Origin of the sequence: Halovivax cerinus, from assembly GCF_024498195.1 — an archaeon.
Taxonomy (GTDB): Archaea; Halobacteriota; Halobacteria; order Halobacteriales; family Natrialbaceae; genus Halovivax; species Halovivax cerinus.
Window position 1 is genome coordinate 167815 of the sequence record NZ_CP101824.1, and the last position, 230686, is coordinate 398500.

At 65.5% G+C, this 230686-nt stretch carries 210 protein-coding genes, 2 tRNA genes and 9 pseudogenes (2 of these 221 running past the window's edge); 83 read left to right on the forward strand and 138 right to left on the reverse strand.

The features are described from left to right. The 4 genes from NO366_RS00890 to NO366_RS00905 form a co-directional block, all read left to right on the forward strand. Positions 1-434, forward strand: partial view of a hypothetical protein gene (locus tag NO366_RS00890; protein WP_256532437.1) — the 3' portion only. 136 nt of this gene lie to the left of the window's left edge; the window shows 434 of its 570 coding nt (coding positions 137-570); the start codon falls outside the window, past its left edge; the stop codon is at positions 432-434. A 3-nt stretch (positions 435-437) separates the two neighbouring features. Then, positions 438-560: a hypothetical protein gene (locus tag NO366_RS00895; RefSeq protein WP_256532438.1), complete on the forward strand. Its 123-nt coding sequence runs from the start codon at positions 438-440 to the stop codon at positions 558-560. 155 nt (positions 561-715) lie between these two features. Continuing rightward, complete coding sequence (locus NO366_RS00900; RefSeq protein ID WP_256532439.1) at positions 716-1867, forward strand: S24/S26 family peptidase; 1152 nt, start codon at positions 716-718, stop codon at positions 1865-1867. Between the two features lie 4 nt (positions 1868-1871). After that, positions 1872-3335: a DUF5305 domain-containing protein gene (locus NO366_RS00905; RefSeq protein ID WP_256532440.1), complete on the forward strand. Its 1464-nt coding sequence runs from the start codon at positions 1872-1874 to the stop codon at positions 3333-3335. Between the two features lie 21 nt (positions 3336-3356). Here NO366_RS00905 and NO366_RS00910 read toward each other — a convergent pair whose 3' ends face one another. After that, the gene (locus NO366_RS00910; RefSeq protein WP_256532441.1) at positions 3357-4214 is read right to left on the reverse strand and encodes a VOC family protein; all 858 of its coding nucleotides are present in this window, start codon (positions 4212-4214) and stop codon (positions 3357-3359) included. 352 nt (positions 4215-4566) lie between these two features. Continuing rightward, a complete protein-coding gene (locus tag NO366_RS00915; RefSeq protein ID WP_256532442.1) occupies positions 4567-5823 on the reverse strand; it encodes an MBL fold metallo-hydrolase in 1257 nt (418 codons plus the stop codon). Positions 5824-5955: 132 nt separating this feature from the next. On the opposite strand from NO366_RS00915, the gene NO366_RS00920 reads away from it, so the two are divergent. Then, entirely contained in the window at positions 5956-7020 is a 1065-nt protein-coding gene (locus NO366_RS00920) for a M48 family metalloprotease (protein WP_256532443.1), read from the forward strand. A gap of 54 nt (positions 7021-7074) precedes the next feature. On the opposite strand, the gene NO366_RS00925 is transcribed toward NO366_RS00920, so the two are convergent. From NO366_RS00925 to NO366_RS00975, 11 genes are all read right to left on the reverse strand, one after another. Continuing rightward, positions 7075-7356, reverse strand: a complete 282-nt coding sequence (locus NO366_RS00925; RefSeq protein ID WP_256532444.1) for a WNWW family protein — start codon at positions 7354-7356, stop codon at positions 7075-7077. Positions 7357-7503: 147 nt separating this feature from the next. Continuing rightward, on the reverse strand, positions 7504-7938 hold the full coding sequence (locus NO366_RS00930; protein ID WP_256532445.1) for a DUF7112 family protein: 435 nt from the start codon (positions 7936-7938) through the stop codon (positions 7504-7506). Positions 7939-7955: 17 nt separating this feature from the next. Continuing rightward, a complete protein-coding gene (locus tag NO366_RS00935) occupies positions 7956-8360 on the reverse strand; it encodes a 30S ribosomal protein S6e (RefSeq protein WP_256532446.1) in 405 nt (134 codons plus the stop codon). Positions 8361-8505: 145 nt separating this feature from the next. After that, a complete protein-coding gene (locus NO366_RS00940) occupies positions 8506-9009 on the reverse strand; it encodes a PadR family transcriptional regulator (protein WP_256532447.1) in 504 nt (167 codons plus the stop codon). Positions 9010-9455: 446 nt separating this feature from the next. After that, positions 9456-9923, reverse strand: coding sequence for a FlaD/FlaE family flagellar protein (locus NO366_RS00945; RefSeq protein ID WP_256532448.1), 468 nt, complete (start codon positions 9921-9923; stop codon positions 9456-9458). Positions 9924-10253: 330 nt separating this feature from the next. Further along, complete coding sequence (flaJ, locus tag NO366_RS00950) at positions 10254-11975, reverse strand: archaellar assembly protein FlaJ (protein WP_256532449.1); 1722 nt, start codon at positions 11973-11975, stop codon at positions 10254-10256. A 2-nt stretch (positions 11976-11977) separates the two neighbouring features. Next, positions 11978-13657, reverse strand: coding sequence for a type II/IV secretion system ATPase subunit (locus NO366_RS00955; protein WP_256532450.1), 1680 nt, complete (start codon positions 13655-13657; stop codon positions 11978-11980). A gap of 1 nt (position 13658) precedes the next feature. Further along, positions 13659-14387, reverse strand: coding sequence for an archaellum protein ArlH (gene arlH / locus NO366_RS00960; protein ID WP_256532451.1), 729 nt, complete (start codon positions 14385-14387; stop codon positions 13659-13661). A 1-nt stretch (position 14388) separates the two neighbouring features. Further along, on the reverse strand, positions 14389-14856 hold the full coding sequence (gene arlG, locus NO366_RS00965) for an archaellum stator protein ArlG (protein ID WP_256532452.1): 468 nt from the start codon (positions 14854-14856) through the stop codon (positions 14389-14391). After that, the gene (arlF, locus tag NO366_RS00970; protein ID WP_256532453.1) at positions 14856-15296 is read right to left on the reverse strand and encodes an archaellum stator protein ArlF; all 441 of its coding nucleotides are present in this window, start codon (positions 15294-15296) and stop codon (positions 14856-14858) included. Before arlF ends, arlG begins: the two co-directional genes overlap by 1 nt. 111 nt (positions 15297-15407) lie before the next feature. Next, the gene (locus NO366_RS00975; protein WP_256532454.1) at positions 15408-16661 is read right to left on the reverse strand and encodes a FlaD/FlaE family flagellar protein; all 1254 of its coding nucleotides are present in this window, start codon (positions 16659-16661) and stop codon (positions 15408-15410) included. A 507-nt stretch (positions 16662-17168) separates the two neighbouring features. Between NO366_RS00975 and NO366_RS00980 the strand changes: the two genes are divergently transcribed. The 3 genes from NO366_RS00980 to NO366_RS00990 are packed head-to-tail and all read left to right on the forward strand — an operon-like array spanning position 17169 to position 19567. Then, positions 17169-18062, forward strand: a complete 894-nt coding sequence (locus tag NO366_RS00980) for an archaellin/type IV pilin N-terminal domain-containing protein (RefSeq protein ID WP_256532455.1) — start codon at positions 17169-17171, stop codon at positions 18060-18062. Positions 18063-18065: 3 nt separating this feature from the next. Beyond that, a complete protein-coding gene (locus NO366_RS00985) occupies positions 18066-18938 on the forward strand; it encodes an archaellin/type IV pilin N-terminal domain-containing protein (RefSeq protein ID WP_256532456.1) in 873 nt (290 codons plus the stop codon). A 35-nt stretch (positions 18939-18973) separates the two neighbouring features. Beyond that, positions 18974-19567, forward strand: a complete 594-nt coding sequence (locus NO366_RS00990) for a DUF7500 family protein (RefSeq protein WP_256532457.1) — start codon at positions 18974-18976, stop codon at positions 19565-19567. A 199-nt stretch (positions 19568-19766) separates the two neighbouring features. Here NO366_RS00990 and NO366_RS00995 read toward each other — a convergent pair whose 3' ends face one another. Both NO366_RS00995 and NO366_RS01000 read right to left on the reverse strand, forming a co-directional pair. Beyond that, positions 19767-20090 (reverse strand): DUF5615 family PIN-like protein, encoded by a 324-nt coding sequence (locus NO366_RS00995; protein WP_256532458.1) that lies wholly within the window; start codon positions 20088-20090, stop codon positions 19767-19769. Positions 20091-20095: 5 nt separating this feature from the next. Next, positions 20096-20407 (reverse strand): DUF433 domain-containing protein, encoded by a 312-nt coding sequence (locus tag NO366_RS01000; RefSeq protein WP_256532459.1) that lies wholly within the window; start codon positions 20405-20407, stop codon positions 20096-20098. A gap of 369 nt (positions 20408-20776) precedes the next feature. Between NO366_RS01000 and NO366_RS01005 the strand changes: the two genes are divergently transcribed. Beyond that, positions 20777-21205 (forward strand): DUF5807 family protein, encoded by a 429-nt coding sequence (locus NO366_RS01005; RefSeq protein WP_256532460.1) that lies wholly within the window; start codon positions 20777-20779, stop codon positions 21203-21205. An 82-nt stretch (positions 21206-21287) separates the two neighbouring features. Here NO366_RS01005 and NO366_RS01010 read toward each other — a convergent pair whose 3' ends face one another. Further along, entirely contained in the window at positions 21288-21440 is a 153-nt protein-coding gene (locus NO366_RS01010; protein ID WP_256532461.1) for a hypothetical protein, read from the reverse strand. Between the two features lie 354 nt (positions 21441-21794). Beyond that, positions 21795-21911, reverse strand: coding sequence for a DUF7557 family protein (locus NO366_RS01015; protein WP_256532462.1), 117 nt, complete (start codon positions 21909-21911; stop codon positions 21795-21797). A gap of 107 nt (positions 21912-22018) precedes the next feature. On the opposite strand from NO366_RS01015, the gene NO366_RS01020 reads away from it, so the two are divergent. Beyond that, positions 22019-22720, forward strand: a complete 702-nt coding sequence (locus NO366_RS01020) for a hypothetical protein (RefSeq protein ID WP_256532463.1) — start codon at positions 22019-22021, stop codon at positions 22718-22720. Between the two features lie 69 nt (positions 22721-22789). On the opposite strand, the gene NO366_RS01025 is transcribed toward NO366_RS01020, so the two are convergent. Continuing rightward, complete coding sequence (locus tag NO366_RS01025; protein WP_256532464.1) at positions 22790-23998, reverse strand: DHH family phosphoesterase; 1209 nt, start codon at positions 23996-23998, stop codon at positions 22790-22792. Positions 23999-24105: 107 nt separating this feature from the next. Next, complete coding sequence (locus NO366_RS01030) at positions 24106-24567, reverse strand: universal stress protein (protein WP_256532465.1); 462 nt, start codon at positions 24565-24567, stop codon at positions 24106-24108. Positions 24568-24684: 117 nt separating this feature from the next. On the opposite strand from NO366_RS01030, the gene NO366_RS01035 reads away from it, so the two are divergent. After that, positions 24685-25140 (forward strand): universal stress protein, encoded by a 456-nt coding sequence (locus NO366_RS01035; protein WP_256532466.1) that lies wholly within the window; start codon positions 24685-24687, stop codon positions 25138-25140. 42 nt (positions 25141-25182) lie between these two features. Here NO366_RS01035 and NO366_RS01040 read toward each other — a convergent pair whose 3' ends face one another. The 3 genes and pseudogenes from NO366_RS01040 to NO366_RS01050 form a co-directional block, all read right to left on the reverse strand. Beyond that, positions 25183-27186: an MBL fold metallo-hydrolase gene (locus NO366_RS01040; RefSeq protein ID WP_256532467.1), complete on the reverse strand. Its 2004-nt coding sequence runs from the start codon at positions 27184-27186 to the stop codon at positions 25183-25185. A 163-nt stretch (positions 27187-27349) separates the two neighbouring features. Then, positions 27350-27652: pseudogene (locus tag NO366_RS01045) on the reverse strand (GNAT family N-acetyltransferase); the annotation flags it as partial. A gap of 602 nt (positions 27653-28254) precedes the next feature. Then, the gene (locus NO366_RS01050; protein ID WP_256532468.1) at positions 28255-28623 is read right to left on the reverse strand and encodes a universal stress protein; all 369 of its coding nucleotides are present in this window, start codon (positions 28621-28623) and stop codon (positions 28255-28257) included. A 412-nt stretch (positions 28624-29035) separates the two neighbouring features. Here NO366_RS01050 and NO366_RS01055 point away from each other — a divergent pair, with 412 nt between their 5' ends. The 3 genes from NO366_RS01055 to NO366_RS01065 all read left to right on the forward strand — a co-directional run bounded on the left by NO366_RS01055 (position 29036) and on the right by NO366_RS01065 (position 32726). Then, positions 29036-31030, forward strand: a complete 1995-nt coding sequence (locus NO366_RS01055; RefSeq protein WP_256532469.1) for a multicopper oxidase family protein — start codon at positions 29036-29038, stop codon at positions 31028-31030. 87 nt (positions 31031-31117) lie between these two features. After that, positions 31118-31504: an SHOCT domain-containing protein gene (locus NO366_RS01060; protein ID WP_256532470.1), complete on the forward strand. Its 387-nt coding sequence runs from the start codon at positions 31118-31120 to the stop codon at positions 31502-31504. Between the two features lie 211 nt (positions 31505-31715). Further along, complete coding sequence (locus NO366_RS01065; protein ID WP_256532471.1) at positions 31716-32726, forward strand: hypothetical protein; 1011 nt, start codon at positions 31716-31718, stop codon at positions 32724-32726. Positions 32727-32987: 261 nt separating this feature from the next. Here NO366_RS01065 and NO366_RS01070 read toward each other — a convergent pair whose 3' ends face one another. The 7 genes from NO366_RS01070 to NO366_RS01100 form a co-directional block, all read right to left on the reverse strand. Beyond that, positions 32988-33629: a hypothetical protein gene (locus NO366_RS01070; protein ID WP_256532472.1), complete on the reverse strand. Its 642-nt coding sequence runs from the start codon at positions 33627-33629 to the stop codon at positions 32988-32990. Between the two features lie 182 nt (positions 33630-33811). Then, a complete protein-coding gene (locus NO366_RS01075) occupies positions 33812-34354 on the reverse strand; it encodes a DUF7344 domain-containing protein (RefSeq protein ID WP_256532473.1) in 543 nt (180 codons plus the stop codon). A 201-nt stretch (positions 34355-34555) separates the two neighbouring features. Then, positions 34556-34723, reverse strand: a complete 168-nt coding sequence (locus tag NO366_RS01080; protein WP_256532474.1) for a glycine zipper domain-containing protein — start codon at positions 34721-34723, stop codon at positions 34556-34558. A gap of 183 nt (positions 34724-34906) precedes the next feature. After that, a complete protein-coding gene (locus tag NO366_RS01085; RefSeq protein ID WP_256532475.1) occupies positions 34907-35407 on the reverse strand; it encodes a hypothetical protein in 501 nt (166 codons plus the stop codon). A 70-nt stretch (positions 35408-35477) separates the two neighbouring features. Continuing rightward, positions 35478-35792, reverse strand: coding sequence for a YbjQ family protein (locus tag NO366_RS01090; protein ID WP_256532476.1), 315 nt, complete (start codon positions 35790-35792; stop codon positions 35478-35480). 188 nt (positions 35793-35980) lie between these two features. Next, on the reverse strand, positions 35981-38335 hold the full coding sequence (locus NO366_RS01095; protein ID WP_256532477.1) for a hybrid sensor histidine kinase/response regulator: 2355 nt from the start codon (positions 38333-38335) through the stop codon (positions 35981-35983). 356 nt (positions 38336-38691) lie between these two features. Then, on the reverse strand, positions 38692-39099 hold the full coding sequence (locus NO366_RS01100; protein ID WP_256532478.1) for a DoxX family protein: 408 nt from the start codon (positions 39097-39099) through the stop codon (positions 38692-38694). A 481-nt stretch (positions 39100-39580) separates the two neighbouring features. Here NO366_RS01100 and NO366_RS01105 point away from each other — a divergent pair, with 481 nt between their 5' ends. After that, a complete protein-coding gene (locus NO366_RS01105) occupies positions 39581-41212 on the forward strand; it encodes a BCCT family transporter (protein WP_256532479.1) in 1632 nt (543 codons plus the stop codon). 78 nt (positions 41213-41290) lie between these two features. Here NO366_RS01105 and NO366_RS01110 read toward each other — a convergent pair whose 3' ends face one another. The 4 genes and pseudogenes from NO366_RS01110 to NO366_RS18705 form a co-directional block, all read right to left on the reverse strand. Continuing rightward, positions 41291-41809, reverse strand: coding sequence for a GNAT family N-acetyltransferase (locus NO366_RS01110; protein WP_256532480.1), 519 nt, complete (start codon positions 41807-41809; stop codon positions 41291-41293). An 80-nt stretch (positions 41810-41889) separates the two neighbouring features. Further along, positions 41890-42333 (reverse strand): annotated as a pseudogene (locus tag NO366_RS01115) (transcriptional regulator TrmB); the annotation flags it as partial. A 265-nt stretch (positions 42334-42598) separates the two neighbouring features. After that, positions 42599-43204 carry an outer membrane protein assembly factor BamB family protein gene (locus NO366_RS18700; protein WP_256532481.1) on the reverse strand — a complete coding sequence of 202 codons (606 nt, stop codon included), beginning with the start codon at positions 43202-43204 and terminating at the stop codon, positions 42599-42601. Between the two features lie 87 nt (positions 43205-43291). Beyond that, positions 43292-43909 (reverse strand): annotated as a pseudogene (locus NO366_RS18705) (outer membrane protein assembly factor BamB family protein); the annotation flags it as partial. A 326-nt stretch (positions 43910-44235) separates the two neighbouring features. On the opposite strand from NO366_RS18705, the gene NO366_RS01125 reads away from it, so the two are divergent. From NO366_RS01125 to NO366_RS01145, 5 genes and pseudogenes are all read left to right on the forward strand, one after another. Beyond that, positions 44236-44391, forward strand: a complete 156-nt coding sequence (locus NO366_RS01125) for a hypothetical protein (RefSeq protein WP_256532482.1) — start codon at positions 44236-44238, stop codon at positions 44389-44391. Positions 44392-44611: 220 nt separating this feature from the next. Further along, positions 44612-45706 carry an eCIS core domain-containing protein gene (locus NO366_RS01130; protein ID WP_256532483.1) on the forward strand — a complete coding sequence of 365 codons (1095 nt, stop codon included), beginning with the start codon at positions 44612-44614 and terminating at the stop codon, positions 45704-45706. A gap of 3 nt (positions 45707-45709) precedes the next feature. After that, complete coding sequence (locus NO366_RS01135; RefSeq protein ID WP_256532484.1) at positions 45710-46144, forward strand: hypothetical protein; 435 nt, start codon at positions 45710-45712, stop codon at positions 46142-46144. Then, positions 46138-46260, forward strand: a pseudogene (locus NO366_RS01140) (eCIS core domain-containing protein); the annotation flags it as partial. The gene NO366_RS01135 and the pseudogene NO366_RS01140, both read left to right, overlap by 7 nt. Positions 46261-46292: 32 nt before the next feature. Further along, a complete protein-coding gene (locus tag NO366_RS01145; RefSeq protein WP_256532485.1) occupies positions 46293-46589 on the forward strand; it encodes a colicin immunity domain-containing protein in 297 nt (98 codons plus the stop codon). A gap of 270 nt (positions 46590-46859) precedes the next feature. Here NO366_RS01145 and NO366_RS01155 read toward each other — a convergent pair whose 3' ends face one another. Both NO366_RS01155 and NO366_RS01160 read right to left on the reverse strand, forming a co-directional pair. Continuing rightward, a complete protein-coding gene (locus tag NO366_RS01155; RefSeq protein WP_256532486.1) occupies positions 46860-47342 on the reverse strand; it encodes a DUF8154 family protein in 483 nt (160 codons plus the stop codon). Next, on the reverse strand, positions 47339-47995 hold the full coding sequence (locus tag NO366_RS01160) for a nucleotidyltransferase domain-containing protein (RefSeq protein WP_256532487.1): 657 nt from the start codon (positions 47993-47995) through the stop codon (positions 47339-47341). Before NO366_RS01160 ends, NO366_RS01155 begins: the two co-directional genes overlap by 4 nt. A 785-nt stretch (positions 47996-48780) precedes the next feature. Here NO366_RS01160 and NO366_RS01165 point away from each other — a divergent pair. Continuing rightward, on the forward strand, positions 48781-49740 hold the full coding sequence (locus NO366_RS01165; RefSeq protein ID WP_256532488.1) for an eCIS core domain-containing protein: 960 nt from the start codon (positions 48781-48783) through the stop codon (positions 49738-49740). A 5-nt stretch (positions 49741-49745) separates the two neighbouring features. Then, a complete protein-coding gene (locus NO366_RS01170) occupies positions 49746-50783 on the forward strand; it encodes a DUF7958 family protein (protein ID WP_382274801.1) in 1038 nt (345 codons plus the stop codon). Between the two features lie 342 nt (positions 50784-51125). Here NO366_RS01170 and NO366_RS01175 read toward each other — a convergent pair whose 3' ends face one another. Both NO366_RS01175 and NO366_RS01180 read right to left on the reverse strand, forming a co-directional pair. Continuing rightward, positions 51126-51704: a hypothetical protein gene (locus NO366_RS01175; protein ID WP_256532490.1), complete on the reverse strand. Its 579-nt coding sequence runs from the start codon at positions 51702-51704 to the stop codon at positions 51126-51128. A gap of 196 nt (positions 51705-51900) precedes the next feature. Further along, complete coding sequence (locus NO366_RS01180) at positions 51901-52050, reverse strand: hypothetical protein (RefSeq protein WP_256532491.1); 150 nt, start codon at positions 52048-52050, stop codon at positions 51901-51903. A gap of 196 nt (positions 52051-52246) precedes the next feature. Here NO366_RS01180 and NO366_RS01185 point away from each other — a divergent pair. Together NO366_RS01185 and NO366_RS01190 are read left to right on the forward strand one after the other, a co-directional pair. Then, a pseudogene (locus tag NO366_RS01185) lies at positions 52247-52447 on the forward strand (hypothetical protein); the annotation flags it as partial. A gap of 367 nt (positions 52448-52814) precedes the next feature. After that, the gene (locus tag NO366_RS01190) at positions 52815-57275 is read left to right on the forward strand and encodes a PKD domain-containing protein (RefSeq protein ID WP_256532493.1); all 4461 of its coding nucleotides are present in this window, start codon (positions 52815-52817) and stop codon (positions 57273-57275) included. Between the two features lie 76 nt (positions 57276-57351). On the opposite strand, the gene NO366_RS01195 is transcribed toward NO366_RS01190, so the two are convergent. The 3 genes and pseudogenes from NO366_RS01195 to NO366_RS01205 form a co-directional block, all read right to left on the reverse strand. Further along, positions 57352-59550: a histidine kinase N-terminal 7TM domain-containing protein gene (locus NO366_RS01195; RefSeq protein WP_256532494.1), complete on the reverse strand. Its 2199-nt coding sequence runs from the start codon at positions 59548-59550 to the stop codon at positions 57352-57354. A gap of 356 nt (positions 59551-59906) precedes the next feature. Next, positions 59907-60080: a hypothetical protein gene (locus NO366_RS01200; RefSeq protein WP_256532495.1), complete on the reverse strand. Its 174-nt coding sequence runs from the start codon at positions 60078-60080 to the stop codon at positions 59907-59909. Positions 60081-61086: 1006 nt separating this feature from the next. Beyond that, positions 61087-62332, reverse strand: a pseudogene (locus NO366_RS01205) (hypothetical protein). A 197-nt stretch (positions 62333-62529) separates the two neighbouring features. On the opposite strand from NO366_RS01205, the gene NO366_RS01210 reads away from it, so the two are divergent. The 7 genes from NO366_RS01210 to NO366_RS01240 all read left to right on the forward strand — a co-directional run bounded on the left by NO366_RS01210 (position 62530) and on the right by NO366_RS01240 (position 68604). Next, the gene (locus tag NO366_RS01210; protein WP_256532496.1) at positions 62530-63243 is read left to right on the forward strand and encodes a GIY-YIG domain-containing protein; all 714 of its coding nucleotides are present in this window, start codon (positions 62530-62532) and stop codon (positions 63241-63243) included. Between the two features lie 276 nt (positions 63244-63519). After that, positions 63520-63984: a 6-pyruvoyl trahydropterin synthase family protein gene (locus NO366_RS01215; RefSeq protein ID WP_256532497.1), complete on the forward strand. Its 465-nt coding sequence runs from the start codon at positions 63520-63522 to the stop codon at positions 63982-63984. Between the two features lie 14 nt (positions 63985-63998). Next, positions 63999-64847: a 7-carboxy-7-deazaguanine synthase QueE gene (locus NO366_RS01220; RefSeq protein WP_256534053.1), complete on the forward strand. Its 849-nt coding sequence runs from the start codon at positions 63999-64001 to the stop codon at positions 64845-64847. A gap of 97 nt (positions 64848-64944) precedes the next feature. After that, positions 64945-65847 carry a DUF8172 family protein gene (locus NO366_RS01225; protein ID WP_256532498.1) on the forward strand — a complete coding sequence of 301 codons (903 nt, stop codon included), beginning with the start codon at positions 64945-64947 and terminating at the stop codon, positions 65845-65847. A 337-nt stretch (positions 65848-66184) separates the two neighbouring features. After that, a complete protein-coding gene (queC, locus tag NO366_RS01230; protein WP_256532499.1) occupies positions 66185-66895 on the forward strand; it encodes a 7-cyano-7-deazaguanine synthase QueC in 711 nt (236 codons plus the stop codon). Between the two features lie 103 nt (positions 66896-66998). Beyond that, the gene (locus NO366_RS01235; RefSeq protein WP_256532500.1) at positions 66999-68387 is read left to right on the forward strand and encodes an ATP-binding protein; all 1389 of its coding nucleotides are present in this window, start codon (positions 66999-67001) and stop codon (positions 68385-68387) included. Positions 68388-68406: 19 nt separating this feature from the next. Further along, a complete protein-coding gene (locus tag NO366_RS01240; RefSeq protein WP_256532501.1) occupies positions 68407-68604 on the forward strand; it encodes a hypothetical protein in 198 nt (65 codons plus the stop codon). Between the two features lie 233 nt (positions 68605-68837). On the opposite strand, the gene NO366_RS01245 is transcribed toward NO366_RS01240, so the two are convergent. Beyond that, on the reverse strand, positions 68838-69182 hold the full coding sequence (locus NO366_RS01245; protein ID WP_256532502.1) for a nucleotidyltransferase domain-containing protein: 345 nt from the start codon (positions 69180-69182) through the stop codon (positions 68838-68840). Between the two features lie 100 nt (positions 69183-69282). Here NO366_RS01245 and NO366_RS01250 point away from each other — a divergent pair. Next, positions 69283-69384, forward strand: a pseudogene (locus NO366_RS01250) (7-cyano-7-deazaguanine synthase); the annotation flags it as partial. A gap of 116 nt (positions 69385-69500) precedes the next feature. Here NO366_RS01250 and NO366_RS01255 read toward each other — a convergent pair. The 3 genes from NO366_RS01255 to NO366_RS01265 form a co-directional block, all read right to left on the reverse strand. After that, on the reverse strand, positions 69501-70712 hold the full coding sequence (locus tag NO366_RS01255; RefSeq protein ID WP_382274809.1) for an MFS transporter: 1212 nt from the start codon (positions 70710-70712) through the stop codon (positions 69501-69503). 502 nt (positions 70713-71214) lie between these two features. After that, complete coding sequence (locus tag NO366_RS01260) at positions 71215-73062, reverse strand: S8 family serine peptidase (protein ID WP_256532503.1); 1848 nt, start codon at positions 73060-73062, stop codon at positions 71215-71217. 413 nt (positions 73063-73475) lie between these two features. Next, positions 73476-75317, reverse strand: coding sequence for a S8 family serine peptidase (locus NO366_RS01265; RefSeq protein WP_256532504.1), 1842 nt, complete (start codon positions 75315-75317; stop codon positions 73476-73478). Between the two features lie 397 nt (positions 75318-75714). Here NO366_RS01265 and NO366_RS01270 point away from each other — a divergent pair, with 397 nt between their 5' ends. Further along, positions 75715-77079, forward strand: a complete 1365-nt coding sequence (locus NO366_RS01270) for a metallophosphoesterase (protein ID WP_256532505.1) — start codon at positions 75715-75717, stop codon at positions 77077-77079. 96 nt (positions 77080-77175) lie between these two features. Here NO366_RS01270 and NO366_RS01275 read toward each other — a convergent pair whose 3' ends face one another. Then, a complete protein-coding gene (locus NO366_RS01275) occupies positions 77176-78561 on the reverse strand; it encodes a S8 family peptidase (RefSeq protein WP_256532506.1) in 1386 nt (461 codons plus the stop codon). Positions 78562-78744: 183 nt separating this feature from the next. On the opposite strand from NO366_RS01275, the gene NO366_RS01280 reads away from it, so the two are divergent. The 3 genes from NO366_RS01280 to NO366_RS01290 all read left to right on the forward strand — a co-directional run bounded on the left by NO366_RS01280 (position 78745) and on the right by NO366_RS01290 (position 80869). Beyond that, positions 78745-79602 (forward strand): mechanosensitive ion channel family protein, encoded by an 858-nt coding sequence (locus NO366_RS01280; RefSeq protein ID WP_256532507.1) that lies wholly within the window; start codon positions 78745-78747, stop codon positions 79600-79602. A 115-nt stretch (positions 79603-79717) separates the two neighbouring features. Further along, positions 79718-80251, forward strand: coding sequence for a DUF7342 family protein (locus tag NO366_RS01285; protein WP_256532508.1), 534 nt, complete (start codon positions 79718-79720; stop codon positions 80249-80251). Between the two features lie 57 nt (positions 80252-80308). Next, on the forward strand, positions 80309-80869 hold the full coding sequence (locus tag NO366_RS01290; RefSeq protein ID WP_256532509.1) for a hypothetical protein: 561 nt from the start codon (positions 80309-80311) through the stop codon (positions 80867-80869). 39 nt (positions 80870-80908) lie between these two features. On the opposite strand, the gene NO366_RS01295 is transcribed toward NO366_RS01290, so the two are convergent. Continuing rightward, on the reverse strand, positions 80909-81328 hold the full coding sequence (locus tag NO366_RS01295; RefSeq protein WP_256532510.1) for a universal stress protein: 420 nt from the start codon (positions 81326-81328) through the stop codon (positions 80909-80911). A 126-nt stretch (positions 81329-81454) separates the two neighbouring features. Between NO366_RS01295 and NO366_RS01300 the strand changes: the two genes are divergently transcribed. Then, positions 81455-81664: a DUF8149 family protein gene (locus NO366_RS01300; RefSeq protein ID WP_256532511.1), complete on the forward strand. Its 210-nt coding sequence runs from the start codon at positions 81455-81457 to the stop codon at positions 81662-81664. 185 nt (positions 81665-81849) lie between these two features. On the opposite strand, the gene NO366_RS01305 is transcribed toward NO366_RS01300, so the two are convergent. From NO366_RS01305 to NO366_RS01315, 3 genes are all read right to left on the reverse strand, one after another. Continuing rightward, positions 81850-82632, reverse strand: a complete 783-nt coding sequence (locus NO366_RS01305) for a DUF8081 domain-containing protein (RefSeq protein WP_256532512.1) — start codon at positions 82630-82632, stop codon at positions 81850-81852. Positions 82633-82816: 184 nt separating this feature from the next. Further along, a complete protein-coding gene (locus NO366_RS01310) occupies positions 82817-83122 on the reverse strand; it encodes a hypothetical protein (protein WP_256532513.1) in 306 nt (101 codons plus the stop codon). Positions 83123-83241: 119 nt separating this feature from the next. Beyond that, on the reverse strand, positions 83242-83601 hold the full coding sequence (locus NO366_RS01315) for a hypothetical protein (RefSeq protein ID WP_256532514.1): 360 nt from the start codon (positions 83599-83601) through the stop codon (positions 83242-83244). A 310-nt stretch (positions 83602-83911) separates the two neighbouring features. On the opposite strand from NO366_RS01315, the gene NO366_RS01320 reads away from it, so the two are divergent. From NO366_RS01320 to NO366_RS01335, 4 genes are all read left to right on the forward strand, one after another. Continuing rightward, entirely contained in the window at positions 83912-84727 is an 816-nt protein-coding gene (locus NO366_RS01320) for a sulfite exporter TauE/SafE family protein (RefSeq protein ID WP_256532515.1), read from the forward strand. A 241-nt stretch (positions 84728-84968) separates the two neighbouring features. Next, positions 84969-86087: a glycosyltransferase family 2 protein gene (locus NO366_RS01325; protein ID WP_256532516.1), complete on the forward strand. Its 1119-nt coding sequence runs from the start codon at positions 84969-84971 to the stop codon at positions 86085-86087. Between the two features lie 116 nt (positions 86088-86203). Next, positions 86204-87307 carry a non-hydrolyzing UDP-N-acetylglucosamine 2-epimerase gene (gene wecB / locus NO366_RS01330; protein ID WP_256534055.1) on the forward strand — a complete coding sequence of 368 codons (1104 nt, stop codon included), beginning with the start codon at positions 86204-86206 and terminating at the stop codon, positions 87305-87307. 12 nt (positions 87308-87319) lie between these two features. After that, positions 87320-88477 carry a polysaccharide deacetylase family protein gene (locus tag NO366_RS01335; RefSeq protein ID WP_256532517.1) on the forward strand — a complete coding sequence of 386 codons (1158 nt, stop codon included), beginning with the start codon at positions 87320-87322 and terminating at the stop codon, positions 88475-88477. Positions 88478-88661: 184 nt separating this feature from the next. On the opposite strand, the gene NO366_RS01340 is transcribed toward NO366_RS01335, so the two are convergent. The 4 genes from NO366_RS01340 to NO366_RS01355 all read right to left on the reverse strand — a co-directional run bounded on the left by NO366_RS01340 (position 88662) and on the right by NO366_RS01355 (position 94764). Beyond that, a complete protein-coding gene (locus NO366_RS01340) occupies positions 88662-89807 on the reverse strand; it encodes a hypothetical protein (protein WP_256532518.1) in 1146 nt (381 codons plus the stop codon). Positions 89808-89996: 189 nt separating this feature from the next. Next, positions 89997-91253, reverse strand: coding sequence for a polysaccharide deacetylase family protein (locus tag NO366_RS01345; RefSeq protein WP_256532519.1), 1257 nt, complete (start codon positions 91251-91253; stop codon positions 89997-89999). A 167-nt stretch (positions 91254-91420) separates the two neighbouring features. Continuing rightward, on the reverse strand, positions 91421-93205 hold the full coding sequence (locus tag NO366_RS01350; RefSeq protein WP_256532520.1) for a phosphotransferase: 1785 nt from the start codon (positions 93203-93205) through the stop codon (positions 91421-91423). A 95-nt stretch (positions 93206-93300) separates the two neighbouring features. Then, positions 93301-94764, reverse strand: a complete 1464-nt coding sequence (locus NO366_RS01355; RefSeq protein WP_256532521.1) for a flippase — start codon at positions 94762-94764, stop codon at positions 93301-93303. 608 nt (positions 94765-95372) lie between these two features. Between NO366_RS01355 and NO366_RS01360 the strand changes: the two genes are divergently transcribed. The 4 genes from NO366_RS01360 (at position 95373) to NO366_RS01375 (ending at position 102282) form a co-directional block, all read left to right on the forward strand. Further along, positions 95373-97586 (forward strand): right-handed parallel beta-helix repeat-containing protein, encoded by a 2214-nt coding sequence (locus NO366_RS01360; protein ID WP_256532522.1) that lies wholly within the window; start codon positions 95373-95375, stop codon positions 97584-97586. 192 nt (positions 97587-97778) lie between these two features. After that, entirely contained in the window at positions 97779-99287 is a 1509-nt protein-coding gene (locus NO366_RS01365; RefSeq protein ID WP_256532523.1) for a right-handed parallel beta-helix repeat-containing protein, read from the forward strand. A 142-nt stretch (positions 99288-99429) separates the two neighbouring features. Continuing rightward, a complete protein-coding gene (locus tag NO366_RS01370) occupies positions 99430-100359 on the forward strand; it encodes a right-handed parallel beta-helix repeat-containing protein (protein WP_256532524.1) in 930 nt (309 codons plus the stop codon). Between the two features lie 333 nt (positions 100360-100692). Next, a complete protein-coding gene (locus NO366_RS01375) occupies positions 100693-102282 on the forward strand; it encodes an alkaline phosphatase family protein (RefSeq protein WP_256532525.1) in 1590 nt (529 codons plus the stop codon). Between the two features lie 90 nt (positions 102283-102372). Here NO366_RS01375 and NO366_RS01380 read toward each other — a convergent pair whose 3' ends face one another. From NO366_RS01380 to NO366_RS01395, 4 genes are all read right to left on the reverse strand, one after another. Further along, complete coding sequence (locus NO366_RS01380) at positions 102373-104163, reverse strand: DUF6541 family protein (protein ID WP_256532526.1); 1791 nt, start codon at positions 104161-104163, stop codon at positions 102373-102375. Between the two features lie 135 nt (positions 104164-104298). Further along, positions 104299-105117: a formyltransferase family protein gene (locus tag NO366_RS01385; RefSeq protein WP_256532527.1), complete on the reverse strand. Its 819-nt coding sequence runs from the start codon at positions 105115-105117 to the stop codon at positions 104299-104301. 6 nt (positions 105118-105123) lie between these two features. Continuing rightward, on the reverse strand, positions 105124-106116 hold the full coding sequence (locus tag NO366_RS01390; RefSeq protein WP_256532528.1) for a polysaccharide deacetylase family protein: 993 nt from the start codon (positions 106114-106116) through the stop codon (positions 105124-105126). 225 nt (positions 106117-106341) lie between these two features. Continuing rightward, positions 106342-106548 (reverse strand): cold-shock protein, encoded by a 207-nt coding sequence (locus NO366_RS01395; RefSeq protein WP_256532529.1) that lies wholly within the window; start codon positions 106546-106548, stop codon positions 106342-106344. A 215-nt stretch (positions 106549-106763) separates the two neighbouring features. Here NO366_RS01395 and NO366_RS01400 point away from each other — a divergent pair, with 215 nt between their 5' ends. Continuing rightward, positions 106764-107033 (forward strand): DUF7571 family protein, encoded by a 270-nt coding sequence (locus NO366_RS01400; protein ID WP_256532530.1) that lies wholly within the window; start codon positions 106764-106766, stop codon positions 107031-107033. A 720-nt stretch (positions 107034-107753) separates the two neighbouring features. Here the strand turns inward: NO366_RS01400 and NO366_RS01405 are convergent. Together NO366_RS01405 and NO366_RS01410 are read right to left on the reverse strand one after the other, a co-directional pair. After that, positions 107754-108293 (reverse strand): zinc metalloprotease, encoded by a 540-nt coding sequence (locus tag NO366_RS01405; protein WP_256532531.1) that lies wholly within the window; start codon positions 108291-108293, stop codon positions 107754-107756. A gap of 351 nt (positions 108294-108644) precedes the next feature. Continuing rightward, complete coding sequence (locus tag NO366_RS01410) at positions 108645-109721, reverse strand: CARDB domain-containing protein (RefSeq protein ID WP_256532532.1); 1077 nt, start codon at positions 109719-109721, stop codon at positions 108645-108647. Between the two features lie 171 nt (positions 109722-109892). On the opposite strand from NO366_RS01410, the gene NO366_RS01415 reads away from it, so the two are divergent. Together NO366_RS01415 and NO366_RS01420 are read left to right on the forward strand one after the other, a co-directional pair. Then, positions 109893-110984, forward strand: a complete 1092-nt coding sequence (locus tag NO366_RS01415) for a GNAT family N-acetyltransferase (RefSeq protein ID WP_256532533.1) — start codon at positions 109893-109895, stop codon at positions 110982-110984. Between the two features lie 70 nt (positions 110985-111054). Next, positions 111055-111969 (forward strand): glycosyltransferase, encoded by a 915-nt coding sequence (locus NO366_RS01420; RefSeq protein ID WP_256532534.1) that lies wholly within the window; start codon positions 111055-111057, stop codon positions 111967-111969. Between the two features lie 118 nt (positions 111970-112087). On the opposite strand, the gene NO366_RS01425 is transcribed toward NO366_RS01420, so the two are convergent. Then, complete coding sequence (locus NO366_RS01425; protein ID WP_256532535.1) at positions 112088-113191, reverse strand: hypothetical protein; 1104 nt, start codon at positions 113189-113191, stop codon at positions 112088-112090. 540 nt (positions 113192-113731) lie between these two features. Next, positions 113732-115045 carry a DUF1616 domain-containing protein gene (locus tag NO366_RS01430; protein ID WP_256532536.1) on the reverse strand — a complete coding sequence of 438 codons (1314 nt, stop codon included), beginning with the start codon at positions 115043-115045 and terminating at the stop codon, positions 113732-113734. Between the two features lie 287 nt (positions 115046-115332). On the opposite strand from NO366_RS01430, the gene NO366_RS01435 reads away from it, so the two are divergent. From NO366_RS01435 to NO366_RS01475, 9 genes are all read left to right on the forward strand, one after another. Continuing rightward, on the forward strand, positions 115333-115458 hold the full coding sequence (locus tag NO366_RS01435; protein ID WP_256532537.1) for a hypothetical protein: 126 nt from the start codon (positions 115333-115335) through the stop codon (positions 115456-115458). Continuing rightward, on the forward strand, positions 115452-116546 hold the full coding sequence (locus NO366_RS01440) for a GNAT family N-acetyltransferase (RefSeq protein ID WP_256532538.1): 1095 nt from the start codon (positions 115452-115454) through the stop codon (positions 116544-116546). The genes NO366_RS01435 and NO366_RS01440 overlap by 7 nt, the downstream gene beginning before the upstream one ends. A gap of 101 nt (positions 116547-116647) precedes the next feature. Next, positions 116648-118279, forward strand: coding sequence for an alkaline phosphatase family protein (locus NO366_RS01445; protein WP_256532539.1), 1632 nt, complete (start codon positions 116648-116650; stop codon positions 118277-118279). 137 nt (positions 118280-118416) lie between these two features. Continuing rightward, positions 118417-120060 (forward strand): PKD domain-containing protein, encoded by a 1644-nt coding sequence (locus NO366_RS01450; protein WP_256532540.1) that lies wholly within the window; start codon positions 118417-118419, stop codon positions 120058-120060. A gap of 300 nt (positions 120061-120360) precedes the next feature. Continuing rightward, positions 120361-121218 (forward strand): hypothetical protein, encoded by an 858-nt coding sequence (locus NO366_RS01455; protein ID WP_256532541.1) that lies wholly within the window; start codon positions 120361-120363, stop codon positions 121216-121218. Positions 121219-121262: 44 nt separating this feature from the next. After that, positions 121263-124223 (forward strand): heavy metal translocating P-type ATPase, encoded by a 2961-nt coding sequence (locus NO366_RS01460; RefSeq protein WP_256532542.1) that lies wholly within the window; start codon positions 121263-121265, stop codon positions 124221-124223. A gap of 114 nt (positions 124224-124337) precedes the next feature. Then, a complete protein-coding gene (locus NO366_RS01465; protein WP_256532543.1) occupies positions 124338-125111 on the forward strand; it encodes an enoyl-CoA hydratase/isomerase family protein in 774 nt (257 codons plus the stop codon). 169 nt (positions 125112-125280) lie between these two features. Further along, on the forward strand, positions 125281-125793 hold the full coding sequence (locus NO366_RS01470; protein WP_256532544.1) for a hypothetical protein: 513 nt from the start codon (positions 125281-125283) through the stop codon (positions 125791-125793). Continuing rightward, entirely contained in the window at positions 125790-126719 is a 930-nt protein-coding gene (locus NO366_RS01475) for a class I SAM-dependent methyltransferase (protein ID WP_256532545.1), read from the forward strand. Before NO366_RS01470 ends, NO366_RS01475 begins: the two co-directional genes overlap by 4 nt. A gap of 115 nt (positions 126720-126834) precedes the next feature. Here the strand turns inward: NO366_RS01475 and NO366_RS01480 are convergent, their stop codons facing one another. The 3 genes from NO366_RS01480 to NO366_RS01490 all read right to left on the reverse strand — a co-directional run bounded on the left by NO366_RS01480 (position 126835) and on the right by NO366_RS01490 (position 128978). Next, a complete protein-coding gene (locus NO366_RS01480) occupies positions 126835-127119 on the reverse strand; it encodes a type II toxin-antitoxin system RelE family toxin (protein ID WP_256532546.1) in 285 nt (94 codons plus the stop codon). Continuing rightward, positions 127112-127390 carry a ribbon-helix-helix domain-containing protein gene (locus tag NO366_RS01485; RefSeq protein WP_256532547.1) on the reverse strand — a complete coding sequence of 93 codons (279 nt, stop codon included), beginning with the start codon at positions 127388-127390 and terminating at the stop codon, positions 127112-127114. The genes NO366_RS01480 and NO366_RS01485 overlap by 8 nt, the downstream gene beginning before the upstream one ends. A gap of 283 nt (positions 127391-127673) precedes the next feature. After that, positions 127674-128978 (reverse strand): cobyrinic acid a,c-diamide synthase, encoded by a 1305-nt coding sequence (locus NO366_RS01490; RefSeq protein WP_256532548.1) that lies wholly within the window; start codon positions 128976-128978, stop codon positions 127674-127676. A 25-nt stretch (positions 128979-129003) separates the two neighbouring features. Here NO366_RS01490 and NO366_RS01495 point away from each other — a divergent pair, with 25 nt between their 5' ends. After that, positions 129004-129285 carry a DUF8059 family membrane protein gene (locus NO366_RS01495; protein WP_256532549.1) on the forward strand — a complete coding sequence of 94 codons (282 nt, stop codon included), beginning with the start codon at positions 129004-129006 and terminating at the stop codon, positions 129283-129285. Between the two features lie 64 nt (positions 129286-129349). Here NO366_RS01495 and NO366_RS01500 read toward each other — a convergent pair whose 3' ends face one another. Beyond that, positions 129350-130150 carry an alpha/beta fold hydrolase gene (locus NO366_RS01500; RefSeq protein ID WP_256532550.1) on the reverse strand — a complete coding sequence of 267 codons (801 nt, stop codon included), beginning with the start codon at positions 130148-130150 and terminating at the stop codon, positions 129350-129352. 193 nt (positions 130151-130343) lie between these two features. Here NO366_RS01500 and NO366_RS01505 point away from each other — a divergent pair, with 193 nt between their 5' ends. Then, entirely contained in the window at positions 130344-131030 is a 687-nt protein-coding gene (locus NO366_RS01505) for a helix-turn-helix domain-containing protein (protein WP_256532551.1), read from the forward strand. Positions 131031-131096: 66 nt separating this feature from the next. Here NO366_RS01505 and NO366_RS01510 read toward each other — a convergent pair. Then, positions 131097-131388: pseudogene (locus NO366_RS01510) on the reverse strand (cobalt-precorrin-7 (C(5))-methyltransferase); the annotation flags it as partial. Between the two features lie 64 nt (positions 131389-131452). Between NO366_RS01510 and NO366_RS01515 the strand changes: the two are divergent. Both NO366_RS01515 and NO366_RS01520 read left to right on the forward strand, forming a co-directional pair. After that, entirely contained in the window at positions 131453-133552 is a 2100-nt protein-coding gene (locus NO366_RS01515) for a hypothetical protein (RefSeq protein WP_256532552.1), read from the forward strand. A gap of 161 nt (positions 133553-133713) precedes the next feature. Continuing rightward, complete coding sequence (locus NO366_RS01520; protein ID WP_256532553.1) at positions 133714-135822, forward strand: hypothetical protein; 2109 nt, start codon at positions 133714-133716, stop codon at positions 135820-135822. 91 nt (positions 135823-135913) lie between these two features. On the opposite strand, the gene NO366_RS01525 is transcribed toward NO366_RS01520, so the two are convergent. The 3 genes from NO366_RS01525 to NO366_RS01535 form a co-directional block, all read right to left on the reverse strand. Next, positions 135914-136273, reverse strand: coding sequence for a DUF7344 domain-containing protein (locus NO366_RS01525; protein ID WP_256532554.1), 360 nt, complete (start codon positions 136271-136273; stop codon positions 135914-135916). A 56-nt stretch (positions 136274-136329) separates the two neighbouring features. Next, the gene (locus NO366_RS01530; protein ID WP_256532555.1) at positions 136330-136995 is read right to left on the reverse strand and encodes a helix-turn-helix domain-containing protein; all 666 of its coding nucleotides are present in this window, start codon (positions 136993-136995) and stop codon (positions 136330-136332) included. Positions 136996-137066: 71 nt separating this feature from the next. Further along, complete coding sequence (locus NO366_RS01535; protein ID WP_256532556.1) at positions 137067-137906, reverse strand: TrmB family transcriptional regulator; 840 nt, start codon at positions 137904-137906, stop codon at positions 137067-137069. A gap of 634 nt (positions 137907-138540) precedes the next feature. On the opposite strand from NO366_RS01535, the pseudogene NO366_RS18570 reads away from it, so the two are divergent. Then, positions 138541-138669 (forward strand): annotated as a pseudogene (locus NO366_RS18570) (HalOD1 output domain-containing protein); the annotation flags it as partial. Between the two features lie 9 nt (positions 138670-138678). Here the strand turns inward: NO366_RS18570 and NO366_RS01540 are convergent. From NO366_RS01540 to NO366_RS01560, 5 genes are all read right to left on the reverse strand, one after another. After that, complete coding sequence (locus tag NO366_RS01540) at positions 138679-139272, reverse strand: hypothetical protein (RefSeq protein WP_256532557.1); 594 nt, start codon at positions 139270-139272, stop codon at positions 138679-138681. Between the two features lie 598 nt (positions 139273-139870). After that, on the reverse strand, positions 139871-140125 hold the full coding sequence (locus tag NO366_RS01545; protein ID WP_256532558.1) for a hypothetical protein: 255 nt from the start codon (positions 140123-140125) through the stop codon (positions 139871-139873). A 524-nt stretch (positions 140126-140649) separates the two neighbouring features. Continuing rightward, entirely contained in the window at positions 140650-141915 is a 1266-nt protein-coding gene (locus tag NO366_RS01550; RefSeq protein WP_256532559.1) for an RNA-guided endonuclease InsQ/TnpB family protein, read from the reverse strand. 86 nt (positions 141916-142001) lie between these two features. Then, a tRNA-Thr gene (locus tag NO366_RS01555) sits at positions 142002-142073 on the reverse strand. A gap of 117 nt (positions 142074-142190) precedes the next feature. Then, positions 142191-142928, reverse strand: coding sequence for a DUF7114 family protein (locus NO366_RS01560; RefSeq protein ID WP_256532560.1), 738 nt, complete (start codon positions 142926-142928; stop codon positions 142191-142193). A 59-nt stretch (positions 142929-142987) separates the two neighbouring features. Between NO366_RS01560 and NO366_RS01565 the strand changes: the two genes are divergently transcribed. Next, positions 142988-143704: an enoyl-CoA hydratase/isomerase family protein gene (locus NO366_RS01565; RefSeq protein WP_256532561.1), complete on the forward strand. Its 717-nt coding sequence runs from the start codon at positions 142988-142990 to the stop codon at positions 143702-143704. A 57-nt stretch (positions 143705-143761) separates the two neighbouring features. On the opposite strand, the gene NO366_RS01570 is transcribed toward NO366_RS01565, so the two are convergent. From NO366_RS01570 to NO366_RS01585, 4 genes are all read right to left on the reverse strand, one after another. Then, a complete protein-coding gene (locus NO366_RS01570; RefSeq protein WP_256532562.1) occupies positions 143762-144556 on the reverse strand; it encodes an NAD+ synthase in 795 nt (264 codons plus the stop codon). A 153-nt stretch (positions 144557-144709) separates the two neighbouring features. Continuing rightward, complete coding sequence (locus NO366_RS01575; protein ID WP_256532563.1) at positions 144710-145075, reverse strand: 2Fe-2S iron-sulfur cluster-binding protein; 366 nt, start codon at positions 145073-145075, stop codon at positions 144710-144712. Positions 145076-145155: 80 nt separating this feature from the next. Next, a complete protein-coding gene (dps, locus tag NO366_RS01580; protein WP_256532564.1) occupies positions 145156-145818 on the reverse strand; it encodes a DNA protection during starvation protein in 663 nt (220 codons plus the stop codon). A gap of 133 nt (positions 145819-145951) precedes the next feature. Beyond that, complete coding sequence (locus tag NO366_RS01585) at positions 145952-147250, reverse strand: hypothetical protein (protein WP_256532565.1); 1299 nt, start codon at positions 147248-147250, stop codon at positions 145952-145954. Positions 147251-147382: 132 nt separating this feature from the next. Between NO366_RS01585 and NO366_RS01590 the strand changes: the two genes are divergently transcribed. Further along, positions 147383-147453: transfer RNA gene (locus NO366_RS01590), tRNA-Gly, on the forward strand. A 565-nt stretch (positions 147454-148018) separates the two neighbouring features. Here NO366_RS01590 and NO366_RS01595 read toward each other — a convergent pair. Continuing rightward, entirely contained in the window at positions 148019-149164 is a 1146-nt protein-coding gene (locus NO366_RS01595) for a tRNA (guanine(26)-N(2))-dimethyltransferase (RefSeq protein WP_256532566.1), read from the reverse strand. Between the two features lie 84 nt (positions 149165-149248). Here NO366_RS01595 and NO366_RS01600 point away from each other — a divergent pair, with 84 nt between their 5' ends. Then, positions 149249-149605, forward strand: coding sequence for a hypothetical protein (locus tag NO366_RS01600; RefSeq protein WP_256532567.1), 357 nt, complete (start codon positions 149249-149251; stop codon positions 149603-149605). A 24-nt stretch (positions 149606-149629) separates the two neighbouring features. Here the strand turns inward: NO366_RS01600 and cis5 are convergent, their stop codons facing one another. The 7 genes from cis5 to cis13 all read right to left on the reverse strand — a co-directional run bounded on the left by cis5 (position 149630) and on the right by cis13 (position 154862). After that, a complete protein-coding gene (gene cis5 / locus NO366_RS01605) occupies positions 149630-150091 on the reverse strand; it encodes a CIS5 family contractile injection system inner tube adaptor (protein ID WP_256532568.1) in 462 nt (153 codons plus the stop codon). A 36-nt stretch (positions 150092-150127) separates the two neighbouring features. Then, positions 150128-150394, reverse strand: a complete 267-nt coding sequence (locus NO366_RS01610) for a DUF6760 family protein (RefSeq protein WP_382274837.1) — start codon at positions 150392-150394, stop codon at positions 150128-150130. Further along, the gene (locus NO366_RS01615; protein WP_256532570.1) at positions 150394-150879 is read right to left on the reverse strand and encodes a hypothetical protein; all 486 of its coding nucleotides are present in this window, start codon (positions 150877-150879) and stop codon (positions 150394-150396) included. Before NO366_RS01615 ends, NO366_RS01610 begins: the two co-directional genes overlap by 1 nt. Further along, on the reverse strand, positions 150876-151043 hold the full coding sequence (locus tag NO366_RS01620; RefSeq protein WP_256532571.1) for a hypothetical protein: 168 nt from the start codon (positions 151041-151043) through the stop codon (positions 150876-150878). The genes NO366_RS01615 and NO366_RS01620 overlap by 4 nt, the downstream gene beginning before the upstream one ends. Next, entirely contained in the window at positions 151040-151492 is a 453-nt protein-coding gene (cis1, locus tag NO366_RS01625) for a CIS1 family contractile injection system inner tube protein (protein ID WP_256532572.1), read from the reverse strand. The genes NO366_RS01620 and cis1 overlap by 4 nt, the downstream gene beginning before the upstream one ends. Positions 151493-151530: 38 nt before the next feature. Beyond that, entirely contained in the window at positions 151531-153255 is a 1725-nt protein-coding gene (locus tag NO366_RS01630) for a phage tail sheath family protein (protein ID WP_256532573.1), read from the reverse strand. A 362-nt stretch (positions 153256-153617) separates the two neighbouring features. Then, positions 153618-154862: a CIS13 family contractile injection system protein gene (gene cis13, locus NO366_RS01635; protein WP_256532574.1), complete on the reverse strand. Its 1245-nt coding sequence runs from the start codon at positions 154860-154862 to the stop codon at positions 153618-153620. A 265-nt stretch (positions 154863-155127) separates the two neighbouring features. Between cis13 and NO366_RS01640 the strand changes: the two genes are divergently transcribed. Both NO366_RS01640 and NO366_RS01645 read left to right on the forward strand, forming a co-directional pair. Beyond that, positions 155128-156126 carry a DUF7958 family protein gene (locus NO366_RS01640; RefSeq protein ID WP_256532575.1) on the forward strand — a complete coding sequence of 333 codons (999 nt, stop codon included), beginning with the start codon at positions 155128-155130 and terminating at the stop codon, positions 156124-156126. Positions 156127-156281: 155 nt separating this feature from the next. Beyond that, positions 156282-157274: an ornithine cyclodeaminase family protein gene (locus NO366_RS01645; RefSeq protein ID WP_256532576.1), complete on the forward strand. Its 993-nt coding sequence runs from the start codon at positions 156282-156284 to the stop codon at positions 157272-157274. Positions 157275-157369: 95 nt separating this feature from the next. Here NO366_RS01645 and NO366_RS01650 read toward each other — a convergent pair whose 3' ends face one another. The 7 genes from NO366_RS01650 to NO366_RS01680 form a co-directional block, all read right to left on the reverse strand. After that, on the reverse strand, positions 157370-157849 hold the full coding sequence (locus NO366_RS01650; protein ID WP_256532577.1) for a cupin domain-containing protein: 480 nt from the start codon (positions 157847-157849) through the stop codon (positions 157370-157372). Between the two features lie 83 nt (positions 157850-157932). Then, entirely contained in the window at positions 157933-158805 is an 873-nt protein-coding gene (locus NO366_RS01655) for a YqjF family protein (protein WP_256532578.1), read from the reverse strand. A 53-nt stretch (positions 158806-158858) separates the two neighbouring features. Then, positions 158859-159395: a GNAT family N-acetyltransferase gene (locus tag NO366_RS01660; protein WP_256532579.1), complete on the reverse strand. Its 537-nt coding sequence runs from the start codon at positions 159393-159395 to the stop codon at positions 158859-158861. 139 nt (positions 159396-159534) lie between these two features. Next, positions 159535-160353 carry a TrmB family transcriptional regulator gene (locus NO366_RS01665; RefSeq protein WP_256532580.1) on the reverse strand — a complete coding sequence of 273 codons (819 nt, stop codon included), beginning with the start codon at positions 160351-160353 and terminating at the stop codon, positions 159535-159537. A 46-nt stretch (positions 160354-160399) separates the two neighbouring features. Beyond that, positions 160400-160798, reverse strand: a complete 399-nt coding sequence (locus NO366_RS01670; protein WP_256532581.1) for a DUF7344 domain-containing protein — start codon at positions 160796-160798, stop codon at positions 160400-160402. Positions 160799-160960: 162 nt separating this feature from the next. Then, positions 160961-161482, reverse strand: a complete 522-nt coding sequence (locus NO366_RS01675; protein ID WP_256532582.1) for an Lrp/AsnC family transcriptional regulator — start codon at positions 161480-161482, stop codon at positions 160961-160963. A gap of 362 nt (positions 161483-161844) precedes the next feature. After that, positions 161845-162207 (reverse strand): MarR family transcriptional regulator, encoded by a 363-nt coding sequence (locus NO366_RS01680; protein ID WP_256532583.1) that lies wholly within the window; start codon positions 162205-162207, stop codon positions 161845-161847. A 307-nt stretch (positions 162208-162514) separates the two neighbouring features. Between NO366_RS01680 and NO366_RS01685 the strand changes: the two genes are divergently transcribed. Further along, a complete protein-coding gene (locus tag NO366_RS01685) occupies positions 162515-162772 on the forward strand; it encodes a hypothetical protein (protein WP_256532584.1) in 258 nt (85 codons plus the stop codon). Between the two features lie 46 nt (positions 162773-162818). Here NO366_RS01685 and leuS read toward each other — a convergent pair whose 3' ends face one another. The 4 genes from leuS to NO366_RS01705 form a co-directional block, all read right to left on the reverse strand. Next, positions 162819-165476 carry a leucine--tRNA ligase gene (gene leuS, locus NO366_RS01690; protein ID WP_256532585.1) on the reverse strand — a complete coding sequence of 886 codons (2658 nt, stop codon included), beginning with the start codon at positions 165474-165476 and terminating at the stop codon, positions 162819-162821. A gap of 121 nt (positions 165477-165597) precedes the next feature. After that, on the reverse strand, positions 165598-166023 hold the full coding sequence (locus NO366_RS01695) for an Hsp20/alpha crystallin family protein (RefSeq protein ID WP_256532586.1): 426 nt from the start codon (positions 166021-166023) through the stop codon (positions 165598-165600). A gap of 143 nt (positions 166024-166166) precedes the next feature. Then, the gene (gene pheA / locus NO366_RS01700; RefSeq protein WP_256532587.1) at positions 166167-166973 is read right to left on the reverse strand and encodes a prephenate dehydratase; all 807 of its coding nucleotides are present in this window, start codon (positions 166971-166973) and stop codon (positions 166167-166169) included. A gap of 364 nt (positions 166974-167337) precedes the next feature. Continuing rightward, a complete protein-coding gene (locus NO366_RS01705; RefSeq protein ID WP_256534056.1) occupies positions 167338-167646 on the reverse strand; it encodes a non-histone chromosomal MC1 family protein in 309 nt (102 codons plus the stop codon). 350 nt (positions 167647-167996) lie between these two features. Between NO366_RS01705 and NO366_RS01710 the strand changes: the two genes are divergently transcribed. Together NO366_RS01710 and NO366_RS01715 are read left to right on the forward strand one after the other, a co-directional pair. Beyond that, a complete protein-coding gene (locus NO366_RS01710) occupies positions 167997-168194 on the forward strand; it encodes a hypothetical protein (protein WP_256532588.1) in 198 nt (65 codons plus the stop codon). Between the two features lie 151 nt (positions 168195-168345). After that, positions 168346-169650: a carboxylate--amine ligase gene (locus tag NO366_RS01715; protein ID WP_256532589.1), complete on the forward strand. Its 1305-nt coding sequence runs from the start codon at positions 168346-168348 to the stop codon at positions 169648-169650. A gap of 21 nt (positions 169651-169671) precedes the next feature. Here the strand turns inward: NO366_RS01715 and pheT are convergent, their stop codons facing one another. Next, complete coding sequence (pheT, locus tag NO366_RS01720; protein ID WP_256532590.1) at positions 169672-171501, reverse strand: phenylalanine--tRNA ligase subunit beta; 1830 nt, start codon at positions 171499-171501, stop codon at positions 169672-169674. After that, on the reverse strand, positions 171501-173033 hold the full coding sequence (gene pheS, locus NO366_RS01725) for a phenylalanine--tRNA ligase subunit alpha (protein ID WP_256532591.1): 1533 nt from the start codon (positions 173031-173033) through the stop codon (positions 171501-171503). Before pheS ends, pheT begins: the two co-directional genes overlap by 1 nt. Before the next feature lie 408 nt (positions 173034-173441). Between pheS and NO366_RS01730 the strand changes: the two genes are divergently transcribed. The 6 genes from NO366_RS01730 (at position 173442) to NO366_RS01755 (ending at position 177219) form a co-directional block, all read left to right on the forward strand. Next, the gene (locus tag NO366_RS01730; protein ID WP_256532592.1) at positions 173442-174107 is read left to right on the forward strand and encodes a class I SAM-dependent methyltransferase; all 666 of its coding nucleotides are present in this window, start codon (positions 173442-173444) and stop codon (positions 174105-174107) included. A 276-nt stretch (positions 174108-174383) separates the two neighbouring features. Next, on the forward strand, positions 174384-174860 hold the full coding sequence (gene rimI, locus NO366_RS01735; RefSeq protein WP_256532593.1) for a ribosomal protein S18-alanine N-acetyltransferase: 477 nt from the start codon (positions 174384-174386) through the stop codon (positions 174858-174860). 101 nt (positions 174861-174961) lie between these two features. Then, entirely contained in the window at positions 174962-175462 is a 501-nt protein-coding gene (locus NO366_RS01740; RefSeq protein ID WP_256532594.1) for a DUF5810 domain-containing protein, read from the forward strand. Positions 175463-175487: 25 nt separating this feature from the next. After that, positions 175488-175916: a DUF5809 family protein gene (locus NO366_RS01745; RefSeq protein WP_256532595.1), complete on the forward strand. Its 429-nt coding sequence runs from the start codon at positions 175488-175490 to the stop codon at positions 175914-175916. 330 nt (positions 175917-176246) lie between these two features. Continuing rightward, positions 176247-176807: an NUDIX hydrolase gene (locus NO366_RS01750; protein ID WP_256532596.1), complete on the forward strand. Its 561-nt coding sequence runs from the start codon at positions 176247-176249 to the stop codon at positions 176805-176807. Between the two features lie 58 nt (positions 176808-176865). Continuing rightward, positions 176866-177219 carry a rhodanese-like domain-containing protein gene (locus NO366_RS01755; RefSeq protein ID WP_256532597.1) on the forward strand — a complete coding sequence of 118 codons (354 nt, stop codon included), beginning with the start codon at positions 176866-176868 and terminating at the stop codon, positions 177217-177219. A 132-nt stretch (positions 177220-177351) separates the two neighbouring features. Here the strand turns inward: NO366_RS01755 and yciH are convergent, their stop codons facing one another. From yciH to NO366_RS01785, 6 genes are all read right to left on the reverse strand, one after another. After that, positions 177352-177645 carry a stress response translation initiation inhibitor YciH gene (yciH, locus tag NO366_RS01760; protein WP_247730493.1) on the reverse strand — a complete coding sequence of 98 codons (294 nt, stop codon included), beginning with the start codon at positions 177643-177645 and terminating at the stop codon, positions 177352-177354. A 93-nt stretch (positions 177646-177738) separates the two neighbouring features. Further along, on the reverse strand, positions 177739-179976 hold the full coding sequence (locus NO366_RS01765; RefSeq protein ID WP_256532598.1) for a transglutaminase TgpA family protein: 2238 nt from the start codon (positions 179974-179976) through the stop codon (positions 177739-177741). Beyond that, positions 179973-181034: a DUF58 domain-containing protein gene (locus NO366_RS01770; protein ID WP_256532599.1), complete on the reverse strand. Its 1062-nt coding sequence runs from the start codon at positions 181032-181034 to the stop codon at positions 179973-179975. The genes NO366_RS01765 and NO366_RS01770 overlap by 4 nt, the downstream gene beginning before the upstream one ends. Continuing rightward, positions 181031-182020 carry an AAA family ATPase gene (locus NO366_RS01775; RefSeq protein ID WP_256532600.1) on the reverse strand — a complete coding sequence of 330 codons (990 nt, stop codon included), beginning with the start codon at positions 182018-182020 and terminating at the stop codon, positions 181031-181033. The genes NO366_RS01770 and NO366_RS01775 overlap by 4 nt, the downstream gene beginning before the upstream one ends. 307 nt (positions 182021-182327) lie before the next feature. Continuing rightward, a complete protein-coding gene (locus tag NO366_RS01780; protein WP_007702151.1) occupies positions 182328-182522 on the reverse strand; it encodes a cold-shock protein in 195 nt (64 codons plus the stop codon). Positions 182523-182852: 330 nt separating this feature from the next. Then, a complete protein-coding gene (locus NO366_RS01785; protein ID WP_256532601.1) occupies positions 182853-183173 on the reverse strand; it encodes a DUF7573 domain-containing protein in 321 nt (106 codons plus the stop codon). Positions 183174-183291: 118 nt separating this feature from the next. Here NO366_RS01785 and NO366_RS01790 point away from each other — a divergent pair, with 118 nt between their 5' ends. After that, positions 183292-183483 carry a DUF8024 family protein gene (locus tag NO366_RS01790; RefSeq protein ID WP_256532602.1) on the forward strand — a complete coding sequence of 64 codons (192 nt, stop codon included), beginning with the start codon at positions 183292-183294 and terminating at the stop codon, positions 183481-183483. Between the two features lie 64 nt (positions 183484-183547). Here NO366_RS01790 and NO366_RS01795 read toward each other — a convergent pair whose 3' ends face one another. Together NO366_RS01795 and NO366_RS01800 are read right to left on the reverse strand one after the other, a co-directional pair. After that, the gene (locus NO366_RS01795; RefSeq protein ID WP_256532603.1) at positions 183548-184597 is read right to left on the reverse strand and encodes a 5,10-methylenetetrahydromethanopterin reductase; all 1050 of its coding nucleotides are present in this window, start codon (positions 184595-184597) and stop codon (positions 183548-183550) included. Next, positions 184594-185430, reverse strand: a complete 837-nt coding sequence (locus tag NO366_RS01800; RefSeq protein ID WP_256532604.1) for a coenzyme F420-0:L-glutamate ligase — start codon at positions 185428-185430, stop codon at positions 184594-184596. Before NO366_RS01800 ends, NO366_RS01795 begins: the two co-directional genes overlap by 4 nt. A 124-nt stretch (positions 185431-185554) precedes the next feature. Between NO366_RS01800 and NO366_RS01805 the strand changes: the two genes are divergently transcribed. From NO366_RS01805 to NO366_RS01820, 4 genes are all read left to right on the forward strand, one after another. Then, positions 185555-185809, forward strand: coding sequence for an antitoxin VapB family protein (locus NO366_RS01805; protein ID WP_256532605.1), 255 nt, complete (start codon positions 185555-185557; stop codon positions 185807-185809). Between the two features lie 115 nt (positions 185810-185924). After that, complete coding sequence (locus NO366_RS01810; RefSeq protein ID WP_256532606.1) at positions 185925-187439, forward strand: eIF2B alpha/beta/delta subunit family protein; 1515 nt, start codon at positions 185925-185927, stop codon at positions 187437-187439. A 462-nt stretch (positions 187440-187901) separates the two neighbouring features. Beyond that, the gene (locus NO366_RS01815; protein ID WP_256532607.1) at positions 187902-188690 is read left to right on the forward strand and encodes an alpha/beta hydrolase family protein; all 789 of its coding nucleotides are present in this window, start codon (positions 187902-187904) and stop codon (positions 188688-188690) included. Between the two features lie 225 nt (positions 188691-188915). Further along, a complete protein-coding gene (locus NO366_RS01820) occupies positions 188916-190091 on the forward strand; it encodes a M24 family metallopeptidase (protein ID WP_256532608.1) in 1176 nt (391 codons plus the stop codon). 179 nt (positions 190092-190270) lie between these two features. Here NO366_RS01820 and NO366_RS01825 read toward each other — a convergent pair whose 3' ends face one another. The 16 genes from NO366_RS01825 to NO366_RS01900 all read right to left on the reverse strand — a co-directional run bounded on the left by NO366_RS01825 (position 190271) and on the right by NO366_RS01900 (position 210305). Continuing rightward, complete coding sequence (locus tag NO366_RS01825; RefSeq protein ID WP_256532609.1) at positions 190271-191581, reverse strand: ABC transporter ATP-binding protein; 1311 nt, start codon at positions 191579-191581, stop codon at positions 190271-190273. After that, complete coding sequence (locus tag NO366_RS01830; RefSeq protein WP_256532610.1) at positions 191571-192677, reverse strand: ABC transporter ATP-binding protein; 1107 nt, start codon at positions 192675-192677, stop codon at positions 191571-191573. Before NO366_RS01830 ends, NO366_RS01825 begins: the two co-directional genes overlap by 11 nt. A 2-nt stretch (positions 192678-192679) precedes the next feature. Then, a complete protein-coding gene (locus NO366_RS01835) occupies positions 192680-193654 on the reverse strand; it encodes an ABC transporter permease (RefSeq protein WP_256532611.1) in 975 nt (324 codons plus the stop codon). Then, positions 193651-194652, reverse strand: a complete 1002-nt coding sequence (locus tag NO366_RS01840) for an ABC transporter permease (RefSeq protein WP_256532612.1) — start codon at positions 194650-194652, stop codon at positions 193651-193653. Before NO366_RS01840 ends, NO366_RS01835 begins: the two co-directional genes overlap by 4 nt. Positions 194653-194907: 255 nt before the next feature. Beyond that, entirely contained in the window at positions 194908-196503 is a 1596-nt protein-coding gene (locus NO366_RS01845; RefSeq protein WP_256532613.1) for an ABC transporter substrate-binding protein, read from the reverse strand. A gap of 151 nt (positions 196504-196654) precedes the next feature. After that, positions 196655-198658 carry a CocE/NonD family hydrolase gene (locus tag NO366_RS01850; protein ID WP_256532614.1) on the reverse strand — a complete coding sequence of 668 codons (2004 nt, stop codon included), beginning with the start codon at positions 198656-198658 and terminating at the stop codon, positions 196655-196657. Between the two features lie 187 nt (positions 198659-198845). Continuing rightward, positions 198846-199235 carry a RidA family protein gene (locus tag NO366_RS01855; RefSeq protein ID WP_256532615.1) on the reverse strand — a complete coding sequence of 130 codons (390 nt, stop codon included), beginning with the start codon at positions 199233-199235 and terminating at the stop codon, positions 198846-198848. 167 nt (positions 199236-199402) lie between these two features. Beyond that, positions 199403-200533 (reverse strand): M24 family metallopeptidase, encoded by a 1131-nt coding sequence (locus tag NO366_RS01860; RefSeq protein ID WP_256532616.1) that lies wholly within the window; start codon positions 200531-200533, stop codon positions 199403-199405. 150 nt (positions 200534-200683) lie between these two features. Next, positions 200684-201814, reverse strand: coding sequence for a M24 family metallopeptidase (locus NO366_RS01865; protein WP_256532617.1), 1131 nt, complete (start codon positions 201812-201814; stop codon positions 200684-200686). A 226-nt stretch (positions 201815-202040) separates the two neighbouring features. Beyond that, positions 202041-203195, reverse strand: a complete 1155-nt coding sequence (locus NO366_RS01870; protein ID WP_256532618.1) for an NAD(P)/FAD-dependent oxidoreductase — start codon at positions 203193-203195, stop codon at positions 202041-202043. 202 nt (positions 203196-203397) lie between these two features. Continuing rightward, positions 203398-204639, reverse strand: a complete 1242-nt coding sequence (locus NO366_RS01875; RefSeq protein WP_256532619.1) for an aminotransferase class V-fold PLP-dependent enzyme — start codon at positions 204637-204639, stop codon at positions 203398-203400. Beyond that, positions 204640-204942: an acetone carboxylase subunit gamma gene (locus NO366_RS01880; protein WP_256532620.1), complete on the reverse strand. Its 303-nt coding sequence runs from the start codon at positions 204940-204942 to the stop codon at positions 204640-204642. Next, a complete protein-coding gene (locus NO366_RS01885; RefSeq protein ID WP_256532621.1) occupies positions 204935-206887 on the reverse strand; it encodes a hydantoinase B/oxoprolinase family protein in 1953 nt (650 codons plus the stop codon). Before NO366_RS01885 ends, NO366_RS01880 begins: the two co-directional genes overlap by 8 nt. Further along, on the reverse strand, positions 206884-208971 hold the full coding sequence (locus tag NO366_RS01890; protein WP_256532622.1) for a hydantoinase/oxoprolinase family protein: 2088 nt from the start codon (positions 208969-208971) through the stop codon (positions 206884-206886). The genes NO366_RS01885 and NO366_RS01890 overlap by 4 nt, the downstream gene beginning before the upstream one ends. Before the next feature lie 319 nt (positions 208972-209290). After that, on the reverse strand, positions 209291-209836 hold the full coding sequence (locus NO366_RS01895) for a cupin domain-containing protein (protein ID WP_256532623.1): 546 nt from the start codon (positions 209834-209836) through the stop codon (positions 209291-209293). A 4-nt stretch (positions 209837-209840) separates the two neighbouring features. Next, positions 209841-210305 carry a peroxiredoxin gene (locus NO366_RS01900; RefSeq protein WP_256532624.1) on the reverse strand — a complete coding sequence of 155 codons (465 nt, stop codon included), beginning with the start codon at positions 210303-210305 and terminating at the stop codon, positions 209841-209843. A gap of 352 nt (positions 210306-210657) precedes the next feature. Here NO366_RS01900 and NO366_RS01905 point away from each other — a divergent pair, with 352 nt between their 5' ends. Beyond that, complete coding sequence (locus NO366_RS01905; protein WP_256532625.1) at positions 210658-211890, forward strand: ABC transporter substrate-binding protein; 1233 nt, start codon at positions 210658-210660, stop codon at positions 211888-211890. 299 nt (positions 211891-212189) lie between these two features. Here NO366_RS01905 and NO366_RS01910 read toward each other — a convergent pair whose 3' ends face one another. The 6 genes from NO366_RS01910 to NO366_RS01935 form a co-directional block, all read right to left on the reverse strand. Beyond that, entirely contained in the window at positions 212190-212894 is a 705-nt protein-coding gene (locus NO366_RS01910; RefSeq protein WP_256532626.1) for an ABC transporter ATP-binding protein, read from the reverse strand. After that, positions 212891-213697 (reverse strand): ABC transporter ATP-binding protein, encoded by an 807-nt coding sequence (locus NO366_RS01915; RefSeq protein WP_256532627.1) that lies wholly within the window; start codon positions 213695-213697, stop codon positions 212891-212893. Before NO366_RS01915 ends, NO366_RS01910 begins: the two co-directional genes overlap by 4 nt. Further along, positions 213690-215045, reverse strand: coding sequence for a branched-chain amino acid ABC transporter permease (locus NO366_RS01920; protein ID WP_256532628.1), 1356 nt, complete (start codon positions 215043-215045; stop codon positions 213690-213692). Before NO366_RS01920 ends, NO366_RS01915 begins: the two co-directional genes overlap by 8 nt. Further along, a complete protein-coding gene (locus tag NO366_RS01925; RefSeq protein WP_256532629.1) occupies positions 215042-216247 on the reverse strand; it encodes a branched-chain amino acid ABC transporter permease in 1206 nt (401 codons plus the stop codon). The genes NO366_RS01920 and NO366_RS01925 overlap by 4 nt, the downstream gene beginning before the upstream one ends. A 376-nt stretch (positions 216248-216623) precedes the next feature. Further along, positions 216624-217832: a threonine synthase gene (gene thrC / locus NO366_RS01930; protein ID WP_256532630.1), complete on the reverse strand. Its 1209-nt coding sequence runs from the start codon at positions 217830-217832 to the stop codon at positions 216624-216626. 12 nt (positions 217833-217844) lie between these two features. Next, positions 217845-219317 (reverse strand): APC family permease, encoded by a 1473-nt coding sequence (locus NO366_RS01935; protein WP_256532631.1) that lies wholly within the window; start codon positions 219315-219317, stop codon positions 217845-217847. A gap of 183 nt (positions 219318-219500) precedes the next feature. On the opposite strand from NO366_RS01935, the gene NO366_RS01940 reads away from it, so the two are divergent. Further along, positions 219501-220982 (forward strand): aldehyde dehydrogenase, encoded by a 1482-nt coding sequence (locus NO366_RS01940; RefSeq protein WP_256532632.1) that lies wholly within the window; start codon positions 219501-219503, stop codon positions 220980-220982. A 116-nt stretch (positions 220983-221098) separates the two neighbouring features. Here NO366_RS01940 and NO366_RS01945 read toward each other — a convergent pair whose 3' ends face one another. The 9 genes from NO366_RS01945 to NO366_RS01985 form a co-directional block, all read right to left on the reverse strand. Continuing rightward, entirely contained in the window at positions 221099-222082 is a 984-nt protein-coding gene (locus NO366_RS01945) for a dihydrodipicolinate synthase family protein (RefSeq protein ID WP_256532633.1), read from the reverse strand. 177 nt (positions 222083-222259) lie between these two features. Next, positions 222260-223546 carry an amidohydrolase gene (locus tag NO366_RS01950; RefSeq protein WP_256532634.1) on the reverse strand — a complete coding sequence of 429 codons (1287 nt, stop codon included), beginning with the start codon at positions 223544-223546 and terminating at the stop codon, positions 222260-222262. Positions 223547-223785: 239 nt separating this feature from the next. Next, positions 223786-224958, reverse strand: a complete 1173-nt coding sequence (locus NO366_RS01955; RefSeq protein ID WP_256532635.1) for a pyridoxal phosphate-dependent aminotransferase — start codon at positions 224956-224958, stop codon at positions 223786-223788. 223 nt (positions 224959-225181) lie between these two features. Continuing rightward, a complete protein-coding gene (locus tag NO366_RS01960; protein ID WP_256532636.1) occupies positions 225182-226240 on the reverse strand; it encodes an ABC transporter substrate-binding protein in 1059 nt (352 codons plus the stop codon). 150 nt (positions 226241-226390) lie between these two features. Continuing rightward, complete coding sequence (locus NO366_RS01965; protein WP_256532637.1) at positions 226391-227173, reverse strand: ABC transporter ATP-binding protein; 783 nt, start codon at positions 227171-227173, stop codon at positions 226391-226393. A gap of 314 nt (positions 227174-227487) precedes the next feature. After that, positions 227488-228282: an ABC transporter permease gene (locus tag NO366_RS01970; RefSeq protein WP_256532638.1), complete on the reverse strand. Its 795-nt coding sequence runs from the start codon at positions 228280-228282 to the stop codon at positions 227488-227490. Then, a complete protein-coding gene (locus tag NO366_RS01975; protein WP_256532639.1) occupies positions 228279-229106 on the reverse strand; it encodes an ABC transporter permease in 828 nt (275 codons plus the stop codon). Before NO366_RS01975 ends, NO366_RS01970 begins: the two co-directional genes overlap by 4 nt. 374 nt (positions 229107-229480) lie before the next feature. Next, positions 229481-230311, reverse strand: coding sequence for a creatininase family protein (locus NO366_RS01980; protein ID WP_256532640.1), 831 nt, complete (start codon positions 230309-230311; stop codon positions 229481-229483). 73 nt (positions 230312-230384) lie between these two features. Continuing rightward, a protein-coding gene (locus tag NO366_RS01985) for an ABC transporter ATP-binding protein (protein WP_343217311.1) crosses the window boundary here: on the reverse strand, positions 230385-230686 show its 3' end. It continues 667 nt past the right edge of the window; 302 of the gene's 969 nt are visible here — the last part of the coding sequence; its start codon lies off the right edge, out of view; it ends in the stop codon at positions 230385-230387.

Below are 230686 nucleotides of genomic sequence, written 5' to 3' on the forward strand. Positions count from 1 at the left end.
ACCTCAGCATCAGACCGTACAACGGACCGAACGGGAACTACGCCACCCTGACGGACGGCGAGCTCGCGATCGACCTGACCGACGGCAACGGAAACGTCGCCGGCGAGGGCATCAACACGAACGCTATCACCGGGATCGCGAACCTGTTTACCCTCGAGAATCAGGGGACGCAGACGGTCGATCTGGGCGTGACACCGGTCGCGTTTCTCGACGTCGACTTCGGCGGCTTCCCGCCAGCGGTCCTCGGCGTCCTGCTCGTGCCGCAGCTGAGCTGGGGTGACTGGCAGTTCGACCCGGTCGACCAGTCGATAACGATCCCCGACATCGGACCCGGCGATGCGGTTCACTTCACGCTCGCCGCTATCGCCTTCCCGGACGGCGCGATCGACGACGTCGAGATCGACGACGAACTCGAGATAACCGCGGAGGCCTGACCGATGAAACCAGCACCAACGCTCGAAGACTACGAGGAACTGGCCGGCGTCGAGATCGATCTGTCCGAGCACGACATCGACAGGGAGACCATCAACGCCGAACTGGAACGCCTCTACGAGGCGTAATCGAGCCGGGAGTGGGAACTTCCCCCGTTCCGCGACTCGTAGACATCCGATCAGACGGATCGGGTTCTCGGCCGATCAGTCGTCGAAATTTCTCGATACATGGTATTAGTAGTAAGGCTTATAGCCATTTGTGTTAAATACTGTTTTGACCCTCGATGGTCGGTGCGAGATTGCAGCGAGTCCTCCTGCTCGTCGTCGGCATCGTCGTCTGTACCCTGCTACTCGGACAGCTACTCGGCCAGCCGATTCTCCTCGGGTTCGTCGAGACCGGGAGCATGCAGCCGAGTCTCGAACCGGGCGACGGATTCGTCGCGATCCCGGCCGTCGTCGCCGACGACCCGGAACCGGGCGACGTCGTCGTCTTCGACGCTCGCACGATCCAGGGTGGCGGCCTGACGACGCATCGAATCGTCGACGAAACCGACGCCGGATACGTGACCCACGGGGACGCGAATCCGTTTACCGATCAGGACGGCGGTGAGCCGCCGGTACAGGACTCCCAGATCGTCGCGACGGTCTGGCAGGTCGACGGTGAAATCGTGTCGATTCCGTCCCTCGGCACGGCCAGTACGTCCCTCACCCGACTGTTCGACGTCGCGGGCGAGACCGTTTCGGGTGCGGTCGGTGCTCGCTCCGCCATCGGATCGACGGGAGCGGCAGTGGTGGTTTTCGTCCTCTCGACGCTGTGGTACGGTATCGAACTGGTTCGCGAACGAGGGGAACCGAGGGAGACGTCTCGGTTCGACGGGGGCGAACGCGAGCGACTCGATCCACGCTACATCTGTGTGGGATTCACGCTGCTCGTCCTCGTCGCCGCCGCCGCGGCCATGTTCGTCCCGGCCGGAGCCACACACTACGACATCGTGAGTGCCGAGTTCGACTCCGAGGACGAGACGGTGATCAGACAGGGGACGACACAGGAGACGGGCTACGCGGTAGCGAATGGGGGTTTCGTCCCGATCGTCTCGTACGTCGACAGCGGCGAGTACGTCCGGACACCGGCCGAACGGACGACAGTCGGACCGCGATCGGAGTCCGAGATACCGATCGCGATCACCGCACCCGACGAGACGGGGTTCTATCCGACCTCGGTGACCGAGTACCGATACCTCCAGGTCGTTCCTCCGTCGGCGATCGACGCTCTCTACGACGTCCATCCAAACCTCCCACACCTGGTCATCCTCGGCCTTCTCGGGGGCGCCACGTACGGTCTCGGCAGGGTGGCACTCGGTCGGACGGACACTCGACCGAGACGACGGCGCTCGACCAGAACCGAGCGATCGCGACGAGGAGTGGACCGACGGTGACCGAATGACCTTCGACATGACACCCCAGCCGGACGAATCGACGGCGTCGAGACGGCTCCGTGTGCGCGCATTCCTCGACGAGTACCGACTCCATCTGGTGGTAGGACTTCTCCTGGTCGTCCTGATCGGTGGCTGGCTGAGTTACGGCGCGTACGCCGCCCAGTCCGAGACGACGGAGCAGCGAGCCGTCGACACCTGGTCGCTCACCGGAGCGTTCGACCACGGCGGTGAGGTCACCGAATCGACGACGCTCTATCGGCAGGGAACACGTCTCGAGGATAGACCGCGATACTTCACCGCCGTCACGCCCACCCTCGACGGCGAGTATGGCCTGTCCTACGAGGCCTCGAGCGGAACGGCCGACGTCGACCTGGCGGTAACGCGAGTCGTCCGCTCGGTGGACGGGGAGACGGTCTTCTGGACGTCGACGGATCCGGTCGCGACGGTCAATCGGACCGGCGTGGGCCCGGGCGAGGCAGTCACCGTCCACGTCGAGGTATCCGTCGCCGAGACGATCGACCGAATCGAGACGATCGAATCGGAGCTCGGAGCGAGACCCGGCGAGACCGAGGTGTTCCTCCAGGTCACCGCCTCCGTCGACGGCACGGTGTCGGGATCGCAGCGGTCGGTCGTCGAGCGCCACCGCATCCCCATCGCGATCGACGGCGGCTCGTACGCGGTCGAAGACGAGCGGTTCGAGGAGGCCTATCGGGACACGGAGACCGTCGCCGTGACCGCGCACTCGGGATCGCTTCGGTCCGTCGGCGGCCCGCTCCTCCTGGTCGGCGGGCTCGCAGGACTCGGGGGCGTCGCCGTCGCGTCGCGGCGGCTTCGTCGACCGACGGCAGTCGAACGCGAGTGGCTCGCGTATCGGGACGACGTCGAGACCCACGGCGACCTCGTGACGACGGCCAGCCTCCCACCCGCCGTCTCGGATCGCCCACAGGCGCCGGTCGATTCCCTGGCGGAACTGGCACACCTCGCGATCGATCTTCGGGCTGCCCTGCACTACGACCCGATCGAAGAACAGTACATCGTTATCTGCGACGAGGTCTGTTACCGGTTCGAACCCCCGTCAGCGCCGTGGAACCGCAAAGAACGAATCGGTGACGGCACCCGGGCCGGAGCCGGCGAGCGCGCGTCGACTGACGCAGGTATCGCCTTCCCGCCCGGCGAGGGCGTGGCGGACGACGCGTCGACACGGTCCGACGCCGAGCCGACGCACACCATCGCTATCGACCGGACGGGATCTGCCACCGATGCCGAAGAGGCGTCCGCCGATGCGCCCGGTTTGAACGCGAACGCGTTCACAGTGGACGGAATGCCCGTGTACTCGGGGACGGGTACCGAGACGGGAGACGAATCGGGGGACCGCCCCTCCAAATCCGACGATTCCAGCGCACGGAGTTCCGATCGTGACTCGCTCGAAGTCGAACCGGCGGTCGACACCGACGCGACGGATCCGTGAGCCGGGTGATCGCCCACCCGCTCAGGCCGTTCGAAGCCGAAGGCCGATCCCGTCGGGGTCGGCGAACGCGATCCCGTCGTCGGTCTCGGTGACGGACACGCCGGCATCTGACAGCCCATCCCGTGCGTCAGAGACGGTCGCGCGGTCGGAAACGGTGAACTCGAACCAGTCGAGACCACGGCCACCGGCGGGGTCGGATCGGCCGTTCCACGCGTTCAGTCCGACGTGGTGGTGATAGTCGCCCATCGAGCAGAAGACGGCGCCGCGAGTCGCCAGTTGAACCCGCAGGCCGAGCGTGTCGGCGTAGAAGGAGCGGGCGGCGTCGAGGTCGGTCGTCTCCAGGTGGACGTGACCGATCGTCGTCCCCGACGGAGCGGCGCCGGTCCCGTCTGAGTCCGCGCGGAGGGCATCCAGGTCGAGCGGGAGCGTGCGCATCGTGATCGAACCGTCGTCGGCCCGCGGCCAGGCGTCACGCGGCCTGTCGGCGTATATCTCGACGCCGTTGCCCTCGGGATCGGAGAGGTACAGCGCCTCGCTCACGTCGTGATCGGAGGCGCCCGACAGCTCCCACGCTCCCGCGCCGTTCCCGTCCCTTTCGATGCGTTCGAGGGCCGCCCCCAGCGCCGCCCGGGACGGGACCCGGAACGCGGTGTGGAAGAGACCAGCCCGGGTCGGCCCCCGTGGCGGGACATCCTCGTCCAACCGGAGGACGAGGAGCGCCGTTCCGTCGACGCCGAGCGTGGCTGTGGTATCGGTTCGTGACTGGACGGTGAGGCCGACGATCGCTCGGTAGAAGTCGACGAGTTCGTCGAGATCGCCGACGCGAAGGGCCGCGCGACCGATGCGAGCGTCCGCCGGGACGAGTGGTGTTCGTGTCATCTGTGAGTGGTATCTGCGCGGAATCGTCGCCGATATCGTCGTGTTGGTTCGTTCGGTTTCTTCGGCAGTACCGGCACGTTCGGTCACCTCAGTAATGCCGGCACGTTCGGTCACCTCGGTAGTACCGGCACGTTCGGTCACCTCAGTAGTGCCGGCACGTTCGGTCACCTCGGTAGTACCGGCACGTTCGGTCACCTCTGCAGTACCCGCACGTGCGGCGACCCCGACACGAGTTGCGACGATGCGTGCGGTCGGACTGGACTAGACGGCTCCAGCCGTGTTTACTTTCGCGGCCGGCGGTGTAACCAGGTCACACGGGCGTTACCGGTCCACGTCCGGCCCAGTCGGTCGCTCACAGCGCACAGCGGTCACCGAGTTCCGGCGCGGCGGCGTCGTACCCGGCGCCGCAGAGGTCGCTCGCGAACCGCTCGCACCGATCGCCGTGGTTTACCAGGATCGTGGCGTCGGCGTACGCGTCGAGGAAGTCGCGGAGACCGTTCCGGTCGGCGTGCGCGGAGAAGTCGTAGTGCTCGGCTCGCGCGCTGATGGGCATCAGTTGCCCGTCGATCTCCGCGCTTCCCGTCTCCAGGAGTTCGCGGCCCGGCGTTCCGTCTACCTGATACCCGGTGAAGGTGATCTTGTTGACCGGGTGGGTGCGGATCTCGGGGACGTACGTCATCGCGGGACCCCCGTGGAGCATCCCGCTCGTGGTGACGATGACGGTACTCTGGGCGGCGATCCGCTTACGTTGGCCAGTACGGCCGGTGACGAACCGGGCGTTGGCGGTCGCCCGGCGGAGCACGTCCGGGTCTCGCAGGAACTCCCGGTTTCGCGGCCGGGTGAGGAGCTCCGCGACGCGCGTTCCCATGCCGTCGGCGTAACACTCGACGTCGTGTGCGGCGCAGATGGCAAGCACCTCCTGGGTCCGGCCGATGGCGAACGCGGGGACGACGACCGTCCCGCCCTCCCAGAGCGTCGTCCGGAGGCTCTCGACGAACGCGGACTCGATCGCCGACCGCGGCTCGCGCTCGGTGTCCGCGTACGTGCTCTCGACGATCACCGCGTCGGCCTCGGGTCGTGCCGTCGTCCCCGCGAGCAGCTGCTGATCCTCGGTGTGGAAGTCGCCGGAGTAGAACAGTCGCGTCTCGCCGTCGTCGACGAGGACGTGGGCGCTGCCCGGGATGTGGCCGGCGTCGTAGAACGTGACGTCGTAGCCCCCGTCGTCGGCGCCCCCGAGGACCGAGAACGGTTCGCGGTACCCGTGCGTGGTCGACACCTGGGTGAGACGGGCGATCTCGGCCTCGGTGAACGGGCAGTCGTACGTACCACCGTGGAGGTCGAGGGTGTCCCTGGCCAGTAAGAGTGCGAGGTCGCGCGTCGGTGACGTCCAGTAGACCGGTGGGCGAGCGTCACCCGAGAGCAGCGAGGGGAGCGAGCCGACGTGGTCCAGGTGACCGTGGCTCACCACGACGGCGTCGGGGTCGGGCTCACGGATCGGAAATCGCGGCGGATCCCCGGAGTCCATCCCGTAGTCGAGCAGGAGTCTGTCGTCGACGAGGATGGCACTCCGACCGATCTCGCGCGCCCCGCCGAGGAACTCGACGTCCATCTGGGCCGACTAGGGGCGAGCGCCGTTTGGGTTCGTCGGTTTCCCGGTCGGTGCGTTTCGATACTGTCCGGCCGCTCCGACGTCCGCCAGAGAGGAACGTTTTTGGTGAGTCTCTCCGAGTCTCCACGCGGAGTGTCAGTGATTCGACGTGGCACACTCGAGTGGGAGACCGACCGGGGACTGCAGGTCCGAATGGCCCTCGCGCTCGCCCTTCTGGTGGCGTTTCCGTTCGCGTTCGTGGTGACCCTGGAGTGGGCACTATCGACGATCGTACCCGCGGTCACGGCGTCGCTCACCGGCGTCGATCCCGGGATGGACGTCGTCGTCGACCGGCGGGTCCTCGTGGTCGCGGTCGTGGGCGGGCTCCTCGGCCAGTACGCGTTCGGCGATCGGCTCGCGTTGCGGTCGCTGGGGGCGCGACCCGCACCGGCGGACGAGTATCCGGACCTCCACGAATCCACGCGCCTGCTGGCCCACCAGGCCGGTCTGTCGCCGCCGGACCTCGCCGTGGTCGAGTCGGACGCGCCGAACGCGTTCACGACCGGGCGGTCCACGGACTCGGCGACAGTCGTCGTCACGACCGGTCTGCTCGAGTCCCTCGATCCGGCCGAACGCGAGGCCGTCCTCGCTCACGAACTCGCCCACGTCGTCAACCGGGACGCGACGGTGATGACGGTCGCGTACCTCCTCCCGACGCTCACGTACCTCGTCGCCACGAGCGCCTACACCGTCCTCCGGACGGTCTTTCGGTCGCTGCGGTTTCTGGACACCGACCACGACGGCGGGGGTCGGGCGCTCGCGGCCGTCATCGTCGTCATCGTCACTACGACGCTCGTCACGGTCGCCGTCGCCGCGCTCTTCTGGATCGCGAGTTTCCTCCTCTACCGGCTACTCTGTCGGTACCGCGAACACGCCGCCGATCGCGGCGCGGCACACCTGACGGGGGATCCGCTCGCGCTCGCGAGCGCGCTCGCGACGACCGACTCGGAGCTCGCCGACGCGCCGGATCGGGATCTGCGCACCTTAGACGGCGGCGTCGAAGCGCTGTACGTCGCGCCGCTCGACTTCGCGCAGTTCACCGAGGAGGGTGACGACGGCCTGCTGAGCACAGACCTGTTTCCCGACACGCACCCGGACACGGCCGACCGAATCGAGCGATTGCAGGCCCTGGCAGCCGACGTCGAAGCGCCGGCCTGATCGCCGTCCGCGCGCGGCCGTCGGCCACTCCGTCACAGACCGCACCGCCCCGACTCAGTCCGGCCGAAATCGCCTGACGCCGAACTGGCCGTACCCGCCGTAGGCGACCTCCAGTGCGCCGATCCACCAGTTCCACCGATCGGCTGGCGTGCCGTCGGGCGCGTCGGCGAGTTCGTCTAGGATCACGTCGATCGAGAGCGCCACGCCGACGTCGGCCTCGTACCGGCCGCTATCGGCGAGGTCGACGGCCTGACGGACGACGACCCGCGACTCGCCCGTCGTCCCGCCGAACGTGTCGCGAAGGCGGAGTTCGAGGCGGCCGGGATCGAGAGACACGGTTGGCGGTACGCGTGCGAGATACTTGGACGAATCGGGTGTTGTATGAACCGGGCGTTGGACGAATCTGGCGTTGTGTGAACCGGGCGTTGGACGATTCGAGCGGTGGACGAACCGGGCGATTCGCTCGGCCAGAGCGTGGGCGAGTCACTCGTCCAGATCCTCGGCGATCGAGGCGAGCGAGTCCGACGGCGGTTCTTTGGCGGCGTAGACGGCGGACTCGCCGGGCGTCCGGAGGCCGTAGTAGAAGTTCGGTTCGACGACGTCGAGTAGCGCCGACGAGCCGTCGTCGACGCCGTTGTCGTCGAGCCACCGTTCGAGGAGGTTCGTCCCCTCGCCCGGATTGCGGGCGTACCGGGGCGTCTCGTAGACGCCGGTGATCGAGCGAGTGTCGCCGTCGATGGCACGGTCGACGCGGGCCGAACGCTCCTCACCGTCGAGAACGAGGCGAACGACGTCGTCCGCAGGGACGGTCGCGGACTCCTCGGCGGGGAGCTCGAGCCGGTGGCCGGTCGCGGTGGCGACGCACGTCGTTCGTAGCGTCTCCACCGACGGGTGATCGCTCGGGATGCGGTCTGCCACGAGAAGACGCCTCCGGGTTACTCCTCGGCCTCGTCGTCGCCCTCGCCGAGCAGCTCGTCGATCGCGGTCGAACCGGACTCGACGACGGTGGCGTTGATCTGGCTCACGTCGTCTGCGATCTCGCGACCACGGACCGTAATGCGCCGTCGCTCGCCGTCGCGTCGCTGGTGGTAGCCCGTCGATGACTCGTGCATCATGACCTCGGTCAGCGCCGAGCCGGCGACGCCCTCGTGCAGCGGCCGGCCGGTCTCGTCGGAACCACCCGTGATCTCGAGCGTGTAGCCGTCGAGTCCGAGTGCACTGCCGTCGACCTCCTCACCGATCGACTTGCCCATGAACCGATTCGCGTCCTGTCCGTCGGCTTCGAGCTGGTAGGCCAGCCCCGAGTCCGGGTCGCCGACGACGACGTTGAAGGTTGCCATGCCTGGGACAACTCGGCCGCCGCTCAAAAGGACATCGAACCGAGTCGACCGGCGACACGGTCGGTCGCACGATGTGGCGTGCGCCACGGAGCGCTATCGGAGCGACGCGCCGTCGGAGCGACGGACCGGAGAGAGCGAGTGGTCTTCAGAGCCGCGGCAGGAACGCGTAGAGTAACAGACCGAAGGCGAGGTGCTGGACCATCGTTCGTTCGACGCGGCCCCGGACGGCCGACTCGTCGTCGATGGCGTACTCCTTGGTCCTGACCTTCGCGTGCATCGAGAGCACCTCTTCGTCTTCGAGCCCGTGAAGGCTCGGGTAGACGGTTCCCGGACTGAGCTGCGTGCCGAAGAACTGCGAGAGGTCCGAGAGGAGCTGCTTACCGTGGGTCTCTCCGTGCAGGGAGATGAGCATGAGCAGCACCTCTTCTAAGTTCTCCTTGACGATCGCCTCGTCGAACTGGACGTCGTCCGTCGGAAGTGCGCCGCGGACCTGGTCCATGAGATCGTCGACGTCGGCTTCGATGTCGTCAGTAGCGTCCTCGACGGTGCCGATCGAGATGTCGTACGAGGGAGTCGACTCGTCGCTCCCGGTCACCGTCGCCAGGTTGTCTAGCACCGATTTCGTGTCGTTGGGGGTCGTATCTCGCATGGTCCGATCACCTGTCGGGGGAGCCCGTTCGACGGGGGTCGACGACGGCTCCGCGTCCGAAGTACACCACCAGAGGAACGGATGGGTTATAAAAAATATGGCCATTCCCACATCCGAATATCCACCGGAATGGCACAAAATACCACGATCAGAGGTCTTTAGAGATGTTACCTCCCACAATTTACCCACCAGTCGCTATTATTCCACATGCAGTCGTAAACCCGGTTGATTCCGGGTCGCTGGTACGTTCGCCGGCGACAGATCCCGGGTTCGGACGTGACACCCCGTATGGAGGAGACGGTCACCCCGATACAGTCCCGATCGGGGGTCCTGTGCGACCGGATCGATCGCTGCACTGGAGAACGTGGGAGAACGGGCCACCAGCGGTATATGTCGGGGCGGAGGACGACCGTCGCGTCAGCGTCTCGTCGCACGATCACCCCGCCTCAGCCGGAGACGGAGGCGTCGTCACGAATGACGCTGACGAGTTGCCCACCGCCGCCGTCCTCGTCGTCGGACTCGTCGTCGATCCGGCGATCGACGCGTCGTTCGGCCATCCGGGCGACCATGACGTGTTCTTCGAGGTCGTCGCCGTTGATCCGCGAGATGTACTCGAGCGATTGCGCGTGCGCGCCGAAGAGGGTTCCCGAGAGCGATTCGAGCGGGTACTCGAGTGTCGCCGGCTCGTCGTAGCGTTTGTTGTGAATCTCGCCAAGCGACAGGCCGCGAAGGTAGGAGGTCATCTGTTCGCGCACGAGCGGACTGATCCAGTCCAGATCCTCGTAGTACCGCAGGCAGTTGAGCGCACCGGTCGTGCCGAACGTCTCGCCGAGGAAGCGAGCCCACTTGATCGTGGCGTCGGTTCGACCGACCGACTGTTCTAAGCTTTCGAGGATCGGGGTAGATTTCGTCATGGTGACGACCAGGGTACGCGTCTAGAGCGGAACGCGACCAAAGTAGGTTCGCCTCGTATCGAGCCCTGAGTCGAACCGCGAACCGGAATCGGGACGATCCAGGCTCCCACACGTCCCCGAGTGTATCTCGAGCGGAGGGATCCGTGGCCGCTCGCAGGCGTCCGAGTCCCGGCAGGGACCCTGACGGCGGTCCCAGTTTCGGTACGAAGACCGGCAGAAGACCAGACGGCGGCCCCTCCGGCGTTCGGAGGCGTTCTCGCACGCATACGACGCCGGTGGCGACGTATGCAGTGACGACGTCGCACGCTGACGTCGTATCTAGTCGTGACGTCAGACGCTGATGACGGCGTTGACGACGTATTCGGTTGCGACGGCGACGACTGCTCCAAGCCAGGTCAGAAAGACGAACGTGACGAGCCCGGAGATGAGGTGTCCGCGGTCGGTCAACCGGATCATAACCGCCGAGAGCGCCGCGTTGATGAGGATCGTCACGATGAGCAGGTACTCGATCACGACCAGGTTGTACTGACCCGTCTGGAGGAGGTTCCCGACGAGTTGCGGGTCCAAGTCCATCCCCTCGGTGATTTCCATCATCACCGCGACGACCTCCAGTCCGATGAAGAACGAGAAGACCGTCGACGCCGTGATACCGAACAGGACGCCGGTGAGCGTGGTCGTCGCCTGCTGGCGTTTCTCTCTGACCTTGAGGACCTCCCGCTGGTTGGCGCTGATGAGCTGCCCGAGCAGGCGGGGATTGCCCCCCATCTGTCGACCGACGACGTACATGTCTCCGAACTTCTGGATCAGGTACGACCCCGTCTCCGCGGCGAAGAGCCGCCAGGAACGGACGTCGTCGACTCGCATGTGAAGGCGCTTGTAGAGCGCGTCCACGTTGCCGGTCAGCGCGCCGAAGTCCTTCTTTCGCAGCGTCGAGAGGACGTTCGACGTCGAGGTCTGCTTGACGCTCTCGACGGCGCCAAGCGCGCGGATGAACGAGGGAAACTCCTGGTCGCGCTCTTTGACCTTCTTCTCCTCCTGGCGCATCCGCCAGCCGGGGAGCAACAGCGGCGTCACGGGAATCGCGGCCATGATCGGCGTCGGTATCCTGTCGGGCGCGACCGGCGTGACACCGAGCAACACCGCAAGGACGACGACGCCCAGCAGCAGGCAACCGCCGAAGCCGAGGACGAGCGCGCGCGGGATGCGTTCGGTCGGGCCGCCGCCCGCCGTCTTCTCGATGTACCAGAGCGGATCGTACGGCGAGACGACGTGGATCGCGTAGACGAACGCGGCCTGGACGATGGTGAACATGAGGATCGTCGTCCCGATGAGCAGCGTCGGGTTCATCCCGATCAGGATCGGGAGGACGATAGCGAAGACGAGGATGAACGCCAGCGAGAGCATCATCGACATGTACAGTTCCTTCATCACGTCGAGTTTGGCGAGGTCGGACTCGTACCGGGTCGTAAACTGCTGGATCATGGTGTCTTGCTCCTCGACGAGGAAGTCGCTGATCTCCTGGCCCGCGCCGACGGTGTAGGCGAGCCGTTCGAGGAAGTCTGATAGGAGCGGACTCGACACCTGCTTCGCCCGCATCCGGCAGGCGTCGTCTAAGCTCTGATTCCAGGTGTCGACCAGCGCGACGAGGTAGCCCATCTCCTCCGCGAGCGCCTGATACTCCTCTTCCTCGGCGAGGATGCGGAAGATCTCCACCCGGTTGATGTTCGCCATCGAGAGGACCGTGATGTGGGTCAAGAACAGGTGAAAGCGCTGGCGCACCTGGGCTCGCCGCCGGTCCTGTGCCAGTTTCGGATAGATGACAGCGGTGACCAGCGCGAGCAATCCGAACCCGATCAAGGGCCCGGCGACGAACAGCGGGAGGCCGACGACGAACGGGGCGACGAGCGATCCGACGAACAGTCCCACCGCGGGAGTGATGACGAGGAGGAGGTACCGCTCGATCGACATCCCCATCGTCTCGTAGGCCCGCCAGATCGAGAACGCGAGCGAGCGGGCACTCAGGTCCGGTTGTATCTGGGTGTCGGTCGACATTGTTAAGCGAACTCGTACATCCCCGTCGGCTGAATGGGCAGGCCCTCGATACCGTCGCGCTGGAAGTCGGCGATAGCCTGGTTGACCTCGTGGTAACCGAGGACGTCCGCGTCGATGAGCTGGCGAATGATCTCCGCTCGCTTGTCGAGCTCGTCGTAGATCCCGCGTGTGTCGGCGTAGCCGAGCAGCGTCGCGATCTGTTCTTCCAGGACGAACGAGTTGTTCCGGCCCGTAAAGACGATCTCGTCGTCGCGCGGGTCCCAGCGGAACGCCTGCCGGGTGACGACGCCGCCCTCGTAGTCGGAGTAGCCCTCGATCTCCTGGACCGACGTCACCCGCCGGAGGACGTCGTCGCCCTGCTTGACGCGGTTCTGGAAGAGGGCGACGTCGCAGTTGTCCATGAACGTCTCCGGGACGTTGATCGGGTTCCCGGTGAAGCGCTGGATCATCGAGACGATGTCGCTCGCGTGGAAGGTCAGCATCACCGGGTGACCGGTCTGAGCCGCCTGGAACGCCATCTGGCCCTCAGCCCCGCGAACCTCACCAACGACGATGTAGTCGGGCCGCGACCGTAGCGCGGCGGCAACCAGGTCGAACATGTCCACGTCGGCGCTCTCGTCGCCGGATCCCTCCCGGGTCAGCAGTTGCTGCCAGGTGTCGTGGGGCGGGACGACCTCCGCGGTGTCCTCCGCGGTGTAGATCTTCGAGTCTCGCGGGATGAACGACAGGGAGGCGTTGAGCGTCGTCGTCTTCCCCGACGCCGTCTCGCCGACGACGAAGACGGTCTGTTCGTTCTCCAGACAGAGCCAGAGATACGCGGCCAGTTCCGGACTCAGGGTGCCCCAGTTGGTGATCTGGAAGACCGACAGTGGGATCTCTTCGCCCTGTCGGATGGTCAGCGAGGGCCCCTGCACCGAGACGTCGTCCGAGTAGATGATGTTGATACGCGACCCGTCCGGCAACGTGGAGTCGATGATCGGATCCGAGTCGCTGACCGGGTGACTCATCCGTTCGCCCATGTTCCTGAGCCACTGTTCGAACTCCTCCGGCGAGCCGAAGTCGACGGTCGCGGCGATCATCCCGTACGTGCCGTGATCGAGGTAGCACTGTTTCGGCCCGATCACGTGGATGTCCTCGTTGGCCGTGTCGGCCATCACGGGTTCGAGCGGGCCGAGTCCGACGATGTCGCGCTGGAGCTGGTACCGGAGTCGGTCGAACCGTTCCTGAGTGATCGAAATCTTGGTCGTACCGAGGGACTTGAGCCGACCGATCGACTGGCCCGCGATACCGCTCGTGATCTCGACGACATCGTCGAGCAGTTCGTCCAGGTGTTCCTCGAACTCCTCGTCGTTCGTCGGGGCCGGCCGGGTGACGCTCTTGTCGAGGATGCGCTGTCGGATCCGGTTGTACAGTTCCTTGTCCGACTCGTCGAGGGTCGGCTCGACGCAGTAGTACGTCGTGTCGACGCCGACGTCGCCGTAGACGTGGCAGAAGATGGGTTCTTCGGCCTCGTAGATGACGTTGGGCCGGTGAGACTCCCACTCCTCGGTCGGTTCGTCGATCAGCGCCGGGTACTCGGTGTACTCGTCGTAGAACCACTCCAGGTGTTCGCGCAGGTGCGGGTGTTCGCTCGCCAGGTCGTCGAGTTCGTTCGAGAGTCGAGTGGAGCCGAAGTCCGCCATGTCAGGCCACCGTCCTGCTGACGATCGAGAGGCCACGGCCCTGCTGGACCGAGTAGCCGATCGAGTCGTCGACCGGTTGTTTCATGTTCTGAAAGCGACGCACGCGGACGCTGCGTCTGATCTCCTGGCCCGCCTCCGTCGTCTCCAGCTGGAAGTAGATGTCCGCGACGTTTCGCAGCGGCCTGAGCGCGTCGTCGCCCACGCTCGTCGGATCGACGGTGAAGATCACCGTCTTGTCCTGCTCGGTCACAGCCCGGAGGAACGAGACCAGCCGCTGGAGGACGTGATCCTCGTCGCCCGTCCCGGCGACCGACTCGTAGCGGGGGTCGTTACGGAGTAGCGCCGAGAGGCTGTCGACGAAGACGACGTCGGCCTTCCACAGCGTCTTCGCCTCCGTAAAGCGCGTGAGTAACTCGCGCTGGGGCCCCTCGTTGTGCGTGTCGACGTCCGCGTGGAGGAACAGGAGCTGTTCGCCGAGCAGGTGGTCGACGACGTCGTACGACAGCGAGTGCATCTGCTGGACGAACTCCCAGGAGGCCAGTTCCGTCGAAATGTACGTCACGTAGACGCCCTCTTCGGCCATTCCGTAGGAGAAGCGCTGGGAGAGTGCGCTCTTGCCGGCGCCGTCCTGTCCCTCGACGAGCGCGATCGATCCTTGCGGGATGCCGCCGCCGAACGCGTTCTCGACGCGATCCCTGTCCGTGAGTCCGAGCGGGTAGTGATCGACCATCCTAGGCACCTCCGTAGTAGAACCGAAAGACCGTCTCCGCGCCGCGGACGGACAGCATGACGCGGTGTTCGCCCTCGGACAGCGGTTCCGGGAGGGTGAGTTCCACGCGGGCCACGTCGCCCGTTCGCCAGTACTCGGCGTCGACAACGGTCACCGAGAGGTTCTCGTTCGGGACGTACCGGCCATCGACCAGGAAGTCGAGTTCGGTTCCCTCGGTCGAGAGGGTCCGCTCGCCGGTGTTCTTCACCAACAACGTCAAAGTCTCGTTGTCGGTACCGACGACGGCCCCGCTTCCCGGGTCGCTGATGATCGCCACGTCGGTGTCGATATCGTCGCTCACGTCGCCGCTGAACGTGTCGATCGAGCCGCTCAGCTCGCCCACGCTGGTGACGAGCGTCCCCGCCACGCCCGCCGCGACGAGCATGGCGGCGATGAACAGGATGAGCGTCGAGATGGACTCACCCGCCATCAGCCCACCTCCGTGACCGTCTCGGACACGCCGTTTCCGGTGACCACCTTGATCCGGTCCGGCGCCGTAGCGCGGTCGACGATCAGTTCGAGGGTTTCGCCCGGCTGGACGATCGTCCGCGCGTCGTCACCCTCGACCAGCCGATCGCCCTGGGTCCACCCGGTGACGAGCTCGCCGTCGACCAGCAGGTCGACCTCCTCCACAGAGAGCGTGGTCGAGCCGGTGTTCGTGACGTTCACCGTGAGCGTGCTGGTGCCGGAGTCGTAGGTACTTGTCACGGCGATCGCGGTATTTCTGACCTCGAGCGCCCGATCGTCGCGCGACTCCATCGCATCTGTCTGCCGTTCGTAGGACGACTCGATGACCGGAAACACCATTCCCACGGATATCAGAAACCCCAGAAAGAGGATCACGACGGCACCGCTCGAGCTAAATCCCACGAGCGACCACCTCGTGCGTCGACCTGCGGGGTGCCCTCCACGTCGATGGCAGACGACGAGTCCCACGAGCGGTGCCGCCCGCCTCCGCCGATAGGAGCGCTGTGGAGACCATCACGGGTTCACCTCCGCGCTGACCTCGTGGACCTCCTGCAGTTTCATGATGTACTCGTAGCTGTCCGCGTGGTCCTCGGCGGTCAGCTCTTCTGGCGTGCGTTCGGGGTCGACGTGGATGTCGAGATCCGGACCGCTGAGGACGGCCTCCAGGTGGGCCCGCACCTCGTCGTCGATCCAGCCGATCTCGTGGTAGTACGAGATGGCCCGCAGCGTGGCCGAGGGACCGCCGGTCCGGACCATCTCCGTGAGCCACTCGAAGACGAGGATGTCCGCCGCGTACGTGTCCGCGAGCGACGAGAGCGTGACGTCCGCGTCCGACTCCCCGTCCGCGCCGTCCCCGGAAGAGTCCGGTGTCTCCTCGTCGACGGCCTCGGTCGCCTGCACCTCGACGGCCGAATCCGACGTGTCGTCGTCCGACGTCGGTGGATCGTCGAAACCGTCCGCCTCCTCGTCGGAGTCGTCGTCGAGTTCGTCTTCGAACGGGATCCGGCGGGGTTCGCCGCCCCCGTTGGCCGCGTCGACCGCCTCACGCAGGTCTTCGAACGAGACCGACGCGTCGCCGGCCGTCGTCGTTTGCCGGTCGAGACCGAACCCCTCGCCCTCTTCGTGATTTTCACCGAAGACACCGAACCCTTCGGCTTCTTCGCCCGCGCCCGTGAACGGGTTCACCTGCTCGGTGAGTCGGTCGTACACGCCCAGGAGCCGCCTGACCGTGTCGTTTACCTCCTCGATGTCGTCGGAGACGCTCTCCTGGGCGTCGCGTATCGACCCGAGTCGATTGCCGTTTCGTTCGAGTTCCTCTTCGAGCGTCTCGATGCGGTGGTAGAGGTCGTCGACGACCTCGTCGTCGTCGAGTTCGTCGGCGTCGGGCCTGTCACGATCGATCGACGCGGTCGCCTGCCCGCCGGTCTCACCGGCCCCCCCGGCCGCGTCCCCCTGCTGGGCGCCGGCACCGGCGTCGGCCGACTGGGTCACCGCTTCCGCGCCCGGTTGGCCCGTTCCCTGTCCGGGGCCCTGTTGCTGGCCGCCCTGTGGACCCTGCTGGCCGGCCTGCATCTGCCCAGTCCCCTGCCCGCCAACCTGCGCCCCCGGATCGCCGGGGAACCCCTGGCCGGCCGGATCGTCGCCGAACGCCTCCTGCTGCTGGGCCCGATTCTTCCGCACCTGCTCACGCTCGCGGCCGCGACGGCCACCCGTGTTCCCGAGCAGATTCTGAAAGAGCTCGCGGAGATTCGAGAGCGTCAGGTCCATTGGCGTGTCCTCGGACGGAACAGGCGTGCGTCGAGCCGGGGCGACGGCCTCCCTGTCGCGCGAGACGGACTCATCTACCCCTCCATACCGACGATATCCCTAAAGCACTACGCGAAGAGTCGGGTCCCGATTCGGCCCGTGTATCGAGCGGTGAGTCGAGTCTCGATACGCCGTGTGAGGGGATACGGAGGTTAATAGATGAACTAGTGAATGTCTTCTTCGGGGTACATCCCCAGATACTGTGATGCCACACGACGCATTCGCCGCCGGCGATCGACGGGGCACAGGACGCCCCGTCGCCACTCCCGCGAGCGGTCTCGCTACGACCATCGAGGTTTCCACGCCGAGAGTGGGCACCACGACCGTCGAGGAGAGTCCTCGCGGGCGCGACGGGGACCACCCGTCGATGCGGACCGACCGCACGAGCGGACCCGGTATCGGTCGGACCGGCAGCGGCCGGTCGGCCGATCCCAATCGGATGCGTCACGCATGCAGGGTGTACACATAATGTTCGAAATACTTACAGACGAAGACAGACGCGGTCAGGTCGGCATCGGTACCCTGATCGTGTTCATCGCGATGGTGCTCGTCGCGGCGATCGCCGCCGGCGTGCTCATCAACACGGCAGGAGTACTGCAGACGCAAGCATCCGACACCGGGTCGGAAACGCAAGAGGCCGTCGCCAACCAGGTCGAGGTCGTCCACGCGAGTGGGTTGATCAACGAGACGCACGACACAGATGTCGGTCTCAAAAACGCCTCAGACTCAGGGAACTGGGAGACCAACGGCACGGTCGACCACAACGGCGACGACGTCGTCGACATGGTTCACATGACCGTGATGAAGTCCGCCGGTGCCAACGCCATCGACCTCAGCTCGATGACGATCCAGTACACGAGCGGACAGACGGACAAGACGCTCACCTACGGCGGTGACAACGGCGAGTACTCGCTGAACTCTACGAACGAATCGGTCGTGTTCAGTGAGAATGTAGAGGGAGTCGCTGACGCGTACGACCTCACCGCGGACGACTACAATTCGTCGACCGCCGAGGCTATCGCCTACATCAACACATCAGCGACCTCCGAAACGTTCGCGACGACCGCCGTTGCCGGTAACAACGCGAACGACGAGCTGATCAACACCGAAGACCGCGTTCGCATTACGCTCTACGTCGGCGCCATCGAAGCCGATTCGTCCTACGTCGTCAAGAACGACGGCGCGGACAAATTAGCGAACAAGAAGAACGCGGCACAGAGCCTGACTGCCGAACTGAGTAGCGTAGGCCTCGAGGGCGGCGACAGCGCCACCATCTCGCTGAACGACCAGTCCGGTGCGCAGTTCACCTACGGCATCAGCGTGCCGTCGACCTTCGGCAACAAGCAGGTCGTGGAGGTCTAATCGATGTTCGAGCTACTCACCGACGAAGAGAGACGCGGTCAGGTCGGTATCGGTACCCTGATCGTGTTCATCGCGATGGTGCTCGTCGCGGCGATCGCCGCCGGCGTGCTCATCAACACGGCAGGAGTGCTGCAGACGCAAGCGTCCGACACCGGGTCGGAAACGCAGGAGGCCGTCGCCAACCAGATCGAGGTCGTCCACGCGAGTGGGTTGATCAACGAGACGCACGGCGAGGATATCGGATATATAAACGACACGAACGACAATTGGGATACTGCGACCGCGATCGACTTCGGTCAGGACGACGTGGTCGACATGGTCCACCTCACCGTCATGAAGTCCGCGGGATCGAACTCCATCGATCTCAGCTCGATGACGATCCAGTACACGAGTTCCCAGGCCGATCAGACGCTCACGTACGGCGGCGACAATGGGGACTACAGCATCAATTCGACTGCGAACGGGACCGCCGAACTGCACCCTGACGTCGAACTCACGGACGACGAGTACAACGAAAGTACGCAAGACTCGATCGCGTACATCAACACGTCCGCGACGCACGAAACGTTCGCGACGACGGCCGTCGCCGGTGACAACGCCAACGACGAACTGATCAGCACCCAGGACCGCGTCCGTATCACGCTCTACGTCGGTGCGATCGAAGCCGATACGAGCTACGCGACGAACAACGAATCGGACAGCGCCCTCACGAACAAGAAGGAGGCCGCGTCCGACCTCGCGACGGTCCTCGGCGGATCGGGTCTAGATGGGGGTCAGAGTGCCACCGTCTCGCTGAACGACCAGTCTGGCGCGCAGTACACGTACGGCATCAGCGTGCCCTCGACCTTCGGCAACAAGCAGGTCGTGGAAGTCTAACCGAATCGCTCGCTAACCAACTCCGATCACCTCAAATGACCCCGGATCGATCCGACGACGGCGTGCTCGACCCCGAGGACCTCGTCCTCGACCCGGAGCACGTCGACCGCATCGAGGACAACCGCTTCGTCGTCCGCCCGGACGACACCGATGGCGGACCATCGGCGGACGGATCGTCACCTCGTCTCGGGCCGGCCGAGGAGGTGCGACTGTCCGACGTCGACGGGTCGTCCCGCGATCCGAGAGACGGGTCGTCGGCGTCACCGAATCCGATCACCGACGCCGACGGCCCGACGCTCGGGTCAGGCCCCGAACCGGCGGGGACCCCGGAGTCCGAACCGGCGGACGCACCGGCCTCCGAGACCGCGGGCGCCTCGGTCACAGACCCGTCTAGCGAGACGGGGGCGGACCCGACCGACGCGCTCGCGGCCGACCCGGCCCCACACGGGGTCGACATCAGTCTCAAGACGGACGGCGCGGTGGCTCGCCACCGCAGCACCTCGACCGACGTGCGGGAGGTGTTCGCCGACATGATGGCCTGGTACGCGAGCCAGCTGGGCGACGACGTGACGCCGATGGAAGCGCTCGAGGTCCTGGTGGCCACCACCGACCTCGACGAGCGGGCCTGACTCCCGACGGGGGTCGGCGACGACGGCCCGCGACGTTTCGATGCGGCTCGCGGATCGACTGGGTTATTCGCACGCGGTCACCCGCGTGACTTCACACATATCCGGCGAGTGATGAGGCTGTATGAGTGCCGGCCCACGGAGCGGCAGGCGCACGGATCGTATCGAGTCGACGGTCGAATTCTCAGCTACTGGCGATCGTCTACAGTGAAGACAGCCAAATCGGATCGGTCTGCGCGGGGTCGAACGCCAATGCAGAGATACGAGCGATCGCCGCACGTACGTCGCCACCAGTCATCTCGTGCGGAGCGACGAAGACGGGTATGGAGGCCTCACACCGACCAAAGTCCGTCAGATCTCCGGAGAGAATCACTACCTGATTCGCTTCCGCGTAGTCGATAATCGCCTGGTCCGTGGCTTCCGGGCCGAGCGATTCGATCGACCGACTGTACACGACCGAATGACCGTCCCCGCGAAGTGCCGAAACATGCTCCTCGGGAACGTTCGTATCGGCGATGATCTCCATCGAACTCAGTCCGCTCGTTCTCCGTTCTCGAGCCCGGACTGTTCGACGTGCTCGACGAGACGACGGCTGGCTCGCTCTCCTTCGGTCCGTTCCTGGTCCGCATCGCGTTCACGCTTCTCGAATTCTCGCCGATGGTCGTAGTAGTGTGTCAACGCACGGAAGAGTTCCGCCATAGAAATGTCATACTCGCCGGCGACGACGTGTGGGTTTTCTTCCGCATCGATTACGCGACGCTTCACGTCGAGAACAGTGATCCTCGTCCCGTCGATGCGAGGAGAACCACCGCTGATTTCCGGGTCCGAAACGATACCGTTCATGAATACACTTTAGGTAACCACGGTATTAATCGTTGGGCTCCGTCTGAGGGGTCTTACGTAGTACCGATCGAGGTTCAGCGCATGGAGTAGCGGCTGCCGATCGCACTACGAAGTGCCCAACCCATCCACGTAGAAACAACGGAGAAAGCAAGGCAGGAATGCGACGAGGAAAAATAGTTCGTCGACGCAAGAGGAGAGGTCGCCCCTTCCGGAGGAAAAGGTGGGTCGATCGGCGACGATTGAATCAGCAGGATCGAGCGATGACGCCTCCACCTCGTCAGTATACGTCTACACATCGCTGAATTCGGACGGCGATACCTCGCCGTCCATGACGCGGCCTTTTTCCCCGCTCGCACCCCAGTCGCCCGTATGTCCACCGACCGCGATGCGTTCCTGGCTGGCGACCGCCCTGACGACGTCGCCATCTACATCGCCGACCGCGCGATCGACGACGAGACGAAACTGGCCGAGTACGGCGACCGGATCGACGACGGCAAGCTCCTCGTCGTCGAGGGCGAGCAAGGTCGCAACGCCTTCCGGGCGGCGACCGGCCTGGACGCGATGGCCTTCGCGAAGGAGGCCATGGGCACCGAGGGCGACATCGCCCGCGACCTGACCGACGGCACCTGCCCGGGAGCGGGCGACGGGGACGACCACGACCTGAAGTTCGTCTTCGCGTTCAGCGAGGAGCAGAACGAGGACGTCGGCGGCCTCTACGCCGAGGGCGACGTGGTCCACGCCTACGCGCGGTGTACGTGCGGAGAAGCGTACTCCGAGAAGTGGGTCGTCGAGGAGTGACCGGACGATCCGCACTCGGTACGTTTCTCACGTAGATTCGAGGCGGAAGCCCACGACTTCAGTCGTGGGTCGGTGACGTCTCTCACGTCGGGTCGTACGCGACCACATCCACGTGCTCCCGTACAGGGTCGAGTAATAGCGTTTCATCACTCGTCGCGACGGTTCCGCCAGCTTCGTCCGACGCAACGAGGAGCACGGCGTCGACGAACCCGAGTTCGACGCCGTCTGCTTTCACCGTTCGTTGTAACCGGGCCGCTCGCAAAACGATCGCGTCGGTGATAGCACTTCGAACGATCGGGTCGCCTCGAATACGTCTTCGATCGTTCCCCCCGGACGCCCATACAGCGCACCCATGTACGATTCGAACACGGCGAAGTTCGGCCCGCCCACGGGTGTTCAGACCAGTCAGTGAGGAACGGTTTCGCCGTCTCGGATCCGTCCAGGTAGTCAGCGAGAAGTGAGGTATCGAAACACAGCACTCCTAGGCCTCGTCCGTTCGAACGCGGGTGCGGAGTTCGTCCTCGATTTGCGTTCGAACGTCGTCCATCTCTTCGGCAGTACCGGTGTCAGACATCGCGCCGAATCCGCGCTACTTGTCTCGCGTCGTGAGGCGCGTGACGAGATCGTCGAACGACTCGTCTGAGCGTTCGAGATCGTGCAACCGCTCCCAGTTCTCCTCCGAGATCCGGATCGTCTTGCTCGCCATAGGTGTTTGTATACACTCAGTATACAGGATGCTTCGGGTGACATCGACGTCGATTCGGAACGCCCTCACACCCCTCCATTTTGCCCGTTCGTCCCGTAGACCCACCAATGAGTTCCGTCGAAACCGGCACGTCGTCCGGCCACGGGTTCGGCCTCTCGAGTCGGGACGTCCGTGTCATCAGCGGCGCGACGGGATTGCTCGTCGTGACCATCGCCGTGATGTACGCCATGGCGACGACGCCGCTCGCCGCGCTCAACCGTCAGCTGTTCGCGTACCCGATCGTCGGCGTCCTCGTCTACGGGGTCGCGATCGGCGGCGGCGAGTACGTCGCCGAGCGGGGTGTCGAACGAGGAGACCTCGGTATCGCCGCCCTCGGGACGGGGATACTGATCCTCGCCTTCGGGATCTTCGGGGCGGGCGTCCTGGCGATCGCCCCGCTCGACCTGCGCGTCGAGATTCTCGCCATTTCGGCGGCCGTCACGGCGATCCTCACCGCCCTCGTCGCCACGTACGTCTACGGACGAGCCAAATCGTTCGCCTCGTGGGGGACGTACGCCACCTACGCGTTCCTCGGCGGCATCGGCGCCATCGCGATCGGCACATTCGTCCTCCCGGAACTCCTGCTCGTCGGCTTCGGCCTCGTCTTCCTCGGGTTCATGCTCCGTCTCGGGTGGGAGATCTGGCGCGTCCGCGAGAACAGAACCGCGTCGACGACGATCCAGGCGATCGGCGTGTACGTCGCCATCGCCGGCGTCTTCGTCCACGTGCTGCAACTGGTGCTCCGATACGCGCTCTCGCGGAACGGGTAGGCGAACCGGGCGTTCGGTGGGCTAACTGTCACATACCAGTTCCACCGCAGGATGCACGCCGCAGGCGGCTCACTCCGCGTTCGACTCGTCACCGTCCGAAGCCGGCTCCGCGACGACGTCCTCGAAGGCTCGGAGGATCACGCGTTTCGTGACTGCGCCGCGGGTCGTCCAGTGAGTCGCGTAGTCGAGCATGTCGTCGTAGATGTCGGGCTTGCAGCCGGCGGCCTTCGGGTGACCGCCGCCGTTGACCAGGTCGGCGACCTCGTGGCACCGCTGGAAGGCGTCGGTCCCGCGGATCGACGCGCTCCCGGCGGGTTTGACGACGACGGCGGCGTCGGCGCCGGCCTCGCGAAGTCCCTCTGCGACTTCGTTCTGTGAGCAGCGGCCGTAGGTGACGCCGACGGTGTAGGGTCCCACCTCGTGGAACTCGGCGCGGTCGATGGCGAACTCGATCATCCGTTCCTTCTCGACGCGACGTTCGGCGAGGTACGCCACGACCCAGTCGGGCAGGTCGGCGCCGAACTCACGGACGACCTCGACGTACTCGCCGGGATCGGTCCAGTAGGCGTAGTCCGCGAGGTCGTCGCTGCGGGGATCCTCGCGGATCCAGAGGTCGTGGTCCCGCGTGACCGCGACGAGGTCGGTGTGGCGGTCGTCGAAGTCGTAGTCGAGCGAGCGGGCGACGACGTCGGCACTGCACTCCTCGTCCGAATCGCCCACCACGAGGTCTGCGCCGGCATCGCGAACGGCCGTCGCGACGGCGTCGTCCCACTGGTGGTGGTCGTACCAGCGGACCGATTCGGCGACGTTCACCGCGGCGTCGAGTTCGTCGTCCACGTACTCGTACCGATCGGGAGCGAGATCGCAGACGAAGAGGTCGACACCGGATTTCGCCGCGCCGGCGACGCGACCCAGGGCGTCCTCGACGTCGTGCGGACTCGCCGGGACGAGAACCACGTCGTGCGGACCAGGCTCAGGTGCATCGATGGCCTCGGCGGGGGCGTCCGGGTCGGGCGTTTCTGCCGCCCCGGAGTCGTCGCTCGCACCCGGTTCGGGGAGCTCCAGCACGTCGTCGTACGCGTCCCGGATCAGTGCGACGCACGCGAGGCCGTCGGCGTCCGGGTCCGCCACGACGACCGCCTCGGCGTCGGCGACGGCGGCTTCGATTCGTTCTGACTCCAGGTCTGCCTCGACCTCGTCGGGAAGGAAGAAGCCGGCCCCCGGAAGGAGACTCCGGCGGACCGGGTCGAGATCAGACGTGTCGAACAGGTCGTCCATACCCCCGGTTCGGGAAGCCACGGGAAGAACCCGCCGGTCTCAACCGCTGGCCCCATAGCCGGCGTCGACCCACCTCCGTGTCCGGACGGTCGACGGCGTCCGGGTGGCTACCTCGTCGCCGTCTCCCCGGAGACGTCCTCTTTCGCCGCGAGCTGACGAACCGTGAGGACCGGGACCGACGAGTTGCGGACGAGGTGCTCGGCCACGCTCCCGAGCAGCTGGCGGTGCTCGCCGTGGCGGCCGCGAGTCCCCGCCACGATCAGGTCCGCGCCGATCTGGTCGGCGTGTGCGCGGATCTCGGCCGCTGGTCGCCCCTCCCGAATCGCCGTCGACACCGGTTCGTCGGGGATCTGGCGCTCGAACGAGTCGAGGGACGTCTCGGCCTGCGACTCGAGCGCCGCACGATACTCCTCGCGCAACGCCTCCGGCGTGGCGTCCAGTTCACTCGTATCGAGGACCGTGACGGCGTGGAGGTCGGCGTCGAATCGCTCCGCGACGTCCAGACCCACGTCGATCGCCCGCCGTACGCTCTCGGAGCCGTCCGTCGCGACGAGCACCCGCTCGAACATGGTCGTCGGTTCGCCTCGCCTCCACATAAGACCTCCCGTCCGACCCGAACGCGGTCGTCCCCCGGCGGTCGGGAACGGAGAGGGACCTTTTTGCCCCCGCCTGACACACCCACCTGCATGGTCGATAGCGCTGCGCTCTCGGTGGAGACGATCCTCGCCCCCGTCGACGGTAGCGACGCCTCCACGAACGCGGTCGAACACGCCGTCGAACTGGCCGACCGCTACGACGCGACCGTCCACGTCCTCTTCGTCCTCGGACGCGAGGTCGTCCTCGGGATGGACGCCGACGCCGTCGCGGAGGACGACGTCGCCCAGAACGTCCAGACGTACCTCGCAGACGTCAGATCGTACGCCGACGAGCGGGCGATATCGATCACGACGTCGACGGTACACGGCTTCTCACGCGAGCGAAAGACCACCCACCCCGGTAGCGTCGTCCTCGACACCGCCGACGACATCGACGCGGATCTCGTCGTCGTTCCACGGCCATCGACCGACGGACCCGCAACCGTCCTCGAAACCGTCGCCGAGTACGTCCTCGGCTACGCCAGCCAGCCGGTCCTATCAGTGTAGTGAACTGTCGTCTACCAGCAGCCGGGTGAATCCGCCCGGGAATCACGCATCGGGGGTCTCAGATCCCTCTACCCCTCGATCGACGTTCGCGACCTCGTTCTCGGTCTCACCGTCCTGCTGGCGACTCGTCTCGCACCCAACCTCCCGCGGGGACACCCGCCGTATCTCGATCGACACGCGCTCGCCCGGATCGAGCGAGACGTCGCCGAGCGGTTTGAGGAGTCGGTCGTCACCGCCACCGAGAACCACCGCCGGAACCGACTCCACCACCCCCGGAGCCGGCTCCGGATCCGGGAGCGATCGCTCGATCGCGTCGAGTCGGTCGAGAACCGCCGCTTCGAACCGCTCCGGGCGCTCACCCGTCCAGTCGGTCAGGTCGACGTCACTCGGATCGGACGAACCCCCCGAGAACGACGGTCCGTCGGTCGAGGATGACTCGATCACCGCGTCTCCGTCTACAGGTGCGTCGCGTTCGGCAGCACCTGCGACCCGCAGACGGGTATCCGCGACGGACCCATCGGCGTCGTCGTAGGTGACGACCATCGTGTCGGAATCGTCGTCGCTCCGGGTCGCCGTTCCCCCGCCGGCCGCCGGTGGAGCGTCGGCGTCCGGCACACCACCCTCCAGTGGGTCAGCATCCGCGGACGTCGAGGGCTGACGCCGCTCCGCGTAGGGATTCGTGATCTCGACGCCGAAGCGGTCGCGGAGAGCATCGACATCGATCCCTTCCGACGTCGGATCGACCGGACCGGGTGCGACAGCGGGGAGAGACGTGTCCTCACACGGCGGGTTCTCCTCGAGTCGCCTTCGGTGCTTGCGGTGTATCGTCCGGACGGCACCGTCGCCGAGCCACGCCGGTTCGGCCCACGACCCGTCCTCGTAGAGTCTGTGGCGGCCTCGATCGGCGCTCCCCCAGACGAAGCAGTCCTCCAGGTCTCGCTGGTAGGACTTGAGGGTCCGCAGACCAGCGTGTGAGACGACGACCTGTCTGGGGGCGAGGCGCGCGATGAGTCCGTCGACGGTCTGGCGCGACGGGTGGTTGGAGCAGTCGAACGACCGCGTCGTACAGCGCTGACCGTCGGTGACGCCGGCGTCGTCCGGTGTGAGTTGCACGAAGAGGGCCGCGGGATCGTCGGCGATGGCGTCGAAGAGCCTCGCGGCGCTCCCGCGAACCGGATCGGCTGGACCACAGATCGTGATGCCACCGGGCGTCAGGACGTCCGACGGTCGCTCGAACACGGCCCGTCGGTCGACCGTCGACGGGGCCCAGTCGATGGCGTCACACAGTTTGGCGGTCTGGCCGACGGCCGTGATCGGCACGGGACGGTCGATTCGATCGACGATTGCCTCCAGCAGGCGGGCGAGGTGAAGGCCTGCGAGCGATCCCGCGGCGGCGACGACGTGCGAACCGCCGTAGGCCCGCTCGAGCACCGTTCGCACGGCATCCTGGAGCGCCGCTTCGTACCCGTCGTTCGTCGGTGCGTTGAGAATGAGGGTGTCGACGGCGAACGGGAACGCCCCAGGAAACCCTCCGAACCCGGCGCAGTCCCGGCGGGTGAAGTCGCCCGTGATCACGACGTGGTTGTCGTCGGGGCCGAGCTGGGTGCGATCGTCGGCGAACCGGCAGACGAAGCCGGCCGCACCGGGGGCGTGACCGGCCGGAACGGGGCGTACGGCCACCTCGGGGAGGACGTCGACCCAGTCGGTGATCGGCGTGAGCGCTTCGATCGCTCGGTCGACCGGGCCGACGTCGTTGTCCTTCGTCGCCTCGGGAAGCGCTCGTTCGACGAGAGCCGCCGTCGCCGGGGTGGCGTAGACGGGCGCACCGTGGACGACGTTCCGTGCGAGAGATCGGTAATGGTCGATGTGCGCGTGCGTCAACAAGATCGCCGTGAGGTACTCGTCGTCGTCGAGAACGTCGGTCACGTCGACGTCGTCGCCGGCGTCGACCAGCACACAGGCGCGCCTCCCGTCGCGCGTCGTAAAGCGAAGCAATGTCGATTCGTTCCCCCGACCAACGTTAGTATGTTGAAAGGAGACGTCCATTTATCGCATATTTCCCACAGAGATACTTATATCTCTATTAGAAAAATAATCACTTTCGTCCCGGAGCTGAATGGGGACGCTCGTCGGCGCGGTGCACACACTGCAGAAGCGAGCGGATGGCCGGACGAAGGTAAAGACTGGGTGTCGCGACGGCGATACCCGCTCAGTCGGCGTCGAGACGGATCGCCATCTCCACGTCGAAGCGCTCGGTACCGACGGTCTCGAAGCCCACCTTCTCGTAGAGCGAGATGGCCGCACCGTTCCAGCGCTCGACCGTGAGCCAGACGGTTTCGATGCCGACCCGCGTCGCCTCTCCGAGGAGGTGAGAGAGGAGCGCCGTTCCCACGCCGGCTCCCTGGTAGTCCTGTAGGACGAATATCGCGAGTTCCCACTCGTACGCGTCGGGCGCGTCGAGCACCGCCGAATCGTCCGTCTCGGGAACTAGAACGGCGTGGCCGACGTACTCGGCGTCGGTCGTCCCCGTGGCACCGCTTTCGCTTCTCGCAGTCTCGCCCGTCCCCGTCTCGGCGTCTGTCCCGGCCGTCCCCGTCTCGGCGTCTGTCCCGGCCGTCCCCGTCTCGGCGTCTGTCCCGGCCGTCCCCGTCTCGGCGTCTGTCACGGCCGTCCCCGTCTCGGCGTCTGTCACGGCCGTCCCCGTCTCGACGTCTGTTCCGTCTGTTCCCGTCTCGACGTCTGTTCCGCCTGTTCCCGTCTCGACAGTTGTCCCGACCGCTCCCGTCTCGGCGTCCGTGTTGGAAACAGCCGAACCGGCCGAGGTATCATCCGACACGGCCCCAGCATCGGTCGAGACGACGGCGACGTTCACCCCGCGGTCGACGAGCGGTTCGAGCCAGGTGCGGATCTGTGCCTCCCCCGTCGGTGGGATCCCCTGCGCGCGATCGGCGGGGTGAAACCGTCGGTACATTCGCGTCAGCGCGTCGGTGGTGGACTCCTCGGCCGGAAGCCGTTCGATGGTGAGTTCCCGGCCCTCACGGTCCGTCATCGTCGCCGGCGGCTCCGGGAACGGACCGGCGGGCTCGTCCGGGTAGCGTCGTGAAGGTTCCATAGTCATCGAATCAGAGTGACCGGCATCGTCGCGTTCAGCAGGACGAACTCCGTGATCGGTCCGAGTCGGATCTTTCCCATCGGCGTCTCCGTACCGCCACCGATGACGACGTGATCGAACCCCTCACCTTCGGCGAGTTCGACGAGTGCCGGACCGGGATCCCCGTCGAGGTGGCGAATGTCCGCGTCGAACCCCGCCGCCTCCAGCGTCATCGTCACCTCCTCGCGCATTTCGGCTGGCGTCCGTGACGCACCTGGCTGATCGAGAATCGCGACGACCAGCTCGTCACCGACGTCGGCGGCCCGGTCGATCGTCGCCTCCAGGGCTCTGATCGACTCGTCGGTCCCGCCGAGCCCCAACAACACGTTCATACCCCGGATTCGGCCGGCGCCGGGAAAATAATTGCGGGGTGCAGACCCGACACCCGGTCTCCGACCGTCTGTCGGGCAACGGTGGCACCGCGGACAGTGCCGCTCGAAGTGGCGGTTCGTGACCCACCAGCATCGCTGGATATCTGCGACCGTCGATCGCGACGGGGCGCCACTCGTCCAATCCAATATAAATAAATATGGATCGGATGTAGCAGTAATACATCGTAGATGGAAAATATTACGTACAGCGCCTCTGGGGCGCCAATTTTAGAGAATATGTACATTTCCAAAAGTTATAATTAGTGTTGAACTAGAACGTCGTCGTGATGATACACGGGGGAACGGTCCGGAGCAATTTGTACGTCCGAGAATCGATAGGCCACCTGCTCGCGAGGACACCGGGGTGGTGGCCGTGGTGAACCTGACGCGTCGACGACTGCTACAGGCGACGGGTGCCGTCGGGGCGGCGAGTCTCGTCTCGACGAACGTGACCGCGATGGAGATGGAGGGGCCAACCTACGGCGAACACTCCTCGCCGGATTTGGACAAATACGTCCACGAACTCCCCGTCCCGGAGGTCCGCGACCCAGACGGGAAACGGTTCGGCGTCGACTACCACGAGGTAACCGTCGAAGAGTCCACCCATCGTTTCCATCCGGACCTGCCGGAGACGACTATCTGGGGGTTCGACGGCCAGTTCCCCGGCCCGGTCATCGCGGCGAAGCGGTGGGAGCCCATCGCCGTCGAGTTCGACAACGGCGATATGCCCGACGAGCACCTGTTCGACGTGGACACGCGGATCGACGGCACGACGACGGAGAACTACCACGATTACGCCGGCCCCGTTCCCGAAGTTCGGACGGTGACGCACTTCCACGGCCTCAAGGTCGACCCGGCGAACGATGGGCAGGCCGACATGTGGACCTCGCCGGGAGGCGTCGAAGGGCCACGATTCTCGAACGACGTCCAGTGGCTGGCGAACCGACAGAATCGGCTGACGTCGACGTATCACGACCACGCACGCGGGATCTCTCGGCTCAACAACTACGCCGGGCTCGTCGGACACTATCGAATCGAGAGCTGGCGCGAGAAGTGGCTGGACCTTCCAGACGACGAGTACGACGTCCCCCTGGTCCTCGCGGACCGGTCGTTCACCGAGGATGGAGAACTGTTCTACCCTGGCATGTTCATGGCGAACGTCGCCGGCGACACGGCGACGGTCAACGGCGCCGCCTGGCCACGCATGACGGTCGAACCGCGCCGGTACCGGTTCCACGTCGTCAACGCCTCAAACGGCCGGACGTACGACCTCGGTCTCGTCGCCGGCGACCCGGACGACGGACACGACGAGGATGGGGGCGCCCACACCGCCGACGACGGACACGACGTGCCCTCGCTGTACCAGATTTCAGCCGGCCACGGCTTCCTGGAGGAGGTCGTCGAGATCGGTCACGACGGTGACATGGAGTCGCTCGTCCTGTCGCCGTTCGAACGCGCCGAGATCGTCGTCGACTTCTCCGAGTACGCCGGCGAGACGTTCACCGTGACCAACGACGCCGCGTTCCCGTACGGAGGTGGCCACGGCGGCGGTGACCACGGCGGGCACAGCACGGACACGGAAAGTGACGATGGTCACGACGACGGCGGCATGGACATGCCGATGGACCCCGACCACCCGGAGATAACCGAGATCATGCAGTTCCACGTCACGGAGACGGCGTCCGGCCGCGATCGGAGCGCACCGGTTTCCGAGCTGTCGCTCCCGTCGCGCTCCGGTACGGATCCCAGCGAGGCCGAGACGACGCGGAAGGTCACCATGCAGATGGGGATGGACGACGAGGAACTGATGATCCACACCCTGAACGGGAAACGGTGGGGCGACCCGATCGAGTACAAACCGACGCTCGGCTCGACGGAGATCTGGGAGCTAGAGAACACCGACGATCACACGCACCCGATCCACCTCCACCTCGTCGAGTTCGACGTCATCGACCGGGAGCGCCACGACAGCGACGAGGGACCACACCCACCGAAACCGAACGAACGCGGCGGTCTCGACATCGTCAGGGTCGATCCCGGCGAAACCGTCCGCATCGCGGTCACGTTCGACGGCTACGCCGGAAAATTCCCGTTCCACTGTCACATCCTCGAACACGAAGAACACGACATGATGCGGATGTTCGAGGTCGTCGAAGCCGAGGACTGCGAGCCGTGGGAGGGGTGGTTCAGAGACGACTGCGATCCGTGGAACGGCTCGCAGGGGACAGGTACCACCGACCACCGAGGCAGCTGGCCCGGCAGAGGCAAGGGCCCTGGTCGCAACGGGAGTCGGGGCCGGGGTACCGGCCCAGGTCGAAACGGAGGTCGAGGGCGAGGGAGCGGCTCTGGACGCGGGCGCGGACGGTAACTCGCACCGATACAGCCGTACCGAGGAATCGATCGATCCGCCGCCGGCGACCCAACGATTTATTCACGCGTTTGCGTAACAGACACCATGAGCAGTTCGGGCGGCGGGTACGATCTCGTGGAGCTGTTCGTCCTCAAATTCGTCCTCGCCGACGTCATCATCATCGCGACGCTGCTCCTCGTCGGGCCGCTGGCCGCCGCCGGGATCACCGCGTTGCTCGTCCTGAGTACGCTGCTTCTGTGGTACGTCACGAAGGACGGAGACGAGGACCCGTCGTCGACAGTCGACGAGCGACGGGACCGGCCGACGTCGGAGACGGACGACCCCGTGACGACGTTACAACGACGCTACGCGAAGGGAGAACTCACGGAGCGCGAGTTCGAACGACGGCTCGATCAGCTCATCGCGGCCGACGAGCGCGCCACGAAGGCCGACGTCGAGACGGACCGGCTCTCGCTCGACCGGGACCGATAGCGGGGCGAACCACGGCAGGGAACGCAACGGTCGGGCAGCCGAGCGGGCTGGACCGCAAGTCAGTCGGGGAAGGGAACTGACCACGGACGACAAACCAGTCGAGCTGGGAACCGGACCACGGACGACAGAGACGGCCACCGAGTCCCACCCAGACGACGCGAAGGCGTCGAGACAGCAACATATTTTGGCCGGGACGTCGTACCAGGGACCGATGCACGAGACACCCGCCTCCGCCCCGGTGGGCGCGACGGCCGAGCCGCCGGACGTCGGGTGGCTGGCCGCGGTCGGCCTCTACGTCGGGGTCGTCCTCTCCGCGGCGAGTGTCGCCGTCGCCGCCGCGGCCGGCGTGAGCGCGGCGACGATCGTCGGAACCCTCTCGACGCTGTTCACGTTCGGGCTCGTCGCCGGCGCGCTTGGCGCGAAGGGTACACCCGGCCTCGCGGAGCGGATCGGACACGGACTGCCCTGGCTGGCTGTACCGTTTCTCGCGCCGGTCGGGTTCGCCGCCGCGACCGTCGTCGTCCTGGAGACGGGCGTCCCCGACGTCGCAGCGATCGGCACCGGGCTCGGCACGCTCCTCGCCGGCAGCGTCGGCGGCGCACTCGTCGGAATGGCCCGGACGCGCTACGCCAGAGCGATGGTCTCGGGCGACGCGCTCGCGACGATCGACTGGGTGCGCACGAACCAGGCGACGGTCACCGCGGGCTGGGGCGTGGGCCTGCTCGTCCTGGCCGGCGTGCCAGTGCTGTTCCAGGACGGGCCGATACGCACCCGGTTCAGTCCCCACCTCCTTCTCATGGGAACGATGTTCATCCTGATGGCCTGGTCGTCACACGCCAGGCTGACACCGAACGGCGACAAATCGACCGAGGAGGGCCGCCTACGACGATTCCTCCCTGATCGGGCGCGTCGATCCGTGTTCGGCCAGGAACTGCGATACGACCAGGAGATCGACCCCTGGGTCACGCTGAACGAGATCGAGTTCCACCCCGAGGGTCTCGTCCTCTCGAAGCCGATGCAACGACGGTTCGTCCCGTGGACGGCGATCACGGGGGTGACGCTGACCGACGACGAACTCCGACTCGAACGCGATGGGTGGCTCGACGTTCGCTGCCACCGCGACGTCATCGACGATCCGACGGCGGTCGTCGAGACGATCGAACGCCTCAGATCGAGTCGGAACCTGGCAGACCGACGCCGGGGAATGGAGACGGTCGCCTGACGACGGGTGAGACCGCGACCGACACGCCAGACACACAGAACGGACGAGACACCTGGAACCGGGTGACGACACGCCGGCTCCTGCGCTCGAGGTAGAGCGTGTGAACGTATCGGAGTGCTCACTTCGACGCCGTCGGTGCTCCTCGCCGATCTGTGTGAGAGAGTGAGGTCTAGAGAGCGAGTGGCAGGCGAATTTTGCCGTCTCTCGCGGTGTGGTACTGGAAAGGACTTCTCACCGGCCACCACGCGGCCCTGATCGAAGTCACTCCTTCGCGACGTCCGGGCGGAGGACCGCGTACGCAACGGCGGAATCGTCCACCGCGTCGAGTCGAAGGACGCCCGACTCCGCCGCGTCTGTGGGGATCGAGAGACACCGCGTCTCCCGGTAGTGGCCGTCCCGTTCCGCAGCACCGAGCTGTGCGGTCTCGTCGCCGCGACAGGTGGCCCCATCCCGACGCGCGTACGTCTCGTTCCCCGCGACGACGCTCATCGTGAGCCCGAGCGTCTCGATCGCCCCGTCGTCGGGATCGGCCACTTCGACGTCGACGAGTACGTACGTCTCGCCGGCGGGCGGTCGGTCGTTCGACGCAGGATGTGCACCGACGTGCTCGTCGGCCGCGTCGTCGCCGAGTAGCACCGAGTGTACGACGAGTTCGCGGTCGCCGAACGAGCCGCGTTCACCGTGACCGAGCGGTCGTTCACGGCTCGGTTCCCGGGGATCCTGGTCCCCGGGTTCGGTTTTGCGCAGTCCACCACCGGTGTCGTCGGCCGATTCGCCGTCGACCGAGCCACCGTCCGACGACTCCGACGGGCCGTCGCCTCCGCTCAGACACCCGCTCGTCACGCCGACCGCGCTCGCACCGACGACCGTGAGCACGCGTCGTCGATTCAGTTGCAACCCCATACTCCACTCAGTCACCCCACGAACAAAGTATTTTTCCTCGATCGACAATATATTGTGAAGGTGATGTGTGGGTGTATCTAACGACGGGCGGCGATCCTGTCGCCACCCACGGTGACGAACAGACCCTGCATGCGACTGGAAACCGGGCCGCACCCGTCGGTGCGACCGTGTGAGGAGAACCGCTAGGACCCGAAGCTTTCGTCCTCGAGCGGGTCGAAGAGTGTCTCGAGGTGACACTCGATCGAGTCCAGGGCCGCGATCGAACTCACCCGACGACGTACTCGATCGTACTCGATCAAGTCGAGCGACGCGAGGCGGGGAAGGTGATCGTGGACGAGCGAGAGTTCGATCTCCCGTCGAGCGTTCTCGTCGACCGGGTCGGCACGGAGTTCGGCGAGATCGTCCGCGAGAGTCCGGACGGAGACCGGTGCCTCCACGGACCGAAGAATCGCCAGCAATCTCCGGCGACGGGCGTTCCCGGCGAGTGAGAGCACCGTCTCGAGCGAGACGGGGCCGCCCTCGACGACGTCTCCGTCGAGAGCGTGTGAACCCGAATCGGCCCGCGAACGGGTCCCACGTCGGTCTCCGTCGTCGGCTGCCCTCGCCGGTCTCGGGCCGGCCGGCGAATCACGCATCCGTCGCTGGACGGGCGGTCGATCCCGACCGCTGAACTCCCCGACGCCAGGCGACGAGTCGAACGGGTGCGGCGGATCGGTATCGGTCATCTCCGGCGACGAGGTGATAGAGAGGGAAGAACCTCCTGCAGTACGGTCGAGGCCATTTATATCAGCCCGGGATGCTGGCGGTTCAGCAACTCGGTCGCATCCTCGCCCGGGTGTGGCTCGCGAGTCATCGTTCCCGAACCGTCGAGTGCGGGTTCGTACCGCGCCGGTTTCACGGCCCCGCAGGTCCGAAGCCAGGACGCCTCACCGGTTCGAGAGCCCGGCACCGATCACGATGCCGATCGCCAGACCCATCGACAGCCCCAGCGCGAGTTCGCCCATCACGATCCCGAGCACGACACCGATGCCGGCGCCGAACGCGATCCCGGCCCCGATCAACTGACTGTCGGAACCGCCGCCTGACCGACCCATGTATCGCCCGACGGGAACCCGGAGAATACTACCCCGGTCCCCCACATCGGCCCGATCGGCAGCGGTCCGAATTCACCGATACCCGGGCCCACCCGGCCGATCACGACGTCCCTGGCCACCGATAGTGTCCGCGTGCACGGGAGAATGGCGGCACGGAATCCAATCAGAATCCACGGAATCCAATCAGAACCGCCTGGCGTGGCCGTCGTGTTCGGTCTCGGCGTCCGGGTCGTGTACCCAGTAGAACGTGGGGACGTAGGCGAGCCAGGCGAGGACGTACGCGGCACCGATGACCGCGTTCCCGGTGTCGATCGCCTGTATCGCGCCGTCGACGAGACCGACGACGAGGACGCCGGCGACGAGGACGGGCGCCGGCGGTTCGTCGAGCCAGTCGTAGACGACGCCGATCAGCGAGCCGAGTACGTACGCCAGGGCGTACCGGGCGAGTACCGCACCGGCCGTCACGAGCCAGAAGTAGATCGTCAGGACCGCACCGGCCTCGACGCCGAAGAGGGTCGGTCCGATCCCGAGGAGGTCGACGATGACGCGCAATTGCCCGACGAACGTCTCGCGCATCGACAGCAGGCTCACGACCGCGAGGGCGCCGGTCAACAGGCCGACGACGCGGCCGGCCACGACGCCCGTGCGGGCCGGATCGACCCGATCGATGGAGACGTCACTCATGGTGCGAGGCGGACGCACAACGGAGCGGGCGGTCCGTCGCGACCCGGGCAGCGACCCGCCCGTTCGACGGTCACTGCAGCGTCACGGCGGTGCCGTAGGCGATGACCTCCGAACTTCCGCCGGCGATCTCCGAACTCTCCATGCGGACGTTGACGACCGCGTCGGCGCCCATCGACTCGGCGTCGTCGACCATCCGGGCGAGCGCCTCGTCGCGCGCGTCCGTCAGCAACTCGGAGTAGGCCTTGAGTTCGCCGCCGGTGATGTTTCGGATGCTCTGGGTGATGTCGCGACCCACGTTTCGCGCCTTGACGGTGTTTCCGCGAGCGATCCCGAGCGCCTCGTCGATCTCTTCGTCAGGAATCGTCTCCGTCGTGACTATCTCCATGGGTAGTAGTAGGCGTTTCTACATATTTTACCGTTTTCATCCAGTACTGTGCGATCCCACATCGCCGACGACGAGCCGTGCACACCTCACGAGGGCGGGCGGTGCACTCGTCACGTGGGCGGCGGTGTACCCGTCACGAGGGTGGACGGTGCACCCGTCACGATGGCGGGCACCGTCGCAACCCGCCGTCAGTCCGTGGCAGCCGACTCGACGATATCGACACCAGTCACGTCGAATCGGGCCCCGCCAGCCTCGCTCTCCGAGACGTCGATGGACCAGCCGTGGGCGTCGACGACCTGTCGAACGATCCCCATGCCGAAGCCGGTTCCCTCACTCGACGTCGTGTATCCCGTCTCGAAGATCTGGTCGCGGTCGTCCGCCGGAATCCCCCGGCCGTCGTCGGCGACGTAGAACCCGTCTGGACAGGAACCGACCGTCACGGTCAGGTCGGCGGTGGGTTCGGAGTTGGGCCCATCCGATCCGGCCGCCCGCGGAGCGGCGGACGGTGCGGACGGAGTGCCGTGTTCCACGGCGTTACCCAGCAGATTTTCGAGGAGCTGTCTGAGTCGGCTTCGGTCGGCGCGGACGACCAGGTCCGAGCGACACCGGATCGTCGCGGCCTGCGTGTCGACGGTGTCCCAGCACTGCCGGGCCAGGTGGTCGAGAACGACGAGTTCGAGGTCGCCGATCGCCTCGCCCTGTCGCGAGAGGGTCAGCAAATCGTCGACGAGTGCGTCCATCCGGTTTAAGGCCGAGATCGCGTCCTCGAGCGCCGAGTCGTCCGCTCCCGACTCCCGCGCGAGTTCGACCCGCCCGCGGGCCACCTGTAACGGGTTTCGCAGATCGTGGGAGACGACCGAGGCGAACTCCTCGAGGCGGTCGTTCTGCGCCGCTAGTTCCCGCTCGCGATCGGCGAGTTCTTCGGTTCGCTCGACCGCCTCGAGCGCCGACTCGATCGACCCGGCGAGGATCTCCCCGAGGACGACGTCCTCGACGTCGAAGGCGTGAGACGTCTCCGAAGCGGCGATGAGGACGCCGTGCTCGCCGAGCGGGAAGAAGACCTCGCTCTCGATCGACGTCTCCGGGTTCAACACGTCCGGGTCGGAGCGAACGTCGTCGGAGGCGTACGAGTCGCCGGACTCGAAGACGCGCCAGGCGATGCTCTCGCCCGGTTCGAGCGTCGGCGGCTCGGGGAGGAGTTCTCCACCGATCCCGGTCTGTGCCACTGGCACGAGACCGCCCGCGGACTCGTCGTAGAGGTGGATAGCGTTCGCCTCCATGCCGAGGACGTCGCGCGCGGCCTCGACGCCCGTCTCGACGACCGCCGTCTCCGTCTCCCTGCCCATCAGTTCCTGGCCCGTCTCGTTGAGGGCTCGGAGTTTCCGCTCGCGCTCTCGTCGCGCCGAGATGTCACGTCCGACGCCGATCACGCCGGCGAGGTCGCCGTCGCCGTCGAGGAGTTGATCGCCGGTGAACTCGAACGGGACGCGTTCACCGTCGGCCGTCTCGATGGTGGTCTCGATGACCACGCTGTCGCCCGCGAGCACGTCGTCGAGCGCCGTTTCGATCCGGGAGCGCTCGACGGGCGGGAAGAACTCCTGGACGCTCATCTCGTCGATCGCCGACGGGTCGTACCCCGATACCGCCGGGAGCCGCTCGTTGTACCACGCCAGGCGCCCGCGCTCGTCGACCACGTAGAGCACGTCACGCAGCAGGTCGATGGCGCGATCGACGAAGAGGCGCTCTTCGATCTCGGCCGCCTGCGCATCGCGCGCGTCCACGTCGTGGACCGTACAGACGAGCGTACCGTCCGCGGTCAGCGCGAGGTTGTGATCCTCGACGAACGTCGAGCCGTCGGCCCGGAGTCCGGTCGTGTAGCCGCTCCAGCTCCCAGTCTCGTACACCGTCGGCAGAATCTCCTCGCGGACGTCCGCGACGTCCTCCGGTCGGTAGAGTCGCTCCCACGACTCGCCGACGAGGTCGGCCGGTTCGTAGCCGTAGAGCTCCGCGTACGCCTCGTTGACGTAGAGAAAGCGTTCGTTCTGGTCGAGGTGACTGATCCCCTCCGTCGCCGTTTCGATCGCGGTGAGCTGGCGCTCCCGGTCGCGACGGGCGCGACGGCGGTCGACCGCGTCCCGAAGTCGCTTCGCGAACGCCCCGGGCCGGGCGTCCGTCTCGTGCGTCGAGAAGTAGTCGGTGACGCCGGCCGAGATGGCGTCGCTCGCGATCGCCTCCGACCCGGCGTCCGTAACGAGGACGACGGGTACCTCCGGATCGATCGACCGGACGCGGGAGATGACGTCGATCCCCGTCGCTCCAGACAGCTCGTACCCGGTGACGACGCAATCGACGGCGGTCGAATCGGTCCGCAGCGCGTCGAGTGCGGCATCCGGATCGGATTCGGTCCGTACCTCGAAATCGGACTCGGCGTGCAGCTCCGCCTCGACGTCGGCCGTGATCGCCGCCCCGTCGACGATCCAGATGTCCGCCGGTTCGTCCACCCGCGCCCACGTCGTATCGCCGCCAGCCGCGTCCCTGCCCATACCCGACGCTACGCCCGCCCGCTGTAAGGCCTTGTGATTTGATAGCACTTCTTTCCACAGCCAATAGCGTGCGGAGGGACAGTCGTGGCACTCGCCCGTGAGGAAATCGGGTGGGAACGACGCGTGTCTGGGAAGTCATCGGTCTGGAAAGGTACCGGCGGCGTCCGCCGACTAGCGGTGGCGACGACGTGGCGCACCGACTGTGACTCCGTTGTGCGTACGACCTCACCGGAATACGAGTTCTCGCTTCGTCGCCTGACCGACTGTACTCGCTCGACACCGGCAGACGCTTTCTACAACCCCAGTACCGTCGCGCGATAGCAATACGAATCGGTCCGAGTGTACGCAGGGTCCACTCACTCGGATCGGCGGGCGAGTTCCAGAAAGACGAGTGCAGCCCCGAGGAGGCCGACGTTCTTGAGAAAGGCGAGTTGCTCTTGCTGGGCTTGTTCGGCGTCGTCTATACTCCAGAAGTCGTGGATCACGGGTGTGACGCCGACGAAGAACAGGGCGACCGTGCTCGCCGCAGCGCGGGGCCACCGCCACAGCGTGATGCCGACAGCGCCGGCCAGGAGCAACAGGTGGGCGTAAACGGTCGCGAACCAGGGCGCGGGGACGCCCTTCGCCTCGGCGTACTCGGCCTGTGCATCGGCATTTTGTAGCCCGTTTACCGCCATCACACCGAGAACGCTGCCGTAGAGCAGGCGGCCGAGGCGGACGGCCGCCGACGTCACGAGCCGGTCCGATTCGGCTCGCTCGGGCACAGGATGAGCCGTCGGCTGAAGCCGGTCGGGTATCGACTGCTGTCGAGGACTGGGACCCATGCGGCCGACTACACCCGAGGGCGCCTTAGTAGCAGTTGGCACCGGTGCGCACCGTCTTCGACGCTGACCAGACGGCGAGCCGTCGCGGCGTCCGGCGCCGCGATCACCAGAGCGAATTGACACGGTCGGCCGACTCCAACAGATTCTTCCATCCCACGCCGCTGGTCGCCGGGCACATGCAGGTACTCGGCGTACCGGCACGCGACGCGACGAGACACGACAGTGGCGGACGATCGACGATGACGACGGCCCCCGCTTCGTCGACGGATATCGACCCGGCGACGACGAGAGACGAACTGGCGTTGGCGGGACACGAACCAGTGGTGGCGAGAGACGACCCGTCGACGACGACACGAGCGGGTGAGGGTGCGGCGACGGTCGCACCGGCGAACGGTGGACACAGTTGCAGTACTGCTAATCCATGAGTGCGATCGAGTCGTTCGAACGGGAGACCGATCTGCCCGTGTTCGCACTCGCGGTGACAACACTGCTGGGACTCATCGTCGCTATCGTCGGCTGGCCGAACGCCGCGGCGGCGAAGTTGGCGAGCGCGAACGAACTCATCGTCTCCAATCTCGGCTGGTTCTACCTCTGGGTCGTCTTCCTCTCGTTCCTCTTCGTGGTCTACGTCATGATCGGCCCGTGGGGGAAGATCAAACTCGGCGAGCCCGACGACGAGCCCGAATTTGCCTTCTGGCAGTACATCGTGTTGACGTTCACCGCGGGCCTCTCCTCCGGCGGGCTCGAGTTCTGGGGTCCCGTGGAACCGCTCGTCCACTACGACACGCGGCCGCCGTACTTCAGCGGTGAGGCGGGGACGTGGGCCGGGATGGCCGACGCGCTCCAGTACGCTATCTTCCACTACGGCCTCTCGGCGTGGGCGACGTACCTCGTGTTCGCCGTGGCGATCTCGTACTACGTCTATCGGAAGGGCGCCGACTTCCGGCCGGCTGTCGTCCTCGCGCCGTTCGTCGGCGTCGACAACCTGGACGGCTGGCTGGCGAAGCTGGTCGACGCGCTGATGATCATCGTGATCGTCAGCGGGATCACCGTCTCCTTCGGCCTCGGGATCAGTCAGTTCGCCTCGGGGCTCGGCTTCAAGTGGGGTGTCGCACTGGGTGACGGCGGGAAGATCGGGCTCGCGCTGCTGGTCGGCGTCCTCTTCTTGCTCTCGGTCCTCGCCGGCATCCAGAAGGGCATCCAGCGCTTCGCCGACTTCAACGTCGTCCTGCTCGTCGGGCTGATGGTCGCGACGTTCGCCTTCGGGCCGCTCTCGTCGATGGTCGATCTGGGCACGCAGGCGGTCACCGGCTACGCGACCGACTTCGTCGGCATGAGCCTCTTCTTCGCGCCCGGTGCCGAGGGGGCAGACTGGCTCAGCAGCTGGACGCTGTTCTTCTGGCCCTGGTGGCTCACCTTCGCGCCGATGGTCGGCATCTTCATGGCCCGGATCTCGAAGGGGCGGACGCTCCGCCAGCTCGTCGCCGCGGGTCTCTTCGGCTCCTTCGGGCTAACCGTCCCCTGGTACGTCGGGACGGGTGGCGCCGCACTGCTGCTCCAGACCTCCGGCGCGGCCGACTTGCTCTCCGTGTACGACGCGTCCGGACTGGAGGCCGTCGGCTTCGCCCTCTTCGAGGAACTCCTGCCGTTCGCCGGCCTGTTCTCGGGCGTGTTGTTGCTGCTCGTCGTGAGTTTCCTCATCACCACCATGGACTCCTCGACACTCAGCCTCGCCATGATCGTCGCCGACGGCGAGTCGCCATCCTGGATTTCGCGCGTCGTCTGGGGCGTCCTCATGGTACTGTTGACCATCGCGCTGATGCTCGCCGGCGGCATGAGCGTCATGCAGTCGTTCACCATCCTCGTCGGGCTCCCGACTGGGGTGCTGTGTGCGGTCACGATGGTCGGGATGGTGCTGGAGTTCGAGCGGGAGGTGCCCGTGCTCGGGGCCGCGCTGGGTCGAGACGAGCGGGGTTCGGCGGACGATTCCGCCACATCGACGGGTGCCGTGCGCGTCCAGCAGTCGGGCGGGCAACCCGCTGACTCGGACTAACTGGCCTGCGTTCGCCACCGGGGTAAAAATCGGGTCACGGCGTCACGCGAAACGACCCGGCCGCGGGCTCGAGATCGACTACAGATCGCGTCGGTATCGCACGGTCGGATACGTCTCTCCACCGACGTCCGTCTCGCTCGTCCCGGACCGCTCGAACCCGCGGGACTCGAAGAATCGCGCGCCGACCTCGTTTCCGTCGAGCATCTCGAGCGTGATCGCGTCGACGTCGTCCGGGAGGACGTCGAGTCCGCGCTCTATCAACGCGGTGCCGACGCCCTCGCCCCAGACCTCGGGGTCGACGTAGAGTTCCGTCAGTCCCGCCTCGGTCTCGCCGACGAACGGCTGGGTATTCTCGCCCCAACGGAGGTGAGCGTAACCCAGCACCTCGCCCTCGTCGTCCTCGGCGACGAGAAAGCCCGCCGGATCGTCGAGGAGCTGGTCGAACCGCCGATCCACGTGTTCGTCCGCGGGCTCGCCGGCGACCTGTGCGACGACGTCCGCCGGGAGGACGTCGGCGTAGGCCGCCTCCCACGCTCGGCCGTTTATCTCGATCGCCGCGCGCACGTCCTCGCGACTGCGGAGCTGTCGGATGTTCATGGGTGGTGGGTTGGAGTCGGTGTGGCAAAAAACGGATTGGTGGAACTCGCTCTCTATGTTCTCACGTCCGAACGTCGGTCTCATTCCGGTAGGTGCACCTCGTAGTCGGCTGCAAGCTCCTGAAACACGTCCCAGTCTGGAAAGTGATCGTCGTCGACCTCGCCACGGGTGTCTAGATATCGGCGCAGGGCGTCGATTTCGGCTTCCAGTCCGTACGTACTCGCACACTCGTGGAGCGCGTCCTCGTCGACGTCGACGTGGCTGAGCAGGAGGAGGCAGTACGACCGGTGGCGCGTGTCGTCGTCGATCAACAGGGTGTGACAGCACATCTCCGCCGGCGTGACCGAATCGAGCGTCGCCGAGTAGACGTAGTAGCGGTGGCTGGTCAGCAGGAACTGCAGGTCGAAGGCTGCGAACCGAGCTAGCCCCGTTTCGTGGAACTCGTCGGCGTCGATCTTCCTATCGACCTTCGCGAGAAATGTGTCGGCGTCCTCCCAGAGGATCGTGCCGTTCGGTGCGACGGATGACGTGCTGGAGACGTTTTTCATGCTCGAATTGGAAACCGAAAACGACAACGGCCTCAGCGACGTCCGCGAAAACCAGAACGACACCCTCATCGCTTACCTGAGTGGGTATCGACAATTTCCACACGGATGCAGAGACTGTGAAGGGTGCCGTCGTCGATGATAGCACACTACGAGGACTGGCCTCCGGACTCACGCACGAAGTGGGAGACAAATTGAGCGATCTCAACGAGGAGTTAGCAGCCAGACTCGAGGGCGTGGCCCTTCACGCGCTCAGTTCCCACCCGCAGTTTGGACAGTACGACGGCTCCTCGAGATGTGCGAGGTTCGTTTCGCAGTTCAGGCACGTCTCTGTGAAGTCGGGATACGGTCGTCGATGAACCGTGTGATCGTGGTGCCCGAGTGTCCCCCGGAGGACTCTCGAGCCCGTACTGTTTCCCGTCTCGTTCGGGACATCGATGGCATACAGCGTCCCTTCGTCGGTTCCAAAGAACGCGGTGCCGTCGACGACCGTCGCAGGGGATGGCCTCCCTTCGGTCGAGAACGTCCATCGAGTACCGCCCTCATCGGTGTCGACGCCAAGTACGATGGTTGCGAGCGTTCCGACCACGACCGTATCACCGACCACAGTCGGATCGGCAGTCACACCAAGACCGGTGTCGAAGCTGGCGTCTACCGCCCAGCATTTCTCTCCGGACATCGCATCGATTGCGTACAAGACACCATTCTGACTACCGAAGTAGACAATTCCACCGGCTACCGTCGGCATCGTTGCGAGATTCCCGCGCGTGTCGACTTCCCAGTGTGTCTCACCAGTCACGGTATCAAGTGTGGACAATGTCCCGTGGTGAGATCCGTTGACGATGTACACGGATCGTTCGGGATCGATGGGTGGGACGTCCTCGCCGGTATCGTCCGGCGTTTGTGCAGTCCCAGTTCCGTTTACCGTCGAATCAACGGGGACAGTCGGCGATGCCGAGACCTGTGCCTCCGGCTGGAACCGCCATCGTTCGGTTCCGTCACCCGCGTCGAGTGCGTGAGCGATTCCATCAAACGTGCCCGAGGTCACGAATACGACTCGGTCGGTGGTCGACTCCGCATCGGCAGACGCGACGTCAACGACCGTCGGGGATCCATTCACGGACTCGTCGGTCTCAAAGCGCCATCGCTCGCTGCCACTCTCGATACCGACCGCGTGGACGTAGCTATCGCCGATTCCGCCGCCACCGACGTACGCCGTCCCGTTGATGACGGTCGGTGACGTGTCGACTTCAGCAGTGGCGTCGGAGGTTGTCTCAAAAGACCACCGCTCCGTACCGTCCTTGGTATCGATACCATAGAGGAGTCCGTCCGTGCTACCGACGACGACTGTGTCTTCGGAGACCGCCGGGGCACCCGTAACCTCGTCGCCCGTCTCGAATCGCCATCGTTCCTCCCCCGTCTGTACGTCGAGTGCATACACATGGCTGTCGGCGCTTCCGACGTAGCCAGTGCCGTTGACGATCGTTGGACCTCCTTCAATACCATCTCGAGCCTCGAATCGCCACAGTTCGTCGGCCGCAGGAAGGTCTCTCATCTGGCGCACGGTTCAGTAGCCAGAGATTTAAATAAATTGATTGTTACATGATTCGGGCCGTTGAATCGTCGAAAGTACTACCCTATCCCACCAGATACTATAGTCCACGACGTGAGGGAGTGGTGAGCGTACATAGGAAGCGCATTTTCACCTGTGCTCCCCGACGACGAACAGACCCGTGAAACGGGCGACGAGTTGTAGCGGTATCACGTGGAGAACCCGGCCCATGAGACGTCTCTCGTAGAGGCATTCGAGTACAAACAGTTTCGACAGCGTCTCGAACAGGACGATCGCTCCGCTATTTTCAAGAAACTCCGTCGACGGTCGTGGATGCTGGCGAACCCGTTCTGGCAGACATCGGACTGGAGTACGAAGACGAAGCTGGCGTCGGACGTGACCCAGCGGAACTCGAGGCGATCCTTGAATCGCTTGCTGTCGCCCGAGACGATCTGAAACGGGAGGGAACGCACGGACGGACGTAACAGAACCAAATAGATGCCTTCGAGAGAAAGTATTATTGTATACTAAAATGAAATTATCGGCGATGAGCTATTGGCTCCGCTGCGAATCCCGACGTCGACGGTCCCCGGAGGGGAGTCGTCGATGACCAGGCGCAAGCGACGCCGCTCACGCAAATCCGCCACGGACGAACGCGAGTCGTCCCGGTCGCGCCGGCGTGCCCGAACCGAGTCGGCCGACCCGATGGCGCCCGGCCCAATTGGGATACCCGTGCTGCGGTCGACAGAGTCGACGCTGGACGAACCGGTCACGCTCGGGCCGGCGGCGAGCGAGCGGGCGTCCGAAATCATCGCCGAGTTCCAGAATCGCCCCGACGAAATTCCAAACCACAATTCAAGGCAGGATCTGGCGTCGCACGAGCGGAACTGGGACGCCCACGAGGCGACTGGCCCAGCGGGCGACGCCGGTGTCCCCGAGAGCGTGCGAGAGGTAATCTCCTCGTCGGGGCAGTCACTCGACGCGTCGATCCAGCGCGCGATGGAAGACCGGATGGGCGACGCGTTCGGTGACGTCCGGATTCACACGGGGCCGAAAGCGGCGAACGCCTGTGAGGACATCAACGCCCGGGCGTTTACGGTCGGGAATCACATCGCGTTCAACGCGGGTGAGTACGATCCGGAGAGTGCAGCGGGCCAGCACCTATTGGCGCACGAGTTGGCCCACGTGAGACAGCAGACCGGCGGGGTGGTATCAATGCTCTCCCAGGAGGACCTGGAGCTGGAGATCGATCCGGACCCGGAGCAAGAGCGGGAGGCGGAGGTGACTGCAAAGCGCGTGGTGTCCGGTCGTGAGTTGGGGATTCAGCGGTTAGCGAATACGGAAGTGTATATTCAGCGCTTCCCGTGGGACCAGAGTAATCTCAACTCATCCAACGGAGATGGATACGATTCCAGGGCGGACGACGGCCTGGGACACCCCGTCAAGAATCGGTCTGCTCGATTTGGTTCAGCAATGCGTACGGACTACCGAAAAACGTTCTTCAAGGCCTATCCCCACTTGGAGGGCGATGTCGTGGTCCATCACGCAGTAGAAAAACGAATGGCTTCGGGCGAAAACACCAACTGGCCTGATATCGTCTCACAATCTGAAATACACTCCCTGGAGAATTTACGGGGCATTCCCAAAGAGTTGAACAGTGAAGTCCACTTGAGTGAGATCAGAAGGGAATGGGACAAATTCTACGACGAAAATCCGAGCCCCAGTAAAGAAGAACTACTGAACAAGGCGACAGAAATTGACGATGCGTACGGTCACGTATTCGAACCCCCGGTGAGGTAGAGTATGACCACCTATTACCATATTCATCCAGAGGTTGCCGGTGAACTCGGTGCAGAAACGGAACACGATGGCTCTTCGCTCCCACCGACCCAAGAGAGCATTCAGAAGCTCCATTACGAATTTAGTGGCTGGCTCGGGGATGAGCTGTTGAAATCCTATTCCTGTTACATCATTACAGATAGCGTGAAGAACCATCTTGACGGCAGTGAGTTATCTGGATGGGAGATCAACGACGTCCAGGTGACGACATCGGTACAGTTCCAGGAGTTGCACCCGGACAGAGACCTCCCCACGTTCCACTGGCTCAAGATCACTGGAGAACCCGGGGAAGACGATTTCGGGATTGCGGAAAACAATCGGCTGGTGATCTCCGAAAGCGCGCTTTCGGTCCTTCAGGAAGTGACCATCGACAACGCAGAAGTCGATGAATGGGGGTAACGCTCGATCCGCCGAGCCAGCGCGCGATCGATGCTCGCATGGGCGACTCGGTCGGCGACGTGCGGATCCATAGGGGGCCGAGGGCGGCGAACGCCTGTGAGGAGATCAACGCGCGTACCTCGTCACATCGACTGGAGACCTATACCATATGAGTGAGACTGAGCTAACTCGAACGTATCTCGAATTGATTCGGAAATTCACCGGCGGCGAGATGACTGCGCCGGAATTCGAGAGGCAGTATCTCGACGAATTCAAATCAGATCGGGGTAACTTTCCGAGTGGAGATGCGTTCGACCCGTATCATCGACTGTTCGTCGCGGTCGACGCCTATTGTTCGGATCCGGAGCTGCGAGACGAGTACGACATCGACGAAACAGCACTTCGGGAAACGGCTGTCGAGACGAAAGCGCAACTGGAACACCGGCTAGAAACGATTACGGGTTGAAGCGGAAGACCCCATTGGCCTCATACTATTGGTAGACAGACGACCGTGCTTGTACTTTCGCAGGAAAGAAACTGACTTTGAGATCGATCCCAATCCACAACTGGACGGCGAGGCCGGAGAGACCGCCCGGCGGGTGATGGAGGGCGGCGAGCTGGGATCGAAAACCGCCTCAGTCTTCGAGGACAGTAGCACGCGGACCTGACCGGCCAACCTATTCATCGTATTCAACGCGAGTGACCAGAAAAACGTGGGCGGTGAGATCGGTGATGGTCACTCGCAGAGACAATCTCGCGTTCGGGTCGATCCAACGATTTCGTCGTGAAGTTGCGCCGCGAGTCGCCGAACCGTCCGGGCTCGGTACTCGCCAGCGACGCCGGTCCGGTAATAAGATTCAGACCGATTTTCGATCCAGAGTTCCTCCAGGCGGTCGGCGATATCTCGCGAGAAGAGGCCAGCCCTGACTCCCAGATCATATACCTCGGTGTGGCGCTGACCGGCGACATCGTATCCCTTCTCCTCGACGTAGAACTGAATCGAGCGTTCGATCGCGACGAAGGACGTCTCGATGATGACCGTGTAGTGGCCATTTCGATCGAGCAGAAATTCGGCGGCATCTAGAAGCCGACACGCCTTCCGCAGTTGGAGGATGGCCGGGTCGGAGACGTGTTCGAGCCCGACCTCCGGGTTCTCGGGTTTCCGCAGAAATGCGTCCTCCGCGTCCGTGAGCGCCGACTCGAGTTTCTTCGAGGTCATTCCGCGACCCCGAAGACGGTCCGGCGCACGCTTCGTAGCGTCTCGCTCTCGACCAGGGCGATCCCCTCCTGGAGTATCGGTCGGAGGGCCTCGCCCCGCTTACGAGCGGTTTCGGGCGACTCGACGAAGACCTCGAACTCGTACCGATCGCCGTCGATCGACTCCTCCTCGAGTGCGCTGGTTACGTCCGAAATCGTTCGCCGCACGGGGACCGGGTCCTCGCCGTCGCCTACGAGAACGAAGACGTCGATGTCGCTCGCTCGATCGGCTTCGCCACGCGCTACGCTGCCGAAGCAGAGGATTCCGGCGATAGAGTGGACGTCGGCGGTCACTCGCTCCACAAACCGTTTCAACGGCTCGCGAAACTCCGCCTGCGGAATTTGGAGAAGCGGGTCGACAGCATCGTGAATACGGTGTTCGTCGATTCGATAGAGCGTTCGGTTTCCGGTGTCCGTCCCGACGATCAGTCCCATCGCCTCGAGCAGCGAGAGTGCCTTCGAGACGCTCGGGCCGCCGTAGCCGGTCAGCCGCTGGAGTTCGCGATTCGAGAACGACGCCGACGGGTTCCGGACGAGTATCTCGACGATCTCGTCCATCGCCCCGTATCGGAAAACCTGTTCGTCCGGGAGCGGGAGTCGGAGTGAGACGTCCATTCGTTATACCACACATAACGCGTTACACCTCATATAACAGTTTCCGTCGCTGGACGGATAGAGACAGCATTCGGTCCCCGACGGGCTCCATCGTCAATCGCCGGCGTCGTGTAGCCTGACGCTCGACACACATCCAGCCGCTGTGACCTCGAAAGGGATCGAGTGAGGATCGAGAACACCCCGGCTGAGCCCGGCAATACGCAGTTCGGTGGTCCCGCCGAGTACGAAACGGATTTCAGTGGCGTATTCAATTACGTTCCTTCGTTCATCGGTTCAATTCTCCAGCGTAGAGATCGATAGTGGTCACTGTACAACGCACTGACTGGTGGACGCATCCGTCTCCAGAAGACCAGGGGACAGGGAGTGAAATGTCCCGAGTGGTGGAGTATCCAAAACGACCATTTTCCGGATACTAGCCCTCCAGCAACCGGCGGCAGCTCGAGTCGAATGGATTGGCATCGATCAGAGACCGACTCAATTCGTTCACGCAAGCCGAGTAGCGAGAGGGTTTACTCCTGCCCCGTGGGCTGGGTGGTCGGAAAAATCACCCGGGAACCCATCCGACAGATCGCCACCGGTAGGTAAGGATTATTGTGTTTTGGGGTAAAATTAGGATCGATGGTCTGTTGGCCCTCTTGTGAATCCCGGCGCCGACGGTCCCCGGAGGGGAGTCGTCGATGACCAGGCGCAAGCAACGCCGCTCACGCCGATCGTCTGAGGACAAACGTGAGTCGACCGACTCGTCCCGATCCCGGCGGAGTGCTCGAACCGAGTCGGCTGACCCGATGGCGCCCGGCCCTCTTGGGGTACCCGTGCTGCGGTCGACGGAGACGAGGCTCGACGAACCGGTCTCGCTCGGTCCGGCGGCGAGCGAGCGTGCGTCCGAAATCATCGACGAGTTCCAGAATCGACCCGACGAGATCCCGGACGACAACAATCGGCAGAACCTGGCGTCGCTACAGCGCAATATGGACGCCCATGAGGCCACGGGGCCGGCGGGCGACGCCAGTGTCCCCGACAGCGTGCGCGAGGTCATCTCCTCGTCCGGCCAGTCGCTCGACGCGTCGATCCAGCGCGCTGTCGAAGAGCGGATGGGCGACTCGTTCGGCGACGTCCGGATTCACACCGGGCCGAACGCGGCGAACGCCTGCGAGGCCATCAACGCGCGGGCGTTCACCGTCGGGAACCACATCGCGTTCAATTCGGGTGAGTACGACCCCGAGAGTCCGGAAGGGCAGCACCTATTGGCGCACGAATTGGCCCACGTGAGACAGCAGACCGGCGGCGCACTCTCGATGATGCCTCAGGCGAACGTCGAGCTTGAGATAGATCCTGATCCACAACTGGAGCGTGAAGCCGAGGCAACCGCCCAGCGGGTGATGGAGGGTGGGGAACTGGGGATTCAGCGGCTGGCGAAGTCGGAAGTCCACGTCCAGCGGGCTCCCGAGGCGAGTCGGCGCGACGTCCTCACCGGGAACGTCGACCTCGACGACCTCGGCGAGGCGGTCGAGAACGTCGACACCGGGGACGTGGATTACGGCGAGGTCGCAGCCGCCGGGGCGCTGAGTCTCGTCCCCGTCCTGGGCCCCGCGATGAAGAGCTACGTCGATCAGAAAACTGCACCACTGAAACTGAAACAGACGCTGCAGCAGGTCGATCCGCCGACCGAGTGGGTCGAACAGGCCGCCACGCGTGCAGCCTCGATGGTCGAGAATCTGGTGACTGGACCGACTCGGTTTGGCTGAAACACATGTTCGCAGAGATCATCGACAAGGATGAGCGGGGTATTGGTGTCCGTGTAGTTGACAACAACGACGTCGAACACACCGTGGCAGTTGGGTTTGATGGCGAAGTGCAAGGTCATTCACAGGACGGCTATCCCGACGATCCGGCGAAGCGATCGATGATAGACGAGGTCGAGCCGATCAACCAGGCCCGGCGGTTCGCGAAGTACTGGGTCCACGCGAAACGCGGCTACGACACGCTCTCGCTCAACGAAGATCCCGCCCGGATCGCCGCGACGGCGCTCGTCGTCGCCGGCCTCGACGAGGAGGCGTTCGAGGAGCACTTCGTCGACCTCTACGTCCAGCTCGTCAGCCATGGCGAGGACACCGCCCGACCCCCCGCGGTGATACGGCCCGTGTCACTGCCCGAGGGTGCGATGGATACCAACGTGACCTACCGCACGGACGTCTACCTGGGGATCGACGACGACGCGTTGGCCGCACTCGCCGCGGCGGTCACCGACCCCAACGCCGTGGCATTCCTGATGGACGTCCGTTCGGGTGATGTCCCCGCGGACCGATCGATCGCGTCCGTCCTGGGCGGTCTCGCAGAACGGAGTGACGCGCTCGACGAATCGCTGCTCGACCGTCCCGCCGATTCCTGGATCGAAGCCGTCTCCGGGATCCACGTCCACTGGGACGACGCGACCGGCCAGTACCACACCGAGTGGGGCGAGCAACCGGCGATCGATCGCGATCCCGACGCCCGGATCGACGTCATGCCCTACGACGTCGGGACGCTCGAGACGTTCCATGCCCAGCTCGTCCGCGTGCTCTGCTGCCAGGTGCGCGACGTCTTCCTCGGCATGGGGATCGCCCCGCCTGACGCCTTTCGACTACAGGGCCACGGCATTCACGAGTACACCACCTGGTACGAACACTACGACTTCTACGAACGCTACCACGACCCCGACGCGACGATCGACACCTGGTACGAAGACCGGACGCCCGACGACGCCTACGAACGGGTCGGACCTGTCGGCGTGGACGGCGTCAGCCCCTGACTCGGGAGCGTCGTGTTCAGGGAGCGGAAAATCCGGCTCGGTTTTCCCACCCGAACGACGATCGTTGGATCTCCGATTCGGGTATGGAGCAGTTCCCTCGCACACACGTACCGACGCCGCCACGCTACGGTCACTGCTGGTATCATTTGGATCCGACCGTTGCAAGATGGCGGTGTGAAATATCAGTTCGTAGCTACGCAACAGAGTATCACCGAAGGCGAGTTGCGTACCCTCACCGCCCTCCACGGTGAACGGTCAGTCACCGAGTTTGCAACCGAGCTCGACCGCAGCCTCAGCTACACATCGGAACTCGTCGATCGCCTCGGAGCGACCGGGTCCCAACTAGTCGACAGCTTCGACGTCGACGTCGATCGCCTCGGGGTCGACGTCCGAGAAGTCGCTCGTGAACTCGTGCGTCGTCGTCTCCCCACCGTCTACCAGTAGTTCGGCCTCATCGACGATCTCGGTGCCGTCCAGCAGTCGGACGGCGACCGTTCCGTCGCCGCCCTCGTTTTCGACCTCGACGCTGACCTGGCCGGCCCACACCCGAAAGCCGTACGCCGACCGGTCGTCTGACGGGTCCGCGGTCACCGAGACCGTCCGGCGTTCGTCGCCGTCGAAGTACCGCTCGTGGCTCGTTTCGACTTCCGCTGCGGAGCCGTACGGGTCGTCGTCCTGATCCTCGAGCCAGACGAGCGTGTACCCCACGTCGCCGCTCGATCCCGTATTGTCGATCTCGACGGAGAACTCGTACGTGCCGTCGTCGTTTTGCTCGTTGTCCACGTCCACCACGCGCGGTTCGGGATGCGAGACGTCGACCGCCACCGGCTCCGGCGAGTCGCTCCCGCCCACGCAGCCCGCGAGCGTCATCGCAGCCGCGGTTCCCGTCCCGATCAGCACTGACCGACGGTCATAGTTCATGATATGTTTGTCGAGTGGGTGGTCTACTTTGTATCCTTCGGTCGCAGAACCTGCCGACTGCGATGGGTCTGGTTTCGCGAGGGAGTCCAGTTCACGGAGACGATCCTGGTCATCCAACTCTCGATTCTCTATGTCGATAGTCGCTGGAGAGAGTCGGCGGCCAGGCGTTCAAAACGTCGATCAGCGATCGTTGTTGTCACGGCGTTGCGCTCGTGGGCAGCGGTGTTCGGGTCCGACGGAAGTAGAACCAAAGTCGCTGGCCGTGTTCCAGTCCGTCCGGCAGTTCCTCGATTCGAAGCAGGATCGTCCCGTCGCCGGTGTCGACGACGCTGTCGGCAACCGCCACTTCGGTCCACTCCAATCGGGCGTCGATGTCAGCCAGAGTGGGTTCGAAGACGCACTCGTCCGTCGCCCGCGCCTCGGCTCCGCCTCCTCAAAGCGGATTTCGAGGACGAACCACCCAATATCGTTGCCCCTGGCGACGTCGACGTCTACGGTGACGACACGACGGCGGTCGACACCGCGGCCGATGGCGAGGGTCGATGAGCAGTTCACGACTGCGAACAGTCGTCGCCGACACCAGCGGGCCAGTCAATCTCGCCGTGACCCGGGCCGACGCACCCCTCGATACCGACACTCCGGACCCGTTTCAGGACCTGCTCATCTCGTGTGTCGTGTTCGTGCCTCCGAAAATCGTTGCAGAACTCCTCGGCATCACGCAGTTTCTGGATATCTACGCGTCACCCCAATCAGCGCTAGCATACGTAACAATCACATAAACGAAGTCGAAATTCGACTCAGACGCTAACTGTGTAGTGGCTGGGTATAGAGCACTGTGCTTGGTGGACTGTCCGTATGTGGAAAATGTTCAGCGGCGCGGGACGTCCGGACCGCGCTAACCGGCCCCGGCGGCAGTCAAACCGGACCGAACGGAAGGCAAAACGTCCCAGCCAGACACGTCTGCGGGTCGGGGCAGTGGTGTGGACGCTCCTTATCGTCGTCAGTGTATTCTCAGGCGGGGTCGGTAGCGGGGCCATTGGTACAGTCGGCGCGACCAGTGGGTCGACCGTGCCGTCCGTCGATATTACTATCGACTCGGCGAATTCCCCTGTGCTCGAAGAGCAGACGCTGAACGTCACCGCCACCGTCACCAACACGGGGAAGACGACTGCCACACAGACCATCACACTAGCGACCAATGCCACCCAACGCGATTCGACGTCGGTGACCCTCGCCAGCGGTGAATCGAAGTCGGTCACGCTCTCCTGGCTGACGGACCGCTGGGACGCTGGGAACTACACCGCCACCGTCTCCAGTGCGAACAACTCGACGACGGTCCCGGTGATCGTCAAGAGTGCCTACGAAACCCAGTACGGCATCAACTCCACGTACATGCTTGACGGCGGCGACCGCTTCCACGACCTCGCGGCGACGAACGACGACGGGTACGTCGCAGTCGGCACGGCACGGAACGCGAGCGATTACGCCGACACTGGCACCTGGATCATCAAGATCGACGCGAACGGCACCGAGGAGTGGAATCGGACGATAACCACCGAAAACAGAGAGAAGTTCAAAGGAGTTGTCCAGACGAGCGACGGCGGTTACCTCGCTGTCGGGGTAACGGACATCTACAGCAACGAGAAGGCCTGGGCAGTCCGGTACGACGCCACCGGGGCCATGCTATGGGAGCAGACGTATGCGACGGCGGAAACCCACTCGACTTTCGAGGACATCGTGAAGACATCAGACGGCTTTGCCGTCGCCGGCAAGCGATCGATAAATAACGGTTCTGCAGATGGGTGGGTGATAGAACTCGACACGAGCGGAGCAAAGCAGTGGGCGTGGACCGGCGGTGGCCCCCATCACGACCAGTTCGTGGCCCTTCAGCAGACGACAGACGGTGGGTACGTCGCCGTCGGAGAGGATCAGTGGGACACCAACGACTCGAACGTCGGGCTGAGCCGAAATGCCTGGATGGTGAAACTCTCCTCGGACGGCGCGTCGGAGTGGAACCGTACGTATGGAGACTGGGCAGTCGTGGAGGACTTCCAGAGCGTGCGCCAGACCGCAGACGGCGGATACGTCGCCGCCGGAAGCACGACCAATACCCCGGACATCGGCGAGAGCGCCTGGCTTCTGAGGACGGACGCGGCCGGGGTCGAGGAGTGGAACCGGACGTACAGTCCCGAAGGGGGCAGCTACGAGTGGTGGAACGACGTGCGACAACTGTCCAACGGGGACTTCTTCCTCGCTGGTTCAACGGACGGTTTCAACAACGGCGACCGTGACGCCTGGCTCATGCGGGTCGACGGGACCGGCTACGAGCGCACTAGCTGGCTTGTCAATGGCTTAGGTGACGAGGACTTCACGTCGGTGGTCGCCACCGGCAGCGAGCAGTTCGCCGTGGCCGGCTTTTCCGAATCGTGGAACCCTGATTACGCGGGCTGGCTGCTGGAAGCCGACATTGGGGTCCCAGTGAACACACCGCCGACCGCCGACATCATCGCGCCGTCCACGGCCACCGTCGGCGCGACCTACACCCTCGATGGGACCGGGTCGTCTGATTCTGACGGAACGATCGATAGCTACGTCTGGGCCATCAACGGTAGCCAGATCGGCACTGGCTCGACGCTCACTCACACCTTCGGATCGACAGGTACAAAGACGCTTACGCTCACCGTCACCGACGACGACGGCAACACCGACACCACGACGACTACGGTGACTGTCACGAACACGAACTCACCGCCGACCGCCGACATCATCGCGCCGTCCACGGCCACCGTCGGCACCACTTACACCTTCGACGGCACTGGGTCGTCAGACGCTGATGGGTCTATCAGTAGCTACGTCTGGGCCATCAACGGTAGCCAGATCGGCACTGGCTCGACGACTGCGTATACGTTCACCTCGGAGGGCACCAAAACGCTCACGCTCACTGTCACCGACGACGACGGCAACACCGACGTCCGCAACCAGACAGTGACAGTCAAATCGAAGGGCCCTACTGCGAACTTCACGTACTCGGGCCCGCCGAACTACGTCGGCGAACCTATCGTCTTCAACGCCTCGTCCACGACCGACCCCACCGACGATATCGTGAGCTACGAGTGGGACATGGAGGCCGACGGCACCTACGAGATCAACTACACCGACCCGACCAACGTCCTCACATACGTCAACGCGGGCACCAAGACCGTCCGGCTCCGTGTCACCGACGACGACGGCAACACCGACGTCATCAATCGCACAGTGACGATTCAGACGGGTGAACCCACCGCGAACTTCACGGTCTCGAAGTCGAGGGCAAAAACCGGCGAGCCGATCGTGTTCAACGCTTCGTCCACGACCGACCCCACCGACGACGTGGTGAGCTACGAGTGGGACATGGAGGCCGACGGCACCTACGAGATCAGCAGTTCGAACCCGACCCAGGTCCTCACATACGTCAACGCGGGCACCAAGACCATCCGGCTTCGTGTCACCGACGACGACGGGAATACCGACGTCGCCAGCCGAACAGTGGCGATCGTCGACCGGACGCCGCCGACCGTCGATCTGAGCGCCATCGACGCCAACGCGAGCGCGAAGACGCCGCCGACCGGTCAGACAGTTTACACCAACGGAACGCTCAGCGTGGCCGCCACGGCCGACGACGTGTCCGGGAGCGTGTCGTCGGTCCTGGTTGCACTCCGGTCGGATCGTTCGAACTTCCGGGCCGTCTTTGGCGCGACTCAGGCTTCTGAGACGAACTGGACGAAAGCGATCGATCTCTCGAATACGTCGGCTGTGCCCGACGACGGCAACTACAGCCTGACGCTGACGGCCGTCGATACTGCGGGGAACGTCAACGTGACGACCACGAACGAGACCGTCGTACTTGACCGCGAGGAACCGGAACTGGCCGCGACGATTTCGCAGGTCAACGATTCCACCGGACAGGTCAACGTCACCGCAACCGAGCAACTCTCGGGTGTGCCAACCGTCTCCGTGGAGCTGCCCAACGGGACCACCGAGATCCCGAGCGTCACGTCCAAGGGACCCACACGCTGGAACGGGACGTTCAACCTGACCGGCACGTCCAGTGGACAGTACAACGTGACCGTAACCGGGACTGACCTAGCGGGCAACGTGGGCACCGACGCGGCGACCTCGAAGATTGGGACCGTCTCGACCCAGCAGAACGAGACCGCGATGGTTGTCCTGGAGCCGTCGGGAATGTTCGTCGACTTCACGACCGCCAACGCCACCAACGACACGGTCGTGTTGACCCGGAGCGACTCGGCGCTGGCTCCGCTGAATCCAAGCCAGACCGGCGTCGCCTTCCTCGACGCGCGTCTCGGTGACGCCCTCGATGCTAACCTCTCCCACGCAGTCATTGGGATGCCTGTCCCGGCGCAGTTGCCCGGCGACGTCGATCCTTCGACGGTGTCCGTCGCCTACTACAACGAGTCAAATCTTGGGTCTGACAAGTGGGAAGCGGTGAACACGACAGTCGAACAGCGAACGATCAACGGCACCACCCGGCAATACTGGATCGCTACCGTAACCCACTTCTCGACCTACGGTGCAGTCGCCTCGGACGATACCGCGCCAACGCTCGATACAGCCACCCCGACCGGTGACCTGTCGGTCAGAATTGAAAACCAAACGGTCCGGTTCGAATACAGCGACGACCTCAGCGGGGTGAACGCCAGTAACGTGACGCTCGCCTTCGACGGGAGTGACGTCACCGCAAACACCTCGGCTGCAATCACTAGCCAGTACGCCAGCTTCGACGCGACTGGGCTCTCGACGGGCACCCACACCGCGACAGTAACCGTCGCCGACGCGGCCGGCAACGCCGACACCTTCACGCTCAGCTTCTCGATTCCGAAAGCGAGCAACGGAGGCGGTGGCATCGTTCCACCTCCAACCCAGACGAAAGCGGTCCAGTCGCTCGCGGACGGCGGCGCCGACGTGACGATCCAAAACGGCGTGGCGGGCCAGACGGCAGAGGTCAACCTCGACGGTATCGAGGCCGGATCGGCCACGTTCGACCGGCTGCAGGTCTCCTACGCCTACGACCTCCAAGAGCTCGCCTTCCAGGTTCACCCGAGTGCTGACCTGGCTGACGGCACGCCCGATCTCGAATCGGGCACCTCTCTGGGCTTCCTGACCGTCGAAAAGTCGGTCCAGAACGACTACTTCGAATCGGTCGAGTTCCGCTTCGCCCTGCCCAGGAGCGCACTTCCCGAGGAAGCGAGCCGCGACGACGTAGCGCTCTATCGCTACGACGGGAGTTCGTGGAGCAAGCTCGAAACCAGCCGGCGCGAGGACACCTACACCGCCACCGCACCCGGCTTCTCGGTGTTTGCAGTCGGAGTCGATGCCACAGACGAGAAGACACCACAACAGACTCCCGACACCAATCCATCACCTACTTCGGAGGAGCAGATGGACTCTACAACGCCATCGGACGGCACGCTTGGCTCCAGAATCGATACTCGGCTGATCGCGTTACTCGGCATCGCTACTGGACTGATCGCATCACTCGGCATCGGGCTCGCCCGTCGCAGGCGTCGGTGAGCACTGACGCCTGGGGGCTGTGTAAAATTTGTCTGAGGTAAGTCAAAGCCCACGGTGAACTCACCCTAAAGGGGTGTCAATCGGCAGCCCCTGGATCGAACAGGTCGGCCAGGATCTGTTCCTCGGCTTTCCTGAGGTGGGCGTGGAGGGTTGGGGCCGAGATGTCGAGGACGGCAGCAACCTCCTCGGCAGTGGAGTCCCGTGGCCACCCGAAGTAGCCGGCTCGATAGGCTGCCTCCAAGGCTTCCGCCTGGCGGTCAGTGAGATCGTCCAGATTGTGCTCGGTGAGCGCATCGGCACGTTCGACGGGGCGGGCGTGTTCGCGTTTTGCCACCACCCACGTGTCGGGAAACTGCTGCTCGACCGCGTCGACCAGTGCCCTGACGTTCGACTCGGCAGCGATTTCGAGAGTGTAGCTGGCACGACCATCCTCGACCGTGGCGTGCTGGATTTTCGCGCCGAAGTCGACGAGCATCCCGAGGAGTGTATCGCCGGTTACCTGCCAGTCGAGCAAGCCATCTGTCTCGCCATCTCGGATTATCCGCACTTCGCCTGATGACTCGAGTTCGTCGGCTACCACCGAGACATCGCCATCCGCAAGGCGGACGTATGCGACGTGACCCGCCTCTCCCCCCGGGACGAGACCTGCGAGTTCGAGGTCGCACTCGGCGGCAATCGACGCCTCGACGAGTGAGTCGCTGTCGTCGGTGCTCTCCAGTTCGACCTCGGTAACTGCCTCGGCCGAGAGGAGTTGGCGCATCTCGACAGCATTGGTGGCGTGACCGACGATTTCGCCGAGTTCGCCAAGGACCGCTCGCTCGCGATCACTGATCTCCGTACGGTCGGTGTAGAGGCCGAGTACACCGTGAACAGTACGACCGTAGACGACCGGAACGATGGCCCAGGTGCCGTCGTCGGTCGTCGGCTCGGGTACGATAGTCTGCGTTCTCGCCTCCTCGCTACGTTCGAGTGCCCTGCGTTCGATGCCGTCGCCATCGAGTGGCGGTGGAGTCGAGTCGACCTGGTCGCCTGCTACGAGCCATCGATCGGCGTCACCGGTCCACGTGGTGACATCGGCTACACAGGCGGTCCGGTAGAGGTCGGAGTGAGCGAGGCGCTCGCAGACGGCGCGTTCGACGGCGTCCCGACTGGTCGCCGAAACGAGCGCCTGGTTGACGCCACGAATGACAGCGTTCAGTTCGTTGACGGTGGCGAGTTCATCACGTTGGGCGGCCAGTCTCCGTTCCCGTCGCTTCCGGGTGGTGACGTCGTGGATGACGAGGGTGTGGCCGATCTGGCGGTCGCTCTGGTCGGTGATCGGCGAGGTTCTGACCTCGTATACGGTGTCGTCGATTTCGAGTTCCGCGAGGGCGTCCTCGGCATCGAAGTCGATCACGTCGCTGTCGACAAGCGACCGGATCTCTCGACCGAGTGCATCAGCAGGTTCACAGTCGATCACGTCGACAGCAGCCTCGTTGCAGTAGACGACGCGGCGGGCGTTGTCCACGATCAAGACCCCGGTGTTGAGCTGGGTGATAGCGGCGCTCCGGCCGAGCTGTCTGGTGGCGGGGACGAGATCGAACAGCTGTCGTCGGAAGAGGGCGTACCCGAACGTGAGACCGGTCACTGTAAACGCGTGGGGTGTTGGATCGATAATAAGTTGGGACGCCCAGATAAAGTTCTCCGCGACGTTCCCGAGGAAAGGAGCGGCGATGCCTACGAGCAAGAGCGCCGACTGGTCGGTGTAAAGATAGTCAGATTGGAAGACCAGGCGGAGCAAGAGGGCCGTCGCGATGGCGATCAACGCATACCCGTAGATGATGTCCACCCAAAAAATCGGTCCGTAGGTGAAATCGATCAGAGCAATACCGTCCACAACTCTCACCTGAAAGGTACGCCAGAGAAGATGGTGGAAGGGATTCGTCCACGCGCCGATGATAGCCAGTATCGGAACGAGACAGAAACCGACGACAGTCCGTCGAGTGATAATGTTGTCGTGACCAGTGTAGGACAGCGCAAACAGGAACAACCAGACGTAGATGGTCGCAACGCCGAACCACTGCACACGCGCCCAGAACAACCGCCAGGTGGGATCGAACGTAATGACGCCAACGGCGTAGCAGCCGGACCAGACCGTCAACGACAGCATCAACATGCCGAACCAGGTGGCACCTGGTTCCTGGCGGTGGCGGAAGGCGTAGACCGCTAACCCGGTCGTCGTCGCTGCCGAGAATGTGAGCAGGCCGACGTGAGCGAGTGCACTGTTACTTACCATGTCCTCGCCCTTCGGCCGGGTCGATTGGTGGCGTTGCCCACCACGCGCTCGTGTTCATGTCTCAGTCACGCAAGTATCACTCATCGGTGGTTAAATAGGTAGACGTTCGAGGCCCTTATTCCGACGCTTGAAATTTCCCTGCTGAGAGCCCCCTTAGGGGTTTCTGGGGCCTACAAAAGTTGCTACCTGTCGTATTCACCACGAAGTGAAGCGGAACAGTTCGGTTGTACAACCGAAGATCACCGGCTTCACCGAAGGCATTGTCTCACGCTGAAAAAGCCGTCACTGGAGACGCACAACTGGCGTCTCACCCTGGGGAGTGGCTCCCCCGGCTGGAAACTCGTCGCCCTGCCCGATCACAGTTCGGCCGCGAACACCGCCGCCGATCCGTCTCGGAACACGGACGTGACGGGCGTTCGATCGACCGACAGGAACTCCAGGAAGAGACGGATCCGATCGCCGAGAGCGACCTCGAGCGCCTGGCTGACGGTGACGCCGATCCGGACTCGAACAGGCGCTCGTACGGACAACGAGTAGATGTGACTATGTGGCCGGGTTCGACGATACTCGGTCCAATGGACGGCCTCCGGTAGTGTCGGTATCGGGGGTAGAGTCGGAGTGGGTTACATTCCTTCGAATGGGCGTTCAATTCGCTTGAGTAGAGATAGATATAAGTCACTGTACAACGCACTGACTGGTGGAAGCACTCGTCTCCAGAAGACCGGGGGCAGGTAGTGAAATGCCCCGGGTGGTGGAGCACCCGAGACGATTGCTTCCATACCAGCGGATGGCATGCAAGCATGACCCGTTACAATTCACACCGACATAAGCGTCCCGGGAGTAAAGTGTACGCGAACGACCGCCAGAGGGCCACAAACGGCGGAATTAGGGATGAGTCTGCGGAGAATAGTCAGGAATCAGAGCAGGGCAGTCCGACGCCCGACGCGGATGGTTCTGGCGACGACTGTGATCCCGATCCGCCAGCGACCGGTGCGGAGGCGGGTGGGGAAGAAGGAGACGGGAGCGAAGCCGAGGGAGCAGAGGACGTTCCGGGTTGGAAGGAGTACGGCTATCCGCGAAAACCGAAGTGGGCGCCAGACTGCCCGCGCTGTGGCGGACCCATCCTTCTCGTGACGATCGCCGGGCCTGGCGTGAGTCAGATCACGCCCTGTGGGTGTAAGATGGCGCCGTCGGAAGTGGAGATTCTCTAGGCGGAAAACCGGTGCGTGGATGCTGGACGTTTCGATAGTCCTTTTTCTGCTAGTATTTCAAAAGCCCCTGACGCTCTCGGGTCGGTGCGGTCGTTGCGCTCCTCACTCGCTTCGCTCGTTGCGGTGTCTGTGACGGGAGTCTCAGATTAGCGGGAGCGCAGCTCCTGCGTCACTTACGTCCCGCGCCTTCCCCGAGAGGGCGGTCGGTGAAACCGACCGCCTATAACGTGGCGGCTTCCGCCGCCACGCGCGCCAGCCCCTTTTATTCCCACCCGAGCGGTTGACCAGTCGCTGTGGTGGACGAACGGACGGGCAGCTACAGCCCTCAAACTGGTTCCCGAAGCGCCCAGACGTCTTTCGTCGGATCCAGATTGTTCGGCTCCTTTCCCCTCTCGGTCACGATCCCAGCGTGATAGAGCATCGCCTTCAGTTGAAACACCGTCGGCGAGTGATAGACGGTCCCGTCCGCTAATTCTCCTTCCTGCAGTTCCCCGTCCTCGTCGAGCACGCGACTCCGCACGTCCTCGTCGCCTCTGATGAACAGTTCCACCGCGAAGGTCGAGTGCGTCCCGTAGAGGTGCGTGACCAGTTCGACCAGCGTCGGGCGGGATTTTCCGATCTCGTGTAACTCCTGCAGCATCGAGACCAGGAGCGTCGTGGCCTCGTACTCGAAGACGATCCGACGGGCGAGCTGGCCCCACAGCGGTTCGTCGTCGATGAAGCGTTTTCGGCTGCGTTGCCAGTTTTCGAACTCACGGAGGGCGTTCTCGACGGTCCCGTAGTTGGACTTAGCGAAACGGACGACCTCCTGTCCCAGCGTGGTGAGTTCGGTGCGCCCGTTGCGCTCGTGGATCAGACCGAGGAACGCAGCTCCCTGTCGCGAGCCATCGACCTCCCCGACGACGTGTTCCGCTTGCAGCTCCGCCGTGTCGCCGTCAGCGTAGCACGCCAACGCGTATCCGAGGTAGTTCTTCGGGTGGTTCAACGAGAAGGACTTGTCGGCCACGCCCTGCGCACTCGCCTGGAAGCGGATGGCCGTGGCGTCCGACGTCGTCCGGTTGCCCACGACTCGGGGGCGCTCGATCGGCGTCACGGTTCCTTGCTCGGAGACGCCCAACACGCCGACGTTCAATTCGCGGGCTAGCGTCCGATTGGTTTTCGTGATCGTCTCCGCCGGGGCCGCGAGGTAGGCCACGTTGGCCTCTGCGAGCCGATCGTAGGCTTGCACGATACCGGTCTCGGTGTCGACGCCGCGGCCGCTCCCGTACCCCTTCGCCTCGATCACGATCAGTGGCGGCTCGTCGCCAAATCGCTCCACCGCCAGAAACTCGTCGTCCAGGTTTCGAACGCCGACGAGGTCGGGATACCCGCCACCGAGGCGGACGTGGTTGAACGGTGAGAGGAGCTCCCGAACAGGCTGATCGACCGGCTGACCGGGTAGCCACTCGTTCTTCGCGAACTGCGTGTCCACGACGGCGTAGGTATCCGACCGCTCCGTCCTCGGGAAAGAGCGCCTCCTTGGTCCGTGCGAGGACGTGCGGCTCGGAAAGCGATACCGGCGAGCTGCTCATGGGAGAAAATCGAAGGCCGGCGACAAGAACGTTCGCACTCGGTACACGTCGGTTCGGTCGCGGACGGGGTTAGGGCCATCTAAGGCGCAAGTTTCCAACTTTAACTTCCGCGATGGTACCTACCGCTTTGCTTATTTTCCGGCTCTAATCGGCCAGCTAGTTTTAGATAATAGAAGCAATTGGTATGCTGACCGAAGATGGGACGACGCGACGATCTCGATCGACTGTACGATCTGCTGGATCGACTCGACGAACGCGTAGGCGGTGCGAAAACGCTCGACGACTGCACCGGCTACATGGACTGGCCGGATCGCGGCCTCTACGTGTTCTTCGCCCGTGACGAGACCCGAGACGGGGCCGACCAGCCCCGGATCACTCGCGTCGGGACGCACGCAGTATCCGCAGGAAGCGGGACGTCCCTCTGGAATCGCCTCAGAACACACCGCGGCGCCAACAGCGGGACCTACGGCGGTGGCGGCAATCACCGCGGTTCCGTCTTCCGGAAACGCGTCGGCGAAGCGCTCCTCTCGAAGAACGATCTCGGTTCCGAGTATCCCGAGTGGGGCGTCGGGTCCTCCGCCGACAAAGCGGTTCGCCTCGACGAGCACGATCACGAGGTCCGCGTCAGCGAGTACATTCGTGACCTCCCGTTCCTCTGGATCGACGTGGACGACGAACCCGGGCCGGACAGCGAACGCGCGTACCTCGAATCGAACCTGATCGCGCTCGTGAGTAACTACGAAGCCGAACCGATCGACCAGAGAGCGAGCGACTGGCTCGGCAGTCACTGTCCGTCCGAACCGATTCGAAATTCGGGCCTCTGGAACGTCAATCACGTCGACGAGGCGTACGACCCTCACTTCCTCACCTTGCTCGAAACCAGAATCGACGAGACGGAACCGGTGGACTGACGGAGTCCGACCAATCCGCGGTTTACAGCGCCTCGATTAGCAACCCGGGTGGGACTGAAAGGGGCTGGCGTGCGTGGCGGCTTCCGCCGCCACGTTATAGGCGGTCGGTTCCACCGACCGCCCTCTCGGCGAGCGAGACGACGTAAGGACCACAGCGAACGAAGTGAGTGAGGACCGCAACGAGTCGCAGCCGCCGAGGCCGTCAGGGGCTTTCAAAGCTCCAACACGAACGCGCCCCACCATAATACTCAAGTATTCTCTCAATAGTACCCCCACATGCCGCTCGAATCGATTCCACAACACTGTCTCCCGCCCCAGTCCCTCGGCCACACTCCCCGAACCCTCCACGTCGGCCGCGAGTCACCCATCAGAATCAGTACGGGCCACCGCATCCTCCATCACGACGGCAAGTGCTCACGCCCGCACGGACACAATTACGAGATAACCGCGACGATCACGGGCTACCTCGCTACCGAAGGCTGGGTCGTCGACAAAGGCGATATTACCCGAGCCATCTCCGAGTGGGACCACATGTTTCTCGTCGAGGAGGACGATCCCCTCGTCGAGGCCTTCCAACAGTCCGGCGACGAGGACGCCCTCGTCGTCCTCCCACACCCACCCACGGCCGAGGTGATGAGCCTCCTGCTCGAACGCCGTCTCGAAACCGAGCTCCCCGACACGGTCACCGACGTCTCCGTGCAGGTGCGCGAGACGGGCGAGCTCTGCGCCGGAGGGATCTGATGCCGGTCGAGACGATGCCGACACCGCCCGGAGAGAGTGGCACTGAACACAAGTCCGATTCCACCCCGACGAACGCACTCCCGATCAACGAACTCTTCTACTCGCTGCAGGGCGAGGGCCGACTCGCGGGCGTCCCCTCGGTCTTCGTGCGCACGAGCGGCTGCAACCTGCGCTGCTGGTTCTGTGACTCCTATCACACCTCGTGGGAGCCGACCCACGCGTGGCAGTCGGTCGACGACGTCGTCGCCGAGATCGCCGGCCACGACGCGGACCACGTCGTCCTCACCGGCGGCGAACCCCTGATCCACGACGCGTCGGTCGACCTGCTCGACCGCCTTGACGCGTTGGACTACCACGTCACCGTCGAGACCAACGGGACGATCTACCGCGATGCGCCGATCGACCTGGCGAGCGTCAGCCCGAAACTCGCGAGCAGCACGCCGACGCCCGAGCGACCGCCCGCGGGCGTCGACGCGTCCGACGGTCCGGACGCCGCCGACGTGGAGACGACGGCCGACACCGAACCGAGTCCCGACGCCGTCGCCGCCTGGACCGAGCGCCACGAGGCCGACCGGATCGACCTGGACGCCCTCGCCACGCTCGTCGAGACCTACGACACCCAGCTCAAGTTCGTCGTCACGGACGAGTCCGACCTCGACGAGATCACCGACCTCCTCCAGAACCTCCGCGCCAGAGCGACCACACCTATCCCGAACGGCGACGTCCTCCTCATGCCCGAAGGGACCACCAGAGACGCACTCGACGAGCACCGAAACCGAGTTGCCCAACTCGCCCTGACCCACGGGTTTCGATACACCCCACGACTCCACGTCGATCTCTGGGACGACGCGGCGGGGCGATGACGGGGGCAAATACGAACGGACGTACCAGATCAGCCGCTGCGCTCGTTTCGGGCGGAAGTCGTACACGATCACTGACCGGTGTGATTAGTACGATGGGGTGCGTAGCGCTTCGGAAGAGATGGTGAATCGGGTTCCCTACCACCACGAGCAGGATGTGCAGTTCTCGGTGGATTTCGTCAGCCCCAATCTGGAAGCGATAGGGGACCGCGTCGTCGGGTACGATCCGCACAAATCGGTCAAGGTGGAATCGGTCGAGTTAGATCGGACCGTCTACGTCGTCTACACTGCCTCAGGTGCGAGCGGCGCCGCGGACGAGATAGAGTACGATCTCGTCGAGTACATCGGCTCGATGGAGCCGGCCAACGCCGTCATCGCGACCAGGTTGGTCGACGTGTTCAGAACCGTCCTCGAGGAGAACTACGAGGAAGAAGGAACGCGGGTACGAGCGTACAAGGATATCGCAGCCGAGGAGATCGAGCCCGCGCTCAACCAGATCGACTGGACCGGAACCGCGGTCGAGGTAGCCGGGCGACTGGCAGCAAACTTGATCCTCAAACACGTCCTTCCGAACGCGAACCATCGAACGGCTATCGGGATGAGCCAACTCTACCTCAAGCGGGTGAACCCGGGATTCTCGATGCCAGAGACGGCGATCCAGTCGGAGGGGACTGACGAGTACGATTGGATGGCGTGGGTCAACGACTACATCAACGAATCCAAGCGACTCCTGACGGTTCGGCGAAAGGGTGGCCGGTTCAAATATCTCGAGAAGTTCGGGTGTGACGTCCTCGTGCGAAAGCACGATGTCGAAATCCCGCTCGAAGCGTACGAACTGGATCTGCAGCCAAGCCAGCGGTGGCGAATGTATGCAAATCGCCACGAAAAGCTGTGGGTCACCTTCACCGGGGAAGCCGTCCGTCGGGCGGGAATGACCGATCTGCTCGACACTGATGGGCTCACAAAACGCGAATTTGCGGACACACTCAGGGAACTCGGGTGAGGTTAGTCCTGCAGACGAGCCACGGTCCGGCCGGCCTCTTCTACTTCATCGCTCCGACTCATTCCGAGACGATCCTCCAGTTCTCGGATGGAGTCTTCGAGGGTCATATCGGTATAGTGGTCACTCGGAGGCATAAATCCACTGGTGAGAGTGGCCCGTAATCGCGCGCTGTAGACGCTCGCAACGCTAATCACACACACACACACACACACACACACACACACATCGATCAGGAGGAGTTCCTGCGTAGCACTCCACAGTGCCGGCCGCTGCAGACGTATCGGGTGTAGAGACGATTCCGATTCGCTCTAGTACGGCGGCCTCCCCATCTGTACTAATGCCCACTAGTCCGGCCACGTCAGCCGTCGTGCTCGCCTCCGGCGGGATGGACAGCGCGACCGCCGCGTACGAAGCCCGCGCCCAGGGCTACGACCTGCACTTTCTGCACACCTCCTACGGGCAGCGCACCGAGTCGAAGGAGTACGAGTGCGCTCGCGCCCAGGCCGACGAACTCGACGCCGCGTTCCACCGCGTCGAGACGGACCATCTCGCGAGTATCGGCGGGTCGAGCCTCACCGACGAGAGCGAAGCCGTCCCCGATGCGGACGACATCCCCGACGCTGCGGACGCTGACGAAGCAGCTCCTGAGGCCGTCCCGTCCACCTACGTCCCGTTCCGGAACGCCAACCTGCTCTCGATGGCCGTCGCCTACGCGGAGGCGACCGACTGCGAGGCCGTCTTCGTCGGCGCCCACTCGGAAGACCACGGCGGCTATCCCGACTGTCGACCGCAATTCTTCGAAGCGTTCCAGCGCGTCGTCGACACCGGCACGGCGGACGACACCGAGATCGAGATCCACGCCCCGTTCGTCGAGGCCAGCAAAACCGACATCGCGGCTCGTGGGCTCGAACTCGAGGTCCCGTACGAACTCACCTGGAGTTGCTATCGCGACGACGAACCGGCCTGTGGAACCTGTGACTCCTGCGTTCGTCGACTCGAGGCGTTCCAGAATATCGACGAACGGGATCCGATTGGGTACGGAGAATGACCAGCAAACGAGAAAGATACCCTCAAGAATCATACTTCAGAGTATCATACTTGAGAGTACGATAATAGAAACGCCTAATGTGAGTGGGGGACACGGGACCAGTATGAGGAGGTTCGTCAATCGAACCGCAGAGCTCGAGCAACTCCAGGAGCTGTACGAGTCGAACGAGGCCGAACTGGCCGTTGTTTACGGTCGCCGTCGGCTCGGGAAGACGGCACTCGTCAGGCAGTCGCTCGACGCGTACGACGGGGCAGTCGTCTACCAGGCGAGGCAGAAAACGAGCCGACTCCAGTTGCAACAGTTCGTCGAAGCGGCCGCGACGGCGTATCCGGATGTCGAGCGGATACGGAAGAACTGGGAGGACGTGTTGCGATATCTCGCCGAACAGGATGCAATCGTCGTTCTCGACGAGTTTCCGTACCTGGTCGAACAGGAACCGAGCCTCCCTTCGGTGGTACAGGCGCTGCTAGATCACGAACTCGAGGATTCATCGGCTACGTTCGTTCTCGTCGGCTCGTCGATCAGCATGATGGAAGAAGCGGCACTGCTTGGGAACAGCCCGTTGTACGGCCGCTCGTCTGTGAAGCTCGATGTCGGACCGCTCCCGTTCAGCGCCGCACTGTCGTTTTTCGACGAAGTCCCATCACCGGCCGAACAGGTGAAAACGTGGAGTATCTTTGGCGGCGTTCCATACTATCTCGAGGAGATCGACCCGAAACGGACACTCGAGACGGTAGTGTCTCGGACCATCCTCTCCAGACACGGAACGCTCCACAACGAACCCGACTATGTACTCCGGATGGAGCTGACGGAGCCCACACGGTACTTCTCGATACTGGAGGCGCTCGCCGCCGGGAAGACCAGCCGAAACGAAATCGCCGGGCAGACCGGAATCGACTATAACCAGCTCTCGAAGTATCTCGATCGGCTCTCTCGCCTTCGACTCGTCGATCAGCACGTTCCAATCACCGAGCGAAAAGCCCGAAGCAAACGGAGCCGATATCGGATCCGAGACTCGTTCTTCAGGTTCTGGTTCCGCTTCGTCTATGGAGCCGCTGCCGAGTACGACGAACTCGGTGACGAAGCGTACCAAACGCTCATCGAACCCGAGATAGCCGATTTTGCGAGTCGTTCGTTCGAAACGTTGTGCTGTACCGCCCTCCGAACGTTCTATCCCTCGAAGACGGTAACCAAGACTGGGCAGTGGTGGTACGACGATCACGAGATCGACGTCGTCGGATTCACCACAGATGGAACGTTGATCGCCGGCGAATGCAAATTCAGAGAATCGACGCTCGGGTACGATGCGTTTTCGAAACTGCGTGATCACGTCGACGAACTTCGATGGACGCCTCGCGACGGGAGCGACAGGACCGAAACGTACGCGCTATTTTCGAAGAGCGGATTTAGTAACGCCGTCGAGGAAGTCGCCGAAGAGCGGTCAGATCTCAGACTGTTTTCGATCGACGACGTGGTTTCGGCCGTCAGTTGATGGCACCGATATCTCGTCGATGATCCGATTCCCAACACAGCGCATCGCCACCGTCGGTTTCAGTCACACCGCCGTCATCGCGGTGACCATCTTCGGTTCCTCCGTCGTTCTGCTGGCAGTCGATGAGAACGCGATAGTCACCGACACGGAGGACGTAGTCATCGCGCCCGGTCAGCGGCTTCAGGAAGTGGTCGAGCCAGTCGCGAATCTCGCGTAGTTTTGTGGTGATCCGATCTGTTGTAGAACGAGTTCCTGTCCGAACGCCTGCCGAACGTGGCCGTGAGAGGTGGGCACGGTCCGTTCGCGTACAGTGCAGCCTGGGCGACGTGAAAGGCGGCGTAGTACAGGCGGTTCACGACACCGGCTCGAGTTCTTTTACGTGGGTGGAGAATCAGGGCGTCGGCGAGCGCATCACGTGCCAATTCCAGTTCAGCGGAGGGATCACCCGCGTCAGCCAGACAACGTCTGTCCGGTTCGGGTTACTGTCCGAACGAACGGTTTATTCTGGTCGCGTTCGAGCGCCGATCGCGTCCGTACGACCTGCGAAAGGACGACGCCGTAGTCGAGTTCGATGTCGTACGCGAAAGCACGGATGTCCGTCGTAACGCGCGACTCGTCGGCGTCGTCCGAGAGGACGACGAGTAAGTCGACGTCAGAATCGACACCCCGTTCGTCCCCGCGGACGACGCTGCCGAAGCGGTGGATCGCCTCGAGTTCGTCGTCGAATCGATCGCGTACCGCTCGGCCGAAGGCCTCCGCCGCCCGTCTGTGCGTCGTCTCGGCAGGCGGTTCCATACTGTGTCGTTCGAGTCCAACTGACATAAATCCTCGTCGGCAGATCCACCGCTCCAGTTCTGACTGGCGCCTCCACACCTCCGACCAGCTTATGACCACTACCTGGAGTTGCTATCGCGACGACGAACCGGCCTGTGGAACCTGTGACTCCTGCGTTCGTCGACTCGAGGCGTTCCAGAATATCGACGAACGGGATCCGATCGGGTCTGGGACGGTCGCGGCCTGGCGGACGGGCCGCTCGGTACGCATCGGTGCGGTATCACACCGGGCCACTGCTGAGCGCCGGGCGAAGAGCAGAATCGAGGCTCTGCCCCCGTCTCAGACGTCGATGGCGACGAACGCGTAGAGGCCCGTCAGACCGGCCAGGGCGGCGATCGCGAAGAACGCCGCGTCGAAGTGGCCGGCGTCTGCGACAGCGCCGACGAGGAGCGGGCTCACGGCGCCGAGGCCGATGTAGACGGTTCTGATGGCGCCAAGGCTCGTGCCCCGCGTCCGGTCGGGTAACCGGCCGGTGAGATCCGAGATCACGATCGTCTCGAAACCGAGGACGCCGGCGGCGAGCGCGGTCAGGACGACGAACGTCGGGAGGCCGCTGGCGAACGGAACGGCAGCGAACGAGACCGCGGTCGCGCCCATGATCACCACCAGCGGCGTTCTGACCCCCACGCGGTCGTAGGCACGACCGGCGAGCGGTTTCGTGGGGATGCCGAGCGCGAAGAAGAAGCCGAACAACGCCGTCGCAACCGGGGAGGGGACCGTCGCGACGTCCATCAGATAGGTGGGGTAGAAACCCACGAACGCCTGGAAGAGGACGGCCCACAGCACGAGCAGGAGAGTTCTCCGCAGCACGAACGGTTGCGACAGCGTCCGCCAGAGGTCCGGCGGTGACAGCTGCTCGCGAAGCGGCGTCGCCGCCGTCTGCCGGCCCGGCAGCGTCGTCCAGAGGCCGACGGCGGCGAGCAGGAAGAGCGGGACTGCGAACCCGAGACCGTACTGCCAGGCGACCGCGGTCGCGATGACCCCGGCCACCGGCGGCATCACCGCGTTTCCGACGTCGCCGGCGGCCATCGTCGCGCCCGTCGCCGTCCCGAGCTGGTCGGGAAAGACCCGCTGAAGGATCGTGAATCGGGACGTGCCGTAGAGCGCGGTACCCGCGCCGAAGAGTGCCGTCGCGACGAACAGAACGACCGGCGCGTCCGCGAGGACGACGAGCGAGAGCGTCATCGCGGCGAGGACGGAACTGACGACGAGGAGCAGGCGCTCTCCGATCCAGTCGGTCAGCACACCGCCTGGAAGCTGACCGGCCGCGTAGGCGACCCAGAGCACGGTCAACAGGAGCCCGGCCGCCGTCAGCGACAGGCCGTACGCCGCCCGGATACGGGGTAACAACGCCGGGTAGATCGTCCGGACGCTGATCGAGAGGAACCAGCCGAAGGCCACGGCGAGCAGAATCGACCCGCGACCGCCACCCCGGAGAGCACCGAACGAGCGGATCGTCGACGTAACCACGGCCACAGTGAATCGCGTCACCACTTCGACGTTCGCGGTCGGGATAATCAGTCTTCGCCACGCTGCACGTCTCACGTCTCACTCACCGGACGGCGGCCGAAGAGTGGGGACGTGGCGATCCGTTGCCTCCAGATGGTCGGTGCCGCCGCCATCGCCGGCACCCAGCCGATCGGCTTCGCTCTCGCGAGCCTTGGCATCATCGGGTTCGACCCACCACCGGCTGTAGCGCGGTTGTACCTCGCCAGCGGGATCGCGTTGCTCGCGATCACGCGTGGACAGGCCACTCGGGGAGGTATTCGCAGGTTCGTTCCGAAATCCGGGTCGGAACGTGCACCGACGACCGATGGGCGGAACGGTTCCCCCGCCGCACTGAGACGGTGCTGAAACAGCGTGGACGGAACGGTGTGTCCGTTCGACTCGTGACGGTGGCCGGGTGCCGTCGCTATCGGACGTCCCCGGTGTGGAACTGCCGACCGGAATCCAAAAAAAAAAACGGATACTCCCGCGTTCGGTTCGTGCGACGTTACTGTCCGAGTTCGTCGACGGACAGCGTGTAGTTACCGCTTCCCGAGTACGCGTCGACCAGCAGGCCGAGTTCCTCGTCGCCGGAGAGGTCGACCGTGATCTCCTCCTGGCTGTTCGACGAGTACGACGCCTCGTCGTAGTCGTAGGTCGTCGGCGTCCGACCGTCGAGCGTGAGGTAGAGGTCGAAGTCGGAGTAGGTCGGGCCGGAGAGCGTGACCGTCGCCTGGCACGGGTTGGCCGTGTCGAGCGTGTAGGTGTAGCTCTCGCTGCCGTTGCCCCACCAGCCGCCGCTCAGGTAGCCCGAGACGGAGTCCGAACTCGTCTCGGCACCGCACTGGCCGCCACCGCCGTCGCCCCCGACGGCGACCGACTGTCGCGCCGTGTCCGAGGTGCCGTTGTCGCCCGTGACCGTGAGTTCGACCGTGTACTCGCCCTCCTCGCGGTAGCTATGGGAGGCCGTCTGGCCGGAACCGGTCGCCCCGTCGCCGAAGTCCCACTGGTAGCCGCGGATGCGGCCACCCTCGGGCGGCTGAGACGCGCTCCCGTCGAAGCTGACGGTCTCACCTGCCTCGGGGTCCGAGGGACTGAAACTGAAGCTGGCCGACGGCTGCTCCGGATCACCGCCACCGCCGCCCTCGACGATGTTCGCGGCGTCGACACGACCCGAACCTTGCTGGTCCGAGGGGAGACCGATGTCGACGGCCGTCTCCTCCAGCAGGTCCCAGAGTTCCTGTACCGACAGGTCGGGGTGGGCGGACTTGCCGAGCGCGGCGACGCCGGAGGCGACCGGACACGCCATCGACGTCCCCGACATCGTCGTGTACCCGCCGCCGGGGACCGGCGCGAGCACGTCGACGCCCGGCGAGGCGACGTTGATCTCCGGGCCATAGTTCGAGAAGTTCGCGATGTTCTCGTTCTCGTCGATCGCGGAGACCGCGACACAGTTGTCGTACGCCGCAGGGTAGCTCACCGGCGAGCCGTAGTCGTTGCCCGCGGCCGCGATCGGCAACGTGCCGTTTTCGTACGCGTAGTTGATCGCCTGGCGACCCGTCTGGCTGGCGCCGCCACCACCGAGTGACATGTTGACGACGTCCGCCCCCTGGTCTGCGGCCCACTGAATCGCGTCGGCGATGTCTGACATCGAGCCGCTGCCGCCCGACCCGAGGGCGCGCCCGGAGATGAGCCGACAGTTCGAGATACCCGCGGTCCCGTCGCCGTTGTCGGTCGTCGCGGCCGCACAGCCGCCGACGTGTGTGCCGTGATTCTCCGAGTTGGTCACCGGCGCCGGATCACTGTCGTTGTCGACGAAGTCGTACCCCTCGGTACCCTGGAAGCGCGCCTGGAGATCGGGGTGCGTGTAGTCGACGCCCTGGTCGACGACCGCGATGGTGACGTCCATCGATCCCATCTCGGTGTCCCAGGCTGTATCCGCGTTGACCAGCTGTGGCGCGTACTGCGAGCCGAACTGCGGGTCGTTCGGCTGGGAGAACGCGTGCCAGGTCTCGTTGCGTTCTGCGTACTCGATTCCGGGCTGGCGTTCGAGCCGATCGATGACCGAGTCCATCGCGCTTGGGCCGTCGTCGGGTACCTTGACCGCCACGTACCCGAGCGTGCTGTTTTCGTGGACGACAGACGCGTCCGACGGGATCGCCGACTCCACCGTTGCACGCGCGCTCGCGATACCGACGGTGTCGCTCTTCCCGACGAGGATCTCGTCCTCCTTCGGTCCGGGTTCGCGTCCGGGCGTGGCGGAGACGACGCCACCCAACCCGAGGAACGCACCGGCCGCACCGGCCGCTTCGAGAACTGTTCTCCGACCGACATTGTGGGAGCCATTATCTGACATGGCCTTCGACTATATTCACACACCGTAATTAAAATTTCCGTGAACTCGTCGGCATAGATTATTAATCTCTAAGTAATCATCGATTTACACTTCAGATAGAAAGATCGGCTACGTCTCGTCCGCCGGTCGGTGAAATGAACGGAACGTGTTTCTCGCTAGAGAACAGCCACTAGTTTATTGTTAATCTTCGCCGAAATTGTCCGGAGCCGTTGGTATCGAACGGACGTCACGTCCGACACCGGCCGTCCGATACCCGATATCGGTGATCGATCGGGGAGGAGCGATGCACCTGGGACAATGTGGCGAAAACGGCGACAGGAAGGCGGTACCGGCTGTCGCTACGGGAGAAGTGATCCGAACCGTTCGGGTGGAACAAAAAAAAAACGATCGGAGCGCTGTCGCGTGTGTGCCGGTTACCGGCCGAGTTCTTCGACGCTGATCGTGTAATCGCCGCTTCCCGAGTACGCGTCGACCAGCAGGCCGAGTTCCTCGTCGCCGGAGAGGTCGACCGTGATCTCCTCCTGGCTGTTCGACGAGTACGACGCCTCGTCGTAGTCGTCCGTCGTCGGCGTCCGGCCGTCGAGCGTCAGGTAGAGGTCGAAGTCGCCCGAAGAGGGACCGTCGAGCGTGGCCGTCGCCTGGCACGGGTTGGTCGTGTCCAGGGTGTAGGTGTAACTGTCGCTATCGTTGCCCCACCAGCCACCGCTCAGGGAGCCGTTCGCCGAAGCGGAGTTCGATTCGGCGCCACACTGGCCGCCCCCGCCGTCGCCGACGGCGATCGTCTCGGTCGTCGAGTCCGCCCGGCCGTTGTTCGCGGTCACGGTCAGTTCGACGGTGTAGCTGCCCTCGGAGCCGAAGCTGTGCTGGGCGGTCTCGCCGGAAGCGGTCCGGCCGTCCCCGAAGTCCCACTCGTAGCGACTAATGTAGCCGCCTTCCGGCGGCTGGGACGCACGCCCGTCGAAGCCGACGGTCTCGCCGACGTCAGGGTTGGACGGGCTTGCGGAGAAGTTGGCCGTCGGCGCACCCGGGTCGCCACCGCCACCACCGTCGACGATATTGGCGGCGTCGACGCGGCCCGCACCCTGGTGCTGGCCGGGAAGGCCGATGTCGACGGCCGTCTGCTCCAGGCGCTCCCAGAGTTGGCCCGCCGAGAGGTTCGGGTGGGCGGACTTGCCGAGCGCGGCGACGCCGGAGGCGACCGGACACGCCATCGAGGTGCCCGAGAGCCGCTCGTAGCTGCCGCCGGGAACCGGTGCGAGGACGTCGACGCCCGGCGAGGCGACGTTGATCTCCGACCCGCGGTTCGAGAAGCTCGCGAGGTTCTCGTTCTGGTCGATCGCCGAGACCGCCATACAGTTCTGGTACGCGGCGGGGTACGAGACCGGCCCGCCGTCGTTGCCCGCGGCCGCGATCGGCAACGTGCCGTTTTGGTACGCGTAGTTGATCGCCTGGCGACCCGTCTGGCTGGCGCCGCCACCACCGAGTGACATGTTGACGATGTCAGCCCCCTGGTCGGCCGACCACTGGATCGCATCGGCGATATCGGACATCGAGCCGCCCCCGCTAGCGCCGAGCGCGCGCCCGGAGATGAGCCGACAGTTCGAGATACCCGCCGTTCCCCTGCCGTTGTCCGTCGTCGCTGCGGCGCAGCCGCCGACGTGCGTGCCGTGATTTTCGGAGTTGTTCACCGGTGCCGGATCGCTGTCGTTGTCGACGAAGTCGTACCCCGCGTTACCCTGGAAGCGCGCCTGGAGGTCAGGATGTGAGTAGTCGACGCCCTGGTCGACGACCGCGATGGTGACGTCCATCGATCCCATCTCGGTGTCCCAGGCGTCGTCCGCGTTGACCAGCTGTGGCGCGTACTGTGAGCCGAATTGCGGGTCGTTCGGCTGGTAGAACGCGTGCCAGGTCTCGTTGCGTTCTGCGTACTCGATTCCGGGCTGGCGTTCGAGCCGATCGATGACCGAGTCCATCGCGCTCGGGCTGTCGTCGGCCAGCTTCACCGCCATGTACCCGAGCGTGCGGTTCTCGTGGACGACCGACGCGTCCGATGGAATCGCAGACTCGACGGTCACACGCGCGCTCGCGATCGAGACCGTGTCTTCGGTCCCGACGAGGATCTCGTCTTCCTTCGGTCCGGGTTCGCGTCCGGGCGTGGCGGAGACGACGCCACCCAACCCGAGGAACGCACCGGTTGCACCAGCTGCTTCGAGGACTGTTCGTCGACCGAGTTCGTTGGTACCATCTTCCGACATGGTACGTAAAAATCACAGTGCCCGATGATTAAAATCTTCGCAAACTCGTTGAAATTTACTGTCGGTGTCCTTATTGCTCGTACCAATCACGTTCGGCGATCAGACGGCGGCGGATCGGTATTTACGCGAACCCGTACGAAAATTACAATAACAATTCCGACGAACAGATGGTGCGTTTTGTCGTCCGCTGAAACGATGGCCGGTGGCACGGTCGGACGCCGATGGCGGGACCGTGAAGTTGCGGTGAATCGACGAGGCGGACGACCCGGCGACGAGGGACGAGCGGCTATCGACGAGGCGGACGGACCGACGACGGACAACGATCTGCCCCACCGATTCGTCGGAGTCTCCGAGACGGTGGGGAACACCTTTTGATCCCGGCCCGCACTGATAGGGCATGAGCGAACGGTCGATCGAGGAGGACGGCCTGTCGTCCGACGATCGAGCCTATTACGTCATCAGCGACCTCCACATCGGCGGCGACGAGCAACTCGGGGAGATCGAGTTCGAGCACGAGCTCGTCGCGTTCCTCGAACGGCTGGCGGCCACCGACGAGCCGGTCGAGCTACTCATCAACGGCGACGCGTTCGGTCTCTGGGAGTTCACCGAACTCGACGGCGTCGAGAAGTTCGACAGGCTCGAAGCGACCTATCCAGACCTCTTCGCCCAGTTGCGAGCGACCGGCGAAGAGATCCCGATCACGCTCCTCCCGGGGAACCACGACCACGAACTGGCAGCGTACGACGAGTACGTCGAGCGCTTCGCGGCGTACAACGTCGACCTCGTTCAGGACCAGTCCATCACCAGACCAGTCGGCGACGGGGTGATCCACTTCGAACACGGCCACCAGCGCGACCCGAACAACCGGATCGACGACTGGGGGAATCCACACGCAAAACCACTCGGCTACCACTACAACGCGGAGGTAACCAGTCGAGCGGGACAGCTCTCCGATCGCGGCCGGTTCGACTGGCTCTCGGACGTCCAGGCCGTGACGCCGACGGAGTGGCTGCCCCTGTGGCTCCTCTCGAAGTACGTCTACCGGGAGATGAACCCACTCCTCCGGTACGCGCTGGTGCCGTTTCTCTTCCTGTTCAACCTCAGTTCCCTCCTGGCGATACTCGTCGGTCTCGACATGGCGGGCGTCTACGCGGTCCCAATCGACGCCGTCCGATCGTTCCTCGGCGCGTTCGGCCTGGCCGGAACGGCCGCCTACGGCTTCCTCGCGGCGAACGTGGTCGTCGCCGGACTGGCACTGTTGCTCGCCGTCCCGCTGTACCTGATCCAGCACGACGTCAAACGAACGATCGATCGGTTCGGGCTCTTCGACGCGGAACTCACCGTCGACGCGGAACGGCCGTACGAAGCAGCGGCCGAGGAGATCTTCGCCGACAGCCCCGAGACGGCGGTCTTCTGCTACGGCCACACCCATCGCCCCGACAGCAAGCGCGTCGCGGGCGGGCTGCTGGTCAACACGGGGACGTGGCTCAAACGCCTCCACCGCCTCGATGGCGTTACCGGACTGCTCCCGCCGGTCTTCTATCCGACGTACCAGCTCGCTGCCGTCCGTATCGCGGCCGAGTCGGACGGCATCGCCGTGTCGTTCGAACCCATCGAGAAGCCGACACCAGCGCCCGACGAACTCACCCTGACCGAACGGCTGCTGACCCTCGGACGCAAACCGAATCCGACGCTCCCGGACCGGAGAGTCGTCGAATCCACCCGGCGACCCACCCCATCGACGCCGGAGCGAGCCGAGTGAAAACGGCTCGGGCGATCGTGGGGCGATGCGGGTGACTGGAGAGCGGTCGCGCCACGAACGGACGATCGTGTCACGTCACTGGTGAGCGAAGCGCGATCAACACGTCCCGATCTTCGTCCAGCGCCGGCTCCGCTCGGTCGGTTCCTGCCCCCAGACGAACCAGTCGGCCTCCCAGAGCGCGCCGTCGTGGACGACTCGATCTCCGGGATGATACAGCGTCGACGAATCGAACGGGGACGTCCCGGCACACCGCCCGTCGTCACCGAGACGGGCAGCGACGCGACCGGCTCCACCCTTCTCCGGTTCGAGCCCCACGTCGACGGCGGTCTCGCGGAGCCGTGTCCGCCGTTCAGATGGCGACTCGTCCGGGTGGACCGACGCGTGCAGGGCCGCGACCCCGACCGCAGCCCCGCAGGCCATCGACGTCCCCGATCGCCGCTCGTACTCGCGGCCGGGCACCGGCGCGAGGACGTCGACGCCGGGTGCGGCGACGTCGATCTCCGGGCCGTAGTTCGAGAATGATGCGAACTCGTCGTCGGCGTCGACCGCCGAGACCGCCACACAGTTGTCGAACGCTGCGGGGTACGCGACGTCGCCGCCGTCGCCACCGGCGGCCGCGATCGGGAGCGCCCCGGCGTCGACGGCGTGATCGATGGCGTCACGAAGCGTCTCGCTCTCTCCACCACCACCGAGCGGGAGTGCGATCAGGTCGGCACCCTCGTCGGCCGACCACTGAATCGCGTCGGCGATGTCGGAGAGGGTACCGGTCCCGTTCGAATCCAGCGCACGTGCAGAGAGAACCCGGCAGTTCGAGAGGCCGGCGATCCCCGCACCGTTTCCCGTCGTCGCCGCGGCGATCCCGGCGACGTGGGTCCCGTGGCTCTCCGCGTCGGTCTCGGGACGCGGATCGTCGTCCCCGTCGACGAAATCGCGGCCCTCGTCGCCGGAGAATCGGTCGGCGAGGTCGGGGTGCGTGTAGTCGACACCCTGATCGACGACCGCGATCGTCACGTCCATCGACCCGAGGGTCGTGTCCCAGGCCGCCGGCGCGTCCACCTGCTGCGGGACGGTCTGCTCGTCGAACCGCGGGTCGTCGGGGTCGAACGGGCGTTCGGCCGACCCGGTCGACGCGTCCAAGGCATACAGTGTCTCGTTCGGTTCGGCGTACGCGATATCGGACCGTCGTTCGAGTCGATCCACGACCGACGCCATCGACTGGGGCCCGTCGGCGGAGACGTCGACCGAGACGTACCCGAGTACGTCGTTCTCGTGGACGATCGTCGTCCCGTCCGGCAGCGCCGACTCGACGGTCCGGCGAACGGACGCGATCGAGGTTCCGTCGCTCGTCCCGACGAGGAGTTCCGTTCCACCTGGCCCCGGACGGTCAGCCGGCGTCGCCGCGCCGACCGCACTCGCACAGAGTCCAGCACCGAGCGTTTGTAAGACCGTTCTGCGACCGATCACCGTATTCATATTGGTCATAGTTCTACTTAATTTTTCTCTGATTAAAATAGTTTGTGGAGTGTGTCGGGCGTCTACTCCGGCGGGCACCTCACCGTTCGACGGCAGCCGGGCCCGAACCCCGTTCGAATCGATCGATCCCCGGTCTCGACACGAATCCGGTCACAACACCTACCTATCGTCGGTCTCGAAGGAACGGTATCGATGACCGCCACACCGATTGCGATCTCGGCACTCAGTACGTCGGCGATCGCTCTCTCGATTATCGACGCCCTCGTCACGGCCCTCAAATTCGCCGTCGCGTTCGGACTCCTCTACGGCATCGGAAAACCGATCGTAACGCGCGCCGTCCGTGAGAGTCTCACGCGCCGCGGGTACGAACGCGCGATCGTCAGAACCGCGGTCCGCGTCACGAGCGTCGTGGCGGCCGTCGTGGCTGTCGCCCTGGCGGCGACGGTCGCCGGGTTCGGCGTCGTGCTTTCGGCGTTCGCGATCCTGGGCGGCGCGCTGGCGCTGGCGATCGGCTTCGCCACGCAGGACCTGATCGCCAACTTCGTCGCCGGCATCTTCATCTTACAGGACAAGCCGTTCACCGTCGGCGACTGGATCAAGTGGGACGACGAGGGCGGCATCGTTCGCGACATCGACCTCCGGGTGACGAAGGTCGAGACGTTCGACAACGAACTCGTCACCGTCCCGAACGCAGACCTCGCGAACGCCGCCGTGACGAACCCGACCGCGAACGAACGGGTCCGCGTCGGCTACGACTTCGGCATCGGGTACGGCGACGACATCGACCGCGCCAGAGCGTGCATCCTCGAGGCGGCACGGACGGTCGACGGCGTCCTCGACGAACCCAAACCGGCGGCACCGGTCACCGAATTGGGCGACTCGGCGGTCGTCCTCACCGGTCGCGTCTGGATCGATCCCGACGAAGACAGCCCGAAGGCCACAGAGTTCGCGTTCGTCGAGGCGGTCAAGAAGCGTTTCGACGAGGAAGACGAGATCGACTTCCCGTACCCCACTACCGAACTCACGGGCGAAGTCGCCGTCGCGGAGTGAGGCGGGCGGCTTCGACAACACGTTGATGGCTCACTGCGACGCCGCGACCGCACTATTGGAAATATTGGAAAGGGGGTGGAAACAGTTACAATCGTCCCGCCCAAATCAATACTCGATGTCGCCACCGTCACCCGACGTCTGGGCGAACGATACCGACGGCGAAGAGAGAGTACGGACCGTCGCTTCGGCCCTCTCGAAGCCCCGAAGTGCAGTTTGGGTTGCCGAGCAATCCGACGTCACGTACAAGACGGCCCAGAAGTACCTCGAGAAAGGCGTCGAAGACGGCAGGCTCGAGACGATCGAACACGATCGAACGACGCTGTACGTTCCGGATCCCCGGGAACAGTATCTGGATGAAATCGCGACGCTCGTCGACGAGCACTCGAAGGACGAACTCACGAGGGAGTTGTCTGCGATGAGCGAGCGAATCGAATCGTGGCAGGAACGGTACGACGTTATGGAACCGGATGCGCTTCGGACGACCATAGACGAGTCGCTCACGGTGGACGAACGGAGGGAACGCGAACGTGTCGTCGAAGACTGGACGTACGTACAGGAGATGCGTACCCTCGTTCGACACGCGATACGACTGTACGACGACCTCGCGAGAGTGCAGCGATCGTCAGCTTCGTCGATTGCAGATGCGTAGCCCCGAACGGGTGGCGTGGCGAGGGTCGATAGGGTCGAACGGGATCCACCAACGACTATGAGTCGGGACACCGGCGACCGAGGACGTACGGGAGAGCGTATTTCGTTCGATGGGGGACAGTCACGAACGCGGAAGACGATTCTCGCGCAGGTAAACGAACGGCTCAAACGCGAACCCGGGGTCGAGTATACACGCTTCGTCCCCGGACGGATCGCGCCGACGTCCGTCGTTGCAGCGATCGAGCCGACCCCGTTCCTGGGCGAGACGTATCCGGCGCCACACGCAACACTGGAGGTCTGGTGGGCACCGAAATCGACCGGTCGAGATCACGCCATGATACAGTGGTACGAAACGCTCGACGAGGCACACCCGTCGACCGATAGTGACGTTGATCCGACAATTACGTCTCACTACACGCTTGCCTGTGGCTGGCACCAGGACGATCATCACGACGAACTCGGCCCGGCACACTTCCAGGAGGAGTACCCGGACGGCAGAACGAAACGATACGGCATCCAGTTCGACGACGTGACGCCACTCTGGATAGTAAGTCGCTGCCTGGCGGAACTTCCGGACAGGCTGGCGAGGTTCCGTAATCGACTCGCGTCCGAGGGGTAGGTGAGCCTCACCGTCGACACTCCCGCTCTGCGTCCCCACTCACTCCCCGGGATTCGGAATCGTCAGCACCGGGATCGACGAGTGCTCCTGGACGTCCTCGGCGACGCTCGGGTTGAGCACGCGGCCGACGCCGGTCCGGTTGTCGGTCCCCATCACGATCAGGTCCGCGTCGGCGGTCGCCACCCGGTCGTGGATCGCGTCCGCCGGGGCGCCCTCCGCGAGCGTGGTCGTGACGGGGACGTCCTCGGCCGTGGCGGCGCGCTCGACGGCCTCGACGGCGTCCCGGGCCTCGGCCTCGGGGTCGTTGCGTAACTGATCGCGCTGCATCTGTCCGGACCCCTCGATCACCGACAGTGCGTGGACGGTCGCGTCGAGCGAGCGCGCCAGCGCGATCGCGTGTTCGGCCGCGCGCGTCGACGTCTCGCTCCCGTCGGTCGGAACCAGCAGGTGCTCGTACATACGACCACCCTCGATCGCCTGCCGCATACGGTCGGACCCTGCACTCGCAACCGGATCCGCGGGACGCCGATTCAGGCCCGCCGTCAACCAGTGGGTCTTTGACACTGCCCGCCAGTCAGTAGCCTGATGTCCGACGACGAGCCAACCGTCCCTATCGTCTGTCCCGCGTGCGAAACCACCTCACGCGTTCCGATCGACGATGTCGCCGATACGGTCGAGGGCCACAACGAGCGCCACCACGACGGCGAGGCGATCGCCGAAGTCGATCCCGCACTCAAAGACCAACTAGCCGATCTCGTCGTCGACGACCTCGGATTACTGGAGGACGAGTCCTGAGTACAGACGCGATCGGAGGCGCTGGAGGGTTCGACAGGACCACATGGCGACGCCCCCGTACGGCCGGGCGGCTCGTCCGCGTCGTGGACGACTCCCAGGGCGCCACACTTCAGTCAGGACACCACGCCTCACCCAGGGCGCCACACCTCACCCAGGACACCACGCCTCACCCAGGACACCACGCCTCAGCCGGGGAGCCCCACGTCGTCGATCGAGCGGATCGTGAGGTCGTACGTCTGCGGAATTCCCGAGAGATCGACACGAACGAGCAACACGTCGAGTGAGTCGTCGCGCCGGGCCAGCCGCGACATCCCGTCTCGCTGGTTGCGCTCGAAGCTGGTCGAGCCGTGCTTGACCTCCGCGACGTAGCGTTTGAGGACGCGACCGGACTCGCCGCCCGGCTCCGTCCCGTCCCGCTCCCGGACGGTGAACGCCGCGTCCGGGTGCCAGGCACCGTCGATGTCGGGGTCCAGCCCGCCGACGCGGTCGGGATCGTCGTCGACGATCACGCGGAACGAGTCTGGGTCGCGTTCTAACTCGCGCGCCGCGTAGGCGACGATCGGCGGCGGGTCGTAGCGGTAGGCCGAAAAGAGCGCCTCCGCCAGCGCGCCCACCTGCTGGGCGCGTGTATCGAACGTCCAGCCCGTCGCCGGGTCGCCGCGCGAAGCGGCGTCCGGGCGCGGCTCCCTGACTTTCACCAGGTAGGCGTCGACGTCCGCGGGGTCGTTCGGCGCCGGTTCCTGAAAGCGCAATCCCGGACAGTCGACCGCGTGGATCAGCTTCGCCACCGCATCGGCCCGACTCTCGTAGCTGAGCACCTCGCCGGCACTCTGGCGTAGCGTCTCGATCTCCGCGGCCGCCGCGCACGCAGAGCGCTTCAGCGCTACCCGGAACGGTGAGGCGTCGGGCACCCGGCCGGCCTCCGCGACCTGGTACGGTTCGCCCGGCCACTGCTCCTCCCAGCTCATTGGTGGGTCCAGTGTGCGCCACTACCATGAGTGTCCCGCCCGACGGCGAGCTCGCCGGTCGCGCACCGGACACCCCAGAACACGTTCCAGCCGCCGCTCGACACCGTATCGGCCACCGAATTCTCTATCGCCGGCCCCTCGGCGTCCGAGGCATCGCGCCAGTCGGACTCGGCGTGGTCCGCCGTCAGTCGACGATCTCCGCGTCGTCGCCATCCTCGTTCGTCTCGACGGAGACCGTGAGGACGCCGTTGTTGTAGACGGCCTCGTGGTCCTCGCCGAAGCCCCAGTCCGCCGTCGGGGTCCGGAACGCCCGCTCGTCGACCCCGTCGGGCCCGTCGATCCGGAGTTCGAGGCGATCGTCGCCGACGAGAACGGTCAGGTCCTCGCGCGCGGCCGGCGAGACGTCGACGACGACGTCGACGCGATCGGTCGCGGAGTCGTAGTAGTACTGCGTCGGGCGATGCTCGGAACGCGGCTGCGCGGTAGACACGAGTGCGTCTCGTGGCCGAGCCCACCTGACTCGTCGCCTGAACGTGTGCAGGGCAGAAGGGGTTCCGGAACGGAACGCCAGTTGGGTCGATCGAACCGACGGGATCGGACGCGGCGACGCTACTGCGTAGCGAACCACGGGCCGTCGGTCGTGTCCGGGTCGAGCGCCGAACCGCAAAACCGACACTGCTCCGCCGAGGCGAGTTCGCGAGCGCGACAGTTCGGACAGTCGCGAAGCGGCGGTGTGCCCGCCCCCGATCGCTCGCCGCGGCCGGCCGACGTCGCCCCCACTCCGCCCCCACCGGCGTGGGGCCGTCGACCCAGATTGGCGTACAGGAGGAGGCCGACGATACCCCCGAAGAACGCGGTCGACGCCCACAGGAGCGGGCTGTGTGGACTGTTGGTTCGCGCGTCGTAGCCGACCCAGAGCGCGGCGGCCAGACAGAGCGCCGTATACACGACGAAGAGAGCGAATAGCATGTTCTGTCGTACAGACTGCCGAGAAATATGTATTCCGACCGTCTGAAATAGTTGGCTGTCGATCGGTACCGGCCTCCTCTGTCAGGTACGGCGTACCCGTCCCTCGATCGACCGTACTCACCCCTCGATCGACCGTACCCGTCCCTCGATCGACCGTACTCGCCCCTCGATCGACCCGTCCACTCCGTGCGAGGCGGCGATAGGTCACGCCACTCCGTGCGAGGCGGCGTCGGCAGGTACCGAGGACGTCGTTCCGAACCCGTGGGAGGCAGCGCAAGACGGATAGGCCCGCCATCCCACGATCCGAGTAATGACCGCGTTCTCGTCGGTCGTCGCCGCGGCCGGCCACGACTCGATGGACGTCGCCGCCAACGCGGATCTGGTGGCCTTCCTCGTCGTCGGTCTGCTCGCCGGCGCGCACTGTCTCGGGATGTGCGGACCGCTGGTGACCACGTACGGCCAGCGGATGTCGAGCGGAAGCGAGCGCCGAGCGGACGACCTCTCGCTCTTCGAGGTGCGCCAGCACCTGCTGTTCAACCTGGGTCGCACCGCGAGCTACGCCCTCATCGGCGGGCTGGTGGCGCTACTCGGCGCGCTCGCGTTCGCCTCGGCCGACGCAACGTTCGCCGTGGGCAACACCCTTCGCGCCACGACGGGGATCCTCGTCGGCCTCCTGATCATCGCCAGTGGCCTCTACTACCTGCGCGGTCGGGCCGGCGTCCCGGGCCACGGCCTCCCCGTCGTCGGGAGCGTCTTCGCGGCCGTCTCCGGTGCGCTCACGAGCCACGTCGACCGGCTCGCGAACGGCCCCGGGATCGTCCTCCTCGGCGGCCTCCACGGCCTGCTCCCCTGCCCGATCATCTACCCCGCCTACCTCTACGCGTTCGCCCAGGGCGAACCCGTCCGAGGCGCGCTCTCGCTGGCCGTGCTCGGCCTCGGGACGATCCCCACGCTGTTCGTCTACGGCACGCTCGTGACCGCGATCGGTTCGAACACCCGCGTCCACCTCCACCGAGCGCTCGGAGTCGCGTTCGTCGTCCTCGGGTACTTCCCGCTGAAGATGGGGCTGATGGTCTTCGGGGTCGACCTGCCCGGCCCGTCGCTGCCGTTCTACCAGGGCCTCTGACGATCGTTCCCGAGGGGTCGTCTCCATCGACGCCAGCGTCACTTCCACCGGCCGCTCGAGACGCTCCCACCGAGACGCGATAGTCGGATCCGCGTGTCGAGGTAGCGGCCGCGTTCTCGCGGGCAGGTGAGCAGTATCGACTGCGTACCGACGCGTACGGACGCGTCGAACGGATCGACCGTTCCGAATGCCGTTCGTTACTATGCCCGTGGTTCTGCGACCCACAGAACGGTTCACCAGCATGTACGAAGGGCAAACAGTCGGCGTCGTGATTCCCGCGTACAACGAGGCGGGATTCGTCGGCGAGGTTATCGAGACGCTCCCGGAGATCGTCGACCGGGCGTACGTAGTCGACGACCGCTCGACCGACGACACCTGGTCCGAGATCGAAGCGGCGGCGATGCGGGTCAACGCGGCCGCCGGTGTCGATGGGACCGTCGACGCGATGGGCGAGGCGTCCGACGGAGTTCCACGCGGACGCGTCCAGGGCGGTGACCAGGTCGAGTCGACGAGCGAGGTGGCCACCGACTCGTCCCTGCACGCTGACGGCGGCGAACTGGTCACGCCACGGATCGTGACGGTCCGTCACAGCCGAAATCGGGGCGTCGGCGGCGCGATCAAGACGGGGTACGCGCTGGCGCGTGAGAACGGACTCGACGTGGTCGCGGTGATGAACGGCGACGGACAGATGGATCCGTCGTTGCTACAGCGGATCGTCGATCCCGTCGTTCGTGGACGGGCCGCCTACGCGAAAGGGAACCGCCTCGCCAGTGCGGACGATCGAGCCGGGATGCCACCCTGGCGCCTGTTCGGCAACGCCGTCCTGACGTACATAACGAAACTCGTCAGCGGCTACTGGGGGATGAGCGACCCGCAGAACGGCTACACCGCGATCTCCCGTGACGCCCTCGAGGCGATCGAACTGGATCGCCTCTACGAGGGCTACGGCTTCTGCAACGACGTCCTCGTCCACCTGAACGTCGAAGGCTTCCGCGTCGAGGACGTACCCATGCCCGCGCGGTACGGGGACGAGCAGAGCCACATTCGGTACTCGCGGTTCGTCCCGTCGCTGTCGTGGCTCCTCCTCCGGCGTGGCCTCTGGCGCTACCGGATGCAGTCCGTCGGCTCGGGTCCACGCCAGCCGTACCTCCTCCTGCTCGCCGGCGTCCTCGGCGGAACGGTCGGACTGGCCGCGCTGGGGGTCGCCGCCCTCACCGTCGGCGTCGGCTCGGCGGAAGCCGCCCTGTCGCTGCTCGCGGTTCTCCTCGGTGGTCTCTTCGTCGCGGTCGCCGTCACAGTGGACCGACTGCACGGTCGGTCGCCCGACACCGACGGATACGAGCCGGCCGGAGGTGACTGAGCGTGGGTGAGGACGCCCCGGAGGCGGCAACTCGCCGATCCGAATCGACGAGCGATAGCGAGTCGACGGCGACAGACGATCGCCGTTCCTCGGCGAAGGACGACCGACCCCACGTCCTGAGCGTGATCGGCGCCCGGCCGCAGTTCGTCAAGGCGGCCGCCGTCTCGCGGGCCCTCTCGGGACGTGTCGACGAGACCGTCGTCCACACCGGCCAGCACTACGATCCCGAGCTCTCGGCGGTGTTCTTCGAGGAACTCGCCCTCGACGAACCCGATTACCACCTCGACGTCGGGTCGGACACGCACGCGGCCCAGACCGCCGCGGTGATGGTCGAGATCGAACGCCTCGTCGACGCCGAGGAACCAGACGCCGTCCTGGTCTACGGCGACACCAACTCGACGCTCGCCGGCGCACTCGCCGCGACCAAGCGCGAGCCGACGCTCGTCCACGTGGAAGCCGGACTCCGGTCTGGGGATCGATCGATGCCCGAGGAGGTAAACCGGATCTGCACCGATCACTGCGCGGACGTCCACTACGCGCCGAGTGAGACCGCCGTCGAGACGCTCGAACGCGAGGGGATCACCGACGGCGTGGTACGATCCGGCGACGTCATGTACGACACGCTCCTCCAGGTTCGCGATCGGCTCGCGGACGACGACGTCGCCGACGCGCTCGTTCCTGCCGGGGAGACGGCGAGCGACGGCCACCACGCCGATCGACTCGTCCCCGGAGACGACGCGTTCGTCCTCGCGACCGTCCACCGCGCCGCCAACACCGACGACCCGGACCGGCTGGAATCGATCGTCGAGGGGTTGTCGGCGCTCTCTCGGCCCGTGGTCCTGCCCGCTCACCCGCGGACCGTCGCCGCGCTGCGCCGCGAGGGGCTCTGGGAGCGGGCACTCGACGGGATCGATCTCGTCGAACCGGTCGGCTACCTCGACTTCCTGCGCCTGCTCGTCGCGGCCGACCGCGTCGCCACGGACTCCGGCGGCGTCCAGAAGGAGGCGTTCTACCTCGATACGCCCTGCGTGACGCTACGCGAGACGACCGAGTGGGTCGAGACCGTCGAGACGGGCTGGAACCGCCTCGTCGGCGCGGACGCCGACCGGATCGTCGAGGCGGTCGAGTCGGCCGTGCGCCCGGCACGGAAACCCGACCTCTACGGGAGCGGAACCGCTGCCTCGCGCATCGCCACCGACGTAGAACGCCGACTGGGGTGAGCCGTTCCAGCCATGCCAGACGAAGCCGCCACCATCGACCCGCTCCGGAGGATCGAACGACCGGCCGCGCCGCGCGAGCGCGATGAGCCGAAACTCCCGCCGAGCGCATGCTGGGACCGGTCACCCCTGCCCGACGGCGCCTCGTTCGCCCTCTGTCTCACCCACGACGTCGACCGGCCGTACAAGGGCCTTCGGTCCCTGTTCTACGCGGCCCAGGAACGACCCGCCTATCACCTCCGAACGGCGCTGTCCGACGAGAACCCCTACTGGCAGTTCGAGGAGATCCGCGACCTCGAGGACGACCTTGACGTCCGCTCCGCGTTCTACGTCCTGAACGAACAGCACCTGCTCGCCGAGCGTCCCGTTCGTGACTGGCTCTCGCCGACGAACTGGGTCCAGCACCTCGGGCGCTACGACGTCAGATCGCCCGACGTCCGCGATGCGATCGCCGACCTCGCGGCCGGCGGCTGGGAGGTCGGGCTCCACGGTTCGTTCCACTCCGCCGACGATCGCGACCGACTGGCCGAAGAGAAGGCGGCCCTCGAAGACGTCCTCGCCGAAGCGAGCGGCGGAAAACGACCGAACCCCGGGAACCGACCGGGCGGCGAGGAACGGCCGACCACCGGGAACCGGTCGAACGGCGAGGAACGGCCGAACGACGAAGGCGCCGCCCCGACGTCCGTATCCGGCGGCCGACAACACTACCTCCGGTGTACCATACCGGAGACCTGGCGCCACCACCGGGCGATCGGCCTCGACTACGACGCCAGTTTGGGTTCCGGGACGCACGTGGGCTTCCACAGCGGCTACCGGCCGATCCGGCCGTTCGGCGACGACTTCCGCGTCTTCCCACTGACGGCCATGGAGCAGGCGCTTCCGGACCCCAGCGTCGAGCCGGAGGCCGCCCGACTGACCTGCGAGGAGCTACTGCTCGAAGCCGCGGCCAACGAGGCTGTGATGACCGTCCTCTGGCACCCACGGTACTTCAACGAACGCGAGTTCCCCGGGTACCGCGGGCTGTACCGCTGGCTCGTCGAGCGCGCGCAGGAACTGGGCGCCTGGATCGGACCACCGCGCGCGTTGCTCGAGGCGCTCGACGAGACTGACGGACCGCACGCACCGATCGAAGCGGGGTCGACAGGGCCCACCGACACCAGTCGGCGTCGGTGACGGTCGAGACGGGGTACCGGCCGTCACTGACCAGAGCCGGGACGAGAGGTCCGTCGTTCCCGGCGAGAGCCGAAGATGGGATTCCGGCCGTCACTGACGTGCGCCGAGGTAGGATATTCCACCGTCGCCGGTGAGAGTCGCCTGACGATCCTCTGTACACCCAGGTACGGCCTGCTGGGGCCGATCACTCGTTCTGCGGAAGTGGTTCGGCCGGAGCAGGCTCGGCCGTCGACGTCGGCGCGTCGCGACGATCGAACCGATCGAGGGCGTCGACCCCGTCGGGGTCGCCCGCCGCGGTCGCCACCGCCACGATGACGCGCGTCAGGTTGCAGCGATCGGCGAGGAACGCGTCCCGCCGGCGTCGCCAGGTCGCGTCCGTGCCGTCGGCCGACAAGAGTGTCGTCGCCCGTTCCAAGACGGCTTCGAACGCGGCCTCGTTGTAGATCATTCCGTTGCGTTCGAGCGCGCGGAAGTTGCCCATGTCGTCCGCGCCCACGAACGAGTTCGACCGGATCGCGGGTGTTCCCAGCAGGGCGGCCTCGGTGACCATCGTCTGCGTGTCCGCGACGAGCAGGTCGGCGCCGGCGAGCGCGTCGTGTACCAGCGCCGGGTGGAGCGAGAACGGCCGCGCCGGGAGTCCGTCGTAGTCCATATCGCCGCCCTCGTCCGACACGAGGACGGTGGCGTGTGCGTCGAGGGTTTCGATCAATTCGCGCCGGCGATCCGGCGTGAACCCACCCTTCCCGACGTCGTGGTGCGACCCGAACGCGTTCAGCCGGACGACGACGTACGGTTCGTCGCGATCGACGCCGAGGCGGTCGCGGATCGACGCGTCGTCCCCCGACTGGCGGGCGAATTCGTCCGGATGGAGGTACGCACACTCCTTCAGTCCCGGGAAGACGTAGTGGTCGTCACAGAGGCGCGTCTGGAATGTATCCGGCGTGAGGACCGTCCGCGCGAACGGCGTCGAGATCGCGTGGTCGAGCCCCGTCACCTCCGAGTCGATCAGGAGAACCACCGGTGTGCGCGTGAGGGCACCGGTATGGGCCGCGTACGCACCCATCCCGAAGATGAGGTCCGGATCGAACCGGCGGGCCACAGAGAGGGCGCGCGCGTAGTGTGCCGGCAGGTTGGCCAGCAGGGACCACTTCGACGTCTCACAGGCACCGTAGACCTCGTAGGGGAGGTCGTACCACTCGGCGAGGGCGACGGTACAGCCGTAGTCCCTGGCGAGGACGAGCACGTCGTGACCCAGCGATTCGAGATCCGAAACGGCGTTTCGGTAGCAGTGGACGTGCGCCGGCGTGTTGGCGAATATGAGATACCGCATTCGACGAGAGAGACGGAATCGGAGCGCTTTGTTACGGCTAACGTAGCGAGATGACGGGACGCCGTATCGCCGGACTACAGTTCTGTCCGATGAACCGACACGAGACAGGCGCTGCCAAACCGTCGATCGACGGACCGCGTCACTCACCGAGCGTGACGGCAGGGAAGGGTGTCCGGATCGACAGGAGTGCTACTGCAGGACGCGCTCGGCGAGATCGGCGGGCGTCACGACGTCGATACGACCGGCCGATTCGAGACGGTGAAGGTGTTCGATCGTCCGCTCGAAGTCGGTGCGCTGCTGGTCCGTCAGTTCGTGGTAGAAGAGACCGACGTGACCGCCCCACCGGGCGGCGCGGTCGAGCAGGTCGACGGCCGTCTCGGCGGACGGTTCCCCCACCCTGGGGCACAGGAGCGGCTCTACCGGGGCGCCACCGACGCCCCGTCCGGACCAGAACGCCAGGTCGTGGTACTCGTCGACGATGTCGAGCGTTCGATCGGTCCACTCGCCGAACGGATAGGCGAAGTACCGGGCCCCGTCCTCGAAGCCGTGGTCGACGAGCCACTGGTGTGCGTCGGCGATCTCCGTGACCTGTTCGTCGGCACTCAGGTCCTTCAGGCGCCGATGGGAGTACCTGTGACTACCGATCGTCCAGCCGGCGTCCGCCAGCCGTGAGCACCGTTCCAGGCCGAGTCGTCCGTCACCGCCGATCGTGGTTGGATTGACGAACGAGGTAGCGACGTACCCGTACCGATCGAGGATCGGAACCGCCTCTGTGTAGTCGGTCGCGTAGCCGTCGTCGAACTGGATCGTCACGGTACCGGTGGACCGACGTGGGACGAAGAACAGTTCGTCGACGTGCATCGTCCGCGCCCGATCGCCGACCCAGAGGGCGATGCGGATTTCTGCGACGTCGGAGAGGTCGACGGACCCCGTGACTGTCTCGAGACCGAACGAGTATCGCAGCGGTCGCCGATCACCGTTGATTCCGCGCCGGAAGTCGGCCCGGTTTTCGTCGCCGTCGAACAGCTGGATTCGCGGGACCACCGAGTCCCCGGTCGAGAGGATGAGTCCGGGAACGACGTTCGAACAGTCGAGCGGTTCGGACAGCGTTCGACGGATCCACACTCGCTCGTCGGTGGTGTCGGCGTCGAGACGGGCCCCGCGCGGGGCGTCGTCCAGCGAACCGTCCAGTACCGTCCACGGCGAGAGGTCGTCGAAGTCGTCGAAGGGGTCGCCGTGGACGAGAGAGCGGCCGTCGTCGCGAGGATCGCCATCTTCGTTCCCTTCCCCAGGGGTATCGGATTCGCCGGGATCGTCAGTCGATTGGATAGTACTGGACGTGTTGGTGGCTCCGTCGACGCGATCGTCCGCCCGTCCGATCCGATCGTGGTCGAGACAGCCCGCGAGTCCCGCCGCCGCGACAGAAAGGTACGTCCGCCGTTTCATACTCGGAGAGAAGACACTCACGGACGCACATTGTTAGGGAGAGCGTGAGAGTCGGGGCTCGCTATCCGTTTGGGGGTAGATTCCATCCACGCTCGGCGTTCGAGGCGATCCGTAGAGTCGCCCACCATCACCGATGGTGGTCGCGCGCTGGACGCGCCGGCCGATTCTTACTCGGCTATCGACATGTCGTCCAGTAGCTCGATGAGCGTCACGACGCGGTGGCGTTGTTCGTCCGCGAGTGCCGTATACGTGCCGACGGCGTCGTATTCCCAGTCCAACACGAGCTGGTGGAGATAAGCCATCGGCAGGTACACCTCGAACGTCCGATACGGCAAATCGACCGCGTCACAGTACCGACGAACGCACGATCGTGCGCGTTCTCCGAGTTCGGTATCGTCACACAGGACCGTCCGGACTCGGTCCTCGAAATCGCCGACGAGCCACGCAGCCGTGTTGAGAAGCAAGTAGCCGGCGTCGACGATCGGGGAACCGGTCGGCGCACCGTACTCCCAGTCGATAACGGACGTGATCGTCCGGCCATCGAAATAGATGTTACTAGACATGAAATCGCCGTGAACCGGAGTGGAAAACGTCGTCGCCGGGGCGTCGACGGCGGGAGGATCGATGTTCGCCGGCGAACATCGCATCTCCGTCCGGATCTCCGCGGGCGACCGTTCGATCGGATCCCCGCCGTACGTGCGCTGGAAATCGGCGAGCCACTCGTACCCGATCCGGAGAATCCGTTCCATGGAGTCGACGTCCCGTCCGACCGCGTCGTCGAGCGGACGCCCCTCGGCCGGTACTACCCGACGGACCGATCCGAACGGAGACTGCAGCGAATCGCCGTTCGGGATTGTCTCCGCAATAGCAGCGTCGGAACTGCTGAGGGCCGACGTGACGCGGTTCTCGCGTTCGGTGTACGGCTCGTGGGTTGCCCGATTCGGTACTTTGTGGATATCTGAGATGCCGGACTCGTCCACGTCGAGGACGATCGAGCGGGCTCGACCACCCACCACGAGCGGATCGTCGAACCCGAACGGCGACGGTTTCGAGCGGGTGGAACAGACGACGAGAAGCGAGGGATAGCACCGCTTTACCAGCCCGCTCCGGTTCGCCACCCGCATCAGCTTCTCGACGGCGGTCCCGAGCGCACCGTGTTCGTTCGCGTAGGCGTCGAATATCTGCGGGATGGCGTGTGCGTTCTCGACGTCGAATGCGTACAGCGGTCGTGAAGCGGTCGGAAAGAGTGCGTACACAGAGACGTCGTCGAATCCTGCGTCGGCTGCGAGCGTTCGGTATCCGTTCGCGGTTCCCGGGCCCACACCGAGCGCTCCTGTTCTATCGGTTTGCACCGGTTCGATCCGCTCGGTGAGACCCGTCCGACTCGGCCAGCCGTCAGCCAGAAAGACGAGTGAACCGTCGTCGGAGAGGTAGCGACGAACCCGTTCGAGCCGCGACCGATCGACGCGTTCGCCGGTGAAGTCGGCGACGACGGTCTGGAACGTATCGTCCCGGAACGGAAGTCGCCGGTCGGTAGAATGAACGGGGGTGACCCGCTCCGCGCTGGCGTAATCGTCTCGAACGGCGACGATTCGAAGCTTGTCGAGCGAGGCTTCGACCGCGTACACCGATTTGGCGTGCTCGGCGAGCACCATCGACCGTCGACCGTACCCGGCGTTCAGGTCCAAACACCGCCCGGTGATGTACTCCGCGACGAGCGGGAGCCACAGGTCCTGCTGGACGTCGAAGACTGTCGATAGTACCGACTCCCGGTGCGGGTGATCCCCGAGCACCTCGTCGGCCGCAGTACGAATCGACATCGTCGTCGCCGTTCTGGCGAACTCCGCGAGAGTCGCCTCCGAGAGCGGCCATGAGGACGGTTCGTCGGCTGGTCGACACGAGACGATTCCGTACCGTTCGACCAGCTCGGCGTCACAATGGTCACACACCATCGAATCGTCCGAGAACGTCGCGGAACAATCCGGACAAACCAGTTCGGCGAGGTCGGACGACGTCCGCGACGGTGACCACACGTTCCTCGATCGTGTCATAGCGTCGTTTGAATTTTTCGGACGTCTAGCAGGCCGGTAATCGTCGAGAGGGCCGCCCAGACGGCCAGTCCGAGCAGGATGATCGCGACGAGCGACGGCCAACCGTCGACGTAGCCGTTCGCCGGAAGAACGACGACGACCATCCCGGCAGTCACCCCGACGATTCCCCCGACGCGACGGGCCAGGCGCCCGAGTCGAAGGTCGAACTCCTGATGGATGATGAGAACGTTCGCGGCGGTGTAGATCGAGTACGTCACCACCGTCGCGATCGCCGCACCGGCGACGCCGAGGATCGGGATCAACGCCACGTTCAGGACCACGTTGCCCGCGGCGGTCGCCCCCTTCACGATCGCGCGCGATTTTGCGCGGCCCAGGAAGTCGAGCGCGTTGCTGGTTATCTTCGTCACGGCTTGCAAAATCGCGTACAGCGAGAGGATCTGCAAGACGGGAACGGCGTCCAGATAGGCGGCCCCGAACACGAGCTCGATCGTCGGTTCGGCGACCAGGACGATCCCCGCCGCCGCCGGGATGTACAGCAACAGCGAGTGCGTCAGCGCCTCCTCGTACATTCGCGCCGCTTCCGCGACGTTTCCGTCGGCCTTCTGCGCTCCGAACGACGGGGAGAGGGTAAAGCCCAGCGCCGAGACCGGCGCTTCGAGAAACTCCACGATCTGTTTGCTGATGACGTAGTACGAGACGGCTATCGGCGAGAGGAAAAAGCCCACGAGCACGGTGTCGATCTGTTTGTCGAGAACGTTCGCCGTGTTCGTGGCGGTCAACGGGACGGTGTACTCTCCGATTCGGCGGCGAAGGCCGGATTCCATCGCGCTCGCCGGCTCGACGGAACGGAACGCGCGCCGGTGGACGACCCACAGTCCGACGAGCGAGGCGACAGCGAAACTCACCACGTAGCCGACTAGCGCGCCGAGCGCGCCGAACCCGGCGATAACCAGCGCGGCGGCGATGACTAGCCGGGAGATTCGGTTGAGCGCGTGGACGGTCGCAGCGGTTTCTATCTCCTCGAATCCCTGTAACGTGAGTCGAGTGAACGTCGCGAGCGCCTGGAACGGGAGAAAGAGGAGTCCGAGCAGCAAGAACGGTACCAGTGCGGGTTCCTCCAGAACGACGGCCAGGTGCCGATGCCCGAGGAGCAACGCGATCCCGACGACGGTGACCGTCGCCGCGTTAAACAGTACCGAGACGCGGAGGATGTGCGGGAGCTGGCCAGGATCCTGTGCCTTGTACGTCGTTATGTATCGGGCGCAGGACTTGGCGATACCGAGCTTGCTGAAAACGCCCAGGACGCCGAAGACGGCGATCGCGAGGAACAGTAATCCGTACTCGGTGGGCCCGAGCAACCGCGCGAGGACGACCATCAGCAACCCGCCCGAGAGGGTCGCGACGATCCGACCGACGAATTCGAACGTAAACCGCGAGACCAGGCTGTCCGTCTCGGTCATCGGACCACGTGCGTACTCCGAATACCTCGGCAATCAGGTCCGAACCGGTAGACAGGTCCGAGACCGACGCGATGCGCCCGCAATCGTCGCGACACGGTATCCCCGGTCGCGACCAACGAGTCGGTATCCGGCACCCACCCGCGAGCATCGGTTCGACCCTCCCGCGACCGCCCATTCCACCGACTGACACGTTCGTCGGAGCGAACCCCCCACAGGAGCCTCACTCGGTGAGACACCGGGGACAGTCGGTGAGGTGTTCCTCCACAGGTAGCTGACACGGGCATTGCGCTGACGGACCGGTCGGCAGCGGTGACTTAGGTTAATTACGTGCTACCGGTCGACGACCTGGTCACGTGTACTGCCATCGCCGATCCGACCGCCGAACCCGGTTGGACGGGTCGATCCGGTGGCCGAATTTCGGGAAGCGGTACCAGCGCGGAAACACCGTAGTGACGACAGTCCCGATCGAAATAGTTTCACGTTCTCGAATATTTAAACCATTCTATCAAGGACGACGTTACTTTCGTCAAACTGGCTGTATTCACGTAAATACGTGAATCATGTGAACGTGAACGTTCAGAACCGTTACGCCGTTTCCATCGAACGGAATGACGAAAGACGAGACAAGCCGACTGGCGGATACCGGTCTCGATCGGCGGTCGTATCTGAAAGCGGCGACCGGAATCGCCGGACTCGCCGCCCTCGGTACGAGCGCGTCGGCGGCGACAGACTACGAAGAGATCGTCGTCGATTCCGGGGAGACGTACAGAAAATCGTTGTCCGACGGAGAAACGTGGGAAAACGTCGTCCTCGATATCACCGCCCCAGGCGCGGGGTATTCGATCACGGCGACGGCGGACGACTGGACCGTCCGCAACGTCGGCGTACGCGGTGACTGGGACCACGATCCCGGCTCCCAGCAGTTCATCGTTCGGACGGATAGCGCCGACGCGACCGGTCTGGTCGAGAACGTCTATCTCGGCGACGGCACGCAGGGCGGCGGCGACCCCGGTGGACTGTTCGTTCACGCTCGCCACGCGGGAACGGTTACCATCCGCAACTGTAACATTCAGGGCTTTCCCGACAACGGCATCTACGGGTCGGCCCCCGGAACGTCCCACGGCAACGGGGGCGTCGTCCGGATCGAGAACACCTACGTGGCGGACTGCGGATCGTCCGGACTGCGGATCGGATCTGACGGATCGTCCGTCGAAAATTGCGTCGCGTGGGACTGCGACCGCGGCCTCTGGTGTCTGTTCAGCGACGAGCTCGAGGCGATCGACTCGAACTTCGGCGCGAGCGGGTTCGACATCCGCGTCGGTAGTGGCTCGCAAGAATCCGGCGGGCCGTACGGAGAACTGTCGGTCACGAACACGCGGTGGGAAAGCGAGCAACTCGAACGCTCCCAGAACGCGATTCACGGATCCTCAGCAGGGGCGCCGGCCCACCGTGGTCCCGATGCCCTCGGCGCACCGACGTCGCCCGAAGCGGCGGCAAGCGGAGACGGCTCCGGTGACGAACCAGCACCCGAACCGGAGCCCGAACCCGAGTTCCCGGAGGACGGCCACCTCGTCGCGTTCGTCACGGAACCGGACGCGTCCTACGCGTCTCACGAGTTCTACGCCGACGGGCCCGTCTCCTTCGCGGAGGCGCCCTACGACAGCCCGTCCGGCAAGTCCATCGAGGGCGGGACGTACACGAACCGGGACTTCGTCGAGGAGACAGACGACGGCTGGCACGCCGGCGGAACCACCGGCGGCGGCGCAGGCGACGCGTACGTGGTCGAGGGCCCGGTCACCTCCGTCACCGTCGATCAGCCCGACGTCATGTGGATCGAACTCGACGGCGAGCGAGTGAGCGAAGACGAACTCGTGTCGAAGACCGGCGGCGACCAGGACGACGAGGAGACCGGCGTCGAGTCCGATCTCGTCGCGTTCGTCACGGAACCGGACGCCGCCTACGCGTCCCACGAGTTCTACGCCGACGGGCCCGTATCCTTCGCGGAAGCGCCCTACGACAGCCCGTCCGGAGGGTCCATCGAGGGCGGGACGTACACGAGTCGGGACTTCGTCGAGGAGGTCGACGGCACCTGGCACGCGGGCGGCGTCACCGGCGGCGGCGCGGGCGACGCGTACGCGGTCGAGGGGCCGGTCACCTCCGTCTCCGTCGACCAGCCAGACGTCATGTGGATCGAACTCAACGGGGAGCGAGTGTCGGAAGCGGAGCTCGTCGAGCGAACGGGCGGCGACCCCGGTGACGACCCCGAATCGGAGACCCACACGCTCGAAGTCGCCGGACAGTTCGACTACCGGGTCGAAGTCTCCGGTGAGATCCGACCCGCCGAGTCCCACGCCCGGTGGCTCTCAGAGGGCGAGGCGTACGGCGACGACTGGGCCGAGTGGTGGCTCTCGGGCTCCGACAGCGCTCGCACCGTCTGGGAGTTCACCGGTGAGATCACGAGTCTGGAGATCGACGATCACGACGGCACGACCGAGCTGCGCACGCTCGCCGTCGACGGCGAGGAACTCGATCACGGCGAGTACGTCGACACCGGCCCCCACCGGCTCGACGTCGCCGGCCAGTTCGCCTACCGCGTCGAAGTCTCAGGCGAGATTCGACCGGCCGACGCCCACGCAAAGTGGCTGAACGAAGGCGATGCCTACGGTGACGACTGGGCCGAGTGGTGGCTCTCCGGCTCCGAGAGCGCCCGGACCGTCTGGGAGTTCACTGGCGACATCACCAGCCTCGACGTAGGCGACTACGACGGCGTCACGGACGTCCGGGCGCTCACCGTCGACGGCGAACCCGTCGAGGAGGTCTGAGCCTGTCGAGCCGGGCTATACCCGTCGAGGAGGTCTGAATCGGCCGTCTCAGCCCGGTCGAATGTCGGAGAACCCACTCGCCATCGACACGCGGAGCCGTGTGAACGAATACCGCGATAGACACGCGGGGTAATATATCAGCAACACCTGAAGGTCAAGGGGTTAGCGTTGTCCGTCGTTCCGGAGAGACACATGAACGAAACCGACAGGGCGTCGAGACTGACTGGCAATCGAGAAACAAGTCGACGGAGGTACCTCCTCGGTGCGGGGACGGCACTCGGGTCGCTCGGCCTCGTGAGCGGGGCCAGCGGGCGAGCGGCGGGGGCGACGGGCTACGAGACGATCACGGTCGGCGCCGGTGAGACGTACCGAAAGTCCCTCTCTGACGACGAGACGTGGGAGAACAAACTCATCGACATCACCGCACCCGGCGCGGGCTACCGGATCACCGCCAGCGCGAATAACTTCGAGATCCGCAATATAGGCATCCGCGGCCGGTGGGACCACGATCCGGGGTCGCAGGCGTTCGTCGTCTACGTGCCGAACGCGGGTGCGACCGGGCGGATCGAGAACTGTTACGTCGGCGACGGCGCGACGGGGACCGACCCCGGCGGCCTGTTCGTCCACAGGAAGCACCGGGGCACGCTCACGGTCGACCGGTTCACCGTCCAGGGGATGGGTGACAACGGCATCTACGCGTCCGCGCCCGGTTACGGTGGCGCCAGCAATGGCGGACAGGGCGACGTCCACATCAGGAACTCCTACGCCGCGAACAATCGCTCGTCGGGCTTCCGGCTGGGTTCGTCCGGATCGACGATCGAGAACTCGTCGATGTGGGGGAACGACCGGGGCCTCTGGTGTCTGTTCGATCACGTCCGGGCGACGAACTGCGACATGGGAGACAACGGCATCGACGTCCGCGTCGGCAGCGGGTCACAGGAAGCGGGTGGTCCATACGGCGAATTGACGGTCGACAGCTGTCGGTACGGGACGACACAGATCGAGCGTTCGCAGAACGCCATCTACGGCTCGTCACTGGGGTCGCCTCGACGCCGCGGACCCGCCGACGTCGGCGCACCGGCCTCCGCCGAAGCCGCCGCGCGTGGCGCTCCCGTCACCGGAGACGAGAACGAAACTACCCCCGATCGGAACGTCCACACGCTCGACGTCGCCGGTCAGTTCGCCTACCGAGTCGAGGTCTCCGGCGAGATTCGACCGGCCGATGGACACACCCGCTGGCTCACCGAGGGTGAGTCCTACGGCGACGACTGGGCCGAGTGGTGGCTCTCGGGCTCCGACAGCGCCCGTACCGTCTGGGAGTTCACCGGCGAGATCACGAGTCTGGAGATCGACGATCACGACGGCACGACCGAGCTGCGTACGCTCGCCGTCGACGGCGAGGAACTCGATCACGGCGAGTACGTCGACACCGGCCCCCACCGGCTCGACGTCGCCGGCCAATTCGCCTACCGCGTCGAGGTCTCCGGCGAGATTCGACCGGTCGACGCCCACGCGAAGTGGCTGAACGAAGGCGAGGCCTACGGCGACGACTGGGCCGAGTGGTGGCTCTCGGGCTCCGACAGCGCTCGCACCGTCTGGGAGTTCACCGGTGAGATCACGAACCTCGACGTCGACGACTACGACGGCGTCACCGACGTCCGGACGCTCGCCGTCGACGGCGAGCCGATCGACGAGGTCTAACCAGACGCGACCCCGACCGAACCGGAATCTGGCCGACCCGCCCAACCCTCCCCGGCCGGGAATCGAGGATAGAGACCCGGTAATATACGATTAACAGATGCAGGTCAAGGGGTTAGCGTCGCTCGTCGTTCCGGAGAGACGAATGAGTGATGCGGACGCGAACGGACGAGCTACTTCCGATCGAGGGACGAGTCGCCGCGGATATCTCTTCGGCGCCGGGACGGTACTCGGCTCGCTCGGGCTCCTCGTGACGACCGGCCGATCGGCCGCCGCCGAAAACGTCGAGACGATCACGGTCGGCACCGGTGAGACGTACCGAAAGTCCCTCTCCGACGGCGAGACGTGGGAGAACAAACTCATCGACATCACCGCACCCGGCGCGGGATATCAGATCACCGCCTCGGCGAACGACTGGGCGATTCGCAACGTCGGTATTCGAGGCCGGTGGGACCACGATCCAGGGTCGCAGGCGTTCGTCGTCGCCGTCCCGGAGGCGGACGCGTCCGGAACGATCGAGAACTGCTACGTCGGTGACGGCGCGACGGGGACCGACCCCGGCGGCCTGTTCGTCCACAGGAAGCACCGGGGCACGCTCACGGTCGACCGGTTCACCGTCCAGGGGATGGGTGACAACGGCATCTACGCGTCCGCGCCCGGTTACGGTGGCGCCAGCAATGGCGGACAGGGCGACGTCCACATCAGGAACTCCTACGCCGCGAACAATCGCTCGTCGGGCTTCCGACTGGGTTCGTCCGGATCGACGATCGAGAACTCCGTGATGTGGAACAACGATCGGGGACTCTGGTGTCTGTTCGAATCGATAGAGGCGGCTGACTGCGACATGGGCGGTAACGGCATCGACGTCCGCGTCGGAAGCGGGTCACAGGAAGCGGGTGGTCCGTACGGCGAGCTAGCGGTCACCGACTGTCGGTTTGGAGCGAGCCAGGTGGAGCGCTCGCAGAACGCCCTCCACGGCTCGTCCCAGGGGTCGCCTCGACGCCACGAGCCCGCCGACGTCGGCGCACCGGCCTCCGCCGAAGACGCCGCTCGGAGTGTCGTCTGCTATCGGTGAGTGCGACCGGTTCCGGGTACCGCAAACCCGTACTGCTGGGTGAGACCAGTACAGTGTGAAACGACGGCTTCCGTTCGGCGGACGACGTATTTTCACCGGTTCGTACACACCCGTTCGTCGATCGCCGATCACGAATTCGTCGGACCGTATTCGGGCCGATCCGCGGCTGTACGAATCGATTACCGGTCGGCTTCTGTATCGACGAACGCAGTTGCCACCCTCCCTGTCTACCGTTCGAGTACAGTGTCTCGACGACGACTGACAGTCGCTGGATAACAATGGACGGAGGAGCGGTCGTCCGAACGAGAGCGACGTTTCCGACCGTTATCAACCATGACCGAAAATCACCCTCGCAAGGCATTCGTACTCGGAATCGATGGCGTCCCGTGGAAGCTGCTGGAGAGCTGGGCGAACGCCTGCGAGCTAGAACATATCCGACAGCTGATTACGGAGGGGGCAGCGGGTCCACTCCAGAGTACAGCGCCGCCCACGACGCCACTCGCCTGGCCATCCATCGCGACGGGAACGTGGCCGGATAAACACGGGATCTACGGGTTCCACAGGCTGGAGAGCGATTACACCCATCGCATGTACACCGGCTCGGACCGGACGCGGCCGGCGCTCTGGGACATGCTGTCGCCCGCCGTCGCCGGCAACGTACCCATGACGTATCCGGCGTCGGAGATAGATGGGGCGATGGTCAGCGGGATGATCTCGCCGTCGACGGACGGGGAGTTCGCACAGCCCCCGGCGCTTCGCGAGGCGATCGAATCCGAAATTCCGGGATACCAGATCGAGCTAGACTGGAACGAGTACACCGATTCTCCCAGTGAGTTCGTCGACGACGTACGTGACCTCGTCGCAACGCGACGACGACTGATGCGGTTGCTCGAACGTCGATACGAGTGGCGACTCTTCTTCTTCGTCTACACGGCGCCGGACCGACTGCAGCACCTCATCTGGGACGAGGAGGTCCTGCTCGATCACTACCGACTGCTCGACGAAATCGTCGGCGAAGCCATGGAGCGCGCCGAGGCAGCCGACGCGACCCTCTACATCGTGTCCGATCACGGATTCGGACCGATCTCGACGTTCGTCAACCTGAACACGGTGCTCGCCGAGAACGGCTTTCTCTCTCGGAAGGCGAACGATGGCGCTCGTGGATCGCTGTCGAAACTCGGGGTGAACAAATCGTCCGTACTGCAGGCGCTCGATCGGGCGGGAATCACTCCCGATACGCTGGTCGATCACCTCCCGGCGTCGATCGTCAGTAGCGTGGCCGAACGGATCCCCGGAGACCACGGGCTCTACGACGTCGACTTCGACGAGACGGTCGCGTTCGCCCACGATCCGAGCCAGATCTACATCAACGACACCGGACGATTCGAGCGTGGAACGGTGTCGCCGTCCGACGTCGAGGCGGTGAAAGAAGACGTCCGAACGGCCCTTTCGAACGTGACCGACCCCGAAACCGGAGAGCGGGCGCTTGCAGTCCACGATGGAAGCGAACTGTTCGAGAGCGATCCGACGGCGCCCGATTTGATCGCGGTGGGCCGCGGCGAGTACGAGGAAAAGACGAGCGTGGCTGAAGACGCGTTCGTTCCGGCGGGAACGAAAGCGGCCAGCCACCGGTCTGAGGGGATGTTCCTCGCGTGGGGAGACGCCATCGTACCGGGTACGACCGTACCGGACGCGTCGGTCGTCGACGTCGCGCCGACGGTGTTACACGGAGCGGGCGAACCCGTTCCAGAGCAGACGGACGGACGGATTCTAACGGAAATCTTCACCGCTGCGGTCGCAAACGAACGATCCATCAGTCGACGGCGGTACGAATCCGTTTCAGATGGAACAGTGGCCGACGAGCCGAGTGACGACTTCGACGGCGTCGAGGATCGGCTGCGTGGACTGGGATATCTGGAGTGACCTCTCGGACCGTGTAACCGCTCGCGTAACACCTTCCGAATATCCATCGATCTAGGAACCTACATCCGAACGCTTCGTCGGTCCAAGATCCTACGATCGGCTGTCGACGTAGTAGATGGTCACTTCTCCGCTCGATTGGAGCCGGTGGACGCCCGGCTGTGTCGAAACCGACGACAGTTGCGAGTCGGTGTATCGAATTTCCCGGTACGCGATCGTCTCGCGCTCGTGATCCATCTCCGTTACGACCAGGTACCGATCCGATTCGAGTGACGTCAGCCCGGCGTCGATCTCCTCGCCGGTGACGGCGCCGTACGAACTGGTGCGATCGAGGGGCGCGTAGTGGGCGTCGGCGTACCGGTTCGGGCCGCTGCGGATGCCGACGAAGCCGATGTCGTCCGCCGCGTCGAACGCATCCGCGTGCTCGGACATCGACTGTTCGGTGACGTGCGGCGCGGGTTTGTACACGTACGGTGAAGCGAACACGCCGACCAGCGACGCGACGAGGAGGACCCCGATCGCGACGGCGACGCCGGCCTGCGCGAGTCGTCGGGTCCGGGCCCGCGTGATCGCTTCCATGCCGTAGGCGAGCGCCACGGCGCCGGTGATGGTGACAAACAACATCATGAAGCCGAAGACGCGAACGTACATCATCCCCGACGAGCCGAAGAAGTACAGGAAGAAGAGGACGGTCAACCCGGCGAGACCGACCGTGAAGTACGCGACGAGCGAGCGCAACTGCCCGTGCCGTCGGCGGCCCACTCCGAGACCCACGCCGAGGACGAGGAGCCCGGTGAGGACGCCGAAGACGAGGTGCGGACCCAGGATCTTGAGGACGACGACCGCCAGACTCCCGCCCACGGCCGAGAGGGAATCGGCCTGCGAACCGACCGAGGACCCGGCGGTGTCGTTGGTACCGAGGAGGAACTCGACCGTGCTGACGAGGTGGAACCTGATCACGCGCTGGATGAGCTCGTGGGTCGCACTCCAGGCGAGAAAGGCGACGGCGAGTACGGCCGTCAATCCGTATATCGGCGTGTGGCGAGCGATGGCGTCGAACCCGCGGACGCGACGGGCGAGCGCCTGCGTCACGCAGATGCCGAACAACACCACCAGCAGGTGGGCGGCGAGCTGCGGGTGATACAGCACGATCGCGACGAGCAACAGCGCGGCGAGGAGACCGTACCCGCGACGGGAGCGTCCGTCGGGCCCCTGCCCGAGGTAGGCAACGAGCACGAAGACGAACGCCGCGGAGAAGAGGATGGCCTGCGACATCGAGTGTGGGGTGATGAACGTACTGAGCGTCGTGATTGGCAGGAGCAAGAACGCAGAGAATGCCCCGAAGATCGGACTGTATCGACTGTCGAAGGTTCGCGCCGTCGCCATCGCGACGAAGCCGAAGAAGAGCCCGCACAGCCCGACGATGACCAGCATCATCGCGTGCGCGAGTCCGACGCCGAGCGTCTCTCCCACCAGGGTCGTCACGGTGTGCAATCCGGGGTAGCGAAGGTCCCTCGGCCCGTACGCGCCGGAGGCGATGCCGCGGGCCCAGCCCAGATGCGTCAGGGCGTCACCGCCCGAGATGAACCAGTACCCCCGGAGCACTGGCATCCCGGCGACGACCATGGCCGCCCCGCCGCCGAGACAGAGCGCGAGCCGCCGGAGCCATCCGGCCGACGTCGCGAGCGCGAGCGACAGCGAGAGGGCGAACGCGACGCCGAGCAGCCGCCACACCCAGACCGGCGTCGCCGCGTAGATCGAGAGTTCGTAGCCGGTTGCCGGCGACTCGTGCGCGAGGGCGATCGCCCCCGTGAGGGCACCGAAGCCGATCGCCAGGAGGGCTCGTTCGCCCGGCGTCGCCAGTTGCGAACGCTGCGTCGTCATTCTCTCGATCCGTCGACTGTCCCACCCCTTGTAATGGAGCCGATGGATGACCGTAACGAGGCGCTACCTGTCCGGCGGCGTGAGACTGGGTTCCAGTGACGTACAGGGCGGTGACCGGTCGAAATCGGCAGACGCTCACGTTCCGAACCGACGTCCCATCCGACCGATCGCGTTCTTGAGTTCGATCCTGGTAGTCGCGATCGGTCCCGGACAGGTGTACAGTTCGCCGAGGGCCTCGACGGTCGTCGGTTCGAACGACGGCTCGGCGAGTCGCTCGCAGGCCGTCGCCAGCATATCTGTCGAGCGCTCGAAGAGCCGCCGTTCCACCGCCTGCCAGGTCGCCAGATCGTCGATGTCGACGCGCTTCTCGACGACGATTTCGCCCCCGTCGAGCGTCTCCGTGAGCCGCTGGAGCGTCACGCCGGCCGTCCGCTCGCCGTTGGCGAACTCCCAGACGCCCGGCGGTCGACCCCGGTACTCCCGGACGTCGCCGTGGTGGTAGCTCAATACGCCGTGGGGCGGCGTCGTCAGGACGTCGCCTTTCAGGATGCCGAATCCGCGCCGGAACAGCACGTCGACACCGGCGGCGTCGATACGGTCGATCGCCGAGGCGGGCAGGCGCTGGCCGAAGCCGTCGGCGGGTTCCGGGTGGATGGCCACCCGTTCGGCGTCGTCGAGCCACGGGAGATCGTCGATCGAAACGGGTTCCAGGTACGTCGGCGGGTTCACGAGCTGGTGGGCGGCCAGGACGGGCGCCCACGCGCCCGTATCGAGCGCCGAAGTGGCGTACCGTCGCAACGTCCCCACCGAGTCCGTCCGACCGTCGGCCGACAGGATCACCGTCGAGACGTGTACGTTCTCGCGCTCGATCGCTCGTTCGACGGCGTCGACCGCCCAGCGTCGCATCACCGGTCCGTCGAGCAAGAGTCCGACGGTGAGCGCGTTCGTCGTCATCGGGCGTCACTCGATCACGATGCCCAGTTGCTCCGCCGGTTCCACCGCGTCCGGTTCGGACGCCTCACAGACTGCCGGGAGTTCGCGCATCGGCCGGATCTCGACGGCGCCGTGGTCGCGTCGTTTCGCCAGGTAGCCGAGAAAGTCGTCGATCTGGGGCCACTGCTGCTCGTTCGCGAGGTCGTAGAGGTGACACCAGAAGTGGACGTCACCGCCGGCGGCGGCCGCATCGACCCCGCGACGGAGGTTCCACGCGTGCAACCGTCGCCGAACGGCACGCGGAATCGGCTGATACACCGGGTGTGGCGGGTACCGCCCGGTTCGGAGGTACGGTACGGCGAGTGTCGTGTACTCGGGGCTGTAGGTTTCGACGACGCCGTCTACCTCGCACGGGCTGGCCGACGGGTGGCGCTCGAAGAGGATCTCGGTGAGTTTGCGAACGGGCGTCGCCGGTCGGCGCTCGCCACGTGCGCGGTAGTGCGGGACTCGCTCGACGCGAATACCGCCGTCGAGGAGCGTCTCCGACGGCGTGAGTCCGTGGCGCGGCGGGACGATCGACGTCGCGGCCGGGAGCCCGTTTCGCTCGTGAACGCGCCGACAGCGATCCAGTTCCCACGCGACGACCGCCGGATCGACCGCGTCGCACTCGACGTGCGAGTAGGTGTGCGTGCAGAGTTCGTGGGCCGTCCGGCGAGAGCGGATGTCCTCGATCAGGTCCGGCGCGTAAAACGCCGGATCCTCGTCGACGGAGGTCCCCGGATCGACGTCCCACCAGTCGTCCGCGTGAGGGCCGCCGTGGTGGCCGGCGCAGTGCTCGTGAAACAGGTGGCCCACGACGTCGAAGGTGATCGGGACGTCGTGGTCGTCACAGCGTTCGAGCAACCGCGAGAGGTACCGCGTCTCCGCCGCCCGTCCCTCGCTCAACTTGTCCAGTTTCCCGTACGTCGCGAGGCCCCACCCGAGTTCGAGTTCGATGCTAATCGTGACAGTCCCCGGCATGGATGGGACACACACCAACCGCGATAAAGTCCCTTTGCGTGAGTTTCACGGACTGCGAGCTGTCGGGCCGGGCTGGCGGCGTCCGGATCGGACTGATGACGGCGTCTCACCGCCAACGGGACATCGACCGCGAACCGACACCGTGAGCCGTCGCGGCGGCTATCGAGGTATCGTATCGGACGAATAGCGGATGCAAACGCCCGGTGCGTTTGCACTCGAAGCGCCTTACAGCCGTTCGAGGTTCGTCGCGCGCGGTCCCTTGGGGGATGATTCGATGTCGAACTCGACGTCCTGCCCCTCTTCGAGGTCCGGACCGCCGACGTCTTCCATGTGGAAGAAGACGTCCTCGTCGTCGTCGACTGCGTCGTCGTCGGTCGAAATGAAGCCGTACCCGCCTGTGTCGTTGAAGAAGTCTACCGTACCGGTTGCCATTACACCCGAACACAGCCTCGACACAGTGATAATACTTTCGAGTGAGTGAGTACCACGGATCGGCGGCGTCGAACGCGGGCGAACCCGGCCGTTCGGTCGTGTGACTGTGTCCCCAGCCGGGTTGTGAGAAGTCCCTGTCGCCCATCGGATCCGTACCACGCGACGCGGCCCAGAGATACTTACGGGGCCGTCCCGTGTGAGTCAGTTGCATCGTCATGAAATCGTGCCAACGCTGCCAGGCGGTCATCGACGAGTATACCTTGGACAAACAACTCGAACCCCTGCGCGACCTCACGGTCGACGACTTCAACGTCTGTGCGGACTGTGCAACCATCGTCCCCGATGCATGCGTAGAGTGTGGCAGCGCGGTGTACGTCCCCAGAAGCGAATCCAGCGTCCCCGACTACTGCCCGGCGTGCCGATCGGACTTGCTCGTCCGGACGGGGCAGGACCCGGGCTGGAACGGGGACTCGGTATCCACCTGACCCGGCCGTCGCAGTTGCGTGTCGCCGCGTGACAGTCGGGCAGTGTCGCCGGACGCCCAGTCGATACCTGGCGCGACCGGCGGCGATTCCTCGCGACGGACATCGAGAGAGAGAGAGAGAGAGAGAGATACCGGACGATCACCCTGATAGACACCGACGGACAGCCAGAGAGATACCAGCCGAACAGCAGCGGTGACACCAGCAACGTGAGTGGAACGAGGATCCAGACCTGGCCCGCCAGCACGTCGTACTGTCCGAGCGTCGTCGAAACCGGCGTCCCCTCCACGTAGCCCACGAGGAACTCGAACCCGACGGTCAGGACGACCCAGCCGACACCCACGAGGACGAGTTCCGCCCGGGTGAACGAGATCGCAGAGAGCGAGACGTACAGGAACGAGACGAGAGCGATCGCCAGGACGAGGACGAACGTACTCACGACGTGGGCGGGGTACGAGCCGAGACGAGGGACGAGGACGACTTCCCGAAACCCGCCGTTCAGTACCGCGACGACGGCCATGAGGAGCCACGGAACGAGTGAGGACGCGAGGACCGAGAGCCGAACTGATCCGGCCGCTGCGGTTGCCGTGAGAAGACCCAGCACGCTAGTCGGGGTGACGACGTCGCCGGATAAAAAGCGTGCCCAATCCGTATCGATGTCGAACGGCCGACCATCGCCCCCCGTTCACAGGACCCGTACCCGTGACGCCGACTGTCCCCAGTTCACAGGACCGTACCAGGCATCGCAGACGAGACCAGGGCGAAGAGCGCGATCGCGTACACGAGGTCGAGCCAGAACGCCCGAAGCAGGTTTACGACGTGGATGAGGGCGATCACCGGAAGCCCCAGTAAGACGGTGGGCGAGGTACGCCACTTCGACCTGGTCTGTCCCCACAGCACCGAGGCGTCGCCGGCGCTCGGGAATGCGTGCATCCCGAAACTGATGCCGAGCCAGAACAGGACGCCCCCGACGACTCCGGCGTCGGCCGGGGACCCGCCGGCGGGAATCGACAGCGCGACGCCACCGAAGGCGGCGAGCGCGAGGACGGTGTTCAGCAGAAACGGCGCGACCGCCACCATCGTCGCGTGGCGATACCGGCGGGGTTCGGCGTGACGGACGTAGCCGGCTGGGTTTCCGAACCGAAAGTAGCACACCTCGAGGACGGGGATCCCGAACAGATCACAGACCCGCTTGTGGGCCAGTTCGTGTACGATCACGCCGGGAAAGGTCGCGATCGTCAGGACGAACCCGAGGAGACCCATGCGTTCGAATTCGGCCGATCCATCTTTACTGTTTTCGTGTATCGAAGAAAAGGCGACGGTCGGGTTCGGTTCCGTCGGCAGTTCGATCCGGCGACAGTGAGGGGTCTCGTCCCGTCCGCGTGAACTGTGGGGTACGTCGCCCCATCCGCGCGAACTGTAGTGAACGTCTTCCCGTCCGCGCAAACTGTGGGGTACGTCGTCCCGTCCGCGTGAACTGTAGTGAACGTCGTCCCGTCCGCGTGAACTGTAGAGAACGTCGCCCCGTCCGCGTACATCGGACGAGATTTGATCGAAGTATTTCTGACGGCCTATCGGGAGCCGTGACTGTCCACGTCGTCGCCTCCGACCTGCTCACCGCCTGCGGGCGGCGAGCACCGCGACGGCGAACGCTGCCAGTCCGGCCACGACGCCGAAGCCCGGGAGGGAAGCGCCGGGACCACCGGCGACGACGTCGAACGTCACGTCGCGATCGCCTACCGCGACCGTCCGCGTCCCCGGCTCGTCGAGCGTCAGCGACGTCGAGATCGTCGTCGTCTCGCCGGCGGCGAGCGTCACGGTTCGCTCGTCGACGACGTCGCCATCGACCACGAACGGGACGGTCACCGTCTCAGACCCGTCGCCATCGTTCGTCACCGTCGCGCGGAGGGATACGGGTTCCCCCGCGTCCGCCGCGTCGTCGACGTCGAGTTCGGTCACCGTCGAACACGCGCCCGAACGGACGGTGATTGGGTCGTCCAGTGCGAGCGACGTCCGCGTCGCGTTTCCGTCGTTCGTAACGACCTGCCAGTCGGTCACCTGGCCGTCGTACCCGCCGTCGGTGTATCGCTCGTCGGCGTCCTCGTTGAACGCCGGCGTCACCGTCACGGCGAACGACCCGTCCAGCCCGGTAAACGCCGCGCCATCGGATCGACCCTCGGTCCAGACCCAGGTGATGCGACTCGACGTCTCCCGATGGGTGAAGACGTCGTCTCGCCCGTCGTAAGCGTCGTCCTCCACGGTCCACTCGCCGTCGATCGGCAGGTCGTCGAACGCCATCGTCGCGGACCCGCCGTCCGTGTCGCCATCGAGGCGGTCGTGGACCACGACGAGGGAGCGCCCACCCGCGCCGTCGTAGACGAAGAGGGTGCTCGTGTCGTCAGCCTGGAACTGGGTCGTCCCGTAGGAACTGTACGTGTACGACGACGGCGTCGTGTTGGGCGTTCGGTAGTCGTAGTAGTCGGCGACGGACCGGGACCCGTCGCCGAACGGAGTGACGGGGAGACAGCGGTCGCCCTGCTCGACGGTGACTCCGTCGGATTGGATCTGCGCCACCTGCGTGATAGACGAATTCTGGGTGGTGACCGGGTCACCGACGATCGAGCCGGCGGTCACCAGCCCGACCGAACCGAGCAGTACTCCGACCGTCGTGGCTACGAGTAGCAGCGTCATCGCGGGCCCCAGCGAATCGCTGTCGGGTCGATGGAAATGTCCACTAGCCATTAAGTATCGTAGTTTCTGGTGATCGAACCCCGCCAGTAGTTATCCCACCCGTTCTTCGCCGGTAGTCGGCCGCTACTTTTCGGGGAATCGATCGTTGGTCAGACCAGCGAACACGCACGAATGATTGACGTTCACCGACTCCCTGCCGACGACGAGTGGAACGCGTACGTCGATAGATCGACACAGAGTGCCCCATTCCATCGGGCCGAGTTCCTCCACGCCATCGCCGACGAGACGGACGCAGAGCTCACGCGTCTCGTCGGGAAGAACGGCGATCACCCGATCGGAATTCTCCCGCTGTTCGTCGACGCTCGGGGGCCGCTCCGACTGCTCTTCTCTCCGCCGCCCCACGCCGGCATCCCGTACCTCGGGCCGGCGATGATGCTCGATCCGAACATCAAGTATCGGAAGGCGACGCTCCGGACGAAGGAGTTCGTCGAAGCCTGCCTCGAGTGGATCGACGACGAGGTCGACCCCCACTACGTCCGGATCGTCACGAACCCGGCCTACGACGAGGTGCGCCCCTTCAGCTGGCGTGGCTTCGACGTGACACCCCGGTTCACGTACGAACTGGACATCGACCGGGACGAGTCCGAGTTGCTCCGATCGTTCTCGCGCGACGCCCGGACCTCGATCCAGGACGCCTACGAGCCGCGCGCCGTCGCCGACGGCGGCGCGGTCGTCCACGCCGACTCGGACGACGGAATCGACGCCGACGACGGAACCGAGGGCGCTGACCCGGGATACGCGATCGAACGCGGCGGCGAGGCGAGCGTCGAACGGCTCGCGGGCCAGCTCCATCGGCGCTTCGCCGAGCAGGGCGAGACGTTCCCGCTCTCGACGGACTTCCTGACGCGGATCTACCGGGACCTCCCCGAGGGGACGATCGAAGCCTACGAACTCACCGTGGACGGCGAGCCCGTCTCCGGTCGGCTCTCGCTCACCGACGACGATCGACTCACGTTCTGGCAGGGCGTGCCGAAACCGCGATCGACTGTCGACCTGCCGATCAACGACCTGTTGAACTGGCACTCGATGCGTCGAGCCCGAGCCGACGGCTGCGACGTCGCCGACCTCTCCGGCGCCAACGTCGAACGCCTCTGGGACTACAAAGCGAAGTTCAATCCTGACCTCGCATCGTACGCCATCCTCGAACGCACGGCGACGGGCGTGGGGCCGCTGCGCTCGCTGTACGAGTGGTGGAACGCGTGAGCGGACCAACCGGACCTCGCTCGTGCGCCGTCGCCAGAAGCGTCGGTCACCGTCACGACGGGGACAGCCGATGCGCGTCCTCCAGTTGACGACCAACGCCGAGGCCACGTACGTGACCAATCAGGTCACGGCCCTGGCCGATCGCGGCGTCGAGAGCGACGTCCTCGAAGTCCCGCGATCCGGACCGGACGGGCGGCGCGTCACGGATTACCTCCGATTCTGCCCGGCGGTCCGTTCGCGGGACCTGGCCGCGTACGACCTCGTCCACGCCAACTTCGGGTTGACGATCCCGGCGGCCGTGGCACAGCGACGCGTTCCGGTCGTGACGAGCCTGGTCGGATCGGACCTGATGGGCCGATTCGGCGGCCTGACGAGAGGGTTCGCCCGCCTGTGCGACGACGTCATCGTGGTGAGTCCGGAGATGGCCCGAATCCTGTCCGGAGAGGTACACGTCATCCCCTACGGTATCGATCTCGAACTGTTCAGACCGATGGAGACGGATCGCGCCCGCGACGTCGTCGACTGGCCGACCGACGGTCGGCACGTGCTGTTTCCCTACCACCCGGATCGGCCCGTCAAGAACTATCCGCTCGCCGAGCGTGTGGTCGAGCGGACGGCCAACCGGGCGCCGTACGACGTGGAGTTGCACGCGATCTCCGGCGTCGACTACGACCTGATACCCGCCTACATGAACGCCGCCGACGCCCTCCTGCTTACGTCCAACCGGGAAGGCTCACCCAGCACCGTCAAAGAGGCGCTCGCGTGCAACACCCCGGTCGTGTCGACCCCCGTCGGCGACGTCCCGGAACGCGTCGACTCCCTCACCGTCAGCGGCGTCGGCGAGTCGGTCGACGAACTGGCCACGACGCTTCGGTGCGCGCTCGACGCTGCCGACGAGCCCGGCGGTCGGGACGCCGTCCGGCCGCTCGGACTGGATCGAATGGGCGAACGCATTCTCGCCGTCTACCGACGGACGGTCGCCTGACGGGTTGGCCACCGTCCAGACGTCCACGGCACGACTGGGAGCCGGTCGCCCGGCAGGCGACGGGGCGCACGCGATCGGTGATCGGTCCGACCGCGCCGGTGAAAACTGAGACGTCGCGTTACCGTCGGATTCGAAGCGCGAGAACCGACAGTACCGCGACGATAGCGACCGGGACGCCGAACCCGGGTAATCGGGTGGCGATGCCACCCGACTCGTCGACGCTCGCCGACTGTCCGCCCACGGACAGCGTCGCCGCTTCGTCGACGGAGACGGTCGCGTTGAACGTCACGGCGTCGTTCGGGCCGATCGAGAGGTCGTATTCCTCGACGACCTCACCGTCCATCGCGATCGGGACAGTGATGGTCTCCGCTGCGTCACCCTGGTTCGTCACGGTCGCGTTGAACGTGACCGACCCACCGTCGGTTTCGACGACGTCGAGGGCGGTGACGGCCGAACACCCGCCCGAGCGGAGTTCGACCGGCTCGGTCGTGTCGAGCGACGTCGCCTGCGGGTTCCGATCGTCGCCGGAGAGTACCTGCCACTCGGTTATCTCCCCGTCACTCTGTTGGAGGTCCGCCACGTCGTTGAACGCGGGTCGAATCGTCACGGCGAAGTCGTCACCGAGGTCGGTGTAGACGCCACCATCGGTCCGGCCGCCGGCCCAGGTCCAGCTGACGCGACTCGCGTCGCCGCGGCGGTCCCAGACGTCGTCGTTGGTTCCGGACCCGTTCTCGACGTCGAGATCGTACTGGTCGTCCTTGACGGCCCACTCGCCGTCGGGGAGGCCGTCGAAGACGAACGTCACGTCTCCGCCGTCACCGGTTCCCTCGAGTTCGCCGTGGACGACCACCAGGTTGAGGCCGTCACCGCCGTCCTGGAGGAACAGACGACTGGTGTCTGCCGCCTGGACGTGCGTCGTCCCGTGCGAGCTGTACATGTACGAACTCGGGCTCGTCTCCGGATGGCGATAGTCGTAGTACTCTTCGGCAGTCTGATAGCCGTCGCCGAGCGGGGTGATCGGGATGCACCGATCGCCCTGGACGGCCGAGTAGCCGTCGTTGTAGGCGGGGAGCGAGAGGTCGGGCTGTCCGTCCGTCTGGTCGGTGCTCGCGTTCGCCCCCGATTGGGCCACGGTCGGCGCCCCGGCGGCGAGGACCACCAGACCGATCGAAACCAGCGCGAGTCCCACCACGGCGAGGACCGTTCGGTTGATGCGGATCATACCTTGCCTGCGAACGGAGGCCGAGACGGCCGTTTGTTATGGCGCCATTTCACTGCGATATGACGGTGCTACGTTTTTTCACGAAATACGCCGGAGGCTAGTGCGGTCACGAGCGACGGAATTTCTAGCACCGATGGCGTCGGGTGACGCTCGAACCCCAGTGGCGGTCGGAACAACCGTCGGTGACGTGTGGGTCGACGCCGGAACCGATCGGGCCAACCGTCGGTGACGTGTGGGTCGACGCCGGTACCGGTCCGGTCGGCGCCGATGACGTGTGGGTCGCCGCTGATGGACGGCGAGGAATCGATTCCGTGTCACCCCGCGAACCCGATCCGAGCGTGCGCAGCGGCGTCGATTCCGCTGTGGTCCAAGATGGTGACGCCGTCGCGGCGAATCCGACGGAGAACAGCGAGAACGGAGAACGCGACCCACGCTGGTACCGGTTCCGACCGCACTCCGGTTTCGAGACGAGGTGGCGACGCCCCGAGTGCCCGCGGCGACCGTCACGGCATCTCGACCGTCGCCGAATCCGTCGCGGATCTAGCCCACGTTCGCTCCGCGGACCGACGCGCCAACCTCGAAGTCGTCGCCGACGCCGACGTCCGACCCGTCGTCCGATTCGTTTCCGCCGGCTCCCGGCTCGTCGCTCGTCCCGGCACCACCTGCCGAATCGTCGGACTCGTCGTTGGCTCCGCCAGGGTCGTCGGATTCGTTGCCGGCCCCTATCGGACCGTCGTCCGATTCGTTCCCATCCGCCACCGGACTGTCACCGGACTCGTCGTCCGAGCCGATATCGTCGCCACCTGTCGGCGGACCGTCTTCGCCAGGGTCGCCGCCGGGAGACGCCTCGCCCACATCGATCCAGACGTGCGTGTAGCGATAGGCGTTCTCGGGCGACGGATCCTCCGGGACGCCGTCGACGTAGAGGAGGTAGACCAGACGGAGGTCGCCGGATTCGGCCGTCGGCGTCACGGCGACGTCTCGGTGGACGGTCTCGGCGTCCTCGACGGAGAGGGTCGCTTCGTGGAGTACCTCGTCGTCGCGTCGCTCACCGTCGACATAGCGCTCCTGGCGGACGACGAGGTCGTAGGTCACCTCGCGACGTTCCTGATTGTCGACGGCGACGGTGAGCGAGACCGAGTCACCGGGTTCGATCTCCGTGGGGTAGCCGGCGGCGACCAGGTCACCGTCGTCGTCCGCGGCGAGCAGCTGCATCCCGGTGTAGCGCTCCCCGTCCAGCGGCGAGAGCAGCGCGTAGCCACCGGTCGCCACCGCGAGCACGACGCTGACCGCGAGGACGACGTTCGTCGCCGCGAGCAGCGGCGAGCCCGTCGGGAACAGGGCCGACCGTAGCGTCGACCACCGGAGGGTACGAGACGGGCGGTATCGGCGGGCAGGCGACAGGCGGCGACGACGAATCCACGCACCGACCGCGCCGACGACGGTGACGCCGGCGACGGCGGCCACGATTGGGCCGAGTCGGAACGTGGCGACGAACGGGAGGACGACTCCCAGAATCGGCAGGATCGCCAGACTCGTCGCGAACGAGAGCGCGATGCGTTCGCCGTCGGACGGCGTCCGGCCGCCGAGGGCGCCACCTGCGGTCCCGGGATCGAGCCCCGACGACCGGGCCGGAAAGCAAAGCGAGACGACGGCGTATCCCGGGGCCAGAAACAGTAACGGGACGCCCACGACCGCGCGAAGCGGCGGCGCGGGCGGGTTCCAGCCGACGAGCACGACGACGGCGACGACCACGAACCCACAGAGGGCCGCGAGATCCGTCGAGCCGGCGGTCCGTGGACCGTCGGCCGTTCGAGTGTGGGTCGCCTGCGACCGCTCGAACAGCTCCTTCATCGGTCGACGAACCGACCCGTACGCGGATTGTTACTACTCGGATACCGGGCAGTCCGCGACCGATGGCAGTCAGGCGTCGAAAACGGTGGGTTCGTGGGCCCCTCGCGGCCAGTCTCGGGCGGGAAGCGTGTGGCTACTCGCGGCCAGATTCGGGCGGGAAGCCTGTGGCTACTCGCGGATCGCCCCGCAGGGTCGTCACGGGCGAGGGCCGGCGTCCCGGGGGAAACCGGTCGGAATTCGCCGGAAGGGGGCCGATTACAAAACCGAATCGTCACGAGCCCTGACGTATGCACACCAGTACGAGCGCACGGTCACGAATCGACGACGCCGTCACGGGCGACACCGCGGCCGCGCGGCGCCACCGCCGGCCGACCGACGCCGTCGGCGTCGGCGGAGGTGACGACCGGTGGTAGACGTCCGCGTCGCGACGGACGAGGACGTCTCGCGATGGAACGGCTACGTCTCGCGGTCGCCCCACGGGACGCTGTTTCACGAGTACGACGCCCTGCGAACGCTCGCGGAGTACGCCGGAGCGCGCCTCCACCCCCTCGTCGGTTTCAAAGGCCAGGAGCCCGTCGGCGTCTTCCCCGTCTTCGCCATCCGGAAGGGGCCCGTGATGACGGCGTTCTCGCCGCCCCCGGACCTCCGCGTGCCCGCGCTCGGGCCCGCCACCCTGAACCTCGGAAAGCTGAAACAGCGAAAGCGCGAGAAACGTCGCGAGCGATTCGTCGACGGCTGTCTCGAGTGGATCGACGACGAGCTCGGGCCGCGGTACACCCACGTCCGGACGGGACCGGCCTACTCCGACGTGCGCTCGTTCAAGTGGGCCGCGTACGACGTCACCCCCGAGTTCACCTACCACGTCGACCTCTCGGCGGACGAGGACGACCTCCTCTCCCGGTTCAGCAGCGACGCTCGGCGAAACGTGACGAACACGCCGGCGGATGCCTACGAGATCGTCGACGGCGCGAGTGATCGCCTCGTCAGCGGGAGTGACGGTGTCGACGACGGAACGGACGGTGCGCCCGCGCTCTCGGCGGCCGATACCGACGGCGCCACCGCGATTCGGCGGATCGTCGCCCAGGTTCGCGAGCGGTACCACTCCCAGGGCGTCGACTTCGACGTCCCCGCAGACTTCGTCGTCGACCTCCACGAGCGCGCCGATCGGGGCGCGGTCCGGCCGTACGTCTGTCGCGTCGACGGCGGATTCGTCGGCGGTATCCTCGCCGTCGAGTACGGCGACACGATCGGCCGATGGATGGGCGGCGTCCGGACGGACCGCGACGTCGACGTGCCGGTCAACGATCTGCTCGACTGGGCGGTCATGCGCGACGCGCGTGATCGTGGCCTCGCCACCTACGACCTCGTCGGGGGCGAGACCCGCCGGATCAACCGCTACAAGGCGAAGTTCGACCCGTCGCTGCGGACAGCCTACAGCATGGAACGGGGCTCCTGGGGCATGCAGACGCTCGCGCACCTCTACCAGTCGGTCACGAAGTGAGGAGCGACCGGCCCCACTCCGGCGCGATCGGTTGGGTATCGTGACCGTACCCGGGCGCAGTAGGTCACTACCCAAAGGACGCCGAGTGGTCGTCGAGGGCGATGACAGCCGACACCGGGCTCCGGACCCTGCTGGTCGGGATCGACGCGGCCTGCGAGCGAATACTGGAGCCGCTGTTCGCCGACGGCGAGTTGCCAACGCTCGCCTCGATCGTCTCGACGGGTGCGAGCGGACCCTTGCGGTCGCAGGTCCCGCCGTGGACGGCGAGCGCGTGGCCCTCGCTCTACACCGGGATGAATCCCGGCAAACACGGCGTCTTCAGCTTCCTCACGTTCGACGGGTACGACTGGGACGTCGTCAACGCGACCGACGTCCGCGAACGAACGCTCTGGGAACTCCTCGACCGCCACGGCTACCGCAGCGTCGTGGTGAACGCGCCGGTGACCCACCCGCCCAGGGCCGTCGACGGTGCCCTGATTCCCGGCTATACCGCGCCCGAGGACCCGACGTGCCACCCCGAGGGATTGTTGGACGACGTCCGCGACGCGATCGGCGACTACCACGTCTATCCCGACGACGACTCGACCGACGCGTACTGCCGGGCCATCCGCTCGCGCGGCGAGGCGTTTCGCTACCTGGCCGATCGGTTCGAACCGGACTTCGGCTTCCTGCAGTTCCAGGCCACCGACTCGATCTTTCACCGTCGACCCGACGATACGGCGGGGATCCGTGCGCTCTATCGCGAGGTCGACCGCCAGGTCGAGGCGACGCTCGACACCTGTCGCCCGGAGACGATCGTCGTCGCGAGCGATCACGGGATGGGACCCTACGAGGGCTACGAGTTTCGCGTCAACGACTTCCTCCGGGAACTGGGCGCCGTCGAGACGGTCCGTGGCGGTCGCGGCATGCCGACCTGGTCACGGGCGCGCGAACGAAGTCTGAAAGCGGGCGAGGATACGACGAGAACCGGCGCCGGCGCACCGAGCGACGAGAGCGGGCCCGGACCCCTCCAGCGATCGATGGTCGCGCTCGCGTCGGTGGGCCTGACGAGCCAGCGCATCGGCGCCGCCCTGGAGCGGGTGGGCCTCGCGGACGCAGTCGCGAGGCGTGTCCCCGACGCCCTCGTCAGCGCCGGCACGGAGCAGGTCGACTTTCGGCACTCGGCCGCCTACATGCGCTCGCGGATCGAATGCGGGATCAGACTCAACCTGCAGGGTCGCGAGCCGAACGGCGTCGTGCCCGAATCCGACTACGACGACGTCCGCGCCGACCTGATGAACGAGCTCCGGGCGGTCACGGCGCCGGACGGTGAGCCGGTCTTCGAGACCGTCGCGCCGCGAGAGGCCTACTTCCACGGACCGGAGAGTCACCGGGCGGTCGACGTCGTCACCATCCCCGCCGACTACGACCACTTCCTCTCGACGACCCTGCGCGGCGAGCGCTTCGGCCGGCCGACCGAACCCTGGAACCACAAACTGGACGGGTTCGTCGCCGTCGCCGGTGAGACGGTCGATCTGCGCGAGGGTGTCGGCAACGCGCACCTCTGCGACGTCGCGCCGACCGTGCTCTCGACGTTCGACGTCCCAGCGGACGAGCGCATGGACGGGACCGTCCTCCCCTGCGTCCCGCACGCCGGCGAGCGGTCCTACCCGCGGTTCGAGAACGACGAGTCGGCCAAGACCGACGACGACGCCGTCGAACAGCGCCTTGCTGACCTGGGATACATCGAGTGAGTGGCGACCGACGAGACAGTCCGCCAGAGCGGATCCAGCAGCTGGATGTGCGTCGGAGCGCACCGGGCCGGCTCCCGATCACCGAACGACGACACCGAGATAGAAATGGTTATTTACCAACTATCAGGTGAGGACATATGGACAGGCGTGATTTCATTACAGCGACGTCGGGGGTCGGTGCCGTCGGACTCGCGGGGTGTACGAACGACGGCAAGCCGTCGGAACCGTCGCCAAACGCTACCGTTATCGTGAGGGACCAACTGAGCGACGGCCGCTCGGTAACGGTCGCGACCGTGGAAACAGACCGCGACGCGTCACTCGTCGTCAGGAACGCAGCCGGTGACGAAGTAGCCGAGGACGACGTCCCCGCCAGCGAAAGCGCCAGGGACAAAACCGTCGAGATAGACGATGGGCTGGGCGAATCCCAGGATATCACGGTCCAGCTCGTCCACGCGGACCACGGCGTCATCGGCGAGTCCACGGCCCACCTCGACGTGGCCGACCTCGATAGCGTCGAGTCGGTGGCCGAATCTGGTGAGTTCGTGGAGGTGGCGGCCGCACCCGAGTTCGGATTCAACTATCCCTACTTTCTGTACGTCCCGGCGGACCTCGAGACGGGCGGCGGGCCGATCGTGGTCGAACCGAACAACACCGGACGGGCGACCGATTCGTTCGATGCACACCGCAAGTGGGCCAGGAGCCTCGTCGAATTTCCCACGAAAATCTGTCGGCGTATCAGCGACGGCCTGGGCGTTCCACTGCTGGTTCCCGTCTTCCCCCAACCCGAGGACGAACCCGTCGGCAGCCACCACAACGTGCAGGCCCTGGACGCGGACACGATGGCGATCGAGAACGAGAAACTGGCCCGCGTCGATCGGCAACTACTCCGAATGGTCGACCACGCGGGCGCACAACTGGACGCGCTCTCCTACGCTGCCGACGACGAGGTCCTTCTGAACGGGTTCTCGGTCACCGGGAACTTCGTCAACCGATTCGCCGCGCTCCACCCGGACCGGGTGCGTTCGGTCACCGCCTGGGCGGTGAACGGCACAGCGATCCTCCCGATGGAGAACACGGACGGACACGAGCTCAGCTATCCGATCGGCGTCTCCGACGTCGAATCACTCACCGGAACTCCCTTCGACGAGGACGCGTGGACGGACGTCTCTCAATTCGTCTACATGGGCGCAGAGGACGACACCGACACGGTCCCCTACGACGACTGGAGCGAGCCACAGCGTGAAATCGCACTCGACGTCTACGGCGACGATATGCAGCAAGACCGACTTCCGTATTGCGAGACGATCTACGAGGAGGCCGGTGCATCGGCGCAATTTCACATCTACGAGGGCGTCGATTACGAGTACAGCCGCGCAATCACAGACGACTGCGTCGCGTTCCACCGGCGGAATATGGAACACGACGCCGGCATCGACCGGATCGAACCCGGCAAGTCACCCGTCACACGAATCGACCTCTCTGTCTCGGATCAGCCCGTGGCAGGAGACACGACGGTTCTCGTAGACGTAACCGTTCCGTCGGAGATGACCACACACTCAGAGCAGTTGACCGTCTTCGTCTTCAGGGGGACGGAAACGCACTACAACCAGCGGATAGACGCGAGTCGCAAAGAACACTGGGTGTACCCGGGAACGGACGAGACGGTATCGATCCAGCTGAACCCGTCCGAGGCCGGCGTCCCGCTCGAAGCCGATGAATCGATCACGATTGGGCTGATCGACGAGACGGACGTCGAGACGATCACGGTCACCGTCGAGTGACGAACGCATCCTGTATTCGGATCGCGTTCGCCCATTTTCCGAGAGCAACTGCTCTCGTTGCCGGTCGCTCTCTCCGAGGATGCGTATCGATTCGGCCCACAGCAGGGAGCCACTGGCCGCCCGTACGTTCGCCGCCCGTTGCGATTCCCCAGCCCGCCGACGGAGAGTGTGACGCGGTCGACACGGTCAGAGACCGGTGGCAGTCGCACGAACCTGACCGTCATCGATCCCGAAACGATCGCCTACTCGTCGGTACGCCGGTCATATCAATAGCCGGTATCGATGCCGGCTGCGGTACGCATGCACCGACGCGGATTCGCGGTCGCCGCACTCGTAACGCTCGCAGGTATCGCCATCGTCGCCGTCGTCGTCTCGTCGGCGGTCGGATTCGGTTTCGCGGACGAGGTCCTCCCGGGGGACGACCAGGGGGCGCCGACGGACGTCGACGCCGCTGACCCGAACGAATCGACCGGGGACGGCGGGGCGAACGAATCGGACGGGACGACGAACGAGTCGGACGGCGCGCCCGCGATCGCAGAGTCGGCCGCCGCGATCGCCGCCCCCGAGCAGGGAGATCCGTACTTCGAAGCCAGCGATCCCGACGGCGACTGGGTGAGCTACGTCAACCCGCGCGACGAGTACCGCGACCCGTACCTCGGCGAGGGGTCGGGCAAACTCTGCGTGACGCTGCTCAACGCGGACGGTGACCCCATCGTCGGAGAGTCGATTCCGAACACGACCGTGACGATACCGACGGGAGAGAGTCTCTCCTGGCACTCGCTGGCCGATCCGTTCGCGGTCGAGTACCCGGTGAGCGACGAAACCCAGCCGCTCGACGCGGACCAGTTCGGGATCGCCGCCGACCTCCCACAGGGCGACGGCGTCATGGACAGCCACTGTATCGAGTTCCACGGACTGCCGGAGAACGGCTCCATCTCCTACGGCGAGGCGCGCGTCACCGGCGAGTACGCCGAGCACGTAGACGTCGTCGGCTACATCCAGAACGCGAACGAAGCCTGGGATACGAGCGTCGACCCGGTCGACGACGCCGTCTCCTACCAGGCGGCCGGCGGCGGCTGGGACTACGTCCCCGGCGGCTCGCACGGACAGGCGGTGATCGTCCTGCAACTCGACCCGGACGGCGGTGAGCGTTCCTGACCGGGATCCGCCAGCGTTAATGACGCACGCGCCGAATCGCCCCTGTGACAGCCGGCGAGTCGGGCGGGGATCGAACCTGTGCGTTCTGCGGCACGGCCGTCGCCAGCGACGGTGCGGCCGGCACCGGCCGCCGATCCGCCCCGTCCCCGCCGGCCGACGACGAACCGGCACCGTCCGGTCCGTACTGTTGCCCGGGGTGTCGACACCTCGACGACGCGCTCCAGCCAGCGTCGGCCGGTGACCGGGCGCGAGACTCCGCGTCACCGGTGGACGCGGTGTTACCGGGAGACGGTGCAGCCGACGGCGCGGACGCGACCGAACCGGACGACTCCCGCGACGGCGAACTCGTCCGCACGTACTTCCGGGTCGACGGGATGCACGCCGCGCACGACGAAACGTACCTCGAATCGGTCGCGGCGAGTCGCGACGGCGTCGCGGACGCCTCTGCGAGTTACGTGACCGAAGCCGTCAGGGTCGATCACGATCCCGGGCGGATCACGCCCGACGACCTCGAATCCGCCCTCACCGGGGTCGGGTTCACCGCCTTCGTGCGGGAACGCGGCGCACGGGAGGCCGGCGACGGCGTCGGTCGCGACCGGCCACAGCTCTCGGGCGACGACCGGGGGATCGGTACGGACGTGACGGGCGAGACGTACCGGGAGCGAGAGGTCGCCGGATTCCGGAAGCGCCGGGCGGACGACTTCCTCGAGATGCGCTACGTCCTCGGCGTCGTCTTCGGGTCGTTCCTCCTGGTTCCCTACGTCGTCCTCTTCTACCCAGCCGCGCTCGCCGACCTCACCGGCTGGGGCGCCCTCTCCCTCTTCGGCGGACCGATGGAACTCGACTGGGGCGTGTTACCGCTGTTCCTCGTCGTCACGGGCGCCATCGTCTACCTCACCGGCCGACCGCTCCTCCGTGGCGCGTACATCGCACTTCGACTCCGGCGGCCGAACACCGACCTGCTCGCGACGCTGCCGATCGTCGCGGCCGTCGTCTACGGGACCCTGTCGGTCCTCGTCGGCCGCTCCGACCTCTACTTCGATCTCGCGATCGTCGTCTCGGCGCTCGTCATGGGCGCGATCTACCGGGAGGCGACGGTCAAGCGCGACGCCGCCTCGCGACTGACCGCGCTGACCCGGGCGTCGGTCGCCGAAGCGCGCCGGCTCGACACCGACGGGTCGACGAGCGTCGTCCCCACCGACGAGCTGTCGACGGGCGATCGGATTCTCGTCCGGCAGGGCGAACGCATCCCCGTCGACGGGACACTCGCGGAGGGTCGGTGTACGGTCGCTGAAGCAGTCCTCACCGGAGAGTCGCTACCGCAGGAGCGGACCGCGGGAGCGGCCGTCGTCGGCGGCTCGACGGTCACGGCCGGAAGTGCCGTGGTCACCGTCGGGGACGAACCGACGAGCCGACTCGACGGGCTCACCCGTCGCGTCTGGGACCTCCAGAGCGCGAGCCACGGCGCGTCGGATCGGGCGGACGAACTCGCCGGCCGCGCCCTCCCCCTGGTGGTCGGCGGCGCGATCGTCGCCGCCACGGCGACCCTGCTCGCGGGCGACGGGCTCGTCGCGTCCCTCCGGCACCTCCTGCTCGCGGTGATCGTCGCGAGTCCGTGGGCGTTCGCGTTCGCGACACCAGTCTCCGTCGCGACCAGCCTCCGGGAGGCGGCGGACGCGGGCGTCGTCGTCTTCGACGAGACCGTCTTCGACCGCCTCCGCGACGTCGACACGATGATCTTCGACAAGACGGGGACGCTAACGACCGGCGAGATGACCGTCCGCGACGCGACGGGACCGGCCACGGCACGACGTGCCGCGGCGGCGCTCGAACGACGGGCCGCCCACCCCGCCGCCGACGCCATCGTCGACGTGTTCGGTCCGGACACAGACGAGGACGGACCCGGACGTGGACCGTCCGAACCCGGAGGTGCTCCGTCCGAACGAGACGGAGGAGGAGACGAGCGTGATACACTCCGCGGCGACGGCGGAACCGCTGAACGCGACAGGACGGGCGGCGGCGGTGACGATTCGGAGGCGGGCCCGACTGACGGCGGCGGTGACGGTACGGAGGCGGGCCCGACTGACGGCGGCGGTGACGGTACGGAGGCGGACCCGACGGACGGCGGCGGTGACGGTTCGGATGCGGACCCGACTGACGCCGGCGGTGACGGTTCGGAGGCGAGCCCGACTGACAGCCACGCCGAACGTGCGGGCTCCGACTCGACGGTCGACGACGGCGCGATGGACGACCGCCACCCGACCGTCGAGTCGTTCGAGACGCACCCGACTGGCGTCGCCGGCACGGTCGACGGCGAGACCACTCTCGTCGGCCACCCCTCGCTGTTCGACTCGCGGGGCTGGACCGTCGACGACGAGATCGCGGCGACCGTCGCGTCGATCCGCGACGCGGGCCACCTTCCCGTGGTCGTGGGCCGAGACGGACGCGCCGTCGGCGTCGTCACGGTCGGCGACCGGCCCCGCGAGTCGTGGGCGGAGACTGTCGACGTGCTCTCGTCCCGGAACGTCGACGTGATCGTCCTCACCGGCGACGACGACTCCGCGACCGAGTTCCTGGCCGACCACGACGGCGTCGACGCCGTCTACGCCAGCGTGACGCCGAGCGGCAAGGTCGAGGCGGTCCGACGGCTCGCCGCTGCCGGGCAGGTGGCGATGGTCGGCGACGGAACGAACGATGCGCCCGCGCTCGCGGCGGCCGACATGGGCGTCGCGCTGGGCGGCGGGACGGCTCTGGCGGCCGACGCGGCCGATATCGCGATCGCCGACGACGACCTCACCGGCGTCGAACGCGCGTTCGCACTCGCCGATCGAGCGCGGCGTCGGCGACGCGGCACCATCTGGCTCTCGTGTACGTACAACGCGATCGCGATTCCCGCGGCACTCGCCGGCCTCGCGAACCCGCTCGTGACGATGACCGGCGTCGCGGTGACTGCGACCGCTATCGTCGCGTACGCCTCGTACCCGCTCGGCCTCGGGCGACGCTAGCCCGCGCATCGATCGGCGGCTCCCCACCCGCTGGATCCCGACGTCGACGATCCCGCGGCCCGTCCGCTGGCCGAGACGGACAGGATTATGCCGGTCTCGCGAGTGCCCGTGCGTATGGGAACCATCGTGACCGAGCGGCTCGACGACGAACCGCTCGCGCGGGTCGTCATCTCGAAGCCGGAGCGACGCAACGCCGTCTCGCGCGCCGAGACGCAGGAACTGGCGGCCACGTTCCGCGAACTGGACGCGGACGACGACGTCAGGGCGGTCGTCCTCACCGGCGAGGGCGACGCCTTCTGCGCGGGGCTGGACCTGACGAGCGTCGGCGAAGAGCCCTCGACCGGCCTCGTCAACCGGAGTTTTCACGCAGCCGTCCGGGAGATCGCCACGTGCTCGGCCCCGGTGATCGCCCGCGTCGACGGCCCCGCGGTGGGCGCCGGCGCGGCGCTCGCCGTCGCCTGCGACCTCGTCTACGCGGCCGAGGACGCCAGAATCGGCTTCTCGTTCGCGAAGATCGGCCTCTCCGCCGACACCGGTGCGACCTGGATACTGCCCCGACTCGTCGGCGTCCAGACCGCCTTCGAACTGCTCGCGACCGGTCGGATCGTCGACGCCCCCGAAGCGGCGTCGATGGGACTCGTAACGGCGACCGAACGCGGCGACGCGCTGGACGAACTCGTGACCAGCCGCGCGATCGAACTGGCCAACGGCCCGACGCGCGCCCTCTCTGCCATCCGTCGGCTCCTCCTGCGAGCCAACGCGAATACCCTGGAGGAGCACCTGGAACGGGAGGCGACGGCCCAGATCGAGGCCTACCACACCGACGACGCCTCGGAGGGCATCGAGGCGTTCGTGTCCGACCGAGACCCCGACTTTCGCGGACGGTAGCTCGGCGGTTCACGGTGCTCGCTCGGTGCCACGTCGAGCGTGACGTCCCCGCCGAGACGGGCCGGTCCGACGCGTCCCCGTCATCCGCCGATATTGGTATGTGATGTCGAATGTCACAGTTTGCAGACGGACCCAAGAGTCATTGCACCGGTCGAGGTAGACCGCCTCCATGCTGGAACGGGCGCTGTACTGGTTCGGTTACGCGTTCGCTCACCTCCTGTTCGTTCGTGCACGGACGCCCGAGTCGGTCGTCCGGCGGTTGCGACTCGCCTACCGGCTGGTGGGCGTGCGGATCGTCGAGACGCCACGGGTCGACGGGACGGAGCGGACGGTCTTTCTCTGTCCGTACCGAAACCTGGCGGCGGGGCGATGGGGTTCGAAGTGGCTCTGTCACGAGAAACTCGACCGTGTGGACGACGGCTACGTCACGTTCCTCCGCCGCCACCGGGACATCGAGTACGACCGTCCGCGGAGTTGTGCGAACCTGGCGTACTGCGAAGCGTCTGCACACTGTTACTCGGACGTCTCCGCGACGGGAAGCGCCGCCTCTGACGACAGGGTAGCCGGGAACGTCGCCTCTGACGACGGGATAGCCGGGAACGTCGCCTCTGACGAGTCGCCAGTAGGGAGCGCCGCCAGCGTCGCGAACGCCGAGGGAACGGTCGGGGGACGAGACGGATGACGGATCGACGGCTCGCTCCCGACGGCGCGTCTCGGGAGATCGGTCGCCGCGACCGTGTGGATCGGCTCGACGCCCAGTTCGCCGAGCGCGGCACACGCGCGGACGTCTGGCGAGCGCTCGACCTCGTGTTGCCCACCGACGAGTACCTCAACGTGGGCTACTCGCGGGCGTGGCAGACGCACCTGGTCGGTTCTCCGCAGCAGCGTCTCGTCGAGCGCGTCGTCTCGGAGTTGTCGTCGCTCGATCCGCGCTGGCACGAGCGGCGCGTCCTCGATCTCGGGTGCGGCCGCGGCGGCGCGACGCGGTACGTCGCGGAGCGCCACGGCGTCGACGCCGTCGGCGTCGACCTCGTCTCCGACAACGTCGCGCTCGCGCAGGCGGCAGCGTCGACTGACGACAACAGAGAGGGAAACCGGCCGTCGTTCACCGTCGGCGACGCGACGCGCCTCCCGTTCGGTCGCGACGCGTTCGGCGCGTGTCTGTCACTCGATGCGATCGTCTACGAACCCGAGAAACGCCGGCTCTTCTGCGAACTCGCCCGCGTGTTGGAACCCCGCGGGGTCTGTGTCGTCTCCGACCTTCTCGTCGCCCGCGGTATCGTCGACGATCGGGCGCTCGACCGGTTCCGGACGGCCTGGGGCATGCCCCGGCTGTGGACGCGCCACGCCTACCGGGAGGCGATCGAGGCGGCCGACCTCGCCGCGCCACTCATCACGGACATCTCCGCCCACAGCGTCCGGCGCTTCCGGACCTGGACGCGACGGTTCCTCGCGGTCGCGGACGGGCCGCTCGGGCGCGCCCTCGAACGCACGCTCGTTCACCGTGGCCTCGATCCGGAGACGGTGATCGAGCAGGTCCGCGCGGCCCACGACGCGCTCCCGGCGCTCCGGCACGTGCTCGTGCCGATCTACGGAACCGAGGAGTGAGTGTCGGACAGGATCGGAACCAGGTTCCAGACCGATTCAGGAGGCGAGTACCGCTGGAGAACCGACGGCGATTGCCCCACCGGACGGGATCGTGGGTTTTGAGAGTGACGTCCCGTTAATCGTCGTCAGCGGTATACGCGCCACTACGTCGTTTGATACGTGCGACGATCAATCGCCGATCACGACGCCGGAACGTCACGGAGAGTCGAAACCCCCCAACCCGAATCTTCCTGTACGGGCTATTCCGGAGGGGTTCGCCGTATTCGGGCGGATCGCGCCAGGGGGAGGTAACGATCTCGTCGAGTTTGTCGAGGATCCGGTCCTGCTCGTCGGGTGCCAGCGAGTCGAGATCGGTCGTGGCGGTCTCCGCGAGTTCCCAGGTCCACCCGTCTTCAGTCATCGTCGGTGCCGAACCGCTCTCGCGCTTCGTCTGCGCTCACCGTCCGCCCCTCACGAGCGTCCTCGTCGGCGTCCAGGAGCGCGAGGAGTTCGTCCCGATCGAACGTCGGGAACTCGACGGCGTCCCGGAGGACGTAGCGGATGAACTCGCTCCGGCTGTTGAAGCCGCGACCTTGCCACGTGTCGTCGATCTCGTCGAGGAACGACTCGGTGAGCTTGAAGTTCACCGTCGTGATGTCGTCCGAACCGTCGTTCGTGGCTGCTTCAGACATATTAGCGTAATACGTACGTCTTACCAATAGGCGTTTCGACGCGTTTGGCGGAGGGCGCAGCGGACGACGCTGTCGCCTCCGAACCCCGGAACGGTGATCGAGCAGGTCCGCGCGGCCCACGACGCGCTCCCGGCGCTCCGACACGTGCTCGTGCCGATCTACGGAACCGAGGAGTGAGTGTCGGGGCGGGCCGCGTCTGCGTGGGGGAGCCGGGCCGTCGTCCAACGTCGTGTCGTCGAGACACTGCCGAACCGTCACCCCGGTAACGTGTATCGCACGTCGATCACAGGCGCTCGAGAAACGTGTCGAATGCGCCGCTCTCGGGGTGGACGTGGGCATAGGTGCCCAGCGATCGGTACTCGGTCAGTCCGTCGTGGGTCCCGTCGAGTCCGGCTCCCCGAACGGTCTCGAACACGAACCGGGCGTCGCCGTCGACGGTCGCACTCGAGTAGTGGAACTCGTGGCCGCGAACCCGGTCACCGGACGCGGCGGTCAGCGTCCCGTCTATCGCCTCCAGTTCGACGTGGTCGAGCGCCTGGTACCGATCGTGCACGATCACGTCGGCGGGGAGCACGCCGGCCATCGCGTAGGTCTCGCCATCGGCCGTGGTTAGCGACTGTGACAGCGCCATCAACCCGCCGCACTCGCCGAGGACGGGACTGCCGTCGCTCGCGAGGGTTCCGAGTTCGGACACCGTTCCCGACGATTCGAGCGCCTCGGCGTGCAGTTCCGGATAGCCGCCGGGCAGGTAGACGCCGTCGCACTCGGGTACCGGATCGCCGGCGAGCGGCGAGAACGTCTCGACCGCCGCTCGCTCCCGCAGCCGCTCGACGGTTGCGGGGTAGCGAAAACAGAAGGCCGCGTCGTCGGCCACCGCGACCGTGGCATCGACGGACGTCCCGGCGTCTATCGACGACGGTGGCCCGTCGGCCGGTTCGCTCGCGATATCGACGAGCCGTTCCACGTCGAGGGGCTCTGCGGCCGTCGCCAGCACGTCTCTCGGAAGCGCCGACTCGTCGGCCAGTTCGAGGCCGAGGTGCCGGTCCGGAATCTCGAGGTCGGGGTTCGGGGGAATCCGGCCGACGTAGGTCAGATCGTCCGGCAGTGCCTCGCGGATTCCGGCCTCGTGACGTCCGCCGTGGGCGCGCTGGGCGACGACCCCCGCGACCTCGATGTCCCGACCGATCGCGTCGGCGTACTCGCGAAAGCCGAGCGCGGTCGCCGCGACACTCTCCATCCCGGCGCTCGCGTCCACGACGAGGACGATCGGCAGATCGAGCGCTTCGGCGACCATCGCCGTGCTCGATACGTCGCCGTCGTACAGCCCCATGACGCCCTCCACGACGCAGATATCGCCGTCGCCGCGGCCGTAGTTCCGCCGGAGACCGTCCGCGCCACAGAGCCAGAGATCGAGCGTTCGCGAGGGACGACCGGCGACCGCCTCGTGGTGACCGGGATCGATGAAGTCCGGGCCCGCTTTCGCGGGCTGAACCGTGTAGCCCGCCTCGTCGAGGGCCGCGGCGATCGCCAGGGTAGCGACGGTCTTGCCGACGCCGGAGCTGACGCCGCCGAGGACGAATCCGTTCATTACAGTTTCGTTTCTACAAGTGACCTTGAAGTTGTCGACGGCGTCCCGCCGGGCCGTCCGCCGGTCTGGAACGGGCCCACCGGCCGGCGCGACCGGTTCGACCACAGGACCCGTTCGGTCGACCGAGCCCGGCGTCGTCTGGCTCGGCGAAGGCTTCGGCCTGACGTTCCGCATGCCGACCGGCTTCCTCTGGGGCGCCGCGCTCATCCTCTCGATGTTGCTCATGCTCTACGCGACGGTGACGAACGATGGCGACGATGATGTGAGCGGCGCGGGCTCCGGTCGCGGCGCACCGGCGGACGACTGAGGTCGAACGCGTCGGATCGGAGGGGCGCCGAGTACCGGGCCCGATCGGCGACTCGCATCGTCGATTACGGGGTTCGATCGTCGAGGAACGACTCGACGGCACCGACGACCCGTCGCGGTGCGCTGGCCGGCCCACCGTGGCCGAGCCCGTCGAACTCGACGAACCGACTGTGTGGCAGTGCGTCGTGGACGCTCCGGGCGCTCTCGCGGAGGAAGTCCGGTCCGGCCGTCCCGCTCAGCACCAGCACCGGTACGTCGACGTCGAGCCGATCGGGAAGCCGATACCGTTCCACCGCGCGATTCATCCGTAGAACTTCCTCGGCCAGTTCGACGCAGTCGGGCCATGGTGGCCACTCGGCCAGCCACGCGTCGAGATCGTCGATCCCGTCCGGGTGCAAAACCAGCTCGACGTAGCGCTTGACCGCCTCGCGGTGCCGACCCGCCTCGAGCAGCCGTTCCATCCGGTCGGCGAGATCAGCCTCGGCCCGGTACGGCTCGGGGAGGATCGCCGGCTCGTAGGCGACGACGGCCGTCACGGGCGCCTCACGCGCGACTTCGATGGCCGTGAGCGCACCGTAGGAGTGGCCGAACAAGATCGGTTCGTCGTCCAGCCCGTCGACGAGGTCGCGGACGGACGCCACCTCGCGGTCGAGGACGTCGTCCGGTCCGGTCTCGGTTTGGTCGTCGAGGCACGTCCCGAATCCCGGCCGCTGTGGGACGATCGTGGCGTAGTTCTCGAGCTCGCGACGAACCGGCGCCCAGTACTCGGGCGGTGCCATGCCGCCGTGGAGCAAGCAAAGCGGCTGACCAGTTCCATCTCGGTCGTAGGTAAGTTGCGTTCCGTCGGACGCGTGTATCGTCTGCATACACTCACCGTTCGGCTGTCCGGACGGTAGACTCGTCTCTCAGTGATGCGGCCCTTTATGAGTGAGTCGGTCGCGGAGGTCCGGGGCCGCCGGGATCCGGTCACGGACGGCGGGTGAACACGCGCTCCACCGATCGGTCCAGGCACACAGGTGACTTCGTCACCCCCTTGAGAGTGTGCGCGGAGAACGCTGTATGGGATTGGTAGCTGAATTCGACATCGAGTGTCCCGCGTTACCGCTCGCGGGTGTCGCGTCGGCCGTCCCCGAGGCGACTATCGGCCTCGACCTCCAGTACAACCACGGCGATCGGCCGCCGTTCGTCGTCACCGTGACCGATGGCTCCCGGCGCGCGCTCGAACCGGCGCTGACCGACGCCGACGACGTCGCGACGTGGACGCTGATCGGCGACGCTGGGTCCACGCGCCGGTACCGGGCACGACCCGCCTACAGCTTCGCCGACCAGCTCGGCGACGCCATCGACGACCTAGAGGGGCTCACCGACCTCGCCACCGAAGACGCCATCATCGAACGCATCGAGGTGCTGCCCGGGGGCTGGCGACAGACGGGCTGGTTCCTCGATCGGACGGCGTTCGACGCGTTCGCCTCGTTCTGGCAGGACAACGCCGGATTCAGGCTCCGCCGGCTCACCTGCGACGGCGACCCCGAACCGGCGGGCGACGGGCTGACCGACGAACAGCGTGAAGCGCTCCGGATCGCCTACGAACGGGGATACTTCGAGATTCCCCGCCGGACCTCGCTCGACGCGCTCGCCGACGAACTCGACATTGCCGCCTCCTCGGTCTCGGAGCGACTGCGTCGGGCCCAGACGCAACTCGTCCAGGAGACCGTCGCGCCGACGTGGCCACCGGCGCCGAACTGAGGGCCGCGGCCGGTGACGGGGATCGCGGCGAACCGACGTGGCCGGCCGTCCGCCGGCGTTCGTCGCTCACTCGACAGGTCGGCGGACGACCAGGACGCTCAGATCGGAAAACGGCGTGTCGTCGGGGCCGTCGCCGCCGGCGGGGTCGACGAGTTCGCCGAGTGAAAAATCGGTGGACGCCCTCGTCGTCGTACGTCAGCTTCTCGCACACCAACGCGTCGAGTGCCGAATTCGCCCCCTCGTCGAGCAGCAAATCGGCGATGTCGCCGGGCATCCAGTCGAACGGTCGGGACAATACCAGCAGGTGCCAGTTACCCACGGTCGCGGCGAGGCGCGTTAGCTCCCCGTCGAGGTCGCCCCGAACCCGTGTTCGACGCCGAGTCGGTACAAGTATATTTAATCATCTCGTACGGTTCGATAAAATGGTTGACGGCGCGGCACGATCCCCCGTGTTCTTCGAGCGAGCAGACTCCACCGTCCGCGTCGGGGACGACATCGAGGGCGCCGAGGTGAGAATCGAGATCGACGGGGAACCGGCGCTCGAGCCGGCGCTTCCCGACGTGTTTCTGTTTCCAGTCGACGAGGCGGTCTCGGTCGTCGCCTCCCGAATGCGCCTGCACGAAACGTTCGGGCAAACGGTCTGGGACCGGGACGGAAACCGGGTCGGTCTCATCGCGGACGGTCTCGACGACCTCCCGCGAGGGACGTACCACGCGTCGATCACCGGCGCGGTGAAGATCCACCTCCGGTTCGAGGGCGCGGTGGACACGGCCGAGGAGTACTTCGACGAGGCGGGCCATTCGATCGTCGAGTTGCGCTTCGACGAGCCGACGTCCGTAGCGATCGGTGCCCGCTCGTTCCGATCGTTTCCGTCGGCGACGATCACGGTCCCCGACGAACCCGAGTCGCTGCTCTCCGCCCTCCCGTACCTGTCGTCGTCGATCAAGGAGTTTACCTGCGAGCGGTCCTGGCCGACGCTCAGGCAACACCCGCCGGCGATCGAACGCGGCGACCGGCTGGACGTCCCGCCGGAACTCCGGCTCCCGGAGACAGGCGTCGAAATTCGCGTCCCGGCGACCTACGAACACTGCTACCAGGTGGCACCGCTCGCGTTCTACCTAGGAGCGGATCTCTGCGTCGGTGACGTACCCACGCTCGTCCTCGAGAACGGCCACGTCGAACCGCTCGCGACGGGTCGAGCGAGCCTGTCTGAGTGCGTCGGCGACCTCCTCGGTCGATGTCTGTTGCTCGACTCGCTGGTACGGAAAGCGGGCTATAAACCGATGGAGAACGCCGAATACGACCAGCTAGCGCCGGAGTTGCCGTTCTATCCACCCAATCTGTACGACGTCCCCCTGGCGGATCAGTTACTCGAGTACCTCGAGGTACCCCACGACGTGCTCGCTCCCTACGTGCCACGCTGGCCGAAGCGAGCCGTCTTGCGGCCGACAATCGCCGACGTCGCGTGTCTCCCCTCGCTGTTACACGAACTCGCCCGTATCGACGTCGCCCCGTCGGCCGAGCGCGTTCATCCGACGATCTCGGACGGCGAGCGTGGGGAAACACGCCGGGATCGGAACCGAGAGGCCCAGCGATCGGCCGCGCTCCTGACCGCACACACGTTCCCGGAACCGGTGTCGGGAAGCTGTCGGTTGTATCCGGACGCGATGAAGCGGGCGCCGACCGTCGAACGGCCCGCCCCAGACTGTGCGCACCTCACCCTCGCGACGGACGACCCGGATCGGGCGCGAGCGTTTCACCGGTTCGCCGACCGCATCCGCCACGAGACGACGATATCGGTGCTCGAAGCGCCCGCGGCGTCGACGCTTCGCGAGGCGCTCTGTGCCGACCGAACGGCCCTGTACTGCGAACTCGCGACGAACGGAGACGGAATACGCTGTTCCGACCGGCGGCTCCGATTCGATACGCTACAGGACGTCGAATCTCCGGTCGTCTGGCTCGCCGGGGCGCCGCCCGGGGCAACCGGAGATTCCCTCGTCTCCAGCGGCGCGATCGCGGTCGTACTCACTGACGACGCGCCGGACGGGACGACGATTTGCGGAACGTTCACCCAGTTGCTCGCGGGATTCTCCGTCGCGGACGCGGTGTACACGGCCGACGTCGACCGCGAGGTCGCCGTCCGGTTCGTCGGCGACGCCTCCGTGACGGTGGTTCGCCACGTCTGCAAGTCGCCGGCGGTGTTCGACGTCAGTTCGATCGGGGACGACCGCTACGCGTTTACGATTCGAAGTTATCCCACCGACGTCGTCCGGCAAGGAGCGGCCATCGAGCCCCTCAGCCCCGACGACGTCATCGGCCGGGTCTTGGCGGAGTGCAACCACGACGGGAACTGGCTCGTTGGCACCGACGCGGAACAGGCGCTTCCGATCACGACGGAGGAAGTCGCGGCCCTGATCGACGACGACGGCTTTTCCGTCCGCCTCGACGGGCGTCTCGTGGTCGCCGACGACGCGTCCGAACGGGACCGACAAGAGGTCGTTCGCGAGAGGAACCCCGGCTGACAGTCCAAGGTCGCGACGGCGGCCGAGCGTCGAGGAGCGGGCAGCGGTCGACTGCGGGTCGTGCGTCCGAACACGGGGGCCGGCCACGACGGTGCGGTTCGATCGGCCGCGGTCGGAGCGGCACCGATATATTCCGTTCGGACGAACGGTCGACAGAGCCGATGACTCGCAGTCCCCACTCACCCGTCTCCTTCGACCGGGACGGCTCGACCGTCCGCGTCGCGGACGACCTGGAGGGCGCCGAGGTGACCATCGAGATCGACGGCGATCCGACACTCACGCCGGCGCTTCCCGACGTGTTCCTGTTTCCGGTCGACGAGGCGGTCTCGGTCACCGTCTCCCGACTCCGCGTGTGCGGGGCGTTCGGTCGGTCGCTCTGGGACGCAGAGGGTAAGCCGGTCGAGAACCTCACGACAGCGCACACCTCCCTCCCGAGGGCGACGTACCACGCGTCGATCACCGGTTCGGTGAAGCTCCACCTCCGGATCGAGGACGCGATGGTTCGGGCCGAGGAGTACCTCGACGACGCGGACCGATCCATCGTCGAGATGCACTTCGACGAGCCGACGTCGGTGGCCATCGGCGCCCGCTCGCTCCGATCGCACCCTTCGTCGGCGATCACGGTTCCCGACGATCCGGAGGCGCTGCTCGAGGCGCTTCCGTACCTGGCGTCCTCGATCAAGGAGTTTACCCCCGAGTGTTCGTGGCCGACGCTCAGGCAACACCCGCCGGCGATCGAGCGGGGCGACCGCCTCTCGATCCCGCCGGACGTGCGACGCCCGGAGACGGGCGTCGAGATTCGCCTCCCACCCACCTACGAACACTGCTACACCGTCGCACCGCTCGCATTCTACCTCGGTGCGGATCTCGTCGCCGGCGACGCACCCGCGCTCGTCCTCGAAAACGGCCACGTCGAACCGCTCGAGACGACGGAGGCGTCGCTGTCCGAGCGGGTCACTGACGTCCTCGGCCGGTGTCTACTGCTCGATTCTCTGGTTCGGGAGGCCGGCTACCAGACGGTCGGAAACGCCGAGTACGATCACCTGGCACCGCAACTGCCGTTCTACCCGCCGAACCTGTACGACCTCTCGCCGTCGGAACGGTTACTCGAGTATCTCGACGTGGCGCACGAGGTGCTCTCGCCGTATCGTCCGCGCTGGCCGAAACGGGCCGTCCTGCGGCCGGATCCGGCCGACGCCGTGTGTCTGCCCGGGCTGTTGCACGAGCTCGCACGAATCGACGTCGCTCGGTCGCCGGACGCCGTTCCCCCGACGGTGACCACCGACGAGGATGCGGTCGTCGGATGCGATGGAAACGCGGGTGCGAGACGGCCGGACGCCCTCCTAACCGCCCACACGTTTCCGGCGTCGGTGACCGGAACCTGCCGGCTCCGGGCGGAGGCGATGCAACTGGCACCCACTATCGAACGACCCACTCCCGACCGTGCCCACCTCACGCTCGCGACGGACGATCCGGAGCGGGCCGGCGCATTCCGGCGATTCGCCGACCGTCTTTCCGACGAGACGACGATCTCGGTGCTCGAACGGCCCACGGCGTCGACGCTTTGCGAGGCGCTTTGTGACGAGCGAACCGCCCTCTACTGCGAACAACCGGCCAGCGAGGACGGGATCCGCTGTGCAGACCGGACGCTACGCCTCGGCGAGGTGGGGGACGTCGCGACCCCGGTCGTCTGGCTCGCCGACGCCGCGTCCGGGAGTGACGGCGATACGCTCGTCTCCGCAGGCGCCGTCGCCGTCGCGTCCACCGCCGGTGTCCCCGACCGTGAGCGGGTCTGCGGAGCGCTCGCTCAACTCCTCGGAGGGTTTTCCGTCGCGGACGCGGTGTACACGGCCGGCGTCGATCGCGACGTCGACGTCCGGTTCGTCGGCGACGCCTCCGTGACGGTCGTTCGTAGCGTAAACAGTGCCCCGACGATGATCGACCTTGCCACAGTCGATTCGGATCGGTTCACCCTCACTCTCAAGAACTATCCCACCGGCGTTCTCCGGCAGGGCTCGACCGTCCGGCACGTCGGGTCGGACGACCCCGTCGGACGGATCGTCGAGGAGTGTCTCCGCGAGGGACACCGACTGATCGGTACGATCGCAGCGCAGCCGTCGTCGCTCACGGCGGCCGAGGTCGCATCACTCGTCGCCGAGGGCGACTTCGCCGTCCGTCTCGATGGGCGGTTGCTGGTCGGTACCGGAGAACTCCCCGGTGCCGACGGTTCCGGGCGCGACCGAGCGAGATCGGGTGTGAGCAGGCGCTGACGCCCGTCGAGCCGTCGACCTGGTACGCCTGCGGCGCTAACGCGTTCGTGCGTCCGTCGATTCGTGCGCCCGTCGATTTCTGGGCCGGCCCCTACAGAGAGAAAGAAGACTCGAATTCCGGGTCGATCTGGAGGATCGACGCGATGGCAGGCGCAGTGCGGTCGAAGCGCTCCGTCGGCATCACCTGCCAATCATCGGTGTCGTACTCGACGAATCCAGCATCTGCGAGTTTCGGGAGGTGTGCGTGTACGAGTGAGATCTCGATACGGTTCGTCGTCTCGCCGGAGACCGAGGCGGGATCGACGTGATGATTGTGTTCGACGATCGCGTCCACGAGACGGTCGATCGACAGCGACTCCTGGTGATCGATCAGTTCCGCGAGAACGATGCGACGGTGTGCATCCGTACAGAGTTCGAGAGCGGCGTCGAACTCGTTGTAGGTCCCAACCATACCCGGTATACGGTATCGAGGGGGTTCGTCACTGCTTTTGAGTATCCAACCCGTTTTTACGTGACAGAATCCATCGGTCGCAAATCTGGAAGCGTCTCTCCGAGAATGTGACTGATTCCCCGCCTGAGTCGGGACGCGACGGCCTGGTGTGAGATGTCGAGTTCCTCGCCGAGGTCCGTCATCGTCACGTCTCGCGGCGTATTGAAGTATCCTCGCTCGAACGCGAGGACGAGCGCCTCCCGCTGTGCGTCCGTGAGTCCGACTTCGGCCTCGGCGTCGATCGGCGTGAGCGAGTGGAGTTTCGTGAGCGTGATCGGGATGTCGCGCTCACGACAGCCCCTCTGGAACGAGGCGATATCCTCCCGATCGTCGCCCCTGACGTCGAAGTGCCACTCTGTGGACGTCCCCTCTGCCGAGATAAGCGGGACGCCCGTCTCCATCAGCGTTTGCAAGATGCCGTCGTACTCGAGACTCCACTCGACGCGCAGCAGGTGCTGGTTCTCGACGGAATCGACGTATCGGATCGCTTCGACGCCGGGGTGATCGTCGAACGCGCCCTCGACGTCGTCGACGTCGGTCCCCCGAACCCAGAAGTAGGGGATCACGACGTCGTTCGCCGGGATGATTCGCTCCAGCTGGACCGTCACTCCCGGGAGCCGTTCGAAGATCGTTCCCAGCGGGAACTGCTCTGCCGGAACGGTGACCGTCGCTTCGGTGGCCATGCCCGAATCACCGCTCGCTAGAGGTATAGGGTTGGTGCCGCCCCAACCCGGTCGAACCGTGCCGAGCGCCATCACGACCCGTCCGCCGGCGACGCCCCCGGGTCGTCGATCGGCAAGAGCCCGGTGGCCATCAACCGCCGCGCGATGACGACGATGCCGTTGTCGAAGCCGCCGCCGTAGACGGCCTGTTCGTGAGCACCCAGTGACCCACCACGCCCGGTGAACGAACTCACGAGGATCGTGTTTCGGTCGACGAGGAGGAGCCGACCGATCTTCGTGTCGTCGGCGTCCGGCGTCCCACGGAGCCACTCGAGACCGGAGACGAAGACGTTGGCCTCGGGGAGGCGCGCCTGGATCGTCTCCTCGAGGCCGCCCGATATCGTACCGAGGAGAACCGTGACGCCCCGCTGCTGGGCGAGACGGATCCGCTCTACCAGGTCGTCGGCGACGATCGACTCGTGGCCGATGACGAGGACGATCTCGTCGTCGGCGTCGTCCAGCAACTGGCTCGTCCGGTTCGCGATGGCTCGTTCGCCCGATAGTGCCCAGATCTCCTGCGAGATCGTCTCCGAGTCGCTCGCAGCAACCGGTTCGAGCCGACGAAGCGACGCCGCGAGTCGCTCCGCCCGGGACTCGTACGTCGACCGGAGGGTCTCGGCGGCCTCGTCGATCGGAACGGCGCGAAACCGCTGAGGATTCGCGTGTTGCACCTCGACGAGCCCGGACTTCTCCAGGACGCGGATCGCGTCGTACACCCTGGTCCGGGGGACCTCCGAGTGCTCGCTCACGTCCCTCGCCGTCCCGTCACGCGGCAGTCGGATCAGGGTGACGAACGCCCTGGCCTCGTACTCTTTGAGTCCCAGTTCCTGTAACAGTTCGACTGCCTGCTGCTGATTCGATAGATCCTCCATGGGTCCCAACCCGGGCTACCGATCGTCGATAGCTCGTTCGACGAAACAACCTCCAGCGGAAAGACGTTTCCCTTCTGCCTCTTCGTCGGCCGGACGCCCGTCCGTCGGAGACGAGCCTGGCGCACTCGACTGCACCGGGTCGAACGGACAGACCATGAGAGTCGGTCGGACTCGATAGATCGACGGGCAGCATCGTTCACTCACTTAATCACAACAAAGATATATGGCCACCCTTCGAACTGGTACCTGGCGCACGTCAGCAGCTGGGTCCCAACCACACTGTCGGCGTGCGTCGAGCCGGCATCACGTCGGCTTTTCCCTGCCAGATACGTCGTCCATGAGCTCCCGCTCGATCGGACAACCCCCACGACCCGAACGCGACAGGACCACGACAAGTCAGTCACTCGTTTTATCACGACAAGGAAGCGTCCCTGGCAGATACCCCTGTCACGTCACTGATAGGGACGGCCCATCGGGTACATCGCACTGGGGACTTGGACGGGTCCCCACGCCCAACCGACGACGTACGAAACCGCGGTGACAGTCACTTACAGGGACGAATACGGACGACGAGGATGCGTCGAACACGCCGTCTCCGGCCGAGGAGTCGACGCCGTCCGAGCGGCGAGTCGAGGTGAGAGCGTCGGATCGAAAACCCCACGTCGCGGTCGTCGACACCGTCGCCACGCTGCTCTGCACGGCTCCGCTCGACGTGACGCCGGTACACGAGACGGTCGACGTCGACGCGCTCGACGAACTCGCATCGGAACACTCAGAGTTGCCAGCGGAGACCGGTCATCATCAGGATGATAGCGAGCATCAACACGGTCTGGACCAGCCCCCACTGGACGGTCCGCCCGAACAGCGCGTCGATCCGATTGGCGTCGGGATCGGGCATCGAGAGTTCCACGGCTAGCCTGGTCGTCAGGAAGTGGATCGGTCCGAACCCGACGGCCAGCATGGCGATCCCGATTCCGAGCGAGCCCCACAGCCAGACGGACGGATCCGCCCAGTAGCCCATCAGTTCGGCCAGGGCGATCCCGGAACCGACGACGCCGAGGCTCAGTGGCTCGGCGACGACGACCAGCTTCGGCACGAGTGTCGCGTTCACGGCCGCGGCGGCGTCGTCCGAAACCGATTCGAGCGACGGCCCGAGGACGAACTTGAAGAAGAAGTCGAGTCCGAACCAGAAGGCGCCGAGGGCGACGTGGACGTAGAACAGGCCGCGCGGGTCGCCGGAGAGGTAGGCGACGAGCGGCGCTCCCAGGAAGACGACGGCGGCGATCCCCGCGAAGCGTTCGCTCGCGGCGTCGAACAGGACTCCCAGTTCCTCGCGGTGGGTCGACGGGCGGTCGATCGTCGACATGGTCAATCCTCCGGATCGAATTCGTCGGTGGCTTCGAACCGGCCGGTGCACCCGTCGGTCGGCGAGCGGGTCCGACGACGCGTTTCGTCCGCAGAGACACGATCTCGGCTCGCGAGCGGTACGACTGCCGGTCGGCACCTCGACGGGCCACTATCGATCGAGACGGCCGTGCGACGAAGTATCATCGGTCCGCACGGTGGTTGCGAATGACGGATACTGAAACTGATGCTCGCGGTGAGTGCTACCGATTCACTGGCGGTGCGTACATCGGGCGGTTATAGCGTCGGTCGCAAGTCGGGCGGATATAGCGTCCGTCAGGGGTCAAGCGGAGGTGGCGACTCGTCGCGAAGGCGTTCGTCTTTGTCGAGGCAACCAGGTATCGCGGGTCGGCCACGCCACGGTCGACTCGACGGTCCGGCGCCTGTCTCGCGACCTGCGCCCGGAACACGTCGGCACCAAACGACGCGAAACTGGTTGTCACTCCGACTCTGGCAATCACGCCGGGGACTAGCCATCGCGCCGAAACTGGCAATCGCGTCCGCGTCAGGAGCCTATGTGCTGTGTCAGCCGCCGAAAGCGACCGAGACGGGAGTCGACCTCAGCCGTCCGATGGGTCGTCGTCACGCCGGGCGCCAGTCTTCATCCGCCGCGAGAAATTCGAGAGGTTCATCGCCGCGGCGCAGTGCTCACAGCAGAGTCGTTCGGCGTCGGCGTACGTCTCCGAGAGCATCTCGGGCACCTCGACGGTGACCCGAAAGAGGAACGGGCGGGCCACGTCACGATCACACCGATAGCACTCGCGGATGCGAGGCGCCTCGCCGGCCCCGCCGCTCGCCGATTCGACGGATTTCATCCGAGATCACCGCGGCAAGATTCCGCTGGCCACCCGAGTGATCTCGGCCCCCAATCCCGAGAATCGAAAGTCAGCGACGGATAGCGTTTCAACTCTCTAGACCGAGAGCGGGCGAGACCTTTTTGTCGTGGTGGTGTGTACGCAATCATGGCTGCCAGAAACCCCGTGAAGGGTTCTTGGAAGCCACGTCTCGGGTGCTACTACACCCGGGGCATTTCTACCCCCAGCGGAGCGCGTGGCTTCCGTGCGGGTAATTGACGTGATAGGTAATATAGTTACTGGTGAGTGTGTAGAATCAATATATTTTCCCGAGTATATTACAGTGGATGAATGACGATTCTCCAATCGCTCTGTGAGCAAGAAGATACTCGGCGCTGCAACTCGCGTGCGTCAAATCCGGGTCTGGCTCATCGCTCCGAACGTCCGTTCGTGTCGCTGCAGTTCACTATTCGTGGTTCCCGTTTCACTCCGAACCACGCAACGTTCGTCGCAGAAAGCCTAGGCCGGGATACCAACTGCCCCGTCTACGAAACGGATTCCGTTGACGAGTGGGGCTTGTCGGTGGACTCCACCTCGGACTCTTGTGCAGAGTACGGGACGAACCCGTCATTCGGTTTCACCGTCCCCGACTTCAGGGCGAGTTGGCCGTCGCCCGTCCGCCCCGAGTTCTGAAGCCCGTGACGGACATGTCTCCAGCCGATATTCTTCGCTGCGTTGTAATCTGCGTGTGCCGTAGTTCCGCATTCCTCACACGAGAAGTGGTCTCGCTCCGGACGGTTGCGTTCGCTCGTGTGTCCGCATTCGTGGCATTTCCTGGAGGTGTATTCCGGATCGACAAATACCACGTCGATACCGTGTTCAGTCGCTTTATAACGAACATAGTCGACGAGCCGTCGGTGGGCCCACTGGTGAAACGTTCGACCACCCGGCATCGAATCGCGGATGTGCGTCAGATTTTCGAACGCGATGTGAGTGCAGCTCGTCGCTATCGCATCTTCGACGACGGCGTTCGAGACCTGATGGAGATACGCACGGGTGTATCGCTCTTCACGACGGTTTCGCTCGCACAACGTACGATGGGCTGACTCGGTTCCCGCTCGCTGGAGCTCTCGTCGAACGCGTTCGAACTGTCGTCGTTCGTGTGAAAGTTTGCGCCCCGATTCGAAGGTGGCAGTCGAGGTAACGGCGAGGTTCTCTATCCCGAGATCGACTCCGAGTACTGTCCTGCACTCGGCAGACTGATCTGCGAGTTTCGGTTTCCGTTTCCGAAACCCGAGGTGGAGAAAGTATCCGTCATCTCGCGCCGTCAGTCTCGATTCTGTGAGAGACCACTCGTCATTGTCGAGGTACGCGTATTGATATCCGTCCGTCGATTCAGGGAGAACCAGTTCCGGTCTGATTCGGCCATCGGTCGTGCTCAACGACACGGTACCGTCGTCGAACACCGTCATCGAATTTTTATCGTACGGAATCGTCGGAGCCGTGAATGTTGGCTTCGAACGGGTGGCCATCCGTTCGTTCTGGTCGAGCGTTCCGGAGAGTGCCTGAGCGGCCTGGAAGCAGGCCAGAATGGAGTGCTGGCTCCCGAGAGCGGTGTTCTCCCGGATAGAATCGTACGCTAGTGATTGCAGTTTCCGTTTTCTCGTTTCGGTGTGGCGCCAACCGATCTCCGTCGCGATGTTTGCGCCCTGGCGCCACTCGTCGAGCGTTTCCTCTATACGGTCCTTCTGACTAGGAGTTACCGAGAGGCGAGTGATTGCGGTCCGGCGCAGATACTCCTCGGACGCCACGACTTCAATACGCCACCCCTTTGTAAAAAAGTTGCTACGATAGGCGGATGTTGTTGTAGGCGAGGAGCAGAAGAAACTTCGCTCCAAGCCTAGGGCGGGAATCGAACCCGCGCTCTCGTCCTTACCAAGGACGCGCTTTACCGCTAAGCTACCCAGGCGCGCAACTTGGTGTTGCTCGGATGCAGGTAAATCCGTTTCGATCCGGTGCCGCGGCGTCGCGCGGTTTGGTGGGACGCGGGACGGCCTCGGGCGGTCGATTCCGCGACCGTGACGGTCTACTCGATGCCCTCTGAGACGTGGTCCGTGGCGCCGCCGTCGCTGGCGAGGCCGTCGGCCGGCGCGGCGTCCGTCGCGTCGAGCCAGCTCTCGACGGGCGGGACCGCGGCGTCGGTTCGATCGGCGAGGGTGTCGGCGAGATCGACCATCGCCGGGGTCGGCGGTTCGGACACCGCAGCGGCGCCCGTGGTAACCGCGAGGTGAAGGACGTCGTGCTCGAGGCGGGCGTCGACAGCGACGGGATCGTCGGCGTCCTCCCGGGCCGTCTGGTCGCGGCCGAATCGCTGGACGGTCTCGACGGCGCGGTCGGCGGCGTCCGTCCGCGAGAGCAACGAGAAACCGCGAGCGACGAGGACGTCGGCCGCGACGATCGCGAGATCCGCCTCGGCGTCGGGTTCGGACGCCGGCCGACCAGCCCGATCGACAGCCGGCGATGCCGGGGTCGTGTCCGTCGACGTGTCGTCGCTCGAGACGGCTGCGTCAGACCAGGGCGGTTCGCGGGCCAGTTCTCGCGTGAGTGCCAGCCCGACGTAAATGAGCTGCGTCCCCGCAGCGAGCGAGCGGACCGACCCGGGGTCGGTTCGCGGCGCGGCCGCGAGCGCACTCTCGACGGTGAGCACCGCCGGGGTGAGCGCGTACGCGTCTAGTTCCTCGTAGAGCCGACGACGAAGTGGCGGCGGAGAGACGTCCGACACCGCATCGCGGGCGACTCGTCGACACCTGGCGACCCGATCCATCAGCGGGCAGTTGCGGCGGCGGACGCAAAGACCTTTGGAAAGTGCCTCCTCGACCGGGTATGATCGAAACGGATCCAGGTGGAGACGGCGTCTTGGAAATTACGCTGAATCGACCGGCGGCGCGAAACGCACTCACCTCCCCTGGGCTCGAAGCGCTCGCGTCGGCGGTCGAGACCGCAGACGAGCGCGACGACGTGACCGTGATCGGTCTCCGCGGAGGGGGCGAGGCCTTCTGCGCCGGTGCGGACCTCGACGCTGTAGCCGACCTCGACCGCGAGTCGGGCAACGCGTTCGCCCGCCTGGGCCAGCGCGTCGCGAGGACGATCGAATCGAGCGAGACGCCCGTCGTCGCCGCGATCGACGGTCCAGCGATGGGCGGCGGCCTGGAGCTCGCGCTGGCCTGCGACCTCCGGGTTGCGACGCCGCGGTCGACCTTCGGCGAACCTGGCGTCACGTTCGGCCTCTTCGGCGCGTGGGGTGGGACCGTCCGACTTCCCCGCATCGTGGGCGAGGGCACAGCGCTCGATCTCGCGCTCTCCGGGCGGACGATCGACGCCGAGACGGCACTCGACGTGGGTCTGATCAGTCGTATCGTCACCGACCCGGAATCGGTCGCGACGGAAGTGGCCGGGAATCCGACCGAGACGGTGGCGGTGCTCGCCGACCGGATCCGGGACCGCGACGAACTCACGTCGCAGGAGCGTCGGGAGGCGACCGCGTTCGGCGAGTGCGTCGAGCGTCACCGAGACGACCTTCGGGCACTTCGCGAGGAGTGACGTGGGGCGCGCGATGTGACGGTTCCGTGGCCGTCCGTGCGAGCCCGGCTGCCCGGCTCACTCGATGGGATCCGGAGCCGGCGGCGGGTTTCGCTTGTGTTCGCTCGCCTCGTAGAGCGCGCGGACGTGCGCGACGGTCTCTTCGTCGACGCCGAGTTCGCGCGCGGTCGCCGCGACCGAGAGCGGGCCGTCGACGTGAGTCGCGAGGATCGCGTCGAGCGTGTCGTAGTCCATCCCGAGTTCCGCCTCGTCGGTCTGGTCGGCCCACAGTTCGGCCGTCGGCGTCTTCTCGACCAGGTCGTCCGGAACGCCGACGTGGCGGGCGAGCTGGCGAACCTGGGCCTTGTAGAGGGTCCCGATCGGGTGGCAGTCGACGGCACCGTCGCCGTACTTGGTGAAGTAGCCCACTGCCGCCTCGCTGCGGTTGCCGGTTCCGAGTACCAGGCGGTCTTCGTGATTGGCCACGAGGTAGTTGAACACCGCTCGAACGCGAGCGCGGGCGTTTCCGACAGCACGGTGGTCGCCCTCGGCCTCGGGGTAGGCCGACAGCAGCGCGTCGACGACCGGTTCGACCTCAATGACGTCGTAGGATATCCCCAGGTCCTGGGCGACGCGCTCGGCGTCGCTCATGTGTTCGTCGGCACTGACCACCGCGGGCAGGACCAGGCCGTGGACGTGCTCAGATCCCAGGGCGTCCGTCGCGAGGTACGCAGTCAGTGTACTGTCGATACCGCCGGACAGGCCGAGGACGGCGTCGTCGACGCCTGCGGCGTCCACCTGGTCGCGGACGAACCCGACGATGTGCGTCCGGCGCGTCGCGAGTTCGTCTGCCGAGAATCGAAGGTCGAGCATGTCACGTCGTTTGCCGTCGCCGACCAAATAGCCTCCGTCAGCTCGATATTCGTGGACGTACGTCCAATACGGTGCAATTACCCCGGTTGTTCGTCACGCCCCCGCCGGACGCCGGCAGTACGAGCACGTCCGTCAGAAACCGTCCGTGCCCGCTCACCGCGACCGGCCAGGCGGCAGGCTGTTGGCCGCGCGGAGGTCGTTGAGTTCGTCCATCTGGCAGATTCTGAGGCGGAGATCCGACCGAGGTCTGGCCGTACAGGGTAAGATCATGTCGGCCTCGCGGTCGACGTCGTAGTAGCGCGTCGCGTCGGACTGGTCGACCTCGCCCGCGAGCAACTCGGCGGCGCAGGTCGTACACCAACCCTGCTGGCAGTCTGCGGGGAGCCAGACCCCCTGTCGGCGGGCGGCAGAGAGGACGTACTCGTCTTCGTCGACCGTGATCGTCTCGGACCGGCCGGAGTCGATCCCCTCGACGTCGCAGTCTCCCGGCGCGACGAGTTCGACCTCGTAGCTGGTCACGGGTGAACCCGGCCGCGGACGGCACTGTGCGTGTCGGTCACGATCGATCCCGTGGACCCGGCGAACCGTTGGACCGTCGCCTACGCGCTGTCGTTGAAGCGACGGTTCGTCGAGTAGGGGGCGTCACCGGGTTCGCCGCGGACGAAGTGGCCGGCGGGGTTGATCTCGCCGTCGCGCTCCATCGAGAGGAGTTCGACGAACCAGGCCTCGTGTTCGATCTCCTCCTGGAGGATCCGCGAGGCCATGTCGTACGTTCGCGGGTCGACGTCGCGGGTCATGTCACAGATCTCCGTCCAGGTTCTGATCGCACACCGTTCGGCTTCCAGTAGCACTTCGAGGACGTCCTCAGCGGTGAGAGTCGTGATGTCGAGTTGCCCGCTCTCGTCGTCGTAGGGGACGGGCAGTCCGGCGTCCGGACAGGACGCCCGATCCGCGAAGTCGCGGATGTCGTTGGGCAGGTGACCGCCGAGTTCGTACACCCGCGGCACGACGAGTTCGAAGTGCGCGCGGTCTTCGAGGCGGGCGTCCTCGGTGATCTCCTTGTAGTCCTCGTGTCCGGCGAGGTGCATCCGGAGGTTGGTGTAATAGTAGTACGTCGTGAACTCCGCGCCGATCGCGTCGATGAGTTTCTCGCGCAGTTCCTCGGGATCGAGACCGCGTTCGCGAAGCACGGCCATCCCGACCCGTTCGCTCGTATCGCCGGGACTGATCGAGCCCGAGGCGTGAGGTTTGTCGTCGGACATCGGTGTTCGGTCGTCCCACAACGCGACACTTAGATGGTAGACCGTCACGACGGAGACAGTCACACCGGCCTGGGTGTCGCGTCCGGTGATCGACGCCGTCGACACCGCTTCCGGCCGCCTCGCGTTCGACCCCTCACCCCGTACCGTAGACGCGGACCGACGTCGAGGCCGAGTCGTCCGGTGTTCGGACAACGAGCGTGACGGTGACGTCCTGCCTGACGGGATACGTCGAGTAGCCGAGGGTGACGGTGGACCGCCCGCCGTCCGGGACGTCCACCGCCGTCGAGCCGACGACCTCGCCGCCGACGACGAGTTCGACGGGACCGGACGCTGACCCGGAGCCGGTCGCGGAGACGGTCGCTGTGGTCGACAGCCACTGTCCGCCGGTCACGGGCGCGTTGGTTCCCGCGATCGAGACCGAGAGCGATCCGCGCTCGGAACCGCCGCTCGAGTCATCGGCGGTCACGTCGATCTCGCGCGTGACGGCGTCGTCCGAACACTCCACGCGGACCGGGAACGTGACGTCCTGCTCGACGGGGTACGTCTCGTACCCGAGCGCTATCGTCGTCGACTCGGTCCAGTCGAGCGTCACTGAGCGGCTGTCGACGACTTCGTCGCCGACGACGAGGCGGACGGCCTGCGTGTTCGGTCCGACCATCATCATGTCGCCGACGTTCGCGACCGAGACGGTCGCCTCGAACCGGTCGCCAGCGGTCACGGGGGCGTTCGTCTCGACGACATCGAGCGCGAACGGCTGGCGGACCGCCGGCCCGTCGCTGGTGGCGCCCGCTCCGAGACGGCCGTCCGCACAGACGGGGTACGCCACGGTCGGATAGCCGTACTCGATCCAGTGGGGCGTCTCCTCGAGCGAGAGGGTCGAAGAGTCCGATCCACCCTCGATCTCGTGGATCGCGACGACGGTGTAATTGCGTCCCTCGACCCAGACGAGGCGCTCGAGATCGGCTTCGTCGTCGATCGCGTCCGCGACGACCGCGACCGAATCGGAAACGCCGACCGTCTCGTCGGGACACGGCGTCGTCGAGAGCGTGTCGATCCGCGGGGGGTCGCGGCCGTCGTCGGCCACCGTCACCTCCCACTCGACGGTCGTCCCGTCGTGACTGGCGCGCAACGTGTAGGTTCCCCGCGATTCGAACCGGGCCGACCTGACGGCGGTTCCCGTGACGAAGGACAGATCCAGGAGAGGACCACCGGACAGTTCGTCGAGGTCCCAGTCGACGGCGGTCGGATCGACGCCGTCGGGAACGGCGACCTCGAACAGAACCGCCGAGTTCGGGGTTACGGTGAGCGGGTCGGGCGATCCCAGGCGTTCGATCGACCCCGACGGAGCCGACTCCGATCGGTCGGGCCCGACCGCCCCGACGCCGCCGACCCCCGCGGCGCCGATACACGATAGATAGGCTCTGCGTCGCATATCACCGACTCCAACGCGCAGCACCAATGGTTTTCGCAGTTGACAGCAACCGAGACGGTCACGACTCCGGATCCGTCACCGCGAAAGCGGTTCGTTGAAGAGGGATGAATCCCGTATCCCTACGTACACGGAGCGCCGATGGTCCAGTGGTAGGACATTAGCTTCCCAAGCTAATAGCCCGGGTTCAATTCCCGGTCGGCGCATCCTGCGAGGAACGGACGTGACGAGCGGATGCGCAATAAAGGGAATTGAACTACGGAAGACGCAGCGCGAACGGAGTGAGCGACCGTCTTCAGGTGGTTCAATTCCCGGTCGGCGCATACCGCCTCGAACGAACGTGAGAGGCGTGTCTGCGCTACGAAGGGAATTGAATCAGACCAGTCGCAGCCCGCGCAGCGAAGCGAGCAGGACCGTCTGGGCGTGGTTCAATTCCCGGTCGGCGCATCCTGCGAGGAACGGACGTGACGAGCGGATGCGCAATAAAGGGAATTGAACTACGGAAGACGCAGCGCGAACGGAGTGAGCGACCGTCTTCAGGTGGTTCAATTCCCGGTCGGCACACGGTCGTGAGGAGCGACGGTGACGGGAACCGTCGCAATCGAGTGGTGAACGAATCGCTCGGCGGCGGCGAGTCGCGTTCGCCTCCGGCGCCGCGACCGGTGAGCGTGGCGGTCCCGGCGACGACGGGCGGCGTTCGCCGCCGCGTATCGACTGGTTCGTGCGGGTCGCTACCGGCCCTGTCGAGGGGCCGATCGAGCGGGGACGTACTCACGACCCCAGCGCGTCCGCCGTCGCAGCCCGTATTTCGGAGACGTCGGCGTCGGTCTTGAACGTCGTCCCGCCGTAGTGGGCCGGCGTCGCTTCGTATCCGGCCGCGCGCAAGGTCGCCAGGAAGTCGTCCATAGCGTTGGCCGGGAGCGACCACTCCTTGCACAGGCGATGCTGGTCATAGTGATGGGGCACGTCGAGTTCACCAGCTACCGTCTCACACAGGTCGCGAGCGCGTTCCGCCGTCCCGAACGATTCCGGAATCCGATCGCGAACGGAGCGAACGAACTCGCGGTCTCGGTACGAATCGAGCCAGAGCGGCCCGGCGGTGAGGACCCGTTTCCCGCCACAGATCGGACACTGCTCGACCGGGTCGGCGATCAATCCCCGCGTGGCCGTCCGGAAGAGACAGTCCTCACAGTGATCGAGGAAGCCGAGCGCGTCGAGCGTCGAATCCGCCGCGCTCGCACGATGGTCCAGTTCGAGGAACGTCCGGACGTAGTGATTGCGCGCGTACGTACAGAGGGGCGTGACGCCCACGTCGTACCGCGCGGCAGTCCGTGCGAGCGCCGAGAGCAGGGTCCGAACGCCCATCTCCGCGTGGTACTCGGTGTTCCGGGGGACTGCCGAATACGATCGGATGCCGCTCTGGAGGTGCGCACCGCACAGCGGTGCCGTGTCCGTCGCCGTCACGCAGACCAGGTTGCGCGCGTTCGCGAACGCCGCGTCGGCGAAGGGCATCGGCGTACCGTACGGATCGAGGTCGATCACGTCGAGCGCTGAATCCATATCCCGGCCGCACCCGTACATGAACGCGTTCGCGTCCTCGCGGACGACCGAGAACGACTCCTCGACGCCGTTCCGTGACGCGTTTTCGCGAGCGAGCGAGACGGCACGCTCGTCCCTGTCGACGCCCGTCGCCTCCCAGCCGTCGGCCGCCGCACGAATCCCCCGAACGCCGCTGGCGGTCATCGCGTCGAGGTACGTCCGAGCGCGCGACTCGCGCTCCTCTCGAAACGTCCGCAGGAGTGCGATCGTCAGATCGCGGTTCAGTTCCTGACCCGGATTGTAGAACACCGGTGCCTCGACGCCCTCGGTCGACTCGGCCGGAACGTCGAGTTCGATCCCGCCCTCCGATACACGCATACCGGCGCTCGGACCGCCCGGGCGAAAAACGCCCCGGTTCGACCATCCCAAACCGATTTTACACCGTGGGCCAGATGCTCTGGTGTGACCGAGCGGAATCCGGTCGATCGCTGGCACGCCGACCTCGCCGAGGCCGGCGAGCTCACACCGGACCTCGTCGAACGCATCTCGCGACTCCACGGCGACCGCGGCGTCCGCGCCATCGAGGCCGTCGCCGAGCGTCGGGTAAAATCCTATCGCGATTTCACCGTCGTCGTCGGACACGAAGACGAGTACGTCGTCGAAGACGGCGCGTGCACCTGTAAGGACGCCAGGTACAACCTGAACTCGGACGATCCCACCGACCGGTGCTGGCACGTACTCGCCGTGAGTATCGCTCGCCGAATCGGACACGTCGACGTCCACGACATGTGGTACTCGGACGTCCGTGAATTTCTGTGACGAACGTCGCCGCGCCGTCGATCGTCACTCCGGAAGGCCAGAGATCCGTGAGAACTGTTCGTACGCGAGTTCGATCGTCTCGATCGCCATCCCCTGGTTGGTACTGACGAGGTCCGGACCGCGCCACATCGTCGGATAGGCGCGTTTGAACTCCCAGCCCCAGACGCGATCCCCCTTGAAACCGTTCTGGAGCTTCACGACGACGTTCTTTCGGGTAACGTTCCCGCTCATGACATCCTGGATCCACTCCCAGAACCCGACGTCGGTCGTCATCCCGCGCTGTAACACGAGATCGGCGTGCGCGAAGGTCCCCGGAAGCGTGTGCACGTGATCGTTGACTCCCCCTTCACGGTACGTCACCGTCTCGAGTTGCATCGTGATCCCCGAGACTTCGGCGAAGCCCGCGACGGACTCCCCGTCGACTTGTACCTCGAAGTTGTACTGCGAATAGGGGTTGTCGTCTGCCGTGTAGGGTTGGTCTGCCATTGTGTTCGTCTCAGTAACCGCGTGCGGACCGGCCCGTCACTCCCCCTCGAACGAGTTCTGGAGGATGACTCCCTCGCCGGTACCGTCGATGAACGAACCCCGCGTCGACGCTGCGCCGCTGGAGTCGTCCGACCGTGCCACGTCGACGGGTTCGTTCATGCGTTCGTTGATCTCGCTAATCTCCTCACACCACCGGCGACGCTCCCAGTGCGGTAACGAGAGGACCGTCTCGTGGCTCCAGCCGAAGTGGTACGCCACGAACGCTACCTCTTCGAAGACCGTGTCTGGATCGGTCACCCCCATCACTCGCTCGCGTTTCCCGCTTCGACCTCCGCGGCACCGTCCAGATGGGCGTCTCCGTCGGCACCATCGCCGTCCGACTCTGCCGCTGCGGAACCGTCCGGTGTCTCGACCAGCACCGCACCCGTCTCGACCTCGACGTCGAACCGCTCACCACAGTCGGGACAGGCCGTCACGACGGCGTTTCGGCCCCGATTGTTGACCCGTTCGTACATCGACTGCAGGTACTCCAGATCGGCGACGAACAGGTTCTCGATGACGTCGGCGTCGACGGTCTCGAGCGTCCCCAGTTCGGTCACGACGCGGGCGAGCAAGGTGATCGTCAGGTACGAGGAGTTGGACTGGACCTGCGCGTCCGACAGCGGTCGAATCTCGTCGGCCGCCGTCGCGAGTCGCATACGCCCCTCCCGGTGGAGGGTGCCCTCGTCGTCGACGTATCCCTGTGGAAGGGTGAACTCGAACTCTGTCTGGAGTGTGTTGTCGGTCATGGATGGGTCCCCACGTAGGTAGCCGTCATCCGGACGGCGTTCGACTCGACGAACGAGCCACGCGTCCCGGTGTGAAGGTACCCGTCACCGTCGAGGCGCCACGTCCGGTCGAGACCGTGACGAGAGATGGCGAACGATCCGAGTGCCTCACGCGATCCGGTCATACGTTTTTGCGCTTCATCTCCTCGAACTCGACGGTGTACGTTTCGACGGCGATGGCGTTCTGGCCACCGCCAGCCTGTGCGTTCAGCGTCGGCGGGTCGTACTTTCGGATCCAGGCGTTCGTGAACTCGAACCGGATGACCGACGTTCCGGCCTGGTCCTTGAGGACGACGGCGATGTTCTTTCGCGCTTTTTCGCCGTCGCCCTCCTCGACCGCCTTTCGCCACTCGTCGAGACGTTTGTTGTCCTCTTCTGCACCGCGTGCGAGTACGAGTGGCGAGTACCGCGTGTCACCGAAGAGCTTGCGTGCGTGCTTGGCCTCGTCTCCTTCACGGTAGTCGAGCTGGTCGGTCTCCTGCGTGGGTAGCTGTACCTCGAGGAATCCAGGGACGTCGACGCCATCGAGTTCGACGGTGAATTCCGTACTTGGTAGCGGTCCGTGTTCTGGCATGTGTTATGGTACTGGTGGAAGTGGTTGCTGGTGGCTGTTCAGGCGTCGCCGGTGTCCTGGCTGATGCGGAAGATGACGAACTCGGCTGGCTTGACCGGTGCGACGCCGATCTCGACGATGAGACGTCCATTGTCGATGTCGTCTTCGGTCATCGTCTCCTCGCCACAGCGGACGTAGAAGGCCTCGTCGGCCGTCGACCCCTGCAGGCCACCCTCACGCCAGACGGTCGTCAGGAAGTTCTCGACCGACTGCCGAATGCGCGCCCACAGGTCCTGGTCGTTCGGTTCGAAGACCGACCACTGCGTCCCCTCGTCGATGGACTGTTCGATGAACAGGAACAGGCGGCGGACGTTGAGATACTTCCACTCGGGATCGCTCGAGGTCGTCCGAGCACCCCAGACACGGATGCCACGGCCCTGGAAGCTACGGATGCAGTTGATCCCCTTCGGGTTGAGGACGTCCTGTTCGCCCTTGGTGATGTCGTGCTGGAGACCGACGACACCCCGCACGGTCTCGTTCGCTGGCGCCTTGTGCACGCCGTGCTGGGCGTCGCTACGAGCGTAGATGCCGGCGATGTGACCACCCGGAGGCGCGAGTTTCTCGCGGTTGGTGACCGGGTCGAGAACGGAGAGCCACGGATAGTAGTAAGCAGCGTACGAAGAGTCGACGGGCGTCTCTATCTCCTGAACCGGACCCGGGTTCTGCTCGGCCTGCAGGACGGCGAATCGGTCACCCATGTTCTCACAGTGAGCGACGATCGCGTCCGTCAGCCCCTGAACGTCGTTCTCGTCGGGGACGCAGACGATCGAGATGTCGTCGAGCGCCGTGAACGCTGCCAGACCGGTTCGCAAGCCGGGCTGGTCGATACCCTCGTAATCGGAGAGGGTCACGTCGCCCTCGGCGTCGGGCTTCGTCGGTTCCTCGGTGACGACCTCGACGTCGACGTCGACCTCGCCCGAACGGATATCGTCGAGTTGTGTGATGAGATCGTCCTTCGAGGGGTTGCCTTCCGTCTCGAACGGCCGAGCGATCCCCTTGAGGTCGTTGTACTTGAGGTCGTCGAGGTTGTCGGGGATGTAAACGACCGTCTCGTCCCCCTCCGTCTGTACGAGACCACCGTCGGCCGCTGCCGTCGGCGTGTTTCGGTGCAACCAGGTGAGACCGGGTACCGGTCGACCGTCCTCGACGTACTCGACGTCGACGAGAACGGAGCTCGTGAGCTGTTTCTCGTAGAACTGGCTCGACTTCGGATCGGCGCTGAGGCCATCGAAGACCTCCTCGACGTCCGGCGCCGGTTCGGGCCGTGCCGATTCTGGCTGGCTGACTTCCTCGAGTTCACCCGACCAGTACCGCACGACGATGTCGAACTGGTCGCCTCGCTGACCGTCACGTACGATGACGGCCACCGACGATCCCCAGGATCCTGGACCGTTCGCTTCGACGTTCATGACGTCCGTCTGGCCGTCGTCGACCAGGGACGCCACCGCGACGTCGTTCGGATCTGCCGTCGTGACGCGGCCGACGTAACAGCGCCCGCCGCCGTTCTTGAAGTACCCATCCAGCGCGACGTCGAGGTGAGAGTGCTTCGGGCTCGACCCGTAGATGCGCTCGAACTCGGTGTAACTCGTGACGAGTTGGGGTTCGACCGGACCGCGGTGAGTCTGACCGAGGAAACCAGCCGTACTCGTACTGACTCCTTCGACCGACTTGCTTCCACCGTTGACCTCTTCGACGTAGACGCCGGGGGCTTGATATTCTGGCATTTCAGGTTACCTCCTAAATTTGAGTCCCTGTAGACGGGTTTTTATTGTGAGTTGGTATAAATCTTTCTGCTGTCATTCAAGCTCACATTATTAAATAATCGGGGTATTGAACCACTATGTGTGAAATATATAGCCCGATATTTCGAATATAATAATTCCAGGGTCGGTGAATGAGGGAGGAATCGAAACCGGCCCAGGGTCCGACCACGAGAAACACACTGACAGATCGGGTTCGACACGGGAACTCGAAACCCCCGGACGAACCGCACGAGGGAACTACGGTGACGGAAAACTGCGGTGAGATGGTGGGCGACCGCTAAGAGTGGCCACGCAGCACGCGGTAAAATCCCCCGACGGGATCGCTAGTCCTCCGGGACGACGTCGACCAGGACCTGAATCGAATCGGCAGCCTCGCTGACCTGATCGTGTGCGTCGATCAACTCGAGCAGTGGTTCGTCCGACTCGAGCGCCGACTGGAGTCTGGTAACTGACTTGAGATATCGTTCGAGGCTCTCTTCCGTCGTCACGTCCTCGAGCGGTTCGCCGAGTTGAATAAGCAGGTCGAGCAATCGGTCGAGTTGCTCACGGTACGTCTGTTCTCGGTCCTCGGACGACCTGAGGTCTTCACGGGAGAGTTCGGCGATGTCCCGGGCGATTCTCGCACCGTCGCCGGTGTGTGGTTCGAGTCGAGTGCTCAGGTCCGTGAAGAAACGAACCCGGTCCTTGATGGTCTTTCTGAGCGCGTAGGTGACGAACGTCTTCCGTTCTCGCTGCAGGGCGGTGACCGACTCCTCCAGCGTGGCGAGTCGCTGTGCGACCCCCTCGATGCCGTCCGGCGGCTTCTCGGGTTCCTCCCTGACCGGGGTTCGGTGCGGATTCTCGTCGTCAGTGACGTGCTGGACGAGAAGTGAGAACAAGAGCGCGGGATCGTACACGAATGGTCGGCCAGGCCGCTCGGCCAGCGCCTCCCACTCGCCGTTCGGGGTCCGTTCGAACGAGCCGAGATAGACCGCCGGGTCAGCCTCGTCATCTGGTTCGCTCCGGTGTTCGTCGTGATACGCCTCGACGAGGCGTCTGGCGACGGTCTCGACGTCGTCGTCGGGACGAACCAGCGAGCGATCGATCGAGTGGACGGGTATCTCGCCGTCTGGTGGCGTCTCCCGGTGGGTGACCTCGAACACTTCGACGGTGCGGTTCGCCACGGCGTCGCTGTCGACGGCACCGTCGGTGTCCGCGACCGGGACGGTCTCGACGGCTACCTCGCTGTACTGGATGAAGAGGTGAACCTCGTCCGTCGACGGGAGGGGAAGCGACTTCGTCGTCACCTGTTCGACGACGACCGGCCGCCCGCGTCCGTCGATGGCGAGTCCCGGGTCGACGGTCACGTCGAGTCCATCCGGGGTTTCGGAGACGTCTCGAACGGTCAGTCCGCAGACGATCCCCGTTCCACCGAGGTACCGCGTGAGCGTCTGTAACCGTTCGGCGTGGTACGTCTGTTCTGCCTCCATGTCGCGGGGAGTCATGAGTTTCCCCTTGAAGAATCGATTCTTCTCGAACTGGGAGAATCCGGTCGTCTCTGCTTTCGTATAGTCCGCGTCCGGAGTCATGGCACTGTCGTGGATATATAATATAATCACAACAGTATAAAATACCCGATGTGCGCGTGGACGGCGGATCTGCCGATCTGTCACAAACTGCTTGCACGCTGTCCGTCCGTTCGATTCGAACTGGCCGTCGAATACTACCAGGGGCCCGGCCGATACGAGACGGACGATTATTATACGAACGGGCCCGTAGATATAGTATGAAAGAAGGTGCATTTTATATCGGTCGTGTGGTATCGATGCGCTGGACGACGGGGCCGAACGGCCGATGAGAGCCAGCATCGACACCGAATCTGCGGACCGCATCACCGTCACCGTCGTCGACAACGCCGACGATCGACACCGGATTACCGTAGAACGGGGCGGCGATGTCGTGAATCACCAGTGTGACAGGGACGGCCCGACGAGTGCCGAACCGTCGGCAGAGGATGCCGTCCGCGCCGACCGCAGCATCAGATTCGCGAAATACTATTGCTATCGCACGCGTTCCGTCGACACCCTCGATCCGTACGGGACGGACCGGCTCACGTATCCCGAACGACTGGTTGCGACGACACTCTGGATCGCATCGATGGAGCCGCCGACGGTGACGGAACACTTCCCGTCGCTCTACCGGCTCTACGGCCCCGCCGACGACATCGACGAGGATACCGTACCGCCGCCGGACGTGGACGACGAGTGGATCGGGATCGACCAGCCAGTGTTCCTGGACGTCGAGCCGGATCGACTCCGGACGCTCCTCGATACGACGATCGAACTCGAGGCCCTGGGTGCGCTCCGCCACCTGCTCGATCGGTATCCGGACCGGCGTGGCGACACGCTGGCCGCCCGACTCACAGCTATCCTCGGAACACGACAGACTCCGAGGCCGTCGGACGAGTCGGCTCCTGATCGGTACGACCCGTTCGTCACGACGGCACCGCTCGATATCCGCCGACCCGACGACACCTCGAAAACCGTCCAAACAGACGACGGCGAAGCCGAAACAGCACCCGGCCTCCTCGCGGCACGAATCCAGTTCGATCGTGACGTCCGACCAGTCACCTCGCCGGCCGCGCTGCAGCGTCGACTCTTCGATCACCTCCGCTGTCAACTCCGGGACTGTTACGTGGGGATGGGGCTGGCACCGCCACGCGACGTGCGCGTCCGCGGACCGGGAATCGCCTGGTTCGCGCGTTCGTACGACCGTGAACCGACGACGCAGCGGTATCACGATCCGGACGCGATCGTCGACTGGACGGCGCTGGCTCCGATCCCACGATTCTAGCCCTGGCGGCTCGACCGGCCAGATGGGGGCAGGCGATAGTGGGCTGGTGCAGCGATACCGGGGACAGACACACGGCGACTGGAACGCGACCGCGATACCGGCGATTGCTCGGGTAAACGGTACGTACTAAGTGGTCGCCCACGAGAGATGGCGCCATGCACACGTTACTCCTCTCTGACGAGGACGTGGACGGTTACGCCGACATGCCGTCGGTGATCCAGGCGCTCGAAGACGCGTTCGCCGCCTACGAGCGTGGTGACGCACAGATGCCCGCGAAGTCGTACGTCGACTTGCCCCAGTACAACGGCGACTTCCGTTCGATGCCCGCGTACCTCGCGACCGACGGGTGGGACGCCGCCGGGCTGAAGTGGGTCAACGTCCACCCCGACAACCCGGACGACCACGGCCTCCCGACCGTCATGGGAACGATGATCTACTCCGACCCGGAGACGGCCTACCCGCTCGCGATCATGGACGGCACGGAGCTGACGATGAAGCGCACCGGTGCGGCCGCCGCCGTCGCGACCGACCACCTCGCCGTCGCGGACGCCACCTCGCTGGGAATCGTCGGTGCCGGCGTCCAGGCCTACACGCAACTCGAGGCGATCAGCGAGATCCGCCCCATCGAGGAGGTCGTCGTCAGCGACCTCGACGACGAACGCGTCGAGCGCTTCGTCGACACGTTCGCGGACGAGTTCGACATCCGCGGCGGTTCGATCTCGGAGGCCGGCCACTGTGACGTCCTCTCGACGGTGACGCCCGTCGAGAACCCCATCGTCGGGGCCGACGACGTCGGCGAGACCACCCACGTCAACGCGATGGGCGCCGACGCCGAGGGCAAGCACGAACTCGCCGACGAGCTCTTACTCGGCGCGACGATCGTCATCGACGACCACGAACAGTGTACCCACTCCGGCGAAATCAACGTTCCCTACCACGACGGGACGCTCGGCGACGACGACATCTACGGTGAGATCGGCGAGATCGTCGTCGGCGACCGGGACGGGCGTACCGCCGACACCGGCGTGACGGTCTTCGACTCGACCGGCCTCGCCATCCAGGACGTCGCCGCCGCCCACGTCGTCTACGAGGAGGCGAGCGACGCCGACGGCGGCAGTCCGTTCGACCTCGTCGGCGCCGGAAACTGATCGTCGCGACGCGACAGCGATTACGACGACACGACGTTGCTATCGACGACGCAGTTCTGTGACGCTTCGGCGTCTCTCGTCCCCGATCGGTTCGCTCACGAGGGTTCGACCTCGACCGCAATGTCGCCACACGCCGTACAGATCCCCTCGAAGACGCCCGTCTCGCGGTTCAACTCGAGGTCCTGTAGGGTTTCTTTCCCGCACGTCGGGCACGCACGCTGGTACTGGATCTCCCGGCTCCCTCGCGGTGCGCCGAGGGCGAGCACCGTCGCTCGCTCGTCGTCGACGTTGCGGGCGAGCTGGAACTCGTCGGGGGCGAAGCGAATCGCCTCGCCGGCCCGGACGGCGACGTCGCCGTCTTCGGTCTCGAACGTCACCGTCCCGCCCGTGACGACGAAGACCTCCTCCTGGTCGCGGTGGCGGTGGTAGTCCAGCCCGAGTTGCCCGTCGGGTTCGATCTCGGCGTAGTTGATCGCGAGGTGATCGGTATCGAGGGGATTCGAGAGGCGACGGTACACGTCCGCTTCGGCGATCGACGGCCCCGTACGGTCGTCCCGGATGTCTACTTTCTCCATGACGTCTGCGGTATCGGAGGCCAGGTGAATAAATCTGGACGGCCGAGACGGTCGGTTCCAGTCGCCCGGCCGGTGGGACGCGCTCATCGGTCCCGTACTCGTCGGGGGATCGACGCCGTCATCCGAAGTTCGGGGCAGTACTGGGCGATCGGCTCGGCCTCCGGTTCCGGGAGTTCGTTGGCTGCAAACAGCGTGTTCTCGGAGAGCGTGACCGCCGTCGATTGCAGCGGCCACGGGGCGTGGGTGACCTCGCCCCCGAAGACGGTCCGATCACGCCGTCGTCTCCCCCGCCGATTTCGCCGGCGACTCCGTCTGGCGGACCGACCGGGAGCGAAGAACCGGCGCCGGTCGGTCAGCCACGCCGCTCGCGTCCCAGGCTCCGCGAACGCGATCGCGTCGTCGGGTTCGTAGGTCACGGCGAACCGGGCCTCGGAACCGACCGGCGCATCGTCGCGCGACCGGCTACCGAGGCCGGTCGTCACGTCGCGCGTGCTCGCGAACGAGACGGTATTACCGCCGTCCGGAGCCGTACCCTCCGTTCGCGAGACGTGCATCCGGGCGCAGCGGACCGGCACGTGAGTGACGCGGCCGAAGATGGACGCGAGCGCGGCGCTATCGACGTCGACGCCGAATAGGTACAGCCCCGGCTCGCCGCGGTAGGCGACGTAGGTCTGAACGGTGATCGCCGCCGTCGTGTACCGTAGGAATCGTGGTGTGTACCGGAGGCCGGCGTTCGACGCGACGAACGGGACGACGCTCATCCAGGCTCGATCCTCTCGGGTGTCGAGGGTCAGGGGGGCAGGAACGTGCGGCCGCAGGACGTCGGGATCGATCGGCCAGTGGAGGAAGAGGCCGTCGCGCCAGGTGAGCGTTAAGGGGGTCGACAACCGGCCGAGAACACCGTCGACACTCACCTGGGATCGGTCCGTCTCGCGTATCGAATCACCGCGGCTCATGGCCGTGTTCCGACGACGACGGGTAAATAGGCGGGTTCAGTGACCCGTGACCGTCACGCCTCGCTGGATTCCAGTTCGAGGGAGTAGACGAGCGTCGGATACGCCTCGCAACCGATCTCGTGCGTCGTCTCGTCGGTCACCTCGAACCCTCTCGCCCGGTAGAAAACGTGGCCGATCTCGTTGCCCTCGAGCATCTCCAGCCTGAGCGTCTCTATCGACGCTGGCAAGAGCGAGATACCGTGATCGAGCAGCGCCGTCCCGGCCCCCTGGCCCCAGCAGTCGGGCTCGACGTAGATCGCCTTCAGATCGGCCTCGTTCTCGCCGACGAAGGCCTTCGTCTCGACGTCGCCCCACCGGAAGTCCGCGAAGCCCCGGGTTTCGCCCGCCTCGTCCTCGGCGAGCAGGACGCCCTGTCGGTTCGCGGCCAATTCGCGCGTCCACGCGGCGACCGCCTCGTCGTCGGGGTCGGCCGTCATTCGGTCGAGGACCTCCTCCGGAAGTAAGCCGGCGTACGCCTCGCGCCAGGCGCGAGCCTGAATCTCGAACAGGCGACGCGTGTCGGTTCGGTCCTCGAACTGGCGGACGTGCATGGGTGTCGATTACTCGTACTAGACTGATATAAACGGTGATGAACTCTCTACAGGTGATTCTGTCTCCAACGTGGTGGGCAGTACAGTGCCTGTTGGCATCACTCTGTTCGTGCAGTCTGGCCCGGGAACCACTGACTGGCTACCGCACCGGGTTCGCCACGGGGAGCAGCCCCGAGGAGATTATTCGGCGAAGGAGGACGACGATACCGTTCTCCAGGCCGTTGGCGAAGACCGCCTGCTCGTGTGATTCGTCGCGGTCGTCGTCCGGGTAGAACGAACTGACCAGTAACGTCGTACGGTCGACCAACAACAGGCGGCTGATCGCAACCTCGTCGTCGCTCGCGGGCCCCAGGAGCCAGTCCAGTTCGGTTTCGAACACCTTCACGGATGGCATCTCGGTATCGAGCTTGCCGATGATCGCGTCCGTTTCGCCACCGATGATCACGTCGACGCCGCGATCGACCGCGTCGTGGAGCCGGTCGTACAACGCCTCCGTCAGAAGTTCCTCCTCGACGACCAGCAAGACGATCTCCGAGTCCGCGTCCGCCAGCAGATTGTGCGTCCGAGCCTCGATGCCATCGTGGCCGGACAGCGCCCAGACCTCCTGCATTCGATCGCTGTCGGCGGTCGGCGGTTGGGAATCGAGCGCTTCGAGGTGTGACCGAAGGGTGTCGATCCGCGCGTCGTACTGCTGACGCAAGATCGCGGTTGCCTCCTCGATGCTGACCGCGCGAAACTGCTGGGGGTTCGAGTGTTGTACCTGGACCAGCCCCTTCGACTCCAGCACTCGAACGGAGTCGTACACCCGGGTCCGAGGAACCTCCGAGATCTCGCTGATTTCCTTGGCGGTCCCCGCCGAGAGTTGGGTTAATGCCAGGAAACTCCACGCCTCGTACTCCTTCAGCCCGAGGCCCTGCAGCAGACTCACCGTCTCGGCTTTACGTTCTTGAGCTGTCATCAGGTGGTCCGATCATGGTCGGTTGGTTGAGAGGGGTAATTCACGTTCAGTCGGGAATGAGGTTGCGCAGAGGCCGGTTCATGGGGGTACGGCCGTCCCCCCCGGGTAGTTCGTCTTCGTGGTCGGCCATCACCCGGAGTAACGGCGCGTTCTCGTCGAAGTTGGGCCCCCGCCGAATCGTGTGGGTGTCTGCATCCCACGCGATATAGCCTGCCTCGGCGAGTTTGGGCAGGTGCATATGATAGAGGGCCGTGCGAATCTCGGCGAGGCTGGCGTCGTCGACGACGTCCGGGTCGTTGTCGGTCTGCCAGGCGGCAACCCGAGTGGCGAGACGGTCGAAGGAGACTGGAGGCTCCTGTTCGGCGAGGTAGTACAGGACGTCCCGACGAACGGAGTCTATCAATGTACTGATGGAATTGATTGCCGCCTCGGTTGACTCGGCCATACTCTGGCGAGAAGGTGCTAACGGATAAGGGCTTTTTCCAATATAATTGTTATATTTGGAAAATACAACCCTAACCAGGTATCTGTGGACATATTGAAGCCCGAACGTGGGACAGAGGCCCATAAACGTGGCTTAATTTGAAATTTCCAAGCGGTTCCCCGGCTACCCTTGATCGGTGACCGACCCGTCGTCGCTGTCGTCGTCCTGATCCGCGTCGGGCCCCATCCGTGGATAGAAGTGGTCCCACGACTGGACCCGCGTCTCGGAGATAATCTCGGAGCTGTTGATCGTCATGCCCAAGCCAGCCAGTTCGTTGCGGATCTCTTCGATCTCCCTGACCGAGCCGGCGACGATCTCGACGTGGACATTCCGTTCGCCCCCGAGCAAATCGCGGGTGTTCACAACACCGCGAACGTCGAGGACCTGTTCGGCCAGCGTGTCCAGCTCATTCGGATCGACCGTGCAAACGAACATGACGTGGAGGGGGTAGCCCGCTTCCTCGTAGTTGATCTCGGGGTAATAGCCCCGGATCACGCCCTTCCCTTCGAGGTTGTCGAGGCGATTCCGGACCGTCGTTGAGGTCACATCCACCTTCTCGGCGATCTCCGTATCGGTCTGGCGGGCGTCGAGCTGGAGTTGGTGCAGGATGCTCCGGTCCACGTCGTCGAGTAGGTCGTCGTCCATACGGTGTCCTTGGACGGGACGACTCAAAAGTCCGCATGGGCCCTTCACTGGCATAAATTGAAGCAGTCTGTCCGATAACTCCGCACACCTACTTACCACTTGTTTCAACAGGAAGAGGGACCAAACTACTGCGTTCAGCAAGACTCACGGCACCAGTTTTACCGGAGGCGTCCATCGGTCGCGTTCGGCCCGTCCGAGACAGCCGAGTAGGTGACTGAAACCCCTTGGCGGTGCTGTGATCGGCACTTACTCCGCGATTTCGATGCCGTCGACGCGTTCGGCGTTGCTCATTCGCTCACCTCGCCAGCAGTGAGACCGGGAGGTTTCACGACGGACAGCGGACGCGTTGGGACGAAATCTTCTCAACTCGAGGCGTCCGCTCCGGCGGCCCTGATCACCCCATCCAACCGGATGAGCGCCTGACTGACCGCGTTCTCCGTATCGAATCGGAACCGTTGCGGACTGGACCCATCGACGCGTTCGACGATCCCCAGGTTCGCGAGCAAATCGATGTGGCGATTGACGGATTGGCGACTCACGTTTGCCATGTCGGCGAGTTCGGTCTGGTTGAACTCCCGGTGTGGCGGAAGGTCGAGCATCGCGTCGATCATCGCACACACGCTGTCGTTCTTCGTCAGGGCTCGCCACCCCGACGGGTACGCTTCTCGAAACGGGACATCGGACTCGGTGGACGTGTTTTGCGGGGCGGCTGTGCGTTCACTCATGGTGTCGTGGGGGCACGTGCGAAGTCGTCCGCTGGTATCGACAGCGTGGGTGTGATCGCCGTGCCGTTGGCTATTCGACGGAACGAGAGGTGTTAAACCTGATGGAAAAGGTTGTAACTTGAATGTTACACGGGTCACTCGAACGACGATGCTTCATATACCATGACACAACCAGAGTGGGTTGGATATCCTACTGTCTCCAACTCGGAAGTCGGACTCGGAGATCAAATGCAACTTGCTCTGGAAACTCTGTCGGCGACACGGGTGGAGTACGCCCATCTCTCGAGCCAATCTCGTGACCGGGGCGGTGGAGAGTAGCGAACAGGGGCGGGGAAAGCAACTCGTAGCGGAGCTCGTGGACGAACCCTACATTTCGTACCAGCGCGGGACAGGGTATCGGATCGAGAATAGTCCCGACGCCCAGGCGTACGCCGCGTTTCGACTCAGGGAGACCTGCGGGTATTCGACACTTCAGATCGAGAGCACCCTCTCCCGATTCGAACAGGCTGGCGGGTTCGATAGGTACGACCGCGACGCCGTGTTCGCGACTGACGACGAGTGGTAAGACCAATCGCCGCGACGGACTACGCGTCGATCGGCTCCGTCCTCACTCACTCCACGATGTCGATGCCCGGCCGACCGGGTTCGGCGTTTTTCACCGTTCCCTCGTCGGCTTCGTCGGCGTCCAGTACCGTCACGGGCGCGTCGAACTCGCGCTCGATCAGCCACGCCGCGGACTCCAGCGCCTCGCGTTCGGCGTCGGGATCCAGCGTCTCCCGGAGCGCCTCGCGTTCGGCCTGCAAGTCCTGGCCGTAGTCCGCGGCGGCGTCGCCCTGCTCGCGGATGTGGTCGTGGCCCATCAGTTCGCCGATCAGGTTGGACGCGTCGCTCTCGATGGCGATCTCGAGGGCGTCGTACTTCCAGTCGGGCGCGACGACGACGTCGATCCGCTCGGGGTCCTCGAGGCCGGCCACCTCGACGATGTCGCGAACGTCCTCGCGTGTGTTCTCGACCAGGCGGCGTCGATCCTCGACCCGCTCGCGGTCGACCGCGGCCGTCGGCCACTCGGCGTCGACGACGAAGCCGTCGCGACCGAGTTCGTCCCACAGCTCCTCGGCGAGGTGAGGCGCGACGGGCGCCAGCAGGCGCACGACCGCCGAGAGGCCGCGCTCGAACGTGTCCGGGTCGGGTTCGGTGTAGTCGGCGTACTGGCGCAGCGTCCGCACCAGGTCCTGGGTCTCGCGCAGCGCTCGGTTGTACCGGAGTTCGTCGTACTCCTCGCCCGCGATGGCGATCGTCGCGTCGATCTCACCGTCGACGTAGCTCGAAACGGCGTCGGCCTCCCCGTTGGGCGGGTCTGCGACGAAATCCGCCACCGCCTCCTGCAGTCGCGTCAAGAACGCGTACGTCGAGCGGACGCCCTCCTCGCTCCAGTCGAAGGCAGTGTCGGGCTGGGCGGCCTGCATCATGAACAGGCGGGCCGTGTCGGCGCCGTACTCGTCGACGATACGCTGGGGTGAGACGGTGTTGCCCTTCGACTTCGACATCTTCGAGCCCTCCAGTTGCACCATCCCCTGCGCGAGCAGGTTGTCGAACGGTTCGCGGAACGTGAGGCCCTCGTGGTCGGCGAGCACCTTCGTGAAGAAGCGCGAGTACAGCAGGTGCATCACGGCGTGCTCGATGCCGCCGACGTACTGGTCGACGGGCAGCCAGTCGTTGGCCCGCTCGACGTCGAACGGCGCCTCGTCGAGGTCGGGCGAGACGTACCGCAGGAAGTACCACGAGGAGTCGACGAAGGTGTCCATCGTGTCCGTCTCGCGCGTTGCAGGTCCACCGCAGTCCGGACAGGTCGTCTCCGTCCACTCGTCGGCGGCGTCGAGTGGGTTGCCGGTCGTGTTGATGAACTCGGGCAACTCGACCGGCAGGTCCTCGTCGGGTACCGTGACCGCGCCGCAGTCCTCGCAGTGGACGACGGGGATCGGCGTCCCCCAGTACCGCTGGCGGGAGATGCCCCAGTCACGTAGCTGGTACTGCGCCGTGTGCTCGGCGCTCTCGATGTCAGCGGTCAGGCGCTCGCGAGCCGTCTCGCTATCCAGGCCGCTGTACTCGCCGGAGTCGACGAGGACGCCGTCGTCGGTGAAGGCTCCCTCGCTCACGTCGGGCGCGTCAGGGTTCGGCTCGCCGTCGGAATCCTCCGGTTCCGGCGCGATAACGGGTCGGATCTCGACGCCCATCTTCTCGGCGAAGGCGTGGTCACGGTCGTCGTGGCCGGGGACGCCCATCAGCGCGCCCGTCCCGACGTCCGAGAGGACGAAGTCGGCGACGAAGACCGGGATCTCCTCGCCGGTCGCCGGGTTCGTCGCGGTCAGGTCCGTCGCGACACCGTTGGGCTCGTCACCGTCGGGGTCGGCCTCGTGCTCGACGAAGTGGCGAACGTCTTCGTCTTCCTCGGCGAGGTTTTCGCTGATCGGGTGATCCGGCGCGAGCGCGAAGAACGTCGCGCCGTAGATGGTGTCGACGCGGGTGGTGAAGGCCTCGACGGGGCCGTGACCAGAAATATCGAACTCCAGTTCCGTCCCGTACTGCCGGCCGATCCAGTTGCGCTGCATCTGGCGGACCGAGTTCGGCCAGCCGTCCAGGTCGTCGATCGCCTCCAGCAGTTCGTCGGCGTACTCGGTGATCTTCAGGAACCACTGCTCCAGCTCGCGCGTCTCGACGGGCGTGTCACACCGCCAGCACAGTTCGGCTTCCCCCTCGACTTGCTCGTCGGCGAGCACGGTCTCGCAGTGGGGGCACCAGTTGACCTCGGCTGCGCGGCGGTCGACCAGCCCCTCGTCGTAGAATCGGGAGAAGAGCCACTGGTTCCACCGATAGTACTCGGGGACACAGGTCGTGACCTCCCGGTCCCAGTCGAAGCCCAGGCCGATCGACTCCATCTGGTCGCGCATGCGGTCGATGCAGTCGAACGTCCAGTCCCGCGGGTTCGTATCGCGCTCCTTCGCCGCGTTCTCGGCCGGCAAGCCGAAGGCGTCCCACCCCATCGGGTGCAGGACGTCGTCGCCACGCATCCGGCGGTACCGGGCGTAGGCGTCCGTGATCGTGTAGTTCCGAACGTGACCCATGTGGAGTTCGCCCGAGGGATACGGATACATTCCGAGGACGTACGTCGGATCGTCGACGTCGTCCGGTGTCCGATACACGTCCGCATCGTCCCACGCGTCCCGCCACCGCCGCTCGACGGACGCGTGGTCGTAGCCCTCGTCGCTCATCAGTATCTACACGTCGAGTGACGGGCGACCCTATAGCTTTCCATGCAGGTGCCTCCCCGTGATCGGAGAACCGCCGATCGGCGTCGGGGCAGGAGGTCCGACGGATCGATCGACGCAACGCTCAGCTGATGTCGATCTCGTGGCCGCCGCCCTCGCCACCGGAGAGTTTCGGAAGGGTCACGGTCAGGATGCCGTTGTTGTACGTGGCTTCGACGCCGTCCTCCTCGACCGGTTCGGGGATTCGGATCCGTCGGTTGATCGATCGCTGCGTCCGCTCGCGACGGATGTAGTCGCCGTCCTCGTAGGTCTCGGAGCCGCTCCGGCTGGCCTCGAGGCGCAGCGCGCCGTCGACCAGCCGGAGATCGACGTCGTCCGTGTCGTAGCCCGGCAGGTCGGCGGTGACGACGTACTCGTCGCCGGTATCGGCGACGTCCACGCCGATCGTTCCGGGAACGGTCAGCCCGCTCTCGCCGGCCATCGTGTCCTCGAACTGGTTGCTGAGGCGATCGAACAGCTCCTCCAGGTCGTCGAACGGGTTTCGGCGCATACGTGACACTAAGGCGCCGAACGGAGATAAGTACTGCCCACGGCGCTCGAACGTACCGGACGAAGCCCGAACGGAACGGCCGTTCGCGACCGACGGAATCGGACCGTCACCGGCCGGACGGCCCCGGGACAACGGCGTACCGACTACTCCACGACGTGTTCGACGTCGTACGATCCCAGTCGCCGAACCCACCCGTCGTCGAGCGCCGCCTCCACGGCCGCCACCGCCGACTCGATCCGCGGCTCGTAGAGCCCGCCCTCGAGATCGAGGTGGAAGAGGTACTCGCCCAGCTGCGCCCCGGTCGGTCGGGATTCGATCCGCGTCAGGTTGACGCCGTTCTCGTCGAACGGCTCCAGCAGCGCGAGGAGCAAGCCGGGGTAGTTCGACGCCGGGTAGATGACGAGCGACGTCTTGCCGCCGGCCGTCGACCCGGCCGACTCCGGTCCCAGCACGAAAAAGCGCGTCTCGTTCGAGGGACGGTCCTGGATCTCGGTGGCGAGGACGCGAAGGGACTCGCCCGCCGATCCCGGATGGGCGATAGCGGCGATCGAGGGATCCTCTCTGGCGAGATCGACGGCTTCCGCCGTGCTCGAGACCGCCTCGCGCGACGCGTCGGCGTGGTGTTCTGAGAGGTACGACCGACACTGGGCGAGCGCCTGCGAGTGGCTCGCGACGGTCTCGAACGACTCGTCCTGGGCGAGTAATGCGTGTCTGATCGGCGTGACGATCTCCCGAAGGACGGAGACCTCTTCGACGGCCAGCGCGTCGACGGTTTCGGTGACGCTCCCCTCGATACTGTTCTCGATCGGAACGACGACACGGTCGTAGGCGCCATCGGCGACCGCTTCCACGATCGACGTCACCGACGAACTGAACGAGACCTCGTCGCTCACGGTGCGGGCGGCCCGGTGAGAGTACGTCCCCTCCGGACCGAGCGTGACGGTTCGCATACGCCAGCATAGCGTCGCTCGGGGAAAAGGCCGCGGGTACGTCCAATACTGGACACCGTTCGGGCACCCGAGGCAAGTCGGTTCGCTCGACGAGTGCAGGTCAGTTCGCTCGACGAGTGCAGGTCAGTTCGCTCGACGAGTGCAGGTCGGTCCGCTCGACGAGTGCAAGTCGGTTGACCGGGCGTGATCCGACGCTACAGACCAGTCGTCGGCCCCGAGACAGTTCGAGGGGACGGACCCTGTGCATCGTGCCGAGACGGTTCGGGACAACAGTCGCTGGTCGTCGTGCCGGGATGGTCCGAGACAGCAAACGCTGGTCGGCGCATGTTCGGGCCGGAGAAGGGGGGCTCAGTACGACGTCCGATTACTCGTCAAGGTGTTCGATGCCCTGTTTCGAGACGTTCGCCTCGGTGATCTCCTGGGGCATCCAATCCGGCTTGTCGTCGGGAGCCGTCTCCTCCCAGGCCCAGCCCTCGTAGATGTGTACCTTGTCGGTGCCCTTCTCCCGGAGCCGAAGCTCGACGCGGTCGGCGCCCGACTCGCTCGATCCCGGTTCGAGCCGCCGGGCGGCCTTCAGCGCGGCCTGCCTCGGCGTGTTTCCGGAGAAGACACTCGATTCGTCACCGCTTCCTTCGCGAAGCGCGAAGTTTCGTTTGCCGTCTTCACGTACCATGGTTCCAGCCTCCATGACAACCCAGCGCACAATGTGACATAAAGATATCCCCGACAATCAGCCGACAGCGTCGGTATCTTTAAGTGAAGTGCGCAAGCATCGGTCTGGGAAATTCCGGCCGCCTGGCGTCAGTCCCTCGGTTTGGCCGGTCCCGCGGTTCGGCCGGTGAGGGCACACCCTATCAGACAGACACTATGGTATCGATCGTCCCGGGACCCGGAGCCCGTCCGGATGGACCAGCGGACGGAGCCGACATCGTTCACGGCCGCCGTCGGAGTCGGGACGTCCCCGCTGTTGCGTAGAAAACACTTAAGTATATCCTACGGCGAACCAATCAGTAGAACCCCGCGATGGTCCGGAAAAAGAAGCTGAGTCCGAGTGGTGCCAAAGACGACGACGGCAACTATCACAACGTTCACCTCAACTTACACGAGGACGAACTCGCCGTTGCAGGCATGGACATCGGGGACGACGTGTTCGTACGCGTTCGCGACGGGAAGATCATCATCCAGAAAGCCGACGAGGACCAGCTCGATCACGAATTCTGAGACCCGCTCACCTGGCTCCCGGTTCGACACCAGGGAACGGTGACGACACGACGCGAGGCCCGCCGGTATCGGGCGTAGGCGCACACTAACGCCCGACGGATCCGCGCTGGTGGCCCCATAACTACGCCAGTTCCTCGGTCTCGGGTAGATAATGGACTCGCCAGCGCGCACGAGGGACGGACCGGCATCGGTGGTCGTTCCCGCCATCGACGCGCCGAGTAGCGTCGCCTGCCTGCGGTCGCTCGGACGGCGGAACGTACGCACGATCGTCGTCTCGGAGTCACCGACCGCGCCGGCCGTTCACTCCGCGTTCTGTGACGAGGTCGTCCCGATCTGCGCTCCGGAAACCGACCTGCTCGCCTACCGCGACGGACTCCTCTCGCTCGCCCGACGGGACGACGTCCGGGCGATCGTCCCGGTCCGCGAGGCGGACGTCTACGTCCTCGCCGCCTACCGCGACGAGTTCGCGGAGCACGTGAAGACACCCTGGCCGGATCGCGAGACGCTCGCCAGGGTGCAGGATCGGTGTCGGCTCTTCGACGCCGCCAACCGCGCCGACGTCGGCGCACCCGAGACCGCCCTCCTGAGCGAGGTCGACGATCGCGAGCGCGAGTGGATCGTCAAGCCGCGCTACTCCATCCTCACCGACGCGTACGTCGACTGCGACCCAGCCGAGTGCGTCGCACCGCCGACGACCACCTACCTCCCGCCAGGAACCGACCCCGACGTCGACTGCCTCACCGCCGAGATGGGCCACGAACCCATCTGCCAGTCGTACGTCCGGACGCCCCACGAGTACGGCTTCTTCGCCCTCTACGACGACGGCGCCCCGGTCGCGACATTTCAGCACCGACAGCGTCGCGGCTACAGCTACGCAGGTGGACCGAGCGCGTTCCGCGAATCCGTCGACATCCCGGCCCTCGAAGACGCCGGGCTCTCACTCCTCGACGAACTCGACTGGCAGGGGCTGGCGATGGTCGAGTTCTTACGGGACGAGGAGACCGGCGAGTTCAAACTCATGGAGATAAACCCCCGCTTCTGGTCGTCGCTCCCGTTCACCGTCCAGGCCGGTGTCGACTTCCCGTACTACTACTGGAAGCTGTGCAACGGCGGCTGCGAACCCGTCGGTGCCCCCTACGACGTCGGCGTCGCCGGGCACCTCCTCCGCGGTGAGGCGCTCTACCTCTACTCCATCCTCGCCGACGACGTCGAACTCGTCGACCGGCCGTCGTTTCTCGGCGAACTCGGCACGGTCGCCCGGTCGCTCGTCTCCCACCCCCGGTTCGACTATCTCCAGCGAGACGACCCGCGACCGTTCGTCCGGGATCTCCAGAACGCGATCGGCTCGATCCGGCACGGGTGGCGAGAACCGCCCCGAAACGGAACCGAGAACCGTACGAAGCAGGCGGATCACTCCGCGCCGGTGGATCACTCCCCACCGATAGATCGTTCGTAGCAGTTCCCGGCCGGCGACTCGCTACTCGTCTCTCAGTGCGGTCAGGTCGAACTCGAAGGCCGCGACGGGTACTTCGAGATCGTGTTCGACGAGCACCGCGGGGTGGAGTTCGCCGAGGACGCCCACCTCGTCGCCGTCGACGACGACAGTCGCCGTGCGCCCGCCGACGAACGAGGGGTGCTCCGTCGACGGTGTCTCCAGGTCGACGTCGAACGCGCGACAGAGCGCCTGGAGGCGGGCTTTGGCGTCCTCGTAGGCGGCGTCGTGGCGGGCGAGGACACCGGCGACGTGGCGCGATTCGGCGACGCCCGTGTTCTCGTGCTCGTCGACCTCGGCGACGAAGCCCACCTCGGCGAGGTCCTGCGGGTACGCGCGGTGGGTGTTGTTCTCGAGGACGGTGAGCAGCGATGGGAGCGCCCAGGTGCGGACGATGCCGAAGGCCTCGCTGTAGGGGTTCTTGATCCGCGCGGGCTCGCCCCCGCCGAGGACGTCCGTCCCCGGTTCGACGCTCATCCGATCGTAGGTGTCCGCCTCGCCGATCAGGTGGAAGTTCAGCATGTCCTCGAAGCCGAGGCCGACGAGCGTCTCGCGGACCGCCTCCTCGAGGCGACTGCGTTCGTGTCGTCCGCCGACGGTGCCGATCTCGGGGTAGCGCGCGTCGAGGTCGTTGAAGCCCCAGGCCCGTCCGAGGTCGTCGATCACGTCCAGCGGGTGGAGCACGTCGACGCGGTAGGGCGGGATCGTCACCTCGTACGCGAGGCCGTCGGTGGCGGTGGTCCCATCGTTGGACGCACCCTCGATGGCGGCCTCCAGTCCGGAGCGCTCGGCGAGATCCTGGACGGCCTCGGGGTCCAGATCGATGCCGAGGATCGTCTCGATCCGGTCGTGTGCGACGGTCTTGGTCTTCGTCGAGAGCTCCGGGCGGACGAGTGACGGTGCGTCGTCCTCGTTCTCGCCGTCGTCGACTTCGCCGTCACCTGCCTCGGTGCGCCCGCCGCTCGCCTCGATGGCTTCGGCGGCGACCGACGGGTCAGCGTACTCGACGGTGACGTCCTCGATCGTCGCGCCGCGAGCGTCGAAGGCGTAACAGACGATCGCGAGCATCTTGTCGATCGTCCACTGGTCGGTGCCGGTCATCTCGACGAACAGCTCGCGCGAGTCGGTCGAGACCTCCGTCCGGCGGCCGTTGATCACCGGCGGGAACGAGAACAGCCCGATGTCGTCGTAGATCGCGGGCATGGCCGCGTAGTCGTCGACGACAGGGGCGTACTCGCGTCCCGTCGGGTGCTCTTCGAGGACCTCGCCCGGCGTCAACTCCTGATCGGAGTCGAGGGGGACGAAGCGCTCGCCGTCGGGTTCGACCCCCGTATACCGGATCGTCGGGTTACCTTCGGTGGCAGGGGCCCCTCTGAGCATCGCGAGGTCGTGAATCCCGATCGCGCCCTTCACCCGGTTGCGTCCCATCGTCGCGTGGAGTTTCTCCTGTAGCTGGATGACCGAGTCGAGCGAGTCCTCGTCCAGGTCGACCCCGCGGATCACCGCGCCGGTGACGTAGGGGCGCTCGGCGGGGACGGACTCGTCGACCAGGATCGTCCAGTCTGCCTCGGTCGTCGTCGGGACGTAGACGCCCCGATCCTCGCCGTACTGGTAGCGAAGCGAGCGGGCGATCCCCTCGACGGAGAGGCGATCCAGCCGGTCCGGCGCGAACTCGAGCTCGAAGTCGCCGTCCTCGGTCTCGCCCTCGTACTCCAGCCCGAGGGCGAAGAGGTCGTCTTTCAACTCCGCGTCGGCCACGTCGGTCGCGCCGGTCAGGGTGCGCAGTTCGTCGGGGTCGATGTCGACGGTTGGCATCAGTAGATCACCTCCGCGTTGCGCAGGAACTCGAGGTCGGCCAGCGAGCCGTGCAAGTCGCGGATGTCCTCCGCGCCGGTGACGAGCATCGCCAGCCGTTCGAGGGCGAGCCCCCAGGCCATCACGTCGGCCTCGACGCCCAACGGTTCGAGCATCTCCTCGCGGAAGATCCCCGAGTTGCCGATCTCGATCAGTTCGCCCGTCGTCGGGTGCGTCCCGAACAGTTCGAAGCTCGGCTCCGTGTAGGGGTTGTAGTGCGGTTTGAACTCGATGTCCGTGATCCCGAACTGGGCGTAGAACTCCTCGAAGGTGCCCATCAGGTCGCGCACGGAGAGTTCGTCGGCCATCACCCAGCCCTCGATCTGGAAGAACTCGAGCAAGTGCGTCGAGTCGAGCGTGTCGTTCCGGTAGGCCTTCTCGACGCTGAAGAAGCGCGCCGGCGGCTCGATCTCGCCGATCTGGTGGCCCGAAAGGTGTCTCGTGGTGAGCGACGTGGTGTGGCCGCGAAGCGCGAGCGCGCGGGCGAAGTCCTCGTCCCAGGGCGAGTGATAGCCCTCGCCGTCCTCGCCGACGCCCTCGCGGTGGGCCCGTTCGACTCGCTCGACGAGGTCGGCCGGCAACTCGTCGATGTGGCTCGGCTCCTCCAGGGCGAAGCGGTCCCAGTGGGTCCGGGCCGGGTGGTCCTGGGGCATGAACAGGCAGTCGTTGATCCAGAAGTCCGCGTCGACGTGCGGGCCGTCCATCTCCTGAAAGCCCATGCCGACGAGGACCTCCTTCACCCGCTCCGCGGTCCGCCGGAGGACGTGCATCCGGCCGCCCCGTAACTCCTCGGCGTCGGCTTCGACGTTGTACTCGGCGAACGCGGCGTCGCGCCACTCGCCGCTCGTGAGCAACTCGGGGGTGAGCTGCCCGACGGTCTCGGCCGTCTCGACGCCGGCCATCAGCTCGGTCACACCGGCGTCGGTGAGCGTCGCCGAACGGACGGTCGACTCCTCGCGGGTCAGCAGGTCCCGCCGTTCGAGCTGGTCGAGCGTCTCCCCGTCCACCTCGAGGTCGTCCACGGAGACGCCACCGTCCCCGTCCGCCGCGGCGATCGCCGTCAGTGCGGCGGCCTCCGGATCCGTCTCGGGGTCGGCGGCGGGGTCCGCGGTGAGTTCGCCGCTGTCGATCGTTCCGTAGCCCTTCCGGGCGTAGTTCGAGAGGGCGATGTCGACCTGCGGGCCCTCGAGTCCGGAGGCGCCGATGACCTGGCCCAGCTGGACCGGTTCGTCGGCGGCGCCGTCCAGTGCCGTCTCGTAGAGGCGCACCTCCGGCAGTCCCTCGCTCGCGTACGTTTTACCCTCTTCGGTGAGCGAGATCGATTCCTCGACGGCCTCGCTGACGGTGACCAGCCCCTCCTCGGAGAGCGCGAAGAGCGCGCCCGTGACCGTCTCCGGCGGAAGGTCGGTCGCCGCCGCGAGGGCGTCGACTGATTCTGCGTCGTCTGCGCTCGCGGCCTCCAAGACCGCGACCTGTGCCTGTGGCAGTTGCATTCGCTTGTGTAGTAGCGTGCGTGTCGGTCAGTTAGCGCTTCCGACTCCTGCCCATCGCGGGCGGACGTCGTCGGATCGAGTGGACGGTTTCGCCCCGATTGCCCGGTGTGAGCGATCTGGGATCCACCGCGCCCGTCACCGGGCGAGGAAAAAGCCGAATCCCGACCGCGATCGCGGCGGCTGGCGGGCGACGCACCGACGGCGGGATTCGCTCGTCATACGCGTATCGCCGGCGAGAAGCGGGAAAAAGATTGCGAACGGTCTCCCGAGGGTCGCCCGGTCAGGCGTGGCCGGCTGACGAACCGCGAGCGTGCCGTCGACGCCGTACGACCCGGACTGGTGTCGGTCGACCCCGGTTCGGGTGCGCTCGGGAACAATACATTTCACGCCGCGACGCAACGGTCAGATATGGGTCGAGGATGGGAGCGCGTCTACGACGAGTCCGACTACGACCGCCGCGCGTACCTCGGTGGCGAGGAGATGGTCGACTGTCTCAGCCGCTTCGTCGACCGGTTCGGTCCGTTCGAAGACGTCGTCTCGGTTGGCTGCGGTCCGGCGGTCGTCCCCTTCGCGCTGGCCGAACGGCGTCCGTCGATTTCGATCACCGGCCTGGACGCCGCCGAACCGGTCGTCACCGACAACCGCGACCTGGCGGCCGAACGCGGCCTCGAGAACCTCTCGTTCGCGGTGGACACGCTGCCGGACCTCGACGTCGACCGTCAGTTCGACCTCGTCTACTGCGTCGCGACGCTCTACTTCGTCCGTGAGGCGGAACGCGCGGTCGAACGCCTCTTCGAGCACGTTCGACCCGGCGGGTACCTCGTCCTGAACTACCCGAACGAACGCACCCGGTCGTGGGCCAGGGAGAACGGCGCGGACAAGACGGTGGACTTCTCGCTGGTCGCCGAGGGCGAGAACGTCCTCTCGCGCGATGGAATCGGTCGGCTACTCGGCGCCGAACCGAGGGACTACTGGACCGCCGTGGACGCAGCCGACGCTGACTTCGCCACGTCGGACACGCCCATGGTGTACGTCGAGCGACCCGACGACGGCGACACGAAACCGAGCGGCTGACCGACCTGCCGGATGGTAGCGGGACGGCGATACCCCTGGTAGCGGCTGCATGCATCGCGGCTTCCGAGTGAGAGTGTGAGCGTGAGGATGGGAGCGTGAGTTAGTGAGTGAGGATGGGAGAGATTGAAGGAGCGAGTGAGTTAGTGAGTGAGAATGAGAGAGATTGAAGGAGCGAGTGAGTTAGTGAGTGAGAATGAGAGAGATTGAAGGAGTGAGTGAGGATGTGAGAGGATGGGAGCGCAACCATTCTTGTATCGGAGTACCGTACGAGCCAGCGTGACAGTTCCGCACCCGGCCCCCGACGGCGTGACGATCCGTCGAGCCGAGCGTGCGGATCTGCTGGCCGTGATCCGCATCGAGTCGGCTTCGTTCCCACAGCCGTGGCCGGCGAACGCGTTCGAGGCGTTCCTCGGCGAACCGGGGTTCCTCGTCGCCGTCGACGCCGCCAACCGCGTCGTCGGGTACGCCGTCGCCGACGTCACGCCGACCCACGGCGGCCTCCTGGGGCACCTGAAGGACATCGCCGTCCACCCCGACCGCCGCGGCAACGGCATCGCCACGGCCCTGCTGGAGCGGGTCTTCGTGCTCATGCACACGAGCGGAGCCGACAGCCTGAAACTCGAGGTTCGCGAGTCGAACGAACCGGCGCTCGAACTCTACCGCGGGGCAGGGTTCGAACCCTTACGCCGTGTCGACGACTACTACGCGGACGGTGAAGACGCCATCGTGATGCTTCACGACCTCGACGAGTGACCAGCCGGACGACGGGCTGACGGCCCCGAGCGACGAGCGGTAGGCGTGAATCGAGAGTCGGGAGCGTCGTCGTTTTCTCCCTCGCGCCAGTAGGACCGGCTATGGGATACGCCTGCCCGATCTGTGGCGCCGAACAAGCCGACGGTGTCCACCTCGCGAACCACCTCGCCGTGACGGCGTCGCTCGGCCGCCCCGACCACGAGGCGTGGCTCGCCGAGTACGCGCCGGACTGGCGCGACGACTCGCCCGACGAACTCGCCGACAGGGTCACACCCCACGCCACGGAGATCGAGACGCCCACGTTCGAAACCGACGAGGGCAGCCGCCCCCAGACGGGCTTCGAGCACGAGCTGGCCGCCCAGACACGCGGTCCCGGCCGCGGCAGTCGGGCGACCGCCGGCCGCGAGATGAGAGCGGATCCGCTGACCGACACCGCCGATCGATCGGCCGACGTCGAGTCGGTTCTCGCCGAGGCACGCGAACTGACCGCGGAGATGCGCGCCGACCCCGACGACGAACGGGACGACGCCGAGACGGGCGGCGACGAGCACGAGGAGGCCACCGACGGCCCCGCACCGACGGACGGAGACGAAAACGCGTAACTACCCGCCGTCCCTCCCGTCGGGTATGGAGACGAGAGGGCTCTTCGCCCCGGAGACGGTCGAGGAGGCGCGCGAGTACTTCGAGGCGGTCGGACCGGCCGCACAGACGACCGTCCGCGAGGCCGCCCGGGTGATGGGGTTCGACCGGGAAGAGTACGCCGATCGCGTGACGAGCGAGGTCGTCACGACCGCCCGCGACGCCACCTTCGCCAGTTTACTCGAGGTCACCGTCGCCGACCGCGAGGCGTTCGACGACTGGCGGGCAACGTACGACGGCGACGTACAGGTCAACGGTCACGAGGCCGTCGACAACGTGGCCTGGCACGCCGGGCCTGCCGGCGAGGCGGTCGCCGCGACCTTCCAGGACGAGCCCGACGCCGCCGTCGCGACGCTGCGCCGGCAGGCGTTCGGACGGATGTACCGGGAACTGTTCGAGTTGGTCGACGACGAGTAACGAAGACACGCTGCGGGTCGCGACCTGGAAACTGGTATCGCTTGGTCGCCAGTCGGTATTTATACGCCGAAAAACAATACACAGTATGACTCGCGGAGGCGATGATAGTTCGAGCGAGAACTCCGAAACGAGCAGCTCACGAGTGGTTACCGTCGAGGCACTGGAGGGTTGTATCACCGAAGCGACGAAAGGAGAGGCTGTGGAGGAACTAACACCGGCAGACCTCAAAGACGACTGGACGGAGGATCTACCGGTTCGCTCTCGAAATTCGTAACGGTCCACTCCACCGAAACCGCCACCTTCTATCACGTCGACCGCGTCGGAACGCGCATGAGTGATTCGGCTCCGTCTGACGACCCCGACGCCCACGACTGGCCGGTGCGCGAGTCGGCCACCGAGTACGAGACCGGCTGGTACGACGGCGGATACGACCTCGTCACCCAGCCCGACGGCAGCGAGAAGCGCTACTACTGGGCCGACCTCCCGCCCGCCGTCGTGATCGTCGCGAACACGGGCGAGGAGATCTGTTTCGTCGAACAGTATCGACCGGCGACCCGCGAGACCCACCTCGAACTCCCCGCCGGTATCGTCGAGGACGGCGAGTCCTACACGCAGGCCGCGGCCCGAGAGCTCGAAGAGGAGACCGGTTTCCGGCCGGAGACGACCGTGCTGCTTCAGGAGTACGCCGTCGCGACCGGCGTCCTCCGGCACGACCGCGGGATCGTCTACGCCGACGGCCTCGTCCCCGGCGAACGCGAACTCGACTCGAACGAGTTCCTCGACGTCACGACCATCCCAATCGACGAGGCGATCCATCGGGCGCGCGAACCGCCGGCCAACGACGCCTCGATCAGCGCCCTGTTGCTGGCTGCCGAAGACGGATTCATCTGAGCGGTCGTCGGTCGAACCCGTCGGCCTTATTCCTCGCTGGAACCACGTTCCGGTATCGATGGACGGAGAGACGACCCCCGACGAACTCGCCGACGTACTCGCGGAACCCGACGACGTTCGCGTCGTCGACATCCGCACCCCGGTCAGTTTCGCCCAGGGACACATCCCCGGCAGTGAGAACGTCCCGTTCCAGGAGTTGCCACAGCAAGTTCAGGACCTCGCCGGTGCCGAGCACATCGTGACGGTCTGTCCGCACGGCAAATCGAGCGTCCAGGCCGCCCGCCTCATCGCCTCCTACGAGGGTTGCGCCGACGCGACGGTCGAGAGTCTGGCCGGTGGTCTGACCGCCTGGTGCGACCAGTACGACCTGGAACGGGCTGACGAGACCGAGACGACCGAATCACCGTTCTGAGGTGTCACTCCGTCGATGCGCGGACGAGCCCGAGACGACCCACACCGACCGATCTGTTGTGCTGACCGGTAGCGCCGCTGGTGCGATCACGGCCGTCGGCAAAACGCGGAAGCGGTGATCAGATCATCGGGTCTACGCGACGTTGAAGCCCCGATCGCGGAGGAAGTCCTCGATGCGACCGGTGTGGTTGCCCTGGAGTTCGATGTGGCTGTCCTCGACGGTGCCACCACAGGCGAACTTCGATTTGAGATCCGACGAGAGACTGTCGAGGTCGACGTCTTTCGGATCGAACCCTTCGATGATCGTTACCTCCTTGCCGTACCTGCGCTCGTCAATGCGGATCGTGAGCTGCTGCTGGCCCTTGGCGACGTCCTCACAGACGCAGAGCTCGTCAGGCAACCCGCACGTCGAGCAGACTTCCGACATTACATCAGATGGTACGAAATGGGCATATTAAACACTATCGGGACCGAGATGCCGTCTGGTGGTCCTTTTTGAGTCGCGGGGAGCCTCGGCCGGTCACTCGTGCCGGCCGCCGGTCGGTCCGTACCGACCGACGAGGGCGTCGACGGCGTCGATCGCGGCCTCTGCGTCCGCCGGAGTGACACCGCTTCCGTACGTCGCCCGTTCGCGAGTCAGCGCCACGTCGTACACTCGCTCGTCGAGAGTGACCTCCGACGAGAGCGCATCGAGGTAGGCACGTGGCGACTCCGCCGGGCGCCTGGGCCGGTAGCGTCGACCGAGCAGGATCTCGAGTCGGCGATACGCCCGTTCCGCGTCTCGCGCCGGCTCACCGCTCCGGCGCTGCCAGTAGAGTCTGATCGTCCCGACTACGACCCGACTGAGTCCCGACCGGTATCCGGCCGCCGCCAGTCCGAGGACCAGTAGAAGCGCCATCGCAAGCTGTTCGGGTGATGGGGTCGGGACGTCGAAGCCACTCTCCCCGCTCGAGTCACCCCCGTTCGCACCACCGGTTTCCCCGACGGTCTCGTTTCCGGTGCCGGTCGACGGGCTCTCGTCGGTCGGATCGGTCGTCGACTCGTTCTCCCCGGGCTGGGTTTCGTTGGACGGATCAGGCCCCTCGGGTTCGCTCTCGTCGGTGTCCACGTCGGGATTGTCGTTCTCGCGCGCCGATTCGAGTCGGTCCTGATGGACGTCGTCTCGCTCGTCCGCCGGCGTCGGTTCGAACGGCACCCAGCCAACCCCCGGGAAGTAGACCTCCGGCCAGGCGTGCGCGTCGGTCCCGCGAACGACCCAGGTATCGCCGTCGATCTGCTCACCCTCCGTGTACCCCGTCGCATAGCGGGCCGGAATGCCCTCCTCTCTGAGCATCATGACCATCGTCGTCGCGAAGTAGACGCAGTACCCCTCGTCCATCTCCAGGAGGAACGCCGACGCGGTATCACCATCCGGTCGATCGACGTCGAGCGAGTACGACTTCGAATCCCTGAGGTGAGACTCGATACGCAGAGCCGTCTCGTACGGTGAGTCGGCCCCCTCGACGATGGCGTCCGTCCGGGCCGCGAACGCGTCGGACTGCCCGTCCGATTGCTGGAGGTACCGCGCTGCGATCGACTCAGGGTACTCCGATCCGGCCGAGTGGAGGCGTGACGGATCCAGGTCGATAACGGCACTCTCGACCGTATACTGATCACCTTCAGTCAACGGAACGGACGGGTAGATCTGCCCGTGCTCGTCGACCTCCGTGAAGGTGGTCATCTCGCCGTCGATCGAGCGCGCGGATGCCGCTGCCGGCATGACCTGCACCGGACTCTCGACGGTCACCGTCTGTGTCAGCCGGTCGGTGCGACCGGGCGGTGTCGAGAGCGGCCCATCGTAGGCCGTCGACCCGCCGGTCGTTATCCACTCGTCGCCCGTATACCGGTCGTAGATACCCGTTCGCCAGTAGGCGGGTTCCTCACTGTCGATGGTAAAGCGCACTTCCGGTGAGAGCTCCACGCTCCCGCTGATCAGCGACCGGTCGGGCGTACCGGCGATGCTCCCTTCGAGCGTTCCCGGACCGCTCCCCTCGACGAGCGGTGACTCCCCGCCGCCCGGGACGAAGGGAACGAACAGCGCACAGAGGATCATCGTCACGAGGACGATCGTGAGGACGTCGAGGGCCTCGAATCCCGCGTTCCGGCGGGCCAGCTCGCCGAAGGCCACCGTGCCCGTCGCCGCGACGGCGCCGGCGAGCGTCGGTCCCATCGACGCGTCACCAGTCAACACGAGAAAACAGAGGGCGAGACCCGCCGGCACAACCGCGGCGGCGTATCGACCCCGAAGCGCGAGATACCACGTCAGGAAGGCCGGGACCGGCGCGTACGCGAGAGCCATCGTTCGCGCTTCGACGACCCGGATCAGGTTGAGGCCGCGCGCGAGCGTCAGTACGTCTGAGAGCACCGAATCGAGTTGCGCGACGAGCGTCGGGAGGTCGATGCCGGCTACGCTGAAGTACAGCAAGAGCGCACCGACCCAGGCCAGGGCGCTGAGCGGGATCACGACGCGTTCACTGACGAACGGGGCGACGAGCAAGCCGATCCCCACTGCCGTGACGACGATGGCCAGCAACTGGTCGGTCCCGCCAACGACGCGAGTTATCTCCCGAAGGACGCTCACGTACGAGCCGATCACTCCGAGGGCACACGCCAGGGCGACGGTCCGGAGGAGCGTCGGTCCCGGCTGACGATCGCCGGGGAGCCACGCGGAGAGTCGACGATCGACCCGGTCGCCGACGCCAGCGGTCGCGACACTCATCCGCTCACCACCCTCGCGGGTCCGGTCGTGCTACCCGGTGGCGAGACCGACGAGTCGGTAGTCGCTCCCGCTCCGTCATCCGACGCGACGACGCAGAGGTCGGCGAACGGCACCGTCCGCTCACCCAGCGTAACCGACACGCCGTCCTCGTCCGCGTCGACGACGACGTCCGCGGCCTCGATTGCCTCCGGTGCGACGGGGCCCGTATCGAGTCGAGTCAGCGCCACGAAGACGTCGGCGCGTGCGCTCGGCATCGCGTCCAGCTCAGGCTCGCCGGGAAGCGTCAACGAGACGCCCACGTCCAGTTCGAACAGGTGGTCCACGAGCGTCGCAACCGCCGCCGCGAGTTCGTCCGGGTCGCCGCCGTCACACGCGCCGACCATGGTGAGGCGATCGAGACCGTCGTCAGCGACGAACTCCTTTACCACGAGTTCCCCGTCGGGGCGTTTGGCGGCCGATTTCCAGTGAACGTCGCGGAGTGAATCGCCGCGTTCGTACTCGCGCAGGTGCTCGAAGATCGACCGATCGAACGCCGACGCGTCCGTCGCGAACCCCTCGAGCGTGGCACGGGCCGACGAGGTGAGTTCGTACACCGGCGGGTAGACGAACACCGGTTCGGTCGCCTCGTACCGATACCGCGTCACGACGAGGCCCAACGGATCCTGCACAGTCACCGTGAGTGGACCGACGGTTCTGACACCGCGCGACCGAAGCGAGACCTCGTACGATAGCGTCGTCCGTCCCGAAAGGACGCGTTCGAGGCGTCGCTCCGCGGCGTAGAGCCCGGTCCCGACCGAATCCGTCGCCGTGACGACCGTTCCGCGCGTCGCATCGAGTTCGAACGAGACCGTCCGCGTCTCGCCCACGTACCCGGGCGTCACCGGCCGACGCCGCACCGTCGGTCGCGAACTCGCGGCGACGATGCCGACCGCGGCAACGGTGACGACGACGAGTGGGGCGACGATGGCGTTCAGCGCCGCACGGCCCCCGTTCAGGGCGATCACCACGCACACACCGATCACACCGAGTGCGACGACGCCGCGTACCGTCGGCCTCATTCGACTGGGACGGTCGAGAGGGCCTCCGCGACGAGGTCGGCGGCGGCAGCGTCCTCGTGCGCCGTGGAGAACCGAATTCGGTGTGCGAGCGTCTCCTGAGCGACCGCGGCGATATCCTCGGGGATCACGTATCCGCGCTCTTCGGCCACTGCCCTGGCCATGGCCGCACGGACAAGAGCGATCGTCCCGCGCGGGCTCACGCCGATTTCTGCGTGTTCACGGGTGTACGCGGCGATCCTGGCTGCGTAGTGGCGGACGGGCTCGCGCACTGTCGTCTCGGCGACGGTCTCGCGCGCGCGAAGGACGTCGCGCCGATCCGCGACCGGTTCGAGCGCCGCGATCGGGTGGTGCGAGGTGGTCCGATCGAGGAGCCTCGACTCGTCCGCCGGGTCCGGGTAGCCGAGAGAGAGCTTCTTCATGAAGCGGTCGAGTTCCGCGAGCGGAAGCTCGTACGTCTGGCTGGGTTCGACGGCGTTCTGCGTCGCGATGACGGTAAACGGGGACGGCAGCGGCCGCGTCTCGCCGTCGACGGTGACCTGCGTCTCCTCCATCGATTCCAGCAGGGCACTCTGGGTCTTCGGCGGGGCACGGTTGATCTCGTCTGCGAGGACGACGTTCCCGAACACCGGCCCCGGCTGGAACTCGAACTCGCGCGTCTGCTGATTGAACACGTTCACGCCGGTGATGTCCGACGGGAGGAGGTCGGGCGTAAACTGCACGCGGCTGAACTCGCAGTCGACCGACCGGGCGATCGACCGCGTCAGCATCGTCTTTCCCACGCCGGGGACGTCCTCGATGAGGACGTGTCCCCGGGCCAGGATCGCCGTGACGACCTCCCGAATGACGCCCTCGTTGCCGACGATGACTTCGCTCACGTTTCGCTCGACTCGTTCACACAGGCTCGCGGCCTCGTCGACCGGGAGCGCGTCGACGTCGCCCGTCGAGTGTGCCGATTCCTCCAGTCCGGTGCTGTCGACTCCTGTCATTGTGGCTCTCCAGGGCGGCGGCTGCAGATTCGTTACCCAAACAACGGGTTCCGTACAAAATAGGCTTTGCGTTCTACTCTGATGGCGATGGCTGTCGAAAACGGGGGATGGAAACCCGGACAGTCGGTCCGCGCGTCGCCTCTCCCACGGGCTCCCGTGCGCGTTCCACACTGAACCGCAGCGGTCAGGCGCATCAGGCCGGGCGTGTCAGGTCCGACGGGTCTGAGAATCCCGCGGCTGGTCGGACGTCAGTGCGTTCGAAAATCGATTCCTCCGTGGGTTCGCGTGACAGGCGATCGAAGTCGCCTTACAACCGTTCGACGTTCTGCGCTCGGGGGCCCTTCTCGGCCTCGACGATCTCGAACTCCAGTTCCTGGCCCTCCTCCAGGTCCGGACCGCCAATGTCTTCCATGTGGAAGAAGACGTCCTCGTCCGCGTCGTCAGTTTCGATGAAGCCGTAACCGCCCGTATCGTTGAAGAACGCAACCGTACCTTTCGCCATTGCACGCCAATGTAGACGTGTTGACGGCATAAATGTTCTGGAGGGTGGTACCGAACCACGTGCTGTCGTGTCGATCTCCTGCGACGGCGGACAGCGAGGTGAGACGAGTAGTCACCGAACTCCGCGCCAGCAACTCCCAACGAACGTATCGTAAAACCAGACACCAGCGCCTACGAAGCCGACGAAGACACCGACCCCCCAGGAGTCGAACGAGAAGATCGAGCGCACCCATCGGACCCAATAGGAGCGTGGAGTCGGTCGTACGCCCCAATTTCTAATTCGACAGACTGTACAGTGATCCTGAGAACGCCTCGCACGTCGGACCGGACGTCACCACTCGATGCACTCGGGACAGACGAATCCCGATTCCGTACGCCACTGTCGGCTGGTTTCGCGACCACAATGGGCACACGGCCGGCCCTGCCCGACCGCGAGTGTGACCGTCGGTCGATCCGCGCCGTCGGACGATTCGGATTCGGCAACGTCCGGAGCGTCAGCTGACTCGTCTCCCTCGACCCCACCAGCCTCCGGACTCTCGTCGCCGTCGGGGTTCGGTTCGGCCGCTGACGCGCTCGATGGTGCGGCCGATTCGTCTCCATCCGCGTGCGACTCCGTGGATCCGGCGAAGTCGGAGAGCGTCGACCGTTTCACGGAAGAACCGTCGGGCCAGAGGACCGTAAGTCATCCGGGCCGGCGCCGCGCCGGCGGCGGTAACCGGCAGCCTGACGCAACCGGTATCACCAAATACCGCCGGTCGAAAGCGAGACGTATGACGGACATTCCCCCGACGCACTTCGGCGAACAGCTCTCGGAACTGGTCGCGCTCTTCGGCGACGTCGCCACCGGCGAGTTGCTCGCGCCGCTGCTCTTTCTCGTCGGCGCCGCCCTGGTCGGCGGGTCGGTCGCGTTCGTCGGCTACCTGGCCGCCGGTGCCGCCGTCGACAGCGTTACGCCGAGCTGAGGAGTTGGCGTCACACGGGTAGCCGCTGTCAGTCGAGTTAGCGCCACCACTCGGCACGTCAGCGTCACTCGGCCCCGCTCGACGCTCGGTCCAGTGCCGTCGCCGCGTCGTCGACAGCCCTGTCGATGTCGGGACCCAGGGGTGAGCCGACGACGATTCCGTCGACGTGCTCCAGGAGGTCACGGTACCGCTCGGTCACCGTCTCGACCGTCCCCGCGACGCAGAACGCGTCGATCATCGTGGGCGTCACCCGGTCGAACGCCTCGCCGAGGGATCCCCGTTCGAGGGCCTCGCTCACCGCCCGCGCCGCGTCGGGGTCGATATCGTGACGGTCGAGAGTCGGCTCTGCGGCGCCGCCGGCGATGAACGCGACCGGCGGGCGGGCGGCCTCCCGGGCGGCCTCGTCGGTTTCGGCGACACTCGTGCTGGCGAACGCGAGCGTTCGTGGCGGGTCGCGCTCCGCGTCCCGTTTCGCGAGTCCGTCCTCGAGGGAATCGCGCGCCCACGCGAGATCACGTGGGTGGGCCGCGTTGATCAGTACGCCGTCTCCGTGCGCGGCGCTCATGCCGAGCATCCCAGGCCCCTGCGCGCCGACGAAGACCGGGACGTCGACGGGGTCCAGGTTCAGAGACGCGTCCTCGACGGTCACGGCCCCGTCGTGGGTGACCGTCTCTCCGGCCCACAACCGGCGGGCGACCCGCATCGTCTCGAGTACGCGTCGCAGGGGCCGATCGCGCTCGATACCGAGTGCGGCGAGCGTCGATCGATCCCCCGCGCCCAGCCCGCAGATCGCTCGGCCATCACTGACCTCGTCGAGTGTCGCTATGGCCGAGGCGAGCGTGGCCGGGTGGCTCTCGTAGGGGTTGACGACGCCCGGTCCGAGAGCGATTGCCTCGGTGGCGTCCGCCATCCTGGTGAGGGTTATCCACGGGTCCCGATTGAAGTAGTGCGAACTGGTAAACGCCGCGTCGAAGCCCGCTGTCTCGGCGTGAGCGGCCAGTTCGGCGATCCGCTCGAGCGGGTGTTCGGGCGTGAGTTCGATCCCCCACGAGACCTCGGCGGGGTCGACGTCGTCGTCCGCTTGCCCCGACCCCTCTTCGGCGTCGGCGGTCATTCGTACGACCACTCCCGCAACGCCTGTCGTACCTGATCCTTCTCGATCGAGCGGAAGAGTTCCGCGCCGCCGGCGTGATCGCCGAAGTCGAAGTCGCGGACGACCACGGCCGGGGTGCCGTCGTCGCCCTCGCCGGTGACGAGGTTGGCGGCCGAGGCGAGTTCGTCGACGATCGCCTGGACGGTGACGCCGAGTTCGCGCCCGTCGCGATCCGTCTCGCCGCGCCAGTCGCGACTGGCCGGCATCCCCGCCCACCCGAGGGCGACGCCGCGCTGGCCGTGGCGGAACGGCCGGCCGCAGGTGTCGGTGACGATCACGCCCACCTCGTCGATGCCGTCGGGGACGGCCCCATCGCTGCCCGCAGTATCAATTTGGTCGGCCGCTTCGGCGTCGAGACCGTCGGCGCGTTCGAGCAGCCCGGCCCGAATCTCGGCTGCGCGGTCGGCCGGCCGCTTCGGGAGCAAGAGGAGGTCGTGTCCCGGGACGTTCGAGCGGTCGATACCCGCGTTGACGCACGTGTGCCCGAAACACGTCTCCGTCAGGAGGAACGGCGTCTCGACGATGACCTCGGTACTCTCTTCGAGGACGGCCTGGGCGAATTGCGGGTCCTTCTCCTCGCCCGTCAGCGCCTCGAACCGCTCGGCGAGCTCGACGGCCCGTGGACCGGCCGGGAAGTCCGCGAGGTCGGCCGTCCGACCGCGCGCCTTCGAGACGACCGTGCTCGCGACGGTAACCACGTCGCCCGGTTCGAGGGCGGCGCGCTCCGCGATCATCGTCGCGAGGTCGTCGCCCGGTTCTATCTCGGGGAGGTCCGGGACCGGGTGGAGTTGCATGGTCGATTCGAGGGGAAGCCGCGTAAAAAGGTCACCGTCACCGGAGATGGGAGACGACGACCGCAGCACGCCAGTCGCGGGCCGGGGCAAAACAGGTAAGCACTCGTTGCCAATAGTTGTGTGCATGGGTGAGACGGAGTACCGCGAGATCAGACTCACGGAGGACGCGTATCAGCGTCTCGAAGCATGCAGGCGGCCGGACGAGTCGATCTCGGAGGTGGTCGAACGGATCGCCGGTGAACGGTCGCTCGTCGAACTGGCCGGACTCGTCACCGACGAGGAAGCGAGTGCCATGCGGAAGGCGATTCGGAAGCGAGAACGCCAGTATCGAGCCCGCCTGGGAAGGGACGCTACGGAAATCGAAGTGACCCGGGGCTGAAACTCGTGATTCACCCGCCGTTCACGATTCTCGGGATCGGGCCGTCCGCCACGATCTTCGGGATCCGACCGTCCGCCGCAATTCCCAAGATTCCCCGCCACGGACGACGCAACCGATGACCGACGAGAACCCCGTAGACGGCGACGAATCCGACTCGACCAGTACGGAGCCGGACCACGTCGTCACCGCGTTCCTCCGCAACCGCGGCGAGATCCTCGCCTGCCGCCGCAGCGACGACGTCGGAACCTACCCCGGCGCCTGGGGCGGCGTCTCGGGCTTCGCCGAGGGCGACCCCGACGAACAGGTCCGGGTCGAGATCCGCGAAGAGACCGGCCTGCCGGACGACGCGGTATCGCTCGTCCGGTCGGGACGACCGCTATCGGTATCTGACCCCGACATCGGTCGCGAGTGGGTCGTCCACCCGTTCCTCTTCGACGTCGACACCCGCGAGATCGAACTGAGCGACGAGCACACCGACGCGGCCTGGATCCCGCCGACCGACCTCGCCGTCGGCGACCGCGAGACCGTCCCGAAGCTCTGGGAGACCTACGAGCGCGTCGCACCGACCGTTCGCTCGATCACCGCGGACGACGAACACGGCGCGGCCTGGCTCTCGATTCGCGCGCTCGACGTACTCCGCGACCGGGCGGGGCTACTCGTTCGAGAACGTGGCGACGAGTCCGCGTCCGGATCGACCGCCGAGCAGGTCGGCGACGCGAACGCGGACGACGAGTGGGACGAGCTCGCGGCGCTCGCGACCCGGTTGCTCGAAGCGCGCCCGAGTATGGCCGTCCTGCGAAACCGGGTCAACCGGGCGATGAACGACGCGCTGACCGCACACGACGATTCGTCGGCCGACACCGACGGTGATCCGGCGGGATCCGGGACGGCGACGGAACCGACGACGGGCGCCGGCGCCGTCCTCGAATCCACGATCGACGGGATCGACCGGGCGGTCGACGCCGATGCGGCAGCGACGCGTGCGGGCGCCGAGTTCGTGACGGGACGGGTCCTCACACTCTCACGATCGGGAACCGTCCGCGACGCACTGCGAGCTGGTGAACTGGATCGGGTCTTCGTCGCCGAATCCCGGCCGGGTAGCGAGACCGACCGGAGGGAGGTCTCGGAGAATTCGAGCGGTGAAACCGCGGGTAGCGAGACCGACCGGCGGGAGGGCTCGGAAGATGCGGGCGGCGAGGGCGTCGGCGTCGCCGAGGAACTCGCGGCGTTCGTCCCGGTCACGCTGTGTGCCGACGCCGCGGTCGCTCACGTGCTCGCGACGGAATCGATCGACGCCGTCGTCGTGGGGGCCGACACTGTCCTCCCCGACGGAGGTGTGGTCAACAAGGTCGGGACGCGGGCCGCGGCGATTGCGGCGGCGGCCGAAAACGTCCCCGTCTACGCGATCACCGCGAGCGCGAAGGTCTCGACGCGCGACGGCGTCAATCTCGAGTCGGGCGACCGGCGAGCGCTCTACGTCGGCGACGCCGCTATCGACGTGACGAACCCGACGTTCGACGTGACGCCGGCCGAGTACGTCACGGGGCTCGTCACCGAACGCGGGATCCTCGACCCGGACGAGATCGAGCCGATCGCGGACGACTTTCGCGCGTACGAGGCGTGGCGCTGACGCCGTCGCGGCGTCCGGAGTGACGGGCCCTGGCGACGGGCCTGCCGATCGACCGAAGCGACACATCGATACCGGTTCGGCGAGAAGGACACGTGGGCGGCGGTGACGAACAGTTACCCCCACCGAGCCCCGTGTGACGAGGGACTTTCCCGAGCCGCCCATTCTCCGGGATCGGTACGTCACCAGCGCCGGTTCTCCGGGAGTGCGTACTCTGAGGAGCCCGTCCTGTCGCTGATCGACCAGTCCGTGCGGTCTATCCCGACGCGATCGTCGAATCGATCGCTCGTCGTGAAAATCATCTACACGGATATACGACCGATGTACTAAGAATCTATATACGTTTAGATCGGCATGAGAGAAGGGTTTCTCGTCGAAAGTGTATTCGATCACCGATATGTATGAGTATCTATATAATTTCGGTTCGGACGCAATCCTTTTCCACCGCACCATCGAACGTCTGGTATGTCACGAGTTACCGAATTTCGTGAGGTGTTCGGAGAGACCTTCGCGAGCGACGAGACGGAGTCGCCCGTCGAGACCCGAGAGATCACGTACGAGACGCGCGACGGGAGAGAACTCACCGGAACGATCTACGACTCGGGTGTTCGCCCCTCGCCGGCGGTCGCGATGGTCTACAGCCCGATCTTACACCTCCCAGATAAGTACGAGACGTACGGGCAGTTCCTGGCGAAGCGAGGGTACACCGCGTTCGTCCCGAACCACAGTCTCTCGGGGATGGAAGAAGCGATCGACGAGTTCGCCGACGCCGGGCGCTGGCTCAAAGACCGGGACTGGATCGACGAGGACCGCGTCGCCGTCTACGGTCGGTCGGCGGGCGGTCACGACGTCTACTTCCAGTTGGCCAAATACCCGGGCCTCTGGGCCGCCGGGATCGTCTGGGCAGGTGTCGCCGATATGATTCCGCTCCTCGAGTGGGGCCACATTCCGGACCACGTCCTCCGACGACTCGGAGATCCGTACGAGAACGCAGAACACTGGTGGGATCGGAGTCCGATCACCCACTTCGAGAACATCGAGGATCCCCTGCTGGTACTGCACGGGACGGCCGACGAGATCGTCCCGACCTCACAGGCCAGGCTGGTGCAGCGTCGACTCCACAGCCTGGGTTTCGAGGAGGGAGAGGACTTCGAGTTCGACACGTTCGCCGGGCTCACTCACGGCGATCTCGACGCGGACGGGAAGTACAAGAAGTGGAACCGGATCGATACGTTCCTCGACGACCGACTCTAGGGAGTGGACGACAGTCGAGTCCGTCACCCCGCCGAGTTCGGTGACGAGGATGCTCGCCGGGACCGCGACGAGCCGATCGAGGTATCTCGACTGACCGGATCCAATCGATCCACGTGCGGTGACCGGTCGACCGGCACGGTGCAGTACGGTTCGGGGCCCGTCTCGGTCGAAACACGACAGAGACAATAAACAAGCTTCTTCCCGAACTGTCGCTACATCTTCGACATGGACACAGCGTACCCCCAGCTGACGAGGTACCTCGAAGCGTCAGACGCGGACGGCTACCTCGTAGACGCTGACGGCGAAGACAGCGATCAGTACTACCTCTCCGGCTACCACGCCCCAGACGATTTCGTCACGCTGTACGCCGACGGGACGGTTTCCCTTCTGGTCTCAGAACTCGAGTACACGCGGGCGAAAGACGACAGCGACGCGGACGTCGTGTACAAACTGTCCGACTTCGACTACGCCGACAGGGTCGATCGACTGGGGCCGGATCGCGGGCGGGCCGAAACCGTCGCCGAATTCCTGGCGGACAGCGGGGTCGAGTCCGTCGCGGTCCCGCCGGCGTTCCCGATCGGGACTGGCGACGCTCTGCGCGAGTTCGGGATCGACGTCGTCACCGACCGCGACTCCGTGGTCGAGACGACCAGAGCGGTCAAGACGGAGACCGAAATCGACCACGTCGCAGAGACCCAACGGGCGAACGAGGCGGCGATGGACGCCGCCGCGGAGATGCTAGAGCGGGCGACGATCGACGGGGACACCCTCTACCTGGACGGAGAACAGTTGACCAGCGAACGAGTGCGCCGACGCATCGAACTGACCCTGTTAGAGCACGGGTGCGGGATGGACGACTGCATCGTCGCGTCCGGTGCCTCGTCCGCCCGCGCCCACGACTCGGGGTACGGCCCGCTCGACGCGAACGTCCCGATCACCGTCGACATCTTCCCCCGGAACAAGCGAACCCGGTACCACGCGGATATGACGCGCACGTTCGTCAAGGGCGAACCGACCGAGCGCATCCGCGAGTGGTACGCGTTGACCGAGGAGGCCTATCGAGCGGCACTCGACGCGATCGCTCCAGGCGTCACCGGTGAAGCCGTCCACGGCGCGGCGTGCGAGGTCTACGAGGAGGCCGGATACCCGACGTTACGGACCGACGAGTCGACCGAGGACGGGTTCTTCCACAGCACCGGACACGGCGTCGGGCTCGACGTCCACGAAGCGCCGTCACTCTCGCTGGGCGGCGGCGAACTGGCGGCCGGCCACGTCGTCACCGTCGAACCGGGCCTGTACGAACAGGGGACTGGCGGGGTCAGGATCGAGGATCTCGTCGTGGTGACCGAAGACGGCTACAGGAATCTGACGTCGTACCCGACCGATTTCCAGATCGTGTGAGCAGCCACCCACGGGGGAGAGCGGCTTCTGACACGACCGTTGTCCGCTGATACCGCCGTCTCGCGAACGACCTGCGTCCGGTGTGACCGTCGACGGAAACGTGACCGACGACAGAAACGTGACCGGCGTGGTTCACACAGCACGCGAGCAGCGGCCGGCAGTCGGACGGACCCGCCGCGTCACCGCTCGTCCGCGGTGACGCGGTGGCAGGCGCAGTACCGGCCGGCCTCGGATTCGACCCCGTAGCCCGGATCCTCCGTCGCGCAGACGCTCTCCATCGTGATCCGTTCGTCGAGGATGGCCGCCGCGCGTTCGACGTCGTCTGCTTTCAGTGCGGAGAGCGCATCGTCGACGATCCGCGCCGACCGACCGTCTAGCGTAACGTCGCCGAAGTACGCGGATTCGAGCTCGGAAACCGTCATGAGGGGATCGAACGTTCGTCGCTCGACGGCCCTGACGAACGAGAGGAGCGCCGCCCACTCGTCCTCGGCCACGTCCAGGTCGTCCGGTGCGATGAGTTCGGGACACCGCGTCCGGAACCGGCATCCGCTCGGCGGGTCGGACGGGCTCGGGACCTCGCCTTCGAGGATCGTCCGATCCTGGCTGTGTTCCGGATCGGGGATGGGAAGGGCGTTCAGTAACGACTTCGTGTAGGGGTGTTGCGGATCTTCGAAGAGGTCCGTCGTCTCGGCGATCTCGACGATGTTTCCGAGGTACATCACCGCAACGCGGTCGGTGATGTACCGAACGACGGACAGGTCGTGCGTGATGAAGAGGTAGGTGAGGCCGAACTCCTCCTGTAACTCTTTCATCGTGTTGAGGACGCTCGCCTGGATCGAGACGTCGAGCGCGCTGACGGGTTCGTCACAGACGATGAAGTCCGGGTCGACGGACAGCGCGCGGGCCAGGTTGACCCGCTGGCGCTGCCCCCCGGAGAACTCGTGCGGGTACCGATTGTAGTGGTGTGGCTCCAGTCCGACCTTCTCGAGGAGTTCGGCCGTTCGCTCCTTGCGACCCTCTTTCGTGAGCATGTCGTGGGCCTTCATCGGCGCTTCGATGATCTGGCCGACCTTCATGCGCGGGTTCAACGACGACTGCGGGTCCTGGAACACCATCTGGACGTCCTGTCGGCGGTTTCGAAGGGCCGATCGTGAGAGCGACGAGAGATCTTCTCCCTTGAATCGAACCTCGCCCGCCGTCGGCTGTATCAGGTTGAGGACCGCCTGTGCGAGGGTGCTCTTTCCACACCCAGATTCGCCGACCAGACCGAGAATCTCTCCCTCGCGGATGTCGAAACTGACGTCGTCGACGGCCCGAACCCACGTTCGATCGAGTTCGACCGGACGAGTGGGGTTCGAGAGATCGACCGAGAGGGCATCGAAGAAGCTCTCGTCGTTCGGAAAGTGCTTCGTGAGGCCGTCCACTTCGAGGAGCGCGTCGGTTCCGGCGTCGGGGCGTGCGTCCCCGTCTGCGATCGAATTACGACTCATCGGGAACGGTCACCTCCGTTTCGTCGGCGAGCCGAGTCGCTTCCGTGTCCAGCGGGCTGCTCGTGTCGTATCCGACGTCGAAGGCGTCGTGTTTGACGCACGCCGCTCGCCTCGCGCTGTCCCGCTCGCCGGCCGTCCCGTCGACGAGCCGGGGGTCCGGACGGACCGTTTGACAGACGTCCCGTGCGTCCGGACATCGCGGGTGGAAGCGACACCCCTCCGGCGGATCGAGCCCGTTCGGCATCCGACCGGCGATGGTCTGGAGCAGTTCGACGTCTCGATCCGGTCGTGGGATCGAGGAGAGCAACGCTTCCGTGTAGGGGTGGGCCGGGTCCCGAAAGAGGTCACGGACGCCGGCCTGTTCGACAACCTCACCGAGGTACATCACGTTCACCCGGTCACAGAGCTCCGCGACGACGCCCATGTCGTGAGTGATCCAGACGAAGCTCGTATCGTACTTGTCCTGTAGCTCCTGGACCATTCGCAGGATCTGACCCTCGACGGTGACGTCGAGTGCCGTGGTCGGTTCGTCCGCCACGATCAATCGTGGCTCGCACGCGAGTGCCATCGCGATGAGGACTCGCTGGCGCATTCCCCCCGAAAACTCGTGTGGATACTCGTCGTACCGGGATTCCGGGTCCGGGATGCCCACTTCGTGCAGCATCTCGATCGCCGCCGTCCGTGCCGCCTGTCCGTCGACGTCCCGGTTCGACTCGATGATCTCTCGCATCTGGGCGCCGACAGTGAAGACAGGGTTCAGACTCTCCATCGGATCCTGGAAGATGAGGGAGATCTCCTGGCCACGAATCTCGGATCGAAGCCGGTCCATCGACATCGAATTCTCGGGATTGTCGCCGTCTACGATCGTCTGACCGCGAAACGTCACGGTCCCGCCGACGATGGCACCCGGCGACTCGACGAGACGGAGGAGGCTCCGACCGGTCACGCTCTTTCCGGCGCCCGATTCGCCGACGAGACCGACTATTTCTCCGCCGTGGATGTCGAACGAGACGTCATCGACGGCGCGAACGATCCCCGCTTCGGTGTCGAACTCGACGGTGAGATTGTCGACGCTGAGTAACGGTTGTTCACTCATTGTTAGTTATCAATTCGAGGGTCGAGTGCGTCCTGCAGCCCGTCACCGAACGTGTTGAAGGCCACGACGGTGAGCAGGATGGCCGCCCCCGGCCAGATACTGAACCAGGGGTTCGGAAGCATGTAATCGCGCGACTGTGCGAGCATCTGGCCCCAACTCGGCGTCGGCGGTTGCACGCCGAACCCGAGGAAGGAGAGGCCGGCGATCGCGAGGATCGCGTAGCCGATCTGTAACGTGCCCTGGACGAGCACGGGGGCGAAGCTGTTCGGGATGATGTACCGGAGGATGATCGTCCGGTTTCGTATCCCGCTGGCCTTCGCGGCCTTGATGTACTCCTCTTCGCGGACGCTGACCACCCGCGAGCGGATCAGCCGGTTGAACACCGGCATCGAGATGATCCCGATGCCGAGCATCGCGAACATCAGGTTCTGCCCGAACGCGGCCATGAACGCGATCACGAGGACCAGGAACGGGATCGCGTACAGCGTCTCCATCGCTCGCTGGAGCACGTCGTCGACCCAGCCGCCGTAGTAGCCGGAGACGGCACCCGTCAGCGTGCCGCCGACGAAGCCGATGAGCGTCGCGAGTAGTCCCGCAGTGACAGCGATTCGGGTCCCGTAGAGTAAGCGGACGAGAATGTCGCGACCTCGGTGGTCGGTGCCGAGCGGGTGTTCCAACGCGCCGCTCCCGTGGGTGTTTTCGATGCCGATAGGGGGTAGATGTGGTCGATACACCTCTGGGTCTTTTTCGGGGTGATAGAGGAACCGCTCCGCGAACGCGTAGTCGAAGACGTAGTAATCGATCGACGTGAGTACCGCAATGGCGAACACGAGCGAGATGACGAAGAGGCCGATACGTGCCGTCGTATCTCGGCGAACCTGTTTGAACGTATACGACAGTCCGACGTTGGGGTCGACGGTTCGGTCGTCGCCGGTGTCATCGATTTCGTCCTCGACCTCCGAGCCGTGGACGCTCATTCCGCATCACCGTACGTGACGCGCGGATCGATGTACGCGTAGGCGACGTCCGTGATGATCGTTCCGACGACGAACACGATTCCGTAGACGAGCGTCGTTCCCATGATGAGTTCGTAATCTCTGGTGTTTATCGCCTGGATGATCAACCGACCCATCCCGTTGATCTGGAACACGGTCTCGACCAGTACCGACCCGCCGAGTGCCGTGCTCATCCCGAGACCGACGATGGTGATGACGGGCATCTGCGCCGGTTTGAACGCGTACTTTCGAACGATCTTCTTCCGATCGACGCCGAACGCCTCCATCAGCTTCACGTAATCTTTCTGGAAGGATTCGACCATCGAAGAGCGTTCGATTCTGGTGATCTGCGCCATCTGAAGCGTCCCGAGTGCGATCATCGGAAGGAGGAGGTGACGGATCGAACTGACGACGACGTCGAGTTGCGTCGTCGCTCCTCTGATAGTCTCGGGCGCCGCCCAGGGGAGTGGGAGTCCGGTCGCCGGAAACCATCCGAGGTGGAAGGCGAAGACGATGATAAGTACGAGGCCGATCCAGAAGTCGGGGGTGCTCACGCCGATGAGCGAAACGATTCGGGAGCCGTGATCGACGGGTTCGTTCCGCCGTTTCGCGGAGAGGACGCCGAGTGGAATGGAGACCGCGAGCGCGAACACGAACGAAGCGAGGACGAGGTAGAGCGTCACCGGGATCCGCGCCACGATGACGGTTCGAACCGGAACGCCGTAGTTGATACTCCAGCCGAGGTCGCCCTGGGCCACGCCGACGAGATAGCTGATGAAGCGCCGGTGGGCGGGCTGGTCGAGTCCGTAGCGGGCCCTGACAGAATCGATAACCTCCTGCGGGACGTTCTGACCCGCCAGCATTACTTCGACCGGATCGCCAGGGATCCGGTTGGTGAGAAAAAACGTTATCGTGATTATTCCGAAGACTATCGGCACCGCCTGAACGAATCGCCAGAGTATGTATCGTGCATTCTTCATGTCTAGCCATCACATGCTAAATGGTATCGCATCCGAAGGAGGGACCCAGGCTCAGATAAATCTTCTGACTATCTAAAGAATTTCCGTAAATAATTCCAGGACAATAGTCTAATTCGAATAATAGCCGATTGTTTGTTTGTTAATTCTCCCAATAAGTGATAGAGAAGTGTGATTTCTATCTGACCCGTCTACCGGCAGAAGCCGGCGAGTACAGTCTACCGCGCTCGACGACGGTACGAACGGCTGGAACGGACGCTACTCGACGCCCACGTTGTAGTTTTCACCGACGAAACGCGGGTTCGCGGACGGCCGCGGGTTCAACGCGTAATCGGTGATGTGGTTGGCGACACCCCAGGACACGTTCGACCCGTGCGTTGGCAGGTGGACGCGATTTTCCAGGACGTGCGTAATCGCCTTGGAGTACAGTTCCTGGCGTTCGTCCCTGTCGGTCGTCTGATCCGCCTGATCGATCCAGTCGAACAACTGGTCGTTTCGGTAGTAGTGACCGTTGTCGACGCCCTCACGGTCGCTGTGATACAGCGTGTAGACGAACTCGCCCGGGTCCGGTTCGCCGCTCAATCCGAGCAGGTACAGGTTCATGTCGTCGGCGCTGCCGGAGTTGAACGTGCTGATGAACGTCCCCCACTCGAGTCGTTCGACCGTCGCCGAGTACCCGGCCTCCTGAATGCCGTTCGCGATCGTAACGGCGTCGTCTTCCCTGTCGGCTCCGGAGACCAGGATTTTGAGTTCGTAGTCCGGATCGAGTCCGCCCGATTCGAACAGTTCTGCGGCGCGGTCGACGTCCTTCTCGTTCGAAATACCTTCCCACTCGTCGACGGGGAAATCCCACTCCTCGGCGAGATTCCTGGGAATGGGTGAGTGCATCCGGTAGGCTGATTCCCCGTAGTTGACGTCGATCATGCGGTCGATATCGATGCAGTGCTCGACGCCTTTGCGAACGTCCAGGTTGGCCGTGGGCCCCTCGATGCAGTTGAACGCGATGAAGTTACACCGGAGCCCTTCGGTCGTCTCCAGCGAGGCACCGCCGATTCCCTCGACCGTGTCGTAGAGCTGTCCCGGCACCTGCTCGACCATGTCCGATTCTCCGGTCTCGAGGGTCGTCACCCGCGTCGAAGACTCCTCGATCAGGTTGAAGGTGGCCTCCTCGATCTCGGGATCGGTTCCCTTCCAGTAATCCTCGGTGGCTCGCATCGTGACCGACTCCCCGGTGGTCCAGTCGACGAACTCGAACGGTCCGCTCCCGACGTAATTCTCGCTCCACTCGTTTTCCGACCCCTTGTTGTCCTCCCGCACGCTCTTCGGCACGACGTGCGTGTTGAGAGAGAGCATGAACCGGGCGTACGGGTTCTTGAGGTCGAACTGAAGCGTGTTGTCGTCGACCTCCTCGATCGTGTCGATGATGTTGAACGTCGCGGCGTTCCCCCGCTCCTCGACGACGGGCTGGGTCATCGTGTACTTCACGTCCTCCATGGTGACCGGATCGCCGTTGTGGAACTCCGCGTCCGATTCGAACTCGACGATCCACCGCTGCCCGCCGCGCTCGGTTTCGGGCATCGACGCCGCTAGATCGGGATAGTAGCTCAGGTCGGTCCCGATGCCGACGATGTTGTTGAAGATGTTGTTCAGCACCTGTGCGTCCGGCGTGCTCAGGTACCGGATCGGATCGAGCGTCCGCGGTTGCGAACCCAGCCCGACCTGTACGCTCGAACCGCCACTTGACGAGGGGTCTGAGTCCCCACCGAGACACCCGGCGAGCAACCCGGCTGTCGTCGCCCCTCCGGCCAATTTAGTGAAATTACGTCTCGTGAGTGGAACCCGTTGTTGTTCCATGATACCAGCCACACGGGGTTCGTGTGTAATAGTATTTCTGGCAAAAAGTAGCTATCTGCCACGATATATGAAATATTATCGCAAATATTACGCAATGTTTTAAATTATTTGTCCACTCTGGGCCGAATCGATCCCGTAATGGAAACTACCGTTACCGACCGAGTTCGTTCGACCGCGACCAGCACTCCTCGAAGACGGACTGGCCGTCCATCGTCGTCCGCACAGAATAATCGGTTCGGGTGGGCGAAATCCGGCACTCGACGCGTGATTCGACGCGCGTCGTCTCGTGTTCGACAGCCGCTTCCGTCGTGGCCCTGACGACGAATTCTGTAGGGTCGGTCGGCGCAGCTGACGCCTCGATCGACTGATCGAACGACATCGACCCGCCGTGGGGTACCGTCATCGCGTGTGCCATCCCCGCCTCCACGGTGGCAACGTCGGTCAGGTGATCACGAGTCGTGCTCCAGCCGCCCTCCTTCCGGGTCGCGTACGGTGAAGACGCCGGAACGGTGGATTCGTCGGGATCACCCATCTCGATTCGATCCTCGAACGTCGGGTCCGCGTCGTGGGTCGTCCCCGGGAACGAGACCACCGCCGGATCGTCCGGGCTCGACAGCACGGTGTATCGACCGGGTTCGGTCGTCGTCGGCAACGCGAGCGGGAAAAACGCCGCGCTGATCGCGAGTCGAAGCCGGTGCCCCGGTTCGAAGACGTGCGATTTCGGTTTCATGTCGAGCGTCACCGTGTACTCGGTCCCCGGTTCGACAGGCTCCGGATCGGCGTGGCCGTTACGGTGGCTCGTCCGGAGTCGCCCGTGAGAGACCAACCGCGCCGTCCCATCCGGTGCGACGTCGACGAGGCGCCCGACGACCAGCGGATCGTCGACGGTCGATCGCAAGCGCAGCGTCACGGTTGGCGAACCGGTGAGTTCGATCGGGTCGTCCACCGGATCGGTCTCGAAGCACAGCGATCGGGCGTCGTCCGGCCCGACGTCGACCGGAACGGAGAACGGTCGATCGTCGGGTGAGTACATCCCGACCGTGTAGTCGTGTTCGTACTCCACGTCGAGGGGACCCGACTGGTAGGACGACTCCGGCGTCAGCCCGTCGGGCGTGAGGGCGTACGATAGCGTCTCCCCGGACGGCGGCCACGAGTCGGTCTCTCTCCAGGTACCACCCTCGACGACGCCACCGCCATCGCGTTCCGTCCAGAAGGAAAAAGTCGGCCACTCGGGCACCTCGTTGTCCACGTCTTTGAGGTAGTGATCGAACCACGCGACGACGCGGGGACGGAAGTCGATCGTCGTCTCTCTGGCGCGGTGGGGCATCGCGTGGCGCCACGGGCCGAGCAGGACGGTCGTCGGGGCTTCGATCCGGTTTCCGAATTCGATCGTCGGCGACGGGAAGTAATCCCGCCACCCGCTCACGGCGAACGTCGGCACGGAGACGTCCTCTACGGGCAGTTCACGTCGTTCCCAGTACTCGTCTTTCTGCGGGTGCGAGAGCGTGTTGAACAGCCACGGCCCGCCGTCGCGGAGTTGCGCCAGGTGGTCGTGCCACGCCTCCTCCCACTGGCCGTCGGCATCTCGAAAACTCGTGGGAAGTGACTGCAGCGCGAGCATCTGAGAGTTCCAGTGACCGCCGCGCTCGAACGGGTTCAACGTGCCCCCGAGGTAGGCCACTTCCTCGTACGAGGAGATGCCGGCCATGATCGGGACGATCGCTTCGAGCGGTTCCGGCTCTCTCGCCGCCGCCGCGAGACAGTTGTTTCCCCCGTACGACTTGCCGAACATGCCGACGCGGCCGTTACACCAGGGCTGATCGGCGATCCAGTCGATCACCGCCTCCGCCTCCGCCCCTTCGTCGGCGACGTCAGACGTCTCCAGCTTCTGCCCGGTAGAGCCGCCCGTCCCCACCATGTCCGCGGTGATCACTTCGTAGCCGTGGGTCGCCACGTACTCGATTATCGGGGCGTAGGCGCCGTAGGCGAGGTGATCGTCCGTTCGATACGGATAGTAGAACAGGAGCGCGGGACGCGGCGAGTCGCCGTCGTCGGGTTCGTACCGAGTCGCCCTGACACGCTCGTCTCCGACGGGGATGGACACGCCGTAGTGGCGAGTGAATCCCCCGCCATCGCGTGAGTTGGTAGCAACCATGCCACAAGAAGGGGTGCGGGTTCTGTTAAATGTGAAGGTCGGCCACCCACGAACTACCATAATAATTATAATTATCTGCTTCAGATGTTTTCTATGTAGTATACGGTATCTAGTAGGAATTCGGTCGCGACGACGGTCACCGGGCAGAACGGCGGTCGATCGAAGACGGGTGCTCGATCCGGCGCGATTACTCCGACACGATCGCCTCTGCCTCGATCTCGAGGACCATTCCCGGTTCGGGAAGACTGTCCACACCGATCATCGTCGAGGCCGGTTTCTCGTCGGGAAACGCCTCGCCGTGCGCGCGGCCGATCTCCTCCCAGTCTGCGAAGTCGGTCACCAGGACGCGGGTGATGACGACGTCGCTCATCTCGGCACCGACCTCCTGGAGGGACTCTTCGATCCTGTCGAGCGCGAACGACGCCTGCTCGTACGGGTCTCCGGGGGCGACCACCTCGCCATCCTCGACGGCGACGGTGCCGGCGATGCGGACCGAATCGCCCACTCTGACGGCCCGGTTGTAGCCAAATTCGGTCTCGAACACGGTTCCGGTCGAATACGATTGTCGCTCGGCCATGCCCGATACACCCAATCCCACCACTTGGCTCTGGCGATACCGCACGAATCGGCCCTCTTACCCGACGATCCGGACCGTGAACTGATGGGGTGTCGGGCGCGAACGGGTCGGGCCGAACGTGGCGGGACGAACGGGGCGTCACAGCGACGGTAGACAGGCAGTTCGTTTCAGAGCGCCTGCCAGGAGTGGTCGGAGTGGGTCAACCGCTCTGTCCCGTCTTCCGTGACGAGAACGTCGTCTTCGACACGAACGCCCCACTCGTCGTCGTAGATCGCCGGTTCGACGGCGAACACCATTCCCGGCTCGATCGTGAGTTCGTTTCCGCCGTCCATGTACGACCCGGACATGAGGTACGGCGGTTCGTGGATACCGAGCCCGAGCCCGTGTCCAGTCACGTGGAGGAACTGCCCCTCGTAACCGGCGTCTTCGATGATCGAACGCGCCACGTCGTCGACGTCGGCGGCCGTCACCCCGGGTTCGATCGCGTCGATCGCCGCTTCGCGAGCCTCTCGAGCGGTCTCGAAGGCGTCGACGAAGCCCGCCGGCGGGTCGCCCTCGTAGACGACCACACGACTCTGATCGCTCAGGTAGCCCTCGACACTGCAACCGAAATCCAGAACGACGGGATCGCCGGCTTCGATCGTTCGATCGCTGCAGGCGTGGGGCGGATGTGCGCTGTTGGGACCGCTCGCGACCTGCGTCGAGCCGCGGTCGCCGGCGCCGTGTTTGCGCACCCGGTACTCGATCTCCGCGGCGAGTTCGTTCTCCGTCATCCCCACCGCGTCCAGCGAGCGAACCTCCTCGGAGACCGCGTCGGTTATCGAACACGCCTCGCGGATGTGATCGATCTCGCTCTCGCTCTTCCGGCGACGGAGCGTCATCAGGAGGTCCGTCGCGACGTCGAACTCGGCGTCGACGACGTTCAACAGATCGAGGACGTACATTCCCCACATCCCCTGGTTCACCAGGATCCGATCGGCGTCTTCGAGTCCGATAGCCGCGACCGTCTCCCGAAGGCGAGCGACCGGGTCCTCCGTGTCGTCCCACGTGTAGAGCGTCTCCACCCACGAACTCTCCTCCAACTGTCGACGGTACGGCTCCGGCGCGAAGAAGACCGGCTCACCGCTCGCCGGCACGATCAGGAAGAGGTGACGCTTCTGCGGCGGCGTCAGAAAACCGCTCAGATAGTACTGGTCGATTCCCTTCGACAGTACGAGGGCATCTGCGTCGCGCTCGCGTAACTGCGCCTGGGCGCGCTCCGTTCGTTCCTGGCGGTCGTCCGTCGGGTCAGGTACCATGGTCGAGCGTCACAATCGAGTACGTTAAGAGTTGCCATATCTCCATAGAGGACATATCCGCTATATGGCAATACGGAATATATGTTTTTATCTAGGTAGTATATTCTAAAGAACGAAGGGGCGTCGACACCGCCCACGTACGACGGGATATCACAGCGGCTCCCACCCGTGGTACGAATCGGTCAATCGTTCGGTGCCGTCGTCCGTAACCAGGACCAGATCTTCGATGCGGATGCCCCACTCGTCGTCGTAGATCGCCGGTTCGACCGTCATCACCATTCCGGGTTCGATGGGGATCTCGTTCCCGCCGTCCATGTACGACCCGGACATGAGGTACGGCGGTTCGTGGATACCGAGGCCCACACCGTGTCCGGTCACGTGCAGGAACTGCCCCTCGTATCCCGCGTCGTCGATGATCGAGCGCGCCACGTCGTCGACGGCGGCGCCCGTCACCCCGGGTTCGATCGCGTCGATCGCCGCTTCCTGAGCCTCCCGAACGGTCTCGAAGGCGTCGACGAACCCGGCCGGGGGATCGCCTTCGTAGACGACGGTGCGACTCTGGTCGCTCAGATAGCCGTCGACGCGTGAGCCCAGATCGACGATCACCGGATCGCCTGGCTCGATCGTTCGATCGCTGTAGGCGTGGGGCGGGTGCGCGCTGTTCGGACCGCTCTGGACCTGTGTGGTCCCCTTGTCCGTCGCTCCGTGTTTGCGCACCCGGTACTCGATCTCCGCGGCGAGTTCGTTCTCCGTCATCCCCACCGCGTCCAGCGAGCGAACCTCCTCGGAGACTGTGTCGGCTATCGACGCCGCGTCGCGGATGCGATCGCGCTCGCGCTCGCTCTTTCGCTGGCGCAACGTCATCAGGAGGTCCGTCGCGACGTCGAATTCGGCCCCGAGTACGGTCCGGAAATCGAGGACGTACATCCCCCACATCCCCTGGTTCACCAGGATCCGATCGGCGTCTTCGAGTCCGATAGCCGCGACCGTCTCCCGAAGGCGAGCGACCGGGTCCTCCGTGTCGTCCCACGTGTAGAGCGTCTCCACCCACGAACTCTCCTCCAACTGTCGACGGTACGGCTCCGGCGCGAAGAAGACCGGCTCACCGCTCGCCGGCACGATCAGGAAGAGGTGACGCTTCTGCGGCGGCGTCAGAAAACCGCTCAGATAGTACTGATCGACTCCCTTCGACAGCACGAGCGCGTCCGCGCCCCGCTCGCGTAACGCCGCCTGGACGCGTTCCGTTCGCTCCCGTCGATCGTCCGTCGGGTCGGGTGCCATACTCGAGTGTCACGAGTGTGCGCGTTAAACATTTGCATAGATTCTGCGTTTCGTACGCATATACTGTCGAATACATGGGCTACTCCTCTTCAAATTATATCGACAGATCGGGACCCACGTTCTCGCGTTCGATCCCCGATCGACGACTCGAACGGGTGCCGACGACGGAACGACGGCACCGCACCCGTCGGACCCGGACAATCGGGCGACGAACTGGCCGAGCGAATCAGATGAAGCTCCGTTCGGCGTCCGGAGACCGATCCGCGAAGCGATCCGCGGACAACGAGGAGATATCGACGAGGGAAGGACTGCCCTCGTCGACCATCTCCGCGACGAGTTGACCAGTCGCCGGCGCGTGCATGAAGCCGTGTCCGGAGAATCCGGCGGCGACGACGAACCCGGGGAGCGGTTCGTCGAGTATCGGGTTCCCGTCGGGCGTTTGCGCGTAGACACCCGAGATCTCCCGCTGGACGCGCGTCTCGTCGGTGAAGAAGTCGGCCATCTCCCCGAGCCCTTCGAGGACGTCGATCGTCCACTCCGTCGACGGGTCGGCGTTCGTGTGACCGGGGTCGACGCGCGGCATCTGTTCTTGCGGGGCGCTCGCGATCATCACCTCGTCGTCTTCCGGATAGAAGACGGAGCCGGTGTCGACGTCCATCGTCAGCGGAAGGTCGGGTTCGTACGCATCTCCCGGCCGAACGAGGAGCTGGTAGCGAAGCCGGGGTTCGATCGGTAGCCGGAGCGAGACCATGTCCAGAATCCGACCGGCCCACGGCCCGGCGGCGTCGACCACGTAATCGCACTCGATCCGACCGTCGCCCGTCTCGACCCCGCACACCGACCGGTCCGGACCCGTTCCCTCGAGGAGGACGTCGGTTATCTCGGTCCCGATCTCGAACGTCGAACCGGCCGCCTCGGACGCATCGGCGAGGGCGTTCAGTGCGATCGTCGGGGAGACGAACCTATCGCGGGGCGAGTACGACGCACCGACGTACCGGGACGCATCCAGACCCGGGCAGTGAGCCGCCGCCTCCGCCGGGTCCAGAAACTCGTTCGGGAAGCCGTGCTCGCGCTGTAGCGAGACGTCCCGGCGGAGCTGGTCGGCACTCTCATCCGTTCGTGCGAGAAAGAGGTACCCGTTCGTCCGTTCTCGAACGTCGACCCCGAACTCCTCGTCGAAGTCGGCCCAGACCTCCATACTGTGGCGGGAGAGTTCGACGTTTACGGGCGTCGAGAACTGCGATCGAATGCCACCGCCAGCGCCGGTCGAACCGGCGCCGACGTGAGATTTCTCACAAACCGTCACGTCGATTCCGCGTCGAGCGAGATAGTACGAGGCGGCAGTACCGACGATTCCGCCACCGGCGACGACAACGTGCATGTCTCTCGATGTCGGTCGATACTGGTTAACTCTTCGGGCAAATGTGGAGTATCCACAATTATGGAGTTGGATTCGTCGATGGTGATGGATTATTCGCTCACATCGGTCAAAAAAGTGACCACGCTTCGAACGTCGTGACCACCGCTCGTGAGCCGGGGCGTGACGCGTCGGCTTCGGATCGTCGCCCGCCGGCGACGATCGGCTATCGTGGCGTCGCGTGCTCCGCCAGCGCCTCGATCGCCGCCTCCATCTCGGCGTCGGTGTTGTAGAAGTGCGGTGAGAGGCGAACGCCGCCACCGCGCGTACTGACGTTGAACCCGTCTTCGATGAGCGCGTCGGCCGCGGCGTCGGGATCGGCCACCTGCACGTTGACGACGCCCCCGCGGTGTGCGTCCTTGTGCGGAGTCCGAACCTCGAACCCGGCGTCCTCTGCCAGGTCGATGAGGGCGCCGGTCAGTTCCAGGCTGCGTTCGCGGATGCGGTCGACGCCGACCTCGAGGATGAGTTCCATCCCCGCCGCCGCGGTGTAGGCGTTCGGTGCCGGGGGCGTTCCGAGCTCGAACCGGCGCGCGCCGTCGGCGAACGAGGGATCGTCCGTCTCGAACCCGAAGATGTCGTCGGTACCGAACCAGCCCATGTTCGTCGGAACCAGGTCGTTGGCGACCGCGTCGTCGACGTAGAGGAACGCGATACCGGGCCCGCCGAGGAGGAACTTCAGGTTGCCGGAGACGAGCATGTCGATGTCCTGTTCTTCGACGTCGATGGGGACGATCCCCATCGACTGGTAGGCGTCGAGGAAGAGGTACCCGCCGCGATCGTGGACGGCGTCGGCGACCGCCTTCGGGTCCATGAGCCCGCCGGTGAACGAGAAGGCGTGGGCCGTCGAGACCAGCAGCGTATCGTCGCTCATCGCCCTCGCGTACTCGTCGGCGGACACCCGGAGGCCGTCGTCGGATTCGACCACGATCCGGTTCGCACCGCGACGCTCCTGGGCGTGCCAGAACTGCGGCACCGTCGGGAACTCCAGATCGGTCGTGACGATCTCGTCGCTATCGTCGTAGGAGAGTGCACTGGCGACCTGGGCCAGCGCCTGCGTCGCCGAGGCCACGACGGCGATCTCGTCTGGGTCGGCGTTGATGAGCTCCGCGAACAGCGCCTTCGACTCCTCGACCGCCGACATCCACTGGCCCCAGGGGTTGCCGGCTTCGATCCAGATACGTTCGCACTCCCGGCGCGCATCGAGTCCGCGCTGCGGGACGGGCGCGGCCGAGCAGTTGTTCAGGTGGATCCGATCCTCCTCGGCGATCGCCGGAAACGTCTCGCGATAGTCGGCGAGCGGCTTCGCACTCGCGTCGCCCACTGGCTCGCCGCCGTCGGTAAGGACGCGGTCGCGGCCGGGCACTGTGACGGATCGATTGCCGCCTTCGGAGTCGGGTCTGCCCATCTAACGATCACCGGTGGCGAGCTCTTTGTCGTGGATCGGTGGGATCTCGGCCAGGATGACCTCGGTCTCCAGCTGTTTCGCACAGCCGGGGCAGTAGTACCGGCGGAACTCGAACTCCTCGTCGACGTAGAGCGACGGATCGTTGACGAGCGGACCGGCTTCTTCGAGCGGCGACCGGTCGCACAGCACGTGTTCCTTGTAGTTCTCGTCGGCCGCACACAGCTCCTCACCACACTCGCGACAGACCATCACGTCGCGATCGGTGTCGATGGCGATGTGTGCGTCGACGCGGCGCTCAGTCATCGGACTCACCCCACGGGCTGGCAGCAAGTCGGTCCGCCCTGATCTCCTCGCGGCGGTCCGTCGTGGCCGCCACGTCCACGTCACCGTCCGAGAGGACGACGCCGTAGGTCCGTCGCGCTTCCTCCTCGGAGACGTAGCCGGCCCTGACGTCTGCCGCCACGCGCTCCGGGTCGCGATCGATCGGGTCACCGTAGCCGCCGCCGCCCTGCCAGATGCTGTAGTAGATGTCGTCGGCCTCCTGGACGAACTTCGCCTTCGGCGAGACGATATCGCGGTCGCCATCGATTTCGCCGACGTCGGCTGGAATCTCGCCCGACTCGAGCAGATCGGCGGCGTTCGAGTCACGGACGAGTTCGTACCGAACAGAGTTCGACGGGTGGCCACCGCTGACGCCGTGACTCGTCGGCGCAGCCGCGCCGAACGCCGAGATGACGTGCTGCATGGGCGCGTCGGTGTCGTGGGGAAGCCAGCACATGCTCGCAGTGACGCCGCCGCGGTGCTCCCCAGGACCGCCGGAGTCGGCCATCTCCTTGCGGTACATGTACAGCATCGGGAACGCGAGTTCGTTCGACTCGACGTTCGCGGTGATGCCGCCGGGGGCGGCGAAGATGCCCGCCGTGTTGATGCCGTCCGAGTGCGAGCGGGCACCCCACCCGCCGGACATCGGATCCATGAACTGCGTGACGAACTGGTCGCCGCGCTGGTCGATGCCCATCGCGTTCATCGTCACCCAGGAGCCGGAGGAGCCGGCGACCAGGTCCTCGCTGTACTCGTCGCTCGCCGCGAGGAGCTTGGCGACGCACTGGTTCGAAAGGTTGACCGTGTGCCAGGTGCCCGCGATGGCCGCCATCCCCGTCCCCGCCGGGAACTCGGCGTTGACGACGATGTTCGACTCGGCTTCGAACTCGATCGCCCGGAAGATGCCGCCCAGTGCCCAGGGCAGGTCGTGACAGAGCATCGGGAGGACGGGGGCGACGAGCCCGCCGCGCATGCCGGCGTACGTGGTGTTGATCATGCCGGCTGCGGGGTCACCGTCGACGTGGAAGCGGAGCGTGTCGCCGTCCTTCTCGAGGGCGACCTCGGTACGGTGGACGCCCCTGTCGTCGGCGTTCGCGACCTCCTGGTAGTCGACGTGGCGCCAGACGCCGTCCGGCAGTTCGCGGAGTCGATTGCGGAGGCTCGTCTCGGCGTAATCCATCGTCTCCTTCATCACCGCCTTGACCGTGTCGGCGCCGTAGTCGTCGATGAGTTCGTGAATGCGGTCGATCGCGACGTTGTTGCCCGCAATCTGGGCGCGGAGGTCCATCCCCACCATCGCGGGGGCGCGGGACTTGCGCAGGAAGATGTCCTCGATGTCGGTGCGCAACTCGCCGTCCTCGACGAGTTTCGTCGGGGGCACCGGTTCGGCTTCCGCGAACGCGTCGTCGTCCTCGATCGCGAAGCTGCCGATCTCGTTGCCGCCGACGTCGACCTGGTGGACGGTCGAGCTCACCCAGGAGAACAGCTCGCCCTCGTGGAAGACGGGGGCGAGGACGACCGCGTCGTTCTGGTGGACGGCGCCGATCCACGGGTCGTTGCAGATGTACATGTCGCCCGGTTCGATGCCGGGGTTGTCCGCGCGGCGCTCGATGATCCACTTGATGATGAGGTCGGTGACGCTCGCGTGGTACATCACGTACGGGCCGAGGCTCACCGTGTCGCCGCGTTCGTCGCCGATGGTGACGTTGAAGTCGTAGGCGTCGGTGACGATGGGCGAGCCGCTGACCTGTTTCAGCGTCGTCCCCTGCTCTTCGTTGATCTGCTGGAGCCGGTTACGAAGGACCTCGAAGGTCACCTGGTCCAGTTCGTGGTCGTCGGGCAGTTCGTGAAAGTCGACGTCGTCGACCTTCGATTCGTCGAGTTCGGTCACCGCCGTGTACGGTTCGTGGCCTGGAATCTGTGTCATCGATCTCCCTCCGTGATGTGAACGCTGCGGTACTCGTCGACTGCCGCGTGCTGGTGCGGCCTGACCGTCACCGTCGTGTCGGGTAGCTGGATCACCGCCGGCCCGTCGAACGCGTCGCCCGGGGCGAGGCGCTCGCCGTCGTACACCGCCGTGGACCGCCGGGCACCCGGCTCGGGCCAGTACACCTCCCGATGATCGATCAGTGCGTCGCCCGAGCGAGCCGTCGATCCGCCGAGCACCGGGTTGCTCGTCTCGACGCTCCCGGTCACCCGCTGATTGACGAGCTCTGCCGGAACCGGCGCGTACGTGGATCCCTCCCCGTAGAGCGCTTCGTACTTCGACTCCCAGCGATCGATCGTCGCCTCGACGTCGGCGTCGGTCAGGTCACCGCCGGGGACGTCGACGGAGAGCTGGTGGACCTGACCCTTGTACCTGATCTCGGCCTCCCGCGAGAGCGAGAGTGGTTCCCCCTCGAATCCGCGGTCGACGAGTGTCTCGCGGACGTCGGCTTCGAGGTCGCCGTAGAGGTCGGTCAGGTCGGCGGGATCGAACGGTTCGAAGTCCGGGTTCGATCGCTCCGCGACGTAGTTGACGTCGGCCGTCGCGATGCCGAACGCGGAGAACACCGACGCGGTGTCACCGAGCGGCACGACGATCGACTCGACGCCGAGTTCCGCCCCGTAGAACGAGGCGTGGACGGGACCGGCGCCTCCGTAGGAGAGCAACGAGAAGTTCCGTGGATCGTGGCCGCGCTCGACGGTCATCTGTCGGAGGAGGTCCGCCATCGCCCCGTTGACGATCTCGAAGACGCCCGCCGCGGCCTCGTCGACCGACAGGTCGAGGGGCTCGGCGACCGAACGCATCGCGTCGCGTGCGGCCTCGACGTCTAGATCGCGTCGACCGCCCAGGAAGTAGTCGGGATCCAGGTAGCCGAGCAGGAGGTCGGCGTCTGTGACCGTCGGTTCGGTGCCACCGAACCCGTAGCAGGCCGGGCCCGGATCTGCGCCGGCGCTCCGCGGGCCTACGCGGAGTGCGCCCCCGTCGTCGATCCAGGCGATCGAGCCGCCGCCGCTCCCGATGGACTCGATGTCCACCGAGAGCTGGTACAGCGTCTGGCTGTTGACGGACAGCGTGGGCCGCGTCTGGAGTTCGCCGTCGATGACGAGGCCGACGTCGAAACTCGTCCCGCCGACGTCGGTGCAGATCAGGTTCGGTTCGTCCATCTCGCGGCCGACGAAGCGAGAGCCGATGACGCCGCCGGTCGGCCCCGACATGATCGTCGAGACAGCCTCGGTCGTGACGGAGTCGGGATCCATCGCGCCACCGGTGCTCTTCATCACGTAGAACGGGGCGTCGAGCCCGTGTTCAGCGAGCGTGGATTCGAGGTCCTCGACGTACGCCTCTAGCAGCGGCGCCGTCGACGCGTTGAGGACGGTCGTCGCCGTCCGCTCGTACTCGCCGAGCTTCGGTGTCACCTCGTGCGAACAGAAGCACGGACACTCGGGCGCTTCCTCTGCCGCGATCTCCGCGACGCGACGCTCGTGTTCGGGATTCTCGAAGCTCCAGAGGAGGCTCACCGCGAGCGCGTCCACTTCGCCAGCCAGGTCCGAAATCGCCGCTCGAACGGCGTCCTCGTCGAGGTCGACGACCTGCTCGCCCTTGTAGTCGGTTCGTTCGTCGATCTCGCGAATGTGCTCGGTCGGTACCAGTGGCTCGGGTTTCGATTGCCCGGCGTAGTGCTGCTGTTCCAGCCGCGTGAGACCTTCGGTCCGCGTCTTCGTCCGGCCGATCGCCAGCGCGTCCGCGTGACCGCGCGTCGTCAGGAGTCCGACCTCGGCCCCAGTTCCCTCGAGTACCGTGTTCGTCGTGAGCGTCGTCCCGTGAAAGAGGATGGACGTCGTCGAGAGCAACGATTCGAGGTCGACGCCGACCGCTTTGGCGCCGTTGCGTAACGAATCGAGAATCCCGGTCGTCGGGTCGTCCGGTGTCGTCTCCGACTTACCCGTATATCGCGTTCCATCTTCCGAGACGATCACCGTGTCGGTGAACGTCCCACCCGTATCAACGCCGATGACATACGTCATGTGTTGTCGAGGTTCACGAGACCTCATATACGTTTTATATTGTTGCAGCCACCGACGAGCAAATTGAACGAAATCTCGTCTACGTGTCCGTGATGTGAATCAATTAGCGGCAATTTCGTACAGGTTCTTCCGGTCTGTGTCCTCCCCTGAGCGGGGACGCGACTGGCCCGCGGACGGTGAACTGTCAGCACGAACGCGCGAACGAGAACTGGGAGGGGACCCAGTGACAGTCGATCTCTTACCTGTGATCAGCGACGGTCGATCCACCGACAGCGGTCGGTACCGACGAACCGGTGCACCGTCCGGACGTCGGCCCCGGTCAGAACGGCTCGACGGCGTCGTCCTGCAGAGCGTGGACGATACCGCGTAGCGTGTCGATCTCCAGTCCGGGGTTCGTCCGCGGGTGCTGGTCGGCCACGCCGACCATCTCTTCTACCTGTGGGACGACGATCTGCCGGTAGATCACGTACAGCCTGAGGGTCTCGTCTCCGATGGCTTTCACTTTGTTGTGCGCGCCGGGCGGGAGGTAGACCATCTCTTCGGGTCCGGCTTCGGCGACGTGTTCGTCTCCCTCCTCGTCGAGATAGGTGATCTCGACGCGCCCCTGGACGGGCATGTTGAGCTGGTACATGTGCGGCGAGTGAGTGTGCCAGTCCAGCACCCCGCCCGGTTCGGACTCCATGTACGAGACGTTGAAGTCGTTCGAGCGGAACAGGTGGGCGGTGAAATCGGGCGGCGATTCGCCGTCGTCGCCGATCGACTCCTGCTCCCCGGCGTCCTCGTAGAGGTCGATGCCCTCGACGTCGTCGACGCGTAGCGTATAGCCCTCCTGGGGGAGGAAGGCGTCGAAATCCGGGAGATCCATGGCGTCAGGCCTCCCCCTCGATGGCTGCGATCATCTCCGTCGCGTGGTTCTCCGGGGAGACGTCCTCGTAGACGGCCTCGATGACGCCCGATTCGTCGATCACGTACGTGTTACGGCGGGCGATCTCGTGCGTCTCTCCGTCGACCTCCACGACGTCGAACGACTCGTACGCCCGGGCGACCGCGCCGTCCTCGTCGCTCACCAGCGGGAACGGCAGGTTCTGCCGGTCCCTGAACGCACGGATCTCTTCGACCGAATCCGTCGAGACGCCGACGACCTGCGCGTCCGTCTCCTCGAACGCGTCCCAACTATCGCGAAAGCTACACGCCTGGGCCGTACAGCCCTCCGTCCCCGCCTTCGGGTAGAAGTAGAGGATCAGTGGCTGTCCCTCGAAGTCCGAGCGTTCGACCGGTTCGCCCTCGTGATTCAACAGTTCGAAGTCGGGTGCCGCCTCTCCGGGTTGGAGCATGGTGGACGATACCGGGTGTGATACATGAGACTTACGGGCGGTCTTCCGTCCGACACGCACTCGACAGGACAGGAACCGTTCGAAATCGGCAGCCTCGTCGCGGTCAGCGGACGCAGTCCGGGCCACAGCCACGCCTGTGGCAGCCGGTCGCGCCGTCACCGGTCACCGGAAGACACCCCGCCGAAATCCCACTTATTAGAATCTTATATATTATATCCCACTTTTGGGAGATTCAAGCAAATTAAACCGTGTAGTATGGATATCGACGGTAGTTGTGACGGGAAATTGTACGTCAATATGTAGAGTTATCTCTGCCGAAGATTGAAGTACGGTGGATTCCTGGTCACGAATCGTGACACAACTTACCAGACGGAAGTTCGTGGCCGCGTCCGGCGTCGCGGGCAGCGCCGCACTCGCGGGGTGTACCGGCGGCGACTCGTCCGATGGCGACTACACGATCGAGATCGGAACGTTACTCCCGGAGTCGGGACAGCTCTCGGGGATCGGAACGACGATGGTCGACGCGGCCGACCTCGCGTTTAGTACGGTCGACGATGGCGCCGACTCCCTCGGCGTCGACGCGACGCTCGGAGACTCCCAGTCGACGCCAGAGGACGGAATCAGCACGGCCAACAACCTCGCCAACAGCGGGGTTCCCGCCGTCGTCGGCGGCGCGTCGACGAACGTCCACATCTCCGCGGCCGAACAGGTGTTCATCCCGAACGGTATGTGCGCGTGTAGTCCGTCGGCGACGGCCGTCTCCATCACGCAGATGGCCGACGACGACCTGCTCTTTCGGACGACGCCCAGCGACGCGCTGCAGGGGCAGGTGATGGCGGAGTACGCGACCGAGGAGATGGGTGCACAGACGGCAGCGGTCCTGCACGTCAACGACGACTACGGATCGGCGCTCTCCGGCGCGTTCGTCTCGGCCTTCGAGGAGGCCGGTGGAACCGTCCAGCAGGAGGTGTCCTACGAGACGGCGGCGACGTCCTACACGTCGCGGATCGAGTCCGCGGTCCAGGACGATCCCGACCTGCTCAGCGTGATCGGCTACGCGGAGAGCGGCATCCAGCTGTTCAGGGACTACTACGCACAGTACTCTGCGAGTCGTGACATCATGACCGTCGACGGGTTGAACACGGCGCGGATCCCAAACGAAGTCGGCCGCGAGATGGACAACGTCGTCGGAACGGCACCGATGGCACAGGGCCCCGGCCGAGACGCGTTCACGTCGATGTACCAGGAGGAGTTCGACGCCGAACCCGGACCGTTCAACGGTGCGACGTTCGACGCCGCGGCCGTCCTGATGCTCGCAAACGCGGCCGCTGGTGAGAACGACGGCGCGGCGATCAGCGAGCAGATGCGGGCCGTCACGTCCGAGGGCGAGCTGACCGTCAGCCCCGACAATATCGCCGAAGGCGTCGAAGCCGCGTACAACGGCGACGACGTCGGGTACCAGGGGGCCTCGAGTCAGGTCAGTTTCGACGACAACGGCGACCTGGTCACCGGTACCTACGAGGTCTGGGCGTACGCACCCGACACCGAACGCGGGATCGAAACCATCGAGACGTTCACGGTGTAACACCGCTTTCGACGACGGCACTCTTCGTTTTCGCAGGCGAACGACCTCGAGACGTCTCCTCGTTTCTCACCCCGAACCACCCCCGTCGTGGGCACCCGGACCCCATCGATGTGAGGGGTTCCCAGGAACCCCTCCGCGTGAAGAGAATCATCCGGACGACGGCGGTCGTACCGACAGTGGACCAGATGGCGACAGTGAGACGGACGACGACGGTCGGTCCAAAAGTGGACAAGATGGCGACGGTCGTACCGTGACCGTACCCGGCCGGTGCCGGTCCCGGACTGGATCGTCGCTGCAGGTCACCCGCCGAGGAAGTCCTGGCGCACCTGCTCGTCGTCGAGTAGTTCCCGACCGGGACCCTCGTGGTAGTTCTTCCCCTGCGCGAGGACGTACCCCCTGTCGCACCGGCGCAACGCCTCTTTCGCGTTCTGTTCGACCATCAGAATAGCCGTCCCGCCGTCGTTGATCTCGTCGATCTTGTCGAACATCTCGTCGACCAGGTCGGGGGCGAGTCCCGCGGACGGTTCGTCGAGCAACAGCAGTTGCGGGTCGAGCATGAGCGCCTGACCCATGGCGACCATCTGGCGCTGGCCGCCACTCATCGTCCCGACCGTCTGGTCGGTTCGCTCCCGAAGCACGGGGAACCGATCGTACACAGCGTCGAAGCGTTCCTGCGGGATCTCGTCTAAGATGTACCCGCCCATCTCCAGGTTCTCCTGGACGGTCATCGACTCGAACACGTTTCCGTTCTGCGGGACGTACGAGAGCCCGTGGCGGATGACGTCCGACTGTTGGACCCCGGTGATGTCGACGTCGTCGAACTGAACGGAGCCACCCATCACGTCCGCGACGGAACAGATGGCCTTCATCGCTGTCGACTTCCCGGCGCCGTTCGGCCCCACGATGGTGACGTACTCGCCCGCGTCGACGGTGAGGTCGATCGACTGGAGGATCTGGAGGTCGCCGTACCCCGCGTCGAGGTCGGAGACCGAGAGGAGGCTCATTGTGCCGCCTCACCCCCGAGGTACGCGTCGATGACCCGTTCGTCGTCGCGTACGGTCTCGGGCGCTCCCTCCGCGAGTAACTGTCCTTGATGCATGACGAGGACGCGGACGCAGTTGTTCATGATGAGGTCGATGTCGTGTTCGACGATGAGGAACGTGTACCCCTGATCCGTCAGCGCGTGCAGTCGATCGAGCAGTCGCTCCTCCAGCGTCGGATTCACGCCGGCGAACGGCTCGTCTAACAGGAGCATGTCCGGGTCGGCCATCAGGGCGCGAGCCAGTTCGAGGAGCTTTCGTTGCCCGCCGGAGAGCGTCCCCGCGTACTCGTGGGCGACGTGCTCGATGTCGAAGAACTCGAGCGTCTCCCAGGCCTGTTCGAGGATCGCTTCTTCCTCTGTGCGGACGTTCTCGCGCAACCCCGGCGTCACGGCGTGGATCGCCGACTCCGTTTGTTCTTTCGAACTGACCATCATGTTTTCGAGGACCGTCATCTCGCGGAGCTCCCGCGCGATCTGGAAGGTTCGCACCAGTCCCGTTCGCGCCACCCGGTGGGTCGGCAGTCCCGTGACGTCCTGCCCATCGAAGACCACGCTCCCTGCGTCCGGTTCGATGAGGTTCGTGATACAGTTGAACGTCGTCGACTTGCCGGCGCCGTTGGGACCGATGAGACCGGTCATCTCGCCGGCCTGCACGTCGAACGAGACGCCGTCGACCGCCGTGATCCCGTCGAACGTCTTTTCGAGACCGGTGACGGAGAGCTTCGGATCGGTGACCGCCTCGCCCGAGCTGGACCGCTCAGTCATCGGACGGCACCTCCGATCCCGGTCCCTCGGAGTCCGACGTGGGTCGAGGTTTCGTCAGGTCGAGGGTCGACGCCGGTTCCTTGCGATGACCCATCAACCCCTTCGGCCGTTGCTGGACGATGACGATCAGGACGAATCCGAGGACGACGAACTGTAACGCGGCGAGCTGGTCGAAGACGTACGAGACGAGCGGGAACGGATCGCCGCCGCCGAGGGCACCGACGGCCTCGCCGATGCTCGCCGGTGCCCGGGGGACGTCGACCGTGTTCTGAATGACGCTTCGCAGGAAGCGTGGCCCCTCCTGTAACAGGCTGACGAACAACGCCGCTCCGAGGACCGTCCCCGTGTTCGAGCCGGTACCGCCGATGATGACGACGATCCAGACGAACACCGTCAGTTCGATGAGGTACGTATCGGGCGTCGTCAGGCCCCTGGAGCCCTGCCAGAAGATCGCCGCGAGCCCGAGCAACCCGCAGCCGATGACGAACGACTTCGCTTTCATCAGTTGCGTGTTCTTGCCGAGCGCCCGGGTGGTCTCCTCGTCCTCGCGGATCGCCCGGAGCGTCCGACCGAACGGCGAGTTTCCGAGCCGCTGTATCAGGAAGTACACCAGTATCAACAGCCCGACGACGAGGACGGTGTACGTCAGGTTGACGGCGACCGGCCGCTCGATACCGACAGAGGCGAACGCGGCGATGATACCGTCGGAGATGCCGTCCAGCGCCGCGACGCCGAAGCCGGTCTCGTAGAAGGTGCGAACGAGTTTCGACGGGTCGCCGGCGAGGTTGAGTCCGCTGTTGCCGCCGGTCCCCATCGTCGCACCGCCGACCGTGAACTCCGTCAACGTACTCGATGAGAACGAGAGACGGATGATCTCGGAGAAGCCGAGCGTCACGATGGCCAGGTAGTCCGCCTTGAGGCGAAGTGCCGGGAGCGAGATGAGCAACCCGGCGACGGCGGCGGCCAGGATACCCAGTCCGATCCCGATCGGCACCGGCAGCCCGAGGCCCGGGACGGCGGACGCCGATTCCGGGTCGACGGGGGCCGTCGCGATTCCCATGGCGTACACGCCGATCGCCATGAACCCCGCGATCCCCACGTTGAACAGCCCCGTGTACCCCCACTGGAGGTTCAGGGCCAGGCCGGCCATCGCGAAGACGGCCGTCAGGAACGTGATCCGCTGGAGTGCGTTGATCTGGCCGTTGAAGTTAAAGCCCATTCCGAGTCCGAACAGGAGGTAGAGGGCGTACACCGCGAGCATCGTGCCGACGATGATCGAGGCGTCGCTGCGTGAGTCGTCGGTGAGCCGCTCGCGGACGCCGTCCACGATGGGATCGAGACGACTCATCCGACCACCCGGCCCCCGAAGAGGCCCTTCGGACGCACGACCAGAACGAGGATCATGATGAGGAAGGCCACCGGACGGGCGAACGTCGCTTCGGGGAGCCAGACCAGCGAGACCGTCGTCGTCAGGCCGACGATTATCCCCCCGACGATGGCGCCGTAGATGGAGCCGATACCGCCCAGGACGACCGCCGCGAAGATGAGCAACAGGAGCAGCCAACCGAACTGGAAGCTCATCGTTCCACGTTCGAGAACGATGAGGAAGCCGGCGACGCCGGACGTCGTCCCCCCGATCACCCACGTCCAGCGGATCACCCGTTCGGTCGGAATACCGCGTGTTCGGGCGAGGTCGTCGTTATCGGCCATCGCACGCATCGATTTCCCGAGTTTCGTCCGCTGGAGGAGTACGTGGAGACCGATCATCAGCCCGATCGCGACCGCGACCAGCAAGAGCTGGTGGGCGTTTACCTGCAAGAGCGCGTTCGTCCCACTGCCGATCGCGACGGGAATCTCGACGAACGCCTCGCCGTTTTGGAGCGCCTGTCGGCTCCCCGCGATGACAGGGACGCCGTCTGCAGTACCGAACACGGCAGTCTCCGGCTGTGCCACGAGCGAGCGCTGACTCGGCTTGTAGAAGAACACGAGTGCGTACCGCAGGAGGAACGCGACCCCGACGCTCGCGATCAGGACGATCATACTCGTGGCGTCACGGAGCGGCTCGAACACGTATCGGTCGAGTCCCAGCGACAGTCCGGCCGTGATGGCCGCGGTCAGGACCAGTCCGACCGCGACGGCGAGCGGTCGCGCCGTCAGGGTGATTCCAAGGTCGCTCGCCGACAGGTCGCCGCCCACACCGAGGAGCAACAGCTCTCCGATCGCGGCGTCACCGAACCCGAATAGCACGAACGTCACCCCCCAGCCGATAAACGCGCCAGTCGTGATGGTATCGCCGTGCGCGACGTTCGCGAACCCGAGAATGCTGTACGTCAACGAGAGGCCGATGCCGGCGAGGCCGAGTGCCAGTCCGATGATCAACCCGTCCCAGACGTACGTGGCGAACCGTGATAGTGGAAGCGAACCGGTCGCTAGCGAGAACAGGAGGTCGACGCCGAGAAGCGCGACGAACCCGACGAAGATCGCCTCGACGTAATTTCGTCGGAGCGTCTGCCCGACCCCCGCGTCGGTGAACCTGCGTGACAGTGGCATGGTACGGTCCAGTCATATTACCCATATAAATCCTTCCGAACCAGTAACTTTCCCGAGTATCCATCAGGGGGTATTACCGACGTAGTGAGAGAAAGCTGACGAATGTATGTTTAAATCCGTCACGGGTTGAGAAAAATAACCGATCGGAACCAGTTTCGGTCACCGGTGTGGGTGGGACGGCGCGGTTCTGGGGCTACCGGGCACCGCCCGAGTCCGACCGGCACCCGACAGCCGGACGGCAGTCGTCCAGGACGGGTGCGCACGCACCGCGGCTGTCGACGTGCTCGGGAGCCACAGGGGGTCAGTTTCGGGAGCGTCGGTCGATCGGTGAGAACGCCCTGACGGTCGCGTTCGGCAGGTCCAATCGGTGCCACCGTCAGTCACTCCGGAGCGCGGACGCGACGGCGTCGGGATCGCAGTCGACGCGCTCGACGGTCGGAAGTCGGGGTTCGAACGGTTCGACGTGCTTGTGACCGCTTCCGGTGACCGTCAGGACGACGACGTCGCCGCTCCCGATCGTTCCACGCGCCGCCAGTTCCGTGAGCACCGGGACGACGACGGCGCTCGCTGGTTCGGCCCAGACGCCGGTCGTCTTCGCGAGCGTCCGCTCGCCGTCGAGTAACGCCTCGTCGCTCACCGCGATCGCCGTGCCGCCGCTCTCGCGAATCACCTCGACGACCCGGTCGCTGGCGAACGTCGCGTCGATACCGGATGCAACAGTGTCGGTCGTCGACGGCGGGATCGGCGACTCCGCGTCCCGCTCGATCGCGTCGACGACGGCCGACGCGCCGGCGGCTTGCGCAGCGACCATTCGCGGGGTCGTCTCGACGAGTCCCGCCTCGTGCAACTCCCTGAACCCACGATGTTGCGCGACGAGATTGTCGCCGCCACCCGTCGCCGTGACGACCACGTCGGGCGACGTCCACTCCAGTGCCTCGGCGACCTCGTACGAGATCGTCTTGATACCCTCCTCGAGGACGGGATTGAACGGACGATACGCGAACGCGAGATACGCCCCGAGCTGGTCGGCGACCGCCTCCAGCGTGTCGATCAACGTCACCTCTCCCCCGTCGAACAGCCCGTCTACGCGAACGGCCCGCGCCCCGTAAGCGAGCGGTTCGGTCAGTTTGTGCGCGGGCGCGTTTCCGGCGACGAGCAGGTAACACGGCAGATCGGCGCGCGCCGCGTACAGCGCGCAGGCCGCAGCCGCGTTCCCCGTCGAGGCGGTTACGACCGCCTCCTCGCCCTCCTCGGCGGCGAGCGAGACGGCCGGCGCGTACGCGCGATCCTTGAAGCTGCTCGTGGGGTTCCGGCGTTCGTCCTTGACGTACACGGTCGCGTCGACGTCGAGCGACGACGCCAGTCGATCGGCGCGCACGAGCGGCGTCTCGCCTTCGATCCCGGCCACCGATCCCGCCGAGGGGAGTCGGTCGCCGTACCGTTCGAAGAGCGTCTCGCCGGCGGCGATCCGATCGGGGTCGAGCGTCGCGTCGTATCGAACGGATAGTGCGCCCCCGCAGGCGTCGCACCCGACGGTGTCGGTCCGCGAGGCCTGCCGTCCGCACCGAAGACACTCGAGTCGCATGGTCGAACCAGATCAGTCCTCGACCGTCGACGGTTCCTCGTCCTCGTACACGGCCCGGAGGATCCGATCTTCGTCGTGCTCGATCCCCTGCGAGCGGCGGTACGCCTTGTATCCGACGAAGATCGCGATGCCGACGACCGACCAGACGACGATCAGAAGGGCGGGGCTGGCCGTCAGTCCGGCCCGGATCTGGCCCGAGAGGAGCGTCTCGAGTGCGGGCCCGAACGAGTCGAGGGCGATCGTCTGCCAGGCGAACAGGCCCATGAAAATCGCGCTGAAGCCGGCGATGATGGCGAGCACCCACGGCTTGAACCGGAGGTTACATCGCTCGTACAGCTCGGGGCGGACCCACGGCATCGCCAGGGCCGAGACCGAGTGGGCGACGTACATCATGAACAGCGCGGCCAGCGAGATGGCGAGCGCGAACTCGAACGTCCCGGTCACCAGGACCGCGACGGCGAGGACCCAGGTGATCGTCAGGCCGACGTCTGGCGTGTTGAAGCGGTCGTTGACGTGCGTGAGCGCGTCGGGCACGATGTCGTCCTCGCCGAACATGTAAAGGATGCGACTCGGGACCATGAACGTGGAGTTCAGACTGGTCGCGAACGCGAGCATGCTCCCGATCGCGACGATGCCGGCCGTCCCGAGCGGGAAGTACGTGGCGGCGGCCTCCGTCAGCGGCGTATCGGTCGCGGCCGCTCCCTCCCACCCGAGGACGCCGATGACGACGAGGGTGACGAGGGTGTAGAGGGCGCCGACGAAGACCGTGCTGTAGGCGAACACCTTCGGCAGCGTCTCGCGGGGGTTCTCCGTCTCGCCCGCGGTCTGTGCGAGCGCCTCGAAGCCGATGTACGAGAACATGAGCGCAGCCATCCCCTGGAGAAACGGGTCGACGTAGCCCGACCCGTAGAGTTCGTCCGGGAAGAGCGGGCTGAAGTTGTCCAGCTCCACGAACGCGAGTCCCGGGAGCGCGAGGAGAATCAGGATCAGCAGTAGCAAGCCAGTCATGACCGCCTGTGCGTTGCCGAAGACGTCCACGCCGGAGAGGTTCAACAGGAAGAATACGGTGACCCACACGACCGCCCACTCGGTGATTCCCAGGAACGCGAGCGGTTCGAAGAACTGCATCGCTTCGCCGAACCCGGTCGAGAGGACGGCGAGTGCCCCGATGAACGACACCCACTTCAGCCACATGAAGAGGTACCCGGCGAACAGCGAGTTCCACGTTCGCGAGATGTGTACGTACGCGCCGCCGGGGTGGTCCCCGAGCGGACTGCTCATGTACACCGAGTAGACGAGCGCCGTCGCGACGATGACCGGTACCGCCAGGACGAAGCCGAGCGGCACCGCCGGACCCATGATGCCTGCGGCCTCCGCCGTGATGACGAAGATCCCGGCCCCGATCATCGTCCCGATGATGACCGACGCGCTGTGCACCCACGACAGCTGTCGAACCAATCCGCCCGACGTGCCTTCAGTTCCCATGCGTGTGAGTGCCTTCCAACAGCGCCCCTTATAGTTTAGTATCCCACGTAGAACAGCCACATCCCCAAACATTCCGACATTTATGCTCCAGATCGTATACCATGATACACATACAACGCGTTGTACCCGTAGACCGCCGCTGTCGATGGTTTATTGTCACACGATGTCATTGACCCCAGCGAGATGGAGAGCACGAACTACGACCTGTTCGTCGACGGTGACGGTCTCGAGTCGACCGGCGACGACCGAATACCCGTCGAGTATCCGTACGATCGCGAGGTCTGGGCGACGGTTCCCGACGCAACCGGCGACGACGTCGACGCGGCCGTCACCGCCGCGAGAGAGGCGTTCGACGGCGAGTGGGGCTCGTTCGGCCCGAGTCGGCGACGGGAGATCCTCCACCAGATCGCAGATACGGTCGAGTCACACGTCGACGAACTCGCGCGTCTCGAGACGCTGGGGAACGGCCGGCACCTGCGAGAGTCCACCGCGCAGCTGGGCCACGTCGTCGAGTTCCTCCACTTCTTCGCGCGCCGGTGCGAGGAGGTAGCGGAGGGACGCGTCAACGCCGCCGAGCAGAAGGACGGACGGATGTTCAACTACGTCACGAAGGAGCCCTACGGCGTCGTCGGCGCGATCACCCCGTGGAACGTTCCGCTGTTGCTCTCGTGCTGGAAGCTCGCACCGGCCCTCGCCGCGGGGAACACGTTCGTCCACAAGCCGAGTGAGGTGACGCCGGTCAGCGCCCTCCGGCTGGCGGAGTTGCTCACAGAACACACCGACCTCCCGGACGGCGCGTACAACGTCGTCACCGGATACGGTGAGGGTGCGGGGCAGGCCCTGGTCGGCCACCCGGACGTCGACAAGGTGGCGTTCACCGGGAGTACGGAGACGGGGCGGGCCGTCGCCGCTGAAGCCGGCCGGAACCTCTCGGCCGTCTCGCTCGAACTCGGCGGCAAGAGTCCGCACGTGATCTTCCCCTCGGCCGACCTCGAGAACGCCGCCAACGGCGTGACGAAGGGGATCTTCACGTCGATGGGGCAGGTCTGCATGGCCGGGTCCCGGGTCATCGTCCACGAGGACATCCACGACGAGTTCGTCGATCTGCTCGCCGAGCGGGCCGCCGACGTCGTCCTTGGAGACCCGATGGACCCGGAAACGCACGTCGGACCGATCGCATTCGAGAGACAGTTCGAGACAGTCCGCGACTACATCGATATGGGCAGAGAGGCGGGCGCGACGCTGGCGTGTGGCGGGATCGAGACGGACGAGGAGGGCTACTTCGTCCAGCCGACCGTCCTGACCGACGTCGCGTCTGACATGCGAGTCGCCCAGGAGGAGATCTTCGGCCCGGTCGCGTCCGTCCTCACGTTTCGGGACGAGGACGAGGCGCTCGCACTGGCGAACGACGTCGACTACGGCCTCGCGGGCGCCGTCTGGACGGAAGACATGCGGCAGGCCCACCGGGCCGCCGACGAGATCAGGGCCGGCACGATATGGGTGAACGAGTACCGGGTCATCGCGCCGAACGTGCCCTTCGGCGGGTTCGAAGACAGCGGCCTCGGCCGCGAAGCCGGCCGCGAGGGGCTCGAAGCGTACTACCAGACAAAGAGCGTCTGGATGGACCTCTCCGGCGAGGTCGACAATCCGTTCAATCCGTACTGAGACGGCGCACCCGGTCAGTCGGTGCTAGAATTCGTTCGACGTCGATAGTATTCGTCAGACAGCAATAGTATTCGTACGACGACGATAGTATTCGACCGACGGCGGTGGCGCCGTCTCTAGTCGAACTCGCCGCGTTCGACCGCCTCGGCGAGTTCACGCCATCGTCGACCCGACTCCCGACCCCCTTCGAGGTACGCCTCCGGTGTCTCCGGGTCCGGCGGTCGGACGGGACCGGCGCGCATGAAGCCCGCCTCGTTCATGCGCGCCTTGACGACGGCCGGCGTGTGGCGACCGAACACCTGCATGTTCCCTTCGGGGAAGAAGGTCTCGAACGTGCGGGCCATCCGTCGAGACAGCGCGATGGCTCGCTCCCACTCGCCCGCCTCGAGCGCCGCCACCAGCGCCATCGTCGGGGCCGGACCGCAGGAGACGCTCGACGACCAGCACGCCGCCGGGACGTCGGGATCCCACGTCATCGCGGCCGCGAGGTAGGCGTCCATCTGGAGGACGGTACACTCGCCGTCGGCGTTCCTGACCTGGCGGAGTGCCTCCCAGTACTCCGGCCCCAGGCTGACGTACTTCACGCCGACGAAGTTCTCGATGGGAACGAGTCGGTCCCAGGACGAGATCGGCCGCTTGAACGCGCCCGGGTTGTCGTAGGCCACGATCCCCAGTTCCGGGACCGCCTCGGCGACCTGCCGGTAGAACGTGACCGTCGCGTCCGGCGAGAGTTCACACCACATCGGCCGGCCGAGCAGGAGACCATCGCAGCCGACGTCGCGCGCGAATTTCGCCCGGTCGATCGTCGTTCGCGTGTTCAGCGTCGTCGGGCCGGCCAGCACGGCCATCTCCTCGGCCGTCTCCGCCGCAGTACGGGTCACGGTCCGCCACTCCTCGGGTGTGAGCGCGAACGCCTCGCCTGAGGTTCCCGTCAGCATCACCGCGTTCGCGCCGGCCGCCTCCAGTTCACGGACGACCCGCGCGGTCTCGTCGACGTCGACCGTCTCCCGTGCAGCCGGGTCGTTCGCGTCTGGGGTCGCGGGCGTCGGCATGATCGCGAACACGCCGGTCACGTCGTCTGCCGTCAATCTGAGCGTCATACCGGCCGTTTCGCTCGACGTACGGTAAAGTTTGGCATACCGCGAACGGGTTTCCGATACCGTCGTTGCGTACCGCATCTGGGGTTCGACGCACCTGATTGCGACGGCACTACGGGCATCGGTCCGTCGACGCCGCAGAGTACGGGGTCCCCGACTCCCGTCCGTCGACGCCGCGGATCAGGGTCGACGCTCGGCGAGGTCGGTGACCGCCCCGGAGATCACCTCGACGCCGATTCGGAGGCTCTCCTCGTCGACGTCGAACGTCTCGGTGTGGTGGCCGCCAGGGTGATCCGTACCGACGCCGACGTACGCGGCGCGTCCACCGTTGTGCGTTACGCGTCGCATGAGGTGCGTCGCGTCCTCGCTCCCGTCTAGGACGGCGCGGTCGAGAACGGTCGTGACGCCGTCGACGTCGCCGGCGACCGCGGCGACGACGGCCGCGACCTCGTCGTCACTCTCCGCGGACGGCGCACTGGCACCGACGTCCTGGGGGATCTCGAGTTCGACGTCGTGCAGTGTCGCCGCGGACCGGAGGACGCGTTCGGCTTCGGCGTAGGTGTACTCCATGAGCTCGGTCGTCTCCCCGCGGACCTGTCCGGAGAGGACGGCCGCCTCGGGGACGACGTTCGTCGCCGTCCCACCGTCGACGACGCCGACGTTCACACGGGTCGGTCCGTCGCCGTGTCTCGGGATCGCGTAGAGGTTCTCGATCGCCGTCCCCAGCGCCTGGATCGCGTTCCGGCCCTGGTGGGGGTTCGCTCCGGCGTGCGCGGGTTCGCCGACGAACGCCGCCTGAAAGTCCCTGACCGCGAGGAACCCGTCGAACCCGGCGACGACCTCGCCGGTCGGGTGATCGAACCCGACGTGGACGGCGAGCAGGTAGTCTACGTCGTCGACGTGACCGCTCTTCGCCATCGGCTCGGCACCGCTTCCCTTCTCCTCTGCGGGCTGGAAGAACACCTTCAACGTCCCGGCGAAGTCGCTGTCGGCGACGGCGTCGAGGACGCCGAGGCCGATCGTCGTGTGCGCGTCGTGACCGCATGCGTGCATGTACCCCTCGTGTTCCGATCGGAACCCCTCGTCGGCAGGCACGTGATCCTCGCGGGCTTCGGTGATCGGGAGCGCGTCGATGTCGACCCGGAGTCCGATCGTGGGACCGTCGCCGCGGTCGAGGACGGCGACGGCACCGGTGAGCCCGCCCGAGACGGTTTCGAGCACTGACGGGTCCGCCCCGGCTGCACGAGCACGGTCGAGCCACGTCTGGAGGGTATCATCGTCGGGAACGTTCCGTCGGGCGTCGCCGTCGATCGCCGCCGGCCCGACGTACAGTTCGTCGACGTCACGCGCGTCGAGCGCCTCGACGATCCGACTCGTCGTGTAGAACTCACACCACGCGGGCTCGGGGTGTCGGTGGAGGTCTCGCCGGAACGAAACCAGGTCGTCACACTCGTCGGCGCTGCTCATGGGACCACGTTCGGCTCACACCCGGTAAAGATTCCCCCCGCTATCGACGCAGGAGGCGATTCGTCGCGGACGGTCGGTCACCCGAACTCGTCGCGGACGGTCGGTCACTCGAACTCGGCGTGGACGATCGGTCACTCGAACTCGGCGTGGACGATCGGTCACTCGAACTCGGCGTGGACGATCGGTCACTCGAACTCGGCGTGGACGATCGGTCACCCGAACTCGGCGTGGACGGTCGGTCACTCGAACTCGTCGCGGATCGCCCGTTCGAGTCGATCGAGGCCGGTCTCGAGGACGGCTTCGTCGGTCGCGTAACTGATTCGGAGGTGGCCCTCGCCGCCAGGGCCGAACGCGGTTCCGGGCGTCGTCGAGACGCCGTAGTCCGAAAGCAGGCGGAGCGCGAGGTCCATCGCCGGTTCGTCGAACGCGCGGACGTCGAGGAAGGCGTAGAACGCGCCCTCGGGATCGGCGCAGGTGATCTCCGGCCACTCCCGGACGCGCTCTAGGACAGTATCTCGACGGTCTTCGTACGCCGCGACCATCTCCTCGAACGGCTCCTGTGGGCCCTCCAGTGCTGCCAGCGCCGCCTCCTGGGACACGCTCGAGGGACACAACGTGGTCGTCTGGCGGATGACCTGCGCCGCGTCGATCACGTCCGACGGGCCGGCCAGCCAGCCGACGCGCCAGCCGGTCATCGCGTGGCCCTTCGAGAACGAGTTGACTGACAGCACCCACTCGGGGTCGTCGGCGATGGCAGCGACGCTCCGGCGGGTCCCCTCGTAGGTCAGTCGCTCGTAGACCTCGTCGGCGAGGACGTAGGCGTCGTGGTCGGCGGCGACCCGGGCGACCGCGCGCACGTCGGCCTCGTCGTAGACGCGACCAGTCGGGTTCGTCGGGCGACACAGGACGACGGCGGCGGTGTCGTCGGTGACGTGCTCGGCCACGAGGTCGGGGTCGAGATCGAACCCGGTCTCGGGCGGGAGCGAGACCTGAACGGGTTCGGCGCCGGTCAGTTCGACCTGCGCGGTGTAGTTGGCGAACCCGGGCGTCAACACCACCACCTCGTCGCCCGGGCCGGCGACCGACAGGAGCCCGACCGTGATCGCCTCGATACCGCCGGCGGTCACCAGGACGCCGTCGGCATCGACCGGGACGCCGTTCTCGCGCTCGATCCGGTCGGCGATCCCCTCGCGAAGTGGCGTCGTTCCGTAGGTCGACGTGTAGTGCGTCGCACCGCCGCGTGCCCCCTCGGCCGCTGCGTCGACGACGTACCCGGGCGTGTCGAAGTCCGGTTCGCCGATTTCGAGGCGCGCGAGGTCGCCGTCGTACGCTCGCGCTCGCTCGAACATGACTCGAATCTCGGATCCCTCGGCGCCCCTCGCACGCGCCGCGAGACGGTCCGTTTCTGACATGGTGGGGGATGACCACCTCCGGGGATAAGTCCACCGGCAGCGGCAGTCGTCCCGCTCGGCGGCGAGGGGTCCGCTCGTCGAGGTATCCAACGAGGATCCTACCGGTCGGTGACAGACCAGCATCGCCCCCGAGAGAACGGTGTCGTCGGTCAGGAGAGCACGGAGAAATCGTGTCGGCTTCGAAGCGGATGGCGAGGAGTTGACGGCGACGTCGCAGCGAGGCTCAGCCGAGCGTCGAGGGTTCGACGTTCGCTGCCTCCGAGAGGTAGGCGTTGTCGACGTACTCGCTCACGTCGATCGACTCCTCGATTTCGCCGACCTCCTGCATGCCGTCGATCGGCGCCTGGATCCAGGCCGGATCGATGCGGAGGCCGTCCTCGCCGTGGTAGTAGTCGGCGTCGGTGCCGATGATCGGTTCGAGGACCGCCCGGTCGAGCCCGATGACCTCCGTCGCGATGTCGAGGCGCTGCTCGCTGTTGGCGTCGTCGGCCCACCACTGCAGGCCCGTCCAGAAGTCCTCCAGCATGTACTCGACCGGTTCGGCGTTGTCGGCGAGGAAGTCGTCGCGGGCAGTGACGAAGATCTTGAGGAAGTCACCGAACGCGTCGGCCGTGTCGAAGACGACCTGCAGGTCCGACTCGTTCTGCTGGTAGAAGGGCTGGACGAACGTCGCGGCGTCGACCGTCCCGTCGGCCAGCGTCGCGGCCATCGCCGGGAAGTCGATCTCCTGGAACTGGACGGAGTCGACGTCGACTCCCTCCTGGACGAACACGTATCGCGCGGCGATGTCGATCGCCGTCCCGATGCCGTTGACCGCCAGCGACCCGCCCTCCAGGTCGGCCGGGTCGGTGATGTCAGACCCCGCCGTCGCACAGTACGTGTCCGCGTAGCGCGGGCCGTCGTACGTCAGCGGCGCGATGACCGTCGCGCCGCCCTGCAAGATGTCCTCTTCGATCGCGTTCGCGAGCGAGGAGTACGCGAGCAAGCCGAGGTCCGCCTCGCCGGACCCGAGCGATCGGACCACCTCGGGCGTGCTCGCCACGTCGAGGAACTCGAACTCGTACTCCTCGCCGGCGTACTCGAAGACCTCCTCTGTCATGTGATCCGACAGGTTGAACGTTGCCAGGAGGTCGTTGACCAGCGCGCCGGTCACGCCGGCGTACCTGATCGTGTTCTCGCCGTCGTCACCGCCCATGCACCCCGCCACGCCGGCGAGCGTCGTCGCACCCGTCGCCGCGAGTACCTCTCTCCGCGTCGAAAAGTTGCCTAATTCTGAACCCATAGCGTGGGATAGGATACCACCACAATAAAGTTTGAGGAAGCGGCGGTCATATTTCGAAATATATTCTAAAAAACGTAATACTGTTCAACAAATAGGGCGGAGTAGTGCAGATGCGTACGATTTAAACCGACTCAGTGCGCCGACGCCGAGTCAGTGGCCCGACCCGATGACGAGTTCCTCGTGGACGGCAGAGCGAATCTCGGTCGCCGTCTCCAGGAACGCGTCGGTCCGGAGTACCTCGTCTCGGGGCAACGACCGGTCGATGTCGACCGAAACGACGGTCTTGACCTCGCCGGGCTGGGCGGTGAGCACGATTACCCGGTCCGAGAGGTAGGTGGCCTCCTCGATGTCGTGCGTCACGAAGAGTGACGTCCTGTCCGTCTCGGTGCAGATGTCGAGCAGATCCTCCTGGAGGAGTTCGCGCGTCTGGTCGTCGAGGGCGCCGAACGGCTCGTCCATCAGGAGAATCGCCGGGTCGTACGCGAGCGTCCGGGCGATGGCGACGCGCTGTTTCATCCCGCCGGAGAGTTCCGTCGGATACTTGTCGGCGTCCCCCTCGAGACCGACGCGGGCGAGTTCGGCGCGGGCGCGCGATTCGATCGCCTCCGCGTCGAGGTCGGTGACGTGCGACAGGCCGAACGTGACGTTCTCCATGGCGGTCTTCCAGGGGTAGAGCGCGTACTCCTGGAAGACGACGCCGCGGTCGGTCCCCGGCCCGTCGATCGGGTCGCCGTCGACGGCGATCGTGCCCGCCGTCGGATCGAGGAATCCGCCGGTCAGGTAGAGGAGGGTACTCTTTCCGCAGCCACTCGGGCCGACGATCGAGACGAACTCGCCCTCGTCGGCGCGCACGGAGACGTCAGAGAGCGCGGTCACCGCGTCGTCGCCCGAACCGTAAACGTGCGTGATGTCGTCGAGCGTGACGGTTGCCATCGGGTGTCTCGCGAAGGATACCGGTCGACCGAGATAAGCCTTCGTCTCCCGGTTGCCTGGGTGGGGCAGTACACCCTTCGCCCCGGTGAGTCTGCGATTCGGGTACGGTACACCGACGGGTGACGTCACTCGGGGCACGATCGCAACGCGCATCAGTCTCACGATGCGTTCCGATACCGACGCCCGGGTCAAGTCACCGATTCCCCGGGTCGTCACCGGGTCCAGTTCGTCACCGAGTGCAATTCGTCACCGGGTACCGTTCGTCACCGGGTGCAATTCGTCACCGGGCTACGCTCGGCACTGTACCCGGCTCGTCACTGTGCCCACCAGGTGAATCGGGCCTGGAGCATCCGGAAGACACCGTCGAAGAGGAGTCCGAACAGGGCGACAACCACGATGACCGCGATGGCGTCGGCCGTCTGGAAGCTCCGCATCGACTCCGTGAGGATCTGTCCCAGTCCCGACGGGGCCAGCACCATCTCGGAGACGACGATCACGGCGAACGTCAGGAACAGCGAGATCTGGGCGCCGTTCAGCACGTCCGGTAGGGACGCGGGCAAGACGACCTTCACCGCGGTCTGTAGGCGCGAGAGACCCATCGCACGGGCGGACCATATCAGTTCGCGATCGACCGACTTCGTCCCGCCGTGCGTGGCGATCGCCACGGGGAAGAACGCCTCGAAGGCCGCCAGGGTGACCACGGCCGTCGTGTTGGGTCCGAGCCAGAGGATGAAGACCGGGACGAGCGTGATCTTCGGGATCGGGAACAGCGTCGAGAGGATCGGGTCGAAGAACCACTCGACCAGGCGGAACTGCGACATGGTCAACCCGACCAGCACGCCCGCGCTGACGCCGATTGCGAACGCAGCGCCGGCGCGCGGAAGCGTCACCGCGATCGCCTCGGTCAGCGTCCCCTCGGACGTCAGCGAGACGAACGACTCCCAGACGGCCGTCGGCGGCGGGAGCGTCCGCTCGTCGATCAGTTCGAAGTGAGCGATCACCGCCCACCCGAGCAGGACGGTCAGCAGCGGGCCGACGTAGGTGACCACCCGTGTCGAACCGCTCTGCAGGCGGTCGCGGATGGTCCCGTCCGGGTACGCGCCGCTCATAGCGCGCTCACCCCCTGATCACTCCAGCGCAGCAGGTACGCCGTTATGCGCAGGTAGAGCCGATCGAGAAGCGCGACGGCGGCGGTGATCAGGACCACCGTGGCGAACAGCTCCTCGTACTGGCCGTACTGGCTGAACTGCATGACCATGTTTCCGAGTCCGGCCCGACCGCCGATCATCTCCGCGGAGACGACGATGATGAACGAGAAGATCATCCCGATGCGGACGCCGGTCAGGATCGTCGGAAGCGACGCCGGAAACACGACCGCGTAGGTCTCCCTGAGTCGCCCGATACCGAGGGATCGAGACACCCACAGGAGTTCCTCCTGGACGGTCGAGGCCCCGTTGTACGTGCTGATCAGGATCGGGAGCAACCCGCCGACGGCGGCGAGTGCCACGACCGGGAGGTGGCCCCACCCGAGCCAGAACACGAGTAGCGGCGTCATCGGCGCCTTCGGGACCGGGTAGCTTAACCCGATCACCGGCTCGACCGCGGACGCGATCCGGTCGTTGCGAGCCATGAGCAGGCCGAGTGGAATCGCGACGGCCATCGCGACGAGGAGCCCTGCGAACCCGCGGAGGAGGGTATCGATCGCGTTGGTCCGGAATTCGGTCGACCCGCCGAGCGAGACGATCTCCGGCACGACGGCCGAGAACGGCGGCAGTATCTCCGCAGAGACGACCGACCCCGACGCCACTTCCCAGCACAACAGGACGATCACGATCGGAACGATCGCGAGTACTCGCCGCAGCGTCGCGTTGCCATCGTACACCGATCGAACGGTGGGACCGATGCCCGCCGACCCCTGCTGGTTCGTCGCCACGTCACCACCTCGCAACCGCGTGAGGCGAACGGGCTCTGGCGTTCGCGACGGATTCGGACCCCAGAGTCCGGGGGCGAGGACCGATCGACCGGTGCTGCGATCCTCCCTCGAGTCCACCGGGAGCACCGGTCCCGAAACCATCCGTCGCGGTCGCTCCACCGCCGTTCGGATCGGTCCGTGGTACCGATCTCCACCTCCACCCCTCTCGGCGTCCCGTCGGCACTATCATGCTATCGGTTGGCATCAGTTACACCGGCAAAAGCCTTCGGAAGGCGGCCATCGGTCGGTACGGTCCAGGGATCGGAGCGGTGTCGTCGGCGTCGGCGCCGTCCAGTCGTCCCTCGGCTTCGGCGCCGTCCAGTCGGTGGCCACCCCTAGTCGTACTCGTGAGCCACGCTGTCCGGAACGTCCATGCTGACGAGATCGTTGTCGATGCGGCGCTGGATCTCGTCCGCGAAGTTCCGGACGAGGATCTCCTTCATGTCCTCGCCCAGCTCGGCAGTCGCGCCGCGCGCGTCCCCGAGAATGCCGTTCGCAACCTGCTCTCTGACGCCGTGGGTGAACGATTCGAGCTGAGACTGGGGGATCCGTTCCGGCTCGTAGAACGCCGGTTCCGTCATTCCCTCCTCGGCTTTGTCCATGTCGACGAGTTCCCCGTAATCGTAGAGCATTCGCGCCGTTTCCGACAGTCCGGCGTGGACGCCGGCGACCTCTCGCGGAATGTCGTTCTCCTCGCAGTACTCCGTGAGTTCGTCGAAGTCCATGCTGACGAAGTAGACGTCCGCCTCGTCCTGGAGGTCGATCGCGATCTTCGGCGTGTACGTTCGCATGACGTCGACGTTGCCCCCGTGTGACGGGATCAGCGCGATGTTCTCGAACCCCATCCGCGCGAGTGACTCGCAGTACTCGGTGAGGAGTCGAACGAACGTTTCACGCGAGATGGAGAACGTTCCCGGAAAGTCGACGTGGTGGTCGGAACAGCCGGGACGGATCGTCGGCGCCACCAGCGCGTTCCCCAGTCGGTTCGCGACCCCCTCGGCGATCGAGTAGCCGAGGTAATTGTCGACGCCCGTCGGCAGGTGTGGGCCGTGCTGTTCGATCGCACCACAGGCGAGAACGGCGGTGTCGTAGCCGTTTTCGAGTTTGTCGGCGACTTCGGTCCACGACAGTTCTTCGATCAGGACTGAATCGTTCTTGGTCGTCACGGTAGGAACACACACGGCAGCCTCCCCTAAATTTCTAACTTAATTTATATAATATAAGTTAAGATAATACTTGTCAATAGAGGTGGCAAGAAACGTGGTGGTCGGGATCTTCCTCTTCGAGTTCGGGTTCCGCGGTGCACTCCTCGAACGCTTTGGGACAGCGCGTCCTGAACTTACAGCCGGTCGGCGGATCGATGGGGCTCGGCGGTTCACCCTCCAGGATGATCCGCTCTCGGTCTCGGCGGGTCGGATCGGGAATCGGCGCCGAGGAGAGCAACGCCTTCGTGTACGGGTGTTTCGGGTCCTGGAAGACCGTCTCTGCCGGACCGACCTCGGCCAGTTCGCCGAGGTACATGACCCCCATCCGATCCGCGA

What these genes read in the sequence shown, in the direction of transcription:
- NO366_RS00895 (WP_256532438.1), top strand. Translation starts at nt 438, where the DNA reads ATGAAACCAGCACCAACGCTCGAAGACTACGAGGAACTGGCCGGCGTC.
- NO366_RS00900 (WP_256532439.1), top strand. Translation starts at nt 716, where the DNA reads ATGGTCGGTGCGAGATTGCAGCGAGTCCTCCTGCTCGTCGTCGGCATC.
- NO366_RS00905 (WP_256532440.1), top strand. Translation starts at nt 1,872, where the DNA reads ATGACCTTCGACATGACACCCCAGCCGGACGAATCGACGGCGTCGAGA.
- NO366_RS00910 (WP_256532441.1), bottom strand. Translation starts at nt 4,214, where the DNA reads ATGACACGAACACCACTCGTCCCGGCGGACGCTCGCATCGGTCGCGCG.
- NO366_RS00915 (WP_256532442.1), bottom strand. Translation starts at nt 5,823, where the DNA reads ATGGACGTCGAGTTCCTCGGCGGGGCGCGCGAGATCGGTCGGAGTGCC.
- NO366_RS00935 (WP_256532446.1), bottom strand. Translation starts at nt 8,360, where the DNA reads ATGGCAACCTTCAACGTCGTCGTCGGCGACCCGGACTCGGGGCTGGCC.
- NO366_RS00940 (WP_256532447.1), bottom strand. Translation starts at nt 9,009, where the DNA reads ATGCGAGATACGACCCCCAACGACACGAAATCGGTGCTAGACAACCTG.
- NO366_RS00945 (WP_256532448.1), bottom strand. Translation starts at nt 9,923, where the DNA reads ATGACGAAATCTACCCCGATCCTCGAAAGCTTAGAACAGTCGGTCGGT.
- flaJ (WP_256532449.1), bottom strand. Translation starts at nt 11,975, where the DNA reads ATGTCGACCGACACCCAGATACAACCGGACCTGAGTGCCCGCTCGCTC.
- NO366_RS00955 (WP_256532450.1), bottom strand. Translation starts at nt 13,657, where the DNA reads ATGGCGGACTTCGGCTCCACTCGACTCTCGAACGAACTCGACGACCTG.
- arlH (WP_256532451.1), bottom strand. Translation starts at nt 14,387, where the DNA reads ATGGTCGATCACTACCCGCTCGGACTCACGGACAGGGATCGCGTCGAG.
- arlG (WP_256532452.1), bottom strand. Translation starts at nt 14,856, where the DNA reads ATGGCGGGTGAGTCCATCTCGACGCTCATCCTGTTCATCGCCGCCATG.
- NO366_RS00975 (WP_256532454.1), bottom strand. Translation starts at nt 16,661, where the DNA reads ATGGACCTGACGCTCTCGAATCTCCGCGAGCTCTTTCAGAATCTGCTC.
- NO366_RS00980 (WP_256532455.1), top strand. Translation starts at nt 17,169, where the DNA reads ATGTTCGAAATACTTACAGACGAAGACAGACGCGGTCAGGTCGGCATC.
- NO366_RS00985 (WP_256532456.1), top strand. Translation starts at nt 18,066, where the DNA reads ATGTTCGAGCTACTCACCGACGAAGAGAGACGCGGTCAGGTCGGTATC.
- NO366_RS00990 (WP_256532457.1), top strand. Translation starts at nt 18,974, where the DNA reads ATGACCCCGGATCGATCCGACGACGGCGTGCTCGACCCCGAGGACCTC.
- NO366_RS00995 (WP_256532458.1), bottom strand. Translation starts at nt 20,090, where the DNA reads ATGGAGATCATCGCCGATACGAACGTTCCCGAGGAGCATGTTTCGGCA.
- NO366_RS01000 (WP_256532459.1), bottom strand. Translation starts at nt 20,407, where the DNA reads ATGAACGGTATCGTTTCGGACCCGGAAATCAGCGGTGGTTCTCCTCGC.
- NO366_RS01005 (WP_256532460.1), top strand. Translation starts at nt 20,777, where the DNA reads ATGTCCACCGACCGCGATGCGTTCCTGGCTGGCGACCGCCCTGACGAC.
- NO366_RS01015 (WP_256532462.1), bottom strand. Translation starts at nt 21,911, where the DNA reads ATGGCGAGCAAGACGATCCGGATCTCGGAGGAGAACTGGGAGCGGTTG.
- NO366_RS01020 (WP_256532463.1), top strand. Translation starts at nt 22,019, where the DNA reads ATGAGTTCCGTCGAAACCGGCACGTCGTCCGGCCACGGGTTCGGCCTC.
- NO366_RS01025 (WP_256532464.1), bottom strand. Translation starts at nt 23,998, where the DNA reads ATGGACGACCTGTTCGACACGTCTGATCTCGACCCGGTCCGCCGGAGT.
- NO366_RS01030 (WP_256532465.1), bottom strand. Translation starts at nt 24,567, where the DNA reads ATGTTCGAGCGGGTGCTCGTCGCGACGGACGGCTCCGAGAGCGTACGG.
- NO366_RS01035 (WP_256532466.1), top strand. Translation starts at nt 24,685, where the DNA reads ATGGTCGATAGCGCTGCGCTCTCGGTGGAGACGATCCTCGCCCCCGTC.
- NO366_RS01040 (WP_256532467.1), bottom strand. Translation starts at nt 27,186, where the DNA reads ATGGACGTCTCCTTTCAACATACTAACGTTGGTCGGGGGAACGAATCG.
- NO366_RS01050 (WP_256532468.1), bottom strand. Translation starts at nt 28,623, where the DNA reads ATGAACGTGTTGTTGGGGCTCGGCGGGACCGACGAGTCGATCAGAGCC.
- NO366_RS01060 (WP_256532470.1), top strand. Translation starts at nt 31,118, where the DNA reads ATGAGCAGTTCGGGCGGCGGGTACGATCTCGTGGAGCTGTTCGTCCTC.
- NO366_RS01065 (WP_256532471.1), top strand. Translation starts at nt 31,716, where the DNA reads ATGCACGAGACACCCGCCTCCGCCCCGGTGGGCGCGACGGCCGAGCCG.
- NO366_RS01070 (WP_256532472.1), bottom strand. Translation starts at nt 33,629, where the DNA reads ATGGGGTTGCAACTGAATCGACGACGCGTGCTCACGGTCGTCGGTGCG.
- NO366_RS01075 (WP_256532473.1), bottom strand. Translation starts at nt 34,354, where the DNA reads ATGACCGATACCGATCCGCCGCACCCGTTCGACTCGTCGCCTGGCGTC.
- NO366_RS01080 (WP_256532474.1), bottom strand. Translation starts at nt 34,723, where the DNA reads ATGGGTCGGTCAGGCGGCGGTTCCGACAGTCAGTTGATCGGGGCCGGG.
- NO366_RS01085 (WP_256532475.1), bottom strand. Translation starts at nt 35,407, where the DNA reads ATGAGTGACGTCTCCATCGATCGGGTCGATCCGGCCCGCACGGGCGTC.
- NO366_RS01090 (WP_256532476.1), bottom strand. Translation starts at nt 35,792, where the DNA reads ATGGAGATAGTCACGACGGAGACGATTCCTGACGAAGAGATCGACGAG.
- NO366_RS01095 (WP_256532477.1), bottom strand. Translation starts at nt 38,335, where the DNA reads ATGGGCAGGGACGCGGCTGGCGGCGATACGACGTGGGCGCGGGTGGAC.
- NO366_RS01105 (WP_256532479.1), top strand. Translation starts at nt 39,581, where the DNA reads ATGAGTGCGATCGAGTCGTTCGAACGGGAGACCGATCTGCCCGTGTTC.
- NO366_RS01110 (WP_256532480.1), bottom strand. Translation starts at nt 41,809, where the DNA reads ATGAACATCCGACAGCTCCGCAGTCGCGAGGACGTGCGCGCGGCGATC.
- NO366_RS01130 (WP_256532483.1), top strand. Translation starts at nt 44,612, where the DNA reads ATGGCGCCCGGCCCAATTGGGATACCCGTGCTGCGGTCGACAGAGTCG.
- NO366_RS01135 (WP_256532484.1), top strand. Translation starts at nt 45,710, where the DNA reads ATGACCACCTATTACCATATTCATCCAGAGGTTGCCGGTGAACTCGGT.
- NO366_RS01145 (WP_256532485.1), top strand. Translation starts at nt 46,293, where the DNA reads ATGAGTGAGACTGAGCTAACTCGAACGTATCTCGAATTGATTCGGAAA.
- NO366_RS01155 (WP_256532486.1), bottom strand. Translation starts at nt 47,342, where the DNA reads ATGACCTCGAAGAAACTCGAGTCGGCGCTCACGGACGCGGAGGACGCA.
- NO366_RS01160 (WP_256532487.1), bottom strand. Translation starts at nt 47,995, where the DNA reads ATGGACGTCTCACTCCGACTCCCGCTCCCGGACGAACAGGTTTTCCGA.
- NO366_RS01165 (WP_256532488.1), top strand. Translation starts at nt 48,781, where the DNA reads ATGGCGCCCGGCCCTCTTGGGGTACCCGTGCTGCGGTCGACGGAGACG.
- NO366_RS01170 (WP_382274801.1), top strand. Translation starts at nt 49,746, where the DNA reads ATGTTCGCAGAGATCATCGACAAGGATGAGCGGGGTATTGGTGTCCGT.
- NO366_RS01175 (WP_256532490.1), bottom strand. Translation starts at nt 51,704, where the DNA reads ATGAACTATGACCGTCGGTCAGTGCTGATCGGGACGGGAACCGCGGCT.
- NO366_RS01195 (WP_256532494.1), bottom strand. Translation starts at nt 59,550, where the DNA reads ATGGTAAGTAACAGTGCACTCGCTCACGTCGGCCTGCTCACATTCTCG.
- NO366_RS01210 (WP_256532496.1), top strand. Translation starts at nt 62,530, where the DNA reads ATGGGACGACGCGACGATCTCGATCGACTGTACGATCTGCTGGATCGA.
- NO366_RS01215 (WP_256532497.1), top strand. Translation starts at nt 63,520, where the DNA reads ATGCCGCTCGAATCGATTCCACAACACTGTCTCCCGCCCCAGTCCCTC.
- NO366_RS01220 (WP_256534053.1), top strand. Translation starts at nt 63,999, where the DNA reads ATGCCGACACCGCCCGGAGAGAGTGGCACTGAACACAAGTCCGATTCC.
- queC (WP_256532499.1), top strand. Translation starts at nt 66,185, where the DNA reads ATGCCCACTAGTCCGGCCACGTCAGCCGTCGTGCTCGCCTCCGGCGGG.
- NO366_RS01235 (WP_256532500.1), top strand. Translation starts at nt 66,999, where the DNA reads ATGAGGAGGTTCGTCAATCGAACCGCAGAGCTCGAGCAACTCCAGGAG.
- NO366_RS01240 (WP_256532501.1), top strand. Translation starts at nt 68,407, where the DNA reads ATGATCCGATTCCCAACACAGCGCATCGCCACCGTCGGTTTCAGTCAC.
- NO366_RS01245 (WP_256532502.1), bottom strand. Translation starts at nt 69,182, where the DNA reads ATGGAACCGCCTGCCGAGACGACGCACAGACGGGCGGCGGAGGCCTTC.
- NO366_RS01260 (WP_256532503.1), bottom strand. Translation starts at nt 73,062, where the DNA reads ATGTCAGATAATGGCTCCCACAATGTCGGTCGGAGAACAGTTCTCGAA.
- NO366_RS01265 (WP_256532504.1), bottom strand. Translation starts at nt 75,317, where the DNA reads ATGTCGGAAGATGGTACCAACGAACTCGGTCGACGAACAGTCCTCGAA.
- NO366_RS01270 (WP_256532505.1), top strand. Translation starts at nt 75,715, where the DNA reads ATGAGCGAACGGTCGATCGAGGAGGACGGCCTGTCGTCCGACGATCGA.
- NO366_RS01275 (WP_256532506.1), bottom strand. Translation starts at nt 78,561, where the DNA reads ATGACCAATATGAATACGGTGATCGGTCGCAGAACGGTCTTACAAACG.
- NO366_RS01280 (WP_256532507.1), top strand. Translation starts at nt 78,745, where the DNA reads ATGACCGCCACACCGATTGCGATCTCGGCACTCAGTACGTCGGCGATC.
- NO366_RS01285 (WP_256532508.1), top strand. Translation starts at nt 79,718, where the DNA reads ATGTCGCCACCGTCACCCGACGTCTGGGCGAACGATACCGACGGCGAA.
- NO366_RS01290 (WP_256532509.1), top strand. Translation starts at nt 80,309, where the DNA reads ATGAGTCGGGACACCGGCGACCGAGGACGTACGGGAGAGCGTATTTCG.
- NO366_RS01295 (WP_256532510.1), bottom strand. Translation starts at nt 81,328, where the DNA reads ATGTACGAGCACCTGCTGGTTCCGACCGACGGGAGCGAGACGTCGACG.
- NO366_RS01300 (WP_256532511.1), top strand. Translation starts at nt 81,455, where the DNA reads ATGTCCGACGACGAGCCAACCGTCCCTATCGTCTGTCCCGCGTGCGAA.
- NO366_RS01305 (WP_256532512.1), bottom strand. Translation starts at nt 82,632, where the DNA reads ATGAGCTGGGAGGAGCAGTGGCCGGGCGAACCGTACCAGGTCGCGGAG.
- NO366_RS01315 (WP_256532514.1), bottom strand. Translation starts at nt 83,601, where the DNA reads ATGCTATTCGCTCTCTTCGTCGTGTATACGGCGCTCTGTCTGGCCGCC.
- NO366_RS01320 (WP_256532515.1), top strand. Translation starts at nt 83,912, where the DNA reads ATGACCGCGTTCTCGTCGGTCGTCGCCGCGGCCGGCCACGACTCGATG.
- NO366_RS01325 (WP_256532516.1), top strand. Translation starts at nt 84,969, where the DNA reads ATGTACGAAGGGCAAACAGTCGGCGTCGTGATTCCCGCGTACAACGAG.
- NO366_RS01335 (WP_256532517.1), top strand. Translation starts at nt 87,320, where the DNA reads ATGCCAGACGAAGCCGCCACCATCGACCCGCTCCGGAGGATCGAACGA.
- NO366_RS01340 (WP_256532518.1), bottom strand. Translation starts at nt 89,807, where the DNA reads ATGCGGTATCTCATATTCGCCAACACGCCGGCGCACGTCCACTGCTAC.
- NO366_RS01345 (WP_256532519.1), bottom strand. Translation starts at nt 91,253, where the DNA reads ATGAAACGGCGGACGTACCTTTCTGTCGCGGCGGCGGGACTCGCGGGC.
- NO366_RS01350 (WP_256532520.1), bottom strand. Translation starts at nt 93,205, where the DNA reads ATGGTGTGTGACCATTGTGACGCCGAGCTGGTCGAACGGTACGGAATC.
- NO366_RS01355 (WP_256532521.1), bottom strand. Translation starts at nt 94,764, where the DNA reads ATGACCGAGACGGACAGCCTGGTCTCGCGGTTTACGTTCGAATTCGTC.
- NO366_RS01360 (WP_256532522.1), top strand. Translation starts at nt 95,373, where the DNA reads ATGACGAAAGACGAGACAAGCCGACTGGCGGATACCGGTCTCGATCGG.
- NO366_RS01365 (WP_256532523.1), top strand. Translation starts at nt 97,779, where the DNA reads ATGAACGAAACCGACAGGGCGTCGAGACTGACTGGCAATCGAGAAACA.
- NO366_RS01370 (WP_256532524.1), top strand. Translation starts at nt 99,430, where the DNA reads ATGAGTGATGCGGACGCGAACGGACGAGCTACTTCCGATCGAGGGACG.
- NO366_RS01375 (WP_256532525.1), top strand. Translation starts at nt 100,693, where the DNA reads ATGACCGAAAATCACCCTCGCAAGGCATTCGTACTCGGAATCGATGGC.
- NO366_RS01380 (WP_256532526.1), bottom strand. Translation starts at nt 104,163, where the DNA reads ATGACGACGCAGCGTTCGCAACTGGCGACGCCGGGCGAACGAGCCCTC.
- NO366_RS01385 (WP_256532527.1), bottom strand. Translation starts at nt 105,117, where the DNA reads ATGACGACGAACGCGCTCACCGTCGGACTCTTGCTCGACGGACCGGTG.
- NO366_RS01390 (WP_256532528.1), bottom strand. Translation starts at nt 106,116, where the DNA reads ATGCCGGGGACTGTCACGATTAGCATCGAACTCGAACTCGGGTGGGGC.
- NO366_RS01395 (WP_256532529.1), bottom strand. Translation starts at nt 106,548, where the DNA reads ATGGCAACCGGTACGGTAGACTTCTTCAACGACACAGGCGGGTACGGC.
- NO366_RS01400 (WP_256532530.1), top strand. Translation starts at nt 106,764, where the DNA reads ATGAAATCGTGCCAACGCTGCCAGGCGGTCATCGACGAGTATACCTTG.
- NO366_RS01405 (WP_256532531.1), bottom strand. Translation starts at nt 108,293, where the DNA reads ATGGGTCTCCTCGGGTTCGTCCTGACGATCGCGACCTTTCCCGGCGTG.
- NO366_RS01410 (WP_256532532.1), bottom strand. Translation starts at nt 109,721, where the DNA reads ATGACGCTGCTACTCGTAGCCACGACGGTCGGAGTACTGCTCGGTTCG.
- NO366_RS01415 (WP_256532533.1), top strand. Translation starts at nt 109,893, where the DNA reads ATGATTGACGTTCACCGACTCCCTGCCGACGACGAGTGGAACGCGTAC.
- NO366_RS01420 (WP_256532534.1), top strand. Translation starts at nt 111,055, where the DNA reads ATGCGCGTCCTCCAGTTGACGACCAACGCCGAGGCCACGTACGTGACC.
- NO366_RS01425 (WP_256532535.1), bottom strand. Translation starts at nt 113,191, where the DNA reads ATGATCCGCATCAACCGAACGGTCCTCGCCGTGGTGGGACTCGCGCTG.
- NO366_RS01430 (WP_256532536.1), bottom strand. Translation starts at nt 115,045, where the DNA reads ATGAAGGAGCTGTTCGAGCGGTCGCAGGCGACCCACACTCGAACGGCC.
- NO366_RS01435 (WP_256532537.1), top strand. Translation starts at nt 115,333, where the DNA reads ATGCACACCAGTACGAGCGCACGGTCACGAATCGACGACGCCGTCACG.
- NO366_RS01445 (WP_256532539.1), top strand. Translation starts at nt 116,648, where the DNA reads ATGACAGCCGACACCGGGCTCCGGACCCTGCTGGTCGGGATCGACGCG.
- NO366_RS01450 (WP_256532540.1), top strand. Translation starts at nt 118,417, where the DNA reads ATGGACAGGCGTGATTTCATTACAGCGACGTCGGGGGTCGGTGCCGTC.
- NO366_RS01455 (WP_256532541.1), top strand. Translation starts at nt 120,361, where the DNA reads ATGCACCGACGCGGATTCGCGGTCGCCGCACTCGTAACGCTCGCAGGT.
- NO366_RS01465 (WP_256532543.1), top strand. Translation starts at nt 124,338, where the DNA reads ATGGGAACCATCGTGACCGAGCGGCTCGACGACGAACCGCTCGCGCGG.
- NO366_RS01470 (WP_256532544.1), top strand. Translation starts at nt 125,281, where the DNA reads ATGCTGGAACGGGCGCTGTACTGGTTCGGTTACGCGTTCGCTCACCTC.
- NO366_RS01475 (WP_256532545.1), top strand. Translation starts at nt 125,790, where the DNA reads ATGACGGATCGACGGCTCGCTCCCGACGGCGCGTCTCGGGAGATCGGT.
- NO366_RS01480 (WP_256532546.1), bottom strand. Translation starts at nt 127,119, where the DNA reads ATGACTGAAGACGGGTGGACCTGGGAACTCGCGGAGACCGCCACGACC.
- NO366_RS01485 (WP_256532547.1), bottom strand. Translation starts at nt 127,390, where the DNA reads ATGTCTGAAGCAGCCACGAACGACGGTTCGGACGACATCACGACGGTG.
- NO366_RS01490 (WP_256532548.1), bottom strand. Translation starts at nt 128,978, where the DNA reads ATGAACGGATTCGTCCTCGGCGGCGTCAGCTCCGGCGTCGGCAAGACC.
- NO366_RS01500 (WP_256532550.1), bottom strand. Translation starts at nt 130,150, where the DNA reads ATGCAGACGATACACGCGTCCGACGGAACGCAACTTACCTACGACCGA.
- NO366_RS01505 (WP_256532551.1), top strand. Translation starts at nt 130,344, where the DNA reads ATGGGATTGGTAGCTGAATTCGACATCGAGTGTCCCGCGTTACCGCTC.
- NO366_RS01515 (WP_256532552.1), top strand. Translation starts at nt 131,453, where the DNA reads ATGGTTGACGGCGCGGCACGATCCCCCGTGTTCTTCGAGCGAGCAGAC.
- NO366_RS01520 (WP_256532553.1), top strand. Translation starts at nt 133,714, where the DNA reads ATGACTCGCAGTCCCCACTCACCCGTCTCCTTCGACCGGGACGGCTCG.
- NO366_RS01525 (WP_256532554.1), bottom strand. Translation starts at nt 136,273, where the DNA reads ATGGTTGGGACCTACAACGAGTTCGACGCCGCTCTCGAACTCTGTACG.
- NO366_RS01530 (WP_256532555.1), bottom strand. Translation starts at nt 136,995, where the DNA reads ATGGCCACCGAAGCGACGGTCACCGTTCCGGCAGAGCAGTTCCCGCTG.
- NO366_RS01535 (WP_256532556.1), bottom strand. Translation starts at nt 137,906, where the DNA reads ATGGAGGATCTATCGAATCAGCAGCAGGCAGTCGAACTGTTACAGGAA.
- NO366_RS01540 (WP_256532557.1), bottom strand. Translation starts at nt 139,272, where the DNA reads ATGTCGACGATCGACCGCCCGTCGACCCACCGCGAGGAACTGGGAGTC.
- NO366_RS01545 (WP_256532558.1), bottom strand. Translation starts at nt 140,125, where the DNA reads ATGAAATCCGTCGAATCGGCGAGCGGCGGGGCCGGCGAGGCGCCTCGC.
- NO366_RS01560 (WP_256532560.1), bottom strand. Translation starts at nt 142,928, where the DNA reads ATGGATCGGGTCGCCAGGTGTCGACGAGTCGCCCGCGATGCGGTGTCG.
- NO366_RS01565 (WP_256532561.1), top strand. Translation starts at nt 142,988, where the DNA reads ATGATCGAAACGGATCCAGGTGGAGACGGCGTCTTGGAAATTACGCTG.
- NO366_RS01570 (WP_256532562.1), bottom strand. Translation starts at nt 144,556, where the DNA reads ATGCTCGACCTTCGATTCTCGGCAGACGAACTCGCGACGCGCCGGACG.
- dps (WP_256532564.1), bottom strand. Translation starts at nt 145,818, where the DNA reads ATGTCCGACGACAAACCTCACGCCTCGGGCTCGATCAGTCCCGGCGAT.
- NO366_RS01585 (WP_256532565.1), bottom strand. Translation starts at nt 147,250, where the DNA reads ATGCGACGCAGAGCCTATCTATCGTGTATCGGCGCCGCGGGGGTCGGC.
- NO366_RS01595 (WP_256532566.1), bottom strand. Translation starts at nt 149,164, where the DNA reads ATGCGTGTATCGGAGGGCGGGATCGAACTCGACGTTCCGGCCGAGTCG.
- cis5 (WP_256532568.1), bottom strand. Translation starts at nt 150,091, where the DNA reads ATGGCAGACCAACCCTACACGGCAGACGACAACCCCTATTCGCAGTAC.
- NO366_RS01610 (WP_382274837.1), bottom strand. Translation starts at nt 150,394, where the DNA reads ATGGGGGTGACCGATCCAGACACGGTCTTCGAAGAGGTAGCGTTCGTG.
- NO366_RS01615 (WP_256532570.1), bottom strand. Translation starts at nt 150,879, where the DNA reads ATGACCGACAACACACTCCAGACAGAGTTCGAGTTCACCCTTCCACAG.
- NO366_RS01620 (WP_256532571.1), bottom strand. Translation starts at nt 151,043, where the DNA reads ATGACCGGATCGCGTGAGGCACTCGGATCGTTCGCCATCTCTCGTCAC.
- cis1 (WP_256532572.1), bottom strand. Translation starts at nt 151,492, where the DNA reads ATGCCAGAACACGGACCGCTACCAAGTACGGAATTCACCGTCGAACTC.
- NO366_RS01630 (WP_256532573.1), bottom strand. Translation starts at nt 153,255, where the DNA reads ATGCCAGAATATCAAGCCCCCGGCGTCTACGTCGAAGAGGTCAACGGT.
- cis13 (WP_256532574.1), bottom strand. Translation starts at nt 154,862, where the DNA reads ATGACTCCGGACGCGGACTATACGAAAGCAGAGACGACCGGATTCTCC.
- NO366_RS01640 (WP_256532575.1), top strand. Translation starts at nt 155,128, where the DNA reads ATGAGAGCCAGCATCGACACCGAATCTGCGGACCGCATCACCGTCACC.
- NO366_RS01645 (WP_256532576.1), top strand. Translation starts at nt 156,282, where the DNA reads ATGCACACGTTACTCCTCTCTGACGAGGACGTGGACGGTTACGCCGAC.
- NO366_RS01650 (WP_256532577.1), bottom strand. Translation starts at nt 157,849, where the DNA reads ATGGAGAAAGTAGACATCCGGGACGACCGTACGGGGCCGTCGATCGCC.
- NO366_RS01655 (WP_256532578.1), bottom strand. Translation starts at nt 158,805, where the DNA reads ATGAGCCGCGGTGATTCGATACGCGAGACGGACCGATCCCAGGTGAGT.
- NO366_RS01660 (WP_256532579.1), bottom strand. Translation starts at nt 159,395, where the DNA reads ATGCACGTCCGCCAGTTCGAGGACCGAACCGACACGCGTCGCCTGTTC.
- NO366_RS01665 (WP_256532580.1), bottom strand. Translation starts at nt 160,353, where the DNA reads ATGACAGCTCAAGAACGTAAAGCCGAGACGGTGAGTCTGCTGCAGGGC.
- NO366_RS01670 (WP_256532581.1), bottom strand. Translation starts at nt 160,798, where the DNA reads ATGGCCGAGTCAACCGAGGCGGCAATCAATTCCATCAGTACATTGATA.
- NO366_RS01675 (WP_256532582.1), bottom strand. Translation starts at nt 161,482, where the DNA reads ATGGACGACGACCTACTCGACGACGTGGACCGGAGCATCCTGCACCAA.
- NO366_RS01680 (WP_256532583.1), bottom strand. Translation starts at nt 162,207, where the DNA reads ATGAGTGAACGCACAGCCGCCCCGCAAAACACGTCCACCGAGTCCGAT.
- leuS (WP_256532585.1), bottom strand. Translation starts at nt 165,476, where the DNA reads ATGAGCGACGAGGGCTACGACCACGCGTCCGTCGAGCGGCGGTGGCGG.
- NO366_RS01695 (WP_256532586.1), bottom strand. Translation starts at nt 166,023, where the DNA reads ATGCGCCGAAACCCGTTCGACGACCTGGAGGAGCTGTTCGATCGCCTC.
- pheA (WP_256532587.1), bottom strand. Translation starts at nt 166,973, where the DNA reads ATGCGAACCGTCACGCTCGGTCCGGAGGGGACGTACTCTCACCGGGCC.
- NO366_RS01705 (WP_256534056.1), bottom strand. Translation starts at nt 167,646, where the DNA reads ATGGTACGTGAAGACGGCAAACGAAACTTCGCGCTTCGCGAAGGAAGC.
- NO366_RS01710 (WP_256532588.1), top strand. Translation starts at nt 167,997, where the DNA reads ATGGTCCGGAAAAAGAAGCTGAGTCCGAGTGGTGCCAAAGACGACGAC.
- NO366_RS01715 (WP_256532589.1), top strand. Translation starts at nt 168,346, where the DNA reads ATGGACTCGCCAGCGCGCACGAGGGACGGACCGGCATCGGTGGTCGTT.
- pheT (WP_256532590.1), bottom strand. Translation starts at nt 171,501, where the DNA reads ATGCCAACCGTCGACATCGACCCCGACGAACTGCGCACCCTGACCGGC.
- pheS (WP_256532591.1), bottom strand. Translation starts at nt 173,033, where the DNA reads ATGCAACTGCCACAGGCACAGGTCGCGGTCTTGGAGGCCGCGAGCGCA.
- NO366_RS01730 (WP_256532592.1), top strand. Translation starts at nt 173,442, where the DNA reads ATGGGTCGAGGATGGGAGCGCGTCTACGACGAGTCCGACTACGACCGC.
- NO366_RS01740 (WP_256532594.1), top strand. Translation starts at nt 174,962, where the DNA reads ATGGGATACGCCTGCCCGATCTGTGGCGCCGAACAAGCCGACGGTGTC.
- NO366_RS01745 (WP_256532595.1), top strand. Translation starts at nt 175,488, where the DNA reads ATGGAGACGAGAGGGCTCTTCGCCCCGGAGACGGTCGAGGAGGCGCGC.
- NO366_RS01750 (WP_256532596.1), top strand. Translation starts at nt 176,247, where the DNA reads ATGAGTGATTCGGCTCCGTCTGACGACCCCGACGCCCACGACTGGCCG.
- NO366_RS01755 (WP_256532597.1), top strand. Translation starts at nt 176,866, where the DNA reads ATGGACGGAGAGACGACCCCCGACGAACTCGCCGACGTACTCGCGGAA.
- yciH (WP_247730493.1), bottom strand. Translation starts at nt 177,645, where the DNA reads ATGTCGGAAGTCTGCTCGACGTGCGGGTTGCCTGACGAGCTCTGCGTC.
- NO366_RS01765 (WP_256532598.1), bottom strand. Translation starts at nt 179,976, where the DNA reads ATGAGTGTCGCGACCGCTGGCGTCGGCGACCGGGTCGATCGTCGACTC.
- NO366_RS01770 (WP_256532599.1), bottom strand. Translation starts at nt 181,034, where the DNA reads ATGAGGCCGACGGTACGCGGCGTCGTCGCACTCGGTGTGATCGGTGTG.
- NO366_RS01775 (WP_256532600.1), bottom strand. Translation starts at nt 182,020, where the DNA reads ATGACAGGAGTCGACAGCACCGGACTGGAGGAATCGGCACACTCGACG.
- NO366_RS01780 (WP_007702151.1), bottom strand. Translation starts at nt 182,522, where the DNA reads ATGGCGAAAGGTACGGTTGCGTTCTTCAACGATACGGGCGGTTACGGC.
- NO366_RS01790 (WP_256532602.1), top strand. Translation starts at nt 183,292, where the DNA reads ATGACGGACATTCCCCCGACGCACTTCGGCGAACAGCTCTCGGAACTG.
- NO366_RS01795 (WP_256532603.1), bottom strand. Translation starts at nt 184,597, where the DNA reads ATGACCGCCGACGCCGAAGAGGGGTCGGGGCAAGCGGACGACGACGTC.
- NO366_RS01800 (WP_256532604.1), bottom strand. Translation starts at nt 185,430, where the DNA reads ATGCAACTCCACCCGGTCCCGGACCTCCCCGAGATAGAACCGGGCGAC.
- NO366_RS01805 (WP_256532605.1), top strand. Translation starts at nt 185,555, where the DNA reads ATGGGTGAGACGGAGTACCGCGAGATCAGACTCACGGAGGACGCGTAT.
- NO366_RS01810 (WP_256532606.1), top strand. Translation starts at nt 185,925, where the DNA reads ATGACCGACGAGAACCCCGTAGACGGCGACGAATCCGACTCGACCAGT.
- NO366_RS01815 (WP_256532607.1), top strand. Translation starts at nt 187,902, where the DNA reads ATGTCACGAGTTACCGAATTTCGTGAGGTGTTCGGAGAGACCTTCGCG.
- NO366_RS01820 (WP_256532608.1), top strand. Translation starts at nt 188,916, where the DNA reads ATGGACACAGCGTACCCCCAGCTGACGAGGTACCTCGAAGCGTCAGAC.
- NO366_RS01825 (WP_256532609.1), bottom strand. Translation starts at nt 191,581, where the DNA reads ATGAGTCGTAATTCGATCGCAGACGGGGACGCACGCCCCGACGCCGGA.
- NO366_RS01830 (WP_256532610.1), bottom strand. Translation starts at nt 192,677, where the DNA reads ATGAGTGAACAACCGTTACTCAGCGTCGACAATCTCACCGTCGAGTTC.
- NO366_RS01835 (WP_256532611.1), bottom strand. Translation starts at nt 193,654, where the DNA reads ATGAGCGTCCACGGCTCGGAGGTCGAGGACGAAATCGATGACACCGGC.
- NO366_RS01840 (WP_256532612.1), bottom strand. Translation starts at nt 194,652, where the DNA reads ATGAAGAATGCACGATACATACTCTGGCGATTCGTTCAGGCGGTGCCG.
- NO366_RS01845 (WP_256532613.1), bottom strand. Translation starts at nt 196,503, where the DNA reads ATGGAACAACAACGGGTTCCACTCACGAGACGTAATTTCACTAAATTG.
- NO366_RS01850 (WP_256532614.1), bottom strand. Translation starts at nt 198,658, where the DNA reads ATGGTTGCTACCAACTCACGCGATGGCGGGGGATTCACTCGCCACTAC.
- NO366_RS01855 (WP_256532615.1), bottom strand. Translation starts at nt 199,235, where the DNA reads ATGGCCGAGCGACAATCGTATTCGACCGGAACCGTGTTCGAGACCGAA.
- NO366_RS01860 (WP_256532616.1), bottom strand. Translation starts at nt 200,533, where the DNA reads ATGGTACCTGACCCGACGGACGACCGCCAGGAACGAACGGAGCGCGCC.
- NO366_RS01865 (WP_256532617.1), bottom strand. Translation starts at nt 201,814, where the DNA reads ATGGCACCCGACCCGACGGACGATCGACGGGAGCGAACGGAACGCGTC.
- NO366_RS01870 (WP_256532618.1), bottom strand. Translation starts at nt 203,195, where the DNA reads ATGCACGTTGTCGTCGCCGGTGGCGGAATCGTCGGTACTGCCGCCTCG.
- NO366_RS01875 (WP_256532619.1), bottom strand. Translation starts at nt 204,639, where the DNA reads ATGGGCAGACCCGACTCCGAAGGCGGCAATCGATCCGTCACAGTGCCC.
- NO366_RS01880 (WP_256532620.1), bottom strand. Translation starts at nt 204,942, where the DNA reads ATGACTGAGCGCCGCGTCGACGCACACATCGCCATCGACACCGATCGC.
- NO366_RS01885 (WP_256532621.1), bottom strand. Translation starts at nt 206,887, where the DNA reads ATGACACAGATTCCAGGCCACGAACCGTACACGGCGGTGACCGAACTC.
- NO366_RS01890 (WP_256532622.1), bottom strand. Translation starts at nt 208,971, where the DNA reads ATGACGTATGTCATCGGCGTTGATACGGGTGGGACGTTCACCGACACG.
- NO366_RS01895 (WP_256532623.1), bottom strand. Translation starts at nt 209,836, where the DNA reads ATGGATCTCCCGGATTTCGACGCCTTCCTCCCCCAGGAGGGCTATACG.
- NO366_RS01900 (WP_256532624.1), bottom strand. Translation starts at nt 210,305, where the DNA reads ATGCTCCAACCCGGAGAGGCGGCACCCGACTTCGAACTGTTGAATCAC.
- NO366_RS01910 (WP_256532626.1), bottom strand. Translation starts at nt 212,894, where the DNA reads ATGAGCCTCCTCTCGGTCTCCGACCTCGACGCGGGGTACGGCGACCTC.
- NO366_RS01915 (WP_256532627.1), bottom strand. Translation starts at nt 213,697, where the DNA reads ATGACTGAGCGGTCCAGCTCGGGCGAGGCGGTCACCGATCCGAAGCTC.
- NO366_RS01920 (WP_256532628.1), bottom strand. Translation starts at nt 215,045, where the DNA reads ATGAGTCGTCTCGATCCCATCGTGGACGGCGTCCGCGAGCGGCTCACC.
- NO366_RS01925 (WP_256532629.1), bottom strand. Translation starts at nt 216,247, where the DNA reads ATGCCACTGTCACGCAGGTTCACCGACGCGGGGGTCGGGCAGACGCTC.
- thrC (WP_256532630.1), bottom strand. Translation starts at nt 217,832, where the DNA reads ATGCGACTCGAGTGTCTTCGGTGCGGACGGCAGGCCTCGCGGACCGAC.
- NO366_RS01935 (WP_256532631.1), bottom strand. Translation starts at nt 219,317, where the DNA reads ATGGGAACTGAAGGCACGTCGGGCGGATTGGTTCGACAGCTGTCGTGG.
- NO366_RS01940 (WP_256532632.1), top strand. Translation starts at nt 219,501, where the DNA reads ATGGAGAGCACGAACTACGACCTGTTCGTCGACGGTGACGGTCTCGAG.
- NO366_RS01945 (WP_256532633.1), bottom strand. Translation starts at nt 222,082, where the DNA reads ATGACGCTCAGATTGACGGCAGACGACGTGACCGGCGTGTTCGCGATC.
- NO366_RS01950 (WP_256532634.1), bottom strand. Translation starts at nt 223,546, where the DNA reads ATGAGCAGCGCCGACGAGTGTGACGACCTGGTTTCGTTCCGGCGAGAC.
- NO366_RS01955 (WP_256532635.1), bottom strand. Translation starts at nt 224,958, where the DNA reads ATGTCAGAAACGGACCGTCTCGCGGCGCGTGCGAGGGGCGCCGAGGGA.
- NO366_RS01960 (WP_256532636.1), bottom strand. Translation starts at nt 226,240, where the DNA reads ATGGGTTCAGAATTAGGCAACTTTTCGACGCGGAGAGAGGTACTCGCG.
- NO366_RS01965 (WP_256532637.1), bottom strand. Translation starts at nt 227,173, where the DNA reads ATGGCAACCGTCACGCTCGACGACATCACGCACGTTTACGGTTCGGGC.
- NO366_RS01970 (WP_256532638.1), bottom strand. Translation starts at nt 228,282, where the DNA reads ATGAGCGGCGCGTACCCGGACGGGACCATCCGCGACCGCCTGCAGAGC.